The sequence below is a fragment of the Proteiniphilum sp. LBM24028 genome (assembly GCF_056629195.1).
Map to the genome: position 1 here is coordinate 115,343 of NZ_CM152817.1, position 230,686 is coordinate 346,028.

165 protein-coding genes, 2 tRNA genes and 1 pseudogene (2 of these 168 cut by a window edge) are annotated in these 230,686 nt (G+C 46.8%); 80 read left to right on the forward strand and 88 right to left on the reverse strand.

Annotated elements, in window-relative coordinates:
- The 8 genes from AC1HCU_RS00515 to AC1HCU_RS00550 form a co-directional block, all read left to right on the forward strand.
- Window positions 1-473: the 3' end of a carboxypeptidase regulatory-like domain-containing protein gene (locus AC1HCU_RS00515; RefSeq protein ID WP_480367753.1), read on the forward strand. 1,333 nt of this gene lie to the left of the window's left edge; 473 of the gene's 1,806 nt are visible here — the last part of the coding sequence; its start codon lies off the left edge, out of view; it ends in the stop codon at window positions 471-473.
- 20 nt (window positions 474-493) lie between these two features.
- Complete coding sequence (locus AC1HCU_RS00520) at window positions 494-1,936, forward strand: glycoside hydrolase family 76 protein (RefSeq protein WP_480367755.1); 1,443 nt, start codon at window positions 494-496, stop codon at window positions 1,934-1,936.
- A 22-nt stretch (window positions 1,937-1,958) separates the two neighbouring features.
- The gene (locus tag AC1HCU_RS00525; protein WP_480370959.1) at window positions 1,959-5,126 is read left to right on the forward strand and encodes a SusC/RagA family TonB-linked outer membrane protein; all 3,168 of its coding nucleotides are present in this window, start codon (window positions 1,959-1,961) and stop codon (window positions 5,124-5,126) included.
- Window positions 5,127-5,154: 28 nt separating this feature from the next.
- On the forward strand, window positions 5,155-7,212 hold the full coding sequence (locus tag AC1HCU_RS00530) for a RagB/SusD family nutrient uptake outer membrane protein (protein ID WP_480367758.1): 2,058 nt from the start codon (window positions 5,155-5,157) through the stop codon (window positions 7,210-7,212).
- 21 nt (window positions 7,213-7,233) lie between these two features.
- Window positions 7,234-8,043, forward strand: coding sequence for a DUF3823 domain-containing protein (locus tag AC1HCU_RS00535; RefSeq protein ID WP_480367760.1), 810 nt, complete (start codon window positions 7,234-7,236; stop codon window positions 8,041-8,043).
- A gap of 82 nt (window positions 8,044-8,125) precedes the next feature.
- Window positions 8,126-10,303, forward strand: coding sequence for a hypothetical protein (locus tag AC1HCU_RS00540; protein ID WP_480367763.1), 2,178 nt, complete (start codon window positions 8,126-8,128; stop codon window positions 10,301-10,303).
- Window positions 10,304-10,336: 33 nt separating this feature from the next.
- Window positions 10,337-12,613, forward strand: a complete 2,277-nt coding sequence (locus tag AC1HCU_RS00545; protein WP_480367766.1) for a GH92 family glycosyl hydrolase — start codon at window positions 10,337-10,339, stop codon at window positions 12,611-12,613.
- 91 nt (window positions 12,614-12,704) lie between these two features.
- Window positions 12,705-15,209, forward strand: a complete 2,505-nt coding sequence (locus AC1HCU_RS00550; RefSeq protein WP_480367769.1) for a glutaminase family protein — start codon at window positions 12,705-12,707, stop codon at window positions 15,207-15,209.
- A gap of 112 nt (window positions 15,210-15,321) precedes the next feature.
- Here AC1HCU_RS00550 and AC1HCU_RS00555 read toward each other — a convergent pair whose 3' ends face one another.
- Entirely contained in the window at window positions 15,322-16,494 is a 1,173-nt protein-coding gene (locus AC1HCU_RS00555) for a M24 family metallopeptidase (protein WP_286850231.1), read from the reverse strand.
- 171 nt (window positions 16,495-16,665) lie between these two features.
- Here AC1HCU_RS00555 and AC1HCU_RS00560 point away from each other — a divergent pair, with 171 nt between their 5' ends.
- Window positions 16,666-18,021 carry a sigma-54-dependent transcriptional regulator gene (locus AC1HCU_RS00560; RefSeq protein ID WP_286850228.1) on the forward strand — a complete coding sequence of 452 codons (1,356 nt, stop codon included), beginning with the start codon at window positions 16,666-16,668 and terminating at the stop codon, window positions 18,019-18,021.
- On the opposite strand, the gene AC1HCU_RS00565 is transcribed toward AC1HCU_RS00560, so the two are convergent.
- Window positions 18,016-20,439 (reverse strand): ATP-binding protein, encoded by a 2,424-nt coding sequence (locus AC1HCU_RS00565; RefSeq protein WP_480367774.1) that lies wholly within the window; start codon window positions 20,437-20,439, stop codon window positions 18,016-18,018. The two genes, AC1HCU_RS00560 and AC1HCU_RS00565, sit on opposite strands and share 6 nt — an antisense overlap.
- A gap of 330 nt (window positions 20,440-20,769) precedes the next feature.
- Between AC1HCU_RS00565 and AC1HCU_RS00570 the strand changes: the two genes are divergently transcribed.
- Window positions 20,770-21,414: a hypothetical protein gene (locus AC1HCU_RS00570; RefSeq protein WP_480367777.1), complete on the forward strand. Its 645-nt coding sequence runs from the start codon at window positions 20,770-20,772 to the stop codon at window positions 21,412-21,414.
- A gap of 131 nt (window positions 21,415-21,545) precedes the next feature.
- Here the strand turns inward: AC1HCU_RS00570 and AC1HCU_RS00575 are convergent, their stop codons facing one another.
- From AC1HCU_RS00575 to AC1HCU_RS00595, 5 genes are read right to left on the reverse strand one after another with little or no spacing between them, the layout of a single operon-like run.
- The gene (locus tag AC1HCU_RS00575; protein WP_480370962.1) at window positions 21,546-22,301 is read right to left on the reverse strand and encodes a shikimate dehydrogenase family protein; all 756 of its coding nucleotides are present in this window, start codon (window positions 22,299-22,301) and stop codon (window positions 21,546-21,548) included.
- Window positions 22,302-22,327: 26 nt separating this feature from the next.
- Window positions 22,328-23,074, reverse strand: a complete 747-nt coding sequence (gene ubiE, locus AC1HCU_RS00580; RefSeq protein ID WP_480367779.1) for a bifunctional demethylmenaquinone methyltransferase/2-methoxy-6-polyprenyl-1,4-benzoquinol methylase UbiE — start codon at window positions 23,072-23,074, stop codon at window positions 22,328-22,330.
- Complete coding sequence (locus tag AC1HCU_RS00585) at window positions 23,071-24,012, reverse strand: phosphoribosylaminoimidazolesuccinocarboxamide synthase (RefSeq protein ID WP_480367782.1); 942 nt, start codon at window positions 24,010-24,012, stop codon at window positions 23,071-23,073. Before AC1HCU_RS00585 ends, ubiE begins: the two co-directional genes overlap by 4 nt.
- A gap of 51 nt (window positions 24,013-24,063) precedes the next feature.
- Window positions 24,064-25,020 (reverse strand): PhoH family protein, encoded by a 957-nt coding sequence (locus AC1HCU_RS00590; RefSeq protein ID WP_480367784.1) that lies wholly within the window; start codon window positions 25,018-25,020, stop codon window positions 24,064-24,066.
- Window positions 25,021-25,029: 9 nt separating this feature from the next.
- Window positions 25,030-26,943 (reverse strand): amidophosphoribosyltransferase, encoded by a 1,914-nt coding sequence (locus AC1HCU_RS00595; protein ID WP_480367786.1) that lies wholly within the window; start codon window positions 26,941-26,943, stop codon window positions 25,030-25,032.
- Between the two features lie 120 nt (window positions 26,944-27,063).
- Between AC1HCU_RS00595 and dgt the strand changes: the two genes are divergently transcribed.
- From dgt to AC1HCU_RS00615, 4 genes are all read left to right on the forward strand, one after another.
- Entirely contained in the window at window positions 27,064-28,392 is a 1,329-nt protein-coding gene (gene dgt / locus AC1HCU_RS00600) for a dGTP triphosphohydrolase (RefSeq protein WP_480367789.1), read from the forward strand.
- Window positions 28,393-28,711: 319 nt separating this feature from the next.
- Window positions 28,712-29,266 carry a GYF domain-containing protein gene (locus AC1HCU_RS00605; protein WP_321722033.1) on the forward strand — a complete coding sequence of 185 codons (555 nt, stop codon included), beginning with the start codon at window positions 28,712-28,714 and terminating at the stop codon, window positions 29,264-29,266.
- Between the two features lie 11 nt (window positions 29,267-29,277).
- On the forward strand, window positions 29,278-29,637 hold the full coding sequence (locus tag AC1HCU_RS00610) for a CD225/dispanin family protein (protein WP_480367793.1): 360 nt from the start codon (window positions 29,278-29,280) through the stop codon (window positions 29,635-29,637).
- Between the two features lie 26 nt (window positions 29,638-29,663).
- A complete protein-coding gene (locus tag AC1HCU_RS00615) occupies window positions 29,664-30,038 on the forward strand; it encodes a DUF2752 domain-containing protein (RefSeq protein ID WP_480367796.1) in 375 nt (124 codons plus the stop codon).
- Here the strand turns inward: AC1HCU_RS00615 and uvrA are convergent.
- Complete coding sequence (uvrA, locus tag AC1HCU_RS00620) at window positions 30,030-32,849, reverse strand: excinuclease ABC subunit UvrA (RefSeq protein WP_480367798.1); 2,820 nt, start codon at window positions 32,847-32,849, stop codon at window positions 30,030-30,032. The genes AC1HCU_RS00615 and uvrA overlap by 9 nt on opposite strands.
- A gap of 150 nt (window positions 32,850-32,999) precedes the next feature.
- Between uvrA and AC1HCU_RS00625 the strand changes: the two genes are divergently transcribed.
- The 27 genes from AC1HCU_RS00625 to AC1HCU_RS00755 all read left to right on the forward strand — a co-directional run bounded on the left by AC1HCU_RS00625 (window position 33,000) and on the right by AC1HCU_RS00755 (window position 77,686).
- Window positions 33,000-35,069, forward strand: coding sequence for a cation:proton antiporter (locus tag AC1HCU_RS00625; RefSeq protein ID WP_480367801.1), 2,070 nt, complete (start codon window positions 33,000-33,002; stop codon window positions 35,067-35,069).
- A 24-nt stretch (window positions 35,070-35,093) separates the two neighbouring features.
- Window positions 35,094-36,614, forward strand: a complete 1,521-nt coding sequence (locus tag AC1HCU_RS00630) for a glycoside hydrolase family 10-like protein (RefSeq protein ID WP_480367803.1) — start codon at window positions 35,094-35,096, stop codon at window positions 36,612-36,614.
- An 8-nt stretch (window positions 36,615-36,622) separates the two neighbouring features.
- Complete coding sequence (locus tag AC1HCU_RS00635; protein WP_480367805.1) at window positions 36,623-38,185, forward strand: sulfatase family protein; 1,563 nt, start codon at window positions 36,623-36,625, stop codon at window positions 38,183-38,185.
- A gap of 48 nt (window positions 38,186-38,233) precedes the next feature.
- A complete protein-coding gene (locus AC1HCU_RS00640; protein WP_480367808.1) occupies window positions 38,234-39,769 on the forward strand; it encodes a sulfatase family protein in 1,536 nt (511 codons plus the stop codon).
- A gap of 230 nt (window positions 39,770-39,999) precedes the next feature.
- A complete protein-coding gene (locus AC1HCU_RS00645) occupies window positions 40,000-41,583 on the forward strand; it encodes a THUMP domain-containing class I SAM-dependent RNA methyltransferase (protein WP_480370965.1) in 1,584 nt (527 codons plus the stop codon).
- A gap of 44 nt (window positions 41,584-41,627) precedes the next feature.
- Window positions 41,628-43,754 (forward strand): cation:proton antiporter domain-containing protein, encoded by a 2,127-nt coding sequence (locus AC1HCU_RS00650; RefSeq protein ID WP_480367810.1) that lies wholly within the window; start codon window positions 41,628-41,630, stop codon window positions 43,752-43,754.
- Window positions 43,751-44,776, forward strand: coding sequence for a LacI family DNA-binding transcriptional regulator (locus tag AC1HCU_RS00655; protein ID WP_480367813.1), 1,026 nt, complete (start codon window positions 43,751-43,753; stop codon window positions 44,774-44,776). Before AC1HCU_RS00650 ends, AC1HCU_RS00655 begins: the two co-directional genes overlap by 4 nt.
- A gap of 166 nt (window positions 44,777-44,942) precedes the next feature.
- The gene (locus AC1HCU_RS00660; protein WP_480367815.1) at window positions 44,943-46,634 is read left to right on the forward strand and encodes a sodium:solute symporter family protein; all 1,692 of its coding nucleotides are present in this window, start codon (window positions 44,943-44,945) and stop codon (window positions 46,632-46,634) included.
- 3 nt (window positions 46,635-46,637) lie between these two features.
- Window positions 46,638-48,947, forward strand: a complete 2,310-nt coding sequence (locus AC1HCU_RS00665; RefSeq protein WP_480367818.1) for an FAD-dependent oxidoreductase — start codon at window positions 46,638-46,640, stop codon at window positions 48,945-48,947.
- Between the two features lie 64 nt (window positions 48,948-49,011).
- Window positions 49,012-50,325 (forward strand): family 43 glycosylhydrolase, encoded by a 1,314-nt coding sequence (locus AC1HCU_RS00670; protein WP_480367821.1) that lies wholly within the window; start codon window positions 49,012-49,014, stop codon window positions 50,323-50,325.
- A gap of 74 nt (window positions 50,326-50,399) precedes the next feature.
- Window positions 50,400-51,890 carry a sialate O-acetylesterase gene (locus AC1HCU_RS00675; RefSeq protein ID WP_480367824.1) on the forward strand — a complete coding sequence of 497 codons (1,491 nt, stop codon included), beginning with the start codon at window positions 50,400-50,402 and terminating at the stop codon, window positions 51,888-51,890.
- A 34-nt stretch (window positions 51,891-51,924) separates the two neighbouring features.
- On the forward strand, window positions 51,925-52,539 hold the full coding sequence (locus AC1HCU_RS00680) for a leucine-rich repeat protein (protein WP_480367826.1): 615 nt from the start codon (window positions 51,925-51,927) through the stop codon (window positions 52,537-52,539).
- Between the two features lie 91 nt (window positions 52,540-52,630).
- Entirely contained in the window at window positions 52,631-55,720 is a 3,090-nt protein-coding gene (locus AC1HCU_RS00685; protein WP_480367829.1) for a SusC/RagA family TonB-linked outer membrane protein, read from the forward strand.
- Between the two features lie 11 nt (window positions 55,721-55,731).
- Window positions 55,732-57,453: a RagB/SusD family nutrient uptake outer membrane protein gene (locus tag AC1HCU_RS00690; protein WP_480367831.1), complete on the forward strand. Its 1,722-nt coding sequence runs from the start codon at window positions 55,732-55,734 to the stop codon at window positions 57,451-57,453.
- A 62-nt stretch (window positions 57,454-57,515) separates the two neighbouring features.
- Window positions 57,516-58,895 (forward strand): sulfatase family protein, encoded by a 1,380-nt coding sequence (locus AC1HCU_RS00695; protein WP_480367833.1) that lies wholly within the window; start codon window positions 57,516-57,518, stop codon window positions 58,893-58,895.
- A 15-nt stretch (window positions 58,896-58,910) separates the two neighbouring features.
- On the forward strand, window positions 58,911-61,508 hold the full coding sequence (locus AC1HCU_RS00700) for a glycerophosphoryl diester phosphodiesterase (protein WP_480367836.1): 2,598 nt from the start codon (window positions 58,911-58,913) through the stop codon (window positions 61,506-61,508).
- Between the two features lie 14 nt (window positions 61,509-61,522).
- On the forward strand, window positions 61,523-64,774 hold the full coding sequence (locus AC1HCU_RS00705) for a SusC/RagA family TonB-linked outer membrane protein (RefSeq protein ID WP_480367838.1): 3,252 nt from the start codon (window positions 61,523-61,525) through the stop codon (window positions 64,772-64,774).
- A gap of 22 nt (window positions 64,775-64,796) precedes the next feature.
- Window positions 64,797-66,293, forward strand: a complete 1,497-nt coding sequence (locus AC1HCU_RS00710) for a RagB/SusD family nutrient uptake outer membrane protein (protein WP_480367841.1) — start codon at window positions 64,797-64,799, stop codon at window positions 66,291-66,293.
- Window positions 66,294-66,337: 44 nt separating this feature from the next.
- Window positions 66,338-67,573: a DUF5689 domain-containing protein gene (locus tag AC1HCU_RS00715; protein ID WP_480367844.1), complete on the forward strand. Its 1,236-nt coding sequence runs from the start codon at window positions 66,338-66,340 to the stop codon at window positions 67,571-67,573.
- Between the two features lie 144 nt (window positions 67,574-67,717).
- On the forward strand, window positions 67,718-69,082 hold the full coding sequence (locus tag AC1HCU_RS00720; protein ID WP_480367847.1) for a sulfatase family protein: 1,365 nt from the start codon (window positions 67,718-67,720) through the stop codon (window positions 69,080-69,082).
- Between the two features lie 43 nt (window positions 69,083-69,125).
- A complete protein-coding gene (locus AC1HCU_RS00725) occupies window positions 69,126-70,532 on the forward strand; it encodes a sulfatase family protein (protein ID WP_480367849.1) in 1,407 nt (468 codons plus the stop codon).
- A 25-nt stretch (window positions 70,533-70,557) separates the two neighbouring features.
- Window positions 70,558-71,628, forward strand: coding sequence for a family 43 glycosylhydrolase (locus AC1HCU_RS00730; protein WP_480367851.1), 1,071 nt, complete (start codon window positions 70,558-70,560; stop codon window positions 71,626-71,628).
- Between the two features lie 112 nt (window positions 71,629-71,740).
- Complete coding sequence (locus tag AC1HCU_RS00735; protein ID WP_480367854.1) at window positions 71,741-73,240, forward strand: sulfatase family protein; 1,500 nt, start codon at window positions 71,741-71,743, stop codon at window positions 73,238-73,240.
- Window positions 73,241-73,251: 11 nt separating this feature from the next.
- Complete coding sequence (locus tag AC1HCU_RS00740; protein ID WP_480367857.1) at window positions 73,252-74,853, forward strand: arylsulfatase; 1,602 nt, start codon at window positions 73,252-73,254, stop codon at window positions 74,851-74,853.
- A 12-nt stretch (window positions 74,854-74,865) separates the two neighbouring features.
- Window positions 74,866-76,026: a glycoside hydrolase family 43 protein gene (locus tag AC1HCU_RS00745; protein ID WP_480367859.1), complete on the forward strand. Its 1,161-nt coding sequence runs from the start codon at window positions 74,866-74,868 to the stop codon at window positions 76,024-76,026.
- A 100-nt stretch (window positions 76,027-76,126) separates the two neighbouring features.
- Complete coding sequence (locus tag AC1HCU_RS00750) at window positions 76,127-76,378, forward strand: hypothetical protein (protein ID WP_480367862.1); 252 nt, start codon at window positions 76,127-76,129, stop codon at window positions 76,376-76,378.
- A gap of 69 nt (window positions 76,379-76,447) precedes the next feature.
- Window positions 76,448-77,686, forward strand: coding sequence for a glycoside hydrolase family 43 protein (locus tag AC1HCU_RS00755; RefSeq protein WP_480367866.1), 1,239 nt, complete (start codon window positions 76,448-76,450; stop codon window positions 77,684-77,686).
- A gap of 49 nt (window positions 77,687-77,735) precedes the next feature.
- On the opposite strand, the gene AC1HCU_RS00760 is transcribed toward AC1HCU_RS00755, so the two are convergent.
- The 15 genes and pseudogenes from AC1HCU_RS00760 to AC1HCU_RS00830 form a co-directional block, all read right to left on the reverse strand.
- Window positions 77,736-78,821: an AMP-binding protein gene (locus AC1HCU_RS00760; RefSeq protein WP_480367869.1), complete on the reverse strand. Its 1,086-nt coding sequence runs from the start codon at window positions 78,819-78,821 to the stop codon at window positions 77,736-77,738.
- Entirely contained in the window at window positions 78,808-79,872 is a 1,065-nt protein-coding gene (locus AC1HCU_RS00765) for an o-succinylbenzoate synthase (RefSeq protein ID WP_480367872.1), read from the reverse strand. Before AC1HCU_RS00765 ends, AC1HCU_RS00760 begins: the two co-directional genes overlap by 14 nt.
- Window positions 79,873-80,005: 133 nt before the next feature.
- Window positions 80,006-80,827 carry a 1,4-dihydroxy-2-naphthoyl-CoA synthase gene (gene menB / locus AC1HCU_RS00770; RefSeq protein WP_480367875.1) on the reverse strand — a complete coding sequence of 274 codons (822 nt, stop codon included), beginning with the start codon at window positions 80,825-80,827 and terminating at the stop codon, window positions 80,006-80,008.
- Window positions 80,824-82,533, reverse strand: coding sequence for a 2-succinyl-5-enolpyruvyl-6-hydroxy-3-cyclohexene-1-carboxylic-acid synthase (gene menD, locus AC1HCU_RS00775; RefSeq protein WP_480367878.1), 1,710 nt, complete (start codon window positions 82,531-82,533; stop codon window positions 80,824-80,826). The genes menB and menD overlap by 4 nt, the downstream gene beginning before the upstream one ends.
- 9 nt (window positions 82,534-82,542) lie before the next feature.
- Entirely contained in the window at window positions 82,543-83,616 is a 1,074-nt protein-coding gene (locus tag AC1HCU_RS00780) for an isochorismate synthase (RefSeq protein ID WP_480367880.1), read from the reverse strand.
- Window positions 83,613-83,978 (reverse strand): annotated as a pseudogene (locus AC1HCU_RS00785) (PaaI family thioesterase); the annotation flags it as partial. The gene AC1HCU_RS00780 and the pseudogene AC1HCU_RS00785, both read right to left, overlap by 4 nt.
- 190 nt (window positions 83,979-84,168) lie before the next feature.
- Window positions 84,169-86,466, reverse strand: coding sequence for a glycoside hydrolase family 3 N-terminal domain-containing protein (locus AC1HCU_RS00790; RefSeq protein WP_480367883.1), 2,298 nt, complete (start codon window positions 86,464-86,466; stop codon window positions 84,169-84,171).
- Between the two features lie 26 nt (window positions 86,467-86,492).
- Window positions 86,493-87,866, reverse strand: coding sequence for a glucoamylase family protein (locus tag AC1HCU_RS00795; protein WP_480367884.1), 1,374 nt, complete (start codon window positions 87,864-87,866; stop codon window positions 86,493-86,495).
- A 7-nt stretch (window positions 87,867-87,873) separates the two neighbouring features.
- The gene (locus AC1HCU_RS00800; RefSeq protein WP_480367887.1) at window positions 87,874-88,662 is read right to left on the reverse strand and encodes a carboxylesterase family protein; all 789 of its coding nucleotides are present in this window, start codon (window positions 88,660-88,662) and stop codon (window positions 87,874-87,876) included.
- A 232-nt stretch (window positions 88,663-88,894) separates the two neighbouring features.
- Window positions 88,895-90,565 (reverse strand): glucoamylase family protein, encoded by a 1,671-nt coding sequence (locus tag AC1HCU_RS00805; RefSeq protein ID WP_480367889.1) that lies wholly within the window; start codon window positions 90,563-90,565, stop codon window positions 88,895-88,897.
- A 143-nt stretch (window positions 90,566-90,708) separates the two neighbouring features.
- Window positions 90,709-91,500 (reverse strand): LamG domain-containing protein, encoded by a 792-nt coding sequence (locus tag AC1HCU_RS00810; RefSeq protein WP_480367892.1) that lies wholly within the window; start codon window positions 91,498-91,500, stop codon window positions 90,709-90,711.
- Between the two features lie 12 nt (window positions 91,501-91,512).
- Window positions 91,513-93,054 carry a RagB/SusD family nutrient uptake outer membrane protein gene (locus AC1HCU_RS00815; RefSeq protein WP_480367894.1) on the reverse strand — a complete coding sequence of 514 codons (1,542 nt, stop codon included), beginning with the start codon at window positions 93,052-93,054 and terminating at the stop codon, window positions 91,513-91,515.
- Between the two features lie 12 nt (window positions 93,055-93,066).
- On the reverse strand, window positions 93,067-96,081 hold the full coding sequence (locus AC1HCU_RS00820; RefSeq protein WP_480367896.1) for a SusC/RagA family TonB-linked outer membrane protein: 3,015 nt from the start codon (window positions 96,079-96,081) through the stop codon (window positions 93,067-93,069).
- Between the two features lie 202 nt (window positions 96,082-96,283).
- Entirely contained in the window at window positions 96,284-99,166 is a 2,883-nt protein-coding gene (locus AC1HCU_RS00825; protein ID WP_294068621.1) for a triple tyrosine motif-containing protein, read from the reverse strand.
- Between the two features lie 29 nt (window positions 99,167-99,195).
- Window positions 99,196-100,011, reverse strand: coding sequence for a hypothetical protein (locus AC1HCU_RS00830; protein WP_480367899.1), 816 nt, complete (start codon window positions 100,009-100,011; stop codon window positions 99,196-99,198).
- Between the two features lie 65 nt (window positions 100,012-100,076).
- Between AC1HCU_RS00830 and dut the strand changes: the two genes are divergently transcribed.
- From dut to AC1HCU_RS00855, 5 genes are all read left to right on the forward strand, one after another.
- Window positions 100,077-100,511, forward strand: a complete 435-nt coding sequence (dut, locus tag AC1HCU_RS00835; protein WP_286880345.1) for a dUTP diphosphatase — start codon at window positions 100,077-100,079, stop codon at window positions 100,509-100,511.
- A 17-nt stretch (window positions 100,512-100,528) separates the two neighbouring features.
- Window positions 100,529-102,280, forward strand: a complete 1,752-nt coding sequence (locus AC1HCU_RS00840) for a tetratricopeptide repeat protein (RefSeq protein ID WP_480367901.1) — start codon at window positions 100,529-100,531, stop codon at window positions 102,278-102,280.
- 113 nt (window positions 102,281-102,393) lie between these two features.
- The gene (lolB1, locus tag AC1HCU_RS00845) at window positions 102,394-103,158 is read left to right on the forward strand and encodes a lipoprotein insertase outer membrane protein LolB1 (protein ID WP_286860622.1); all 765 of its coding nucleotides are present in this window, start codon (window positions 102,394-102,396) and stop codon (window positions 103,156-103,158) included.
- A gap of 76 nt (window positions 103,159-103,234) precedes the next feature.
- Window positions 103,235-104,596, forward strand: a complete 1,362-nt coding sequence (locus AC1HCU_RS00850) for a murein hydrolase activator EnvC family protein (protein ID WP_480367905.1) — start codon at window positions 103,235-103,237, stop codon at window positions 104,594-104,596.
- 45 nt (window positions 104,597-104,641) lie between these two features.
- A complete protein-coding gene (locus AC1HCU_RS00855) occupies window positions 104,642-105,922 on the forward strand; it encodes a nucleoside permease (protein WP_286860624.1) in 1,281 nt (426 codons plus the stop codon).
- Between the two features lie 48 nt (window positions 105,923-105,970).
- On the opposite strand, the gene AC1HCU_RS00860 is transcribed toward AC1HCU_RS00855, so the two are convergent.
- A complete protein-coding gene (locus AC1HCU_RS00860; protein WP_480367907.1) occupies window positions 105,971-110,023 on the reverse strand; it encodes a hybrid sensor histidine kinase/response regulator in 4,053 nt (1,350 codons plus the stop codon).
- Window positions 110,024-110,262: 239 nt separating this feature from the next.
- Here AC1HCU_RS00860 and AC1HCU_RS00865 point away from each other — a divergent pair, with 239 nt between their 5' ends.
- The 5 genes from AC1HCU_RS00865 to AC1HCU_RS00885 all read left to right on the forward strand — a co-directional run bounded on the left by AC1HCU_RS00865 (window position 110,263) and on the right by AC1HCU_RS00885 (window position 119,115).
- Window positions 110,263-111,306 (forward strand): glycoside hydrolase family 130 protein, encoded by a 1,044-nt coding sequence (locus AC1HCU_RS00865; protein ID WP_480367909.1) that lies wholly within the window; start codon window positions 110,263-110,265, stop codon window positions 111,304-111,306.
- Window positions 111,307-111,310: 4 nt separating this feature from the next.
- The gene (locus AC1HCU_RS00870; protein WP_480367911.1) at window positions 111,311-112,576 is read left to right on the forward strand and encodes an MFS transporter; all 1,266 of its coding nucleotides are present in this window, start codon (window positions 111,311-111,313) and stop codon (window positions 112,574-112,576) included.
- A 225-nt stretch (window positions 112,577-112,801) separates the two neighbouring features.
- The gene (locus AC1HCU_RS00875) at window positions 112,802-114,532 is read left to right on the forward strand and encodes a hypothetical protein (protein ID WP_480367912.1); all 1,731 of its coding nucleotides are present in this window, start codon (window positions 112,802-112,804) and stop codon (window positions 114,530-114,532) included.
- Window positions 114,533-114,549: 17 nt separating this feature from the next.
- The gene (locus tag AC1HCU_RS00880; protein ID WP_480367915.1) at window positions 114,550-117,609 is read left to right on the forward strand and encodes a SusC/RagA family TonB-linked outer membrane protein; all 3,060 of its coding nucleotides are present in this window, start codon (window positions 114,550-114,552) and stop codon (window positions 117,607-117,609) included.
- A gap of 21 nt (window positions 117,610-117,630) precedes the next feature.
- Complete coding sequence (locus AC1HCU_RS00885) at window positions 117,631-119,115, forward strand: RagB/SusD family nutrient uptake outer membrane protein (protein WP_480367917.1); 1,485 nt, start codon at window positions 117,631-117,633, stop codon at window positions 119,113-119,115.
- 140 nt (window positions 119,116-119,255) lie between these two features.
- On the opposite strand, the gene AC1HCU_RS00890 is transcribed toward AC1HCU_RS00885, so the two are convergent.
- The 6 genes from AC1HCU_RS00890 to AC1HCU_RS00915 form a co-directional block, all read right to left on the reverse strand.
- A complete protein-coding gene (locus tag AC1HCU_RS00890) occupies window positions 119,256-122,060 on the reverse strand; it encodes a M16 family metallopeptidase (protein WP_480367920.1) in 2,805 nt (934 codons plus the stop codon).
- Between the two features lie 104 nt (window positions 122,061-122,164).
- Window positions 122,165-122,656 carry an energy transducer TonB gene (locus AC1HCU_RS00895; protein WP_480367923.1) on the reverse strand — a complete coding sequence of 164 codons (492 nt, stop codon included), beginning with the start codon at window positions 122,654-122,656 and terminating at the stop codon, window positions 122,165-122,167.
- A 14-nt stretch (window positions 122,657-122,670) separates the two neighbouring features.
- A complete protein-coding gene (locus AC1HCU_RS00900; RefSeq protein WP_480367926.1) occupies window positions 122,671-123,537 on the reverse strand; it encodes a nucleoside phosphorylase in 867 nt (288 codons plus the stop codon).
- 32 nt (window positions 123,538-123,569) lie between these two features.
- Window positions 123,570-124,556: a flotillin-like protein FloA gene (floA, locus tag AC1HCU_RS00905; protein ID WP_480367929.1), complete on the reverse strand. Its 987-nt coding sequence runs from the start codon at window positions 124,554-124,556 to the stop codon at window positions 123,570-123,572.
- Window positions 124,557-124,595: 39 nt separating this feature from the next.
- Complete coding sequence (locus tag AC1HCU_RS00910; RefSeq protein ID WP_480367932.1) at window positions 124,596-125,084, reverse strand: NfeD family protein; 489 nt, start codon at window positions 125,082-125,084, stop codon at window positions 124,596-124,598.
- 15 nt (window positions 125,085-125,099) lie between these two features.
- Entirely contained in the window at window positions 125,100-126,512 is a 1,413-nt protein-coding gene (locus tag AC1HCU_RS00915; RefSeq protein ID WP_480367935.1) for a tetratricopeptide repeat protein, read from the reverse strand.
- 298 nt (window positions 126,513-126,810) lie between these two features.
- On the opposite strand from AC1HCU_RS00915, the gene guaA reads away from it, so the two are divergent.
- Window positions 126,811-128,331, forward strand: a complete 1,521-nt coding sequence (guaA, locus tag AC1HCU_RS00920; protein ID WP_480367937.1) for a glutamine-hydrolyzing GMP synthase — start codon at window positions 126,811-126,813, stop codon at window positions 128,329-128,331.
- Here guaA and AC1HCU_RS00925 read toward each other — a convergent pair.
- Window positions 128,312-130,402: an HD family phosphohydrolase gene (locus AC1HCU_RS00925; RefSeq protein ID WP_480367940.1), complete on the reverse strand. Its 2,091-nt coding sequence runs from the start codon at window positions 130,400-130,402 to the stop codon at window positions 128,312-128,314. The genes guaA and AC1HCU_RS00925 overlap by 20 nt on opposite strands.
- 210 nt (window positions 130,403-130,612) lie before the next feature.
- On the opposite strand from AC1HCU_RS00925, the gene AC1HCU_RS00930 reads away from it, so the two are divergent.
- The 3 genes from AC1HCU_RS00930 to AC1HCU_RS00940 all read left to right on the forward strand — a co-directional run bounded on the left by AC1HCU_RS00930 (window position 130,613) and on the right by AC1HCU_RS00940 (window position 133,487).
- The gene (locus tag AC1HCU_RS00930; protein WP_480367942.1) at window positions 130,613-131,683 is read left to right on the forward strand and encodes a glycosyltransferase family 4 protein; all 1,071 of its coding nucleotides are present in this window, start codon (window positions 130,613-130,615) and stop codon (window positions 131,681-131,683) included.
- Window positions 131,670-132,614, forward strand: coding sequence for a Stealth CR1 domain-containing protein (locus tag AC1HCU_RS00935; RefSeq protein ID WP_480367944.1), 945 nt, complete (start codon window positions 131,670-131,672; stop codon window positions 132,612-132,614). The genes AC1HCU_RS00930 and AC1HCU_RS00935 overlap by 14 nt, the downstream gene beginning before the upstream one ends.
- A 66-nt stretch (window positions 132,615-132,680) precedes the next feature.
- The gene (locus tag AC1HCU_RS00940; protein WP_480367946.1) at window positions 132,681-133,487 is read left to right on the forward strand and encodes a DUF5672 family protein; all 807 of its coding nucleotides are present in this window, start codon (window positions 132,681-132,683) and stop codon (window positions 133,485-133,487) included.
- Window positions 133,488-133,493: 6 nt separating this feature from the next.
- Here AC1HCU_RS00940 and AC1HCU_RS00945 read toward each other — a convergent pair whose 3' ends face one another.
- From AC1HCU_RS00945 to AC1HCU_RS00970, 6 genes are all read right to left on the reverse strand, one after another.
- Complete coding sequence (locus tag AC1HCU_RS00945) at window positions 133,494-134,495, reverse strand: Stealth CR1 domain-containing protein (protein ID WP_480367949.1); 1,002 nt, start codon at window positions 134,493-134,495, stop codon at window positions 133,494-133,496.
- Entirely contained in the window at window positions 134,488-136,029 is a 1,542-nt protein-coding gene (gene gltX / locus AC1HCU_RS00950) for a glutamate--tRNA ligase (protein WP_480367952.1), read from the reverse strand. Before gltX ends, AC1HCU_RS00945 begins: the two co-directional genes overlap by 8 nt.
- A 47-nt stretch (window positions 136,030-136,076) precedes the next feature.
- The gene (locus AC1HCU_RS00955; protein ID WP_480367954.1) at window positions 136,077-136,736 is read right to left on the reverse strand and encodes a WbqC family protein; all 660 of its coding nucleotides are present in this window, start codon (window positions 136,734-136,736) and stop codon (window positions 136,077-136,079) included.
- Entirely contained in the window at window positions 136,697-138,166 is a 1,470-nt protein-coding gene (locus AC1HCU_RS00960; protein WP_480367957.1) for a S26 family signal peptidase, read from the reverse strand. The genes AC1HCU_RS00955 and AC1HCU_RS00960 overlap by 40 nt, the downstream gene beginning before the upstream one ends.
- Window positions 138,167-138,187: 21 nt before the next feature.
- The gene (gene dapB, locus AC1HCU_RS00965; protein ID WP_480367960.1) at window positions 138,188-138,907 is read right to left on the reverse strand and encodes a 4-hydroxy-tetrahydrodipicolinate reductase; all 720 of its coding nucleotides are present in this window, start codon (window positions 138,905-138,907) and stop codon (window positions 138,188-138,190) included.
- A 162-nt stretch (window positions 138,908-139,069) separates the two neighbouring features.
- Window positions 139,070-140,098, reverse strand: coding sequence for an NAD-dependent epimerase/dehydratase family protein (locus AC1HCU_RS00970; protein ID WP_480367962.1), 1,029 nt, complete (start codon window positions 140,096-140,098; stop codon window positions 139,070-139,072).
- A gap of 104 nt (window positions 140,099-140,202) precedes the next feature.
- Between AC1HCU_RS00970 and rnr the strand changes: the two genes are divergently transcribed.
- Window positions 140,203-142,347, forward strand: coding sequence for a ribonuclease R (gene rnr / locus AC1HCU_RS00975; RefSeq protein ID WP_480367965.1), 2,145 nt, complete (start codon window positions 140,203-140,205; stop codon window positions 142,345-142,347).
- On the opposite strand, the gene AC1HCU_RS00980 is transcribed toward rnr, so the two are convergent.
- From AC1HCU_RS00980 to AC1HCU_RS00990, 3 genes are read right to left on the reverse strand one after another with little or no spacing between them, the layout of a single operon-like run.
- Window positions 142,334-143,245 (reverse strand): glycosyltransferase family 2 protein, encoded by a 912-nt coding sequence (locus tag AC1HCU_RS00980; RefSeq protein ID WP_480367967.1) that lies wholly within the window; start codon window positions 143,243-143,245, stop codon window positions 142,334-142,336. The genes rnr and AC1HCU_RS00980 overlap by 14 nt on opposite strands.
- Entirely contained in the window at window positions 143,235-144,131 is an 897-nt protein-coding gene (locus AC1HCU_RS00985) for an FkbM family methyltransferase (RefSeq protein WP_321721955.1), read from the reverse strand. Before AC1HCU_RS00985 ends, AC1HCU_RS00980 begins: the two co-directional genes overlap by 11 nt.
- Complete coding sequence (locus tag AC1HCU_RS00990) at window positions 144,128-145,618, reverse strand: lipopolysaccharide biosynthesis protein (protein ID WP_480367969.1); 1,491 nt, start codon at window positions 145,616-145,618, stop codon at window positions 144,128-144,130. Before AC1HCU_RS00990 ends, AC1HCU_RS00985 begins: the two co-directional genes overlap by 4 nt.
- 110 nt (window positions 145,619-145,728) lie before the next feature.
- Here AC1HCU_RS00990 and queG point away from each other — a divergent pair, with 110 nt between their 5' ends.
- Together queG and ruvB are read left to right on the forward strand one after the other, a co-directional pair.
- A complete protein-coding gene (gene queG / locus AC1HCU_RS00995) occupies window positions 145,729-146,661 on the forward strand; it encodes a tRNA epoxyqueuosine(34) reductase QueG (protein WP_480367971.1) in 933 nt (310 codons plus the stop codon).
- Window positions 146,662-146,682: 21 nt separating this feature from the next.
- Window positions 146,683-147,708 (forward strand): Holliday junction branch migration DNA helicase RuvB, encoded by a 1,026-nt coding sequence (gene ruvB, locus AC1HCU_RS01000; RefSeq protein WP_480370968.1) that lies wholly within the window; start codon window positions 146,683-146,685, stop codon window positions 147,706-147,708.
- Between the two features lie 34 nt (window positions 147,709-147,742).
- Here the strand turns inward: ruvB and AC1HCU_RS01005 are convergent, their stop codons facing one another.
- The 21 genes from AC1HCU_RS01005 to AC1HCU_RS01105 form a co-directional block, all read right to left on the reverse strand.
- Entirely contained in the window at window positions 147,743-148,432 is a 690-nt protein-coding gene (locus AC1HCU_RS01005) for a potassium channel family protein (RefSeq protein ID WP_480367973.1), read from the reverse strand.
- A gap of 12 nt (window positions 148,433-148,444) precedes the next feature.
- The gene (locus AC1HCU_RS01010) at window positions 148,445-150,271 is read right to left on the reverse strand and encodes a TrkH family potassium uptake protein (RefSeq protein ID WP_480367975.1); all 1,827 of its coding nucleotides are present in this window, start codon (window positions 150,269-150,271) and stop codon (window positions 148,445-148,447) included.
- A gap of 87 nt (window positions 150,272-150,358) precedes the next feature.
- Window positions 150,359-151,783, reverse strand: coding sequence for an NADH-quinone oxidoreductase subunit N (locus tag AC1HCU_RS01015; RefSeq protein ID WP_480367977.1), 1,425 nt, complete (start codon window positions 151,781-151,783; stop codon window positions 150,359-150,361).
- Window positions 151,784-151,805: 22 nt separating this feature from the next.
- A complete protein-coding gene (locus tag AC1HCU_RS01020; RefSeq protein ID WP_480367980.1) occupies window positions 151,806-153,284 on the reverse strand; it encodes a complex I subunit 4 family protein in 1,479 nt (492 codons plus the stop codon).
- 22 nt (window positions 153,285-153,306) lie between these two features.
- Window positions 153,307-155,208 carry an NADH-quinone oxidoreductase subunit L gene (gene nuoL / locus AC1HCU_RS01025; protein ID WP_480367982.1) on the reverse strand — a complete coding sequence of 634 codons (1,902 nt, stop codon included), beginning with the start codon at window positions 155,206-155,208 and terminating at the stop codon, window positions 153,307-153,309.
- A gap of 4 nt (window positions 155,209-155,212) precedes the next feature.
- Complete coding sequence (gene nuoK / locus AC1HCU_RS01030) at window positions 155,213-155,548, reverse strand: NADH-quinone oxidoreductase subunit NuoK (RefSeq protein ID WP_480367985.1); 336 nt, start codon at window positions 155,546-155,548, stop codon at window positions 155,213-155,215.
- Window positions 155,549-155,550: 2 nt separating this feature from the next.
- A complete protein-coding gene (locus AC1HCU_RS01035) occupies window positions 155,551-156,090 on the reverse strand; it encodes an NADH-quinone oxidoreductase subunit J family protein (protein ID WP_480367987.1) in 540 nt (179 codons plus the stop codon).
- Window positions 156,087-156,605 carry a 4Fe-4S binding protein gene (locus AC1HCU_RS01040; RefSeq protein WP_480367990.1) on the reverse strand — a complete coding sequence of 173 codons (519 nt, stop codon included), beginning with the start codon at window positions 156,603-156,605 and terminating at the stop codon, window positions 156,087-156,089. Before AC1HCU_RS01040 ends, AC1HCU_RS01035 begins: the two co-directional genes overlap by 4 nt.
- Before the next feature lie 34 nt (window positions 156,606-156,639).
- The gene (gene nuoH / locus AC1HCU_RS01045; protein WP_480367993.1) at window positions 156,640-157,764 is read right to left on the reverse strand and encodes an NADH-quinone oxidoreductase subunit NuoH; all 1,125 of its coding nucleotides are present in this window, start codon (window positions 157,762-157,764) and stop codon (window positions 156,640-156,642) included.
- A gap of 43 nt (window positions 157,765-157,807) precedes the next feature.
- Complete coding sequence (locus AC1HCU_RS01050) at window positions 157,808-159,439, reverse strand: NADH-quinone oxidoreductase subunit D (RefSeq protein ID WP_480370971.1); 1,632 nt, start codon at window positions 159,437-159,439, stop codon at window positions 157,808-157,810.
- Window positions 159,440-159,461: 22 nt separating this feature from the next.
- A complete protein-coding gene (locus AC1HCU_RS01055) occupies window positions 159,462-160,106 on the reverse strand; it encodes an NADH-quinone oxidoreductase subunit B (protein WP_480367995.1) in 645 nt (214 codons plus the stop codon).
- On the reverse strand, window positions 160,082-160,450 hold the full coding sequence (locus AC1HCU_RS01060) for an NADH-quinone oxidoreductase subunit A (protein ID WP_480367998.1): 369 nt from the start codon (window positions 160,448-160,450) through the stop codon (window positions 160,082-160,084). The genes AC1HCU_RS01055 and AC1HCU_RS01060 overlap by 25 nt, the downstream gene beginning before the upstream one ends.
- An 11-nt stretch (window positions 160,451-160,461) precedes the next feature.
- On the reverse strand, window positions 160,462-162,060 hold the full coding sequence (locus tag AC1HCU_RS01065) for a tetratricopeptide repeat protein (RefSeq protein WP_480368001.1): 1,599 nt from the start codon (window positions 162,058-162,060) through the stop codon (window positions 160,462-160,464).
- 54 nt (window positions 162,061-162,114) lie between these two features.
- Entirely contained in the window at window positions 162,115-163,041 is a 927-nt protein-coding gene (locus tag AC1HCU_RS01070; protein WP_480368003.1) for a PstS family phosphate ABC transporter substrate-binding protein, read from the reverse strand.
- A 52-nt stretch (window positions 163,042-163,093) separates the two neighbouring features.
- Complete coding sequence (locus AC1HCU_RS01075) at window positions 163,094-163,924, reverse strand: energy transducer TonB (protein WP_480368005.1); 831 nt, start codon at window positions 163,922-163,924, stop codon at window positions 163,094-163,096.
- A gap of 35 nt (window positions 163,925-163,959) precedes the next feature.
- On the reverse strand, window positions 163,960-164,571 hold the full coding sequence (locus AC1HCU_RS01080) for an ExbD/TolR family protein (protein WP_480368008.1): 612 nt from the start codon (window positions 164,569-164,571) through the stop codon (window positions 163,960-163,962).
- A 33-nt stretch (window positions 164,572-164,604) separates the two neighbouring features.
- The gene (locus tag AC1HCU_RS01085; protein ID WP_480368011.1) at window positions 164,605-165,231 is read right to left on the reverse strand and encodes an ExbD/TolR family protein; all 627 of its coding nucleotides are present in this window, start codon (window positions 165,229-165,231) and stop codon (window positions 164,605-164,607) included.
- A gap of 12 nt (window positions 165,232-165,243) precedes the next feature.
- Window positions 165,244-166,053 carry a MotA/TolQ/ExbB proton channel family protein gene (locus AC1HCU_RS01090; RefSeq protein WP_480370974.1) on the reverse strand — a complete coding sequence of 270 codons (810 nt, stop codon included), beginning with the start codon at window positions 166,051-166,053 and terminating at the stop codon, window positions 165,244-165,246.
- Between the two features lie 564 nt (window positions 166,054-166,617).
- Window positions 166,618-167,289 (reverse strand): helix-turn-helix transcriptional regulator, encoded by a 672-nt coding sequence (locus AC1HCU_RS01095; protein ID WP_480368014.1) that lies wholly within the window; start codon window positions 167,287-167,289, stop codon window positions 166,618-166,620.
- 122 nt (window positions 167,290-167,411) lie between these two features.
- Window positions 167,412-168,803 (reverse strand): DUF4270 domain-containing protein, encoded by a 1,392-nt coding sequence (locus AC1HCU_RS01100; RefSeq protein WP_480370977.1) that lies wholly within the window; start codon window positions 168,801-168,803, stop codon window positions 167,412-167,414.
- A 144-nt stretch (window positions 168,804-168,947) separates the two neighbouring features.
- A complete protein-coding gene (locus AC1HCU_RS01105) occupies window positions 168,948-169,766 on the reverse strand; it encodes a glycogen/starch synthase (protein ID WP_480368017.1) in 819 nt (272 codons plus the stop codon).
- A 199-nt stretch (window positions 169,767-169,965) separates the two neighbouring features.
- Here AC1HCU_RS01105 and panC point away from each other — a divergent pair, with 199 nt between their 5' ends.
- The 5 genes from panC (at window position 169,966) to ligA (ending at window position 175,669) form a co-directional block, all read left to right on the forward strand.
- Window positions 169,966-170,808 carry a pantoate--beta-alanine ligase gene (gene panC, locus AC1HCU_RS01110; protein ID WP_480368020.1) on the forward strand — a complete coding sequence of 281 codons (843 nt, stop codon included), beginning with the start codon at window positions 169,966-169,968 and terminating at the stop codon, window positions 170,806-170,808.
- A 4-nt stretch (window positions 170,809-170,812) separates the two neighbouring features.
- Window positions 170,813-171,163, forward strand: coding sequence for an aspartate 1-decarboxylase (gene panD, locus AC1HCU_RS01115; protein ID WP_480368023.1), 351 nt, complete (start codon window positions 170,813-170,815; stop codon window positions 171,161-171,163).
- A gap of 67 nt (window positions 171,164-171,230) precedes the next feature.
- Complete coding sequence (locus tag AC1HCU_RS01120) at window positions 171,231-172,553, forward strand: MATE family efflux transporter (protein WP_480368027.1); 1,323 nt, start codon at window positions 171,231-171,233, stop codon at window positions 172,551-172,553.
- A 39-nt stretch (window positions 172,554-172,592) separates the two neighbouring features.
- Entirely contained in the window at window positions 172,593-173,660 is a 1,068-nt protein-coding gene (locus AC1HCU_RS01125) for a hypothetical protein (protein WP_480368029.1), read from the forward strand.
- Between the two features lie 11 nt (window positions 173,661-173,671).
- Complete coding sequence (ligA, locus tag AC1HCU_RS01130) at window positions 173,672-175,669, forward strand: NAD-dependent DNA ligase LigA (protein ID WP_480368031.1); 1,998 nt, start codon at window positions 173,672-173,674, stop codon at window positions 175,667-175,669.
- A gap of 81 nt (window positions 175,670-175,750) precedes the next feature.
- On the opposite strand, the gene AC1HCU_RS01135 is transcribed toward ligA, so the two are convergent.
- A complete protein-coding gene (locus tag AC1HCU_RS01135) occupies window positions 175,751-177,613 on the reverse strand; it encodes an SLC13 family permease (protein WP_480370980.1) in 1,863 nt (620 codons plus the stop codon).
- A gap of 83 nt (window positions 177,614-177,696) precedes the next feature.
- Window positions 177,697-178,587, reverse strand: a complete 891-nt coding sequence (locus AC1HCU_RS01140; RefSeq protein WP_480368034.1) for a coiled-coil domain-containing protein — start codon at window positions 178,585-178,587, stop codon at window positions 177,697-177,699.
- Between the two features lie 192 nt (window positions 178,588-178,779).
- On the opposite strand from AC1HCU_RS01140, the gene AC1HCU_RS01145 reads away from it, so the two are divergent.
- On the forward strand, window positions 178,780-179,325 hold the full coding sequence (locus AC1HCU_RS01145) for a DUF4488 domain-containing protein (protein WP_321722012.1): 546 nt from the start codon (window positions 178,780-178,782) through the stop codon (window positions 179,323-179,325).
- A 60-nt stretch (window positions 179,326-179,385) separates the two neighbouring features.
- Here AC1HCU_RS01145 and AC1HCU_RS01150 read toward each other — a convergent pair whose 3' ends face one another.
- The gene (locus tag AC1HCU_RS01150) at window positions 179,386-180,684 is read right to left on the reverse strand and encodes an O-acetylhomoserine aminocarboxypropyltransferase/cysteine synthase family protein (RefSeq protein ID WP_480368038.1); all 1,299 of its coding nucleotides are present in this window, start codon (window positions 180,682-180,684) and stop codon (window positions 179,386-179,388) included.
- An 85-nt stretch (window positions 180,685-180,769) separates the two neighbouring features.
- On the reverse strand, window positions 180,770-181,975 hold the full coding sequence (locus AC1HCU_RS01155; protein ID WP_480368039.1) for an ROK family protein: 1,206 nt from the start codon (window positions 181,973-181,975) through the stop codon (window positions 180,770-180,772).
- 286 nt (window positions 181,976-182,261) lie between these two features.
- On the opposite strand from AC1HCU_RS01155, the gene AC1HCU_RS01160 reads away from it, so the two are divergent.
- Window positions 182,262-184,463, forward strand: a complete 2,202-nt coding sequence (locus tag AC1HCU_RS01160; protein ID WP_480368041.1) for a sodium-translocating pyrophosphatase — start codon at window positions 182,262-182,264, stop codon at window positions 184,461-184,463.
- A gap of 122 nt (window positions 184,464-184,585) precedes the next feature.
- Entirely contained in the window at window positions 184,586-185,584 is a 999-nt protein-coding gene (locus AC1HCU_RS01165; protein ID WP_480368044.1) for a malate dehydrogenase, read from the forward strand.
- A 59-nt stretch (window positions 185,585-185,643) separates the two neighbouring features.
- Here AC1HCU_RS01165 and AC1HCU_RS01170 read toward each other — a convergent pair whose 3' ends face one another.
- From AC1HCU_RS01170 to hcp, 3 genes are all read right to left on the reverse strand, one after another.
- The gene (locus AC1HCU_RS01170) at window positions 185,644-187,293 is read right to left on the reverse strand and encodes an IS1182 family transposase (protein WP_480366905.1); all 1,650 of its coding nucleotides are present in this window, start codon (window positions 187,291-187,293) and stop codon (window positions 185,644-185,646) included.
- A gap of 161 nt (window positions 187,294-187,454) precedes the next feature.
- Window positions 187,455-188,693, reverse strand: coding sequence for a DUF438 domain-containing protein (locus AC1HCU_RS01175; protein WP_480370983.1), 1,239 nt, complete (start codon window positions 188,691-188,693; stop codon window positions 187,455-187,457).
- A gap of 12 nt (window positions 188,694-188,705) precedes the next feature.
- Window positions 188,706-190,493: a hydroxylamine reductase gene (gene hcp, locus AC1HCU_RS01180; RefSeq protein ID WP_480368046.1), complete on the reverse strand. Its 1,788-nt coding sequence runs from the start codon at window positions 190,491-190,493 to the stop codon at window positions 188,706-188,708.
- Between the two features lie 80 nt (window positions 190,494-190,573).
- On the opposite strand from hcp, the gene AC1HCU_RS01185 reads away from it, so the two are divergent.
- On the forward strand, window positions 190,574-191,239 hold the full coding sequence (locus AC1HCU_RS01185) for a Crp/Fnr family transcriptional regulator (RefSeq protein ID WP_480368049.1): 666 nt from the start codon (window positions 190,574-190,576) through the stop codon (window positions 191,237-191,239).
- A 73-nt stretch (window positions 191,240-191,312) separates the two neighbouring features.
- The gene (locus tag AC1HCU_RS01190; RefSeq protein WP_480368052.1) at window positions 191,313-192,635 is read left to right on the forward strand and encodes a Gfo/Idh/MocA family protein; all 1,323 of its coding nucleotides are present in this window, start codon (window positions 191,313-191,315) and stop codon (window positions 192,633-192,635) included.
- Window positions 192,636-192,691: 56 nt separating this feature from the next.
- Here AC1HCU_RS01190 and aspS read toward each other — a convergent pair whose 3' ends face one another.
- From aspS to AC1HCU_RS01205, 3 genes are all read right to left on the reverse strand, one after another.
- Window positions 192,692-194,446 carry an aspartate--tRNA ligase gene (gene aspS, locus AC1HCU_RS01195; RefSeq protein ID WP_480370985.1) on the reverse strand — a complete coding sequence of 585 codons (1,755 nt, stop codon included), beginning with the start codon at window positions 194,444-194,446 and terminating at the stop codon, window positions 192,692-192,694.
- Window positions 194,447-194,583: 137 nt separating this feature from the next.
- Window positions 194,584-196,248 (reverse strand): ATP-binding cassette domain-containing protein, encoded by a 1,665-nt coding sequence (locus AC1HCU_RS01200; RefSeq protein WP_480368055.1) that lies wholly within the window; start codon window positions 196,246-196,248, stop codon window positions 194,584-194,586.
- Window positions 196,241-197,887 (reverse strand): ATP-binding cassette domain-containing protein, encoded by a 1,647-nt coding sequence (locus tag AC1HCU_RS01205; RefSeq protein ID WP_480368057.1) that lies wholly within the window; start codon window positions 197,885-197,887, stop codon window positions 196,241-196,243. The genes AC1HCU_RS01200 and AC1HCU_RS01205 overlap by 8 nt, the downstream gene beginning before the upstream one ends.
- A 194-nt stretch (window positions 197,888-198,081) precedes the next feature.
- Between AC1HCU_RS01205 and AC1HCU_RS01210 the strand changes: the two genes are divergently transcribed.
- Window positions 198,082-198,156 (forward strand) — tRNA-Pro (locus AC1HCU_RS01210).
- 115 nt (window positions 198,157-198,271) lie between these two features.
- On the opposite strand, the gene AC1HCU_RS01215 is transcribed toward AC1HCU_RS01210, so the two are convergent.
- From AC1HCU_RS01215 to AC1HCU_RS01245, 7 genes are all read right to left on the reverse strand, one after another.
- Window positions 198,272-199,507: an ATP-binding protein gene (locus tag AC1HCU_RS01215; protein ID WP_480368060.1), complete on the reverse strand. Its 1,236-nt coding sequence runs from the start codon at window positions 199,505-199,507 to the stop codon at window positions 198,272-198,274.
- A gap of 211 nt (window positions 199,508-199,718) precedes the next feature.
- Window positions 199,719-200,702: a hypothetical protein gene (locus AC1HCU_RS01220; RefSeq protein ID WP_480368063.1), complete on the reverse strand. Its 984-nt coding sequence runs from the start codon at window positions 200,700-200,702 to the stop codon at window positions 199,719-199,721.
- Between the two features lie 35 nt (window positions 200,703-200,737).
- Window positions 200,738-201,841 carry a cellulase family glycosylhydrolase gene (locus AC1HCU_RS01225; protein ID WP_480368066.1) on the reverse strand — a complete coding sequence of 368 codons (1,104 nt, stop codon included), beginning with the start codon at window positions 201,839-201,841 and terminating at the stop codon, window positions 200,738-200,740.
- A 971-nt stretch (window positions 201,842-202,812) separates the two neighbouring features.
- Window positions 202,813-204,132: a glycerate kinase type-2 family protein gene (locus tag AC1HCU_RS01230; RefSeq protein WP_480368068.1), complete on the reverse strand. Its 1,320-nt coding sequence runs from the start codon at window positions 204,130-204,132 to the stop codon at window positions 202,813-202,815.
- An 11-nt stretch (window positions 204,133-204,143) separates the two neighbouring features.
- On the reverse strand, window positions 204,144-205,532 hold the full coding sequence (locus AC1HCU_RS01235) for a GntP family permease (protein WP_480368070.1): 1,389 nt from the start codon (window positions 205,530-205,532) through the stop codon (window positions 204,144-204,146).
- A gap of 11 nt (window positions 205,533-205,543) precedes the next feature.
- On the reverse strand, window positions 205,544-206,509 hold the full coding sequence (locus tag AC1HCU_RS01240; RefSeq protein ID WP_480368073.1) for a hypothetical protein: 966 nt from the start codon (window positions 206,507-206,509) through the stop codon (window positions 205,544-205,546).
- Between the two features lie 128 nt (window positions 206,510-206,637).
- Window positions 206,638-207,138 carry a DMP19 family protein gene (locus tag AC1HCU_RS01245; protein WP_480368075.1) on the reverse strand — a complete coding sequence of 167 codons (501 nt, stop codon included), beginning with the start codon at window positions 207,136-207,138 and terminating at the stop codon, window positions 206,638-206,640.
- Window positions 207,139-207,287: 149 nt separating this feature from the next.
- Between AC1HCU_RS01245 and AC1HCU_RS01250 the strand changes: the two genes are divergently transcribed.
- The 5 genes from AC1HCU_RS01250 (at window position 207,288) to AC1HCU_RS01270 (ending at window position 214,120) form a co-directional block, all read left to right on the forward strand.
- Window positions 207,288-208,529, forward strand: a complete 1,242-nt coding sequence (locus AC1HCU_RS01250) for a DUF1015 domain-containing protein (protein ID WP_480368078.1) — start codon at window positions 207,288-207,290, stop codon at window positions 208,527-208,529.
- A 15-nt stretch (window positions 208,530-208,544) separates the two neighbouring features.
- Window positions 208,545-209,732, forward strand: coding sequence for a M20 metallopeptidase family protein (locus AC1HCU_RS01255; RefSeq protein ID WP_480368080.1), 1,188 nt, complete (start codon window positions 208,545-208,547; stop codon window positions 209,730-209,732).
- A 114-nt stretch (window positions 209,733-209,846) separates the two neighbouring features.
- Window positions 209,847-210,329 carry an Lrp/AsnC family transcriptional regulator gene (locus tag AC1HCU_RS01260; protein WP_480368082.1) on the forward strand — a complete coding sequence of 161 codons (483 nt, stop codon included), beginning with the start codon at window positions 209,847-209,849 and terminating at the stop codon, window positions 210,327-210,329.
- 45 nt (window positions 210,330-210,374) lie between these two features.
- Window positions 210,375-211,823: a glycoside hydrolase family 125 protein gene (locus AC1HCU_RS01265; protein ID WP_480368084.1), complete on the forward strand. Its 1,449-nt coding sequence runs from the start codon at window positions 210,375-210,377 to the stop codon at window positions 211,821-211,823.
- Window positions 211,824-211,840: 17 nt separating this feature from the next.
- On the forward strand, window positions 211,841-214,120 hold the full coding sequence (locus AC1HCU_RS01270) for a GH92 family glycosyl hydrolase (RefSeq protein WP_480370988.1): 2,280 nt from the start codon (window positions 211,841-211,843) through the stop codon (window positions 214,118-214,120).
- A gap of 35 nt (window positions 214,121-214,155) precedes the next feature.
- Here AC1HCU_RS01270 and AC1HCU_RS01275 read toward each other — a convergent pair whose 3' ends face one another.
- Together AC1HCU_RS01275 and AC1HCU_RS01280 are read right to left on the reverse strand one after the other, a co-directional pair.
- Window positions 214,156-214,632, reverse strand: a complete 477-nt coding sequence (locus tag AC1HCU_RS01275; protein WP_480368087.1) for a septal ring lytic transglycosylase RlpA family protein — start codon at window positions 214,630-214,632, stop codon at window positions 214,156-214,158.
- A gap of 81 nt (window positions 214,633-214,713) precedes the next feature.
- Window positions 214,714-214,786, reverse strand: a tRNA-Met gene (locus tag AC1HCU_RS01280).
- A gap of 117 nt (window positions 214,787-214,903) precedes the next feature.
- Here AC1HCU_RS01280 and AC1HCU_RS01285 point away from each other — a divergent pair.
- The 3 genes from AC1HCU_RS01285 to AC1HCU_RS01295 all read left to right on the forward strand — a co-directional run bounded on the left by AC1HCU_RS01285 (window position 214,904) and on the right by AC1HCU_RS01295 (window position 218,201).
- On the forward strand, window positions 214,904-215,650 hold the full coding sequence (locus AC1HCU_RS01285) for a polyprenol monophosphomannose synthase (RefSeq protein WP_480368089.1): 747 nt from the start codon (window positions 214,904-214,906) through the stop codon (window positions 215,648-215,650).
- Window positions 215,651-215,663: 13 nt separating this feature from the next.
- Window positions 215,664-217,001, forward strand: coding sequence for a dihydroorotase (locus AC1HCU_RS01290; RefSeq protein WP_480368092.1), 1,338 nt, complete (start codon window positions 215,664-215,666; stop codon window positions 216,999-217,001).
- A gap of 96 nt (window positions 217,002-217,097) precedes the next feature.
- Window positions 217,098-218,201, forward strand: a complete 1,104-nt coding sequence (locus AC1HCU_RS01295; protein WP_480368095.1) for a glycosyltransferase family protein — start codon at window positions 217,098-217,100, stop codon at window positions 218,199-218,201.
- Here the strand turns inward: AC1HCU_RS01295 and aroB are convergent.
- From aroB to AC1HCU_RS01315, 4 genes are read right to left on the reverse strand one after another with little or no spacing between them, the layout of a single operon-like run.
- Entirely contained in the window at window positions 218,177-219,232 is a 1,056-nt protein-coding gene (aroB, locus tag AC1HCU_RS01300) for a 3-dehydroquinate synthase (RefSeq protein WP_480368097.1), read from the reverse strand. The two genes, AC1HCU_RS01295 and aroB, sit on opposite strands and share 25 nt — an antisense overlap.
- 8 nt (window positions 219,233-219,240) lie before the next feature.
- Complete coding sequence (locus tag AC1HCU_RS01305; protein ID WP_480368100.1) at window positions 219,241-222,195, reverse strand: serine hydrolase domain-containing protein; 2,955 nt, start codon at window positions 222,193-222,195, stop codon at window positions 219,241-219,243.
- The gene (locus tag AC1HCU_RS01310) at window positions 222,192-223,022 is read right to left on the reverse strand and encodes a bifunctional metallophosphatase/5'-nucleotidase (RefSeq protein WP_480368102.1); all 831 of its coding nucleotides are present in this window, start codon (window positions 223,020-223,022) and stop codon (window positions 222,192-222,194) included. The genes AC1HCU_RS01305 and AC1HCU_RS01310 overlap by 4 nt, the downstream gene beginning before the upstream one ends.
- A gap of 13 nt (window positions 223,023-223,035) precedes the next feature.
- Window positions 223,036-223,788 carry a 5'-nucleotidase C-terminal domain-containing protein gene (locus tag AC1HCU_RS01315; protein WP_480368105.1) on the reverse strand — a complete coding sequence of 251 codons (753 nt, stop codon included), beginning with the start codon at window positions 223,786-223,788 and terminating at the stop codon, window positions 223,036-223,038.
- Between the two features lie 222 nt (window positions 223,789-224,010).
- Between AC1HCU_RS01315 and rplS the strand changes: the two genes are divergently transcribed.
- On the forward strand, window positions 224,011-224,361 hold the full coding sequence (gene rplS, locus AC1HCU_RS01320; RefSeq protein ID WP_480368107.1) for a 50S ribosomal protein L19: 351 nt from the start codon (window positions 224,011-224,013) through the stop codon (window positions 224,359-224,361).
- 250 nt (window positions 224,362-224,611) lie between these two features.
- The gene (gene recO / locus AC1HCU_RS01325; protein ID WP_480368110.1) at window positions 224,612-225,334 is read left to right on the forward strand and encodes a DNA repair protein RecO; all 723 of its coding nucleotides are present in this window, start codon (window positions 224,612-224,614) and stop codon (window positions 225,332-225,334) included.
- A gap of 44 nt (window positions 225,335-225,378) precedes the next feature.
- Here the strand turns inward: recO and AC1HCU_RS01330 are convergent, their stop codons facing one another.
- The 4 genes from AC1HCU_RS01330 to AC1HCU_RS01345 form a co-directional block, all read right to left on the reverse strand.
- On the reverse strand, window positions 225,379-226,005 hold the full coding sequence (locus tag AC1HCU_RS01330; protein WP_480368113.1) for a thiamine diphosphokinase: 627 nt from the start codon (window positions 226,003-226,005) through the stop codon (window positions 225,379-225,381).
- 83 nt (window positions 226,006-226,088) lie between these two features.
- Entirely contained in the window at window positions 226,089-226,814 is a 726-nt protein-coding gene (ric, locus tag AC1HCU_RS01335; RefSeq protein ID WP_480368115.1) for an iron-sulfur cluster repair di-iron protein, read from the reverse strand.
- A gap of 77 nt (window positions 226,815-226,891) precedes the next feature.
- On the reverse strand, window positions 226,892-229,138 hold the full coding sequence (locus tag AC1HCU_RS01340) for a nitric-oxide reductase large subunit (RefSeq protein WP_480368118.1): 2,247 nt from the start codon (window positions 229,136-229,138) through the stop codon (window positions 226,892-226,894).
- Window positions 229,139-229,189: 51 nt separating this feature from the next.
- The gene (locus AC1HCU_RS01345; protein WP_321721982.1) at window positions 229,190-229,624 is read right to left on the reverse strand and encodes an Rrf2 family transcriptional regulator; all 435 of its coding nucleotides are present in this window, start codon (window positions 229,622-229,624) and stop codon (window positions 229,190-229,192) included.
- Between the two features lie 334 nt (window positions 229,625-229,958).
- Between AC1HCU_RS01345 and AC1HCU_RS01350 the strand changes: the two genes are divergently transcribed.
- Window positions 229,959-230,686: the 5' portion of a thiamine pyrophosphate-dependent dehydrogenase E1 component subunit alpha gene (locus AC1HCU_RS01350; RefSeq protein ID WP_480368120.1), read on the forward strand. Its footprint extends 271 nt past the window's final position; 728 of the gene's 999 nt are visible here — the first part of the coding sequence; it begins with the start codon at window positions 229,959-229,961; its stop codon lies off the right edge, out of view.

The following is a 230,686-nucleotide window of genomic DNA, read 5'->3' on the forward strand; positions in this document are numbered from 1 at the left end:
ATGTGGGTGCCGAATGGTCGTTCGTACCCCTGAGAAAAGATCCCGAGGTGTTCCCCTCGGAAGGCTATATCATCAAAACGAGAAATACCTCTGATATAGATACGAAAGTGCCCGAAGCATATATATACGCCAAGTTTTCGATTGCAACTGGAAGCAACCAGTTCACACTCAGTACGCGAAGCTTCGGCGGTAACTTTACCTATTTTAAAATAACCGCAATCGGGAATGATGGAACGGTAACCCATCTCGCACCGGTATCCAATACCGCCCAGGAGGCCATGGCTGCCGCCAACGGAACCTGGAAATTCAAACATGGCAATGGAGGCGCAGATAATCCCGAGGGATATGCATCATTCAAATATGACCTTACACAGTTTAACGGGACAGATGTCACCTTGGCCATCGGTGTATATAATGGAGAGGCCAATACCGGCGAGAACAAGCTGGTTATTCATAAAATTGAATTGAAATAATCTTTAGTAACATGAACAGGATGAAAAATCTAATTATTGCATTTATAAGTCTCCTGTGGCTCATGACCTGTGCCTGCACGGAGAATGTGCCGGATCGGGGTTCCCAGGAGCCGCCACTACAGGAAGAGCCTCTGGCTGAGATAAATCTGACACGTGCTATAGAGCTCGCCGACAATGCCATTAATGCGCATTTCACCGGAAGCGGGATGGCCATGGCCAGATATTATAATCCTTATACAGGCACACGATCCGATGAAAAAGGAAGCGTATGGATGTATACCAGCGCCATTGAGGCGGTAAATGCAATTCTGCACGGACTTCAGACAGAGAAGGAGAAAGGAGATGCATCCCTTTATAACAAGCACTACACCAGGTTTGTGGAAGTGTTGGGTAATCTATATGACAATGCCGACTATTATCTGGGAACTTTCTCCCTCACCTCATATACACAGACCAAAGAATGGACGGTATACGGTGTGAACAGGGGATCTTCGAAAGGAGGAGCCAAAGTGGAGGGCATCGAGAATGTGTATGACGACCAGATGTGGCTTGTACGCGAACTTCTGGAATCATATAAGCTGACAGGCAATGCGGCCTACCTGGAGAAAGCCGAATATCTGACCGAATATGTACTCGATGGATGGGATTGCACGATCGATGCGAACGGAAATGAGTCCGGCGGCATTACATGGGGACCCGGTTACGTGACCAAACATGCTTGTAGTAACGGCCCCATGGTAAGTCCCCTCGTCTGGCTCCATGAATTGTATAAAGGGAAAAACGACGAAGTGACATACCGTTATATCGATGCCGGGGATAAAAAGACAAGGAAAACAACATCCCTGAAAAAAAGCGATTACTACCTCACATTTGCAAAAAAAATTTATGAGTGGCAAAAAGAGGCGTTGCTGCGTGGAGACGGAGTGTATGATGACATGATGGGAGGGTGCACGCCAGGTACGCCCGAGTGGGAGACCATTGATGGGGTTGTTTACCGGAAAGGAATCACCTGCCGTGATAAGGTGGGGCCGGCAATCAGCTACAACAGCGGCACCATGCTTTCGGGAGCTGCAGATCTGTACAGGGCTACGGCGGATGGAAAATACCTGTCCGACGGAAAGAAGCTTTCGGACGCAAGCTTTGCTTTTTTTGCGAAGAAAGGAACCAACCTGCCCGACCATTATACCTACAACATCAGCGGATTCAATAACTGGTTCAATGGGGTGCTGATGCGGGGCTATGTGGATCTTTTTCCGGTAAATGACAAGGTGTCGACGTATATTGCCACATTTCAGCAGAATCTCGACTACGGGTATGACCACTTTCTGTACAAGGGTTTTCTACCCACCAATTTGTTGGTGGGATGGAGTCAGAATAACAGTAACAACAGGACTGAAGGGATGTTTAGCTTTGCTTTCGCTGCTGAATATGCTGTGTTATCACGCTATGAGATGACTAAATAACAAAATAACATACATTGGAATGATGAAGAATTTTTTTATTCGTGCGAAATTATTTTCGCAAATGATCCTGCTTGCACTTTTACTTGTTCCTGCCACAGCACTGGCACAGGATGTAAATGTGACGGGAGTGGTGAGAGACAGTGGTAATGAACCGTTACCCGGGGCGACCGTGGTCATCAAGAACAGCACCATAGGAACCGTCACCGATATAGATGGGAAGTATGCCATCGTGGCTCCTGCCGATGCAGTGCTCGAATACAATTTTTTAGGGTTCACTACAAAAGAAGAACTCGTGAATCAGCGTACCGTCATCAATGTGGTTCTGGAATATGAGCAGCAGAGCCTCGATGAGGTGGTCGTGGTAGGATATGCCACACAGAAAAAGGTTACCCTTACAGGGGCCGTCTCGGGTGTGAAGGGTTCCGACATGATCCAGACAAGAAATGAAAATCCGCAGAATATGCTCACCGGACGGATTGCCGGAGTGAGGGTATGGCAGAAAAGCGCCGAGCCCGGATCATTTAACAATAGTTTCGATATCCGTGGTCTGGGAAGTCCGCTGGTGGTGATTGACGGAATTCCCCGCAGCGCCGGCGAGTTTCAAAGACTCAATCCCAACGACATCGAAGATGTGTCGGTACTTAAAGATGCATCGGCGGCCATCTATGGAGTAAGGGCTGCCAACGGTGTGGTGCTCGTGACCACCAAGAAGGGATCGAAAGAAGGAAAAGCCGATGTGGCCTTTAATGCATCCTACACTTTTCAGAGACCTTCGGGAATGCCGGTGCTTGCCGATCCTTTCGAGACAATGACGCTTTACAACGAACGTGCAATGAATAATATCAACGGGGGAAATATCATTTTTCCCGAGAGCATGTTCGAAGCATACCGTAATGGTACACGCCGCACGACCGACTGGACATCATTGCTCTTCTCCGATTATTCACCCCAGACCCAGCAGGATCTGAGTATTACGGGAGGAAGCGAGAAAACACAATATTACATCGGTATGGGTTATCTTTTTCAGGAAGGTTTTTTCAAGTCGGGCGATTTGAACTACAATAAAATAAACCTGCGATCCAATATCACCACAGAGATTTTTGACGGATTGACCTTCGACCTGAACCTGAGCGGTATTGCCGATCAACGCAATAATCCCTATTCCAGTTCAGTGGATATCATCCGTAACTACTGGCGGCAGGGTGTACTCTTTCCGGCATACGCCGACCCGGAAAACACCATGCTCAATTACGAAGGATTGGACCTGGAGGAAAATACGGTGGCCAAGATGACCTCCGATATTTCCGGTTACAGAAAATATGCACAGAAGTATTTCATGTCGTCGGCAGGCCTTAACTATGATTTTGGGAAACTGTCAGATGCTTTGGAGGGACTTTCGGCAAAAGCGCTGCTAAGTTACGATTACCGGATGGATGATAACAACATCAAACGCAGAGAGTACTATCAGTACATGTATAACGAACTGACGGGCAACTATGATGCGAAGCTTTATAATAACAGCTCTCCCAATCAGATCAGAAGAGAACTTTATAGCAAGCAACAGCTGCTGGGACAGTTCATCTTGAATTACAACAGGCAGTTTGAGGGATTACACAATGTAAGCGGTATCCTGGGCTGGGAAACCCAGAGACGTACCGGTGACAACTTTTATGCACAGCGTGATCTCGCCTTCGGCATGGATTATCTTCTGGCGGGTGTGGATGAAAATCAGCTGGGAGGCATGCAGAGCGGACTCAATGATATTTACGAACTGGCCAACTCTGCCCTGATAGGCAGGGCAAATTATACTTATGCCGACCGTTATATTGCAGAAGCGCAGTTCCGTTATGACGGATCATCCAAGTTCGCGGAAGGACATCAGTGGGGCTTCTTCCCATCTGCTTCCGTAGGATGGCGTATATCGGAAGAACCGTTTTTTAAAGAGTGGGAAAGGGCATCCTTTGTAGACCAGCTAAAATTACGGGCAAGCTATGGCGTACTGGGTGACGACGGAGAACTGCAATACGACTGGGCAACAGGCTATGTCTATCCCGCCACTTCCGGAAATGCGGAAAAAGGATACTACAATCAATACGCTCCGGGATACATCTATGGAGATGAGTTTGTGTACGGAGTATCCACGCTCGCACTTCCCAACAGGCTTATCACCTGGTTTACTGCCCGTACGCTCGACGTGGGTGTCGATTTTGAAGGGTGGAACGGCCTTTTTGGATTCTCTTTCGACTTCTTCAACAGGGAAAGACATGGACGCTTTGCACGCCGGTCGGGTGATCTACCCACCGTGGTGGGTGCAACGGCACCCAGAGAAAACCTCGATAGCGACCGTCACTTTGGGATGGATATGGAACTTTCGCACCGGCACAGGATTGGTGAGTTTTATTACAGGATGAAGGCAATTGGCACCATTACCCGCCAGCAGTATCTTACCGCTTCGGAAAAAGGCCCTTATGGTAACTCGTATGACAGGTGGCGTAACGACAACCTTACGAACCGTTATCAGGGTATGCAGTTCGGATACGAGTCGGCAGGGCGCTATGAAAGCTGGGAAGATATTTGGAGATATCCGATCTATAAAGACAGGAACATCCTGCCGGGTGACTATAAATACCAGGACTGGAATGGTGACGGAGAGATAAATGGTTTGGATGTGCACCCCATCGCGTTTGATCAGACTCCATGGTTGAACTATAGCCTCACCTTCGACGGAAACTACAAAAATATGGATATGAGCATTCTCCTGCAGGGATCGGCTTTGGGTTCCATGGAGTATAGGGAACCACTCTACTCGATCTGGGGAAGTAACGGAGGGGGCACATTGGTACAATACCTCGACCGTTGGCATCCTACAGATCCACTGGCCGACCCCTATGATCCGGAAACGGAGTGGATAAGAGGATATTATGGATTTACCGGGAACTATCCGTTCGGAAATTCAAGATTTAACCGTGTAAGTACGGCCTATCTTCGCCTGAAAAGTATAGAAGTGGGTTACACGCTGCCAAAACTGCAGTCGTTCTCATCGATGGATTTGCGGCTTTTTGCCAATGCTTATAACCTGCTTACGTTCACCGGTGTAAGGTTTGTAGACCCTGAACATCCCGACGATGATTTGGGGAGGATGTATCCGCTGAACAAAACGTTTACCGTGGGACTTTCCCTTAAGTTTTAATCTTTTGAGTATACATAAAATGAAAAAAATGAATAGAATAATTAAACTTGTACTGGCTCTGTTCCTGTTGACCACTGCATGTGCAGATCTGGACATTCCTCCCAAAAATATTATCAGCGATGAAGACCTGCTGACCAATGAATCGGGTATGGAGATCTACATGGCCCGTATGTACAGCAATATGCCATTTGAAGATTTCAAATATATGGCCGAATGGGGTGTGGAATTCAACTCCTGGCTCGGGGCAATGGGAATTGAAGGCACGGGTGAGGCGGTGAACCGCGACGGTATCTCACGGGCATTTACCTCCGAAAGGACTCCCTACTGGGGCAAGGCATTCACCCTTCTCAGGGATGCCAATTATCTGATAGAGAATTTGCCGCTTTACGAAGCTTCTTTTCCTGAGAAGATGTATAATCATTACCTGGGGGAAGCTTATTTTGTACGGGCTTTTGTTTTTGATGCCATGGCACGCCGCTTTGGCGGTATACCGCTGGTGACAAAAGTGATTCAATACCCGGCATCACAGGAGGCACTGGAAGTACCCCGTGCATCTGAGGAGGAGACCTGGGATCAGGTGCTGGCCGATTTTAACCGGGCTGCCGAACTGTTGTCGGAAGAAAGTCCCAAAAGTGGATATGCCAACAAGTATGTAGCACTGGCATTCAAGTCGGAAGCCATGTTGTACGCCGGTAGCGTAGCCAAATACAACGAGACCGTATCTGGCCGTCTCACCGGATTTGGAGAGAAGACCGGCGTAAGGGTCATAGGTTTTGCAGAGGATAGATGGCAGGCTGCATCTGAGAGATACTTCCGGGAAGCATACCTTGCAGCACAAGAGATCATTAAGGAGGGAGGCTATTCACTTTATAAAAAGAAATGGGCTGCTAATAATCCCGAAGCACAATACCAAAATATGGTGGATATGTTCAGTGATCCGGAAAGCCCCGAGAATATCTACGTGAAAAAATATGCATACCCGACCCTCACGCACGGCTATGATGCCTACAGCGCACCGTTCATCTTCAAGGCTCCCCTGGCATCGGGTACCTGTGTCACGCTAGACTTCCTGGAACTTTATGAAGGTTTTGACAGATATCCTGACGGCACAGTAAAAGTGACCACCGGAAATACGAATACAGCGGGCAAGTACCTGATGTACGACTCACCCCTCGACTTTTTCAAAAATGCCGAACCGCGACTGCGCGCTTATGTGATTTTTCCGGGTGATCGGTTCAAGGGAAAGAATATCGAGATACGGGCAGGGGTATATACAGGGAGTGAACCCATCGACCCCCTGTTCAACAATTATACCTATCAGACAGCAGAAACGAGATATCAACATCTGGATGCCTATAAACAACAGCCCAAGACACTTTATCTCAGTCCAAGGGAGGGGAGCGGTCAGGACACCCTGATTTACAAAGGTGCCAAGATGACTGCGGCCGGTGCCAACGGACCTTTTTATGATAATGGAGAAGGATGCCTGACAGGCCTTTACGGAAGAAAATGGCTGAAGGATGATCCTTCCTTTGAGGCAGGAGAGGGAAAGTCTGATCAACATTTTGTGCTGATGCGCTATGCCGAGGTATTGCTGAATGCTGCCGAGGCGGCCGTGGAACTTGCCCTGGCAGGACAACCTTCACCCGATGGGTCTGATCTTTTGACTGTTGCAACGGATAATGTCAATCTCATCAGGGAGAGAGCCGGCGCTTCATTGCTTTCTACTGCAATCACTGCCAATGAAGAAGGACGTAATATAGTGCGCAAGGAGAGACGCAAGGAACTGGCGCTGGAGCATAAAACGAAGTGGGATATCCGTCGCTGGCGCGTGCAGCATTACGAAAACCGGGACGGCTTCTGGGGCGAAGAGAGAAACAAGGACACCTTCAGCAACAACAACCGTTACAGGTTCCGCGGACTTTACCCATTCTTCTCTACCGGGAGCGGGAAATATTTCTTCGATGCCCGTTTTCAATGGGTGAGCCTGAAGACCTTTGAATACAATGTAGTAGATTATTACTTTTCCATTCCGGGCGGCGAGGTGACCAAGAGCCCTGTCATCGACCAGCAGCCTAACAGATAATAACATAACATATATAATCGTATGAACAAGATAGTATTTTTATTGGCTTCTTTGCTCTTGCTTGTTTCCTGCAGCATGTTTGAGCTGGATAACTATGAGGCTCCTTCAGAGACACTGGAGGGGGTAGTCGTGGATGCGGCAACCGGAAAACCTGTACTCACGGACCAGGGAAGCGAAGGAATCAGGGTGCGCCTTACGGAGCTCAGCTGGGGAGATAATGTGACTCACAACCCCGATTTTTTCTGTATGCCGGACGGTACCTTCCGCAACACCAAGCTTTTTAAAGGGGAATATAACGTGAGAATTGACGGCCCCTTTATTCCCCTGTTGAGAGAGGATGACCGTGGAGTACCCATTGCCGACGAAACGCAGAATATGCAAATCGAGGGTGTGACGAAAGTCAGATTTGAAGTACAACCCTTTTTGAATGTGGAATGGGTGGAAGAACCCCGTGTGATCAACGGGAAGATTCGAGCCAAGGTGAAAGTGACCCGCGGAGTGTCAGAGGAAGAATTCCGACAGAAAATAGAACCCATGGGTGGGTACAGTAGTACCTTTCTGAACGTAACCGACATCCAGCTTTTTGTGAGCTACTCCTCCACCGTGGGCTACCGCGCCCGGGATGAGAGATGGTCCAAATCAATTGAATATTCCGGCACATCGTTCAAGGATTTGCTGGGTGAAACCATCACCCTCGAGTCGAACGGAACCATTCCTTCCGGGCGGATTGTCTTTATTCGCGCTGCAGCAAGAATAAATTACGATACACCACGGGGTAGCGGTACCCGACGTTGGAATTATAATGAGCCGCTGGAAGTGATGATTCCGTAAAAATTGATTATTTTTATGGTTCAAAGTCTTTCTTTTAGGGAGAGACTTTGAACCATATTTCTTGTAACTAAAAACAGGTCATATGAGAAGATTATGGATCGCTCTTTTCATGCTTTCGGGCATGCAACTTCACGCCCAGAACGTGAAAGAGGTACACACTACTTTCCAAACATCCCGCGAGTGGAGGCCAACCATCGATGTGAGAGCCAATGCGGTCATGGTCTACGGGGTGGGTGGTAACCCTTCCGACAAATCGGAAAAAATCCCTTTTGAAGAACGGGTACGCTCATGGAGAGACAAGGGATACGTTGCTCATTACATGACGGGTATTGCCTGGGGCGAGTATCAGGATTATTTCACGGGTGAATGGGATGGAAAGATGCATCTCGATGAAGGACAGGTGGAACTGAACGGCGATACCATATGGCATGGACACATGGTGCCTTATATTGTGCCCACGGATAATTTTCTTACCTATCTGAAGGAGCGACATATCAAGCGAGCTATCGACGCCGGCATTGATGCCATCTTTATGGAAGAACCCGAGTTTTGGGCCAGGGCGGGCTATAGTGAGGCTTTTAAACGGGAATGGGAAAAGTTTTACGGTTTCCCCTGGCGTGCACAGCATCTGTCTCCGGAAAACACCTACCTTTCCAACAAACTGAAATATCATCTCTATTACAAGGCGCTCGATGAGGTCTTCTCCTATGCCCGGGAGTATGGGAAAAGCAGAGGGATGGATGTGAAGTGTTATGTTCCCACGCATTCGCTGGTTAATTACGCCCAATGGAAAATCGTCAGCCCCGAAGCAAGCCTGGCTTCATTGTCTTCGGTCGACGGGTATATTGCCCAGGTATGGACCGGTACCTCCCGTGAACCGAACTATTTCAACGGAAAAATGAAAGAACGGGTGTTTGAGACTGCCTTCCTGGAGTATGGCTCCATGGAATCAATGACGGCACCCACCGGAAGAGAAATCTTCTTCCTGACCGATCCTATCGAAGACTGGCCGCGCGACTGGGTGGATTACAAAAAAAACTATGAGGCTACATTTACCGCCCAGCTGCTCTATCCCCGTATCAACAAGTATGAGATCATGCCCTGGCCGGAACGTATTTACGAGGGTTTGTACCGTACCAGCCGCAATAGTGACAAGAAAGAGCGCATACCCCGACACTATTCCACGCAAATGCAGGTGATGGTGAACACGCTGGGGCAGATGCCTGAAACCAAGGAGCGGGTGGAAGGATCTCAGGGTATTGGCGTGATGATGTCCAATTCTCTGATGTTCCAGCGTTTTCCCGAACATGAGGGTTATGAGGATCCGCAGCTGGCCAGCTTCTACGGACAGACGCTTCCCTTACTCAAAAGAGGGGTTCCCGTGGGAACTGTGCATATGGAAAATCTTTCCTATCGTGAAACCCTTCAGGATATACACCTGCTTATCCTCTCTTACTCCGGAATGAAGCCGATGGAACCCGGGGCTCACACATACCTTGCACACTGGGTAAACAACGGAGGTATACTTCTCTACTGCGGTAGGGATAGCGATCCTTTTCAGCAAGTACCGGAATGGTGGAACAGTGGCACGAACAATTTTGCCACGGCTGCCGATCATCTGTTTACACAACTTGGACTGGACCCTTCCCTTGACGAAGGTGAATACAAGGTGGGTAAGGGAAAAGTGTATATTCTGCGAAACGATCCCAAAGAGTTCATACTCAGTGAAAATGGAGACCAAAAGTTTGTCGCTCTGTTGCAAAGACTTTATCGGGAGCCGGCAGGAGAAGAGCTTCAATTCAAGAACTACTTCAGCCTGAAAAGAGGCCCTTACAGGATTATTTCCGTACTCGACGAGTCGGTGGCTTCCACTCCTTATGTGGCAAAAGGCACTTTTGTTGATCTCTTCAATCCCGAGGTACCCGTGTTAAACGAAAAAATTGTCCACCCCGGTGAACAGGCATTTCTTTTCGATATAACCTCGCTGAAAGAGAGGCAAAAACCGCGTGTGCTTGCCACGGCGGCAGGCGTGAGTGATGAGAGGAGTACCACATATAGCTATGCCTTCACCGTGAAGAGTCCGATAAATACTACCAATGTAATGCGTATTCTCCTGCCGGAGAAACCAGTCCTCAGTGAGGTGAGAAACGGGAACGGTGAAATTGATCACGAGATGTCGTGGGATCAGGAAAGCAAAACCGTTTTCCTCCGGTTTGAGAATGATCCCGCCGGCATATCGGTTTTGTTAAAATGGGAATGAGCAGGAAGAGATAAACAGATAAACTGAACAACAATGAAGAAAATTGATTTGACGGGATTCCTTTACTTTTTGGGGATCATCATTACCCTGAATGCCCGCCCCTCCGCACCGGTGGACTATGTCAATACACTGGTGGGTACAGATTCAAAATTTGAACTCTCCACGGGGAACACTTATCCGGCCATCGCACTGCCCTGGGGAATGAACTTCTGGTCACCCCAAACCGGTAAGATGGGTGACGGATGGATGTACACCTACCACGCCGACAAGATCAGGGGATTCAAACAGACCCACCAGCCCAGCCCGTGGATGAACGACTACGGCCAGTTCTCACTTATGCCTGTCACGGGGAAGCCTCTCTTCGACGAAGAGGAGAGAGCCAGCTGGTTCTCTCACAAGGCTGAAGTGGCAAAACCTCATTATTACAGAGTATATCTGGCCGATCATGACGTGACAACCGAGATTACCCCTACAGAACGGGCTGCCATGTTCCGGTTCACCTTCCCGGAAAGCGACAGCTCTTTCATCATCGTTGATGCTTTTGATAAAGGTTCCCATGTGCGAATCATTCCTGAAAAACAGATGATTACCGGATACACTACCCGTAACAGGGGCGGTGTGCCCGATAACTTCAGGAACTATTTTGTGATCCGTTTCGATAAGCCCTTCACCCGGTATGGTGCTGTAAAAGAGGGTACCATTACGGAAAAAGAGACAACTTATACCGGGAATCATGCCGGGGCGGTAATAGGTTTTCAAACAACCAATAATGAACAGGTGCATGCATATGTGGCCTCCTCCTTCATCAGTGAGGCGCAGGCGTTGCTGAACCTGCGCGAACTGGGAGACGACTCTTTCGATGGAATCATGAAGAGGGGCGAAGCACGCTGGAATGATGTGCTTGGCAGGATCAGGGTGGAGGATGACAACATCGACAACATACGTACCTTTTATTCGAACCTCTATCGCACGGTGCTCTTCCCCCGGAACCTCTCGGAGATCGATGCAGATGGAAATATCTATCACTACAGTCCATACAACGGGAAGGTGCTTCCCGGCTACATGTTCACCGACACCGGCTTCTGGGACACGTTCAGGAGCTTATTTCCCTTTCTTAATTTTGTTTATCCCTCCGAGAACCTGAAGATGCAGGAGGGATTGGTCAATGCGTATAAAGAGAGCGGCTTTCTTCCCGAATGGGCCAGCCCCGGCCACCGGAATATCATGGTGGGAAACAATTCTGCCTCGGTTGTCGCCGACGCCTATATAAAAGGGCTGCGGGGGTATGACACCGAAACACTCTGGGAAGCACTCAAGCATGGTGCGAACAGCGTACACCCCACAGTACCTGCATCGGGACGTACCGGCTATGTTGAGTATAACAAGTATGGTTATATCCCCAATAACGTGGGAATCAGCCAGAATGTGGCCCGTACACTGGAATACGCCTATAACGACTGGAGCATCTACAGCTTCGGAAAAGCCCTGGGCAAGCCGGAGTCCGAGATTGCCATCTTTGGTGAACGGGCGATGAACTACAAAAACCTCTTTAATCCGGAACATAAGCTGATGGCGGGTCGTGCCGACGACGGCTCCTTCTCGGCAGAATTCGATCCGGCTGCCTGGAGTCGCGATTTCACCGAAGGCAACAGCTGGCACTACTCCTGGTCCGTTTTTCATGACCCCCAGGGATTGATCGACCTGATGGGGGGTAGAAAGATTTTCACTGAAATGCTTGATTCCGTATTTCTCATTCCCGGGTCGGAGGGGCTGAAGAGCCGCTCCATGATTCACGAAATGAGGGAAATGCAGGTGATGGACATGGGACAGTATGCGCATGGAAACCAGCCCATTCAACATATGGTTTACCTCTATAACTATGCGGGTGAGCCCTGGAAGGCACAATACTGGTCACGTGAGATCATGGACAGACTCTATTCGGCTACGCCCGATGGTTACTGCGGTGATGAAGACAACGGCCAGACATCGGCCTGGTATGTTTTTTCCGCATTAGGGTTCTATCCTGTATGTCCGGGTAGTAATGAATATATACTCGGATCTCCTCTCTTTCGTTCTGTGGAGATCGATTTGGAGAACGGGAAGTTGCTGAAAATAAAGGCCAGAGACAATGGACCGGAAAATCGCTATATCCGGGAAATGAAGCGAGGCGGTAAAAAATATACCCGAAACTACCTGCACCATGACGATCTGATGAAGGGCGGCGAGGTTATGTTTATGATGAGTCCCCAACCCAATAAAGAGAGGGGAACGGGAGAGAAGGATCTTCCTTATTCCTTCTCATACGATTAAATCATTTTTTACATGATGGTGTATGAAAAGAAACCAATTAATTAACAGGGGTGAGGTGGAAAATAAATGCCACACCCATAAAAATATATATATGAAACCATTTGTATCTATTTGTATTGTCCTTATAGCCATGGGCTTGTTGTGTCAGAATTGCCAGTCTCCAGGCCCCGGCTTTGAAGAGGAGGCAGGATCTTCCTTCCGGGCACCCGCTTATCCGCTCATCACCGTGGATCCCTATTTCAGCGCGTGGTCCACAACTGATCAACTCTTTGACGCTCCCGTAAAACACTGGACCGGAAGAAATCAATCGCTTACAGGGGTATTGCGCGTGAACGGCGAAACTTACCGGTTTCTCGGAAAAGAGGATATTCCCCTGCAACCGGTGATTCCTACAGCCAAGTTCGACGCGTGGGAGGGAAAATATGTGCATACCGCTCCTGCAGAAGGTTGGGAACAGCCCGGTTTCGATGATTCCTCCTGGAAAAACGGCAAAGGAGCCTTCGGCACTCCTGGCAGCGGGGAGACCTCCACACCTTGGGAGACCGACGAGATATGGATACGGCGCACTTTTTCCATGCCCGAGACGGCTGAAGGTGAAAAACTATTTCTGGGCTATTCGCACGACGATGATTTTCTGCTTTATTTGAATGGTATTCCTGTCATCGATACCGGCAACAGGGCAAAAAGCGATCAGATAGTGGAAATAGACAAGGATTTACTAAATGCCGAAGGTGAAAATGTTATCGCAGCCTGGTGTCTCGACAGGGGAGGACTGGCCTACGTGGATTTTGGAATATTCAAAGAGAGCGACCGGCAGGATTTCTTCGCGCAGACAGCAGTACAGAATGAAGTGAAAATTACTGCCACACAAACAAAATACCACTTTACCTGCGGCCCCGTGGACCTGATGGTTGAATTTGTTTCACCACTTATGATGGACGACCTGAACCTGCTTTCCCGTCCGGTCAATTATATCAACTATGAGGTAGTATCCAATAATGGGAAGCAGCATGAAGTGGAAATTTATTTTGAGGCAACACCCGAATGGGCTGTGCACGAACTGAATCAGGAGGTGGAGCTGATTACCGGCAGAAGCGGAGAGGTGACTTTTGCGCGCACCGGTACCACTGCGCAACCAGTTCTGCAACGCAAGGGTGACAATGTCAGGATCGACTGGGGATATTTTTATCTGGCTGCGGCCGAGGAAGAAAACAGGACGGTGGCTATTGGAGATTATTTCGCCCTGAAAGAGGCATTCAGGTCGGATGGTAAACTACCGCATGATGCTGAACGTTTCACAGCCCTGATGACAGAATCGATGCCGGTACTGGCTACAGTCGACAAGCTTGGACAAATAGCTGCCAGGCCGGTCAGGGGATTTGTCATGCTCGGCTATGATGATATTGAATCCATCCAGTATTTCGGAGAGAATCTGAAGGCATGGTGGACAAACGGGGGTGAAACAACGTTTGAAGAGGTGCTTGCCGATGCTGTAGCCACTCATGAGTCGGTTATGGAACGATGTGACCGGTGGGACAACAAGGTATACAACGACCTTCTTCAGGCTGGAGGTGAGAATTATGCCCGTATCTCCCAGCTGGCCTATCGGCAGTCGGTCGCCGCCCATAAACTGGTGAAAGGTGCAGAGGGAGAAACGCTGTTCTTCTCGAAAGAAAACTTCAGTAACGGCTCCATAGGCACGGTCGACATAACCTTTCCCTCCTCGCCGCTTTATCTAAAATACAATCCGGAGCTGCTCAAGGGAATGATGAATCCCATCTTCTATTACTCTGAAAGCGGCAAGTGGACCAGGCCATTTGCAGCTCACGATGTGGGTACATATCCCCTGGCCAACGGGCAAACCTATGGCGGAGATATGCCAATTGAGGAGAGCGGCAACATGCTGATTCTTGTTACTGCCATTGCGCACATAGAAAAGAATGCTGATTACGCTGCAAAACACTGGCAGGTGTTGACCACCTGGGCCGACTATCTGCTCGAGAAAGGACTTGATCCCGAGAACCAGCTCTGTACCGATGACTTTGCAGGGCACTTCGCACACAATGCGAATCTATCAGTAAAGGCGATCATGGGCATTGCCGGATATGGCCGTCTGGCAGGGATGCTTGGTAAAACCGACGTGGCTGAGAAATATACCGCTGCTGCCAGGGAGATGGCACAGGAGTGGACGAAGATGGCCGACGATGGGAACCATTATCGCCTTACGTTTGATAAGCCCGACACCTGGAGCCAAAAATATAACCTGGTATGGGATGAACTGCTGGAGCTGGATATCTTCCCCGACGAGATTGTTGAAAAAGAAATTGCATATTACCTCACCAAACAAAACCGGTACGGCCTTCCTCTTGACAACAGAATGACATATACGAAAGCCGACTGGATTGTGTGGACGGCTACGATGGCCGACGATGACGATACATTTCGCCGGTTTATTGATCCGCTATACGCGTACGTGACAGAGACAACGGACAGGGTACCGCTATCCGACTGGTATGAAACCACCAACGCCAATCAGATAGGCTTCCAGGCCCGATCGGTAGTGGGAGGTTTTTTTATCAAGACATTGAAGAAATAGATCCCAGGTTAGTTCTTCCCTCACGGAATCGAATCCGGGTTTACTCCAGCTCTTTAGTCTTGGGTAGACCCGGTTTCTTTTTCTATTTTGCAGGTTTTGCCCCTCGCATGTATTATGATAAAATGATAAGAGATTCTTCACAAAGAGTAACCTTCTCCAGTCGGTCGTCGTGCACGATATAGGTGTTTTCGATACCTGCGGCACCAATGCCCGGTAATACGAACTTGGGCTCGATTGCAATGGCCATGCCGGCCTCCAGAACCTCGTTTGAGCGGGGGGTGAGCACGGGAGGCTCATTGATCTCCAGCCCCACGCCATGACCCACAAATTTGGCCTGTTGTGCGGTACCCATGAAATATGCCTCCAGTTTATTCTCTTTGACGATCTTTTCGGCGATGTGCCAGAGCACTGCACAGGGAACGCCTGCCTTTGCGGTCGCCTCAATGGTGTGTAAAATGTCAAGCGATACCTGATGTGCCCGATAAGCAATATCAGGGGCATGCTCAATCACAAAAGTACGGGTCATATCGTCCATGCAGGGACGGTAGTTTCCCGCCATATCCACCATCAGGGTGGTTCCGGGTGCGAGTAGTGTACCACTGGCCCCCAGGGGAAGCAATGGGGTGATGCCTGCACCACCCAGGGCATAATCGTAGGGTGAGGCAACCTGCGCATTGTCACCCGCGAGCATGCTTCCCATAAAGATGTCCATGTTCTCACCGAAAGAGCGGAAGATACCCATTGATCCGTGCAGGCGCATCTGCCGTTCAATTTCTATCTGCAGCGCCAGGTCGGTCATCCCTTTGTGGTAGAGGGAGGGGATCAATTCATACACTTTTGCATGAATGGCTGCGCTTTCGCGAATCTGATCCAGTTCGTATGCTGACTTGACCGATCTTATTTCCCTGATCGCGGCAGAGATATTCTTGATCTCCGGCATCTCCAGCGCTGCCTGTAAGCGGAGCGCTGCGCTGAGCGTGATCGTGTCACTTTCCAATAAAACCTGTCCGGGAACCCTGAAGCCCGCTTCACGAAGCAGGCCGGGTATCTGTTCAGGCTTACGGATCATAAAAATATTATTTCCACACAACCCGGCGGGACGCCTTACAAACAGCAGCGGGTCGCTCTGGGCATATACCAGGATATAACCATCAAAAATGAATCCGGTAAGCCAGTATTTGTTTACCTGTGAGGTGATAAGGCAGCTCTCGGCCTGCATAGTAGACAACAGTTGTTGCAGCTTTTGCAACCGTTTGTCTGTTTCTGTTTTTGGAAGTTTGCTCATGAAGAGGGTTTAATCAGTTCAAATATACAATATTCTTTCCATCTTGTATTGCTCCAGGATGAAGACAGTTCAAAAAAAAACTTAATCAGTCCAATAAAACGTTACCAATCGTCAATGTGAGTAGCTGTATAAAAAAAAACCTATCTTTATGCCGTCGCAATATGTAGACCGGTGAACGGAAGGATACTCATAGTAGAAGATGACCGATCTTTTGGAACCATGTTGGTGAAATGGTTTGAGAGAAACGGATACATGGCAACGTTGTGCTCAGGTATGACTACGGCACGCGAAACGCTGTCCAAGTCGGAGTATGAACTGATCTTGTCTGATCTGCGCCTGCCCGATGGTGATGGCATCATGTTGCTTAGCTGGTTAAAAGAGAAAGGAACAGATATTCCCGTGATCATCATGACCGGCTATGGGGACGTGCAGACGGCTGTCTCTGCCATTAAACTGGGAGCCTTCGACTATCTCGAAAAACCGATTAATCCCTCTCTGCTTAATCAAAAAATAAAAGATGTTTTCGAGACAGCCAGAACGGATAAATCTTCAAAGACCAGGAAAACGAATTCACAAATCCCGCCTGACAGTTCCAGGAGTATTGTATTTGGCCGCAGCCCTCTTTCTGTACAGATGTATGCCCATATCAACCTGGTAGCACCCACGCAAATGGCTGTGATGGTCATAGGGGAAAGCGGTACGGGAAAAGAAAGTGTAGCCAGGATGATTCATGAAAGGAGTAACCGCGCCTCGGGGCCTTTCATTGCCGTAGATTGCGGAAGCCTCTCCCTGGAACTGGCGCCAAGCGAGCTGTTTGGGCACAAGAAAGGATCATTTACCTCTGCAATTGAAAACAAAACCGGCTTTTTTGCCGAAGCCTGTGGCGGAACGCTTTTTCTCGATGAAGTGGGAAACCTGCCCTACGGTGTTCAGATGCAGATGCTTCGTTCGTTGCAGGAGAAAAAAATAAGGCCTGTGGGTACCTCCTCAGATATCGATGTGGATGTACGCATTATCACCGCTACCAATGAGGACCTGGAAAAAGCCATTGCCGAAGGGCGCTTCAGGGAAGATCTTTATCACCGCCTCAATGAATTTATAATACAGGTGCCTCCACTGAGGGCCTGTGTATCTGACGTGCAACGCTATGCCAACCATTTTCGGGAGGAAGCAAATAAAGAACTCGACAGGCACGTCGTTTCCATTTCTGCCGAAGCATGTATGAAACTTGAAAATTACAGCTGGCCCGGAAACTTGCGTGAACTCCGTAATGTAATCCGCCGTTCAGTGCTTTTTTCAGTTGGTGATACAATCACCGGGGAGAGCTTGCCCGTTTTAACCGAAAAAAAAACAGGCAATGACATAAAAGGAGACATATCCCTTTTACGTGAACCGGATCAGGAAAAAGAAAAGATCATTGAAGCCCTGGAACGTGTAAAAGGTAACAAGACAAAAGCCGCCATGTTGCTGCAGATCGACCGGAAGACACTTTACAACAAGATTCACCTTTATGGCATAGGGCTATAAGAAATCTCTCCGGATGGTCTCACGAAATGACTCGAGCTTGCCAATTGTCTCCAGAAGCTCTTCCTTCCATTCCGGCCACTCCTTTTCACCATCTCCCGGAAACTTGTCCATCTTGCGTAATGCGTCACAAAGATGACCGGCGTTAAGCTGGCCGTAAAAGGGGTGAATACGGTGACATAACTGCCGGGCTTCCTTAAACCGGTCACGCCTTATCAATTCCTTTAATTCATCCAGATCTTTGTGTGAGGTTTGTACAAAACCTGAAAGTATATCTTTTATGGCCTCTGTGTCCTCGTTAAACATGGCTGCCAGCTGCGGAAACCGGCCGGAAAGCGTGGCTCCGTCCCGTGTGTGCACCTTTTTCCCTGTGAGTATCACAAGGAGTTGATTTATGGATACCGGCTTGGTTATAAGTCCGTTAAATCCATATTGCAATGCCAGCTCAGATGTGTATTCATCATATGCGGTCATCAGCCATACGGGTATATGATCATTTTTTTCCCGGATTAGCTGCAGGATGTCAAGCCCCGTTATTTCTCCCATCTGCATGTCGGTGAACACGATATCGAAAGATGAAATGAGCCGGATAAAACCTTTTACGTCACTTGCGTTACTGCAGAGCTTTACCTTAAAACCATTCCCGGTGAGATATTCCCTGAGCATGTTTCCCAGTGAGGTGTCGTCTTCAAACAGCAGAATCTTTTCAGGCGGTGTGCCACTTACGACCCCTTCCGAAGACTGATCCATTTCAGTGTTATATTTTATCTGAGTAACAGGTAGACGGATGGTGACGGTAGTGCCTTTTCCTTTTTCGGAGATGAGAGAAATCTCTCCCTTCAGGGAATCGACAAGTCCCCTTGTAACATACAACCCGAATCCGTTACCTTCTGTCTTTAAACGGTTCTTTAATCGGGAAAAAGGTTTGAAAATCTGTTCGATGTCCTCTTTGTCAATGCCTATTCCGCTGTCGGAGACAGTAAAAATAAGATATGTATCCTGCTCCAGTCTGATTGATATTGTTCCCTTCGGAGTATATTTTACCGCGTTTGATATCACATTGATGAGTATCTGTTTGAGCATTGTATAATCCGTCACTGTGTAAAAGGGGGTATCCAGATGATTTTCAAAGTTTACGACAAGTCCTTTTTCATTGGTGAAAGGACGAAACATGCCTATAACATCTTCCATCAGTTCAATTAAATTAAAACGACTGAAATGCAGGGCGCTCTTGTTGCTTTCCATGCGCGAAAACTCAAGCAGATTGGCAAGCATGCTCAAAATATGCAATCCTGAATTTCTGGCAGACTGTAGTTGTCTTTTTATATTGACGGGTAACTCTTCCGAAGCCCACATCTCCATGTAACCCATCATGGAACTGAGCGGTGTTTTTATATCATGAGATACAGAAAGCAATAATTTGTGACGACTGCTTATCAGTTCTTCAGTGATTTGTTTTTCCCGTGCAAGATCAACCCGTGCCCTTTGTCCTTTATTCAGGTCGTCAATAATCAGGAAGACAATAATCAGGATCAAAATAATGGAAATGGCCCCCACCAAGAGTGCAAAAGTAATGGTTCTCCGGCTTAACATCTCGCTATTGTCAGTACCCATGCGTGTTGTCTCAATAGCTGCATTGTAAAACTGCGTGATCAGTTTAGATATTTTTAAAGAGATGCTTTGTTCCGCGACAACAAGCTCACGGACCTCTCTTTCTATGCCTGCCATTTGGGAAATATATGTCTTTGATGCTTCTTGTGTGACCTGTTTCAGGTCTGCATACAACGTGGTATCTACGCGCGATACGGAAAGGGCTCTCTGTTCTGTTCGAGCAATGGTTACAGTGGAGTCAGGTGTCTTTTGCGGATCGAAAAGATCCCTAAGGCGTCCCCAGAAATCTTTTTTTGGAACAGGCACCATGGTGGTGTCTTTGTTCATGGTGACTACTATGGAGTCCTGAATAATTTCATCGTAGTGTTCAATCTTCTTGTCTATCTCCACCATCGGATTACGAGACCTCAATTGAATGGTAAGCCTGCGTACAATCCCGTTTTTTTCCTGCAGCAGGGAATCAATGTCTTCCAGAAGCATGTCTTCCCTCCCTTCAAGTGATATGCTTTTAATGTAACTGATCTGCCTGAAAATGTCACGGGTAATGGAATCATACTGCCGCTGATATCTCCCCGAAGGAGATACCAGATATCTGTTCAGCACGTCCTGTGCTTCCTGAACCGATATAATCAGATCATTGCTGTATGAAAGCACTTTATAAGCATTGTCCATCTCCTGCTTCTGCATATCTATTTTCTTCTTTAATGTAAAAGAATAAACAAACAGGCCTATGAAATAGAGGAGTATTACCAGGAGGATTAGCCCGATCTTGATTCTGATTTTATATTCCGGTGAGTGTGCCATTCGCATGAGGTTCCTTTTTTATATCCAAATATAAAGGATATATTTTACATACAACCATATATGCTGTTTCGGATAATTTATTTGAAATGTGGAAATACCCCAGAAGGGTGTGGAATGATTCTACACCCTTCCACACGATTTCCACATACTCTTTTTCACTTCTCCTTGTCGGCGGTTTTTAATTAAATATTTGAAATACAAGTGAATGATGTTTGTTCTGGTTCCATGTAACTTCCTTTGGCATGAAATCTGTTACATTGATTGCAGACAATGACTCGTTGAATTGTCAAGAATGGAATTAAAAAATCAATGGCAAATCATTTAAAGTTTATCATTATGAAAAAAGTTATTTTATCAATTGCTCTGATGGGAGCTGTGATTACAACAGCAAGTGTGCAACAGGTCAATGCAGCCAATGAAGTATCTGCAGTTAATATAGTAATGGACGACGATAATGGATACGTGGAAGTGCAGTTGGACTCGCTGAGTCCGGCAGTACAGGCATCTGTTAATGCACTAAGCGCCGAATATGATGTCAAATCATTGAAGTTTAATGCGAGCAAACAGCTTACGAAGGTAATGCTGATTAAGAAAGATGACCAATCCACAAAGAAAGTTTATCTCGATGCGGAAGGCAACGAAGTACCGGCATCGCAACATAAAGCCGAGGCCGCTGAAAAAAACAGACAGGAAGAAACTCCTTCAGTAGAAGTCTTTGAGGCAACGCAACAAAAAGAAGACGGATTCGCAAACGTCAAGTTCGAAGACCTGAATGAAAAAGTACAGCAGGCTGTCCGTAAGCTCATCGATAAATATGACATTAACGCGTTGCAGTATCATGCAGAGAAGAAAATAACGAAGGTTACTGCAACAGATAAGGAAGATCAGTCGGTAAAGACCGTTTATTTCGATGATGAAGGAAAGGAAATAACTCCGGAAGCAGCTCCGCAAAATACTACAGAGGCTCCCATGTTATTATAGGAACAAACTACTCTTTCGCACCTCTATATATTTCCTAGTTAACACTACACCAATTAATAACTAAGGAGTTTTCATCGCCCTCTCTACATGTGATATGTAGGAGGGCGTTTTTTATTGTACGAAGTGCAGGGTCAGGGATTCCAAATTTTCCATGCAGCGCGGGCCTGTATCTCCAGCATCTCCTTTCCGTTTTTTATCAGGGCACCCCTTTCCTTTCCTTTTTTAAGGAACAGGGTTTCTTCGGGGTTATATACCAGGTCGTATAGCAGATGGCCGGGTGTAAGAAATTGATAGGGTATGTCGGGACAAGTGTCGCTGTGCGGGAAGGTCCCTACAGGCGAGGCATTCACGATAAGGTGATAAGACGATAATATTTCCTGTGATAACATTTCATAGGTGAGTCTTTTTTCCCCGGGAGTGGTGCGTGACACATAAAGCCAGTCGATATTCATATCGTCCAAAGCCTGCACCACAGCCTTCGATGCTCCTCCAGTACCCAAAACGAGGGCCTTTCTGTGGATGGCCGGGTTTAGCATCGGAGCGAGGGAATCACGAAAACCAACATAATCGGTATTATGGCCGGTCATCCTGTAAAAATACATGTCGCCCGGTTTCCTTTCCACCCGGATAACATTGACGGCACCAATTTTTTCTGCTTCCGGAGATATTTCCTGCAGAAAGGGAATAATCTTTTCCTTGTAGGGTATGGTCACATTGATGCCCCTCAGATGCTGATGAAAGAGAATTACCCGGCGTATTTCATGCACATCTTCAATTTCAAAATTAAGGTATTCTGCATCAATCTTTTCCCGCTCGAATTTTTCCGTGAAGAATTTCGCAGAAAAGGAGTGTTTCAAAGGGAATCCGATCAGTCCATAGGTATCCATCTTATTCACATCGTTAAATCATCGTATCAATCGACGGGTTTCTCGGCAATATACAAGGTGGCAATCCCCAGGGAATACCTTCTCAGTCTGATATTCGTAAATCCGTTTTTTTTCAGAATCAGCATCATATCCCTTCCCTGCGGAAAGACGGCAATTGATTCGGGAAGATAACGGTAGGCGCGTTGTTCGGTATTAAACAGACCAGAAAGAAAAGGCATCACATACCTCGTATATGCGGTAAAGAGTTCCTTCACCGGTGATTTTACAGGAGATGTCAACTCAATGAAAAGGAAGACACCACCCGGCTTCAGCACGCGAAGCACCTCCTGAAAACTTATATCGATATTCTCAAAATTACGTACGCCGAAGGCTGCCGTGGCTGCGTCAAAGCTGTTATCGGGGAACGACATGGACGAACAGTCCTGATTGTCGAAAGAAATGATGTCTCCGAGTCCTCTCGCTTTTACTTTTCTTTTACCAACCTCCATCATGCCATCTGAAATGTCAATGGCTGTAATTTTTTCCGGATGTAGGATGTGCCGGGCCAGAATAGCAAAATCGCCCGTTCCGGTAGCAATATCGAGGATATTTCGGGGATGGTACTTCTTCAGTTCCCTGAGGGCGTCCCTGCGCCAGTAACCATCGATTCCCAGCGAGAGGGTGCCGTTCAGCCTGTCGTAATTGGGCGCAATCTCATCAAACATCCGGGTAACCTGTTCCTTTTTAGGCTGATGGTTGTTATACGGATTTACCCTTTCAACTTTGTAGCTCATTTATTCAAATAATCGGTTACATGCTTCTCTATGCGCATTTCCAGATCGGCGGCGTCTGCTTTTATAAACTTTTCCCCTGTAATCTTTTCATATAGTTCGATGTATCTGTCGGAGACGCTGTTACAATATGCATCAGTCATCTCCGGCACCTGTTGCCCTTCCCGTCCCTGGAATCCGTTTTCCATCAACCATTTGCGGACAAATTCTTTCGATAGCTGTTTTTGTTCCTCCCCCTTTTCAAAGCGTACTGAATATTCATCGCTGTAAAAATACCGGGATGAATCGGGGGTGTGAATTTCATCGATAAGGTAGATTTTACCATCTTTTTTTCCGAACTCATACTTGGTATCCACCAGGATGAGACCCTTCTCTGCGGCCATCTCGGTACCACGCTTGAACAGCGCATAGGTATATTGTTCCAGCTGTTCATATTCTTCCCTGCTTACCAGGCCCTGGGCAATGATCTCCTCTTTCGAGATGTTTTCATCGTGTCCCTTCTCGGCCTTGGTGGTGGGAGTGATCAGCGGCGTTTCAAACTTCTGGTTTTCACGCAGACCTTCCGGAAGAGGTAGACCGCATAATGTGCGTGCTCCCTGCCTGTATTCGCGCCAGGCACTGCCGGTAATATAACCGCGAATGACCATTTCCACTTTGTAGGGCTCACAGCGTACGCCTACGGTGACCATCGGGTCGGGCGACGCCTCTTTCCAGTTGGGTACAATGTCGGCTGTGGCATCCAGGAATTTAGCGGCGATCTGGTTGAGTACCTGTCCCTTGTAGGGGATTCCCTTCGGCAGTATGACATCGAATGCCGAAATCCTGTCCGTGGCGATCATGACCAGCTGGTTGTCGCCTATGCTATATACATCGCGTACTTTTCCATGATAGACCCCGGTCTGTCCCGGAAAGTGATAATCTGTTCTTGTCAATGCATCCATATGATTTGATAATTTGATAATTAGATAACCCGGATCCGTACTTCTGCCAATCTACATATCTACCGATCCGCTGATTTGTTTCTCTCCTTCATACGCCTCCACAATCCGTTGCACGAGTTTATGGCGTACAATGTCTTTCTTATTGAATTCTACTGTGGCAATACCTTTTATATGATGCAGCACCTTCATGGCATGAACCAGTCCCGAAGGTTGAGAATTGGGTAAATCAATCTGCGTAATGTCTCCTGTAATAATCATTTTCCCGTTTATACCCAGCCTTGTGAGAAACATCTTAATCTGGGGCTTGGTGGTGTTCTGTGCTTCATCGAGAATGATTACAGCGTCGTTGAGTGTTCGCCCGCGCATGAAGGCCAGCGGTGCAATCTGAATGATTTTGTTCTCAATGTATTCCTTCAGCTTCAACGGGGGGATCATATCTTCCAAAGCATCATAGAGGGGTTGCAAATAGGGATCGATCTTTTCCTTCATGTCGCCCGGCAGGAATCCCAACTTTTCACCGGCTTCCACGGCAGGACGGCTGAGTATGATCTTTCGTACCTGTTTCGTCTTCAAGGCGCGCACGGCAAGGGCAATGGCTGTATAGGTTTTTCCAGATCCGGCAGGCCCGATGGCAAAGACCATGTCATTTCCATCGAATGCTTCCGTCAGTTTTTTTTGGTTTGCCGTGCGTGCAAGGATGGGCTTCCCGTTTAATCCGTGAATGATCAGGTTATCCACATTGATCACAGCGGGTGTCTTTCCCTTCACAATATCGAGGATATCCCCTTCCTTGAGCACATTCATCTCGATACTGAATTTTTCCAGTTCGTGTATTTTTTCTTCGAATGCGGCCAGCTCCTCCTCTTCACCAATCACCTTTATTACATTACCCCTTGCCACGATGCGCAGTTTGGGGTATAATGTTTTCAGCAACTGGATGTTGCTGTTGTTGATTCCGAAGAAAACCACCGGATCCACACTCTCCAATATGATTACCTGTTCAATCATCTTCTCTGGTTAGAAATTCAGCGTATATTGATGAGGAAGTCCTTCCTGTCCTTCAACGTAATTGATGAAGGCGTTGTTCACCAGTCTGTTCCCGCCAGGGGTGGGGTAATCGCCTGAAAAGTACCAGTCACCCTTGTTGTTGGGACATGCCTTGTGTAGGTCTTCGATACTTTGAAAGACAATCTTTACCTCTGCCTTGATATCAGCCGAGGTGAGCATTTGTGCAATCTTGTCCGAAATCTCTTCATAGGTAAAGGGAGCATAGATCTCTTTTACGTAATTGACAATCTCCTCCTTCTTCTTCCGGCTTTGTGCAACCGACTTTTCATATGTCTCGTCAATGATGTGCTGCATACCCCGCTCCTTCAGGAGGGCAATGGCGGCACGGAATGCTATGAACTCACTCATGCGCGACATGTCGATGCCATAACAGTCGGGATAACGTATTTGTGGCGAGGAGGAGACGATGACAATCTTTTTCGGATCGAGACGGTCGAGTATCTTGATGATGCTCTGCCTGAGTGTCGTGCCGCGCACAATACTATCGTCGATGATGACCAGGTTGTCTTTCCCTCTTCGCAGGGACCCGTATGTTACATCATAGACGTGTGCGGCAAGGTCGTTGCGGGTATTGCCCTGTGCAATAAATGTGCGCAGTTTGATATCTTTGATGGCCACCTTCTCCGAGCGAACGCGTTTGGAGAGGATTTCATCGATCTCTTCCTTGCTCAGTGTCTTACCCTTCTCAAGTATCGTGGATGCCTTTTTGTGGTTGAAATAATCTTCAAGTCCCTGCTGCATTCCGAAGTAGGCGACCTCAGCGGTGTTGGGAATAAAAGAAAACACCGTATTCTCGAGGTCGTCACCGATGGACTCAATGATTTTGGGCACCAGTAATTCCCCCAGTCTCTTTCGTTCCCGATATATGTCGTAGTCGGATCCCCGCGAGAAGTAGATCCGCTCAAAAGAACAGGGTGTTATTTTTTCTTTTTTCTCCTGAATCTGATGAAGTGAGATTGTGCCGTTCTTCTTGACTACTACAGCTTCGCCCGGCTGTAGTTCGTGAATATCCTCCTTCTTCAGGTTGAAGGCTGTCTGGATAACGGGGCGCTCTGAAGCCACCACGGCCACTTCATCGTCGTAATAATAAAAAGCGCTGCGGATACCCCATGGGTCGCGCAGTGCAAAAGCATCCCCGCAGCCCACAAGGCCGCAAAGTGCATAGCCGCCGTCCCATATTTTGGATGCTCTCCCCAGCAGAAAAGGAATGTCGAGCTTCTCTTCAATGAGGTGACTCACCTCTTGACCGTTCATGTGATTTTTTTCCAGATGATCGTACTGGTACTGTACCTCCCTGTCGAGATAATGTCCGATAGACTCCAGCATCACAAAGGTGTCGGCATAGTCACGCGGATGCTGGCCCTCTTCAATGAGCTGCTGAAACATCTCATCCACATTGGTCATGTTGAAGTTACCTGCCAGGGCAAGACTCCGTGAAGCCCAATTGTTGCGGCGTAAAAGCGGATGTACATAGGTCAGTCCGCTCTTCCCGGTGGTGCTGTAACGCAGGTGACCGATAAAAAGCTCCGCAGCGTAAGGCACGGATTTTTTCACGAACTCAATGTCCTGCAATTGTTTCGGCGTGAATTCCTGAAACGACGTGTGTACCTTGGAGAATATTTCCGATATGGCTCCTGATCCCAGTGCCCTCTCCCTGAAAATAAATTCGTTGCCGGGAGACGCTTCCAGCTTTACAGCACCCAGTCCGGCACCCTCCTGGCCGCGGTTGTGTTGTTTTTCCATAAGCAGATAAAGCTTATCCAGCCCATACTGCCAGGTCCCGTATTTCTTGTAATAATAGTCGAGGGGTTTGAGAAGGCGGATCACAGCGATACCGCATTCATGCTTTATGATGTCCGTCATTGATGAACCTTTCTGTAATTAAGGCACAAATTTACATTTATTTGTGGAGATTCGTTTGTTTTTATACCGATATCTTCTCTTAAAAAATGTGTTATCTTTGTTTCATGAAGGAGAATTAGAATGAATTGGGTACAGTTGTTGTCAGCAAAACGATTTGGTATGGAGCATTATGTCCATGCCACGAAACACGATCGAACGGAGTATCAGCGCGATTACGACAGGCTGATCTTCTCATCCCCTTTCCGGCGTCTGCAGAATAAGACGCAGGTTTTTCCGCTTCCGGGGAGTATATTTGTGCATAATAGATTGACTCACAGCTTGGAGGTCTCCAGTGTGGGACGTTCACTCGGCGAAAATGTGGGACGTACGCTGCGCCTGAGGCATGCCGGTTCGGAGGCCCATTTTGAAGAGATCGGTGCGATTGTTTCGGCGGCCTGCCTCGCCCACGACCTGGGCAATCCCCCTTTTGGCCATTCGGGTGAAAAGGCCATCTCCACATTTTTCTCAGAGGGAACGGGGATGTATCTTCAGAATGCCGTTGAGGAAGAGGGAGGACGATGGTCCGATTTTACCTCATTCGAAGGAAATGCCAATGCCATCCGGCTGCTTATGCACCAGTTTCGTGGAAGACGGAAAGGCGGATTTGCCATGACCTACTCCACGCTGGCCTCCATCGTGAAATATCCCTATTCATCGGTATTGAGCGGTGGCAAAAATAAATTTGGTTTTTTCGCTTCGGAAGAGACCGATTACCGGAGTATTGCCGATGACCTGGGCATAATCCGGCTACAGGACAATCCGCTGAAGTATGTACGTTATCCTCTGGTTTACCTTGTGGAGGCTGCTGATGATATTTGTTATCAGGTAATGGACATTGAGGACGCCCATAAGCTGCACTTGGTCACTACCGAAAAAGCGGTTGAACTGCTACTGGGATTTTTTGATCCTGAAGCCCGTCAGCGTCGTGAGCAAACATTGACCAGGGTCACCGATGTGAATGAACAGATTGCTTATTTGCGTTCCGGCGTGATTGGCTTGCTGGTGGATGAATGTTCAAAGGTATTTCTTGCAAACGAGGAGTCTATTCTTTCAGGATCCTTTTCCGGGTCGCTCATTGACCGCATATCACCGCTATCCTTGAATGCCTATCATGCCTGTAGCTTGTTTGCCCGGCAACATATTTACCGTTCCAGGGATGTGTTGGATGTGGAACTGGCAGGCTACCGGATTATAGGTTTTCTGCTGGAAGTCTTTACCAAAGCGATACAGAATCCGGAACATGCCTATTCAGGATTGCTGCTGAACAGGATTCCCGAACAATATGAAACCGATTCAGCCGGCATGTATGGCAGAATTCAATCAGTGATCGATTATGTTTCGGGAATGACCGATGTTTATGCACTCGATCTGTACCGCAAAATAACGGGAATGGGTTTGCCGGTTGTCTGAGCTTGCTTACAATTTGATTAAAATAAATCTTTTTTGTTTTTTTATTGAAATTATTTGGTGAGATTTAATTTCTTTTTTATATTTGTCTCGTGGTTTTTTCATAATAGTATTAGATTTAAGGTTAACATGTTTGGCAGAGTGTCGAGAGACATTCTGCCAATTTTGATATATCCTGCACTGTCGGATAAGTTTAATGCCTGTTAATCCGCCCGTTTCAGGATAGAAATGAGAGGTTGGACTCCTGTAGAAATTAACCATAAATATTTTCAACAAACCATAAACTTTTATGTACATTTGTAAAACTATTAAATCACATTCTATGAATCGCTATTTTTATATTGACACGGAAGGAAAGCAAAAGGGAACTTTCTCCCCCGAGGAACTCATACAAGAACATGTGAAAAGGGATACACTGGTCTGGACCCAGGGCATGGATCAATGGAAACGGGTCGATGAAGTGGAGGAGCTGCGGTTTCTGTTCTCCGGCGGTTCCGGTACCTACCGGACGGATTATCCCGGTCAGCCCGGTCCTTATCCGCAATATGCCGCGCCCTACGTTGCAGATACTTCCCGGCCCATGCCAAAAACATGGCTGGTGGAGTCTATTCTGGTAACCATCCTTCCTTTTGTCTTTTGTAGCAGTTTTCTGAGCTTGCTTGGAATCATCGGGATTGTCTACGCCGCTCAGGTTGAATCGTTTTACAACAGGGGCGACTACACTGCTGCGGCCGAATCGTCCCGTACTGCGGCAAAATGGACCAGAATAGCTATGTGGATTGCCATCGGCTGGGTACTACTCATCGTGATTGCCATCGTCCTTTTCATTGTCTTTGTGGGTTCCCTGGCGAATCTGGAAGAGTTAATTGCAACATAATCGTTAAAAATATGGAAGATCAATATTTTACTCCTCCGCCAGTACCGGAGCAAAAAGCTGAACGAATGGAGGAAATCCCGCCATTAAAACCGAATAACTGGCTGTGGCAATCTATCGTTGTGACTTTGTTTTGTTGTGTTCCGCTCGGTATTGCAGGTATCGTATATGCTGCGAAAGTAGATGTGTTGTATTTCAATGGCAGGTACCAGGATGCGGAAGCTGCAGCCCGCTCGGCGAGGACGTGGGTTCTCGTGGCTTTCATCCTGGGTATTGTGGCCCTCATCGGCTGGATCGGCCTTCTCAGTACGGGCAACATGTCCGGGTATATGGAAAAGATTATTGAAAACTCGGCCAGCGGGTATAATTTCTGATATTTGTCGCGCTGACCGTGAACAGAATGATAAAGACTTTATCGGGTGTCGTGGTGGGTTTTTTGCTCGTGGCGGCACTTTTTCTGTTTTATCGTTTCGATCCGGAGACACAACCCCTGTTTCCCAAATGTCCTTTTTTGATGGCGACCGGATACCAGTGTCCCGGTTGTGGTTCACAAAGGGCAGTACACAGCCTGTTGCATGCCAACATAGGATCTGCGCTCAAGCAAAATGCCTTTATGGTCCTGGCAATTCCTTATATATTTCTTGGTATTTATCTCCAATATCTCGGGGGTAGACTACGGCATCCGGGGCTCGAAAGAATCTTTTACGGAAGATGGTCTGCGGTTGTCTTACTGGTTGTAATTATTGCTTATTGGATACTCAGAAATCTATTGTGAATCGGAGCCTCTCTCCCGCTGTAATTTCTCTTTCAGAAAAAGGCCGGTGTGAGACTGTTCACATTGGGCAACCTGTTCGGGAGTACCTTCACATACCACAAAGCCGCCAGCCTTACCGCCTTCCGGACCGATGTCGATAATATGATCGGCGCATTTGATCACTTCCAGGTTATGCTCAATGATGATGACCGTGTGCCCTCTCTCTATCAGGGCATCAAATGCTTTGAGCAAGGTCTTGATATCGTGAAAATGCAATCCCGTGGTCGGTTCGTCGAATATGAAAATGGTGGGTTGGGATTTTTCTTCACCAAGATAGAAGGCCAGCTTCACGCGTTGGTTCTCTCCACCTGACAGGGTGGAGGAGGCCTGCCCCAGTTTGATGTAACCCAGTCCTACATCCTGCAAAGGCTGGATTCTTTTGACAATTTTCTTCTCTGTAGTTCCCTTTTGTGTATGAAAGAATTCAATCGCCTGGTCTACCGTCATTTCCAGAATGTCATAAATGGTAACTCCCCTGTATTCAATCTCGAGTACTTCCGGTGAAAACCGTTTGCCATGGCAAGATTCACATTCCAGCTGGATGTCGGCCATAAACTGCATCTCCACGGTGATGGTTCCTTCCCCCTTGCACTCCTCACATCGTCCTCCTTCCACGTTGAAGGAGAAGTAGGCCGGGGTAAAATCCATCTGTTTTGCCAGCGGTTGCGCCGCAAAAAGCTTTCTGATTTCGTCGAATGCCTTCAGATAGGTTACGGGGTTGGAGCGGGACGACCTGCCAATGGGATTCTGATCCACATACTCCACTCCTTTCATCAGTTTGATGTCACCCCCGATACTGTTAAATTCGGCACGCTCCAGGGCCGTTCCCTTATAATGATGTTGCAGCGCATTGAAGAACACATCATTCACGAGTGATGATTTTCCCGAACCGCTGACCCCGGTGACCACCGTCATCACGTGCAGGGGAAACTTCACGTTGATGTTCTTGAGGTTATTTTGGCGGGCACCTTTCACTTCAATGTAGTTATTCCACTTGCGCCGGCTGGCGGGTACTTCTATCTGCTCCTCACCGGTAAGGTATTTTACGGTGTAGCTGTGGCTGTTCATTTCCAGTTCCGCCACTTTTCCCTGATACATCAGTTCTCCACCCAATCGCCCAGCTCTGGGTCCAATATCAATGATGTAATCTGCCGCACGGATGATTTCTTCATCATGTTCCACCACCACTACCGTGTTTCCGAGGCTTTGCAATTCCCGCAACACGGCGATGAGCAGATCGGTATCTCTCGAATGAAGTCCGATGCTGGGTTCATCGAGAATATAAAGTGAGCCCACCAGGCTGCTGCCGAGAGAGGAGGCAAGGTTGATGCGCTGGCTTTCACCGCCCGAAAGAGTATTTGACAGGCGGTTTAGTGTGAGGTAACCCAGTCCCACGTCGGTGAGAAACTGCAGGCGGTTGTTGATCTCAGTGAGCAACCGTTCCGCAACAGCCGCATCGGTCTCGCTGAGCCGGAGATCGTTGAAAAACTGTTTCAGTTCGGTCACGGGCATCAGCACGAGGTCGGAAACCGATTTTCCCCCGACCTTCACATAGAGAGCTTCGGGCTTGAGTCGTGCACCCCGGCATACGGGACATTCTGTCTTACCACGATAACGAGCCAGCATCACCCGGTACTGTATCTTATAGAGATTCCTTTCGAGCATCCCGAAGAAATCATTAATTCCGTATATTCCCAAATCGTGCCGTCCGTTCCAGAGAATATCCCTTTCCTGATCGGTCAGGTCGTAATAGGCCCGGTGTATCGGAAAATCGGCTTTGTAGGCGTTCTGCACAAACTCCCGCCTCCACTCGCTCATCTTCTCACCTTTCCAGCACTGTACACATTCCTCCTGCAAGGAGAGGCTTTTGTCGGGGATTACCAGATTCTCGTCAATGCCGACGACTTTCCCGAACCCTTCGCACTTCGGGCAGGCTCCTGCGGGGCTATTGAAGTTAAACATCATCTCTGAAGGTTCCTCGAAAGTGATGCCGTCTGCCTCAAACCGGTTGGAAAAAAGGAATGTTTCCATACCCTCTTCACCCCAGAAACGGACAATACACTCGCCATCCCCTTCCAGGAAAGCTGTTTCTACCGAGTCCGACATCCGGTTCACGGTCGCCTTATCTGAGGAGCATGAGAGGCGGTCGATGACCAGCAGCACCTCCTCTACGCGAGGCAGGCTTTTTTGTGTTAGCAGCTCATCGATACGGTAAAACTGTTCACCCACATCCACACGGGTGAAGCCCTCCTTTAGCAGGATCTCAAGCTGTTCACGCAAGTCACGGTTGTTTCTTAACTGAATGGAAGAGAGTACAGCCATTCGTGTTCCTTCGCGATATTCCTGCATTTTTCCCACCACATCGTGTACATAGTGTCTTTTTACCTCATTACCGGAGATGGGAGAGAGGGTCTTGCCGATACGGGCATACAGGAGACGCAGGTATTCGTAAATCTCGGTGGAGGTGCCCACCGTGGAGCGTGGATTGCGGGAGGTTGTTTTCTGCTCTATGGCAATGGCGGGCGGTATACCCCGTATATAGTCGCATTCCGGTTTGTGCATCCGTCCGAGAAACTGGCGTGCATAGGCCGACAGGCTCTCTACATAGCGGCGCTGGCCCTCTGCATAGAGCGTATCAAAGGCCAGTGATGATTTCCCGGAACCGGAGAGGCCTGTAATTACGGTGAAGGTATTTCGGGGGATGTCCACGTCGATATTCTTAAGATTATTGACGCGTGCACCTTTTATTTCGATCTTCTTTTGATTGCTCATATCTCGAATATATAACCCGCAAAGATAATTACTTTCGCAGCGCCAAAAAAGAAACAGTTGTCAAATAAGTCAAATTAATTGTTTATTTTTGTCGTTGACAGCAGCTTCCTTCGTGCGAGAACTCTGTTCGGGGATCAATAAAGTTATCCAATGTCAGATTATATTACAGAAATACAACATGAGTTTACACTACCGTTTACCAATCCGGTATTGATATTCGCCATTCTCTTGCTGGTCGTGCTCCTGGCACCTATTTTTCTGAAACGGTTTAACGTTCCCAGTATCATCGGATTGATAGTGGCAGGAGTAATTATTGGTCCCTATGGTCTGAATTGGATTGATAATACGCATGGTGGTGTGGAAATGTTTTCAACCATCGGGTTACTCTATATCATGTTTATTGTTGGACTGGAACTCGATTTGGGGGAGTTTGTCCAGCATCGCAACAAAAGCCTTACGTTTGGATTCTTTACTTTTATCATCCCCTTACTGATAGGCTACCCGGTATGTCATTATCTGCTGGGCTATGATGTAAACGCCAGTTTTCTCACGGCAAGCATGTTTTCTACACACACGCTTGTCGCTTATCCCATTGTCAGCCGTTTGGGAATTGCCAGAAATCAGTCGGTAGCAATCACGGTGGGTGGCACCATCCTTACTGATACGGCTGTGCTTATCATACTGGCACTCGTGCTATCAAACAGTAATGGCGGGCTTAACTTTGGTTTTTTCCTGAAGCTTGTGGTATCGCTGATTATCTTCTCACTTATCATTTTTATCATTACACCGCACATAGCGAAATGGTTTTTTCAAAAAGCCGAATCAGAAAAATATTCCAATTTTATTTTTGTCTTATTTGTCGTTTTCTCTGCCGGCTTCCTGGTTGAGTTGGGAGGAATCGAACCCATTATAGGGGCCTTCACGGCCGGTCTGGCTTTGAACAAGCTGATACCGCACTCCTCAGCGTTGATGAACCGGATTGAGTTTTTTGGTAATGCCCTGTTCATTCCTATTTTCCTGATATCGGTCGGCATGCTGGTGGATATTTCTGTCGTACTTAACGGTCCCCGTACTCTGATCGTGGCCCTGACTCTCACCGTTGTGGCGTTAGTCGGAAAATGGCTGGCGGCACTGGCAACCCAGAAAACATTCCGTTACTCCACAACCGAAAGAACGCTTATTTTCGGGCTGAGCAGTTCGCATGCTGCAGCTACCCTGGCAATTATCCTGGTCGGTTATAGGGCCGGAATTCTGGATGAATATATTCTCAATGGAACCATCATCCTTATCCTGATCACCTGCATTGTGGCTTCTGTCTTCACCCAGCGGTCGGCACGCAAAATCGCTATCAGTGAAGAGAATGAACCGCTGTCACCTTCCTCAATAGGGCATTTTGCGGAGGAAAAACTACTAGTGCCCATTGCCAATCCGACCAATATTGGTTATCATGTCCATCTGGCTTTGTTATTGAAGGACAAGAAGTCAGTCAATCCCATTTCATTACTTGGGGTGGTGCCCAATAATAAGGAGGCAGAAAAGAATATCGTCAGTTTCAGGAAGAAACTTCAGGAATTTGTTTCTACCGCAAAAGCAGCCGAAGTAAATGTGGATATCATCACAACCATAGATCATAACCCCGCTGACGGCATCATAAGGATAGCCCGTGAGACGATGACCGATCTGGTAATCATTGGCTGGCCAGGTAAAGCCGGTCTGTGGGACAAACTACTGGGAGAGAAAATCGAACAGATTATAAAGTATATGGATAAAAACCTGTGGGTTTGTCATGTGGAGCAGAGGCTGATTACTCACAAGCGAATTGTGGTCATTTCACCACCCCTGGCCGAAAAAGAGGATGGCTTTGACATGTGGGTAAGCAAGGTGTCCAAGCTTTCATCGGAGCTTTCTGTCCCGGTATTGCATCTGGGCCATTCCGATACGCAGCAGGTCATTTCAGGTCAGAAAAAATCAGGAAACTTTACTTTTCAGCCGTTCCAGGATTGGGATAATCCTCTCTCCTGTGGTGATCAGATCAGGAAGGATGATTTGATCATCCTCATCTCTGCCCATAGTGGTTATATTTCTCATATACCCATATTGGAAAATCTTCCCAGTCGTCTGGAGAATCGTTTTCCGCATTACAGCCGCATTGTTGTTTATCCAAAACAGCCTCTTGCCGAACAATTGCTCGGAACAGATGATTATATTTTTATTCCCTGAAAAAATTCCATTCTATATCCCATTATGATAAAAGCTTTCAGACCTTTATTTTTCATTTTTGTGATTCTTCTTTTTGCGGCGTGTGGTACCCCTAAAACAATACTTACAAGGCAGTCCGTTGCCATGCCCAAGCGTGAGTTTCGTGGAGCGTGGATACAGACCGTCGGCCAGTCGCGCTACCAACATATGAACAGTGCGGCCATGAAGCATTATTTTTCAGAGATGGTGCGGAAGCTGGATGAGGCAGGCATTAATGCGGTCATCTTTCAGGTACGTCCCGAGGCTGACGCTTTCTACAAGTCGGAACTGGAGCCATGGAGCCGTTTCCTTACGGGAGTGCAGGGTAAGGCTCCCGATGATCCTTCGTTCGATCCGCTTGCCTTTATGATCGAGGAATGTCACCGGCGTGGAATGGAACTGCATGCCTGGCTGAATCCATACCGCGTGAAAACAAATATCAGCAACCGGCTAGCCGGGGGACATATCTATGAGCGTTATCCCGAGCGCTTCGTGCAATATGGAAATCAGCTCTTTTTCGATCCGGGTCTACCCGAAAACAGGAGCTTTATCTGTGAGGTGGTACGGGATATTGTTTCACGCTATGAGGTGGATGCCATCCATATGGACGATTACTTTTACCCGTATCCCATTGCAGGTACTCCATTTCCCGACGACAAAAGTTTCAGCATGTATGCTGCCTCACAGGGTTTTTCTCCGTCGCAGCGGGGCGACTGGCGACGCAACAACGTGAACCTGCTTATACAGCAGATAAAGTATACAATTGCCGGCACCAGGCCCTCCACGCGATTTGGTATCAGTCCATTCGGTATTTACAGAAACAGAAGAAACGATCCCGAAGGAAGTGATACAAACGGCTTGCAGAATTATGACGATCTCTATGCCGATATTAAACTGTGGGTAGAAAAGGGATGGATCGATTACAACCTGCCGCAGCTTTACTGGGAGATCGGCCACGCTGCCGCTGATTACACTACCTTGCTACACTGGTGGAACGCCAATAATTTTCAGCAACATCTTTATATCGGTCAGGATCTGAAACGGAGTATCGATAAAAATGAACTTCAGACCAAGATCCGTCAGTCCCGTGAAATGACATTTGTACATGGCAACTGCTACTGGTACGGTTACCAGATCCTGGATGATTTTGAAGGTGTGGCGGGTATGCTAAAAACCGATATCCACCCTGCCAGGGCATTGATACCAGCCTACACGCACATGCATGACGGCCGGCCCGGAGCTGTAAAAAAACTTACGGAAGTGTTTACCGAAGATATGCACTTTCTTACGTGGGAACATAACAAAAGACCCCTGCAGCCTGAAACGGCACAAAAGTTTGTGGTATATCGATTTCATCACAAGGAAAAGATAGATTTGAACCGCGCGGAAAATATCATACAGGTGACACCTGATAATTTTTTTGTGCTGCCCTATGAGGGCGGAGACAAAAGATATATCTATGTGGTTACCGCTCTCGATGCATTTGGTAATGAAAGTAAACCGTCAAGAATCAAGTTGAAGTTATAAAGAAGATTATGGACTCATTTATTAAAAGTGTTAATTTGCTAGCAGGGACGCTTACCCTAAGCGCATATGGTTCTGTTGTTCAGGCTTCAGACCCGGTCCGTCCGAACATTCTTTTTGTTATAGCAGATGATATGTCGTTTCCCCATGCAGGAGCTTACGGATGCACATGGGTTAACACACCCGTATTCGACAGGGTTGCCAGGGAAGGTATATTGTTTACCAATGCTTATACATCCAATGCTAAATCGGCGCCATCGAGGGCAAGCATCCTTACCGGGCAGTATTCATGGCAATTGGAGGAAGCGGCAAATCATATCGGCTTTTGGCCGGAAGGCAAATTCCCTACATTCGTAGAAACATTGGCAGATAATGGTTATCGTGTTGCCTTTACGGGTAAAGGTTGGGCGCCGGGTGATCCTGGAAAACGTAGATTAACCGGTACCCCTTATCAGGAAAAACGATTGACTCCTCCTACAAAACATATCTCAAATATAGACTATCCGGCCAATTTTAAAGAGTTTTTAAATGATGTTCCCGGATCGACACCCTGGATGTTTTGGTTTGGTAGTCATGAACCGCACCGTGCGTACGAATTTGGAACCGGAATCTCCAAAGGTGGTAAAGATTTGAGTGATATAGATCAAGTTCCCGCTTTCTGGCCAGACAATGAGGTCGTTAGGAAAGATATGTTAGACTATGCCTTTGAGGTGGAATATTTCGACAGACAAATAGGGATGATGATAAAGGAGCTTGAAGAAAGAGGATTATTCAATAATACCTTAATTGTAATAACTTCTGATAACGGGATGCCCTTTCCGCGAAGCAAGGGAATGCAATATGAATATTCAAATCATTTGCCACTGGCTGTGATATGGCCGCAGGGCATTACCAGTCCCGGAAGGGTCTTTGACGAGTACATCAACTTTGTTGATTTTGCTCCCACTTTCCTTAAAGTTGCAGGTGTGGAAAACCATGGAATGCAACCCGCAGGAAAGGATATGACTGATATATTCAGGAACAGATCTGACAAGGAGCGGTCATATACACTCTTGGGTCAGGAAAGGCATGATTATGGCAGACCAATGAATCAGGGTTATCCAATACGCTCTATCATAGAAGACGGGTACTTGTATATTTATAATTTTAAACCGGATCTTTGGCCTGCCGGAAATCCGGAGACGGGGTACCTCAACACGGACGGATCACCTACGAAAACGGAAATTCTTAATTTACGCAGAGATGGAAAGGATACACACTTGTGGAACATGTCGTTTGGAAAAAATCCTCAGGAAGAGCTCTATTGGATAGCAATGGATCCGGAATGTCTGATTAATTTAGCCGCGAACCCTTTATTTTATAACCTGAGAAAAGAGATGAATGAGAAACTCTTCGATAATTTGCGCGAACAAAAGGACCCACGTGTATCCGGAGAAGGAGATATATTCGATAAATATCCGTTCATGGATGAAAAGAACCATAATTTCTATGAAAGATTTATGAACGGGGAGATTAAAGATTATCAGACCGGGTGGGTCAATAGGAGTGATTACGAAGAAGGAGTGATAGAATAAGTCTTTTATCTGGTGACATTCATTGTATTTTAAAAGGTCTTGTATAAAATGGAAATAAAATCAAAATTGACATTGTGCACAGCCGGTACGTTGAGCTTAATGGGTTGTGCAAAAGAGAAAGAAGTAAAGCCAAATATCATTGTTATTCTGGCAGATGATCTGGGTTACGGTGATGTGAGCGCTTATGGCGCGCAAACGATCCATACCCCGAATATTGACCGTTTGGGTAACGAGGGGATAAAGTTCATGAACGGCTATGCCACTTCAGCCACGTCTACGCCGAGCCGTTATGCATTAATGACCGGCATGTATCCCTGGAAAAACAAAGAGGCCAAAATCTTACCGGGTGATGCACCCCTTATCATTCAAGAGTCACAATACACGCTTCCCAAAATGATGCAGGAGGCCGGTTATACCACCGGTGCCATCGGAAAATGGCACTTGGGAATGGGCCGCGGAGAAATTGACTGGAATGAAACCGTGAAGCCGGGAGCCAACGAAATAGGGTTCGATTATTCTTGCCTTATTGCAGCTACAAACGACCGCGTTCCCACTGTGTATGTAGAGAATGGCAATGTGGTCGGACTCGAGAAGGATGATCCCATTCAGGTGAGTTATGAGGAAAATTTTGACGACGAGCCTACTGCACTTACACATCCGGAATTATTGAAAATGCACTGGTCGCACGGGCATAATAATTCCATCGTCAACGGTATTCCCCGAATCGGGTTTATGAAGGGCGGAGAAAAGGCCAGATGGGTAGACGAGGATATGGCCGATTATTTTATAGATAAAGTGAAAAATTTTATCCAGAAAAATAAGGAAAATCCTTTTTTTCTTTATTTCGGATTACATCAACCTCACGTTCCGCGCACACCCAATGAGCGCTTTGCAGGTGCTACCGGTATGGGGCCGCGGGGCGATGCCATTGCTGAGGCGGACTGGTGCGTAGGGGAGGTGCTGAGGCAATTGGAAGAGCTGGGATTGTTGGAAAATACCCTGGTTATTTTCTCCAGTGACAATGGCCCGGTATTGAACGACGGGTACAAGGACCAGGCGGTAGAACTGCTGGGCGACCATACCCCGGCAGGTCCCCTTCGTGGAGGGAAATACAGTCTTTTTGACGCGGGTACGCACGTGCCATTTTTCACCTACTGGAAGGGCAGGATTAAGCCGGCCACCTCCGATGCGCTTGTCAGTCAGATGGATTTGTTGGCCTCGATATCGGAACTTGTCGGGCAACCTTTACAAGGAGAATCCGATAGTGAGAATATTCTTCCGGCCCTGCTTGGTAAATCGGATGTGGGACGTAAGAGCTTGGTGCTTGAAGCGAACGGGAAGCTGGCTATCCGTGCGGGTGAATGGGTAATGATACCGCCCTATGGCGGTCCTGAACGTAATCTTACGGGCAACGAACTGGGGAATATGCCTGAATTCGGGCTGTATAATTTAAAAGAGGATATCGGTCAGAAAAAGAATGTATCTTCGCAGTACCCGGAAAAACTGGAAGAGATAAAAGAAAATTTTTTTCATAAAACCGAGGGGTATTACAATTCAAATGTAAAAGAGATTACACTAAAATAGATTACCATTAAACGTCGCAAACTAAGTTATACCAATCATTGTCTTTGCTCGTGGTCGGGAATTTATTTTTTTGTGAGGTGAAATTATTTTACGAATGTTATCTTTGTACCTGATTTAGATGAAAAAGGATGAACGAAGACGAACACTTTCGTGATGTGCATGAACCGGAAGAATACCCGCAGGGATTAACTTCTGAAGAGGGAACGACCCGACATGTTGAAGAATTTTCCATGATCGCCAAAACGATGGCTGAGCTGGAGGATGTACTGGCAGAGGAGTTGATTGGCCTGGGTGCAAACAGTGTGGAGATCGGCACCCGTATGGTATCGTTTACCGGTGATAATGCACTGATGTATAAAGCCAACCTGCATTGTCGTACTGCATTGCGGATTCTCAAACCCATATATAACTTCAAGGCAGAGACCGCCGATGAGGTCTATGAAGCCGTGAAACAGGTAAACTGGGATGATTATCTTTCCCTGAACACCACCTTCTCAATCGATGCGGTAGTCTATTCCCATATCTTCACTCATTCGAAGTTCGTAGCTTATAAAGTGAAGGATGCCATTGCTGACTGGTTTGCAGAGCGGTATGACAAACGCCCTTCGGTGAGCCTGTCGAACCCCGATGTGGTGTTCAACATTCATGTTTCGCACAACAAATGTACACTTTCACTTGACAGCTCAGGAGAGTCGCTGCACAAGCGCGGGTACCGGGTAGCTCAGACCGAGGCTCCGCTCAGCGAAGTACTGGCGGCAGGAATGATCCTGAAATCGGGTTGGCGCGGTGAGACCTCATTTTTGGATCCCATGTGCGGTTCAGGCACCTTGCTTATTGAAGCTGCCATGATTGCCATGGGTATCCCTCCCGGCATTCACCGCAAGCATTTTGCTTTTGAGAAATGGAAGGACTTTGACGAAGAATTGTTCAGCACTATTTACAATGATGATTCGGGAGCGCGTGTGCTCAAGCATCGCATCATCGGTTCCGATATCTCACCCCAGGCAATTGGCATTGCCGAGAAGAATATCAAGAATGCCGGATTGAAAAAATATATCGAACTGAGTGTGAAACCTTTTCAACAATATGCCGAAGCTCCCGATAGCGGGGGAATACTGATGACCAATCCCCCATATGGAGAACGTCTGAAGGTGGATGAGCTGGAAGGACTTTACGCAATGATCGGAGAACGTTTAAAACATGTTTTTGCGGGGTATAATGCCTATATTCTGAGTTACAGGAAGGAGTCATTCGATGCCATAGGCCTGAAGCACACCCGGCGTTTCTTCCTCTATAACGGGGCGCTGGAATGTGAAATGCGGGAATATGAGATCTTTTCCGGTAAACGGAAGGAGCATCCGAGAGGAGATGCGGATTCCGCACCACGGGGGCGTTATGATGCACAGGCCGAACGAAACTCAAAAGAGGGTTACCGCCGTTCAAAACGAGAGATAGCTCCCGACCGGCAAACAAGAAACGATGCACGTTCCGGCCATTCAGAAAGAAACTCCGGTAAAGGTTCTCCACGATCGGAGTTTCTATCCGACAATTCCAGACCTGATCGCCGGGACGACGGCAAACCCCGTTTCTCCAGACCTGATCGCCGGGACGATGGCAAACCCCGTTTCTCCAGACCTGATCGCCGAGACGACGACAAACCCCGTTTCTCCAGACCTGATCGCCGGGATGATAACAATTCCCATCACTCCCGACCATACAGGGAGGAGAACAAGCCCCGCTATTCGCGCCCCGACAGTGACAATAATAAGCCCCGGAGCAATAAACCATTCAGACCTCCAAGAAGAGAGGGCTGACATGGATTTCCCGGGTGAGATGTAACTATTGAAAAAGCATTCACATGTTCATAGCGCTCGATTTATCACTGCCCATTACAAATCCCACGGTACAGTTTTTGATCCTCTTTGTGATCATCCTTCTGGCCCCCATTTTATTCAATAAAATCAGGATCCCTTCACTTATCGGGCTGATCATTGCCGGCGCTGTGATTGGTCCCTATGGCCTCGGGCTCATGTTGCGTGACAGTAACATGATTATGCTTGGAAACGCCGGTCTGCTCTACATCATGTTCCTCGCCGGAATAGAGATAGATGTGGCCGAGTTCAAAAGAAACAGCGGCAAGAGTCTCATGTTTGGCATGCTTACTTTTTCCATTCCCATGCTGATAGGTGTCTTTACCGGTTATTATCTGCTTCGGATGACATGGATCTCATCCATTCTGCTTGCCAGTATGTTTGCTTCACACACCCTGGTGGCATATCCCATCATCAGTAAGCTGGGAGCGGGAAAAAACAGGGCTGTAACGGTTGCCATCGGCGGTACCATGATTACCGATACCCTTGCACTGCTGGTTTTGGCTGTGATCGTTGCCATGGACGGGGGTGTGGTGACGCCTGCTTTCTGGGGAAAGATGACACTTTCAATGATTGTCTTCGCCCTGATTGTGATTTTTCTTTTCCCCATCATCGGGACGTGGTTTTTCAAAAAATTCCACGATAGTACTTCTCAGTTTATTTTTATCATGACCATCGTATTCCTGGGAGGTTTTCTTGCTGAGCTGGCTGGAATTGAAGCAATCATCGGCGCTTTCCTCGCCGGATTGTCCATGAACAGGCTTATCCCTCATGTTTCTTCCCTGATGAACAGAATCGATTTTGTGGGTAATGCCATTTTTATTCCAATTTTTTTGATCAGTGTGGGGATGCTGATTGACTACCGTGCATTTGTATCGGGCTGGGAGACCATCAAGGTGGCGGTTGTCATGACTGTGGTGGCCATCCTGGCAAAATACCTGGCAGCACTTGCCACGCAGAAAATATACGGCTACACCAATGCTGAAAGGATGCTTATCTTTGGGCTGAGCAACGCACAGGCTGCTGCCACCCTGGCAGCTGTGATGGTAGGGCACCGTGTGGGATTGCTCGATGACAGTATTTTGAACGGTACCATTGTCATGATTCTTGTAACCTGTACTATTGCTTCGTTCAGGGCACAGAAGGGGGCTGTGGAGGTCGCTTTTGCCGAAGGAATGGATCCCGGGAATGATACCGGAAACGAGGAACGGATTCTGATTCCCGTAGCTAATCGGGAAACGCTTAAGGACCTAATCGATCTGAGCCTGGTGATCAAATCAAAAAATAACCGGGAAAACCTGTATGCCCTGAACATCATCAAAAGTAGCGAATCCACACCTCATATTGAGAAGGAATCGCGCAAACTGCTGGAGGAAGCTGTTAAACTGGGAACCGGTGCCGATACGATCATACAACCGCTGAGCAGATACGACATGAACATCCTGAATGGTATTCTCGGTGTAGTCAAGAAATATAACATAACCGATATCGTGATGGGACTTCATCAAAAACAGGAGATATCAGAGTCTTTTCTGGGCAACCTGGTCGAAGGGGTTCTGGAAAAATGTCAGTCCAGCCTTTTTGTATACAAAGCATTGCAGCCTCTCTCCACGATAAAGAGGAGATTGGTTATTATTCCGCCAGATGCCGACAAGGAAATTGGTTTTCCTCTCTGGCTTTCCAAAATATGGAATTTAGGACGTAATTCAGGAGCCAGGCTTTCCTTTTATGCAAATGAAGAGGTCCTTGACATACTAAGATATGTGCATAAGGTACATCCCGTTGATGCCGACTTCAACGAACTTAACGACTGGAGCGAGTTTCTCCGTCTTACGAAGGAGATCGGTAAGAATGAAGCACTGGTCATTGTGATGAGCCGTCTTAGAAAAATCTCTTACGACCCTGTCATGCGGCAAATACCCGATTATATCAACAAACATTTCGGGAATATAAATTTTATGTTGCTTTATCCTGTTCAGTCGGCTTCAGGTGAGAATTATCACGGTGATATGATTAATGCTTCCCTGGTTACCTCCATTCATAGCCTGGGCGGAATTGGCGAGACCATCCTTTCATTTATAAAGGAAAACGAAAAACAAAAAAACGAAATATGACGTCTTCCAATGCAACTATAAAAGATATCGCCAAAGCGTTGGGCGTTTCGGTGGCGACTGTTTCCAGAGCGCTGAATGGAAGCCATGAAATTCATCCTCTTACAAAAGAAAAAGTTTTAGCGAAAGCCGAAGAGTTACGATATAAACCGAATATACAGGCCCGGAATCTTTTGAAAAAGCGGAGCAATATGATTGGCGTAGTGGTTCCGGAGTTCATTACGTTTTTCTTTCCTGAGATTATTATCGGCATACAAGAGATTGTCAACAAACTGGGATATCAAGTGTTGATCTGCCAGTCCAATGAATCTTCTTCGCTGGAATCCAAGAATGTAAAGATGCTCGAAGAGAGTATGGTGGAAGGACTGATCGTTTCTGTGGCCAAGAACTCGAAAAATATCGATTTGTACCAGCGTTTGATTAATGAACACATGCCTCTTGTATTTGTGAATCGGGTTATTTCGGAGTTGAACGTGAGCCAGGTTGTGATTGATGACAGGAAATGGGCATTCAAGGTGACGGAACACTTGATCAAGTGCGGTTACAGAAGGATAGCCCATTTGGCCGGCAACGAATATCTGTCGGTAACCAAAGAGCGGATGCAGGGTTATCTGAATGCGTTGGCTGCGTATGATATTCCTGTAAACGAAAATCTGATTATGTATGTGGGCGTGCAACAGGAGAGGGCCAAAGCAGGTATCGACTACCTGATGAATTTAAAGGAAAAGCCGGATGCCATATTCGCGATAAACGATCCCATCGCGGTAGGATGTATGTTGGAATTAAAGCAAAGAGGAATGAAAATTCCAGAAGATATTGCCGTAGCCGGTTTCTCTGAATCGCCGATCGGGCGGATCATGGAATTGACCAGTGTTTTTCAACCCACTTTTGAGATCGGCCGAAAAGCCGCCACACTGCTGTTAAAACAAATAAATAATTATGATGCTCCCACGGAAACTATTACGCTTGATGCGAAATTGAATGTTCGTCATTCTACACTCCCTTTGTTCAAGAGAGTCCGTTAATAGTCTTACAAACAGTATCGTACGATATAACCCTCGCTCGTTTTTTTATACTTCCATCTTTTCGTAAACGTTTACGGAGATTTTATAAGAAAAGTAAATAATCCATTTGCTTAGTCTATACCTTTGTCATGTAATCGTTGTAATATCATTTTTAAGGTACGATACTATGAGCATGTTAGACATTCTGATGATTATTCTTCTCACCGTTGGTGTTCTGGGTTCCGGCATGGCTTTTTCGAAAAAAGGGAAAAACATGAATTCCTTTTTCGCAGCAGGAGGTGCTGTTCCCTGGCAAATGAGCGGATTGTCATTGTTCATGGGCTTTTTTTCCGCGGGGACGTTTGTTGTTTGGGCATCGGTGGCATATTACTATGGATGGGTTTCCATCACGATACAATGGACGATGGCCCTCGCGGGTGTGATCGTAGGCCTGTTCATCGCTCCGCAATGGCATAAAACCGGCTCCCTCACTGTTGCCGAGTATATCAATAAGCGGCTCGGTGTTCCCACCCAGAAGACTTATACTTTTCTTTTCCTGTTTATCTCGCTGTTCCTTACCGCTTCGTTCCTTTACCCGGTGGCAAAAATCGTGGAGGTGTCAACGGGACTTGATCTGAACCTTTGTATTATCCTTTTGGGTCTTTTCTGCATCCTCTACGTCTCCGCCGGAGGATTGTGGGCGGTCGTTTCCACCGATATTTTACAATTTATCGTTTTGGTCGCCGCCATTATTATCGTTATCCCGTTGTCTGTCGACAAGGTGGACGGCCTTGTCCATTTCGTGGAGAAAGTGCCCGATACCTTTTTTAATTTATTCAACGCGGAATACACGCTTCTTTTTATCATTGCCTTTGGTATTTACAACGCGATTTTTCTGGGAGGAAATTGGGCCTATGTGCAGCGGTTCACCTGTGTGAGGACAGGAGCGGATGCCAAGAAAGTGGGACTTTTCTTTGCTCTCCTCTATTTTGTCAGTCCCGTTTTGTGGATGCTTCCTCCCATGCTCTATCAATTGGTGGATCCTTCTTTGACTATTTTGGAAGCCGAAGGCGCCTTTTTGATGATGTGCAAAGCGGTGCTGCCAAGGGGAGTCTTGGGATTGATGATCGGGGCGATGATTTTCGCGACCACGAGTGCCATGAACTCCAAGTTGAATATTGCCGCGGGCGTGATCACGAACGATATCTTCAAGAGACTGCACCCCCAAAGCTCCGACAAGACACTCATGTTAGTAGCCCGTTTCTCCACGATTCTGTTCGGTGTTCTCAGTATTCTCATCGCATTGATGATACCAAAGATGGGAGGAGTGGTGAATGTGGTGGTCAGCCTGGCGGCCCTCACGGGAGTCCCGCTTTATCTTCCTGTTATCTGGACCCTGTTTTCCAAAAGACAAACAGCCTTCTCCGTGTTGTCAACCACCCTATTCAGTTTGGCCGTGAACGGGATTTTTAAATTTATCACCCCTCTTTTTGGTTTTGCGTTGGACAGGACACAGGAGATGGTGTTGGGGGTTTCCCTGCCCATCCTTTGCATGATCCTGTTCGAAATATGGTATTATGCGAAAAAACAAGTCTCTTCCAAGATTGAGACATATGAGGTTTGGGAGAATGAAAATGTGGCTAAACGGGAACAGGTTTCAGAAGAAGCGTTGCAATTGACGAGGGACGAGAACAAGTATAGTATGCGGATAATAGGATATGGGGTCTCTTTTATCGGGCTTACCATCGCGGTTTTGGGATTGTTGACCCCTTCCCATAAGGTATTGGTGGCGGGAACGGGACTGTTTTTTATCCTTATCGGGATCATCCTGGTGAAGTCCGGCAGTAATAAATCGAAAAGTTTAAAAGAACAAGCATAGCGTATGATTGAGAGTGTATATACAGGAGAGGGACGTTCACACAAGAGGGTGGAGGTAGATGTGGATTTTGTGGTGGCAGGCGGAGGCATGGCCGGAGTCTGTGCCGCCATCTCGGCCGCACGGTCGGGAATTAAAGTCGCTTTGATACAAGACCGTCCGGTGCTGGGAGGGAACGCCTCGAGTGAGGTGCGGTTGTGGATATTGGGTGCGACCTCACACATGGGCAACAACAACCGGTGGGCGCGTGAAGGCGGTATTCTTGACGAGATCCTGGTGGAGAACACCTACCGGAACAAAGAGGGCAACCCGGTGCTATTCGACATGGTCGTCATGGATAAGGTGCTGGCCGAAAAGAATATCTCACTTTATCTGAATACCGTAATCTTTGGTGTGGAGAAATCAGATGAAAAAAGAATATCTTCCATTACCGCGTTTAATCCACAGAATCAGACGGAATATACTTTCAGGGGAAAATATTTTTGCGACTCCACCGGAGACGGGCTGATCGGTTATTTGGGCGGTGCCACTTTCAGGGTGGGTGCCGAAGACAGGGAGGAGTTGGACGAGAAGTTTGCTCCCGACAAAGCGGATTATGGGGAGAAATTAGGGCACTCCATCTTCTTTTACACCAAAGACGCCGGCAAACCGGTCACTTATATGCCTCCCCACTTTGCCATGGGCAAGGAAGAGATCGTGCAACGTGTGAACCGGATCAGCAATCCCGATTATTTTAACCCTCGGCAATTGGGGTGCAAGTTTTGGTGGATCGAGTATGGCGGGCGATTGGACACCATCTATGAGGCGGAAGATATAAAATATACCTTGTGGGAGGTCATTTACGGGATATGGGATTATATCAAGAATTCCGGTAAATTCCAAGGGGTTGAGAACCTGACATTGGAATGGGTCGGGAATATCCCCGGGAAGCGGGAAAGCCGCCGTTTCCTAGGTCATTACATGCTGCAGCAGCAAGATGTGGTGGAACAAAGGAATCATCCCGACGTGGTGGCGTTCGGGGGATGGTCGTTGGACTTGCATCCCGCGGACGGGGTGTTCAGCAAATCGAAGAAGGCATGCCACCAATGGCACGCCAAGGGAATGTACCAGATACCTTACCGCTGCTATGTCACGCCCGATATAGAGAATATGTTTTTGGCGGGAAGGATCATTAGCGCTTCGCACGTGGCATTTGCCTCTTGCCGGGTGATGGCCACGACCGCGGCTGGCGGCCAGGCCGTGGGCACGGCTGCGGCATTGTGTGTCAACCGGGGTTATACGCCCGCCCAGCTGATGGAGCCGGATAAAATAAAGCAACTCCAACAAAATCTGATCAAAGCGGGAGCGTATCTGCCCCAGTCTGAAATCCAATATGCGGATGAGCTCCTGAAAGAGGCCGATATCCGGGTTTCTTCCGAACTGCGATTGCGTGAAATTCCTTTCAACGGTGAAAGGAAAGGCCTGAACCAGTCGGCTGCCCAGATGCTTCCTGTCACCGCCGGAAAGATGCCGGAGGTAGGGGTGCGTATGAAGGCAGCGAAAGCGGTGAAGCAAACGATTGAGTTGCGGATCAGTTCCAAACCTTTCAATCATACGCCGGATATCACCCTGGAGACGATAGTGGTTGACCTGAGGGAAGGGGAAAATGAGGTGACGCTGCCTTTCACTGCTACTATACCTGCCGATTGTTATGCTTTTGTCTGCTTTATGCACAATGAGCATGCCAGCATACAGACATCACAGGAATTGATAACTGGGTTGGTCTCGGTATTTAACAAAATTGTGCCGGCCGTGTCGAATTGGGGAAAACAAGAGCCCCCGGGAGACATCGGGGTGGAGGCTTTTGAGTTTTGGTGCCCGGAACGCCGACCGCAAGGACAGAACATCGCCATGCACATAAATCCGGCGATCACCTGTTTCTCGAAAGAAAACCTGAGGACTTCCCCGTATCGGCCGGTAGAAAAACCGAATGCATGGGTGGCCGATTTGGAGGATAAAACGCCGACAGTCACAATCACCTGGAAAGAACCGAAGAAGATCAAAGGGATCACGCTGTTTGCCGATACGGACTACGACCACCCCATGGAATCGGTGCAGTGGGGACATCATGACAGTAGGATGCCTTTTTGCGTGGAATCGGTGGCGGTGTCGGACGGGAAAGAGGTGCTGGTGCAACAGAACGGGAACTTCCAGACCCAGCTGAAACTCTCGTTCCCTGCTGTTGTAGAAACCGATTATTTGAAATTAACATTCGGCAACGCGACCGAAAATATCCCTGTTTCCTTATTTGGTATTCAGGTGCGTTCGGAAGAATAGAAATTTGAAATGTGGACTTTTTGCGAATTTGCAGATGAATATGGATGATAATAATTAGGAGAAAATGAAAAGAAAATACCTGATAATCAGTTTGTTTGCGCTATTGTTCAATTCTTTACATATTTTAGACATAACTGCTCAGCAGCCAGTGAAGTCTGGTCCGTATAAGGATATTATTCTCACGAGACAACAACGAATAGACGTAAGAGAAATAGATGAAATTCATCGGGAGAATGTTCAAGCCGTACGATCTGATAAATCATTGAGTCGAAAAGAAAGAGAACTTCAACTAAATAAGATTCGGCTTAAAACCCAAGAAAGTATAAAATCTGTTCTTGATCCTGATCAGTTTGCCCAGTGGCTTAGTAATAGAAGTGGTGGTGGAAAAGTGCAAGGGAGAAAGGAGTTGCTGCAGACGGTAAAAAACCATAATAAAGCCGTACTTGTACTAAGGGAACAGATGAGAGACCCTTTTATTCAGCTTGCCCCCGATGGATATTATTATCTCTCTTGCACGAGAGGCTTGGTTAATTTCCCTGATCAACTTCCGGCAACACAATCGTGGAGGAGTAAGAATCTTGTCGACTGGGAAGATCTGGGGGTTATCTGGGAAGCAAAGAATGGAGTCTTTGGACAAGAATTGATAGCTGCCGCGGAGAAAAGGGATATTACTCCTGCGATTTGGGCTCCGGAGATTCATTTTGTGAATGGACGATGGGTGATTGTGCATACCACCAACATGAGAATGGCCAATCTGATGTTGACAAAGGGGAGTGAATTAAAAGGTCCCTACGAGGAGCCGATGGCCCTTGATTTTGGTTTTCATCGCGATCCTGCGTTGTTTATAGATGACGACGAGACCCCTTGGTTGATAACGAACTGTACCGAAATAAGAAAACTTAAAAAAGATTTTTCCGGTTTCGATGGATTCCATAAATTACTCAATCCCCAAGATCGGTATTTAGGGCATGAAGGAGCATACATTGTCAAATTTGAAAATAAGTATGTATTGTTTGGTACAGCATGGAGTACCGACAATATGAGAAGAGGTACTTATAACCTTTATTATTGCACCGCAGACAGCGTGACCGGACCTTATGGCCCGCGGAAGTTTGCCGGTCGTTTTTTAGGTCATGGAACCCCTTTTCAAGATAAGGAAGGAAGATGGTGGTGCACGGCTTTTACGAATGCCGATAACCCGCCGTTGGAACCGGAAGACGCGAAAAATAAAGATTTGAGTGGGTCAGCTTACACGATAAACAGGCAAGGACTCACTTTGGTGCCGATTGAGATCAAGATGGTCAATGGGGATGTAGAGGTGACTGCCAAAGATGAGAACCACAGATATCCAGGGGAAGAAGAATTGCAGAAATTTTGAAAAAATATACCTGCTAATAGTGGTTGCCATGTAAACGATTGGTTGTTGACTTGTATAAAATTAAACTAAAAAATATGAGAAAGATCATTTTCGTAATAATTATTTTGTTTTGTGCTGCTATCGTAAGAGCGGATATACAGTTGCCCGCGATTATCGCAGATCATATGGTGTTGAAGCAGAATAGTGAAGTCGCTCTATGGGGCACCGAAAATCCAGGGACGAAGCTTGTCATAACTGTAACCTGGGATAACAAGACTTATGAAACTGTAGCTGACAAGCAAGGGAAATGGATAAGTTGGATCAATACTCCTTCGGCAGGAGGACCTTATACAATATGTTTTACCGGTAATAATCAAGTTACAGTAAATAATGTTTTAATAGGAGAAGTGTGGCTTAGCTCGGGACAATCGAATATGCAATTTGAAATGAGTAAAGATACGCAAGCTAAAACAATGCTTCCAAAGGCAAAAAATTCTCATATTCGTTTATTCAAGGTCGGCAGACAAAAATCAGAGACGGAGGTTGATCATTTTGCCGAAGGAACGGTGTGGGAGATATGTAGTCCAGAATCGGCTGCAAACTTTTCCGCGATGAGTTATTACTTTGCTTTAGACTTACACAAACAGTTGGATGTTCCTGTCGGAATAATAAATGCTTCTTGGGGAGGGACTCCCATAGAGTCTTGGATTTCCACAACCGCGATTATGTCAGATCCGTTATTGCAGAATGTCGTTAAACGTTGGGATGTTTGGGAAAAAGATTATGAGCAAGACAATGCTGACTATGCACGAGATTTGGAAAAATTTAGAAGAGGTGAATTAATAGTCAGACCTAAAAAACCACAGAGCGTGTTGATGCTTGAACGTGATTTCAGAAAATACGGTGTGTTATATAATGGAATGATTGCTCCCTGTACCCCTTATACGCTTTCGGGTGTATTATGGTATCATGGGACGTCTAATGTGGGGTTAGCTCGTGAATATCAGCATCAATTGGCTTCTTTGACACGTACATGGCGAAGTGCTTTTAACAATGAGGAATTACCGGTGATTATAGGACAACTGACCGCCTACAAGGGTTATGATCTGTTGAATGGATACACGCTTCGTATGGCCCAGCTGAATCAGAACAAGACGCTAAGCAATTATGTATTTTGCACTATGGACATTGGGCTTCTGAATGATTTGCACCCTCCCCATAAACAACCTTATGGACAGCGATTCGCAGCCATGGCACTAAATAAAGTGTACGGGAAAAAGGATATTGCAAGCATGTGTCCGCAAATGAAAGATGTGAAAATTGAAAATTCAACCTTGGAGATCTCTTTTTATGATAGCGAAGGACTTTATATAGGAGGTGAAAAATTAGAAGATATTTTTATTGCTGGTGAAGATGGTAAGTTCTTCCCAGCCGTCGCAGAGGTCAGGAACGATACGTTGATTGTCTCTCATCCGGATATCTCCAAACCAAAGATCGCAAGGTATTTATTCAATAACACAGACAAAGCGAATCTTTTTAATGCCGCCGGCTTACCTGTATTTCCTTTTGTTGGGGAGATACGATAAATATGATAAATTAACAATTTAAAGATTTACAATCATGAAAAAAATGACGTTTTTATTCTTTCTGTCGATGCTGTCTTTAAATGTTTTTTCCCAGCATATAATTGAGGATGAAGCCTTGGTTGGCTGGATAAATCCTCCTGCCGAAATAGTGATACCGGATGAAGCATCATCGATTAAACGAGGGGTATTGAGTGATAATCCAACCATCACTTCCGTTGATTTTAACAATGTGAGTATCATTGAATCCGGTGCATTGAAAAATTGTATTCGATTGGATACAGTCAATATGCCAAATGTGAGAAGAGTGAACGCAAGGGCGCTGGAAGGTGCTGTTAGGTTAGAGCATGTCTCGATCCCGCAGGGAGTGATAATTCAAGCTCTTGCTTTTAATGGTTGTAGAAGTTTGACCTCTGTGGAACTGCCATCTATGAGAGTGATAAAGAGAGGAGCGTTTAGCCAATGCCGTTCGTTAACTACAGTCGATTTGAGCAAAGCTGTAAATTTACGTGAAGTGGAGGGTAGTGGAGATCCCAACAATGCACCATTCGATTTAAATAATAAAAATCTGACTATCTACGTGAGCGACGAAAGTAAAATGGATCTCTTTCCTGCTCCGAATCGAAGGAAATATACAGTTAAAATAAAGTAAGTAGGATTAATTAATGGGAATCATGAAAAAACATTGTTTTTTTAAGCTATACAAATCTGAGAGAACAACATACCGACAACTGTTTTTCTCTATGCAAATTGCATTTGTTTTGCTTCTATGTAGCCTTCGTGCAGTAGCAGATATTACTTCTGGAATTGATACAAATAGTTTCCAGCAAGAAAAGATAACCTATACCGGATCAGTTACAGACAATTCACAAGTACCGATTATAGGTGCTACCATTACACTCAGGGATAAATTTACTGGAACTGCTACTGATCTGGATGGACAGTTTACTATTAAAGCATGCCCCGGAGATATAATAGTCGTTTCTTATATAGGGTATACCACGGAACAAATAAAAACAGGCAACAATACACATTTGAACATAGTACTTACAGAAGACACCAAATTATTAGATGAGATTATAGTTGTAGGATATGGTACGCAAAAAAAAGAGAATCTTACAGGTGCCGTTGCGGCTGTTAAAGGAGAAGAAATAACTAAAAGACCGATAGCCAATGCTACCTTGGCTTTGCAAGGGTTGGTTTCCGGAGTAACGGTAAGTTCTACGACCGGACAACCTGGCAAAGAAGGGGATGAAATCAGGATTAGAGGTATTGGTACATTAAATAACAACAACCCGTTGGTATTGATTGACGGTCTTGAAGGATCTTTGAACGGAGTCAATCCAAATGATATTGAAAGCATTACTATTTTAAAAGATGCTGCCTCTTCTGCAATTTACGGTTTACGTGCAGGAAGCGGGGTAATTCTAATAACGACGAAAAGAGCTAAATCAGGTGAATTTGCTGTTAATTTTTTCAGTAACTTGGGATTTCAAGAACCTGCTAATATCCCCCAATTTTTGGGCTCATTAGATTATCTGAAATATTATGATATCGCAGCGATAAATGATACAAGAAAAGCTGACGGTAGCCCTGGAAGTCCACTATTTGGAGAGGAATATATTGAGAATTACAGGAATAACATGGCCCTCGATCCTTTTACTTATCCCGATACTGACTGGGAAGCCCTGACCTACAAATCAACAGCCGTTCAACAACAATATGGATTAAGCTTTACTGGAGGTACTGATAAACTAAAAGCTTACGGAGCATTCAATACCATAGATCAAGAGGGTATTTTACCTGACACTGAATTGAAACGTTATACTTTCAGGGTGAATACAGATTACCAGTTTTCTTCCAAACTTTCAGCGGGCATCGATGCTTCTGCCAGATACTCACAGGTAAACGAACCTCATGACGCAGCTGCTACGTTAGGTGCGGTCAGAAGGACAGCTCCTATCTACAGTCATATAAACAAAGAGGGTCAATTTGCGTATGTTCAGTTAGGTAGTAATACCTATGCTAGGTCCCGAGCTAAAGACGTAGGTTATAACAATGGGCTATATACAGAAGGATTAGTTAAGTTGAAATTAGCATATAGGCCGGTTGAGAATCTTCGGTTCGATTTGTCGTACAGTCCTAAAGTAAATTACGAAAATTATAAAAAAGATGTTAAACCTATTGAGTATTACGAGATTGACGGAACATTTAAGACCCTTTCCCCATCACTGAGAGTACTGGAAGTTATCGACAGATATTACTTGGATCAACACCTGACTCTATTGGCTAACTTCAACCAAAGTTTTGAGGAACATAATATTGCACTATTAGGAGGTTTCGAACGACGGACGAATCGCTTTGAGTCGCTTACGGCTAGTAGACAAGGTTCAATATTCGAATATGAAGTGTTAAGTTCTTTTCCTGAAGAAAATCAAAAAGGTAATGGTAATGCCTCAGAACTAAGTCATCTGTCTTATTTTGGGAGAGTTAATTATGATTATGCTGGCAAATATCTACTTGAAGCTAACTTGCGTAGAGATGCTTCTTCGAGATTTGCCAAGGGATATAGGTGGGGTATCTTTCCTTCTTTCTCGGCAGGATGGCGTATATCCGAAGAAGCCTTTATGGGTGGAACCAGAAATTGGTTAAGTAACGCCAAACTCAGGGGTTCTTGGGGTAAACTCGGAAATGAATCTGCGTTAAACAACCGTTACCCGGCCTATATGACTATCGATCTGAAAGATTGGACTATTATCAATGGCACGATACATGAAGGTTACATAGCTACACAATTTGCAGCAAGGGATATCCGTTGGGAAACAACAGAAATGATCGATATAGGCTTGGATCTAGGATTCTTAAATAATAAGATTGAACTGATTTTTGATTACTACGACAGAAAAACATCGGATATTCTATATGGTTATGACATACCCGGAGTATTAGGTTTCAGCAACAAGCCAATATTAAACATAGGTCAAGTAGGAAATAAGGGATGGGACTTGAGTCTTTCATACAATGATAAACGTGGAGATTTTTCATACCGTATAGCTACCACCCTTTCTGATGTTAAGAATGAAGTCATAGACCTCGGAGAAGAGGCTACTATTTCCAATATCACCATTTTGAAAGAAGGTCTTCCCATGAATGCCCTATGGGGATTAGAGGCCGACGGCTTATTTTCTTCCTTTGAAGAAGCTAAAAACTATCCTGTGAAGCAATTTGGCACCTTACAAGGGGGGGACATTAAATATATCGATCAATTAACGATAGATACCGATGGAGATGGAATTCCTGATGCAGGAGATGGAATTATTAACGAGGAAGATTATGTATATATGGGAAATACTATCCCTCGCTACACCTACAGTTTGGATTTGTCAATACAATACAAAAGCTTTGATTTAGCAATTTTCTTCCAAGGTGTCGGGAAACGGGATTCGTATATTACAGACGATTTGGCATTTGCGTTTAATAATGGGGGGAAAATACAAGAATGGCAACGAGACGGAATGTGGCAAGAAGGAGAAACAGACTCTAAATACCCTCGAATGTTTATAACGAGTGCCAACAATACAGCCATTTCTACATTTTGGAAGCAGAATGGATCTTACTTGCGTTTAAAAAATATTCAGTTAGGATACTCTGTTCCTAAGAATCTGTTAAAAGATTTCCTTGTTCAAGAGGCAAAAATATATGTGTCGGGACATAACCTTCTAACTTTCCACCATATGCCCAATGGTTACGATCCTGAGCAAAGACCTAATAATGCCCAAACTACTTTGCCAATATTGAGAACCTATACATTTGGTGTCAATCTGAAATTTTAAGATATAAAACTATGAAATATTTAACTATATTCTCAGCCGTAATACTGATATCCTTATTTCTGGGATGTACAGATATTTTGGATAAATTTCCTCTTGATGAGCCTTCTAATGAAACGTTCTATACAAACGCTTTGGAAATAGAGCGTGGAGTAAATACTTGTTACAATCGTTTGCAAGAGATAGATCATAGAGGATATGTTTATCCTCTTGTCCTTGACTGTATGTCGGATGTAGGATTTATACGAGTAGACAGTGACTACAAAACATTGGCAAAAGGAGAGCATGACGCAAGAAGTGGAATTGCCGAAAGCACTTGGCGAAGAGCTTATCAAGGGCTTATGAGAAGTACACTAATGCTTTCAGTTATTGAAGAAAAGAAGGATTTATTAACTGATGCACAATACAAGCTGTTTAAAGGTCAAGTACTCTTTTTCAGGGCTTATTACCACAGTCGTTTAATAACTTATTTTGGCGATGTGCCAATGGTTTTAGAGCCTATTTTAACAATTTCTGAGGCCAAATCAGTTACAAGAACCCCCAAAGCAGAAGTGTTACATCAAATTTACATAGATTTTGATGTAGCAGCAGAATTACTCCCCGTTAATTATACTGAAAATGAGAATATCGGACGAGTTACAAAGGGTGCTGCTTATGCTTACAAAGCAAGGATAGCTCTTTATTTTGGCGATTGGAGCGCAGCTGCTATATCAGCTAAAAAAGTAATTGATTTGGGAGTGTACGATTTATATCCTGAATACGGGAAACTCTTTATTTCAGAAGGATTGACAAATCCTTCCAATAAAGAAATTATTCTTAAAAGAGAATATGCAGGTGCGATGGTAAATGATTATCACTCACTTATGTTATATATGATGAACAGGTCTGAGGCCGGATGGGCAGCCCTTGTCCCTTCTCAAAGCTTAGTTGACTCCTATCATTGTGTAGACGGGAAAAATATTACCGATTCTCCGTTGTTTGATAAAGCAAAAAGATTTGAGAACAGAGATCCACGTCTATCATTAAGCATTGCTTTTCCGGGAAGCCGCTACGGTGACATTCAGTTCGAAAGCCATTATGATAGCCTCACATGCTACAACTACGTGACTAATAAACGGGTTAGAAATACTGATTGTGTTTCTCTTAACCAGTATACCTCTTTTACAGGCTATCATTTTAGGAAATATGCTGATATGGACTACCGAAAAGATAAAACGAGGGCTAGCTATCCAATAATTCTATGCCGTTATGCTGAAGTGTTGCTGACCTATGCCGAAGCCAAAATCGAATTAGGTGAAATTGATCAATCTGTTATTGATGCCATCAATAAAATCAGGAGGGACAGAATTGATGTCAAAATGCCGGCTTATTCTTTAAATGACTTTGCTGATTTAAATACTGCACGACTCAAATTAAGACATGAAAGGAAAATTGAATTAGCATTTGAAGGGTTTCGTTATACTGATTTGCGTCGTTGGGGTTTGGCAAACACTTACTTAAATCGACCTATATTGGGTAGGCCTTTTAAAGGAGCTTTGACCGATTGGCCTGATGTTACTTTTGATACGAACGGAGAACCTGAATATCCCGGTTATGAGAATTATGCTCCCCACCCATCTATAGACTATAGAGTGGTAGAAAACAAGTTGTTCACTCCTAATAGAGATGAATTATTGCCAGTACCGACCAGTGAACGGAATTTAAATTCCAATTTAGACCAGAATCCAGGATATTAACCATTAATCGTAGCTTTTTTCTTCGGAAGAAAATTACTTTCAAATCTGAATAAGTAATGAAAATGAGACTTAATAGAGACGTATTCCCACTCGTGATAGCTACATGTGCACCGTGGTTACACACTCTCGCTCAAGATGACCGACTGAATATAGTGGTAATTCTTGCTGATGATTTAGGCACCAATGAGTTGGGTTGTTATGGAGGGAAAAATTTGCAAACACCCAATATCGACTGGATTGCAAACGAAGGTATCCAGATGACGAACAATTACGCCTCGGCGACGATGAGTGTGCCTATCCGCGCATCGCTCTATACCGGTTTGTACCCGGCTCGTCATGGTTCATACCAGAATCATAAACCGACTTATGATTTTGTGAAGACCGCTCCGGATTATTTTCATGACTTGGGATACAGGGTAGGTAGAACCGGAAAAAACCATCCTTCAAAACAACCGGATGTCTATAGATTTGAAGAAGTTAAAGGGTTCCCTGTTAGCAGTATTGCCCGTGAAGCTCCCTTTACTACTGATGGCATTGAAGAGTTTATAAACAGAAACGAAGCGGAACCTTTTTGTTTGTACGTGTGTAGCATTCATCCCCATGTGCCGTGGACGTGGGGAGACCCCGCGAAGTTTAATCCGAATAATGTAGTGCTACCTCCTAATAGTGTGGACAATAAAAAGACAAGGGAAATTTTTTGTAAATACCTGGCAGAAATCCAGGAGTTGGACAATGAGGTGGGGGCGGTTTTGCAAGTATTGGAAACTTCCGGAAAATTAGAAAACACGTTGGTCATATTTTTAGGGGAACAAGGACCTCAAATGCCTTTTGGAAAATGGACTTGCTATCGTTATGGGCAGCATAGCGCCTTCCTTGCCCGTTATCCAAAAGGAATTGCTGAAGGAACAGTGAGTGATGCCTTGATACAATATGAAGATATTCTTCCTACAATGATTGAATTTGCGGGAGGAGATCCCATTGGTGGTCTTGATGGTGAAAGCTTCCTTGGCGTGTTGTCAGGAGAAAACAAAGAACATCGGGAGTGGGTTTATGGCATACACAATAACATTCCTGAAGGGAGCGCTTATCCCATTCGCAGCATACAGGATAAGAAATACAAACTGATTGTGAACCTTATTTCTGAAGAAGATTATTATGAGAAGCACATAATGAATCCTGCAGACAGGGAAATGTGGTACTCTTGGATAATCAGTGCAAAAACAGATAAACGTGCGCGGTTTCTGACAGATCGTTTTGTGCAACGACCTGCCATAGAATTGTATGATTTGGAAAACGACGAATGGGAATTGAACAATATAGCCCATCTTCCGGAACATAGGGAGAGAATCGCTCTTATGCAAGACGAGTTAAAAAAATGGATGACGCAACAAGGTGATCAGGGTATTTTGATGGATACTGAATTTGAGATGACAAAATACTGATAAAAAATGTATAAAATGAGAATGAAAAGAGAGAATGGAAGTGTGTATTTAATTCTTTATCTGCTTGTTTTACCTTTTATGCTTCATGCGCAAGAGGATTATAAGCTTCAAAATGAAAATATCTCTCTTCGGTGGGAAAAGGGATTATCTGGATATAAGCTGTCTGCTATCGAACTGACGTCACAAAATCAGAAGTTCGCTTTTGAGAATGTACTTGGAGAATATACGGTGCTATTCTCAAAAGAAAAGCCATCAGGCCAGTTTGATTCAACTCTTTATTTTGACAATGTTTCCAGTATTCCTGAATCATATATCATGGTGTATAATCGATGGAAAAAAAGGCTCAGTCCCGTAGCCATGAATACGGCAGGAGAAGCACGCTTCTTTTATCCGCACCAGGCAAAATATAATGAAGGGAGTGTAGAGTTTAAGCAAGAATTGGACAGAGCCACACTTACAGCAGTATGGAGCATCGATGACACGTTTAAAAATGATATTCTTCTGGAAATAGAATTGACTGCTAAGCAAGAGGGGTATTTTTCGATACAAAGTCCCACCCTGTTTTCTTACAAAGAAGAAGATATAAGTTGGGGAATAGTCCCCGGCCATTTTCAAGGGAAGTCCATTAACGACAACCTTTTGTTATCGTATGGTTATGGACAAGGAATCCCCAATAAGCCGGTAATTGCAAGGGAAAGGACCGCAAGTACGCTATCACCTATCTTATCCGATAAAAAAGGGGTGAGCGTGGCAGTCATTGCACAACCAGGAATGGGGAGAGACTATTGGGAATACGATGTGTTAACCCAAAATGATTGGCTCCTGGGGTTGTCATTGATGAACCGGAAAGAACAATTATTCCCGACAATACATCATCCTGTATTGGGAGAAAAGGACTCTTATCTACAGCAAGGAGAAAAAATATCTTTCCGGTTCCGTTATACATTGGACAAAGCAGATTGGTACACTGTGTACAAACATGCGGTGAACGATATTTACCGCTTCCCTGATGTTTTGGAGAAAAAGAAAACCAATCTCTCTTTAACCGATAGACTCTTAGGCATGTTTGCATACCTGCGAAACGACAGTACTTCATTATGGCATACTTTTCATTTCAAAGATTTGGAAATTGGCGCCCAAGAATACCATGGGCCTGTGGTAGGATCACAAAAAGACGCGTTTAAGAATTCGGATTACGGTGCCATGTGGATGCTTTCCCATATCACAAAGGACAGTGTTTTGGCACATGACAGGCTGCCTTATGCCAGAAACTTTAAAATCGCCCAGCAGGCAGACGACGATGGCTTTTTTGGTGGTGCCGCCTTAGGACAATATTATTTGTCTAAGAGCAATCGTTTCACGGAAGAGTGGGGAGATTATGTGGAACCCATTGCCTTGACCTATTACACGATGTTGGATATAGGGAATGTGTTATTATTTGAGCCAAATGACAGTGAGCTGAAAAGACTTCTCCGGCGGGGTGCGGATCGTTTGCTCTCTTGGCAACAAGGAGACGGCAGTTGGGTGGTAGCGTATGATCACCTGACCCATAAAGTGGAGTTTCAGGACTTAAGAGACCTGAGGCCTACCTTTTATGGATTAATCGTGGCGTATCGTATTTTAGGAGATCGGAAATATTTGGAAGCCGCTGAAAAGGGCGCGAACTGGTATATCCGGAATGCGGTGGAAGAAGGGCATTATTTGGGTGTTTGTGGTGATTTTAGATTTGTGCCTGATTTTGCCACAGGACAGAGTGTGCAGGCTTTACTCGATTTATACGACCTTACCCAAAAAGAAACCTATAAAACAGCGGCCCTGGTAGCCGCTCGCCAATACACGACTTCTATTTTCACCCATCCCATCCCATCCAATAAAGAAAAGGTCATTCAAAACAAGGTGGTGAAAGATTGGGAGATTAGCCAGGTGGGACTTAGTTTCGAGCATGGAGGGTCATTGGGCTCAGCAGCCAAAGAACACGGTCCCATATTATTGGCCAGCCATGCCGGAATGTTTGTCCGCTTATTTGAAATGACAGGGGATTCCTTGTTCATTGACATGGCAAGAGCGGGTGTATGGGGTAGGGACGCGTTTGTCAATAAGGAAAACAGTGTGGCCTCCTATTATTGGTATTCTTTTGACCAAGGACCGGGTCGTTTCCCGCATCACGCATGGTGGCAAATAGGCTGGATTACCGATTATTTGCTATCGGAGATAGCGTTGCGCTCGCAAGGGAAAATATCATTCCCGCGAGGTTTTATAACTCCCAAAGTAGGACCTCACCAGTCTTACGGATTTAAGAAAGGTAATGTATTAGGTAAACAGGCAGACCTGTTACTAAAATCGGATGTAGTCACGCTGAATAATCCTCAGGTTGATTATTTTATGGCGATCAGTAATAATAGACTGTATGTCTTGTTGCTGAATAATAGCTTACAGCAGCAGAACGTTTCGTTAAAAATAGATTATAGCAATATATCGGAAAAGAATATCAAACCTCTACAAGCTTATCTACACAATTTTGATGGGCAACGGGTGCTTGTAAAGAGTTTATATAACTGGAATTTACAGATTCTGGCAACAGGCTTGAATGTGATAGAAATTGAATATAGATAAAATTTTATTAAACTATGAAAATCATGAGAAAACAATTTATTTTAAAGTTGTTTGGGTCAGGGAAAACAGCAAGTGTGCAACTGTTTCTCTCTATGCAAATTGTGTTTGTTCTCTATCTCTTTTGCAACAGTAATGCGATGGCAGCAGTTCATTCTGGAGTTGATCGAGATACTTTTCAACAAGAAAAGATAACCTACACAGGATCAGTAAAAGATGATTCAGGTGAACCCATCATCGGGGCTACTGTGAAAATTAAGGATAAGTCGGAAGGTACCGTTACCGACATAAATGGGAGTTTCACCATATTAGCAAATACCGGGGATGTGCTTGCTGTTTCTTTCATAGGTTATAGTACAGTCGAGGTTGTTACGGGCGTAAACAGGTATTTTGAAATTACACTAGTTGAAGACTCTAAACTGTTGGAGGAGGTTGTTGTGATTGGATATGGTACACAACAAAGGGCCAACTTAACCGGTGCGATCAGTTCTGTAATTACAAGCGACATAGTAGAACAACCGATTGTTGATATTAACCAAGCCATGTTAGGACAAGCTGCAGGGGTAAATGTCATGAATACATCCGGCACACCGGGTGGTGGTCTGGATATCCAGATTAGAGGTATCAGTACAATTGGCTCTAGTAATACGCCTCTATATGTGGTTGATGGGAATATCATACAAGTGGATATGAATGCAGATTCCAATCCGTTGGGCTTTTTAAGTCCTTCGGATATTGCATCAATTGATATATTAAAAGACGCATCTGCTGCAGCAATCTATGGTTCCCGGGGATCTAACGGGGTAGTCTTGATCACGACAAGAAGTGGGCAGAAGGGAAAAGCAAAGGTTAACTATAATGCAAAAGGGGGATTTCAAGAGGTATTTAATCAGATAGAGGTGTTATCTGCTCAAGATTTTGCACTTTTGGCAATAGAAGCGAGAAATAACACCTGGGTAGATCGTGGTTCAGGAGACAGAAGTCTCTTTGATGGGGACGATTTAAGGCCTGAATCAACTAAGACAGCCTATTTCCGGAATTTTTTAAATAGTGGGCAGAAAGGAACTAATTGGTTGGATGAGGTTTTTAGACAAGCGTTATTTCAAGAACATCAAATTTCCATATCCGGTGGCAGTGATAATGTAAGGTATCTTGTTTCCGGGGGGTTCCTGGACAATCAAGGAACTCTCAGAAATACCGGATTCCAACGTTATTCGGCAAGGGCAAACATTGATGCTGATATCAATAGGAAGTTAAAAGTTAACCTTAGACTGGCTCCCTCTTATACGAATCAGGATTTTTTACCTGTAACTGGTAGGTTTCATGAAGCTAATGCAGGAATTGTACAATCTGCACTCTTAATGAATCCAATCCTTGGGGTATACGATCCTGAAAGTGAAACTGGCTATTCTACCGGGATTAATTTAATGCAAGGGCTCCAGAATATGGAAAATCCCGTTGCAAAAATCAATGTTATTAAAGACTGGCGACGGAATTTAAGCCTTGTATCCAGTGCGTCTGTTGTATATGATATTAATAAGCTTTTTACTTTTACCTTCACCGGAGGAGCAACCATTCGTACTGCAAGTCGAAACTGGCTGAGTCCCAGTTCAATTGGAGCTTATGGGATCAGAGCTCCACGTGACAACGCCATACTAGCTTCACAAGACATCAATTATAACTTGCAGTCATCCGTGCAATTATCATATAATCAGAAATTTGGGAAGCATACACTTTCGGGAGTGGCTGTACATGAAAAACAGATGCAGCATGTAAATAGTGTGTCAGCCAGAGCTTCTGCAACCTGGACCGATGAGTTGATAGTAGTAGACAGTAGCTTGGAAAATGTACTGCGTGAGGGGTATTCCAATATAACCGAATGGGCTTTAAGTTCCTATTTAACGCGCATGCATTACAACTATGATCGGAGGTATTTGGTTACGGCAAGCATAAGAGCAGATGGTACTTCAAAATTTGCCGATCGTTGGGGATTTTTTCCTTCTGTTGCCTTGGCATGGAGAGCCTCCAATGAATCTTTTTTGAGTAATGTCCGTTGGCTGTCTGACCTGAAATTAAGGGGCAGTTTCGGTGTAACAGGAAATAATTCTATTGGCAACTACCAATATATGTCGTTAATGGGTGGTTCCAGCGCCGTCTTGGGAAGTGGTGGCGAGAGTATTGTTTCTGGTATTAGGCTAAATTCGTATGGTAATCCAGATTTAACGTGGGAGCAAACAAAGCAAACAAATATTGGGGTAGATCTGGGAATATTTAAGCACCGTATCAATTTTATTGTAGATTATTATAATAAGCAAACAGAGGATCTGTTACTCAACCTGCAGGTGCCATCCAATATGGGATTTTCAAATGTTATGTCAAATATTGGGAAAGTACAGAACAGGGGCTGGGAATTTACGGTTGATACCCGTAATCTGGTTGGAAAATTCAAGTGGAACAGTAGTTTCAACATAACTTTTAATAAACAAAAAGTTTTAGCTTTAGGTCCCGAAGGGGATCCTTTGTGGGGAAATTCCATTTATCTGGAGAACACTCACATCACACGCGTTGGAGATCCGATGGGATTGTTTTATGGGTTAAAAGTAATTGGTATTTACCAGAATCAGGAACAGGTTGATGCTTTGCCCAGTATCTCTACGGGGGTAGCAAGATCAAGGCCTGGCGAATATATATTTGAGAATGTTAACGATACTGATAACGAGATCACTTTGGATGACAGAACTGTAATTGGCAATCCACATCCCGATTTTGTTTTTGGTCTTCGAAATAGCTTTTCATATAAGAATATCTCATTAAGTGTATTGTTAAGGGGAAGCTATGGCGGAGATATCATTAATCTCAATTTCGGCAATATCCCTTATAGCTTACAGTATAACGGACATGTCAGTTTAAAAAACAGATGGCAATCCGAAGAAGAGCCTGGAGATGGAAGGATCCCGCGGTTATCCTCTGAAACCAGAGCTGTGTTAGGGAGCACAACTTTTAATTCTTCTTTTGTAGAAGATGGATCATTTTTGAATGTGCAAAATGTAACGTTAAGTTATGATCTTCCGAAAAAGATTGCAAATACGATTAAGGTTGAAAGTATATCGACTCAGCTGTCAGTAAATAACTTGTTGATGTTTACCAAGTACAATGGCTGGAACCCTGAAGGAGGAATGTATACTGATACTACGCTTTCACCGGGGTTGGATTGGGGGCGATATCCTTTATCGAGAGTATATACGCTGGGACTTAACCTGACTTTTTGAAAATTGAAAAAAGTACACAGACATGAAAAAAAATAGAATAATTCAAGGGATTGGTGTGGTTATTATTTGTATAATGTTTACCACATCATGTGATGATGCTTTTTTAGACAGAAAACCATACGGCGATATTGCAAGCGATAACTTTTATTCATCCGAAAAAGAAATTGATATTGCAGCTGTTGGTTTGTATGGTACATTACAAAATTTTTACAGTCCTCATTATCCAAGTATAGCAGAACTGCCGGGAGATAACGCCTCTGATGGTAGCGGTGCATCAACGGCAACAGGGCAGCTCGATAAATTTTCTATCATACCCAATAATGCTGTACTGTCAAATGCCTGGACAAATGCTTACAGAAGTATATTGCAGAGTAATAAAATAATGGAAGCATTACCCGATGTTCAATTTGGGGACGACGACAAGAAAAAACAGATTGAGGGTGAAGCGCGTTTTGCAAGAGCTCTTAATTATTTTAATTTAACACGTATGTTTGGTAAAGTACCACTAGATACTATGGTGCTTTCACAGGCTCAGGCCCGACAATCTGTGAGAAATGAGGTGACTGATGTTTATAAGGTGATTATCAATGATTTGAAAATGGCGTCCAGTCAATTGCCTGAAGCATATACGGGAAATGCTATTGGTCGGGCTACAAAATGGGCTGCGTTATCTCTTTTAGGTAAGGTATATCTAACGAATTACCAATTTTCAGAAGCGCTCGAACCATTACAAATAGTGATAGATTCAGGGCAATTCATCCTTCTTCCAGATTTTGCAGAGATATTTGAACCCAACAATGCGAATCATGCCGAATCAATATTTGAAATTCAATATGAAGGTGGAACATTGGGTGAAGGGAGCAGATGGAGTTTTACATCTCATCCGCGTATACTGTCAGAGGCAATGAAGATCTCGGCAGGCAACTCGCTTATCCCGACTTCCGATATTGTGGATGCTTTTGGAGAAAATGATGAGGAACAGGTTCCAAGTTCCAGATATTCAGCAACTATCGGGACCATGTCCTATAAGGGAGCTTCTGGTAATACTTTAAACGCAAAGCATATAAAGAAACATTATATGGATCATACAATGCAAAATCAATCGGATGATAACTGGCCCTTGTTAAGGTATGCAGATGTTCTCTTGATGTATGCAGAGGCGTTGAATGAAACCTCAGGTACCCCTCCCCAGGAAGCGATAGAACTTGTGAATCAAATTAGACGAAGGGCCTTTGGATTACCACAAAATGCTATCAGTGCGAGAGATCTATGGCCTTCGATGACAGCCGATACGGAGTCTTTCAGAAACGCAATCTATTTGGAACGTAGGCTTGAGCTTGCATTCGAAGGGCATAGATGGTTCGATCTGATTAGAACAGGTACTTATCAAACAGTGATGAATAGTCATTTCGGAAGTAGTTCTCCCTATAAAGTTGAATCCTATCACAGACTGTTTCCCGTACCACAGCAGGAAATAGATATCAACCCATTGCTGAAGCCAAATAATGAAGGATATTGACCAATATCTCAGGAACTAGTTGTTAACATAATAAATGCAAGAAAATGAAAAAAATATATTCATATTTATCATTGTTACTCACTACGGTAATAGTATTGATAAGTTCGTGTAAAGATGAAACCGAATTAACCTTAATCCCCCAGTATTTTATCTCTATTTCCGAACTTAGAGAGATGTATCAGGGTGAAAGTTTAGCTCTTATGAATAAAGATGATGGAGATCTCTTTATCGGTGGTGTCGTTATATCTAACCCTGATCATATGAACAACCCAGAGGGTAAGATGATTATTCAAAATTATGATAAGGGACAATTGAGAGGAATCGCAGTAGCTTTGGATAAGCATCTGGAGCGTTATAAAGAAGGTGATTCCGTTGTTGTAAAACTGGGAGGCGGCATACTTGAACGAGTTAATGGAATGTTGCAAGTTTCAGGTCTCACAGTATTAGACGTAGGCAGAATATCATCTAACAATGAGCAAAAAGTACATATTGTCACAGATATGTTCGATTCATTCTTATCCGATGATGATACATATGAATGCACGCTGGTTCAATTGGAATCGGTGGATGTGCTGAATGTGGAACGGGGCCAGACATTTGGAGTCAAGGATTTAGAATTGAGTGATGGAAGCAACACAATTTTAGTCAAAACATTGAATACAGCAAGTTTTGCCGGCTTAGAGGTCCCTATATCAGGTAGCTTTACCGGGGTCATGCTATATGCAGACGCCCGGCAACCCTATCTTTCAATACGTAGTTCTGCAGATTATCATGGAGAGTTTATGGCTCCTGAAAATTATGTGGGCTTTCCGGAAGGTTTTGAAACAATTTTTGGCTCTCGCAAAGTGAATGCCAATACGGATGGATATGACGATTATCCTTCGGGCCGTTGGTTCCTTCATAGAGCAATGTCTAATAGTTCTGCAAATATTGTCCATAAAAATGGAGACTGGGGTGTCATGCTGAATAAGGATGTGGCAAGTATCTCAATGGATTTTGATCTTATGTTTGGAGCAACAAAATTGTCGTTTTATTATGCTGCAGCGACAAAAACCCCAGGGGATTCAAGTCCGATTACAGTTTATGCAGAATATTCCCAAGATGCAGGAGAAACATGGATAACACTTGAACCAGAACTGATAGTGGATGATCAAAATGTCCAATATTACAAAGAATATGAACTGAGTATCGAAGGATCTGTTCGTTTTAGAATCAGAAAAAATGATTCACCGGCAAGACTTGTTGTTGATGATATTTTTATCAAACCCAATACGGAATAAGTTATTGGTTAAGGGTGTTTTCAACTGCTACTAGTAGGAACACAAGGAAAGTGTGTTGAGAGCTTTGCTGTCTGACATTTCACGAGAGTAGAATACCCTCTCCATACAGCAATCACGATGATGATCTAAATAATCTTTTGTAATATGAGAACTAAATCATTTTTGATAGCAGGATTAGTCCCCCTTATTGGGGGGACTACTTCCTATGCACAGCAAAAGGAACGGCCGAATGTTATTTTTATTCTGACCGATGATATGGGTATTGGGGATTTAAGTTGCTATGGAGCGTCTTTACCGATAACAACTCCCCATTTAGACCAAATGGCATCGGAAGGAATACGTTTTACCCAATACTATTGTGCCTCCCCAATCAGCTCTCCCTCCCGGGCAGGATTACTAACAGGGCAACATCCTGCACGCTGGAACATTACCAGTTACTTGCAATCCAAAGAGGGTAATAGAAATGCAGAGATGGCTGATTATCTGGACCCAAAGGCACCATCATTGCCTCGCATGTTGAAAGAGTCCGGATATAAGACAGCTCATTTCGGTAAATGGCATTTAGGGGGAGGCCGGGATGTGAAGAACGCTCCTTCCATTATTGAATACGGTTACGATGAATATGCAAGTACTTATGAAAGTCCAGATCCCGATCCCCTGTTGACGGCATCTGATTGGATCTGGTCTGAAAATGATTCCGTGAAGAGGTGGGAGAGGAGCGGTTATTTTGTCGATAAAACGATCGATTTTTTAAAGAGAAATAAAGGAACCCCTTGTTTCATCAATCTTTGGCCGGATGATGTCCACACACCCTGGATCGGAAATGAAGAACAAATGACGATCTTCCCCGATGGGAGCAGTTCGATGTCTAATTTTTTGACCGTTTTGAAGGAATATGACAGGCAAATGGGATTGTTGATGCAGAAACTGAAAGAGGAAGGCTTTGACAAGAATACTATTGTGATATTTACCAGTGACAATGGTCCCGGTCCCAGTTTGAATCATATCCGGACAAATGGACTGAGAGGGTGCAAGGCATCTCTCTTTGAAGGAGGAATCAGGATGCCTTTTATTGTTTGGAGTGGTGGAAATCTGATACCCAATGGTAGGGTTGACAGTACTACTGTAATAAGTGCTATGGATATGTTGCTGAGTTTGTCCAAAATCGGAAACGCTCCTGTCCCATTCTCAGTCGTAAGTGATGGTGAAGATATGAGTAAAGCGTTGTTGGGTACTGCACAGAAAAGAAATAAGGAGATATATTGGGAATACAGAAGGAGGGAGCATAAAGCCTTCCCATCTCCTGAAGGGTATGATAAAAGCCCCAATATTTGTATCAGGCAAGGGGACTGGAAATTGCTGGTTAGTGAGAGCGGGACATGGGTGATTTTATATGACTTGAAACAAGATCCGTATGAAACGCATAATGTGTCAAAAAAACATCCTGAAGTTGTCGAAGTTCTTAAGAAAAAAGCATTGGATTGGAGAGGCAGCCTCCCCAAACTGTGACGTTGTAAACGAGATTATGTAAGTGTGCCATTTTATTTAAGGAATGAAAACGATTTATCATTTTCCATTAGTAGTCTCCGGAATTACATTCGCCATACCGGTTGTATCTCAACAGCAAGAGAGTAAGCAACCGAATATAGTGATTTTTATGGCTGATGATCTGGGCGTATGGGATATCGGCCCTTACGGCAATCGATCCGTCAAGACCCCCAATTTAGATGTATTTTGTTCGGAATCAATACTATTTCATCAGGCCTTCTCTGTGGCACCTACCAGTGGACCCGCCAGGAGTGCTTTGTATACGGGGAAATATCCTCATAAGAACGGGGCTCATGTCAACCGTATGCCGGTGCGTGACAACGTGAAATCCCTTGTACATTATTTCAATGGAGAAGGCTATCAGGTCGCGATAGCAGGCAAGTTGCATGTAGGGCCCCGCGAGGTATTCCCATTCGACTATATATTGGGGAGTAACCGGCGGGAACCGGGTACTGAGGGTTTAAAAGGCATGTTTACAGACCTCTATTTGAGACCTGTAGACAAGTGGCTGCGCGAGCGGGATGATGACAGGCCTCTGATTCTGATCGTTGCGGATCACTGTACGCATATGACCTGGCCGTTGAACCCCGAATATACCAGAAACGGGGTCGAGGTTCCCCCGTTTTTAGTTGACACACCTGCCACGAGAAAGCTTTTGGCCCGGTATTATACCGATATCACCAAGATGGATGCCAATGTGGGAGAATTAATGAAAATATTGAAAAAAAACCGGATGGATGATAATACCATCATGATGTTCACGGCCGATCAGGGGCCACAGCTACCTTTTGGAAAATGGACATTGTATGACTATGGGGTACAAGTGCCTTTTATCGTGCGTTGGCCGAATCATATCACTCCTGGGAGCCATACCGATGCCCTGGTGTCGCATGTGGATATTATTCCAACGCTACTGGAAATAGTGGGCGCTGAAATGCCGGATGATCTGGATGGCCGGAGTTTCTATCAGGTGTTGAAATCTCCTGATGGGCCTCATAGGGAGACGGTGTTTGCGGCGAATAATGGAGATAAGTTTCACGACCAGTCACCTACCCGGATGTTGCGTACAAGTAGATATAAATATATCGTGAACCTGAGGCCAGATGCTCCTTCCAGAAAACAGCCCCGTGCAGAATGGATCGAACAGGCAATGACTGACCTGCATGCAAAGATGATCGTGGATCGTTTGAATGAACGGCCTGCAGAAGAGCTTTATGATATCGAAAATGACCGGTATGAGATGACAAATTTGGCTTATTCAGAACAACACCGGAGAATATTGGAGAAATTCCGGAAGGAGATGGAGATAATTCGAAGCGAACAGGGAGATATTGGTGATCGTTGGGAGGATGATCTGAAAAAGTTGCCAACAGACAATAAACCTAATCCATTAGTACCCTACGAGTTTTAATTTAATCAAAATGATGATAGAGAGGATGAAAAAAAGAATTATGGTAATACGCCTTATTTGCTTAGTAGGAATAGGACTGTCGGGTACTTTGACCATTAGCAATGCTCAACAGAAAGAGAACACACTAAAGGCCTTGGAAAGGCATGAGGATGCTGTATATATATTGCAGGAAAATATTCAAAACCCTTTTATACAACTCGCTCCTGATGGTTTTTATTATTTGACGGGAACTATTCCCGCGAATTTATTCTCCGATAAGGATCCGTCCGTGAAATTCTGGCGAAGCAAAGACCTTGTTGAATGGGAGACTGTGGGAGAGGTAACGTATCCAAAACAATCTCTATTTGTGAAAGAGTTGAAGGATGCAGCAACCAAAAGAAATGCAAAGCCTGAGATTTTGTCCCCAAAAGCATTTTATATTGCTAATCGATGGGTAGTTGTCCATACTTCTAATGTTTTGAAAATGTCTAACATGATGGTGTCAAATTCGCAAGATATAAAGGGTGATTATACCGAACCTTTTGGGTTGGATGTGGGCTTTCAGACCGATCCGGCTGTTTTTGTTGATGATGACGGTGCACCGTGGTTACTTTCATTCTGTACCCAGGTGAGGAGAATTAAAAAGGATTTTTCCGGTTTTGATGGTAACCATCGGCTGATAGGTCCTAAAAATAGACAACTTGGCTTCGAAGGTACCAGCATGTTGAAAATTGGCATGAAGTATGTTTTGTTCGGGACCTCTTGGAGTACCGATATATATGGAAAAGGAACATATAATCTCTATTATACGACAGCCGATAGTATTTTAGGGCCATATGGCCCTCGAAAATTTGCGGCGCGTTTTGTAGGGAATGGAACTCCCTTTCAGGATAAGAACGGTCGTTGGTGGGTAACCGCTTTTCACAAGACGGATCAGAGCGTGGTGACAATAGAAGAACTGAAAGGAATAGATGCTTCTGATGCTGCCTATACCATTAATAAACCCGGCTTGACATTGGTGCCTTTGGATATTGAAATAATGAATGACGAGGTATATGTAACTGCGAAGGATAGTAGGTATCGCTATCCCGGGAAAGAGGAAGTACAACAATTTTAAATTCCCACGAAAAGGGCATGAGAACAGTACTCCCATAAGGGTGTGATTACAATGTCTTATGTCTTGATTCTTGATTCTTGGTTCTTGTGTCTAAATTTATAAATATCTTAGTATGCATCTTGGAAGTAAGACAGGTGAAATGGGTAGACTGTTTCTTTTATCAGTCATTGTGTTATATTTTGTGGCTTGTAAAAATTCAAAAACGATCAATCAGGGTAGCGTATCTCCCAATATATTGTGGATTGTTATTGATGATGTAGGCACAGAATTTCCTCTTTGGGGACATAAAATAAACACCCCGAATATTGATCAATTGATCAATGAGGGAACTGTTTTTAGACAGGCGTTTGTTACTTCTCCCGTCAGTTCTCCGGCCCGCTCAGCAATGATTACGGGAATGTACCAGACTGCGATTGGTGCTAATAACCACGTGAGTGGTAGGGGAAAGCATAGAATACATCTTCCTGATAGTGTAAAAATGATTCCCCAACTTTTTAAAGCACAGGGATATTACGTGACCAATGCAGATTATCCTTCAAGAAATAACAGGGGATTAGGTAAAGCCGATTACAATTTCGATTGGGATGAAAATTTGTATGATGGAAATGACTGGAGAGAAAGGCAGCCCGGACAACCTTTCTTTGCCCAAATACAACTTTTAGGAGGGAAAAACCGGGATAAACCGGATTTGCTTGAAGAAACCAGGAAAGCTGTGGGAAGAACGACAGACTTCGATCAATTACTGCTCCCCCCTTATTACCCTAAAGATTCTGTAATACTCCAAGATTGGGCTGATTATATGGATTGTATAAGATATACAGATCAGCAAGTTGGCGAAATTCTGGAGATGCTTGAAGAGGAAGGAGTGTTAGAAAATACGTTGATTATTTTAATGGGGGATAATGGCATAAGCCATGCGAGAGGAAAGCAATTCTTATACGATGAAGGCGTGAAAGTGATATTTGCAGTAAAAGGTCTGAATGTGGAAAAAGGAGTGGTTAGAGAAGATCTGATAGAGCATATTGATATGGGAGCCATATCGTTGGCTGCTGCCGGTATCGAAATACCTGAATGGATGCAGGGTAAAGATGTTTTTTCACGGAATTATAAGCCTCGGGAATACGTGTATGGAGCGAGAGACAGATGTGGAGAAACGATTGACCGTATCCGGTCGGTCCGTTCAGAGAAATATAAATATATCCGGAACTTTTACCCGGAGCGCCCTCTTTTGCAGCCCAGTAATTATAAGGACAGTAAAGAGATTATCAACCGATTGCGTTATTTGTACCAACAGGATCAATTGACAGCATTACAAAAGGAATTGTTGTTTGCGGCACAAAGGCCGGCAGAAGAATTGTATGATATAGTCAATGATCCTTATGAAACGGTAAATCTTGTCTACGATAGTGATTACCGGGAAATACTGGATGAATTGAGAGGTCAACAGGAAAAATGGTCGAGAGAGACCAATGATCCTGCACCGGAATCATTCGAGGTTTATTCATTGGAAATGGAAAACCAATGGGAAAGAACTGTTGGTGAAAAGGCAAGGGGCCAAGTAGCCAGGAATATAGGGATTTATAAGAAGTGGATGGTTGAACGTAAGATATAATTACGCATAGCATGGACGCTCTTGTTAAGTTTTTTTTGGGTGTTGTCTGTATATTACAGGGTACATTCCTGCTAAAGGCGCAAAAACCACCTAATATTGTTATTATTCTGGTGGATGATATGGGTTTCAGCGATATCGGTTGCTACGGAGGAGAAATTCCTACACCCAATATAGACCGGCTGGCAGCAGACGGAGTACGTTTAACCAATTTTTATAATGCTGGAAGATCTTGCCCCACAAGAGCCAGTCTGTTGACAGGACTTTATCCTCATCAGGCAGGTATGGGCTTTATGGCAGGCGATAGATACAAGGATATTCCGGCATACCAGGGTTATTTGAATAACGCTTCTGTAACCATAGGTGAAGCCATGCAGGATAGTGGTTATTTTACCATTATGACAGGCAAATGGCATGTGGGACAAAAGGGAGATGGAGGGATTACTCCTTGGAGAAGAGGATTTGACCGGTCGTTTAATACCATTGCGGGCAATTTTTATTACAGAGATGCGAGAGCGCAGTTGTATTTAAATGGTAGAAGGGTGCGTAATGCCGAATTACCGGAAAACTGGTACACTACAGATCTATGGACTTCTTATGGTCTGGAATTCATTGATGAAGCAAAGAAAGAAGGTAAACCCTTCCTGTTGTATTTAGCCCATAATGCTCCTCATTACCCTTTACAGGCTCCGGAAGAAGAGATAGCAAAATTTCGTGGCAAGTTCATGAAAGGCTGGGAAGTGTTGCGTGAGGAGCGTTATGACCGTCAGGTGAAAATGGGGATTATAGATAAGTCACATGCATTGCCTGCCATTAATCCGTTGATCCCGAAATGGGAAACGCTCAGTGAGGAAGAAAAAATAAGGCAGGACGATTTAATGGCTGTCTATGCAGCGGTGATAAGCTGCATGGACAAAAGCGTGGGCGATTTGATAGAAGGCCTTAAAGAACGGGGAGAATATGAGAATACCATTATCATGTTCCTGTCGGATAATGGCGGCAATTCAGAAGGAGGGACATGGGGCCGTTATATAGGTGAAAAACCGGGAGCGATCAATTCACACCTCTCGGTCAGCCAGGGTTGGGCGGAATTGAACAACACGCCATTTTGGCTATACAAACGCCACACAAGCGAAGGGGGGATATTAACTCCTTTTATAATGACATGGCCAGAAGGTATGGATAGCAATCTGAAAGGGAAAATATTACCATCAGTAGGGCATTTGATTGATATTATGCCGACCTGCATAGAGATAGCAAAAGGGGAATACCCAACTATCTATAAGGGAAATAAGATTTCACCTATGGAGGGTATCAGTTTGTATTCTTTATTATCAGGAAAACCTGTTGAGCGGACAAAGCCGTTGTATTGGGAGCATGAAGGCAATAGGGCCGTGCGCCATGATAAATGGAAGATAGTCTCGAACGTGAGAGAGCCCTGGCAACTTTATAATCTTGAAACAGACCGAACCGAGACCAAAGATCTCGCGAAAGATTACCCCGAAATTTTGTCAAGGATGGTATCGGACTATGAAGATTGGGCTGATAAGGTAGGGGTAAGACCCTACAACTATCCGCCTAAAAAGTGGCAGATAATGCAAGGACAGCAGCCATAAAAAGATGATAAAATGAGATACTTGCCAGTAATTGTAGCACTTATTTGCATTTTTGTAAGTGTTCTCGTGCCGACAACAAGAAATGGAGCAAACCGTGAATCGCTGTTTACTTATCAGAATCCTATTACGATAGGAATGAATGAAAAGGGAATAAGAGATTGTCAGATAATTCGGGAAGGCGAATGGTGGTATATGACCGGTACCTCTTATCCGTTTTGGATAAGTGAAGAGAAAGGAGGAGAGCTGAATAAAGGGGTGGTGTTATATAAATCGACAAACTTAATCAAATGGGAATTTGTAAAGTATATTGTAGAAAAGCCGGATTCTAAAAAATGGTATTATCGACGTTTTTGGGCGCCCGAAATTCATAAGATACAAGGTAAATACTACGTGACCTTTAATTGCAGAAATGAGGAAATGGGGTATGACTGGCAACATATAGGTTTTGCCGTAAGCGACCATATTGAAGGCCCATATACCGTAGTCACGGATAAAGAGCCTTTATCCAGGGGAAATGATCTGACACTTTTTGAAGATGATGACAAAAAGGTATACGCATTCTGGCACAATGTACTTGAAGATGGGACATTTTGGTTGGGTAGCGCTGAAATTGATCTTGAAAACGGGAAACTTTTGTCGGATACGATATCGGCTGTTCATACGGGGCCTGTAGACTATGAAAGGGATGCGAATGGAAAAATTGAAACCATATTTCGGGAAGGCCGTAACGAAAGAAAAATTAAAACTTATTATGAATGGGATTCCCAGGGAATAGAAGGAGCTTATGTCATCAAGAGAAACGGGATATATTATCTGTTTTATTCTAGTTGGACCCGTGGATATGAGGTTGGGTACGCTACGGCTACAAACATAAAAGGCCCCTGGAAAAAAGCAGACAATAATCCGATTTATGGGGGGACCAAACCGGAACTCTGCGAAATAAGAGGGTTCGATTGTGATACAGATCTATCAAACCCGTTTAACGCGGTAGGACATAATGCCGTATTTGAAGGACCTGATGGCCGTTTATGGCTTTCTTGCCATGGTGTAAGCAAATATCATACAGCCCCTTTTTTGGTGATGGATCCGTTGAATTTTGATGAGGAGGGTAATATAGAAAAGGTAGCACCTTCCTATGTTCCTCAAATAGTAAAGATAAATACTAAATCATGATTTTGAATTTCTAAAAATGAAGCATCTGTTTATTACAATAACAATCTTTATCTGCTTGAGTGTCGCTGCATTTGGCCAAAGAGAATCCAAAGAAGTACAAATGCGTTTAAAATCCATCGCCAGTGCAGTAGATGTAACCGAAGCTGAGAAAAAGGAGTTGATCCTATCCATTAAAAAATTGATAGATGGCGCGAAGGAGATTCGTGCCGCGAAAACGGAACATATGGAGTTGGAGTTAAGAGAAAATTCTCTAAGATATTTGACAGAGGTATTGATCATTCTGGACGATGAGCGTTATGAAAAGTGGCAAGAGGAGGTGAAGAGGAAGAACAGTGAAAGAAAAACCAATTGATAGGAGTAAATATTTGATTAAGTGTACTTTATGAGAGAATGATGTTTTTCTTATTTTAAATATATAAGCATGAGAAGTTTATTTTTTACTGTAGTTTTTACCCTTTTTACAGCAATTGCATTTGGACAGGAAGTATCAAGGCAAGTACAATGGAGGCTAGACCCTATTCTTAATTCAGTGAAGGTGACTGAAGCTGAGAAGAGAGAATTAATAACGGCAATTGAAAAGTTTCAGGAAAAAGAATTAGAGATAAGATCATCAGATAATCCCGATAATAAAGAAGAAAAAAATAAAAACGCGAGATGTTATCTGGCAGAAGTGGAAGATATATTGGGGGAAAAGCGTTTCAATAAATGGAGAAATGATCTTAGGAAAGGCAATAATTTCTCGAATAATACGGAAGCGGCTAAGAATAGAGGCAACAAGGCATATCCCATTCATGTGGATGATATGCCTGCCCGGGATCCATATGTATATGTGGATGAAAAATCGAAGCACTATTATATGCACCTCAATGATAAGCTCAAAATAGGACTTTACAAAAGTCCCGATTTAGAGAACTGGGTCCGTGTCGGGACAACATTTGAAGCTCCTACTGATTTTTGGGGAACAAGGGATTTTTGGGCGCCTGATACCTATTATTACAATGGAAAGTACTATGTTTTTGCCTCCTTCAGTAACCCGGAAACCAAAATGAAAGGAACTTCCGCTTTGGTGTCAGAAAAATTGGAAGGTCCTTATAAACCTTTGGTGAATCAGCCGATAACACCTGCGGACTGGCGTTGTCTGGATGGATATTTGTATGTGGATGATGACTCCCGGCCATGGTTGCTTTTTTGCAGGGCCTTCCATTCTGTTCCGGATGGAGCAGGAAGAATCTATGCACAAAAATTATCTTCTGATCTGAAAACGACGATAGGAGATCCTATCCTGTTGTTTAAGGCATCCGAAGCACCTTGGGCCGGGACTATAACCTTTAATGGGGTCAGAGGATATGTAACTGATTCACCCTTTATCTACCGGGCAAACAATGGAGAATTGTTGATGCTATGGTCTAGCTTTGCCAAATCCCCCTCCAGATATGTAATTGGAGTTGCAAGGTCTTCAAATGGGAGATTGGACGGAGAATGGATACAGGATGAAAAACCTCTGAATTCGGAAATTACCGGTGGTGGACATGCCATGATATTTACCGATTTAGAGGGGAAGTTGAGAATTGCGTATCATGCGCCCAATAAAAATGCACGACCTAAGTTTTATTGGTTGAAGGATATAAACGGGAAATTGAAGATAAAAATGAAAAAATAATCAACCCAAATTAGAAAAATACATTGGTATTACCGTTTTTGATGCGTTTCTAGTTACTCGTCGCGATATGTTCCAATGCCATTTTTTTTGCCGTTGCCCGGTCGATCTTGCCGCTGCTGGTCAACGGAATCGCCTCCACCTGAAGAATATGCTGCGGTTGGTGCAAACGGGAAAGTTGGAGGGAGCATAACTCCATGATGTGTGTCGGGTCTGAAGCGGGTGTGATCAGAAGCACCATTGCTTCGCCCAGCTTCGGATCGGGAACAAAAGTGACCGCGAAGTTACCGGTTATATGAGGGTGCAGTACCCACTCTACCTCCTCGATCTGCACCTTGATACCCCCCGTGTTGATCACGTTGTCTTTCCTTCCCAGTATACGGAAAGTACCATCGGTATGGATTTCGGCGATGTCGTTGGTAACCAGTGTCTCATTGGCGACATGGGGTGCGTGGATAATCAGTGTCTGCTCATCGGAGAGCTCCAGGCTGACGCCTCGAAGAGGGGTATAACCCTTCTCCGCCCCGGTTCCGTTGATCTTTCTCAGGGCAATATGGGAGACGGTCTCTGTCATCCCGTAGGTGGAGTAGATATCGTTTGGAAAATCTCTCAGAGCCTCTTCCAGTTGCGGGTCGACTGCTCCCCCGCCAATGATCACCCGTTTTATTTGAGAAAATCGCTTTTTATCTTCGGGTGACTGAAGTGTGTTGTAGACCTGCAATGGCACCATTGCCGCGAAATCAAACGCAGTTGTTGTCCCCGCCAGCGGATGGCCGGAAGGTGTCACCGGATAGAGATCAAGTCCGCCGCAGATGGCTCGAACCACCATCATCTTTCCCGCTATATAATCGAGTGGCAGGCATAACAATGCCTTGTCATTTTCTTTCAGCTGAAAGAAATCGCATGTCATCCGGGCGCTTTGTACCATCTGCTCCTTGCGTACGATAATCCGTTTGGGCGAGCCGGTAGAGCCCGATGTCTGCAGGCTGATGGTTTTTTCCGGAGAGAACCACTCACGCAGGAAAAGGAGAAGCTGTTGATGGAGAGGTGACTGTGCGAAGAAATAGACATGCTGCGCTGCAAGAATCTCCTCCGCACTGAATACTTTCCCGGCAATACGTATCTTATTCTTCTTCATCGTAAAATTCTTTCAAACCCGGAAAAACCCCCGTCGGCTCAAACCAAAGCCGGTCGCCCCTGATCTCCAGGGGAAGCGGTATGTTGTTCGTATAGAGGGAGCCGGTTCCAAGTCCCTGCGGAAGCGGGCTGTTGAGTGTGGCATACCATTGTGCGATGCAGTTCAGGCCGATGTTCGACTCCAGTGCCGAGGTGACCCACCAGCCGATTCCAAGCTCGTTGGCCAGCTCGATCCATTCATTGCATCCGCTGAGCCCCCCGTGGAGGGTGGGCTTGAGGATGATATATTGCGGCCGGATGGATTCCAGCATTTTTCTCTTTTCAGCGGGAGGGTGGATGCCGATCAGCTCTTCATCCAGGGCAACGGGAATGGGGGAAGAGCCGCATAACAACGCCATCTCCTTCCACTGTCCGGCCCGGATGGGCTGCTCGATGGAGTGTATATCCAGTTCGGCCAGCCGGTGCAGTCTCTCCATTGCTTCCCCACTGCTGAAAGCCCCGTTGGCATCCACGCGCAGTTCCACCTCCCTGGCAGAATAGTGGCTACGGATAAAACGCAACAGTGCCAGCTCCTTTTCAAAATCAATCGCCCCGATCTTCAGTTTGATACAGCCAAAACCTTTTTCAAGTTTCGCCTCAATCTGTTGCATCATCTCCCGGAACTCACCCATCCAGATCAAACCATTGATGGTGATCCCTGTTTCACCCCTACTGAAAGGGGTATCCCAAAGTTGCCATAAACGCTGCCTGTAATGACGCATGGCCGTCTCCAACCCGAAAAGGATGGAGGAATGCTCACGGAGCAATTCAGTGTTGATCTGCTGTTCCTGCTCCGTGATCCGGCAGAAGCCCGCCAGTCTATCGGCATACCCCGCATCAAAGTCGCAGCTGAGGTCATGCAGCGGCGCACACTCCCCAATGCCGAAATGGGTAGGATACTCATCGTCGCGGAATACTACGTACCATATCTGGTGGTCTGTGTAGATACCCCGGGAGGTGCCTGCCGGCTTTTTGAACCGGAGCTTGTAGGGTATGATCTCTATTTTAAACATGAATTCTTATTCAGGTTTTTTTTGAATTGCCATTGTGCAGCCAGATCATCAGCTGTTTATGTTTCCCAATTCGTGATCGTTCGCATAAACCTGGAGTTGAACGCCCGGTATTACAGAAAATCAACTTATAGACTTAGGGCAGTTTGGGAAACTTCTTGAAATCCGGTTTTCGTTTTTCCAGGAAGGCCTGCTTTCCTTCCTGTGCCTCCTCGGTCAGGTAGTAGAGCATGGTGGCATCACCTGCCAGCTCCTGAATGCCGGCCTGCCCGTCGAGCTCGGCATTGAGCCCCGCCTTGATCATGCGCAGGGCAAGGGGACTGTGCTGCATCATCGTCTCAGCCCACTCCACCACCTCATCCTCGAGGCGGTCAAAGGGTACCACCTTGTTCACCAACCCCATCTCCAGTGCCTCCTGTGCGTTGTACTGGCGGCAGAGGAACCATATCTCCCGTGCCTTCTTTTGTCCCACGATGCGGGCCAGGTAGGAGGAGCCGAAGCCGGCATCGAAGCTGCCCACGCGGGGGCCGGTCTGTCCAAAGATGGCATTGTCGGAGGCAATGGTCAGGTCGCACACTACGTGCAGCACATGTCCACCGCCAATGGCATAGCCGTTCACCATGGCAATCACCGGCTTGGGGATGGACCGGATCTGCTTCTGCACATCCAGCACGTTGAGACGTGGCACGCCATCCTTGCCGATATACCCACCCTTTCCCTTCACATTCTGGTCGCCCCCCGAGCAGAAGGCCTTGTCTCCGGCACCGGTGAGCACCACCACGCTCACTTCCTCCATCTCGCGACAAATGCGCAGTGCATCGCTCATCTCCGTGGTTGTGGTGGGCGTGAAGGCATTGCGGTAACGGGGACGGTTGATGGTGATGCGGGCGATGCCGTTGTGGTAGTCGAAGAGAATATCTTCATATTCCTTTATGGTGGTCCATTTTCTTTTACTCATAATCTTTTTGTTTCTTGTTGACGATAATAGGATTTTATTTCCAGGCTGTTCCTCTCCATGGTCGTGAAGACCTCCAGCATAACAGCGTTGTTACTTTCAGGGTTCAGCAAAAAGGGTAGCTGCTTCTGCAGCTCCTCCTCGTTGTGCGCAGAGAGATAGGTTACTCCCTGCTGTTCTGCCCATCCTTTTGCGGAGGTGGTGCGGGTCACCGTAATGTAGCCGGTAAGCGCTTCCGATTGATTGAGTCCCGGCAGTGTATCAAAGATGCCTCCCCCTCCATTGTTGTTGAGCAGGATGCGCAGGTTTGGCGATAGATGCCTGTTCCAGAGGCCATTCATGTCGTAGAAGAAGCTCAGGTCGCCGGTGAGCAGGAGAGTGAGCCGTTGTGCTGCAGCGGCATAGCCCACCGCTGTGGAGATTGACCCCTCAATGCCGTTGGTGCCCCTGTTGCAAAAGCGATAGACCGAATCGGAAATGCTGAACAACTGCGACAGGTAGACACTCTGGCTGTTGGCCAGTTGGAGCGAACTTTTTTCGGGCAGCTTCTCCAGCAGTGCACCCACGGCATACAGGTCGGAATAATCCGGGTGAGGAATGGTGGCCCCCTTGCAGGCGTTTTTCCAATGTTCCGCAAATGGCGCAGTTTGGCGATCTGTTTTGACTGAGTCGTTGGGGAGCAGGGACGACAGATCATCGGAAGGGAGCTTCGCCAGGGATCGCAGGAATGTTGCCGGATCACATTTTACAATTTCGGTCACCTGCTGAAATGTGTCGACAACCTCTCCCGAGGGAGAGACCTGCCACTGCTCACAGGTAGGAGTGCTGCGGATAAATTGTTTCAATCGCTTTGAAACGACGTGTCCGCCCAGGGTGATCACCAGATCGGGGGTCAGCTTCTGCAGTTCTTTTTCAGAAGCTGTACGGAGTACCACATCGAAACGGGAATAATCTCCCGTCGGGATGTTGGCAAGGTGGTCGGCCAGTACCACCGTCTTGGGGTCGGCTGCAAGTCTCTTTAACAAATCAGCCAGTCCGTTTTCCGGTGGTAGCTGTCCCACGACGATCATTCGTCGGGAAAATGAATGGAAACGTTTGCGGTATCCGGCCTCATCCGGCAGCATGGTGAGTGGTTTGGCACGGCGAATTACCCGTACGGCAGGGAGCGAGGCAGTGTCAAATCCAAATAACGGCTCAGATAGCGGGATGTTGATGTGCGTGGGACCTTTTTCCTGGTTGTCGAGGGCGAGAATGGCTTCATTGATTAGTCGGTTACAATGCCACTCCTCCTCGGGATTGCTAATCTCCGGCAGCTGTACCGCATGGCGAACCAGCTTTCCGAAGAGACCGGTTTGCGGGATGGTCTGCCCGTCTCGCTGTCCCGTCCAGGCGAGGGGCCGATCGGCGGTAATTGCCAGCAACGGCAGTTGCTGATAAAAGGCCTCGGCTACTGCGGGACCCAGGTTGAGTGTGGCCGTACCGGAAGTGCAGCATACCGCGACGGGGCGGTCGAGGGCCTGAATGACCCCCAGGGCAAAGAAGCCTGCACTCCGCTCGTCGACCACACTGTAGCAGGTGAAGTCGCTGTCGCCGGCAAAGGAGTGGATCAGCGGAGCATTGCGTGATCCGGGAGAGAGTACAATGTGTGTGATGCCATGTGCCTTAAGCAACGCCACCAGTTGTAAAACGTTTTTCTTGTCTGAATACATTCTCAAATCTTAATTGACAATACTTGCCATGGTCTCCAGCTTCTTTTCCGTTTCCTTCCATTCATCCCTGCAGTTGGAAGAGGAGATTAAGCCGCTACCGGCAAACAAAGTAAGCGAACTTTTTCCGATTTCCATACACCGGAGGTTTACATAGATATTTGTTTCGGCCATTGGTTCCAGCATACCGAGAAATCCGGTATAATAACGACGGTCATATCCTTCGTGATCCAGGATAAACTGGAAAGCCTCCTCTTTGGGCAGACCGGAGACAGCCGGGGTGGGATGGAGCGCCTTTAACAGGGTTCCGATTTTCGATTCATCGGGAAGGGAAAAGTTGAAATCGGTTCGCAAATGTGCCAGGTTACCCGCTTTGGAGGTGTAGGGACCATTTATTTCCGGTGTGATTTGAAAGGAGGAGAGCTGGTGTAGCAGGTAGGAGGTAACCAGATGTTGTTCGCGCAGGTTCTTGTCGTCCCACGAAACAGCTCCGGAGTGAGGATAACGTGTGCCCGCGAGTGCCATTGTCTGCCAGCTGGTGTTTCCTCCCGACAGCAGTATTTCGGGTGTGCTGCCCAACCAGGTGCCACTTTGGGGTGTGTGAAACAGAAAAACACAAGCATGGTCGTATTTCTCTGCCGCCAGAAAAAAAGCATGGCCCGGCGAAAAACCCTTTTTCCTGACGATGTCCTTACTCCTGGAGAGTACCAGTTTTGTTATCGTTCCATTGGTCAGAGGCTGGTGAAACCGCTGAAACAGTTGCAAATATTCACCTTTATCTATATTCTTGTGTTTCACATTCTTCCGCTTCCCCGATTGTTTTTTTACAAGGGAGGTTTCCACCTCGGCGAGATCACGGCAATCGGGACGAATTATGATCACCGGTGTTTCGTCTGATATCCGGAATGGGGCAATCACGAAACCGGTCTGGCCGTTTAATTTATCCATGTCGCTGGTGAGGGCGGGTGTTCCCGATGTTTGCATCACAAAACGTGGCAACGTTTCACCGGGCAGCCTGAAAATAGCGAAGCATGCATCCTGGTCAATCAGTGCATCAAGTATCTGATGCGCGTGCAGATCTCTCATCGCTTTTTCAGAATGCTGTTTACCACCCGTACGGAAGAAACCAACTTGTCGGTTGAGGTAAAAATATCAATATTCCATACATGGATGGAGCGACCTCTGTGTATGATCGTGCCCACGGCCCGCACCTTGTCACCCTCCCTCACGGAAGAGACATGATTGCAGCTTACCTGTATGCCTGCGGGCATCTCATCCGCTTCACACAGGAGAAGCGATCCCTGTCCGGCTACCGACTCGGCGAGGGCCAGCGTGGCTCCTCCGTGAAGGATGCCAAATGGCTGGCACACGTGTCTGTCGACCGGCATTACCGCTTCCGTACGTTCCGGAGAGAGAAGCGTAAACTCGATTCCCAGGGTTTCCATCAGCGTTGAAGGACTGCCGATATTGATTCCGTCATTATTTTCATTCATGCTCTGTTATCTTATTCACTGCAAAAATAATGATAACTTTAGCATGCTGCTATTAAGATTCATTAAAAATAATTCCGGAAGCCGTTTCTATTTCACCCGGATGGTTTTTGGAGATGCAGATACCTCCTTGCTACCGTGGACGATTTCATTGTGTCACGGTAAAACTTGCTTCATTGGAATTGTCCGTGGAGTTTTGCGCAACCCACAGCTTGAAGTCCCCGTGCTCTGTTTTCTTCTTCATGTCGATTCCATAGAAAGCCAGATCTTCAGACAGGAGCTCAAATGAAACCTGCTTGCTCTCACCTGCTTTCAGGTTTATCTTCTGAAAACCTTTCAACTCTTTTACCGGACGTGTGACGCTGCCCACCAGATCGCGGACATATAGCTGTACAACCATATCCCCATCCCTGGTTCCGCTATTCTGCAGCTTGGCCGTGACGGTAATCCTGTCATTGGCCGCCTTCATGGATGATTTGTCGAGTTTTACATCACTGATACCGTATGTCGTGTAACTCAAGCCGTATCCAAACGGATAGAGCGGTGTGATGGACGTATCGAGATAGCTCGATTTATAGTCGATTTTTTCGTTCGAAAGATCCACGGGCCTGCCGGTATTCTTTTGGTTGTAGTAGATGGGAATCTGCCCCACATTTCTTGGGAACGACATCACCAGCCTTGCCGAAGGGTTGTAGTCTCCGGCGATCACATCGGCAATGCCGTGCCCGCCTTGCGTCCCGGGGAACCATGCCTGGAGGATTGCATCCAGGTTTTCATCTTCCCATGAAAGGTCAAGCGGACGTCCGCTCAGCGTGATTAAAACAATAGGCTTGCCGGTTTCTTTCAGTGCTCTGAGTAGTTCGCCCTGCGGTTCCGGAAGACGAATATCTGTTCGCACCGCTGCTTCGCCCGACCAGTTGAAATCTTCTCCCATTGCGGCGATAATCACGTCGGCCCTGCGTGCGGCGGATACAGCTTCGGCAATCTTGCCCGGTGTGGTTTCCGTAATCGTGGATCCCGCTGCATACAGAATCTTTACGGTGCTCCCTTCGTATTTTTCTGTGAGTCCCTTCAGCAGGGGCACACTTTTGTTCCGGTCGCCCAGACCGGCCCATTCGCCGTTCAGGTTGACTGAGTCATTCATCAGCGGGCCGATCAGCGCGATGGTTTTTCCGCTCTCTTTTGTGATGGGGAGAATTTGATTGTCGTTCTTCAGTAGCACCACCGAAGAGGCGACAGCCTTGCGTGCCGTCTCCATAAATTCGGACGTCATGGTGTTCTGTCTTGCCCGTTCTTCATTGAGGTAGCGGTAGGGGTCATCAAAAAGGCCCAGCAGAAACTTCATCTCCAGGATACGGCGGGTGGCCGTGTTTATGGCTTCTTCCGATACTTTCCCTTCTTTAACCGATTGGGTGAGGTATTTAATAAATGAAGCACCGGTCATGTCCATGTCAATACCGGCATTGACAGCCAGCTCAGCTGCATGTTTCTCATCTTCGGCCACGCCATGGGGTACCAGCTCGTTCGTTCCGGTATAGTCGGTCACCACAAAGCCGGTAAAGCCCCATTCTTTTCGTAATACCTCTGTCATCAGCCACTTGTCTGCCGTAGCAGGAATCCCGTTGATCTCGTTAAAGGAGGCCATCATGGTACCCACTCCCGCATCTATCGCTGCTTTATAGGGAGGTAAATATATATTTCTAAGCGTGTGTTCCGACAATTCTGCGGGGTTATAATCCCTCCCTGCTTCCGCTGCTCCGTATGCTGCGAGGTGTTTTCCTGTGGCAAGCAGTGTGGTCGGTTCATCAAGCCTGCTTCCATTTCCACTGCCTTGAAAGCCGATGACCCTGGCCTCGGCCACTTTGCTACCCAGGTAGGGATCCTCTCCCGCACCCTCCATTACGCGACCCCAGCGGGCATCTCTACCAATATCCACCATGGGGGCGAAAGTCCAGTTGATTCCGTCAGATGCCGCCTCAATGGCTGCGATCTCAGCGGTTCGTCGCATCATCTCCAGATCCCACGAGCAGGCTTCCGCCAGCGGAATGGGAAATATGGTCTTGTAACCATGGATCACGTCCTGACCGAACAGAATGGGAATACCCAAGCGGGTGGAATCTACGGCAAATTGTTGAAAACGCCGGATTCCCTCCACGGAGGTGGCATTGAAAATGCTACCAATCAATCCTTTTTTCAGATAGGGTTGAAAATCATTGGACATTACCGGGCCGGTGATCGACCAGTTGGCGGAGAACTGGGTCATCTGGCCGATTTTCTCTTCGAGCGTCATCAGTTTCAGTACGGAATCCACCCGCCTTTCTATCTGCTTGTTTCGGCTATAACTCTGCCACTTGCCTGACTTCTGAATGTTGCCTGAGGGTGATCCGCAGGATACAAGCGCAAATACTGCCAGCAAACATGCAGTGGAAATTAAAATTTTCTTCATATCTTTTGTTTTTTGTCTTGCATCTTTTATCTCTCTTCAACCGTGAATCCCAGTTTTTTCAATCCCTCCTGAATCTCCGGGGCCCCCATAAATAGTTTCCACAGCAATCCGGTCCGGTAGTTTTCGATCATCGGCGCGATGGTCAGCTGGTCGATGGCCAGATAACGCTGCGGATACCAGTTGTCCTGTATGCTGAACGCATCATAGAAACCATATTGACCCCATATCCGGTTGCCCAGATCATTATAAAAATGCTTCAGGGCCCTCATAGACTGGTCCGGTGTATAAGGGAAGCTGGACAAGGCGGCTGTAGGAGTGATTACCCCGCGGTCGTTCTTCACCGGCATATGTGCCGTATATCCATCTACGGTATAACTTGCGGTCAGCCCCCAGCAGTTATCGCCATACCCCTCATATCCCCCGGGGTTCTCCACACAATATTCGTAATTGATAAGAGCCTGATTCCTGTTCAGTTGCCAGTAATCGGCATATTGATCTTTTAACCCTTTCGGACTCAGTCCGATATAAGAGTAGTGTGCCCAAAAGAGTGGACCTCCATATTCTTCAGCACCATTGTGTTTCAAAATGAGCGGATAACCATATGCCTCATTCTTGCTGGTGATTGCTCCCCCGCGAGCCCATCCGTTATGGTAGGCCGATGCCGGAATAGGATGGGTGGGGGAGGAGGCTGCCAGGATATAGGTGATCAGACATTCATTGTAACCTTCCAGCGGGAAATTCATTTCCCAGTTGTATTCCGGGCTCCAGTGCCAATAGAGCACATCCTGTCCGTTCAGGTACCAGTCCCATTCCATTTCTCTCCAGAGTGTATCAATCTTTTGTGACAGCTCTTTCTCCCTGTTGTTGCCATTTTTGAAATACTCCCGCACGATAAGCAGTCCCTGCATGAGGAAGGCGCTCTCAACCAGGTCACCTCCGTTGTCTTTTTTGCCAAATGGTTTGGTCTTTCCTGTGGGTCCGTGAATCCAGTGTGACCAGACACCATGGTAACGGTCGGCGGAAGCCAGGTAGTCTGCTATCCGGTGTAATCGGGCCACGCCCTCTTCGCGGGGGATAAAGCCCCGTTCCATGGCTACGACAAGTCCGGCAAGACCGAAACCGCTTCCCCCTGTAGTAATTACATCCTTATCGTTCTGCGGATATTCCCCATCCATATGTATGCGTTCCGGTGCGAGGCCTGATGTGATTTCCGCACCTTCCCACATATAGTTGAAATGCGTTTTCTGGATGAAGTTCAGAAATTCATCGTCAGATACAAAGGAGGCAGGGCGCCCATTCCCGGCCCTCTGCGCTTGCTCTTTTTTATTGTTGTTACAAGCTATCAGAAAAAAAGTGCCGACTACCAGAACAATGTTTAATAAATATTTGTGATTGTTCATTTTCCTATTATTTTTTTATTTGTTGGAACATCCATGACATGAAATCCGGCTTGTTAAAAGCCGGGTCCCAGCTGCCATGATTCACTCCCGGAAACTCGATATATTCAACATTGGCTCCTTCGGCTTTCAGTTTCATAAATGCTTCACGCGAAAACCTGACGGGTACCACCGAATCGGCATCGCCATGAAATATACGAATAGCTGTTTTTGAACTGAAGTCATTGAGCCTGTCCGTATGGATCCCGCCACAGATGGGAATTGCCGCGGCAAAAAGTTCCGGGAAACGACAAACCATGTCGAAGGTGCCCATTCCTCCCATAGATAGCCCGGTGATATAAATTCGATTTTTATCCACCGGATATGTGTCAATAATTCTGTCCAGCAGCTCCTTAGTCAATGCCAGCGGTCTTGATATTTCATCATTTGCCGGAAAAGGGTTTTCCTGCTGAAAGCCATCCGGCCTTTTGTGGGCAGGCCAGTATGAATCTGACGGACATTGAGGAAAGAGGACAAAAGCGGGGTACTTTTCCCTGTTGACCGGGTTGGTAAACATCATTCCCCCGTGGGTCAGCTGCGTCCTGTTGTCGGCCCCCCTCTCGCCTGCCCCGTGGAGGAAAAGCACCAAAGGATATTTTTTACCATCCTCCACCTGCAGGGGATTCAATTGGCGATAGAGTAACGTATCTCCTCTTCGGGATACATAAGCCAGAGAGTCGTACTCCTTATACTGAGCTGTAGCAGTCATTACTACAGTAAAGAGTATTAAAAACGAGATTTTAAAATTTTTATATTTCATACGATTAAAACATTTTTTTGTAATATGGTGTATGGAACTCGCTTTAGTCATGATCTTGTGTGATAATGATTTTGACAAAGTCGATTACTTCGTAATTCATGCTCGTTTCATACGATTAAAACATTTTTTTGTAATATGGTGTATGGAACTCGCACTTAATCATGTTCTTGGGTATGAATGATTCTTATGCCCGTTTCATCATAAGATCATTATTTTTTCACCCACAGATCATTCAGGACAGAGGATTAAAGGAAAATTGAAATCCCAAATTAGTCAGGCCTCTTTGAATTTCAATATCGTTCATCAGTATGTTCCAAAGCAGAGAACTCCGGTAATTTTCGATCATAATAACTATTGGCCCCTGGTCGATGGCAATATGTTGGCTATCGAACCAGCCCACGGAAAGATTAAATGCGTCTGTAAATCCGTAGTCTGACCAGATCTTGTCTCCCAGTTTGTAGTAAAAAAAACGGAGAGCCTTCATTGATTCTTCAGGCGTGTAGGGCATAGATGCCAATGCGGCTGTGGGAGCAATCACGCCTCTGTCGTTGGTTGGAGAGTGGGCACTGTATCCCTGGTTTCCGTCACTGGCTGTCAATCCCCAGCAATATTCACTGTATCCGGTATACTTCTTCGGATTGTCTGCACAATAGAGATGATTGATTAACGAATGATTCCTGTTCTGTTCCCAATAGTCGGCATAGCGATCCTTCAATCCTTTTGGATTTATTCCCAGAAATGAATAATGGGCGAAAAAGAGAGGGCCTCCTGTCTCGGGACCCAGAGGCAACCGGTGACCATAGTATGTGGTATTGTTAATCATATTGCCGTTGCGGGCCCACCCCTGATCATATACCTCTTTCGTAATCGGATGCGTGGGTGATGCCGCTGCGAGAATATAGGTGATAAGAGATTCGTTCCATCCTGAAACTTTCATATTCATCTGCCATCCGTACTGTGGGCTCCAATGCCAATAAAGCACATTCTCGCTCTCCTTTTGGAACCACTTCCAGTCAATTTCTTCCCATAAAAGAGTAATCTCATTCCTTAGCTTTATCTCCGCAGGTGTGGATCGACTGAAATATCCCCTTGCGGTCAGCAAGCCCTGGAACAGCAACGAGGTTTCTACCAGGTCGGCTCCATTGTCATATGTGCTAAAGGGTAATGTAGCGCCCGTCTCACCGTGAATCCAATGAGCAAAAGCCCCGTGATAGCGGGTTGCTTTACTTTTCAGAAACGCCACAATTTTCTCAATACGAAACAGCGCTTCGTCTCTTGTGATAAAGTCTCTTTCTACTGCTACAATCATCGCCATTACTCCAAATCCTGTACCGCCGGTTGTTACGGTATTGCCCGATGAACTTCGTTCGCGAGCCATTCCGCTCACGGGGTGTCCGAAGTCCCAGAAGTAGCGGAATGTCTGTCTTTGTACCAGGGTCAGCAGTTCTTCGTCGGAGATACGTGGAAATTTATCCGAGCCATCCATTCCGGTAGAGATAGAATATACTTTGCCGGTAAGAATGCGATTACCGGAGATTGCATATAATCCTCTGCTGATTTCCAGCCGATAGGAAGAGAATGATTCCAGTTTGTCTGCTGTTTCAATCTGCACGGATTGACCATGCAGTATGAAGTTCAACTGTACCGGTTCTCCTGTGGACTTTCGCAGCGTAATATTTTCCTCCAACATGTCGGGCTTCACAGATTCTGAAAATACCAGCTTTATCACCAGTTCAGGATTCACGTCCCTGTAGGATGATGCGTTTACCTCTCCATTAATCTCGATACTTTCTAATTGAAAAGGTTCAGACGGTATTTCCTCATCGCTCTTGCCACAGCCCGAAAATATACCTGTACAGATTATCCCAATAAAAGCGTATACTGCTGTCCTTATTTCCATCATATTCCGTCTTATTCAATTTTGTAACGTGTCATCCGATTGGGATTTTACTTTTTTTATCACCACAAAAAATAAAAACACCCATACACCGTCGGCTCATTCAAGGAAATAAGCCGACGGCGTGATTGAAAGAGCAGTCCTTGGTTTTACTTAGCAGCCAATTGTGCAATCTCTGAAGCAGGCAACGCCTTGTTGTAGATGCGCAGCTCATCGATCTGACTCTGGTCGGAGAGGTGGCCCCATTCTGTGAAGCGGGGTGCTCCCGAGCCGATCGACATGATGTCACAACCATTCCAGCTGATGCCGGTGAAGGAGATCGACTTCACCTCGGTGCCGTCCATGTAGAAAGCGGCCTTGTCCGGGGTGAGGACCAGTGCGATATGAACCCACTTCGCTGCAGTCGGGTCGATGTCAGCCAGTTGGGCTCCGTCGAGCCAGCTGTCGGCCGTGCCGTTGCCGATATTGGCTTTGACGCGCTGCTTGCCATTTGCATTTTCGCGGAAGATGCGGATGCCGGCGGTGCGGTTGTTCTGTGCGTTGGCCGGCTTGCCCTCATGCGGGGGGGCGATCGTCAGGATGCCCGCCCGGTCGGGGGTGGCGTTCACCTTGTACCAGAAGGTGAAGGTCATGGAGCTGCCGAGGGGTGCAGCCATGTTGGCCACATCGAAGGTCAGGTAGCTGTTGGCGGCACCGGCATAGGCTTTGCCGCTCTTGCCGCCGGCAAAGGAGGGGCTGCCCACCACGGCTGCCTCCATCAGGCTCTGGTAATCCTCCAGATCTTCGTCGAAGGAGAGGTAAAACATCTGTCCATCGGCACCGATGGGCGGTGGCGTGGGCTGCTCGGGAAAGTTGAAGGGAGGGTTTTGTCCAAGATCCTGGAAGCAGGAAGTAAGGATAATCCCGCTCATCATCAGGATAAGATATATTATTTTCTTCATAGGTCGGTCTTTTTAATAGTTGGGATTTTGTATCAGTACCCCGTTCGATTTGTCTACTTCGGTCTGTGGTAACGGCAGTAATGCATGTTTGTCCTGATAACCGGTTTTTCCTGCTGCATGCAATACTTCACGTGCAACGCCCCAGCGTACCAGATCATAGAAGCGGTCAAATTCCATCCCTAATTCTACCCTGCGCTCGTGCCGGATGGCTTCGCGCATCACCGCCTGATCGGCAGTGGTTACCTTGGGCAGGAGGGAAGCATTTGTTCCGCGTGCACGGGCTCTCACCATCTCCAGATAATTCCCGGCTTCCCCCGTTCTTCCCAGTTCATTGGCAGATTCGGCTGCCATCAGTATCACGTCGGCATAACGAATGATGCGGATGTTGTACCAGTGACCTCCCTTGGTATAAGTGGCCCGCAGGCTGGGGTTGGTGTAAGCCTTCTTGTTATAGTACTTGTTGGTCACATCGGCGTTGGCGATTGGTTTCTCCCCATAGGGTTGATTGGCAGGGATGGAGGAAGGATCGCCCCCGGTCTTGATGAAGTAGAGCAGTGTTTCATCCTTTCGGGGATCTCCTGCCTCAAAAGCATCAGCCATCAGTTGGGTGGGTGTATGCCAGCCCCATCCCAGGTTCCATTCGCCGGCACCTCTGACACCCTGCACCTGTGCAAACTGGCTGCCGATATCATTAGAGCCAGGTTGTGAGGGGGTGGCGGTACATTGCAGCTCAAATACAGATTCGCTGCTGTTCTCTCCGGTTTCGCGAAAGATCTGATTGTAGGGGGTATTGAGATTATACAGACCAGACTGTATTACGTCTACGGATGCAACATTCATATTATTCCAATCGTTTCTCATCATATAGGTTCTGGCATGCAAAGCTCTGGCAGCACCCCAGGTAAGCCGGCCGGTGTAGACCGGAGCCCATTCCTTCGGCAGATGCGCTTCAGCTTCTGTAAGATCCGCATCAATAAGTGCATAGATATCTGTTGCCGGTGATTTGGGGATATTGGCCTCCTCGGCATTCACGATCCGGAAATCGATCTTGGGTACATCACCGAAGGCGCGTACGAGGTTGAAGAAGGCGTATGCACGGAAGAAGTGGGCCTCGGAACGATTGATCAGATCTCCCTCCGAGAGGGTTCCGTTTTTCGTCTCTGCCTGCGTAATATCATCGAGGATCTTGTTGGCCAGGATAATGATCTCATAGTTGGCGGTCCAGTAGGAGCTGATCAGGCCGTTGGTGGCAATATATTCAAAATCGTCGAACATCCTGCCGTGGGCAGCCCCGTCGGCAGCGGTACTCCCTTTTTCGGCATCTTCTGAACGGAAGGCGTGTATTGCCAGGGCCGTGGTGCCGGAGGTGACATGAAAGCCGCGAATTTTGGCATAAAGGGTGAACACATCGGACTGAAAGGAGCCGCCGCTACCTTCGTCGCCCTCGACCCATTCTCCCTGCGGCTTCTGGTCCAGCAGGTCAGAGCAGCCGGACTGTGTCACTGTGGCCAACACTGCGATTAGTATCCAGAGATATATTCTATTATGTTTCATACTTATCTGCGATTAAAAAGTTAAGTTTAGTCCAAAGGTGTAAATCATCGGCATGGGATAGGTACCGCCATCGATACCGAATGCCAGGGCAGAGCCGCCGATTTCAGGGGTATATCCGGTATTCCGTGTCCAGGTCTTCAGGTTCTGCACATTGGCGAAGAGCCGAAGCGACTTGAGATATACTTTCTGCAGGAAGTCGGCCTCAAAGGTATATCCCAGCTGCACGTTGCGGATGCGGAAGAAGCTACCATCCTCGATGAAGTAATTGGAGTTAATCAGGTTGATGGATCGTGAAGGGTTGAGGATCGGCTCCCAGTTGGAGGTGCCTTCGCCGTGCCAACGGCCCATGCGGTTGGTCAGGTAGTTGAGTTGTGCATAGGTGGGATCGTCCCATGTGCGGTAGATCTCGTTGCCATATACTCCCATCATTTCCACGCCGAAGTCGAAGTTGCGGTAGTCCAGGTTGAGACTGAGCCCATAGGTAAAATCGGGTGTCGGGTTACCGATCATGGTACGGTCATCCTGTGTGATGGCTCCATCGCCATTTACATCCACAAACTTCAGATCACCCGGTGCCACGCTCCCCACGCTGTTGGGGTAATAGGTTTTCACATCTTCCCTGTTCTGGTAGACGCCGGCCACCTTATATCCGAAGAAGTGTCCCACGGGATAGCCTTCCAGAGATCGGGCAATCCCGTTGGCGGCAAAGATGGCATCATCCGGTCCGCGACCCAGCGAGAGTACTTTGTTGTCAATGGTGGTCAGGTTCCCCGAGATGGCGTAGTTGAGTCCATTGCTACCAAGCTTATCGCTCCATGAGGCTGAAATCTCCAGACCACGGTTACGTATCTCGCCAAGGTTCTCCAATGAGTTCTTGGCTCCGGAGAAGCCAGACAGCATTACAATGATATCTTTTGTGGTTTTATCATAAAATACCGGTTCCAGGCGCAGGCGGTTGTCGAGCAGGGTAATCTCGAAGCCGGCCTCCCAGGCGTAGGTCTTCTCCCAGTTCAGGTTCTGGGGTAGATATTGTATCGAGTAGCCGGTGATGATATTGTCACCGAAGACGGCACTGCCGGTACTTTCAAGTCGCGGGTAGGTGGGGTAGTTGTAGCCACCGGTGTTCTGACTACCCAGTACACCCCATGACCCTTTGAACTTCAGGTAGTCAATCAAAGACTGATCCTTCATGAAATTCTCTTCCGAGGCGACCCATCCGGCGCCGAAGGAATAAAAGTTGTCCCAGGTATTGCCTACCGAGCGGAAGACCGAGGCTCCATCGCGCCGGTAGGAGGCGTTAAAGAGGTAGCGATTCTGGTAGTTATAGAGTGCCCGCAGCAGGTAGGACATGGTGAATCGTTTGTACTGGCTGCCATTGTTGGACATCGACTTGTTGGAGAGCGAGGATATCCACCATTTGTTGATGTCGTTGTCTGGCACGGAGAAGATGATGTCTTCGATGTTCTGGCTACGGGATGCGCCCAACAAGGAATACTCGGTGAAGTTGGTGGTGACACCCGCGGTGGCGGTCAGGTTGTGGCTGCCAAAGGAGTTGTCGTAGGTGAGGATATAGTCACTTTGAGCCACAGCTCGGGTCGATTTGGACTGGGAGACCGATTCACTGGTGGTGAGGTTCTCCGCACCCCCGATGTCCGGGTTGTAGACGGTGATGATGGGACTGAGACCACGATTCTCATTCACCGCATAGTCGAGTGAAAAGGTGCTCTTGAAGCTGAAATGGTTCAGAAAGTCCACCTCACCGTAGATGTTACCTGCCGCGCGATGGTTCATAGCGATGGAATGGTTGGCCCTTGTCTCTACATCGATCAGGGGATTCCATACCTGTGCCCGCTGAAAATCGGGCAATGTGTGTAACAATTCACCTGTTTCGTTATAGATGGGAGCGATCGGTGCTGCCTTGATGGCTCCGCTTACTCCCTTGGCGTCGGTGGGTTTTGTCCGCGAGGCATTCACCTGGTAGCCAAAACGAAGTGCACTGCTTACACTGTATTCACTGCTCAGGTTGAGTGTCAGACGTGAGTACTCTTCATGCTTGATGTTACCTTCTTCAGCGGTATAGCCGATGCCGAGGTAAAAGCGACTCCTCTCACCCGAGCCGGTGATGCTTACGTTGTTATTGGTCAGGAAACCTTGCTGGAAAATCACATCCTGCCAGTCGGTATTGGCCTGCCAGTCAGTGTAATCAAAGCTTCCCAGCCCCTGGTTGATCCGCTGTTCGTCGTACAATTCGCGGAACTGTGCCGCGTTGGTCATCGGCATCTTGTGTGTAACCTCTTTAAAGCCGAGTGAGCTGTTGAAGTTTACCACGGTCTGTCCTCTTTTTGCCCGTTTCGTGTTTACAATGATGACGCCATTGGCACCGCGTACCCCAAAAATTGCCAACGAAGAGGGGTCTTTCAATATTTCCATCGATTCAATGTCTGCGGGATTCAGATAGTTTATGTTATCGGAAAACAGGCCGTCGACCACATACAAAGGGGAATAACCGTTAATAGAGTTTGTGCCCCGGATCCGCACCTCCGGATCCTGTCCCGCGCGACCGGAGTTTACAATCTGTACACCGGCAACTTTGCCCTGTACGGATGACAATAGGTTTGTTGTAGGACGGTTGGCAATCTCTTCGGCATTCACACTGACAATGGAGCCGGTCAAGTCTCTTTTCCGGGCGGTGCCGTAGCCGATCACGACCACTTCCTCCAGCGCCTGTACATCTTCCGCCATGACCACATTCACCAAGGTCCGTCCGTTGAGGGATTCTTCAATCGTTGTCATCCCGATGTAGCTGAAGACAAGGGTCGCATCCGCCGGTACATTGGAGAGTGTGTAAGTTCCATCGACTCCGGTCACGGTGCCGAGGGTCGTTCCTTTCACCAATACGGTAACCCCTATAGCCGGGTCTCCCGTGGCTCCTTCCGTCACCGTTCCGGAGACGTTTATTTGCTGCTGTGCAAATAACATCATGGTGAACAGCAGGAGATTTAAAACTGTTGCAATTTTCAATTTCATGGATTCATAATTTTTGTTGAAAAAATCTTCGACACAAAATAATAAATTGCTTTCCGTCTTGTAAAATATATTGCCTCTTCAAAAATACTTTATGTTGTAAAGCATGTTTTTAAAGGATACTTTTTTACTACGTCGATAAGGTTAAAGTTTCAGATTATTAATTTATTATGAATTAGCATTTCGATAAGTGTATAGTATCCATTTATTCGAATTTTATCATAAAATCGACCAGATTTTCGGCTTCGTTGAGATCCAGCTTTTTTCGTAGCCTGTATCGTGCAGCCTCTACTCCCCGGATGGAGATGTTCATCATCCCCGCAATCTCCTTGGAAGAGTAGTTCAAACGGAGTAGTGTGCAAAGTTTTAGATCTGATGGGGTGAGTGCGGGGTATCTCTCCTTGAGCTTTCGGAAGAAATTTTTGTGGATGAGGTCGAAGTTTTCCTGGAAGACGATCCATGCATCCTCTTCCGATAAGTTTTCTCCAATCATTGTCACCAACTCATTTCCTTCGCTGCGGTTGATTTTGCCTGTCAGCATACAGGATTGAATCCGTGCACGCAGATTTTTCAGAAATTCGGTATGATTGATAATCATCATGGTGGCGCTGGCCAGCTCCTTGCCTTTATAGGTGAGATCCGACTCCAGCTTCTCATTACGCAGTGCAGTAATTTCTTTTTCCTGTTTGTCAAGTTGTGCGAGCCGCCGGTTTTCCTGTTCAGAAAAAAGTTTGTTTTTTCTTTCGACTACTTTTTGTACATGATTTTCAATGAGAAGAACGGTGATAAATAAGATGAACAAGACATAGGAGAGATATGCCCACCAGGTTTTATACCATGGATTTTTAATCCGGAAGGTAAAACCGACCGTGGATAGTACCGCTCCTGAATTATCCCGTACACGTGCCTTCATGATATACTCACCGGCCGGCAGGTTATTGTAGGATATGGAAAGATCCTCGGCTGTATTTACCCATCTGCTATCGTAGCCGTCTAAAAAACATTCTACCCTGAATACATTTTTAGAATATTCGGGATACATAAACTGAAAACCAACGTCGTTATGCTGATAAGCAATAATTGCTTTTTTTCGTGGATCAAGATAGGAGGTTTGGTCATTTTTTCTGTCATAATACTCTGCTGACGAGAGGTATAAGGTGCTTCTTTTTTGTTTTGGCCCTTCAGTAAAAATATATCTTCCTATACCCCCATTCAGACAGAAATAGGTAGTCTGTTCATCGGCCACATACACATTGGCTCGTCCCATGTTGGGAGGATTGTTAAGAATGCTGTAAGGTATGCGATCGACCAGCCTGTATGTGTCTCCGGAGGAAGATACCAGGGCATACTCTGTGTTGCGGATGAACCAGTGTAGCGTATCGTTTATGGAGACAATCCGGTAGGTATCGGCAAAATCGGGCAGATACCTGTTTAACAAGTCATACGGAATAATTTTTCCGTGTATGTCGTCATAAGTGTAAAAACGGTTCCCGTCGGTAAACACGATACGTCCTTTCAGTTTCATTACCTTTACAGGATCGGGTAGTGCTGTTTTCGCACTATCGAGCGACTGGTAATTTTCAATCTCCACGACTTTTCGAAGTGCATTGTCGAGCCGTAAACGATAGACTCCCTTGTACATATGTCCGGCCCAGATGTTTCCGGTGTGGTCTGGCTCAAGGTTTTTGATAAGGTCCAGGAATCCTTCTGCCCGGTGGCTGAAAATCCACTTGCCGGCCAAAGTCTGGGTATATATGTACAATGAGGTATATGTTGATTCAAGAAGAACATTTTTCCCGTTGATGACTGCCTGTTTTATATCCATCCCGCCGGTCTGGGCTTCCGGAATCACTTTTTCCTTGCCGTTCTCAAGAAGTGAAGTACCCAAATTGTGACCGACGAAGATCTGATTCCCGAAAGTTCTGATGAACCATGCCTGAGTATCGAACTCTGGCAGGCGAAAGAAGTTTTTCTCAGCTTCTGAATAATGATAAATTCCCTGGTTTGTGGCCACATAGAGGTTGTTCCGATGGAAAAGGATATCCTCTACCAAACCTATCTGTACATCGTTAGGTTCAAAAATAGTAAAAGGCGATTGGGTTCGAATGTATGAGATGCCGTTGTCGAGGGCTACCCAGATGTTGTGTTCTCTGTCGCTGTATAAAGCCAATATGGTATTATTGTTCAGTCCGCTGCTCCGGCTGACATGCCACAGTTTGTTCCCTTTCCTGTCAACGGCGTAGAGCCCGCTGTTGAGTGTTCCGAATATATATTGTTCATTGGCCGAAAAAATGGCCCGGTTGATGATGGCTCCCGTTAAGTCCGGCTCTATGGATGTTTTCCAGGGGGTAAGTGTCTGTGTATCCTCTGAAAACCGGTAGAGGCCGCTTTTAGATGTTATCAGTAGGTATTCATCATCGAAAGGTAAGACCGCCACCACATTGTCATCTTTAAGCTGATCACGTGTCAGAATGTGGTGAAACTTGTCTCCGTCGAAACGATAGAAATCGTTGTTGATTAACTGTGCAAACATGTCATCGCCAACGGGGAAGAAATACAACACTGCCGGATGAGGGCTCAGTGTGGTTACCTTCTTCCCGTCATAGGCGAAAACAGCTGAAAACGACTGGAAGTAGATATTGCCCTTGAAGGGATGAATTGTCCATATTTCATCGTTGTGAAACGTGTAATCTTTTACCAGACTTTTGACAGAGTGGTAAATAAGTTGATTTTTTTCGTCGTACTCAAAATACCCGAACTCTTCGAATGAACCCACGTAAATGCGTTCAGGTGAAGCGTCCGAATCGATATAAATTGATTTTACGGAAAGATTGTTTGGTAGCTTGTGCAGTTTCCAGTTTATCCCCTCAAAACTTAGCAGTCCGTTGTTATTCCCTACATAGATTACGCCGTTGCTCCCCTGTGCAACAGCCCAGTTCTGGTTCCCTGCCTTGTAATTGCCAGTCGTATAGTTATAAACGGGAGGTATGAAGGGGATCTCCTGTGCACGGCCCGTGAGGCTGAGCGCGGTGAGCATAACGGTGATGAGTGCCGTGCAAAAATATTTTTTACTGGCTGATTGCCTCATGATGCCGGAAATACGGTGGGACAGATGGTTTACTTTTTCTCCAGTAAATGGGCGATTTCTTTTTCAGTTAATACCTTTACATTCGTGAAGAGAAACCGGGAATCCAGAAAATTACCATATTGGTTACATTCTGTGACAGCGGCGTTCAGACTCGATTTTGCATCTTTCTCGAAAGAGAAAAGCATCAGTATGGTGAAATAATTATCTTTTATTTCAAACTTCTCAATTACGATTTCGGCCTGTTGCAGTTGAAATGAGAATTCGCGTTCCACAATTTCTTTCTGCAGATCCGAAAAAAACTGTCTGTCCTGGGTTGTGAAGAGGGAAAAAAAACGAAGTTTCTTGTCATGACCTCCCAATCCGGAGGAAATATAAACCTGCTGATGTCCCGACAAGTCTGAGCTCAGTACAATCCGGCTGCTGACCAGCGCCATGGAGGACCAGTGGGACAATTCGGGTTCCAGCGGACTACTGTGATAAGTCTCTATGGAGCGGTATGCGCCCACGTCGGGAATTGAAGCCAGTAGTGTCAGACTTCGCTTCTTACGTTCAATCGATTCATTGGGTGAAAACAATACTGCTACTTCCTCATCACGTACAAAGGGGTTATTCTCCCTTCGTAACCGGTCGAAATACCGGAAATAGTCCATCTGTTCCTCAATAGGTACCAGATCCTCGAGGATGTGAAACGTGTCTATTCCCTGTTCGTTCAGCGTTTGTCGTAATTTGGCCAGTAGATCGTCCTGTTCGCTCATATATGCAAAGATATGATATTTTTTGCAGTTCACGAAAGGGGATCTGTCAAAATATTCTTTGCTGTCGTTCCTGATTTGCTTAAATTTCATCAATTTGACCCTTTATTCCTCGGAATTGTATAAATTCGCATCATCAAACTGAAGAGACTCCTCCAATGAAGATCAGAATAGTCAATTTGTCAGAACATCCCCTGCCGCAATATGCAACCGTTCATTCTGCAGGTATGGATTTACGTGCAAACCTTGCAGAACCGGTGGTGCTGAAGCCACTCGAACGGGCATTGATTCCCACCGGTATTTATATCGAACTGCCTGTCGGATATGAGGCGCAAATCCGCCCGCGCAGCGGCCTGGCAATAAAGCACGGAATTGGTATCGTGAATGCACCGGGAACCATTGATGCGGACTACCGGGGTGAGATCAGGGTCATCCTGGTCAACCTCTCGAATGAAGACTTCGTAGTCAACGATGGGGAACGTATCTGTCAGATGGTTATCGCACAGCATATAACTGTGGAATGGGAGCAGGCCGACTCGTTGGAACAAACGGAAAGGGGCGCCGGCGGGTTTGGACATACCGGCAAAAAATAATAACCGAATCAACAAAAATGATCTATACTAACGTATTTCACAGACAACTATTCTCTTTATTGTCGTTTTGTCTTCTCGCGGCTGCAGCACTCATACCTCTGAAAGTGTCGGCACAGCAGGATACGGCAGCGTTATCCCTCAGCGAGGAAGAGAGGCGCAAATTCGATTTTTTTTTCTATGATGCTTTGAATGCCAAGGCACAGGGACGTTACGATGAGGCAATGGATCTCTTTCAGCATTGTTATGCGCTGGATTCTACCAATGCCAATGTGCTGGTGGAACTAGGTACCTTCTACAATCTCCTGCAGGAGAAAAATAAAGCTCTGGCGTTTCTCCGGAAAGCGGTACATTACGATGCTTCCAACTATTACTATAACATGATGTTAGCTGGTCTGAGCAAGGAACTCGGCTTAAAGCAGGAGGTAGTAGACATTTATTCTGCGCTGGCCGAGCGACATACCGATAAACCCGAACTTCAGTTTGAGCTGGCGAATGCCTACGCCGATAACGGCGAGCTTCAGAAGGCCATAGATATACTTGATACACTGGAAAGGAGCATAGGGATATCAGAAGGAATCACGTTGAATAAATACCGCCTTTATTCACTGATGAACAACAAGGAACAGGCTTTCGGAGAAATTCAGCAGATAATAAATAAGAATCCTGCAGATCCTAGATATCTTATTCTCATGGGTGACCTTTATCTTGAGGATAATCAGTCTGATAAGGCACTTCAGTATTACGAGCAGGCAGGTCGGATCGACCGGAATTATCCGGCACTTATCCTTTCCATGGTCAACTATTACGAAAAAACAGACAATAAAACGGCGGCACAAAGCGAATTGCAGCAAGCCATCACCGGTACTTCACTCGATGTAGAGACCAAGTTGCAACTCCTCACACGGTACCTTGGAGTTTTGCAACAGCGAAAGGAAGATCTCAAACAAGCCAATTCCTTATTTCATAAACTTTTCGAACAATATCCCAACAATACGCAGCTGAACATGATATACGGGAATGTACTGATGTTGCAGAATGATACGACCGGTGCAATGAAACAGTTCGAGATTTATACAAAAGATAATCCTGACGATCCCGCCGGCTATGACCAGATGCTCCGGATTATTCTGCAGAAGGAAAATATGGATAAGGTCAGGGAAATAACGACCGAGGCCCTGAAACATCTTCCTCAGGAACCTCAGTTTTATTTTTATCTGGGAGCCTCATATTATCAGCAAAAAAATTACAAGGAGGCACTGCGCGTGTTTGAAGAGGGACTGAAGCAGGCAGTCATCAGCAATCCTTTGCTGGAGTCGGACTTTCATGGGCAGATAGGAGATCTGAACTACTTTCTGGGAAATAAAGAGACCGCATTTCAAAGTTACGAAAAAGCGTTAAAATTGAACCCTCAGAATCTGTCCGTTTTAAACAATTACAGTTATTATCTGTCATTGGAAAAGAAGGATCTCGATAAAGCCGAACAAATGAGTGGTATCACTATTAAGGCTGAACCAATGAATCCCACTTTTCTCGATACCTATGGTTGGGTATTGTATGAGCAGGGTTCATACTTCATGGCTAAAATTTATATTGAGAAAGCCATTGAGTACAGTAAGGAAAATCCTTCGGCCGATGTGCTTGAGCATTATGGTGATATCCTTTACCGGACAGGAGATAAGGAGAAAGCACTGGAGCAATGGAAAAAAGCAAGGGAGCTGGAGAGCGATTCCGACACCTTGGATAGAAAAATTGAAACGGGTACACTGTAGGTATTCCCATAATAAATAACTAATTCACAATTAGCGTCATGCGTTACAAACAGATTTTATTCATCTGCCTTTTATCAGGCCTTTTTTTCACTGCTTGTAAATCCCGGCAGCAGATGGTCTATTCTACATCTCCCGTGGAGGAAAAGGCACATAACCAGCTTTTTAATGATATTATTACCAGCGAATTTAAGTATAATACATTTAGTGCGAAGCTGAATGTGAATCTCACCAACGGTACAAAATCACTCAATTCAAGGGCGAATATCCGCATTGTAAAAGACAGGGCATTACAGATTTCCGTACAACCACTTTTCGGGGTGGAGATGTTTCGTTTTTATATCAATCCCGATACGATGATGGTGGTAGACAGGATGAACAAACGCTATGTAATGGAGTCTATTGTATCCTTGAAAGAGACATATCCCGTGGGTTTCGATTTTTACACCATGCAGTCGGTGTTCACAAATGCACTTTTTGTGTCGGGAAAGAATCAGCCCGAATTGCCCGATTACAGGAAATTCAACTACACCAGGACTTCCGATCTATGCTATTACATGACCTCCAAGGATGCTGAATCGGGAATCGATTATTCCTTTACGGTAAACGGGGACGACCGCATTACCTTTACTCATCTGATGCAGTCACAGAAAAAACAATCATTACAGTGGGGTTATCATAATTTCACTGCAAAAAATGATCTTGTTTTTCCCAGTAAAATGAATATAACTCTCTCTTCATCATCGCGCAAAGTGAATGCAGAGCTGCTTTTCTCAGATATTGTCACCAATGAGCCACTTCAGCTGACTATGAGCGTACCGGCGGGATATACGAAAACTACTGTCGACGAAATAGTTAAAATTTTTTCCGGAAACAAATAGAATGAATATGACGACCCCTGTCACAGAGGAAGTTGTTTCCCTCAGTTGCCCATCGTTTTCAGAATAAAACAATCGTATGAAACGGCTTTTTATCATTTTTCTTTGTATTGCAACGGTTTTTCTTTCAAATTCTCAAACTCCGCAGATTGAGCGTTTGCAAAAACAACAACAGGCGTTGCAGGAAGAGATAAAGAACACGAACAGACTGTATCTCGACGTCAGAAATCAGACGACTTCCATTCTTGATCGTATTAATCTTATTAATAAACAGATATCTTCCCGCAAAGAACTTATTAATGCCCAGAGGAAGGAGATAACGGCGCTGCAACAGGAAGAGTTGCGGCTGGAAGCTGAAATTGAACGGCTCAACAAAGAGTTGAAACAAAAACAGGAGAATTATGCCAATGCCATACAGGGGATGCTGAAACACAATGTGAGCCGGAACAAATTATTCTTCATCTTCTCAGGAAAATCTTTGGGTGAGTCGTTGCGTAGAATGCAATACCTGCGCGAATATTCGAAGTGGCAAAAGTCGCAGGCTGAAGAAATAAGGAAGCAAAATGCAGAAATTGCCGTCAGAAAAGAAGCGTTGGTGAAAGCAAAGTCCGATAAAGAGAAAGCCTTATCTGCACTGCAGGCTGAACAGCAACGGTTACAGAGCGAAGAAAAAACAAAGCAGTCTGAGATGACTGCTGCCAGAGGACAACAAAGGCAACTTCAAAAAACGTTACAGGAAAAGCAAAACCAGGCGAACCAGCTGTATAACCAGATTGAAAAGCTGATTGCAGAAGAGGTGGCACGGCAGGAGAGGGAGGCAGAGGTCAAAAGACGGGCCGAGGAGATGGAACGTCGCAGGAAAGCTGCCGAACAGGATGCCAGGACGCCACGTGAAACTGAAAGTAGCAGGAAAACAGAAGAAACAATTTCATCTTCCGGAGAGAAGGAGGCTTCCCGTACCACTACCCCTGCGCCCCGCATAGAAGCAGACAGGAGCAAGAGCACCGATGAAACATTTAATTTGTCGAAGAATTTTGCTGCCAACAAAGGTAAACTACCATTACCGGTCACCGGTACAGCTTCGATTGTGGGTAACTTCGGTGCCAAAAAACACAACGAGTGGAACGTGACGACTAACAGCAACGGGATAGACATTCAAGCGCAGAAAGGAGCCAGCATCCGGACCGTTTTTGATGGAGAGGTGTCAAAGGTATTCTCTTTTCCTGGCTCAAATACATGTGTCATTGTACGGCATGGTGAATATTACACCTTTTATGCCAATATCTACGATTTGTTTGTAAAGCAGGGCGATAAAGTGAAAACAGGACAATCATTGGGACGCATTTTCACCGATCCCGATACCAATGTCTCCGCCATGCATTTCCAGTTGTGGCAGAAGACAACCAAACTAAATCCGGCGCCATGGCTCAATAGAGAGTAGATAGGTGGTTATTCGATAGTTATTCGCTCAATAAATAATACATATATGTCGTTAAAAATTCGGCTGATTATCATGAATTTCCTCCAATTTGCTGTTTGGGGGGCTTACCTTACATCCATGTCCCGTTATCTTGGTCCAGCCGGACTGGGGTCCCACATTGGTATATTCTATTCCGTACAGGGAATCGTTTCCATCTTTATGCCCGCCATTATGGGCATCATTGCCGACCGGTGGGTGCCGGCACAAAAGCTGTTGGGAGCAAGCCATCTGCTGGCCGCCGCATTTATGCTTGCAGCTGGGTTGTACGGCCTCAATACGGATAATGGCATCTCCTTTTCAGTATTCTTCACGCTTTACACGCTGAGTGTGGCATTTTATATGCCCACGCTCGCACTATCCAATTCTGTTGCCTATACTATTCTGGAGAGAGGAGGAATGGATACCGTCAGGGCTTTTCCCCCCATCCGTGTTTTCGGTACCGTTGGTTTTATCTGCACCATGTGGTTGGTCGATGTAATTGGTTACCAAACCTCGGCAATGCAGTTTGTAGTGAGTGCTGCGATCGGTATTATTTTGGCGGCCTATGCCTTTACACTTCCCAACTGCCCCGTAAGCACCGACACAAAAGATAAAACACTGTTCCAGGCATTGGGCCTGGATGCATTTAAGTTGTTCAGACAAAGGAAGATGGCTTTATTTTTTATCTTTTCCATGTTTTTAGGAATTTCCTTGCAGATTACGAACGGATTTGCCAATCCATTTATTGCCAGCTTTGAGGCGATACACCAATATGCAAATACCTTTGGAGTACAGCATGCCAACATATTGATTTCACTGTCGCAGATATCAGAAGCCCTTTGTATCCTGCTGATTCCCTTTTTTTTAAAACGTTATGGAATCAAGAAAGTAATGCTCATTGCCATGCTTGCATGGGTGCTTCGTTTTGGTTTTTTCGGTATTGGAAATCCCGGAAATGGAGTCTGGTTGCTAATCCTTTCCATGTTGGTGTATGGCGTGGCGTTCGATTTTTTCAATGTTTCCGGATCGCTATTTGTCGACAAAGAAACACCCCATCATATTCGCGCCAGTGCACAAGGAATGTTTATGCTGATGACCAACGGAATAGGAGCTACCGTGGGGACTCTTGGGGCACAATGGGTCGTGAATCAGTTTACGCAGTGGAAAGATGTGTTGGTCAACGGGCAAACAAAATCACTGATGGTGGGAGAATGGCAGAGTGTATGGTTTATTTTTGCCGGATATGCTCTCGTGGTCGCCATCCTTTTCACAATTTTTTTTAAATACAAACATGTACAGCAGAAATAATAGCCGGTGATTTATATGAGTTTTTATATTTTAACAATCAATTGGAATTTAATTTGCCGACTCTCTGAATTCTTTCGGAGTTTTATTCTGTTTTTTTAGAAACTCCCTATAAAAATAGGCCTTGTTATTGAATCCGGATTCGTACATGATTTCCTGAACAGTCTTATTGGTGGTTTTAAGAAGTTTTTCCGCATGCTTAAGTCTTATTGAACGAATAAATTCAGTGGGTGTCTTCTTTGTTATCTCCTTTATCTTGCGATAAAGTTGCATTTTGCTGATAGCTGTTTCATTTGCAATAAAATCGATCGTGAGTTCTTCGTTATCAATGTTATCGTAGATGACTTTGGTAATATTTATGATTATATCTTTATCTTCCCTGTGGATAAGAGAGCCTTCATATTGTTCAAGGGCCGAGTAGGGTGAATTACTATACTCTTCCAATACGGTTTTTTTATGGAGCAAGCTTTTTACAATCACTTCTAAATGACGAAAATTGAAAGGTTTATTTATATAAGCATCTGCACCCGATTCAAACCCTTCAATCTGGCTTTCAACTGAGTTTTTTGAAGACAAAAGAATGATTGGGATATGTTTGGTCGATTCCGTTGCTTTCATTGATTTTACAAAATCAACGCCATTCATTTCCGGCATAATAATGTCGCTGACAACCAATATAGGACGTTGCCTGTTTACAATCCACAATGCTTCTTTTCCGTTTGAAGCCTCTACAATATTGTAATCAGAGCTTAAAAGGTCTCTTATCATCGAGCGGATTTCCTGATCATCCTCCACAATCAGAATAAATGCGTCGTCTGGAATATTTATATTTTCTCTCGGATTGTCTTTTTCACTGAGCGAATTAATTTCAAATGGTATATCTGGCATTAACTGTGAAAAAGCAGATTTCTGGCGTATTTCCTCAGATTCTACAGAGGTTAGTTCCAGGTTGGGAACAGATACCTCAAACAAAGTATATGTTTCTCCGTCACTTTCAACCCTGATGTCTCCTTTCAGGTTATTTACGATACTTTTACACAATGCCAATCCAATGCCATGGCGAGGATAGTCACCAATGGAAGCTTGTCTTTCCAGACGGTTAAGAACCTCAAATCTGTCGAATAATATATCATAGTACCCTGATTTTATTCCAATCCCGGTGTTTTTAATTGAAATTGACAAAACTTCATTCCTGACACAAACGTTTATTTCAATATGTTCTTTTTCGGGCGTATATTTTACAGCATTTGATAACAAGTTGAAAATTATTTTCTCTAAACTGTCCCTGTCAGTTCTCCAGATTATATTTTCATCAGGGATGGATGTGATTGAATAATTAATCTTTTTTTGTTCCAAGAACTCCATAAAGTGGTCAATAACATATTTCACCAACTCAGGAATATCTACCAGTTCAATTTTCAACTTTAGATGTCCTGTTTCCGCCTTTCTAAATTCAACAAGTTGTTCAATTAAATTCTGCATTCTTTCGGAATTAGATTTTATTACCTGCAGATATTTCTTGGTGGAATTGCTGGTCTCTTTTTCTTTCAATAGCTTATCGCAGGGACCATAGATGAGTGTCAGGGAGTTGGAGAATTCATGTGCTATGTTAGTAAAAAAACGGAGTTTCCCCTGATGGATTTCTTCTGCTTTCTGAGATTCCAAATCCTTTATTCTTATATCGTTTTTAAGTTTTAGACGATACAAGATCATTTTTCTTGTAATTGCCGTTAAAGCTAATAATAAAACAATATAAGAGAGATATGCAATATTACTTCTCCACCATGGAGGAACCATTTCAATGGGCAAGCTATAGAGCGTTTCACCCCATATTTTGTTTGCATTGCTTGTCTTGACTTTAAGTACATACTCTCCTTTCGGTAAGTTGGTAAATACTATTACATTTGAGTTACCCAGATTAACCCAGGCGTTGTGAAATCCTTCGAGCATATACGCAATTTCACATTTGGACGGAGCTATATAGTCTATCGGGATGAAATGGAAGCTGAAAGATTTGTGTTTGTGCGAAAGGGTAAGTACATTGGAGCCGTTGGCTCGCTTAAGGAAATCGGATAAATCAGTCTCCGTATTGTCCACGTGAAATGCATTCAGCCAAAGGCCGGGCATATACTCGTTTTGAATGATTTCAAGCGGATTAAATTCATTGAATCCGCTAATACCTCCAAAATAAAAGAAAGAGGAATATGGACTTGCATAGTACGAACCGTCTGAAAATTCATAATCCTGTAGTCCATCATTTATAAAATAGGAAATAATATGATATGAATCTTCATCAATTCCGTTCGGTATAAGTTTTGCTAATCCGAAATTGGTACTTGCCCACAAATTGTTATTTTTATCCTCTAAAATGCCGTGAATGGTATTGTTAGGCATTCCGTTCTTCTCATTAAAAGTAAAAACTACCGGTTTTTCATTATTATTCCAGGTCATTTTATTTAATCCCATACTCGTCCCGATCCACAGATCCCCTTTTTTGTCTTTGTGCATGCACAATACATCGTCACTACCATCGTTATTTTCGGAAAATTTAAAAATTTGAAACGTTTCATTGAAAATATTGAATCTGTTTATTCCTCCTCCACGTGTACCGACCCACAAATGTTCGTCGTCGGCTTTGATTATTGAATATACAATATTATTGCTCAACGAGTTTTTTTCTTCGTTGGAAATAAATTGTTTGTAATCGGTAACCCGGTAGGGAGTTGTTGAAAGATCTATTTTTAATTTAAACATTCCATTTCCACTTGTCCCTACCCATAAAATATTATCATTGTCAGGTAAAATGGCATAAATTGATGAAAGAACTAAATTATCAGGAAAAATCAAATTTTGAATACTTTCCGTTCTTTTATCATAATAGTTAATTCCATTTCCATCTGTACCAATCCAGTATTCATTTTTAAAACCTTTTGTTATTTTAAAAACAGAGTTGCTTGATAGTCCATTCTCTGTACTAAATCTGTTTCTAAGTGCTAACTTGCCGGTTTTATTGTCTCTGTAAAAGTGATATATTCCTGATCCTTTGGTGCCTACCCAAAGAGTCCTGTCTTCATCTTCAAAAAATGTTCTCACAGCGGAATTGCCAAATCCGGGAATATTTTCTGATGAATATGCTTTGAATTTTTCGGAGGAAGGGACAATTTTATATACTCCTTTCATATCGGTGCCTATCCATACAATATTTTGAGTGCCATTATAAACATTTAACACAGGAGTATTTTCTAATACCGGAATGATCCCGGACTTGGAATTATACATATACAATCCCTTATTTGTTCCTATAAAAATTGATTCCTTATTGTATCCGATATCGTTTATAATTCCTATCTCTCTATCGATAGAAAGCAAAATAAGTTTATCCCGAGATTTGTCGTAACTGTAAGTCCTGAAATCGGATAATTGAAAAAGTATACTGCCTGATTTGAGATTAAACAGATTCTCAACTTCTTTCAATGGGAATTGACTTATCTTGTCTATGGTAAGATAGTTTTCTCGTTTTTGCAATGTAGCACTAAATAGTGATTTCTCTTTTGTTAATATCCACAAATTGTCATAGGCATCAAAAATAATTTGTTTAATATTCAGTTTTTTATTGATGTTCAACGGCTCAAAGTGGTTTTTTTTGTAGTCGAAATAGTATAAACCTTGTTGATAGACGGACGCGATAATTTTACCTTCAGAATTTTTAGCGATTAAATAAGAATGTTCATTTGTTATTTCACGACTTAGAGAATCAACAAAAAAACGCTCAAAACTCTTTTCTCTGGGATTGAATCTATTTATGCCAATGTCGGTAGCAATCCACAAATAATCTCTTTTTTCCTCAATAATATCTCTTATGATGTTATTACTTATACTCTGTCTGTTTCCCGAAGAAGGCTTATATACCTGAAATTCTTTCCCATTATATAAATTAAGGCCATCCCAGGTGCCAAACCACATTAATTGATTGGAATCCTGAAAAATTACATTGATGGAACTGTTGGACAAGCCATCTTTATTTGTCAGAGTCTCTATGTCAAAATCAATTGCATACCCCATTATCGGTAAAAAGAGAAAGAGTATGCAAATAATGAGATTCATTATGGTAAAAATTTATATGAATTTAGCGAGAGCCCAAACGCAAATTTACATGATTTCTCTTTACAATTTACACTATTATTTAATTTAGTCTGTTCTTGGCTCTAAGGGTATACTTTCTCTTATTAAAAAGTATGTTTTTTCATTTTGAAAGAAAAGTGTACTATTTTGAACGCTTAGGATACTTCGTTTTATATTGTAACAATTAATTTTGATTGAAAATTAAAAAAAATGTATATATCATGGACATTGCGAAACGTTTAAACAAAAACCCTTTATTACGCCCTTCAGATCTGGTACCGGGAATAGAAGGAATGGAAATAACCTGTTTACTCAATCCCGGGGTATTCAGGATGAACGGCAAAACCTGGCTTTTGTTGCGTGTGGCGGAGCGGCCAAAACAGGCGGAAGGAAAAATAAGTTTTCCCGTATATAATGAAAATGGAAAAATAGAAATATTTGTTTTTGACAAGGAAGACCCTCGGTTGGATGCTTCAGATCCGCGGGTGATACAGTACAAGGGACAAAATTATCTTACCACATTGTCTTATTTGCGCCTGGTTGTGAGTGACGACGGCATACATTTCCGTGAAGACCCCGCTTATCCGCCCATATTCGGAGAGGGTGCACTGGAGTCATTTGGCATTGAGGATTGCCGCGTAGCTACAATGGAAGATGGTTTTTTTCTTACCTATACAATGGTATCTCCGGTGGCTGTAGGCGTTGGACTGATTGTCACGAACGATTTTAAGACGTACGACCGGAAAGGGATGATCTTTCCTCCGCACAACAAAGACTGTGCCTTTTTTGAAGAAAAGATAAACGGAAAGTATTATGCCCTGCATCGTCCGAGCAGTCCCGAGCTGGGTGGGAACTACATCTGGTTGGCCGAGTCTCCCGACAGGCTCCATTGGGGAAACCACAGGTGTATTGCCGTTACACGTGAGAACAGCTGGGATTCGGTACGGGTGGGAGCCGGAGGGGCACCCATTAAAACACCGGAAGGATGGCTCGAGATTTATCACGGTGCAAATGCCGATCACCGTTATTGTCTGGGGGCGTTGCTGCTGGATTTGAATGACCCGTCGAAAGTGCTGGCAAGGAGCATGGAGCCGATTATGGAACCTATGGCACCTTATGAGAAAACCGGTTTTTTCGGAAACGTCGTCTTTACAAACGGCCATTATGTAGAGGACGATACCATTAGAGTATTCTACGGGGCGAGTGACGAGGTGATTTGTGGAGCCGAGTTTTCGATTCAGGAAGTACTAAACTCATTAAAATAGCGATATGTCAAAAAACATATTGGGAGAATACTTGTTTTTTCGTTCTCAACCACTGAACATAAGAACACTCCTGGTTACAAATATGCTGTATGCATTTATATTACCCATTATCGAGATCTTCGTGGGGGCTTATATCATGCGTAACACGGGTAGTCCGGCTTATGTGGCAATTTACCAGCTTTGTATGTACTTCGGGGTGTTGGTTACATCGGTGCTTAACGGGTTAATGCTAAGGAGGTTCAATTCCTCGTCGCTTTACGCTTTCGGTATTTTGTTGTCGGCAGCTGTATTAATGGCAATGATGTTTGTGAATTCCATAGGGATCATCGCGCTGGGGTTGTCCGGATTCATCCTGGGTGCATCTACCGGCTTCTTCTGGACCAACCGTTACCTGCTCACGTTAAACTCAACTAACGATGAAAACCGGAATTACTTTTTCGGGCTGGAATCTTTCTTTTTCTCATTGTGGAGCATTACCGTCCCGTTGATTGTAGGGGCTTTTCTGGTTTCGGTAGACGGGTTTGTCTTTCTTGGAAAAATATTGGATGTAAATAACGGCTATCAGTTTATTACCGCGTTCAGCTTACTTGTCGCATTAGCTGCCGTATTGGTTTTGTCGAGAGGCCGTTTCGACAACCCGGTACAGAAAAAGTTTTTTTATACCCGTTTTCACCTGCTTTGGCAGAAACTATTGACTCTCGCGGGGCTCAAAGGAATGGTACAGGGATTTTTGGTAACAGCGCCGGCCATATTGGTGATGCGTCTGGTGGGCAACGAAGGATCCTTGGGATTGATACAAGGCGTGGGCGGATTGCTTACGGCAATCCTGGTTTATACATTGGGGCGGATTGCCGCGCCCAGGCACCGGATGGCAATTTTCGGACTTGGATTGTTTGTCTTTTTCCTGGGGACGTTGTTTAACGCCGTCCTTTTTTCTGCCATTGGGGTCATTGTGTTCGTGCTGTGCAAAGTGTTGTTTCAACCCTTGCACGACTTGGCCTATTTCCCAACCATGATGAAAACAATCGATGCCGTAAAAGCGATTGAAAACAGAAATGAATATGCCTATATCCTCAGTCACGAGATAGGATTATTTATTGGCCGCGCTTTCGGAATGGGGTTGTTTATATCTCTGGCTTATTGGGTGTCGGAAGATTTCGCCTTGAAGTACGCGTTGGTGATTGTGGGAACCGTTCAATTATTATCGTTGCCGCTGGCTAAAAACATCATCAGCGATATCGATACGAAGTACAGCGAAACGAGTATGTAAACCAATTACACCCATGTCGATAACTAAAAGCGAGTTCACTGAAGTTAGATATTCACCCGCTATGGCATAGTTCAAGCAAGCTTGACTCTGCTCATTTGGCTTAATGCGAATATTCCATATGACACGTTTGAACTTTTTTGATAAGTGAATACAAAGACAAAACTTGTTTTGACTATGTTGAGCGTAGAAAAAGTCTAATAAAATGAAAATAAAAGTTTTAATCGTATGAAATCGATATTTAATTTTCTCTTGTTCTGTTATGTTGCTTTCCTTTTGTCATGCCATACAGCTGAGCCTTATTATGGAGATCCTGTTGTTCAGGTTGACATTCACAGGGTAGAACTTATGCCCAATATGCCGCAGCCTTACGACTTGCTGGATTGGAAAGAAAAGGCCCGGCAGTTTGATGGATATGTTTTTGATTTTGATTCCCAGCTGCCCGCGGGACCGATGATCTGGCTCGACAATAACCAGCGTAATTTGCCCCAACAGACATTCGGGTTATTTACTGCGGTTCATGACGTGCGTCAGGGCCCCGATGTAAACAACGGCGAATTTCATGAAAGCCTCAACTCCTTAGCGGCAATATTAGGCGCCGGATTGATAGGGATTGACAAAACCGATCAGAACGGGTATAACTTTGTGAAGATGATCCAGAACTATTTTAACAGGGACAACGGATGGAATATCATGATGAACAACACGACTCCTGAAGTGGCTCTCCTGGGTGGAGGTTATGGGAGAGACTGGTGGTATGATGTCTTTCCAAACGTGTTGTTTTATAATGTATGTGACGTTTTTCCGGGTGTTGATAATGCCGAAAACATACAGCGTACGATTGCAGAACAGTTCTGTAAAGCCGATTCGTTATTAAACGGGAATTACGATTATTCTTACTTCGATTATGCGCAAATGAAGGGCATGATAAACCAGATCCCGCTGCAACAGGATGCTGCCGGAGGACATGGTTACGTACTGTATGCGGCATACAAGCTATTTGGGGATAAGCGCTACCTGGAGCGTGCAAAATCAGCCATTGAGGCGTTGGACAATCAGACCGAAAGTCGTTTCTACGAAATATTGCTGCCTATTGGAGCTTACACGGCTGCCCGCTTAAATGCCGAAGAGGGAACGGATTATGATGTGGCAAAGATGCTCGATTGGGTTTTTGAGGGTACAAAAAGTGAAAACGGGCGTACCGGATGGGGCATTATAATGGACAAATGGGGGGAATATGATGTGAGCGGCCTGCAAGGGAGCATTACCGACGGTGGCGGATACGCGTTTCTGATGAATAGCATAAAAATGGCCATGCCCCTTGTTCCCCTGGTGAAGTATCAACCTGAATTCGCGAGGGCCATAGGTAAATGGATGCTGAATAACGTGAATGCGTCGCGGCTTTTCTTCCCCGATAAAATACCTGATGCGCATCAATGGCTGCCGGGAATGCAGGGATATACGGGTTCCGTTATTGCTTACGAAGGCCTGCGTTATGCCGACGACATGGATAATCCACGGTTGGAGGGGGTGCATCCCGTGGCTATCGGAGACGGACCCAAATGGCACAAAGACAATCCTAGGGAGTCGATGTTCAGCCTTTACAGTACGGCTCCCGTAGGCATATTCGGAGCCATGATAGAAAAAACCAATGTTGAAAAAGTACTTAAACTTGACTGTAACATTACAGACTTTTATGCAGACCGGACTTATCCCACTTTTTTGTTATACAATCCCTATAATCAATCCGTGAGAGTGGAATATATACCGGTGACGGAGGGGGTCGACCTTTTTGACGTGCTCTCAAAAACTTATTTGGGCAGATCGGTCAAAAACAAAGCGGAGATAGAGATACCGGCCGACCAAGCCTGTGTGATCGTGGAGTTGCCGTCGGGCATGGAAATGGAAAAAGCGAATAACAAGCTTTGGATTGGTGAAAAAATCATATCGTATAAATAAATTAACTTTTGTAAAACATGAAGAAAGCATTATTTTTTGTAATTGCGGTTTGTGCTGCTCTAGGATTGCAGGCCCAAACAACGGTCAATATCAGGGGCTCCGTGAAAGATGCACTGTCCCATGAAGGATTAATGGGGGTTACCGTACTTGTTGTTGAAACGGGGAATGGAACCGTTACCGATATAGACGGGAACTTCGAATTAAATGTTCCGGTAAATAATACCCTGAGAATTTCATACGTGGGATATGCGAACCAGGAGATTATGATAACCGGTCAAACGGTGCTGGAAGTAAATCTTCAACCCGAGACGCAGCTGATGGATGAGTTGGTCGTAGTTGGATACTCCGCGCAAAAAAAATCAACTCTTACCGGCGCGGTGGCGCCTGTGAGTGTGGACGATATGGAACGCCGCCGCGTAGCAGATGTGAGACAGGCGCTTCAGGGACAGGTGGCAGGTGTTCAGGTGACTCAAAGTACAGGTGCTCCCGGTGATGAGATAAATATCCGGATCAGGGGAGAGGGTACTATCGGGAATAATAATCCGCTTTATATTGTGGATGGGGTACCTACCCGGGAACTGGCATTTATCAACCCGTCCGATATTGAATCCATGACTGTGCTGAAAGACGCTTCTGCCGCTGCCATTTACGGTTCGAGAGCTTCCGCCGGGGTAATTGTGATTACTACAAAAAGCGGAGCTGCTGGAAAAACGAATTTCGACATTAATTTTTACAGCGGTATACAACAGGCTTCAAATCTTCCTAAAATGTTGAATACCGAACAGTATATGAATGTGGTGGAAAAAGCATGGAACAATGCCGGCTACTCCGGAACGAACCCTTATACCGCAGACAAGGGACGAAGTGATTTTGCAAATACCGACTGGTTGGATGAACTTTTTGAACCGGGCTACACACAGAATATCCAGATGACGGCAAGCGGAGGCAGTGAGAAATTACAATACTTGCTCTCCCTGGGATATGTTAGCCAGGACGGTATTGTGGTATATGATAATGATAAATACAATCGGTTTAACTTTCGCACGAACATCAATGCCAATCTGACGGAAAGAATAAAAATAGGAACCAACATGCAACTTTCGTATGCCGTTCAGGATAAACTATCGTCTAAGGGTGATGCTCCCGGGATTATAAGACATGCACTTTTGCGTCCACCGGTTATTCCGGTCTATAAGTCGCCTGATGACCCCACTTATTCGGAAAGAAACCCCTTTACCGATTTACCTTTTTATGTGCATAATAACAGAGATACGGGAGGGTGGGAAAGCGACAAGTATGAATGGACTCAAAACCCGGTAGCGCTGGCCTATTTCACCGACGATACCCGCTCCCACTTCAAAACATTCGGAAATCTCTTCGGAGAGATATCTTTCTTACCTGAAAAAGAACTGACTTTCAGAACCAATGCAGGTATTGATTTGAACTTTCGGCATGAGAAGGCTTTTTTTGCTAATTTCGGAGATGATGATGGCGGCGGTACTCAGATTGATCGCGGATTAGGGCGCCAGAACAGGCCCAACGGATTAAATGAGTATAGGGGGGAAGAGCTGACTTTTACCTGGAACAATACGTTGAGTTACGACAAAATGTTCGATCTGCATGCTTTCAATGCTTTGGCCGGAAGTGAATTTATTACCAACTACGGATCGGGAATCAATGCGTCAAGAAGGAGATATGAATATGATACCGAGAAGTTCAGATATATTGATTTTGGAAGCACCGAACAGGATTTATGGAACGGAGGCAGTGGTTCGGAATGGGCACTGATGTCTTATTTTACTTCGTTGACGTATGTATACGATATGAGGTATATGCTCACTGCAAACTTCAGGGCAGATGCGTCTTCGCGGTTTGCGGAAAAAAACCGGTGGGGATATTTTCCTTCTTTGTCAGTAGGATGGAAACTGTCTGAAGAACAGTTTCTGAAAAAACAGGACTGGCTCTCCGACCTGAAAGTAAGGGCAAGTATCGGTCAGTTGGGGAATCAGGAAATTGCAAACTACGCGTATCTGACGTTAATCAAAAAAGATGGGGACAAATATCTTATTTCCAGATATGGAAATCCCGATTTAAAGTGGGAGACCACCACACAGTATAATATAGGGCTCGATGCAGGTATCTTTAGAAACAGATTGTATTTCACCGTAGATTATTTTCAGAAATATACCACTGACATCCTGTTACCTATAAGTCTTCCGAGTATCGTTGGCGACGTGCAGCCTACCATCGTGAATGCAGGAGAGGTGAGTAACCGTGGTTGGGAATTTGGAATAACGTTGCGTAATTCCGAAAGCGCATTTAAATATAATATAAATGCCAACCTGTCTACCGTAAAGAACCGGGTGGAAAAACTGCATCCCAATCTTCCCAGTCTGGTCGGATCGGTTACAAGAACGGAGCCCGGACAGCCGCTTAATGCCTATTACGGATATGTTTTTGAAGGAGTATACCAGAATACGGATGAAATCAAAACCCACCTGCATGGTACAACGAACCCAACATCCCTGCCCGGCGATATCCGGTTTAAAGATCGAAATGGTGACGGAAGAATTGACGACAACGACAGGGATTTCATCGGCGATCCTAACCCGGGATTGTTGTATGGATTCAATCTTTCAGGTTCGTATAAGAATTTCGATATGTCGATCCTTCTCCAGGGTGTGGGGAGCGTGGACAGGTATAACGATTCTAAGAAAATCATTGATTATGATACGCGTCCGTTTAATTATACCACAAATATTTTGAATGCATGGGACGGAGAGGGGTCAACCAACAAAATTCCCCGCGTGAGTTTTACCGACAATGGAAGCAGCAGGATATCTAGTATATTTGTGGAGGATGCCTCTTATTTCAGGTTGAAAAATATTGAAATCGGATACTCTTTTACAAACATACGAAAACTCGGTCTGCAGAATATAAGAATTTATGTGTCAGGCCAGAATCTTTTCACACTGACCGGATATACGGGACTCGATCCGGAATCTACGGACTTGATCGATATGGGGACTTATCCGCAGTCGAAGTCTTTTATTGGCGGAATAAATCTTTCTTTTTAAACAACTTAAATCTTTTGAATAATGAAATATTATAAAAATCTGTCTTTACTGATCATCGGGATGTCCTTTTTGTCGGGGTGCGAGAATTATCTGTCGAAAGACCCGATAGGTCTACTGACACCCGACCAGGTGGATATGCAGCCCACAACTACCACTGTACAATATGCGGTAAGTTCGTCTTATCAACTGCTTTCGAGCACGTTGAACATTATCGGAGAATGGGGATGGAACGACGGAACGGTTACCCGAGGCGATTTTATCCTTCAGGACATCGCCTCCGACGATGTGCAGAAGAAATGGAACCCCGATGGAGACCAGGCCTGGATGGACGAGTTTAATAATTTTAGCTTTATCGCTTCAAATGGTGGATTCAACGGACAGTGGGCATACAATTACGAAGGAGTTTCCAGAGTAAATACCGCCATCGACTATTTAACCAATGAAGAGATGATGGCTAAGCTTAATTTCAATAAAACGGAACAGAACAGGCTTTTAGGAGAAGCATACTTTTTACGGGCATTTTACTATTTTGATCTGGTAACGAATTTCGGAGGAGTTCCCTTGCTGTTGAAGCCGTTGACATCTTTTAATGAAGCTTATGAAGTTGCTGTAAGAGCAACAGCCGAGGAGGTCTGGACGCAGATTGATAAGGATTTAAGCGATGCCAAAGGCTTGCTGCCCGATGCCAGGTACTCTCATCAACAGGAAAAATGGCGTGTGTCAAAAGGAGCAGTAATAGCCCTTCAGGCGAAAGTAGCGTTGTTTAACGAAAGATGGCAGGAAGTTATCACGTTTGTAGAGGAACTTGAAAATAGCGGGTATTATAACTTGAACAATAATTACTTCGATAGCTTTGATGTGAATAAGCAATTTCAGGAACAGGAAGTGATCTTTTGCTATCATCATGAATCGGCCCAGACTCCAAGAAAAGGGAATGGTCTATGTGCCCTGCTGGGTTGGGGGTTCGTGGCTCCAGAGGCATCGTTCATCGCTGCCTTTGAGGATAATGATCCACGGTTGCTCTATACTGTAGATGTTGAATCAAGGAACATAAATAAAATTCTGGGAACGCTAGACGGGGAATTTAAAGGTGACGATGATGCGCCAAGCAATAAAATTTATATTCGTTATGCCGATGTTCTCTTGTGGAAATCGGAAGCGTTGCTTAAAACCGGAAAATTACAAGATGCCATCGGCATCATCAACCGGATTCGCCAGAGAGCCAGAAATTCGATGGCCGCTGACGGAACTTGGCCTCCAGCCGGGACATTACCCGACAGAAATGTCAATGAAGCAAATACATCTGTTGTCTTAAACTGGCTAGTGTACGAAAGAAGAGTTGAATTGGGATTTGAGTCTCACCGTTTTCGCGACCTCAAACGCTGGAATATTGCAAAGGATGTATTAGGTGCCAAGGGGTTTCAGAATGTGCATAACCTGTATCCTATTCCTCAACGGGAAATAGACAAATCCGGGGGAAGTATCGTTCAGAATGAAGGGTATTAAGAGAGTTTCTCGATAATAATTAACTTAAGGAAGCTTACTGCTTGAAGTTGTTTTCATATCTACATGAAAAAGAGAGGGTAACACCACATTTGTGATGAGAATCCCTCTCTTTTATAGATTGAAAAAAGTGTAAGCTTCTTTTATTTGGCCAATTCAGGCATCATTACAATCGTTTTCTTGTTCCCCTGATTTATCAGATTTGCAGCAAACTCCCTAATCTCTCCAGGAGTGACTGCATTTACTGTCTCAATGTAGTTGGTGTAGGTATCCTCCCCATAGAAATAACGGGTGTCAAGCACATTCAGCCAGTAACCGTTTTCTTTCAGGCTTTCGTTGTAGCTCTTATTCATATATTCTTTCACCTTCGTGAAGTCCGTTTCGCGAGGTCCGTTGGTCGCAATGTCTTTCAATACGTTGTGGATGATCTCGTTGAGGTGTGCCATCTTCTCAGGGTCTGTGTCGAACATGATCTGTAGGATGGTTTGTCCTTCCGGATAACGGGAAATGGCGCCGGCAGAGGATACTCCGTAGGTGCCGCCCTCTTCCTCGCGTACCTTTTCGGTGTATACAATGTCCAGGATCTGGTCGAACATACTCATCAGTATCTGATTCTTCATATTGCGTTCCACTTTGCCGGTGAATGTGTTGAACACGGAGGCTTTGGGATTTTGCATTTCACGCTTGAAAATATTATTCGTTTCTCCTTCTTTGAAATTCATCGGTACCCGGATGAATTCCCCTTTTACAGCCTGACCTGGCAAAGATGCAAGATATTGTTCCACCACCGGACGTACTTTCTCCTCGTCGATATTGCCGACAAAGGTAAATACAAAACTACCGGGATTGCTGAATTGTTGTTTGTACATCTCCATGATACGGTCGTAATCGAGTTGCTTTAGGTCGGCTACCCTGATCCTTACGGCCAGCGGATTATCGCCATACAGCGCAGCGGTGATCGAATCGCTGAAGGCCACCATTGGTTCAGCTTCCTGATTCTTGAGCTGGGTCTCCATCCGTTGCAGGTACGACTGGAAGGCGTCGTTGTCTTTGCGGGGAGCAGTGAAGTAGAGATATACCAGCTGCAGCATGGTCTCAAAATCCCTGATCGAGGAGGAGCCGTTGAAGCTTTGCGTGATGAGGCCGATGCTTGGACTGGCCGATGCTGTTTTTCCGGCAAGCACCTTGGGCAGGTCTGTCGCGCTGAAGTTGCCTACACCACCCAGTCTCATCACCGCACTCATCAGCTTGCTGTTGACCGGGTCCTGAATGGCGTATTGCGAGTAGCCACCCACGCTTGATCCCGTCATCCTGATCTCGTCATCCTTGAAATCAGTATTCTTCAGGATCACTTTCATGCCGTTTTGTAATGTCCAGACAGTGGCATCCATTGCCGCATCTTTTTCCTCTTTTGTGATTTTACCCGGTACAGGTGGTGAAGCCACGAGCGGTTCATCAATCACCTGCTCGGCATAGGGTTCAATGGTTTCGGCCTTTACCGCATCCAGTACAGCCAGCAACTCTTCTTCGGCAGGGTAGACCAGATCATCTTTCTTGGGGCCTGTCACAGAAATTACGATGTTTTCGTCGCCGATGAGCTGCTTAATTGTTTGGTTGATCGCTTCCACCGGTATGTTGGGTGTCATGGACTGCATGAACCGATATTCAAAATCGATGCCGGGAATAGGTTCCCCGTCGGTGAAGGCACGCACATATTCCTGGGAATAAGCGGAATTTCGTTGTTTATCCCGGTTGTTGTATGCATTTTCGTAACTTTTCAGGATATTTGTACGGGCAATTTCGTACTCGGAAGGGGTAAAGCCATATCGTTTCACCCGTTCCGTTTCGCGGACCATGGCTGCCAGGGCCTCCTTGATCTTCTCCTCCGCACTTCCGGCAACTACTGTCCATGCATCTTTTGTCTTGGCCACGAAGTAGTCGCCATCGTAAGCATAGGCGGACGTGAACGGCGCATCCGGTTTTTGTATTATTTCGGAAAATCGCTGGTTCATCATCGAGGAGGCCGCACTCAAAATATATTGCGTCAGATAACCGGCCTGTGTGTTTTTAAGCTCCTCCGGCATTGGATCGTGCTTGTAAAACAGCATGATGCTCGTGTTCCGTGCTTCGGTATCGGTAGCTACCGCAACAATGGGTTCCTTGTTGTCGGGAACAGGGAAGTATTCCCGTGTGGCCCTTTCTGCATCGAGTGTGATGGGGGAGAACAGTGCTTTTATCTTTTGCTCCATCTCATCCACATTTACATTTCCCACCACGATGATCCCCTGCATGTCGGGGCGATACCACTTGTGGTAATAAGCCCTGATCTCGTCCGGCTTGAAATTGTTGATCACGTCTATGTTGCCAATGGGCATCCGCTTGGCATACTTGCTGCCTGGATACATCTTGGGAAGAAGCTGATCCCATAAACGTTGCTGTGCCCCACCACGTGTGCGCCACTCTTCGCGAATTACACCCCGCTCATTCTCCAGCTCCTCTTCTTCCAGGGCAATGGCGTTGGACCAGTCATGCAATACCAGCAGGGCTGAGTCCATCAGCTGCTGGTTGGTAGTGGGGATGTTATTTATATAATAGACGGTTTCGTCGAAGGAGGTATAGGCATTGATATTGGTGCCAAATTTAATACCATTGTCCTGCAGATAGTTGAGCATGCTCTTGCCGGGGAAATTTTTGGTGCCGTTAAAGGCCATGTGTTCAAGGAAGTGGGCCAACCCGGCCTGATTGTCTTCTTCCTGCATGGAACCCACCTTCTGGGCGATGTAAAAATCGGCTCTGTTTTCGGGAAGTCCGTTGTTACGAATGTAATAGGTGAGTCCGTTCTCCAATTTACCCATTCTCACGTTGGGGTCTACGGGGAGGGTTTGGTTCTGTTGAGCAAAGGCCGCTACGCTGCTCGCTAACAACAGGAATAAAAGAAGTTTTTTCATAAGATTTTTTCTTTTTATTGTGGTGTGTGAAACTCGCTTTTAATCATTATCCCGGGTACGATGTTGTACATACTCGTTTCATACGATTTTAAAATTAACAGCGGTTATTCGAACAAACGTTTTTTTGCTCGCCGTTCCCGCTCTTGTTTTCTTTCTTCTTCTGCCTTCTTCAATCCGTCCTTGTAAGACAATGCATTTCCTTCATCATCAAGTTTAAAAAGGATAGGTAAAGTGAATCTTACTCGTACGATCGAGCTGGCCTGTTCAGAAGATCTCCACTGTTCGGCTGGTTTCCACTTGGGCATTAAACCCAAGATACGTATAGCTTCATTGTCGAGTAACGAATCTACGCCCCTTACTAATTTTACTTCTGTAACGGAGCCGTCTTTCTCTATAACAAAATTTGTTATTACTCGCCCTTGCACTTTTTTGTCAACCGCTTCGGAGGGATAACGAAAAATCGAATTTATGAACGATATCATCGCATCACTGCCCCCTGGAAACTCGGGCTGCTTTTCCCATTGCGCGTGTAGTGCGGTCGTTATCTGAAGCAACATCAACCCGAACACGAGAAAAAATGCTTTTCTAATTGACATGACTCTGTCGCTTTTTAAATCCTATCCAGAACTATCCGAAGCAGGTCTTCTATGGAACCCTTGTAGTCCGTGTTTGACTCCAAGGCAACACGGTTGGCAATGATGGTGCAAACTGTCATCGCTTTATGACCCATCAGTTTTCCCAATCCGGCGATAGCGGAACTCTCCATCTCGTAGTTTGTGATTGCGTAATTTCCAAACCGGAAAGATTCAATTTTTGCATTCAGATCCGGATCGGCCAGCGGCATGCGTACATGCCGTCCCTGGGGTCCGTAGAATCCGATGGCCGAGATGGTAACGCCCCGGATCATATCATAGCCGATGCGGTCGACAAGTTCCTCATCGGCGCTGACCACATAAGGGGAACAGTGAAAGGGAGACCAGTTCACATGTTTCTGAAAAGCCACTTCAAAATCCTCTTCACAGATATTTCTTGAGTCGGCATAATAGTGGATCAATCCGTCAAAGCCGACTGATTTCTCGGAAACGACATAGGAACCTACCGGACAGTGCGGCTGCATGCCTCCCGAGGTACCCACCCGAACCATGGTGAGCTGTCGGAATTCATCCTTTACCATGCGTGTATTGAAATCGATGTTGGCCAATGCATCCAGTTCGGTCAATACTATATCGATGTTGTCCGTGCCGATACCGTGAGAGAGCGCGGTGACCCGTTTTCCCTTATATATGCCGGTGACGGTATGAAATTCACGGCTTTGCATGTCACACTCAATTGTATCGAAATAGGAAGCAGTCATCGTCACCCGGTCAGGATCGCCCATCATTACAATTTTGTCTGCGAGTTGTTCCGGTTTAATGTGGAGATGAAAAGCACTTCCATCAGAATTGATAATCAACTCCGATTCTGGTATAATTCTCATAATCAGTATAGTCTAAAAATATCGTTTCAGAGTTATTTTTTATTTCCTCCTCCTGTTTGGGGCTTGGCAATGGAATCCCTCATGTCGGTGTCGGCTTTGATATTTTCCATGCGGTAATAATCCATAATACCCAGGTTGCCGCTACGAAATGCTTCCGCCATGGCTATGGGTACCTCAGCTTCCGCCTCTATCACCTTGGCACGGGCTTCCTGAGCCTTGGCCTTCATTTCCTGCTCAAGCGCTATGGCCATGGCGCGACGTTCTTCGGCACGCGCCTGGGCAATGTTTTTGTCTGCTTGTGCCTGATCCATCTGTAATACCGCACCGATGTTTTTGCCTATATCAATGTCGGCGATATCAATGGAGAGTATCTCAAAGGCTGTTCCTGCATCAAGACCTTTCTTGAGTACGAGCTTAGAGATAGAGTCGGGATTCTCGAGCACCGACTTATGGGATACAGCCGAACCTATAGAGGAGACAATGCCTTCACCTACACGGGCCAGGATGGTCTCTTCGCCGGCACCTCCAACCAGTTGTTTGATGTTGGCACGTACCGTCACACGGGCTTTGGCAATAAGCTGGATGCCGTCGATGGCTACGGCTGAAACAGGAGGAGTGTCGATCACCTTGGGATTTACCGACATACGGACTGCTTCGAGCACATCACGGCCTGCGAGGTCAATGGCTGTGGCCATTTGAAAAGTAAGGTCGATGTTGGCTTTTGATGCAGATACCAGGGCATGAACTACTTTCTCCACGTGCCCCCCCGCAAGATAGTGTGCCTCCAGATTATCTCGTGAAACTTCTTTCAATCCCGCCTTATGGGCTTCAATCATCGCGTATACGATGGTATGTGGCGGCACGCGGCGTAAACGCATTAAAAATAACTGTACGAGGGAAATACTTACACCTGCCGAGAGCGCATTAATCCATAGGAAGAAAGGGACGTAATGGAAAAAAATCAGCAAGAAAATGATAATTACAGCAACGGTAATAATCAGTGGTAATGATAAAGCCATAATGATTTGTTTTTGGTGTTATATAAAAGCACAAATAATTCAAGTATTTATATTTATTTTTCTCTTTACCAGTACATTGTATGTTTCTATCTTTACAACTTCAATGCCGGTATCCTCGTCGATAAATTCACCATCCACCGATTTCCCTTCGGCCACGACTCCGTTGACCATCACCTTTCCGATGGGATTTAATCGGGAAACTGCGATGCCTGTATCCCCGACAGCCATTTTTCGCAGACTGGTATTGTCTACGGTACTCTCAATGTTGGTATTGAGTGATATCTTTCGCAACGACTTTGATCGAAGCAACCAGACAAAGGTGATGCCCAGTGTAGCCGCTGAAGCTGCAAGAGAGATATTTCCGGCTGTAGCTCCCATAAAGAGGTATGCGTATGCAATACCTCCTGTGAGAAAAATTGCTCCGGCAATACCGGCAATGCTGATGCCGGGTAACAGGAAGATCTCTACGAGCATAAACAGTACGCCCAATACAAGAAGTGCAATTACAATGATAAGGTCAAGTGTCATATCCTGTTGGTTTAGTTATTTCCGGGCACGTAATTCTTCATTTCTGGCTTCTCTTCTCAGGCGCTGAATTTCCCCGAAAAGTATATCGGTTTCCTGCTCCGTGCCGAGGATGGAGGTGCGGAGCGATTCGTTATTGTTTCCGTTTGCATACAGTTCTCTTTTGGCGGTAAGGTCGTCAGTTAGTCTCTGTAGTTGTTCTTCCAGACCGAGTGCCTGAGAGAAGATGGAACGGGCATTGTTACTCCTGAAATCGGAAAGTGTATGATAGTCGGTACTATCGTTGATCACAAACAGAAAATCACTCTTTTCTTCCTGCCGGAAGTCTGTCTTTTGTTTCGCGGTCTCCCGAAGTGTAACATAGTCTGTACCCGGCTTCCAGGTTTCAGCAATGGAGGTGATCCTGGCTCTGTTATTGATATGGGGCTGATCACTCTCAAGCAAAATCACCTGCGGATTCGGGATGAACGTATAGACACAAACCGAGTCTGCCGACTGAAAACGATCTGAGGCGAACCATCCGAGCCCCTTCTCTTCGTCAACAACCATCAGATAGTCGTTGAAAGGTGAATTGAACGGCATATTTAACTGATTTGGAGCGAGGTAGCTGTCGGTAGAAAGATTGTAACGGGTTACAAAGAGATCATATCCACCAAGAGATTCGTGCCCTGTTGAGGCAAAGTATATAGTCAGTCCGTCACTCATCACAAACGGATAGGCCTGATCACCTTCTCCGTTGATTGTTTGAGGGAGTTTCTTTTCATTTCCGAATGCGTCGATTAGCTTATCCATTGTAAACAAATCGATGCCGCTATTATCATCACTCCTGGAATAAAATATTTTGTCCTGTTTCCCGTTCATGTAGAGCGATTTATCGCTTGGTTGAAGAGTCTTGAAGAAATCACTCAGACTCAGCAGGGATCCGGATGATTTACCCAGGTTGTACGCCAGGAGGAAATTGGACTTTGGTAATACCAGACTGTCGATAATCTGAATATCTTCGGTTCGGTTAACCAGCCTTTGCAGCTTCGCGGCATATTCACGACGTGTAGTCAGCCTGCTCAGCGCTTCTTCATTTCTGCGGTTTGCCCGTTGATATTTAGCAAACTCCGCCTCGGCCTCTTCAAACCGATACATCTTTGTGTATAGTTCGCCGAGGTAAATATAGGCTTCCGGGATTTTTTTCTCTGCCGCAAATTGAAGGTACTTCTCCGCTTCGTTTATCCTTCCGGTCTCATACAGACTCACACCAAGCCACTGATTGATGGATGCATTGCCGGGATTGTTGCGGTATTCTGTTTGAAAAACAGGCAGTGATTCTGCAAATCGCCCCTCCAGATACCAGCTTTTGGCATCCTCCAGTGTTTGTGACTGTATCGCAGTAGAGAATATACTGAACAGCAGTATGAAAAAGATACATATTTTCTTCATTCGCATTGTCTTCTGAATTCAAAGATATGAAAAATACAGATAAAAATAATGAATTGTTTCATTCAAACAGATAATTTCTTCATTATCTGTTTGCGTATGTCAGTAACAATTCGATTTTAAGTTAGTCGCTAAAATTCTCAGGAAGAGCTTTTCCAATATTTTTATATGATACATTTTTTTATATGGTGTATGGAACACTCGCGTTAATCATGTTCTTTTGTGACAATGATTATAGTGCTCATTTCATACTTTTCGTATCTTTGCAGTCGCTAAAATATTTCCTTCATAATTCAATCTTATGCACGAAAAAATTATAATCCTCGATTTTGGTTCGCAAACAACACAGCTTATAGGCAGGCGAGTGAGAGATTTAAATACTTACTGCGAAATTGTACCATATAATAAATTCCCTTTTGGCGATGAATCGGTAAAAGGAGTAATTCTTTCCGGAAGTCCCTTCTCCGTGAACGACGATCATGCATTTAAGACCGACTTAAGCAGTATACGTGGTAAATATCCCGTTCTCGGCATCTGTTATGGTGCCCAGTTAATGGCGTACACTGACGGTGGAGAAGTAGGGAAAACCAATTCCCGGGAGTATGGCCGTGCACATCTGCGGGTGGTAGAGTGCAACGACCCTCTTTTGGGTGGCCTGCCTACGAACAGTCAGGTATGGATGTCGCATGGCGATACAATTGTACAAGTCCCCGATCATTTCAGGTTAATTGCTTCCACTGAAGATGTTATTCTGGCAGCCTATAAAATAGACAGCGAAGAGACATGGGGACTGCAATTTCATCCGGAGGTATTTCATACCGAACAGGGCATAAGGATATTGGATAATTTTCTGACGATATGCGGTGTGAAAAAGGACTGGACTCCCGCATCCTTCATTGCGGCCACCGTTGATGACCTGAAAACACAGTTGGGGAATGATAAAGTGATCCTGGCACTGTCGGGAGGAGTAGATTCCTCTGTGACGGCAGTACTGCTAAATAAGGCAATCGGTAAGAATCTTACCTGCATATTTGTGGATCACGGGTTGTTACGGAAAAACGAATTCGAAACAGTGCTCGATAATTATGCCCATTTGGGACTGAACGTGATTGGTGTGGATGCGAAACAGCATTTCTACAATGAGCTGGAGGGAGTGACCGATCCGGAGAGAAAACGCAAAATCATTGGAAAAGGATTTATCGATATATTTGAGCGTGAGGCGCACAAGCTTCAGGATATCAAATGGCTCGCGCAGGGGACCATTTACCCCGACATCATTGAATCGCTATCAATTACGGGGGTAACTATTAAAAGCCATCACAATGTGGGCGGGCTACCTGAAAAGATGCACCTGAAACTTTGTGAGCCGCTCCGCCTCCTCTTCAAGGACGAAGTACGAAAAATAGGCCTTGAGCTTGGTATGCAGGAAAGCCTTATTCACCGTCATCCTTTTCCCGGACCCGGCCTGGGAATACGTATACTGGGGAGCATCACTCCCGAGAAGGTGCGTATCGTGCAGGAAGCGGATGATATATTTATTTCCGGTCTTCGCGCTGCAGGGCTTTACGACAAGGTCTGGCAGGCGGGAGCCATCCTGTTGCCGGTACAGTCTGTGGGTGTGATGGGTGATGAACGTACCTATGAAAACACGATCGCTTTGCGGTCAGTAACCTCTACCGACGCTATGACAGCCGACTGGGCTCATCTTCCCTATGAATTTCTGGCGAAGGTGTCGAACGAGATTATTAATAAGGTAAAAGGAGTAAACCGTGTGGTTTACGATATCTCATCGAAACCACCTGCTACGATTGAGTGGGAGTAACCGGCTGCTTTAACTCGGGATAGGCGATGCGCGAATGGTAAATCGTCTTCAACTTATCTACAAAAACATCTTTCACGGTTTGGATATCACGGAAGGTAATGGGTGCCAGTTTGAAATAGCCTTCGTTTAGCTGTGTATCAATAATTTTATCCACAAGGTTGCGCAGAGACAACTCGGTGTATTCCGGTAAGCTTCTCGAGGATGCTTCCACGGCGTCGGCCATCATCATAATGGCTGTCTCCTTTGAGAAAGGATTCGGTCCCGGATAATGGAAGTCGGCCTCATTGATCTCCTTTCCGGGATTGGCATTTTTCCATGATATATAGAAATACTTGGGTACACTGGTTCCGTGGTGCGTTTCAATGAAATCAACGATCTGTTGCGGGACATTGTGTTTTTGTGCAATCTTTACCCCGTCTTTCACATGGCTGATGATGATGCGTGCACTTTCTTCGAAAGGAAGGCCCGCATGCGGATTCATCCCGGGAGCCTGATTCTCTGTGAAAAAAGCAGGATTCGTCATCTTGCCTACATCATGATACAAAGCTCCTGTTCTGATCAGCGAGGCATTGGCACCGATTTTAGCCGCTGCTGCCATTCCCAGGTTGGAAACCTGCAATGAGTGTTGAAAAGTGCCGGGCGCTTTCTCCGAGAGTTCTTTCAACAACGGTTTGTTGATGTTGGAAAGTTCCACCAGGGTCACACCGGAAATAAAACCGAACGATTTTTCCACAAGATAGACCAACGAGTAGGAGAACATAATGAAGATGAAGTTAATCAGGAAATAAACCAGCATCAGCCAGTCACCCTCTTTCAGACTTCCTTCCTGATGCATGATCAGACCCAGATAGACCAGGATGTAAGTAAGCAGAATAAAGAAAGAGCTTCGTATCAGCTGAGATCGTTCCGACAATTCTTTCAGCATGAATATGGAGACCATGGCTACCGATATCTGAATCACAATGAACTCAAAAGGGAAGGGAACCATGAGCGAACTCAGTATGATAGTGATAAGACTTGCAAACAGGGCAGTTCTGGAATCGATGAAGGTGCGGATAAGGATAGTGACGATGGCATACGGGATAATATAGACACTGAAAAGATCGAATCTGACGGTGATAGCCGTAAGCAGTAAAAAAAGGACGATCAGCAACACCATGAAGATTACATGCTTCCGGTTCCGGTACTCGGCAGGCCTGAAGTAAAGAAGATAAAGATAAAAAGAACAAAACATCAGCATGACCAGCAGAAACTGACCGAAGATGATCCGGCTGTTTCTGGAGGAACCGCCACTCCGCTCTTCAGTGACACGTTTCAGTGAAGAGAGAATATTAAAGGTCTTCGCATCCACAATTTCACCCTGGTCAATGATACGCTGACCCTGTTGTACCATTCCCCGGCTGATGTCGATCTGCTGAATAAATTCATCCTGTGCTTTCTCCGAGGTTTGGGCATCATAAATCACATTTTCGTGGATATAATTGTTGATATCAGCAGACTGTATGATTGAAGCTTCAATATTGGAGGGGACGTCATTTAATATTTTTTCGTATGCGGAACGGATTGTAAAAAAAGTTTCAATATTGCGTGATTCGGCAACATTCCCCTTTTTTATTCGCAAGGAGCCTGTGGCGGAGTCCAGTATTCTGTCATAGTCCGCTGAACGCATGATTCCTTTTGCGTATAACGATTGCAGCTTCTCTCGTATGTATAATTTGTATTCCGGTTGTAATCCGGAGAGCTTCTCGTTCAGGTTTACATCGGCGTCAAAGTCGGCAAGTGCATTTTTTTGTACCTCTTCATCTATCTCAAAATAAGGTTCATAGTATTCCAGGATACTGTCTTGTTCCGCTTTCAGCTGATCTGCGGGCTTGTATATGGGAAAATCAAAAGACGCTGTTAGAAGGCCATATTGCCAGGGCCTGCCCTCGTTGAAGGAGTATTTGAAACTTCCCTGACGCGGAAAAAAATAGGTGACAAAAAGTATGGCAGTAATAAAAACAAGGGGTACAAATACCTTTGTCCTTATCCGGGTTTTTTTTCTTTTCGATGTAACATGTGTTGCATTCATACTCCTGGAAATTAACTTTGTAGGTTGTTTGTACAACAATCGGAATTATTTATTATTTTTTTTCGCGGAAAACGGCAGGGCTTAATTTTTGGTCCGACAATTACCGGTTTATATTTCCGGGTTTTCGTAATTGAATTAAATCAGCTACTTTTGTAGCTTGTTGCCTGTAAGTGACAAATACGCAAAGTTAATTATATTTTCGGTTTAAATATGAAAAAACGACTACTTGTTGATCTCTCTTCACTTAAAAATATTTATTCGGGATTGGGACAAATAGCCCTGAGTTACGGTATCTATTTCAGAGATCATTATAAAAAAGAAGATGCTCCCTACGAATTGACTTTACTGTTGCCTAAGAAATATTTTGGCCTCTTTGGGGAGGAGGTACACTATATCTCCTCTACAAATATCATCCGGAAACATGTCCGTTTTCTTTTTCCTAAATATGATATCTGGCACTCCATTCATCAATTAAGTCGATTTAGGCCCATCTGGCGGAATACCAAATTCATACTGACCATACATGATCTGAATTTCCTCTACGAGAAAACCGCCGGTGCCAGGGAGCGGAGATACAGGAAAATGCAAAAAAAAATCCATCGGGCCAATGAGATTGTTTGCATTTCCAATTTTACAAAAAGCGAGGTGGAGCGTAATCTTCAATTGAATGAGAAGCAATGTAGGGTGATCTACAACAAGGTGACTTTGCTCGATAAGGATCAGGCGCTGAAACCCGATCACCAAATCCGAGAGCCTTTTTTCTTTACAATGGGCATTATTCATAAGAAAAAAAACTTCCACGTATTGCTTGATATGATGAAACTGATGCCAGAAAAACATCTTTACATCGTAGGTATGAAGGCAGATGTGAAACAGAATAGCTACGCCAGATATATCAAAGAGCGCATCAAGAATGAACATATCCATAATGTTACTCTGAGAGGACCCGTGTCGCATAGAGAGAAGATATGGATGTACCAGCACTGTGAAGCTTTTTTCTTCCCTTCTCTGTTGGAGGGTTTTGGCTTGCCTGTGATTGAAGCCATGCAATTTTGGAAACCTGTCTTTTCATCCCGCGAAACCAGTCTCAGGGAGATTGGTGGTGACTTTGCTTATTTCTGGAATAACTTCTACCCGCAGGAGATGAAGCAACTGGTCGATGAAAACCTGACCCAATTTTATCAGAACGAAAGCCTGGCGGAGAAAGAAAAAGAGTATGCCAGGTTGTTTTCAAGCGAGAAACACTTTGAAGAATATGAAGCATTGTATGAAATCGCTTGAGGTTGATCTGGTTTACCTCTGGGTAGATGGCAATGATCAGGAATGGCTCGCAAAAAAAAAACAGTTCCTGGGAGAAACAACCGATCTGAATGCCGAGGCTATCACCAAGGCACGCAACGCCGATAACAACGAGCTGAAGTATTCTCTGCGCTCAGCTGAGAAATATGCTCCCTGGATTCGCAGAATCTTCATTGTTACAGATGGACAAATACCAAAATGGCTCGATCAGCAAAATGAAAAAATAGAAATTGTAGACATACGCGAACTGCTTCCGCCTGAGGCATTACCCTGTTATAATTCAGTGATTATAGAGCATTTTTTATATAAAATTGCGGGGTTGTCGGAGCATTTCCTCTATGCGAATGACGATATGTTTTTCAATGCAAAAGTGGATCCCGCTTTCTTTTTCACGGATGAAGGCATGCCTATTGTGAGATTACAACGTGCTTTCACCAATAAATGGATCAACAAATGCAGAAAGAGATTCAAACTACACACTAATATTTACCGGAAAACCATCGAAAGGGCTGCTTTACTCATCGATGAAAGGCTCGGGAAATACTATTCGGGTACACCTCATCACAACATCGATTCCTATCTGAAGTCTGATTATCAGCGTGTTTCGGATAACCTCTTCCGTCGGGAGATAGGTTCCACCATCACCCATCATTTCAGAAGCGTGGATGACATACAACGTATTATTTACCTCTATTATGCTCTGGCTGTGAAAAGGGGAACGCTGCGGTATGTGACCAGGAGGGAATCTTGCAGAATACGTCTGCACAAGCCCGATTTCATGGAATTTATTCGTACATATCAGCCGGTTCTCTTTTGCCTGAACGACAGCCATCATGCTACCGACGCCGACAGAGAAAGGGTGGAGCCTTTCCTCTCGACGCTCTTTCCTGAGAAATCTTCCTTTGAACGTTAAGTTAACAGAGAGTAGCCGGGAATAAAAATTAAAAGAAATCCTTTAGAATAGCATCATTAAAAATTCATGCATAATATTGAAGATTGCATAATAATTATCCCGGTTTATAAGCCGCTGGAGAAGAATGATATAATTGTAATAAAGCAGGCTGTCGCAATGACACCGGGTATGAAGAAGGTCTTTATCATGCCCGATTCTTTTACCATTGATAAAAGTTTCGCTGTGTTTTCAAATTTCTCGATCGAAAGATTTGAAAATCATTTTTTTGTCGGGAAATTAGGTTACAACAGGCTGATGCTCTGCCTGGATTTCTATAAACGGTTTAGCAATTATAAATACATGCTGATACATCAGACCGATGCTTATTTATTTAAACCCGACCTTCAGTATTGGTGTAATAAAAATTACGATTATATAGGAGCACCATGGCTCAGGCCTCATAAAATAAAGAAGGCAAAAATATATTTGCAGGCAGTCGATATATTTCCATGGATATTTTCATCCCGTTTGAGGAACAAGGTAAGACATTATAATAATGTAGGCAACGGCGGGCTGTCATTACGCAGGATTGATACTTTTATAAAAATACTTGAATCGGACGAGGCGAGACCCATATTAAACCTCTATTTAGAAAAACAACTTTCCAAACGAGCATTATACAACGAAGATGTTTTTTGGAGTATCGAAGGACCCCAATTGTACGAAAAATTCACAAAACCGGTCTGGCGCGAGGCCTGTAGATTTTCTCTGGAAAATCATCCCTCTTTTGCCTATGACATCATGAATAAGCAATTGCCATTTGGATGTCATGCCCCCCTGGTACATGATCCTGTCTTTTGGCGGGATCATATTCCTTATATGAAAACCGAATAAATCAGTTCACAATTCAAAGCCGGACTTCTCCGGTAAAATTGTTTCAAAAGCTTTCTCCAGCTCCTGCATCACCTTTTCGTAGTTTACGATGTGTGCGTTGTCGTTCAGACAGATAAGCTTGTATTTCTGATTGTAAATGGCTTCTATGGCCTGCTTTGATCTTAGCACCAAAGGGAACATCTTGGTGTCACGATAGGTGTTGTAGGGCTCAAAGTGGGACCGGCATATCTGCCAGGCCCTGAACAACTCCTGTGTGTAATCTTCGGAACTGCGAAAGCGGTTTTCCGAAACCGCGGCAAGCTTATCCCCTGCATATTCCCACACCTCTTCGAAGGTCGATTTCAGATAGGGTTGTGCATTGTGCGGGGTAATAAGTGTTACAAATTTACTGTATGGTTTCAGCAATCGTGTCAGATTACTTTTTTTCCCATAGGAGGGGTGGAACCATTTGTGATGATCCCGTTTCTGTACCGTTTTCTTGTCGAACCGCTCATTGATAATGCGAATATTGTTTTTCAGACATTTAGACCATAAGCCAATACCCGAATTATGCCGGAATGCAGCTATGTCGTTGGGCAGACCCCCGGTAAAAAAACGATCTGCGGAGAGATGGTCGATGATGAAAAAATCGTCGTTGAAATAGACAAAATGATCAGTCAGTCCGGGAATCTTATGCAAATATATCTCAATCAAAGAGGAGTTGAATACAGGCAGAAATTTAGCGGGTATATAGTCAGAATGGTCTATCAGCGATAGTTTGGGGTGATTTATATTTAACCATTCAGGCTTTTGCCCGCAGGTCACAAAATGTATCTTTCTCACCCAGGGAGCAAATTGTTCCACTCCCCGGAACCAGTATTTTAAAAAGCCGTGATCCCTGAAACGGGCTTCCGAAACCTCATTTTTTGAGTTATCGATTTTCCCCGTATATTTCGCAAAATCGGCTTTCCATTTCGGATCGTTCATGTCGACCCAGGTAATTACAAAATCGATATCCATTTTACTCATGCTTGAATGTTTCCTCATTTTCTCCCAGAAGAGATACTGCCCTCTCAAGACGCTCAATGGTCTCCTCTTTTCCTATTATCTTCGTGATGTGGAAGATGTGGGGCCCTTTTCCTTCCCCCACAATTGCAAGGCGAAAAGCATTCATGATATTCCCGGTGTGCAGCCCGTTTTTCTGAATCCACTCCATTACAATGTTTTCCTGGTTCTCGGCCGAGAAATCGTCCATCTGCCGTATCAGTCCGGCAAGCTGACGCATATGTTCCGGTGTATCCTGTTTCCAACGTTTGCGAACCGTTTTTTCGTCATAGCTGTCGGGAGCCGTAAAGAAATAGGCAACCTGATCCCACAGCTCATTGACAAAGTGAACCCGTTCTTTTACCAGTGATACTATTTCGGCAACTTTTTCACGTGGAGCCCTGATTCCCTTTGCTTCAAGAACTGGCTCGAATAATTCTGCCAACTTATCGTCTGCCATTCTAAGGATGTACTGGTGATTGTACCATTTGGCCTTCTCCACATCAAACTTCGCGCCACTTTTGCTGCAACGGTCGAACGAGAAAGCCCGAACCAGCTCATCAAGAGAGAATATCTCCTGCTCAGTACCGGGGTTCCATCCCAGAAATGCAAGAAAGTTGATGACTGCATCGGGCAGATATCCTGTCTCCCGATACCCCGATGAAACTTCTCCCGAAACAGGGTCTACCCATTCCAGCGGAAATACTGGAAATCCAAGCCGGTCGCCGTCCCTTTTGCTCAGCTTGCCTTTCCCGTCAGGTTTCAAAAGCAGCGGAAGGTGAGCAAACTGCGGCATATGCTCTTCCCATTCCAGGCTTCTGTAAAGCCATACATGCAATGGTGCAGAGGGAAGCCACTCCTCTCCCCTGATTACATGAGTGATCTCCATCAGACGGTCATCCACCACATTGGCCAGATGATAGGTTGGCAACTCATCGGCCGATTTATAGATTACCTTATCATCGAGTACGGAGGAATTAATAACCACCTCTCCCCTGATCATGTCATTCACCAGGATATCCTCTCCCGGTACTACCTTGATACGTACAACATATTGAGTCCCATTGTTGATAAGTGATTGTGTTTCCAATTCCGGCAGCGTAAGAGAGTTACGCATTCCTTCCCGGGTAGAGGCATCGTACTGAAAATTGGGAATTTCCGATCTTTTGGCATCCAGCTCCTCCGGCGTATCGAAAGCTATATAGGCAGCTCCTTTCTCAAGTAAATAATCTACATATTTTTTGTAGATATCTTTTCGTTCCGACTGTCGGTAGGGGCCATAGGTACCTCCCTTTTCGGGGCTTTCGTCAAAGACTAGTCCCAACCAGTTGAATGTTTCCTGAATATAATCCTCGGCTCCCGGAACGAATCTCGAGGAATCGGTGTCTTCGATCCTGAGAATGAAATCCCCGCCCTGTTGTTTTGTGTAGAGATAATTATACAGTGCGGTGCGAACACCTCCGATATGTAGCGGCCCGGTGGGGCTGGGTGCAAATCTTACTCTTCTTTTTTGATGCATACTGATAGATGATTGATTTTGTGTAAAGATAGATAATATTGTTAAATTCAGAGGTATAGCCGGGATTCATTTCCCATGTTGAATAACAAGTCAATGATACTGAGGTTATTCACGAAACCCTGTTCATTGGCGAAAACCTGATAGTAGGGTGTTGATTGATAATTCGATATCCGCTTTGGATGAATGCTTTCACGCAAGTCGAAAAAATGGGCCGCTGGCTTCTGTAAATAGGAACCGGTATATGAGACTTCTGTTTCTATGCCGATGAGTCGGCATACAAGCATGCGCAGCTGTTCATTGAAGTCATGTAAAAAGACAGTTTTTTTTTCGTATAACGGCCTGAAGTCATCTTCATAATATTGAAAATAGGGAGTGGAACCATAGGCAGAAAGTATGGCATTCCAGTGCAGATGTTGCCAGTTGCCATGTTCTGCAATCCGGATATCCTTCATTTTACATTTCAGTGACGAAGGTTTTTCAACCGGAATACTCAATGCAAGGATTCCGGTTGCACCTGCAATCCTGCACCGGTTGCTGTATGACTGCTTCGCGTAGTTGCCATGTATCTCAATGAGGGCATTCTCTGCTCTGAAGAGCGCGCTGTAATATTCTACGGGCGCCAGATAGCAGGAGGTGAGAAGAGGTGTCACCGGATTCCCCGGTGTACTCACGCCGGTATTTTTGCACTTCGGAACAACCTCTTCCATCGTATTTTCCCGTTGAACCAGCCTTTGTCCTTTTCCAGCGAGAGCCAGATCAGGATGGGTCTGCCCACGATATGATCTTCAGGCACAAAGCCCCATACACGCGAGTCGGCAGAATTATGACGATTATCACCCATCATGAAGTAATAGTCGAATTTGAATGTGTAAGATTCAGTCTCCGTGCCGTTGATATATACTTTTCCGTCACGGTATGCAAAATCGTTCCCTTCGTAATTTTTGATGCAACGTTCATAAGCTGCTACCTTAAAATCCACATTGGAATCGAATCTAAGAGTTTCTCCTTTTTTTGGTATCCATAGCGGTCCAAAGGTGTCACGTGTCCATCCGGTTTCATAATTTAAGGGATAGTAATAACTCGTTCCAGGTTGTTCCTTCTCCTTGATCACATCCCATACGAAAGGCTTCTTTTTCATTGCGGTCACCATTCCTTCCGTCATAGGTATGCTGAAGTAAATCCTGCCGTTATTGCCATTACGCTGCTGCAATCCGAAGAGTGCCATGCTCAGGCTGTCCACGCCGGTTAGATCCTGTGAACGGGAGACAATTTGTCCGTATCCATCCTGTGTATAATGATCGGCTTTATTGATACCCAGTTCTTCGAACAGCTCCGCCGATATTTGTGTCCCGTCTGTATGAATCAGGTAGTTGTGTTGTGAAAGACGTGGATTGGGCAAAAGAAGGTCGTCAATATAGACAGTGTCGCCTCTCAGTTCAATGGTTTCACCGGGAAGGCCGATACACCTTTTTACATAATTCTCCCGTCGGTCCACCGGACGATAGACAATATCGCCGTAGATGCGCTTGTCGGCGCGCACACCAGCACTACCATTGGGGTTAGACTTGGAGAGCGAATAAAAATCTATTCCCTGCTGCTTCAGTGCCACCGTGTCACCGGTAGGAAAGTTGAACACCACGATGTCGTTCCTTTTCACTTCCCCGAATCCTTTCAAACGGTTGTATTTCCACTGTGGCTTCTCAATATAGGATTTACCGCCCACGATGGGCATTGTGTGCTGCGCCAGAGGAAATGAGAGCGGTGTGATGGGCGCCCTTGGCCCGTAGCTGAGTTTACTCACCGCCAGAAAGTCGCCCACAAGCAGCGATTTCTCAAGCGACGAGGTGGGGATCTGATAGTTTTGGAAGAAGAAGGTGTTGATAAAATAGACGGCGATCAGTGCAAAGACAATTGCGTCCACCCATTCCATTGTTTTGCGGAACGCATTGTTCTTCGACTTTTTCCAAAATCCCCAAGGTACGAATTTAGTGATGTAGATATCAAGAAAAAGGAAGATGAAGAGTAGTATCCACAGAGAATCCGCCCAAAGGGAGAACAGTATGGTTGCTGCCACCCACACGGCAAACCAAATCCATTGGCGGCGCGTGGCATTCGAAAATCGTTGATTGAGTCTCATTGTTTATTTATTGTATATTTTTTACAAAAAGTCGAGCATATCCTTCATCCCCAGAAAGCCGCTCCTTCCCCTGGTAAATTCCGCTGCCAGTACGGCACCCAGGGCGAACCCCCTTCTGCTGTTGGCGTCGTGAGTGATGCGGATGCTATCGGCCTCCGATTCATAAATGACGCTGTGGATGCCTGGCACCTCACCTTCACGGAAGGCTTTGATAGAGAGCTCACCGGCCTTGTCGGTCTTGTCCAGTACCCATTTTTCTTTTCTGTCGATATGTTCCAGTATCCCTTCAGCCAGTGTGATGGCTGTACCGCTGGGGGCATCCAGCTTGTGGATGTGGTGCGTCTCTTCCATGCGCACATCATAGGCAGGGAATTGATTCATTATTCTGGCCAGATAGTTGTTCAGGGCAAAAAAGATATTTACACCCAAGCTGAAGTTCGATGCGTAAAAGAAGGTTTTACCTTCTTTTTCACAGGCTTCCCTGATCTCGGGCAAGTGCTTCAGCCACCCCGTGGTACCCGAAACAACCGGCACACCGGCTGCAAATGCCCGCCTATAGTTTTGCAGGGCACTGTCAGGCGAGGTAAACTCAATCGCTACTTCGGCACTACTGAATGCCGGAGAATCAAATTTTTCATCTTCGTGGATGTCGATGGTGCACACCACCTCATGTCCCCTCTCAAGGGCAATTCTTTCAATCTCATGCCCCATTTTGCCGTAACCGATCAGTGCAATCTTCATGTTGGTCTTATTATCGAGAAATGAGCATGCAACCATTTACATGCCTGAGAATGATCTGCAAAATTCTGCATAGAGATCATTCGGGAGCAAAAGTACAAAAATTGGTTGATTTACCCTACAGATGCAGCAAAATCGCAATGATTGTCCTGCTGCGCAGGTCATTCAGAGCCATCCCTGCTCCCGGTACCAGGCCACCGTCTTATTTACCCCTTCTTCCAGCCTGTATACGGGCACAAAGTCAATGTCAGACTGCAAGGGAGCAATGTCACAAGTCCAGTTGCGTTGTTTCATGATCCTGTATTTGTCGGTGTTGAGGGTCGTTGCGCTCCCCAGAAGTGCTCCTCCCTTCTCGCATACAAAGGCGGCAAGACTGACGAGGAAGAGGGGAACCTTGAACCTGACCACATGCTTTCTGCGCAACGCCCGTTGCACAAGGGCATTGAATTCACTGTCGGTATAGCAGTCACCATCGGCCACATGATATTCTTTTTGGCGAATACCTTTTTCTATGAGTGTGAAAATGACACGTACAAGATCATCGCTATAGATGAAAGAGAGCATCTGTTTCCGAAGTCCGGCACCTACAGCCAATCCGTTCTTAACCGTCTTCATCAGGATCAGATAGTCGCTGTCGCGCGGGCCGTATACACCTGTAGGGCGTAATATCAGCCAGGGGAAGCCGGTGAGGCTCTTCAGATAATTTTCGGCTTTCAGTTTACTTTTACCATAAGCAGTATTGGGATTGGGGATGTGATCCGCTCCAATGGGTGTATAACCGGTCTCGTCGCCTGTGCCCATGACGCCGAGGGAACTCATCAGCACAAACGAGTCAGCGAGGCTGTCTGTCTCCATGAGCGCCTCTGCCAGATTACGCGTGTAAAGATAATTGACCCGGTCGAAATCCGGCTTGCGCAATGCCTTGGTCAACCCTGCAATATGTATCACATGATCGAAGCGTCCATGTTTATCCCTGAACTGGCGGAGTTGCTCCTTAAGCTTTTTCTTGTCTCCATAATACAAGTCAATGAACCGTATCCGTTCATCCTGCAGGTAACGACGACTGCTGGTGGCACGTATTCCCGCCCAGGTTTCATATCCCAGTTCCAGCGCCTTGTCCACGGCGGTACTGCCGATAAAGCCACTTGCACCGGTGATCAATACTTTTTTCCCGTTCATGTTGTCTCTTTTCATTCTCCGGACAAAAATAAGGATAACTTCAGAAAGAATCGTTTTTTTTTATTACTTTGCGATAACTAAAACGTCATTTTTTTGTTTTAGATAGAAACACACAGAATATGAGCAACAAAGTGAATGCAGATACTACTGCGCCGAAACTCCGGAAGAAGGACCTTTCTGCTTCCATCATCAGTTTTCTTAACGAAAATAACGATAAACAATTTAATTATAAACAGATTGCAGCGGCATTAAATGTCCGTGGCGAAGAGGGACGACGCGTGCTGATCAAGGTGCTCGACAAGCTTCGTGATGATGACCTGCTGCTGGAGACGTCCCGTGGGCGTTACCGCATTAATAACAGGGGGCTGATGCTTGAAGGCCGTTTTGAGAGAAGAAGTAACGGTAAAAACTTTTTCGTACCCGATGATGACGGAAATATCATCTACATACCGGAACGGAACAGCAAGCATGCCATGAATGGCGACCGGGTGCGCGTACAACTGCTGGCCAAGCGCAAACGTGCCGACACGGAGGGTACGGTAATCGAGATACTGGAACATACCCAAAGCCGTTTTGTAGGAGTGTTGGAAGTGCAGAAACATTTTGCTTTCCTGGTGATGGACAACAAATACCTCTCGAACGATATTTTCATTCCGAAGGAAGACCTCCTCGGTGCCCGCAACGGCGACAAAGTGGTCGTGGAGATTGTGGAATGGCCCGAGAAAGCAAATAATCCGGTTGGCAAGGTGATCGACATTCTGGGCAAGCCCGGTCAAAACGATACCGAGATGCACGCCATCCTTGCACAGTACGACCTGCCGTATAAATATCCTGAAGATGTGGAGAAGTTTGCAGAGCAGATTTCTGAAAAGATCGAAGAGAAAGAGATTGAAAAGCGGGAGGACTTTCGTGATGTGTTCACCATCACCATAGACCCGAAGGATGCGAAGGACTTCGACGATGCCCTTTCCATCCGCGCAATTTCTCCCTTCCTGTGGGAGGTGGGGGTTCACATTGCCGATGTGACACACTATGTGAAGCCGGGAGACCTGGTGGACCGGGAAGCGGAAAACAGGGCTACTTCCATTTACCTGGTCGACAGAACCATTCCCATGTTGCCGGAGCGGTTGAGCAACGGATTATGTTCATTGCGGCCTCAGGAAGAGAAATTATGTTTTTCGGTTATCTTTCAGCTGAACGAGAAGGCTGAGATCAAAAAGTCGCAGATTGTGCGTACGGTGATCAAGTCGGACAGCCGTCTTACTTACGAGGACGCCCAGACCATTATCGAGACGGAGAAGGGTGATTTCTCCAACGAGATACTTCAATTGAACAATCTGGCAAAGCAGTTGCGGGAGAAAAGGTTTGCCAATGGAGCGATCAATTTTGAGCGGTATGAGGTGAAATTCAATCTCGATGAAAAGGGAAAGCCCCTGGGAGTTTATTTCAAGGAGTCGAAAGAGGCCAATCACCTCATTGAGGAGTTTATGCTGCTGGCCAACAAGACCGTTGCCGAGGCCATCGGAAAAGTGCCCAGGGGCAGGAAAGCCAGGGCATTTGTCTATCGCATCCACGATGTGCCTGATCCGGAAAAGCTGGATACATTGAACACATTTATCCTTCGCTTTGGTCATAAGATCAAGCAGGACGGTACCAAAACGGAGGTTGCCAAGAGCATCAATTCCCTGCTGGACAAAGTGCAGGGCCGTCCGGAAGAGAATCTGGTGGAGACAATTGCCATCCGCACGATGTCGAAAGCAATCTATTCCACCAAGAATGTGGGGCATTATGGCCTGGCATTCGAATATTATACCCATTTCACCTCGCCCATCCGTAGATATCCTGATATGATGGTGCACCGGCTGCTGGAACGTTATCTCGATGGCGGGAAAAGTGTGGAGCAGAGTCCGCTGGAGAGCGAATGTAAACACTGTTCGGAAATGGAGCAGATTGCGGCCAATGCCGAACGTGACTCCATCAAATACAAACAGGTAGAGTTCATGTCCGATAAGATCGGCAAAGTGTACGACGGCGTGATCTCCGGTGTAACCGAATGGGGTATTTACGTGGAGATCAACGAAAACAAATGTGAGGGTATGATTCCTATTCGGGAGCTGGACGATGACTTCTATGAGCTGGACGAGAAGAACTACCGGCTTGTGGGAAGGCGCAAAAAACGGGAATATCGTCTGGGACAGCCCGTCTCAATTCAGGTGGCACGGGCCAATCTTGACAGGAAACAGCTTGATTTCATTTTCGCGTAATCCGGGTTTCCCTGCGGGTCCGCAGAATGGCGATGCATTTTACGCACAAACGGAGTGTGATGCCGAAGTAGGCAATGCAATTTGTTATTTTACCCGAAAACAATGCCTGACCTGCCTTTTTTACGGCGGCCAGGAAGCTGTATGCCATCGCTTTGGGGAGAGAGTAAAACGGGTTTACGGCCTCGGTTAAAAAGTAAACATATTCGCTGTAGAAATATTTTTTACGACTCACCGGGCGTGCTTCCCGGTCGTGGTATCCAAATGCCCATTTCACCAACCCCAGCCTATAGCCTTTTTTTTGCATTCGAAGTACCCAATTGCGATCTTCACCGTAGTGGACGAAGATTGGTGCAAACCCCCCCGTCTTTCTGATCACGTCAAGGGGAATCAGCCACATGGCAGCATTGATAAATGGATAGGGAGTAACTTCATCCGTAAGCAGCATGGCCTCCTCCCTGTTTTTTATCCCTGTATATTTCGAGAAACCGAAGTCGGTGGCACTGCCTTTTCCATTTAGATGCACCGGCGACAATATCCCGTATTGACTATTCTTTTCGGCTGCATCCACCAGCTTCACCAGGGTATCCGGTTCAATCCATGCATCCTGGTTAAGCAGGAACACATAATCGAACCCTCTTTCCAAGGCCCGTTGTATGCCGATATTATTGGCCTTTCCGAAACCCAGGTTCCGATGTGTCTCAGTCAGTTCCACACCCGGGTAGTTGTCCCTGATTATCCGGCAGGTCTCATCGGTTGAGCCGTTGTCGATCACCATAACGGTTGCCGGGAGGAGTGAAGCCTCTATGGAGGGTAAACACCGGTGAATCCACGGTACGAAGTTGTAAGAAACGACGATGACGCAAACCGAAGACATGGGGCGAACAGATTCAGACTTCATAATTCATGGCTTTGATCAGACATTTACGAAAAAAAGGAGGGTCCATATGATCGAGATCATTCTGATAAATCATAAGGCCCGGATTGGCACGTTGACGGAAGCCGCTGGCCTCGAAAAAACGGCTGAAAACATCAAAATCTTCCTTGTGATGGTAGGTACACAGAGCTATTTTTGCCGTCGTGCTTTTCAGCAGCCTGTTCATCCCTTTCAATACGGATGCTTCGGCACCCTCTACATCAATTTTATAAAAAACGGGTTTCCCGGATATTTGCAGGAAAAAATTGTCGAGACTGACATGCTCATTGTCGTCTTTGTCTGAGACAAAAGCGGGAACGATGATCACCTTCTCTTTCCATGGGGAAAATGTTGCTTCCAACGCTTCAATCCATTCACGGTCCTGTTCAAAGAGGTAGGTCGTTTTCAATTTTTCAATATGAAGCAGTGAAAAGTAACCTTCGGCACAGCCCACGTCCGCCAATATATCTCCTTCATTTATCCCGAAAGCAGGATCGGTATAACAATGAGGGGCATCCCTGTCCTGCTCCACGCACAAGATGTTGTAAAGCAGTTGTACGGTACGCTTGTTAAATGAACGTTTGAAGTAAAGTCTCTTTCCCTCCGTTATCACATAGGGCAAGCCGTTGGACGTGTCTGTATGCACGATTACCTGATCTGCATGATATTTATCCTGAAAGGTTCCGTAAAAAGTAGATAACGTATGTTTCGAAAGATAACCGACAGCCTCCTGTAGTTCATGATCCTGTGGCGGATGCTGTGCAAAATGCGACAGGATACGCCGCCGTATTTTTTGTTTTTTTCTCTGGTGAAACCATGCGTTCCATCGCGAACGAGTTTTGTAGCTAAGCTTTTCAATTATTTTTCTCATCTTTTTTTGCTGGTTAACCATTGTCCGATCTCCCGGGTCATCTCCAGTTTACATAGGCTACATAGCAGCAGGTATAACAGGCTTGTTCCGACGATGTTTATCAGCAGGAATAACAAATCCTGATGAATGCGAAGGGTGATAAGATATCCTGCTGCCACACTTATAAAGGCCAGTATCGCATAAGGAAAGGCGTCTTTGAAAAAATCGGCCGGTGTATATCCGATCAGCTTGCGGGTCAGGACCAGGGAGATGGCCAGGGTGAGCCATGTATAGATCACCCAGCTGGCAGCCAGGCCCATGATTCCGTAACGGAAAAGCAGGGCGATCAGCAGGATCAGGACCACCCGTTTGATTATCTCCATGCCGAGGAAGTAGTTTGCCTTCTCCCTGGCTATAAATAATTCGTTCATCACGAAAGCAAAGGGAGAGACTACTCCGGCAAGACACAACACCTGGAAATAGGGAACAGCAGGCAGCCATTTTTCTTTGAACAGAAAGATAAACCCCGGCTCGGCAATCAGTATCATCAGAAAACCAATGGGAAAGGAGAGGAATGCAAGTGATTTGATCATTTTGCTCACCACTCTTTTCAGACGCTCTGTCTGTTCATTGATTTCGGGAAGAACAAGCATGGATACCTGACGGTAGGTATTGGAAAGAATACCGAACGGGATCTCCTGGTACTTGTTGGCCTGGCTGTAATAACCCACCTGTTTCATAGAATTCGGGTAAAAGAAGGCAATGATGCTTGGATATATATTGTTGAAAACGGCACTGATGAGCGATGCCAGCAGCAGCTTGTTGCTAAGTCCGGAGAATGAGCGGAGCAGCTTGATACTAAAGACTTTCAGAGGTGTCCATTTTGAATAAAACCAAAGGAAGAGGGAGCGGAAGAAGGCATATAGCAGCGTTTGCACGACCAGCGCCCAAACACCGTAGCCGGAGAATGCCATCACAATGGCAACCGTCCCTGCAATGAGCAATGCCGTCATATTTACTTTGGTCATCCCCCTGAAATCGGCTTTCCGAATAAGCAGCGTTTGCTGGATAATACCGGCAGCATTGAATAGCAGGGAGAGGAAGAGAATTTTGGATACTGCCTCTATCCGGGGATCGTGGAATAATTCTGCCAGTAACGGGGCCGCTGCGAACAGGATCAGGTATAGCAGAATGGCCAGCCCCATATTGAAATAAAAAACTGTACTGTATTCGGCCGGTGAGATTGTTTTTCTGTTCAGTAGCGCGCGGGTAAAGCCGCTGTCGATGAGAATGCCGGAGAAAGCGATGAAAATGGCCAGGGCCCCTATGAGCCCGTATTCTGCCGGGTCCAGGATTCTCATCAGGATAATGCCGGTACCCAGATTAATGATTTGCTGCCCGAACTTATCGGCAAAGCTCCAGAAAAGAGATACGGTGGTTTTATGTTTTAACGTTGATTCCGCCATCAGAGGTTGAAAGTTCCTGTTTATTCCGGCAAAAATACGCAACTTAATTCATATTTTTATTTTTTACGGGAAGAGTTTGATCTTTGAGAAGTTTACGGTTGGGGTAGAGAAATATTGCTGGAAAGAGATTTTTTTCGTACGTTTGAATCATCATGCACGATGAGATAACATTCTCGGAAGAAATAAAACAGCAGGCACTTGCTTTGGGCTTCGATGCCTGTGGCATTTGCCGTGCTGTCAACAGTGGCGAGGAGGCCCGTTATATGGAGTGGATCAGGGATCACTGCCAGGGCGGCATGGCGTACCTGGAGCGCAATATCGACAAGCGGGTCGACCCCCGCCTGCTGGTGGAGGGTGCCCGCTCAATCATCTCAGTGGCACTGAACTACTACCCGTGCGTGAAGCTCCCGGGAAAGGTGCCCCAGTTTGCCTATTATGCCTACGGGAAAGATTATCACGAGGTGATGCGGGAGAAACTGGGCAGTCTGTTCGACTGGATCAAAACCCGTTTTCCGGAGGCGACGGGCAGATATTTTTCCGACTCTGCTCCCGTGCTGGAACGTTTCTGGGCAGCACAGGCAGGTATCGGGTTTGTGGGTAAAAATACCCTGCTTATTATTCCTGGTAAGGGGTCCTACTTCTTTCTGGGCGAACTGATTATCAGCCTGGAGCTGGATTATGACAGCCCCGTTTCGGAGAACTGCGGCGACTGTCGCCGATGCCTTACCTCCTGTCCCACGGGCGCCATTGAGAGACCCTACCGGGTGAATGCCAACAAGTGCATCTCCTACCAGACCATCGAAAACAAGGAAGAGATCGCTCCCGATATTGTACCGAACCTGCGAAACAACGTCTATGGCTGCGACATCTGTCAGAAGGTATGCCCCTGGAACCGTGGAGCGGTACCGCATGCAACACCGGAGTTCATGCCTTCGGAGCGATTCCTGTCGCTTACCTTTGATAAGCTGGACGCAATGGATGAGCAGGAGTACCGGGAGACCTTTCTTCACTCTGCCGTGAAACGGGCTAAATTTGCGGGATTAAAACGGAATGTAGCCGCTATTTCCATAAATCGCAGGAAATAGCTATTTTTGTATCAGCATATGATGGAAGAAACATTCGACATACACGGCAACCGTCACCAGCAGGACAGCGAACGTGAGTATGAAAATACATTGCGCCCGCTCACCTTCGGCGGGTTTAGCGGACAGGAAAAAATCACTGAGAACCTGAAGATCTTTGTCAGTGCTGCCCGCATGCGTGGTGAATCGCTTGATCACGTGTTGTTGCATGGCCCTCCCGGATTGGGTAAGACTACCCTGTCGAACATCATCGCCAACGAACTGGGGGTGGGCTTCAAGGTTACCTCCGGTCCGGTGCTCGATAAACCGGGCGACCTGGCAGGCATTCTCACTTCGCTTGATACGAACGATGTGCTCTTTATTGATGAGATTCACCGCTTGTCGCCCGTGGTGGAGGAATACCTCTACAGTGCCATGGAGGACTACCGCATCGACATCCTGATCGACAAGGGACCCAGTGCCCGCTCCATTCAGATAGACCTGAACCCGTTTACCCTGGTGGGAGCCACTACCCGCAGCGGCTTGCTGACCAGTCCGCTGCGTGCCCGTTTTGGAATCAATATGCACCTGGAGTATTACGACATGGATACCCTTACCGGTATTGTATTGCGATCGGCCGACATCCTGAAGATCTCCTGCGCTGGTGATGCGGCCCATGAGATTGCATCACGTAGCCGGGGTACGCCCCGTGTGGCAAACGCGTTGCTGCGCCGTGTACGTGACTTTGCTCAGGTGAAGGGGAACGGGAAAATCGACAAGGCCATCTCTTCTTACGCGCTGGAAGCGTTGAATATCGACAGGCACGGGCTGGATGAGATTGACAACAAGATCCTTCTCACCATCATCGACAAATTTAAGGGAGGTCCTGTCGGCATTTCTACTATCGCGACTGCCGTGGGCGACGATCCGGGAACTATCGAGGAGGTGTATGAACCGTTCCTGATAAAGGAGGGATTCATCAAGCGTACCCCCCGTGGCAGGGAGGTCACCGATCTGGCGTACCGCCATCTGGGACGGAAAAAAACAGAGGAGCAGGGATTGCTGTTCTGATTTTTCGAAATGTTCTCTTTATATCGGGTGTGAATTAGTTATTGTTGTCTATCATTTTTTTGATATCATTTTTATTTCCGTAAACAACAATAATATCCCCTTCCTCCAGTATGGTTTTGGCATTCACAATATCACCGGCTTTCAGAATGATTCTCTCTGCACCAATCTGATTTTGCTGACTGATTTGCTTCAGCTTTGTAAGCACAATCACATTGTACTTCTTATTCAGTTCGCTCTCAGCAATGCTTTTGCCAATCAGCTTGCGAGGTACCACTGCCTCCACGAGATAGTGGTCGTTTGTCACTTCAAACAGATTGATGTAGTTCTTGATGGAGAGTTTCATGGCCCAGTGTTCAGCCGATTCCACCTCGGGCCGGATGATTTCCGTAATTCCCATTGCTTCCAGCACACTCTCCTGAAGTCCCGTGATGGAACGTACGGTGATCTTCTGTACCCCGCTCTTCTTAAGCATGGCTGTGATTAAAAGGCTTTCTCCCTCATCTGCGCCTCCACAGACCACTGCCACATCGGTATTCTTCAAAGGTAGATGGTTGGCAGCTATCGGGTCACTGCTGTCCAGACAGATGACGTTGGTCAGTCTGTTCTTGCATGCCTCCACACGATTCATCGACTTGTCCACCCCAACCACTTCGTGGCCCATGGCTACCAATCGTTCTGCCAGTGCTGCTCCAAAATGTCCGAGTCCTATCACCACAAATTTCATGTCATGCTTATTTTAGTTTATTAATATTTCTTCTGTCGGATATCTGTATTTGCTGTATTTCACCTGTTTAATCAGACTGTATAACAGTGTATATAGGCTGACTCTTCCCACGAACATGGTGAAAGTGATGACCAGCTTACCGGCATCTGACAGAAGAGGTGTCACATTCCTGCTCAACCCTACAGTGCCGTAGGCAGATACCGTTTCAAAAAGCAAATTCAGCGGTTCTTTTTCCGGTTCTATGATGATCATTGTAAAAGTGGTCACCATGATGAACAATGAGGCAAGTGTCATCTGGGCGAATGCTCTGGATATCGATAGTTGAGAAATTTCCCTTCCTCTGTATTCAGGCTTTTTACCTCTGATCAGTGCCATGAAATTCATAAAAGCCAACGCAAAAGTGCTTGTTTTAATACCACCCCCCGTGGAAGCCGGAGAAGCTCCGATCCACATCAACACAATAAAGATAAGTGAGGTGGGAACAGACAATGCTGCTGTGTCAGTACTATTAAAACCGGCCGTGCGTGTCGTTACGGAACCAAAAAAAGCAGCGGTCCATTTTCCAGCATAGGAAGAATAACCGGTTAATACGCCATTCCGCTCAAAAATATAGAACCCCAGCGTGCCGATTATCAACAGCAGAGCCGTGGTGATCAATACAATATGTGAATTGACATTGAGCACCATCGATGAATAGGTATATTTTTCATCCCTGAAAATTCTTTTGAAAAGATTGCGGATGTTGGTTGTGGTATATTCCCAAAGGTTGTGTATGATGGGAAATCCCAATCCCCCAAGTATGATAAGCGAAGAGATAATGATGTGCACCGGATAATTGAAACGAATGCGCATGTCATACAAATTGCCTGACAACGTGGAGAAGCCGGCATTACAAAAACCGGATATGGCGTGAAAAAGTGAGAAGAATGCCCTTTCGGGCAGAGAGATATCCTTTATATCCAGTGAGAGGAAAACCAGTGCAAAGCCTAATCCTTCAATAACAACGGTGATAAGCAAAATACTTTTCAGGGATGAAAAGACATTGTCCAAACGTTCATCATTGGTAATGTCCTTCACCAGTAGCTGGTTCTTGTAGGATGAGGCTCCCTTGAAAAAATAGCTGAAATAGGTGGTGAAGGTCATGATTCCCAATCCTCCAACCTGTATCAATAGTAAGATGATCGATTGCCCCAATAGGGTGAAAGACAACTCCGTATCCAGCACATTTAATCCTGTAACACATACGGCGCTGGTCGCGGTGAATAAGGCATCCACATAGGAGATGCTCCCTGTGGTGGCATCAGGCAACATCAAAAGGAAGCTTCCCAACAGGGCTGTGGAAAGAAAGCTTATTACAAACAGCTGAGCCGGTCCGAGACGTCGGTAGTTGACCTGCATGCGAAGATGGAAAAACTCCCGGATCAGGAACGAGACCATCAAAAAGAGTGTCATAAAGCCATGGGCGGGCTGCAGTGAAAGGGAGACCGCACTCCATGCATTGTACAACAAACCCAGCAGCAAGGCTGTCAGCAACAGCAAATCCATCAGGGCTGTTATTTTGCGGATAACTTTCCGGTGTTGGAGATACCGTGTGGATAGAGACAGGATGCCGATCAGGAGTACTCCATTGTAGTAAAGATTAAATATCGCCCGAAGCGCGCTGTTGTATAAAAAAGCGACATCCGTGATACTGATCAAAACTGCTAAAAAGGCAGCAACAAAAGGGAGTATGTGGATGAACCTGTGCAGATTTCCCTTTTTCACCTCACCATCAAGTGGGTATTCTTTCAGTGATACATTCTGATGGCCGGTATCCTTTGTTTTTTGCAGGAATGGCATTTTCTCTTATATCCAAACGTGTTAGATTTCAACGAGAATAAGGACCAAAAGTAGATAAATAAAATCAGATAAATGTTCAATATTCCGTTATATTCCAAAACTTTGTTTCTCGATCATATCGAGGATAAAACCGAGGAGTCCCACGAAGATGATCGCAGCAGTACAGATGATCAGGCTGGCCCTGTTCCAGATGTCTGTCCTGAGCGCGGGTAGCGGCTGGCCGTTCTGATCAATGAACATGGCTTTCACCACCCTCAGATAGTAATAGAGTGAAATGATGGTGTTGACCACGGCGACAATTACCAGCAGATAGTATCCCTGTTGTGCGGCTGCGGAAAAAATGAAAAATTTACTCATAAAACCAGCAAAGGGAGCAATGCCGGCCAGTGAGAACATGGCCAGCATCATCACGAAGCTAAGTTTCGGGTTAGTCTGATAAAGCCCTTTGTAGTCAGGAATATCTGTTTTCCCTGTCCTGCTCTCTATGGAGGAAATCACACCGAAAGCGGCCAGGTTGGAGAAGAGATAGATAAAGATGTAATAGATCATCGTGGCCATACCCAGTGCCGATCCGCTGATGATCCCCAGGGCGATGTATCCTGCCTGGGAGATGGAGGAAAATGCGAGAAAGCGCTTTGTATTTTGCTGTCGGAGTGCAAACAGGTTCCCCACGGTGATGGTCACAATAATGATCCAGAACAACAGCGTCTGCCATTCATGCAGATAACTTGCAAACAGTTTAAAAAGGAGTGTCATTAAAACGAAGGCGGCCGAGCTTTTAGAGACGACCGACAAATAGGAGGTCACATTTGTGGGGGCACCTTCATATACATCGGCAGTCCACAGATGAAACGGTACAAACGATACTTTGAAAAAGATTCCTGACAGAAAGAAGATGAAAGCCATGATCTGCAGCGGATTGACAGTAAGCTTCGTGGCTACTTCTGCGAAGTAGAGACTGCCCGTCGTACCATACAGATAAGAGATGCCGAAGAGCAGGATACCCGAAGAGAAGGCCGAGAGGAGGATAAACTTGGCTCCCGCCTCTGCCGATTTCTTGCAATGTTTACTGAATGCTACAAGTGTAGCCAGTGGAATAGAGGCGGTTTCCAGTCCGATAAAAAACAGAAGGAAATGGCCGCTGGAAATCATGAGGTACATTCCCAGCAGGGTGCTCAGTGTGAGGAAATAATATTCACCCCGTTGATCTTTCATCTCATTTCCGTCGAACACATGCTTCGATTGCAGAAAAATGATCAGCGTGGCCACATTCAGCACGGTCTTAATGATTGTCATCACGGGATGATACTGATACATGCCGCCGAAAGACTCACCCGCTGCTGCCGGAACAAGGTTCAATAGGGTGTGCGCGACAAAGAGAAGGATTGCCACCGGCTGAAAATATTTTTCACCTTTTTTCCCGGCGATGATATCAAAGAGCAGCAAAAAGAGAATTACCGCCAATAGCGAAACCTCGCTGCGCATTGTCATAAAATGATCGAAATAACTCATGGATACGTACTGTTTTTTATCGTTACTTTGCTACTTGCAGCATGCTACCGAAGCTGTCGCTGATTATATCCGCAACTCCTGTTGGGAAGGAACCGAGATACAGGATGCCTGCAATCAGCATAATTATAGCCAGTCGCTCATGCCAGCGGGCATCATCGAGTTTCAGGTGTTCCGGGTCTTGTAGGGGGCCTTGAAGGAATTTTCCGATGGTGCGCAGGATGTATACTGCTCCCACCACGATTGATGTGATGGTGGCGATGGTCAGTATGCGGCGTAGCAGGTCATTATTTTCAAAAGCACCTACAAAAATGGTCATCTCGGCCACGAAGCCGCTTAAACCGGGAACGCCGATATTGGACAATCCGGCAATCACGAAAGAAACACCCAGAAAAGGCATGATCTTCATCAAACCTCCCATTTCGGTGATCAACCGCGTATGTGTGCGGCCGTAGATCATCCCGATCAATGCAAAGAACAGGGCCGTGATCATCCCGTGGGAAAGCATCTGCAGCACTGCCCCCGTGAGTGCCGTTTGCGTGAGCATCAGAATGGCGAAAAGGACCAGGTTGCAATGGCTCACCGACGAATAGGCGTTGATATATTTCAGGTCGGTCTGCCGGATGGCGGCAAAAGCGCCATACACCACCCCGATGGCGGTGAGAATGAGAAAAATGGGGGAGAGCTTTTCAGCCGCCTCCGGCATCAGAGAGATGGCTACCCGGAAGCTGCCATACCCGCCCAGTTTCATCAGTACACCGGCATGTAGCATGGAGACGGCTGTCGGTGCTGATGCATGTCCGTCGGGCGACCAGGTGTGAAATGGAAAAAGGGCACCCAATACACCAAATCCGAAGAAGGTGAGGGTAAAGAAGAAATATTGCAGTTCCACCGGCATCGTATGCTGTGCCAGCTCGGAAATATGCATGCTGGTCGCCCCCGATCCGAAATAAATACCCAGGATGCCCACCAGCAGGATCATGGAAGATCCCATCAGCATAAGGGTCAGCTTCATGGCCGAATACTCTTTCCGGCCGCTGCCCCAGACGCCGATCAATAGATACATCGGTATCAGCGCCGTCTCGTAGAAAAGAAACAGGGTAAACAGGTCCAGTGAGATGAAAAAACCGAAGACTCCGGTGGCAAGGAGTGAGAACCAGAGAAAAAACTCTTTGGTGAGCGGTGCCATCTTCCACGAGACAAAAGTACCAGTAAAGACAATCACCGCAGAGAGGCAGAGCATCACGACCGACACACCATCTACTCCCACAGCATACTGAATGTGAAGTGGCTTAAACCACGACAGGGCGGCGGTGAAGAGCATGGGATCGGTATTTCCGCTGTTACGAACAGTGATATAGTTATAAGCAAGAAAGGCTGCAAGAGTCACCAGCATTGAGCTTCCGGCGACCATGATTCCCAAGACTTGCTTTCTGTTTCGTGCCACAAACAGGGCGAGAATCATCAGCAGCGGAAGGAGAACGAAGAGGGATAAAAAATTCATATCTCTATTTCTTTATAATCATTTAAACAAACAGCATCCACGCCGTAATCAGCAAGGTCCCGAAAAGAAATACCCAGGCGTACCACTCTGTTTCACCGGACTGAAAGCCCCTGATCCTGACGGATAACCAGTCGGTTGCCGTGGCAAGGCCATTGATGAAGCCATCTACCACATGGCGGTCGAACCAGGCAAAAGCCCGCGAGATGCCATTGAACAGAATCTTTCTGGTGATAAGCAGATATACCTCGTCCACGTAAAAACGATGGCTTGCAGCCTTGTGAAATCCTTTCAGGCCGGAAGGAACCGTTGCCGGTTTCTTGTCAGGATGCTGATACAACTTGCTGGCAATGAAAATGGCTTCAAGTGCCACAATAACACTTATCACCGCTACCAGCCAGTCCATGTGTATGCTGTAGGGTGCACGGTCGGCCGTCACGAATTGACCAAAGGGGATGAATCCTGCCAGCAGTGTGGGTATTGCCAGAAATATCAGAGGGAAAGTCATCGATTTGGGCGACTCCTGGGGAGTATGTGCATGCTGCTTCTCTTTTCCCCAAAAGATGGAGAAGTATAGTCTGAAAATATAGAAAGCGGTGAGTGCTGCCACCAGCGTCATCCAGATGCCCAGCCCCGTGTTGTACTGGTAGGTAGCCGAAAGAATCTCATCCTTGCTGAAAAAACCGGAAAAGGGTGGAATTCCCGCAATGGCGAGGCACGCGGCCAGGAAAGTGAGGTGGGTTACCGGCATCTGCTTGCGTAATCCTCCCATCTTCTCCATCTCGTTGCTATGAACGGCATGAATCACAGAGCCCGCCCCCAGGAACAGCAGTGCCTTGAACATGGCATGGGTGAAGAGATGGAACAGGGAAGCCATATATCCCAACCCCTCATGTCCATCGAATTTCGAGACACCAAGTGCCACCATCATAAAGCCGATCTGGGAGATGGTGGAAAATGCCAGTACCCGTTTGATATCGGTCTGCACAATGGCAATGACCGCCGCGAACATCGATGTGAAGGCACCCACATAGGCAATCCCTTCCAGTACCTGCGGTGTAAACAGCACATAGACGGGAAAGAGCCGTGCCACCAGGTAGACGCCGGCCACCACCATGGTGGCTGCATGGATCAGCGCCGATACCGGAGTAGGGCCCTCCATCGCATCGGGTAGCCAGATATGCAGGGGGAACATGGCAGACTTGCCGGCACCGCCGATGAATATCAGTGCCATGGCCCATACCAGTGCCGAGGCTCCCAAGAATTGTGCCGAGACAGCCTGTTGAAAAATAGCACTGTTGCCCGATGTGAGCGTGCCGAAATCAAAGGTCTGCGTAAAGTAGGAGAGTACCAGGATACCGATCAGGAAAAACATGTCGGCAAAGCGGGTCACGATGAATGCCTTTTTGGAAGCCGCCACGGCAGCCGGCTTTGTATAATAGAAACCAATGAGCAGGTAGGAGGAGACACCCACCAGCTCCCAGAAGATGTACATCTGAAAAATATTGGTCGACAACACCAATCCCATCATCGAAAAAGTAAAGAGGGAGAGGAAGGAGTAGTAACGCTGAAATCCCCTTTCTCCCTTCATGTAACCCAGGCTGTAGATATGTACCATCAGCGAGACGGTGGAGATCACCACCAGCATCATCACCGAGAGCGGATCGAGCAGGACTCCCATATCGATATGCAGATTGGCACCCATATTGAGCCAGGGCACATTCAGCGGTATCAGTGTTTGAAAAATAGCATCGACTTTTTGTGTCGTGAAGTACTCCCCTGCTGCATAAAAGGAGAGCAGTGTCACCATCAGGAGGCTTCCCGTCCCGATCATTCCCGATGTCTTGTGACTCAGTTTGTTGCCGGACAGACCCAAAAGCACGAAGGAGACCAGGGGCAGAAGTAGTATCATGAGTGTATATTCCATGCGTCTATCCTTTCATCTTTTTGAGGTTATCCACTTCGGCATTTCCAAAATTCCGGTATACGTTGATGATGATGGCGATGGCCACCGCAGTCTCACAAGCTGCAATGGCAATAGTGAACAATGCAAAAAACATACCCTCCATCTCACCGGGATAGAGATACCGGTTAAATACCGCAAAATTAATATCGGCGGCATTGAGTATCAGCTCCACAGAAATAAGTATCATCATTAAGTTCCTGCGGGTGAAGAAGCCGTAGATACCGGCAAAAAACATGATCAGGCTCACCAGCTGATAAGCCAGTACCGGTACTCCTGTATTATTGATCAGTAGTTCTCCCATATTTATAGTTCCGTCTCGTTTGGTTCATTCTTTTCTGTCTTCGTTTTCCGGGCAATCAGTATGGCACCCACAATGCAGGCAAGCAGCAGGATGCTCATCATCTCGAATGAGAGTAAATACTGCTGTTTTCCCGTTCCCAGCATGGCGGTACCAATTTGCTGCATGGTCGGTTCCTCCTTGCCGGCAAACCGGACTATCCCGATGGTATTATTCAGGATAATCTCACCACATAACAACAGCCCTGCAACCGATAGCAGCAAAGACAAACGAACTCTCCAGCCCTGTTTGATACTGACGTTGTTGCCTGGCTTGTGAGTGAGAAAGATGGCCATGATAAACAGCACCATGATTCCGCCGGCATAGACCGACACCTGCACGGCAAACAGGAAATAATAACCCAGCAGCATGTAGAGTCCGGCAGTGGCCAGTAGCACAAACAACAGGTATGTGGCCGAGCGGACAATCCGTTTGCTTGTCACTGCCAGAATCGAAAAGACTGTGACCACAATGGCCAGCAGATAAAATATAATTTGTTCCGTCATGCTTCTTTATTTTCTTTTTTTGCGGATGTGTCAAGGGTGGATGCTTCCTTCTTTCTGTCGCGCAGCTTCGATCCTTCATGATTGAGGCGATGCAAAAGCTTGCTTCTGTCGAACAGGGCTCCCTCAAAGTCATTGTTGAAGATAATGGCGTCAGACGGGCAGGTGATCACGCACAGATTGCAGAAGGTACAACTTCCGTAGTCCCAGAGGTGCTTATCCAGTATCTTCTTTTTTTTGCCATCTTCGGTGTCTATCGACGACGAAGTCACCTGGATGGTACCATTCGGGCAGTTGATCATGCAAATGCCGCAGGCAGTGCAGGCGTGTTCGTTATTTTCGTCGTGCGGCATGATCAGCTCCGAACGCCAGCGGTCCGAGATGACCAGCGTTTTTCTGTTTTCCGGATACTCCATCGTGACCTTGGGTGTCAGCAGCTCCTTCCAGGTGACGATCATTCCCCCTGCGAGCGATCTCAGGGCGGTGAAGATACCTCCTATATATTGTATAAACTTCATATCAGTTTGAACTTACGCTGTTGGATTAAACATATTATTTACCGAATAGGGCCGGAAAAAGATCTGTCAGTGTGAATCCCGACAAGACAATTACCACCATCACCAGCAGGTTTGCCAGGTTTATGGGTAGCAGGTATTTCCACTCCAGATTCAGCAGCAGGTCAATACGCAGCCGCGGAAAGGACCAGCGTACCCACAAACTGAAAAACATCAGCAAACCTGCTTTTCCAAAGAACCATGCCCAGGAGGGGATGTACCACATTACCTGATTGAATGCCTCCCAGCCTTTTATCTGCACGGGCATCCATCCTCCCAGGAAGACTGTGGCGGCTACGGCGGCCACGATGAACATGTTGAGATACTCTGACAGGTAGAAAAAACTGAACTGTAATCCGGAGTATTCGGTGTGATAACCTGCGGTGAGTTCCGACTCGGCTTCGGGAAGGTCGAAGGGGCCACGGTTGGTCTCGGCATGGCCAGAGATCAGGTATATGACGAACGCGATCATCGCCGGCAGGTGTCCGTTAAACAGATTCCAGCAGTATCGCTGACCCTCAATGATCTCCGAGAACTGCATGCTCCCGCTCAGCACCACGATGGTCATCAGGGAAAATCCGGCAGAGAGCTCATAGCTGATAAACTGGGCTCCGCTGCGCATGGCGCCGATCATGGAGTATTTGTTGTTGCTCGACCATCCCGCCAGCAATATACCGATGATCCCCAGTGATGATACTGCCAGCAGGTAGAATACCCCGATATTAAAATCGAGTGCATGCAGGTTTATTCCAAAGGGAAGGGCCCCGAACGCAAGGACAGAAGCTACAATCACAAAGAAGGGAGCGGCATAGAACAGTAGTTTATCTGCTTTCCTTATATGGATAACCTCCTTGATCAGGATCTTGATCATGTCGGCCAGTGACTGGATAGTTCCATACTTTCCCAGCCTGTTGGGACCCAGACGTGCCTGAAAGAAGGCGGCTACCTTACGTTCAATATATATAAGTGCCAACGCAATAATGGCATATGCCGCGAGGAGCAGAATGCCCACCAGTATACCTTTCACCGGGACAGCCCAACCCGGAGAGAGATGGCCCTGTAAAAAATTATCAATCGCCGCAAGGAGTTTTGTCAGCTCCAGGGGTTGTGAATAGATCAGCATCGTTTTCAATCGGTTTAATTTCCTTTATTATTGTTATCTGTCTCTATCGGTCAATGTCGGGGATTACAAAATCCATTGATCCGGTGATACCGATGAGGTCTGAGAGAAAGGCACCCTTACAGATCAAGGGAATCACTGAAACAGCCGATAGTGAGGGGGACCGGAATTTTACACGGTAAGGGTTTTTATCACCATTGCTCTCTATGAATACACCAAACTCGCCTTTTCCCGTTTCCACGCTTTGAAAGAATTGACCCGCGGGAACACGGATTATTGGCTTCACCTTGGCGCATATCTCGCCTGAAGGAATGTTGTCGATCAGCTGCTCAATGATGTGAAGCGACTCGGCTATTTCGTTGAGCCGGTTCAGATAGCGTGCATATGAGTCGCCTTCGGTGCGTACAATTTCCTTGAACTCCACGCGGTCATACAGTGCATAGGGTTTGTACCTGCGTACATCGCACGACCACCCAGAAGCTCTTCCGGCGGGACCGGTGACACCGTAGCTGATGGCATCCTCCCGGCTGAGAAGTCCGATATGCACCATGCGGCCCAGGGCAATGGCATTGTGTGAAAAGAAGTTGTCGTACTCCTTCAGCCTCCCGCGCATATATGGGATGAATGCTTTCACATCTTTCTGGAAGTCCGGATAAAGGTCGAACATGACCCCGCCCACCACATTTTGGTTGATGATGAGCCGGCCGCCACAGGTCTTGTCAAAAATATCGAGAATGTGTTCCCTTTCACGCATGCCATAAATAAACGCAGTGGTAGCGCCAAGATCGTTACAGTGCGTAGCCCAGGCGAGAAGGTGGGAACTGATACGCTGCAGCTCATCCATGATGGTACGGATATACAGTGCCCGCTCGGGGACTTCTATCTCTGCTGCCTTCTCTATGCATATGCACAGGGCATGGCGATTGATGTTGGCCGACAGATAGTCGAGACGGTCGGTCAGGTGCAGCATCTGCGGGTAGGTCATGCTTTCGCACAACTTTTCAATTCCCCGGTGTATATATCCACTGTGCACATCCACCTTTTTTACGATCTCACCGTCGAGCGATGTCCTGAAGTGCATCACGCCGTGCGTGGAGGGGTGTTGTGGGCCGATGTTCACGATATAGTCTTCCGCATCAAACACCGGATTATTTTCTTCTATCAGCTTTCCACCGGCTGTCTCCCTGATGCAGGGAGCAAGGTCCACGATCTCGCTGCTGATCACGGTTACCGGATTTAACCCGGCATCGTGTTTGTAATCCTTGCGGAAAGGGAAACCTTTCCACTGATCATTCAACAGAAACCGACGCATGTCGGGGTTGTTGATAAAGCGGATGCCGAACAGGGCATACACTTCGCGTTCGTTCAGATGAGCCGTCTCATAGAAGTCGGTGATGGAATACAACAGCGGGTTTTCGCGATCGGCAGTAGCGGTCATTATAACTACTTCCTGCGTAAGATCGGCGGAGGAAGAGAACTGGTAAATGACTCCCAGCGTCTCTCCCCAGTCCATTCCCGTAAGGCTTACCAGATAGTCGAAAGGAAGCTCTTCGTTCCGGTACAGTGCCTCCACTACCCGGTGCAGCTGTCCGGGCTTTACGGTGACAGTAAGCTTTTGCCGTTCCTCTATCTGCGCATCAGGTGCGATTCTTTGTATGATTTGTGTGATATCCATCATTGTTTTGTCGGTTTCGTCCCGATTATTCATTGTCGAAATCAATTTGCGGATCAATGGATTCCCCCGTCTCCGGGTGAATCAGCGTTTCGGGCCGATAATTTCTTTTGATCCTTTTGTTGCCGAAAAAACGCTCTATTCTTACCTTTCTTTGTAATTGCAACAGTCCGTAGAACAATGATTCGGGACGTGGCGGGCATCCGGGGATGAACACATCTACCGGTACAATGCGGTCTACGCCCTGTATTACGTTGTAGGAGTTCTTGAAAGGTCCTCCCGAAATGGCACAGGCCCCCATGGCCACCACATATTTCGGTTCTGCCATCTGGTCGTACACCCTGCGAAGCAGTGGTGCCATTTTGTTCACGATGGTTCCTGCCACCACCATCACGTCGGCCTGGCGGGGACTGTTGCGGGTGACCTCCATTCCGAAGCGGGAAAGGTCGTAATGCGCGGAGGCCGCTGCCATAAATTCAATTCCACAGCAGCTGGTGGCAAAAGCGAGAGGCCAAAGCGAATTGGCACGGCCCCAGTCTATCAGCTGATCGAGTTTGCCGACAATTACACTACCACCCTCCTTTTTGAATGCATCAATATATTGCTGAAGGGTTTCATTATCCTTGAACTCTTCGGCCGGAAACGCTTTTATTTTGATATCTCTGACTTCCATTCCAAAACTCCTTTTTTCCATGCATAGGCGAGGCCCAGGCTTAGAATTGCTATAAATATAAGGATACTTGCCAGCCCCGTCATTCCCAGACTACGGACTATGGTGGCCCAGGGAAACAAAAAGATAATCTCCACGTCGAACATCAGAAAGAGAATGGCATACAAATAATAGCCTACCCTGAATTGCATCCACGACGTGCCGTGAGTGGGGAGTCCGCACTCGTAGGGCTCTCCTTTCTGAAAATTGAGTGACTTCGGCGAGATCAGCAATGCCAACCCCAGCCCCCCTGCAACCAGTGTAATTCCTGCCAGGAGAACGACAACAAAAAAAGTGCTATCTGTCATATATGATTTACTTACTTTAAACTCTTGATAACCTGCAACGCTGTCTCGTCGGCTGGATCATACTCAAGTACCTTGTTCCAGAAATGTTTTGCTTGTGTCACATCGTTCTTGCCAAGATGATAGAATCCAAGATAACGATAAGACTCCAGGATGTCGTTTTTACGCTTTTCAACATCGGGCAGCATCATTTCCAGCGCCTTCGTGTAATAGGGCACTGCGAGACCCTCTTCCGCCTGCGGATCCAGTGCAAAGTTGGCACGGGCACGCATCAGATATCCCAGATAATGATCGGGAAAATGGCCGATCATATTGCTGAATGTTTTGTCAGCTTCGGTCAGGTACTCTTTTTTTCGGAGCTGGTCCTGATTCGGATCATCCGAAAGGACACCTGTGGTTGTTCCTGCTGAATAATAGGCGGTCCCCAGCAAATAATATTCGGCCAGAGAGGGTTCCGGATGATTCTCAAGTATCATCCGGTAATACTGGATGGCATGGTCGTAATCACCCGCCTTTTCGTATGCTTTTGCCGCCTCCTGCAGATACTCCATCTTGTGGTCGTCCCTCTTGTAGGCTTCTATATAGGCATCAGCCGCCTCGGCAAATTTTTTATTTTGGTTCAATATTTGTGCATAGTAGGTGTAGTCCTGCGTAATGAAGTCACGTTTGTCGTATTTCCCGAAGAATTTAGTCGCGCTTTCAAGCGCCGCTACATACTCGCCCAATTCAAAAAAAGCATAAGTCTTCAGGCGGTCCATCACAAGGTTGTCGGGCGCTCTTTCAATCGCTTCAATCGCTTCCTTATACATCTTGTTGAAGTACAGCACAGTAGCGTATCGTTCGTAATCCTTTGCATCGGGCTCCACCAAAGCTAGATACTTTTTAAAGGCATTCAGTGATTCCGGATAAAACCCTTTCCTGTAATTAATCTGGCTATAGGCGAATTGCCCCGGAACATATGAGGGATCCAGTTCGATAACTTGTTTCAGATAATCGAGAGCGACTTGCGTCTTGATATTTTCATACAATCGTGCCAGTTTTACATAGGCTGGTTTGTAGCTTGCATCAAAATAGCGTGCATTTTCATACAATGTAGCTGCCTCGCCGGTGTCTCCCTGTGAAGCTATTATATCTCCCTTCAGCATGTAGGGTCTTGGGTTTTTGCTGTCTGCCTTTATGACTTGATCCACCTGTGACAATGCTTCCTTCGTTTGACCGTTATCCATGTATGCTTCTGCGATCATGGTCAGCACGGTACCATTTTTTCTATTTTTCTTCTCTTTGGCGATTTTGTTCAGTTCGTCAGCCGATCCCGTTTGAGCAAGGATCACTTTGCCCAGTCCGATCCTGTTGTATATGTTTTCAGGGTCAACTTCCAGTCCTTTGCGGAAATAGTATTGCGCCGAATCGGTCTTCTTTTCCTTAAAATAAATATCTCCCAGATAGAAATGGCTGACCGCATCGGTAGTGCCATTCTTTAAAAAAAAAGATTTTGCCGCGGAATAATCGCCTGCTTCGTAGAAATCGATCCCCTTTCTGTCCTGTGCACAAAGGAATGATACGCTCATCGCCAGCAGGGCCGTATAAACCAATCTCTCTATGATCATCTTCATTGTTCTTGTTATCTAAATTCTTTTATTGAGTTCCTGTTTTTGAAATCCGATATCTCAGTCCGTTATTTTTACCGCATTTACCGGCATCACCGAGGGAAGCAATCCCGACCTGAGGATAATCCGTTGTCCCCTGTCCGAGATCAGGAAGCGGGTAAACCCTTTGGGCAGCTCTCCTCTCGGATCGTTCAGGATGACATAGATCTCCCTGATAAACGGGTACTGTCCTGTATAGAGGTAGTACTGATAGGGTTGTACTGCATTGAACCTGTCGGGATACTCGTCCCACGTAACTCTCATCACCTGCACCTTTGTGGTCATCTCCACCACCGTACTGTCGTTGGGGTCACTGATGAGATTCAGGCCGATGAGTCCCAGGGATCCGGGGTTTTGAGAGACATACTCCACTACTTCCTCGTTCAGGTTCAGCGCATTCAGATCGCTTGAGAGGGGCTTGTCCCTGCAGATGGAATCATTGGCATAGCGGACAATACTCGAATTGGTATTGTCAAATATTACCTGGATGTCTCCCAGTCCCGAGCCGGGATAGATTTCGTTCCACCGCTTCACCTCTCCGGTGAGGATCCTTTTCAGATTCTGTACGTTGATGACGGAGTCGGGATTGGAAGGATGCACAATCAATGCGATACCATCCAGGGCAATTCTGATCTCCTCCGGCTGGTATTTTCGTTCATGGAAATAGTTCCTCTCTGCCGTTGTCAGTCGGCGGGCAGTTACGATGAGACGTACCGAGTCGGCCATCAGCAGGTCAAGGGCTTCCCGTTCGGAGGTATACACAGGGTCGACGACGGCTTCGTTTTCGCTTTCAAACAGATCAATCGCAGCCTGGATGGTGGGCTTCATCGTCTGGTCCACAGCAATGCGGATGTAGCCGCTGTTCATTGTATTTTCCCCTTTCTTTTTGTTACAGGAGATACATACAAAAAAAGCAAGAAGCAGGAAGATGACTTGTCTGATATTCATTTCTTTTGCCTGTATAAAACGGATAGAAGGAGGGTTACCCCTCCCGATGCAATCAATTCTGCAGTTTGAATACGATGGGCAATGTAAACCTTACCTTCACCGCCGTACCTCCTTGTTTTCCCGGGATCCACTTGGGCATGTTGTTCACCAGGCGTACCGCCTCCTTATCCAGGCTGGGATCGACTCCCCTGACCACGTTGATATCATCGATGGTACCGTCTCTGCCTACCACGAACTGGATGATCACGCGGCCCTGAATACCGTTCTCCTGTGCAATGACCGGATACTTGATATTCTCATTCAACCAGCTCATCAGAGCGGCATCTCCACCCGGGAACGATGCAGGTTGTTCCACCACTTCAAAGATCTTTTCCTCCGGTTCGGCGGCCACAATGACTTTGTGATCCTGGAGGGTGGCAATATCCACACCCGTTTCTTCGTTGGTGCCTTTTATGTCTGCCACAGAAATTGACAGATTGGACTCTGTCAGAAACTCCTGGGTTTTCATTTCGGCATCCTCTCTCACTTCCTCATCTTTTTTAATGACGGGAGGAGTGAACTTAATGGTGCTTTTCAGCTCCACCGGGGGGGCAATATATTGCTGAATGATATTCTCTTCAGGCACCTTGGGCTGCTCCAATTGTATATTGGATAGCTCGGTTACCTGTGTCATCGCCTCCTTTGATTTCTTTTGCGTCTGATAGGTTGTAATCAGAGACATTGCAACAAATAACAAAATTGTAGCGATGACGACAACGATAAAAGCATAGAGGTGTCTTTTTCCGGAAGATTGCCGGAGTCTGTAGGCACCGTAACTTTTATTTTTGCCCTCAAATATCAGATCAATCCATTCCTGTGACGTTAAATTAATGTTCTTTGCCATTTCTTCTTTTATTGTATTTGTCTGATGAGCCGGGATCAGTTGACGGGAAAGCTTGAATTCCGCAACATGGTCTTGTCGTCATCGTTGATATCCACGATCGCGTATTTACCGATGCTGGTAATCAGCATTTCGTCCAAAGCCGCAATCATATCGCTGTACGTAGAACTTTCAAGGGGTTTGATGATTACCACCGGTGATCCTTTGCTGTTTTTTAAATCGGATAATTGCTTGTTATACTCCTCTTTGCTAATCTGCAGTAACGACTTCCTGTTCTCCAGTTCTCTGACCTGCTGTACGATATTTCTATTTTTTTCGATCAGGATGGAACGAAGGCCATTTGCCGAAAAATCTGTTTCCTTCAGGTAGTCAGGTTCTTCTATATTGGGTAATCCTTCGTAATAATATACCTTATGCCCTGCACCCAGATAGATGGTAAATGCTTCGGAAGCCTTTACTTCGTTTTGCTCTTCGACCGTCACCTTATCTTTCGCCGGCATGCTTATCTCCATTGTCTGGGGCTTACTGAGCGTCGTGGCAAGCATGAAGAAAGTGAGCAACAGCATGATCATATCGACCAGAGGGGTAAAGTTCACCCTGGTGTCGGCTTTCTTCATTTCGCCCTTTTTCTTTCCTTTCTTATCTGCCATATTGTATTACTTGCATTTAATTGAATATCCATATTATAAGTTACCCAGTCTCTCTTCTTCACTTACTTCACGCAGCGACGTAATCAGATTATATCTGTTCTCCCGCAGGTCCTGTAGCGAGCCCATTACATTTTTGATATGCGTATAGGGGGTAGATTGGTCGGCTTTGATGGCAATGATCATATCTCTTCCCTTTACGTCGCGGGCAGCCTGCACCCAACCTTTAAACTGATTGTTCAGACTGTCTGTCGGAATCCCGTAATTGGGCAATAGTTCGTTTTGCTTTTCCAAAGGCAAGCTCATGAATTCCTTGAAATTTTGCATGGGCACCCCGAACGAGGTGGCAATGCTGAAGTCATGTTTTTCCTTTTCAGTCAAGGAGATATTGTAATCTGTTGCCATCTTTTCCAGTACCGATATCCTGTCGTCCGGATTGTCCAGGTCCAGAAACACCTGACCCTGCGGCGAGATCAATATCGAGAAGACACTCTTCTCGGGGATCTTTATCTCGGACACCGACATGGGGGTGTTCACCGTCACCGGTTCCGGTTTCAGGAAGGTAGAGGTCAGCATGAAGAATGTGAGCAGCAGTACCATCACGTCGCTCATGGGCGTCATGTCGATCCACGTATCTCTTTTTGGTAATGTTGGTCTGGCCATCTGTTTAAATTTTTAGGAATGTCTCGATTGAAAGACATTTACAATAGAGAAACCTATCTCGTCAATGGCATAGGTGATGTTGTCGATCTTTGCCGTGAAATAGTTATAGGATATAATGGCAATAGCTCCCGTAAGAATACCGAAAGCTGTATTGACAAGTGCCTCGGAAATACCTACCGAAAGTGCAGCAGAATCGGTTCCGCCTGAGCCTCCCAGTGAAGCGAATGAACGTATCATCCCGAGTACTGTACCGAACAACCCGGTAAGTGTTCCCAGGTTAGAGAAGGTTGCGATTACGGGAAGGTTTTGATTCATCATGGGTAGTTCCAATGCGGTTGCTTCGTCAATTTTTTCGCTGATGTTGGCCGCCTTTTGTTCCTTCGTTAAACCGGTATTGTCTTTCAGCATCAGTTCGTACATGTCGAGTCCTGCATTGATCACGGCAGCGACCGATCCCTTCTGTTGGTTACAAAGAGTTCGTGCACCCTGGATATCATCATGAACAAGTTTTTCTTTGATGGCTGTTACAAAAACTGTTAAGTCGCCCTTGCCCTTGCATCTGGCAATTGCGATCAGGCGTTCGATACTCAGTACGATTACCGATATGAGCATGGTCATGATTACGGGAATCACAAACCCGCCTTTGTAGATCGTACCCAGCAGGTTTCCCTGCAACGGAAGATTGTCCCTGTTTCCCCCGATAAAGTTATCCGGATTTCCAAAAACGAATTGGAATATCGATAACGCTACCACGAAAGAGAGCGCAATCACCAAACCTGAAGAAAGTCCTTTTGATTGTTTTTTCTTTTTAACGGAGTTGATTTCACGTTGCTTTTTCAGCTCATTCTCATTTGTTGTCATAATTTGTTTTTTGTGTCAGTTTATAGTAATCTAAAATTGTTCATTACAAATCAAAATGTCCCCAATCACTGCAAATCCCGATTCAGTATGACGAGTATTTTATAAACATCAGCAAATTATGTGCGTCATGCATCACAAAACTTTCAGCGAATGAGGACAAAATTGAACATCAAGAAAAGTAGATAATGCTTTTCTAAAAAAGCGGTACAAATTTCGCAACATAAAGCTTATTTTCTAATAAAACAGGTACGTCAGAGGTGCGATACACCTCCTACAACAGGTACTACATTTGGCACTAAAAAGGTTCAAAACAGGTCTTACGGGGATACTACAACTGTATAGTGTGCGGGTTTATTGTTCAGATAATCAGTAGATAAGGTGTAATACATCACTTTTATGCCCTTTTGGAATTTATCGGCTGCGCACCGGAGAATATTTTCGGACCTTTGCCTGGTTAAAGAAAGACACATCAGGTTCGCAGAAGGATAGGTCATGGATCCTCTGTAGGTGGTTTCCCTGTGAAAATTACGCAAAAGATTTTATATATCTGTAGAGATCCATGTGGGAAGAGATGCGCATTTTTTTTCGTAAGCGGCTTCTGTTGGTCTGTACGGAGCGGTGTTGAATAAAAGTATACTCTGCGATTTCTTTCGAGGAGAAGTTTAAAAAGATCATGGCACAGAGCGATAACTCGGATTTCGACAGCTGGGGGTGCTTGTGCAGGAGCCGCCGGGTAAAATCAGGGTACACTTCCGTGAACCGCTTCAGAAATATGGGATCATTTTTTTTTCCGAGCTGTTGCATCTCTTCGAAATAAATGTCAAGCTTTGGTTCCGGGTGAGTGTTGCCTGCTACTTCTGTATTGTCATCCTGTTTTTTATTCCGTGACTTGCGCCAGACAAAATAGATCAGCAGCCCCTTGGGAATCAGGGCAAGCATGACAATGACCAGGACCACAAAAAAAGCTCCTATGATGGTTTCCGTTTTTTTAGTAGTGTTGGAAGAGTATTCCTGGGCTTCACCAGCCTGGAGAGAAAACAGGTTGTCGTGAGAAATATGCAGAAAAATATCAATGTTTGCCGGCGTCGTCACTCCTCTTTCTACGCATGGAAAATCTTTTCCTCCTGCCATCGGTAAAGTTGTCAATGAGGAAGCTGATGTAAAATATGCGAAGAATACAAATAGGAAATAACTCATATCAGCTTATTATACACTTTGTTGAACAGGCCCTTGCGCGCGACTCCCGCCCGATGCTGGCAAGTCCCGTTGATACTGGCAGACTCCATTTTTGTCCATCAAAAACAAAGCCCGTCCCTGATTTAAAAATTGCTAAAGATCAACTCCAGTTTCAGGTTTCCTTCCCGCTTGTCCAGCTTGGCAGCCGTAGGCCACATCTGGTTGTGCAACCCGGTGAGTGTCTGGCTTCCCGAAGAATAATAACTTTGCTGCACGGTCGTGTAGGTAGCGTCCACCGGAATAAGATAATAAACCAGATCGAAGGGTTTGCCGTCATGTTCCTGGTTGTAATGGTTGATCATCGTGGAGATGTTGCTGAATTTGTACGAGTAGGTGGTGGCGTCGAACTTTGACAGGAAGCTGGTCACATTGTCGATCAGTTTTCGTTTTTCAAAAAAACCGGCCAGTGAGTCTTTATTCACAAGCAGCAGATAGTTGGGCGGGCTGATTTTAACCAGCGGGTTTTCGATGGCATCGGGCATCGCGTAAATGGTGAAATTTGCGAGATTCAATGCCTGAGACTTTATCTGGTCGTGTATTTCTGAGAAGGGGAATATAATTTCCGTATTAACGCCTGCGGGACTTTTTACATACATGTGCGTGGGACTCTCTTCCAGCAGCTGGCTGTTGTCGTTTTGAATATAATTGAGCTGGGTCACCTCCGGTGTAATGTTCAGACGCAGGGCATCGGTACGTATGGTGTCCTGTCCGTTCGATGAACCTTTCTTGTCAAGGTAGTTATAATGTACATAGAGCGAGGTATTGTTCACATTGAGGATGGTGCTCTTGCCGAAAGTTGTTGAAAAATACAATCCCCGGAAAAATTCCCTGAATGTATCGGCATTCACCATTTTCCCGTGTCCGGGCTTCTTGTATTCGGTAAGAAAATTTTCACCCAGCGCATCAGGCAGCTTCACGATGATGTCATAAACCTTGTATGTAACCGTAGAGTAATCCGCAGCGGTATAGGATTCGGTCCGGTAGGTTGCGTTCTTGCCGGTGAAGTTTTGCGTACCCAAAGGTGCGGACATATCTGAAAAATCGGCAGGATCGACGTGTGTGTAGCTGCTGAGTCCTTTCAGTGATTTGTTTACCTCATATACCGACAGGGCCATGGGTGCCAGTGAGTCACCCATCATGGTGGTATATGAGACAATCACCCGTACGGAGTCGATATTGGCACCTTCCTTGAATCCGCCTCCTTCGGGAAAGTAGAACTCACCCACGTAGGAGGATTTAATCATTCCAAAAACAGGGTCGGCATATTCTCCCAGGACCGGATACTTGGTTTTGTTGTACACGGAATCCACCTGTATTGTGCGGGCCTTCAGGTGGAGTGTATCCACCCCCAGTTCCAGCCGGTCCTTACCCGGCTGGATGGTGAATCCAACCTGGTCGAGCGTGTCGTTACACGAAAGTGTGAATATTGCTGCAAAGGTTAGGAATAACCCTTTTATTAAGGATTTGCGCTTCATTCGTTGCAAAGAGTTTGTTTTTGATCCGCAAATATCCTAAAAAAAACATTCAAATGAAAGACGTTGAAATGCTTTCTTTTCATTTTTAATGATATTTGGGTTTAGGAAAAATAAAAAAGTGAATTTTACCTGTTTTAATCACGCTTATGCGTCAATTTTTTCATAAAAAGCGTCAATGGCTTCCACACTTTTGTCGAATGTGGCCTCAAACGGCAGGAAATCAATATTCTGTTCCTTCACATAGGCGGCCACTTCGGGATGGATATGGTCGCTCCCCTGGACAATACCATCTGAAAAATCTACGGCCAGCTTCATCAGGTTCACGTAATCCATGGTTCCCCTGCTTTTCACTTTTTCTATTTCGGGATCGCCGATCCCTTCAAAGCGGAGTTTCTCGGCCGTGTTCTGATTGAATGGTTTTTGAAATGTTTCATCGTATAGCGAATAAACGACCCTGGCATTCTTGAAGCAGGGATCATCGGCGTATCCTCTCTTGATATAAAGGGGCGCCAGTGCGGTGAACCACCCGTGACAGTGAATGATGTCGGGTACCCAGCGCAGTTTCTTGATGGTTTCCATCACGCCTCGCACGAAGAAGATACTCCGTTCGTCATTGTCGTCGTATTCTTCGCCTTTTTTGTCGACGAGCGTCTCCCTGTTCTGGAAGAAATCCTCGTTGTCGATGAAATAGACCTGCATCCTTGCTGCCTGAATGGAGGCAACCTTGATGATCAGTGAATGGTCTGAGTCATCAATGATGAGGTTCATCCCTGAAAGACGAATCACTTCGTGCAACTGGTTCCGACGTTCATTGATGTTGCCGTACTTTGGCATAAATGCACGGATTTCCTTCCCCCTATCCTGAATAGCATGGGGTAAATAACGCGATGTGTTCGAAATAGGGGTTTCGTCGAGATAAGGATAGATCTCCTGAGAGATATACAAGATTTTTTTCTGAGACATGAAGCTAATTATCTAAAATTGAGTACAAAGATAATAAAAAAAATCCGGATAATTACAAAATAAATCCGGAGGTATTTTGTAATCTGCTGATATATAGTGCAAATAGCTTGTATATCTGACATTGTTTTACGTGAAATAATGCAAATAGGTTTCTGTATGTGGCAAATATTTTGTTGCTTTGCATTTTAAAACGGAACTCATGGAGATCATTCATACGATAGCCCGCCTGAAGGAGTCGTTACAAAAGCTGCGAGGTGCAGGTAAAACCATTGGTCTTGTGCCGACTATGGGAGCGCTGCATGCCGGGCATGCGGCCCTGGTTACGTTGTGTACCTCAGAGAACGATGTGTGTGTGGTCAGTCTTTTCGTAAATCCAACCCAGTTCAACAACAAGGAGGATCTGCGCCGGTATCCGCGCACCTGGGAGGAGGATTGTCTACTGTTGGAAAAAATTGGTGCTGATGTGCTGTTTGCCCCTTCCGTAGAGGAAATGTATCCGGAACCCGACACCCGTGTTTTCGATTTCGGGCTTCTCGACAAGGTGATGGAAGGACGCTACCGCCCCGGTCATTTCAACGGTGTGGCCCAGGTCGTGAGTAAGTTGTTTGCTTTCACAGAGCCCGACAATGCCTACTTTGGCGAGAAGGATTTTCAACAGCTGGCCATTGTGCGTGCCATGGTGAAACAGCTGAAGATGCCCGTGCAGATTGTGGGTGTACCTATTGTAAGGGAAGCCGGTGGACTGGCATTAAGCAGCCGCAACCGCCTTTTAACAGAACCTCAAAAAGCAGATGCCGCACATATTTACCGCGTGCTGCGCGAGAGTATAGAGAAGATCGAAATTGCCTCGCCCGATAAACTGACCGATTGGGTGATTGATCAGATTCACAAGGTACCGTCTTTGCAGGTGGAGTATTTTGAGATTGTTGACGGCGATTCACTGCAGCTTGTTGCATCCTGGGATGATTCCGGATACGTGGTAGGCTGCATTACTGTTTTTTGCGGCGATGTACGTTTGATAGACAACATCAGATACAAATAATTTTATGTGGGTAGAAACATTAAAATCGAAGATACACAGGGCCACGGTGACCGATGCCAACCTGAATTACGAGGGTAGCATCACGATAGACGAAGATCTCATTGATGCGGCCAACATGTTCGTGCACGAGAAGGTGTCGGTGGTAAACAACAATAATGGTGAGCGTTTTGAAACCTATATCATCCGTGGGGAACGTGGTTCGGGTATTATCTGTCTGAACGGTGCTGCGGCACGGAAAGTACAGAAAGGCGATGTAATTATCATCATGAGCTACGCCATGCTTCCGCTGGAAGAAGCAAGGATGTTCCAACCGACGGTCATCCATCTGGACGAGAAAACCAATCGCATTAAATAACAGGTAAATAACCATTTTTTTAAACCGCCGGCTGTTCTTACACCGGCGGTTTGTTGCACAAAGAAGAGTGTATTCAAACAGGCACATCGTTAAAATAAGTACACCCATCCTGTTGAGCCTGCTGGCTCAAAACATGATACAGGTAATAGACACTGCTTTTCTCGGCCGCGTGGGAGAGGTGGAGTTGGGGGCGTCGGCTTTGGCAGGTGTCCTCTATATCGCGTTGTATATCCTGGGCTTTGGCTTCAGTATGGGCAGCCAGATTCTGATCGGGCGCAGGAATGGTGAAGGAAACTACAACCAGATAGGCGATATTGTGATTCAGGGATCCATATTTCTTCTCATTCCTGCTATGCTGCTTATCCCGCTGTTGCGCTATGGTGCAGGGGTCTGGCTGCCTTCCTTGTTTGAGTCGGCCGACGTGGCCGGCGCCGTGACGGAATATCTGGAGTGGCGGGTGTTCGGTCTTGTTTTTGCATTCATAAACCTGATGTTTCGTGCTTTTTACATCGGTATCGCACGCACAAAGGTACTTACTATTAACGCGGTGGTGATGGCGCTGGTGAACGTAGTGTTCGACTACGGACTTATTTTTGGCAACCTGGGCATGCCAGAGATGGGCATTGGCGGTGCAGCTATCGCTTCGGTGATTGCCGAGTTTTCTTCCACGCTCTTCTTCGTGGTACACACCCGCAAGACAGTGGACCCTGAAAAATACGGTTTCACAAAGATCCGTTTCCAGTGGCAGGTCATCAAAAGAGTGCTCAACATATCCATCTTTATGATGGTACAGTATCTTTTTTCAATAGGCACCTGGATGCTCTTTTTCCTGTTTATTGAGAATTACATGGGAGAACGATCATTGGCGGTAAGCAACATTGTCCGGAGTTTTTACACCATCTTCACCATTCCTTCCCACGCCATAGGATCTACCACCGGCACCATGGTGAGCAACACCATTGGTGCGGGCAGAAACGATGAGGTAGCCGGTCTTATCAGGCGGCTTTCGCTGATCAGCCTCGGTGTGATGGGTATCGTTGTTGCCGTTATTTCTGTTTTTCCTCGTGTCATGATTCATATCTACACCGATGACCCTTTGCTGATACAGGATACTGTGATGCCCTTATACGTACTGATTTCCTCCCTGCCGCTCTACAGTGTGGGCACGGTGCTTTTCAGCGCAGTCTCGGGTACGGGTAATACGCGTACTGCGCTCCGGTTTGAGATATTTACGCTGCTGTTTTATGTTTCTTACATGTGGTTTGTCATTATTTACCTGCGGGCATCGGTGGCGGCTGCATGGACCACGGAACATGTTTACTGGTTGTTTTTGACTATCCTTTCCTGTTTTTATCTGCGCAGCGGAAGATGGAAAGACAGGAAAATTTAGGATTTTCATGTATCTTTAACCCCTTAAATAATGCCGGATATGCGGAGTAAAATTTTTTACCTGTTTGTTGCCATCGGCTCAATCCTTTCCCTTCAGGCGCAGGAGTATCGATGGAAACTGGGATTCGAGTATTTTTTCGATAACCAGGAGTATAAAAAATCATCCTACACCGATCCCCAAACGATGAACGGCATCTGGCTGCAGCCGCTGGCAGGTATATCCTGGAATTCAGAACACACTCTCTTCGGCGGAGTAAATCTGCTTAAGATTCCAGGCACGGATGAGGTGGCCGATAAAACCGAACTGGTTCTCTATTACCAGTATGAAAATCCCAAGGTATTGTTTCGTGCGGGATCCTTTTCAAGCATTGAGGCTTTGCCGAACTATTCCGATTTCTTCTTCAGCGACTCGGTGAACAACTTTATGCCACTCATGCAGGGTTTTTTCTGGCAGATAGGTAAGGAACGTAATTTTTTCAATGTCTGGATGGATTGGACCGGCTATGCTACTCCCGAAGCGCGGGAGAACTTCTTCCTGGGGCTGTCGGGTAAGGCCTCGCACGGTATTTATTTCGGCGATTTTCAATCCTATCTCTATCATTACGCCGGCACACGCCCGGAAAATCCTGCCTACGGAGTGAGCGAACATATGCAGCTGATGGCTTCAACGGGTATAGAGTATGTGTCGGAGGAAAACTTCAACGGATTGTTTTCGGTGGGTATCCTTGCCGGATTTGAACGCGACCGTAAAGCTGACATAAGTTATAAGCCGGTGGGGTTTACCGCCCGGGCCGATGCTTCATTCTGGAAGTTTGGAACAGAGAATACTTTCTACGCAGGCGATGCACGCATGCGGTTATATCCGGTATACGGTTCGGAATTGTACTGGGGAAATCCCTTTTTGAGGGGTTCCACCTACCTGCAAAGTAAATGGTATGTGAATCTGATTGAGACAGAAAGAGTCTCGGCCAGACTGAACTTCAACTTGCACTTCACGGAGGGGAACATACTTTTTCAGCAGACATTTTCCGTGTCGGCTTCAATCGACAATTTTTCAAGGCCCCAGAAGCGTACTGCACGTTATCCCTGGATGAAAATATTTCAGTAAAAAATAATTATATGGATCCGATCCGACAAAAAATAGAATCCCTGCGCCAACAGCTTCACGAACACAATTATAACTATTACGTGCTGTCACATCCCGTTATTTCGGACCGGGAATATGACAGAATGATGCAGCAGCTGACAGAGCTTGAGACAGAGCATCCCGAATGGTACGATCCCAACTCACCTACCATGCGCGTAGGGAGTGACATCAACAAGAACTTTACTCAGGTGAAACACCGTTATCCGATGCTCTCGCTGCAGAATACCTACTCGGAGGGTGAGGTGGCAGATTTTTACAACAGGGTAAAACGAACGCTGAACGAGGAGTTCGAAATAGTATGCGAGCTGAAGTACGACGGTACTTCCATCTCGCTCCATTATGAAGAGGGACGGCTGGTTCGTGCCGTAACACGGGGCGATGGGAAAAAAGGGGATGATGTGACCGACAATGTGCGTACCATCCGGAATGTGCCGCTGATCCTGAAAGGAGACGATGTGCCTTCCTACGTGGAGGTACGGGGAGAGATCCTGATGCCCTGGAGCTCCTTCGATACCCTTAACAGGGAACGGGCAGAGCAGGAGGAAACGCTTTTTGCAAACCCGCGCAACGCAGCGTCGGGAACGCTGAAGCTGCAGGATTCGCGCCTTGTGGCCTCCCGCAGGCTGGAATCATATATGTATAACATGCTGGGAGAATCGCTGCCTACCGACAGCCATTACAACAATATGACCCTCGCCCGTGCATGGGGATTGAATGTATCCCGGTCCATGACGAAGTGCCGGAGCCTGGAGGAGATCTTTGCTTTTCTGAAGCAGTGGGATGTGGAGCGCAAAACGCTTCCCGTGACTACCGACGGGGTGGTGCTGAAAGTAGATTCCCTCCTCCAGCAGCGTAATCTGGGAGCTACCTCCAAGTTTCCACGCTGGTCCATTGCCTTCAAGTTCAATGCCGAGCAGGCCGTGACGCGCCTCGGGTCGGTTACATGGCAGGTGGGGCGGACAGGAGCGGTGACACCCGTCGCAAACCTTGATCCGGTGTTGCTGTCGGGTACTACCGTAAAGCGGGCATCGCTCTACAACGAGGATGCCATCAACGCCCTCGATTTGCATATCGGTGACATGGTGTTTGTGGAGAAGGGCGGGGAGATCATCCCCAAAATTACCGGTGTGGATAAGGAGGCGCGCTTTCTGCTGGGAGACAAGGTGACGTTTGTCCGTAATTGTCCGGATTGTAACACTCCACTGGTACGCAACGAGGATGAAGCGGTACATTACTGTCCCAATTCCGAAGAATGTCCTCCCCAGATCAAGGGGCGCATTGAACATTTTGTTACCCGCAAGGGCATGGACATCACCATCGGCCCCGAGACCATTGCCTTGCTCTTTGACAAGGGGCTGATCCGCGATGCAGCCGACTTGTATACGTTGCGTTTTGAAGATATTGTAAACCTGGACCGGTGGGCGGAGACCAGTGCCCGTAATCTGCTGGCGAGCATCGAAAAATCGAAGACGGTCCCTTACGAGCGGGTGCTCTTTGCCCTGGGAATACGTTACGTGGGAGAAACCGTGGCGCAAAAGCTGGCGCATGCCTTTCCCGATATCGATGCTCTTGCGGCAGCGACGCCCGAGCAGCTGATGTCGGTTGAGGAGATTGGCGACCGCATTGCACAGAGCGTGACGGAGTTCTTTTCAAAACCCAAGTTTGTCGATTTTGTAGATCGCCTCCGCCGGAAGGGCCTGCAGTTCGCCTTGAATGAGGAGGTGCTGGCAGCAAGAACCGATAGGCTGAAAGGGCTGACCATTGTCATCAGCGGCACATTTGCCCTGCATTCCCGCGACGAGTACAAGGCGATGATCCTGCAGAACGGAGGGAAGAACAGCGGGTCGGTATCCAGGAGTACCGACTATATCCTTGCCGGCGAAAATATGGGCCCGGCGAAGCTGGAGAAAGCCCGTAAGCTGGGTGTAAAGGTCATCGACGAACAGATATTTCTCGAGATGATCGGCTAAAAAACGACTCACTTCCCCGCGGCAGGCCGTAGCGTATACTTCTCTATCCGGTGCGGTGCTCCCATAGCCGGATATCTCTCATCAGAACGGGAACAGCAGCGGCAGCGCCACAATCATGACTACGCCGATAACGAGTTGCAGCGGGAGTCCTACCTTCACGTAGTCGCCAAACTTATAACGGCCGGCCGAGATGACCAGCGCGTTGGGTGGCGTGGAGAAGGGACTGGCGAAGCACATGCTGGCGGCTATTGCTACCGAAAAGAGGAAAGGATAGGGGCTCGCATCGATGGCCAGGGCTGCCTGCAGCGCAATGGGTGCAAACAGCACGGCCGTAGCCGTATTGCTGATGAAGAGCGTCAGGATGGAAGTGGCCACATAGATGCCCGCCATCACTGCCATTGGCCCGTAGCTGCTCAAACCGCCCACAATCCCGTCCGCTATCAGCGAGGAGGCTCCCGATTTCTCCATGGCAATTCCCAGCGAAAACATCCCTGCAAAGAGGAATGTACTTTCCCAGTTGATCGATTTATAGGCAGCCTCCACATTGCGGAAACAGCCCAGGATAATCATCAACAGGGCCGCTACCATGGCAGAGACTACGGTCGGCACCAGGTTAAACACCATGGAGAGAACCATCAGGATCATGATGGCGGCGGCCGTAGGAGCCTTATGGTTGCGCGGAACCTTTAACGCATTCTCCATAGGCTGTCCGGCAACAACCCATTCCGACGTCTCCAGTGTCAGCTTCTCAATGTCGCTCCATTTGCCCTGCACGAGCAGCAGGTCGCCCGACTGCATTTTCTCGTCTTTTACATCCTGGAGGATGTATCCGTCTTTACGGCGCAAGCCGAGAATGTTTACATGGTAGAGCTGGCGGAAGTTGGATTCTTTTACCCGCTTGTTGATCAGGCTGGAACCCGACATCAGTACCACCTCCGCGATGCCGGTCTTCTCAAACTCCATGCCTCCCGCCTGAGAAACCGATACGGGATTTTTGCCCATTTCCGTTTTATGGGTATCGATCATCGTCAGGTCGTTATCCCGGGTAAAGGCAATGACATCGTCGAAGTTTCCCAGTATATAGAGCAGATCATTCTCCTTCAGGGTTGTGGAGGGGCCTGCCAGGCTCATGTCCACCGTTTTGTGAAAACGTTTTCGCGACTGGACTCTCCGGATCTCAAGAATACTTACATTGTAGGTACCTGGAATGTTAAGATTCTGAAGCGGTTTGTGGAGGAGCGGAGATGTGCTGCCAATGGTCGCCCTGTAGAGATTGTCCGCCAGCTGGTATTCTGAAGCCAGCTGATTGAGTGACTTGGATTTTTCTGTGGATGACTTGTCTCTATTTTTTCCGGTGATAAGCAACTTGCTCAGGGGCCACAGCAGCAGGATACCTATTGTAAGTGTGATGGCGCCGATTGGCAGGAAGGAGAAGAAAGCAAGTTCTCCGAATCCGCCGCTTACCAGCACATCGTTGATGATCAGGTTGGGAGGAGTGCTGATGAGGGTGAATATTCCCAGACTGCTGGCAAAAGCCATTGGCATCAGGTAACGCCGGGCATCGGTTTTAGCTTCTGAGGCCATGCTCATGATAATAGGAAGCATCAGGGCCACGGTACCGGTGTTACTGATTAGTGCGCCAATGCTACCGGTTACCAGCATCACAAGTACAAATAGCCGGAGCTCGCTTTTTCCGGCGAACTTCAGTATCCGGGTACTGATCATTTTGGCGAGACCCGTCTGGAAGATCCCTCCCCCCACAATGAACAGGGAGACAATCATGATCACCACCGGGTTGGAAAATCCCGACAACCCCTCTGCGGGAGTCAGGATACCCGTTGCGGTCAACAGTGCGACCACCGACAGGGCTACAATGTCCGATCGTACTTTTCCCCACACGAAGAAAAAGACGGCCAGCAGAATAATTGCAAAAACAAGGAGAATATTTATATCCATAAGTGATTGGGAGCGAAGACGAAAAAAGACCGCCGTGGTAATTAAAACGACACCGGCGGAGCCATAGTGTTTTATTCCTGCATGGTGAAGCTGTGTGTTCCGATGTGGTAGCCGTCGGCAAAGATGTCCGCTTTGTACGTGCCCGGCATCAGGAACTCCTCGATATCCCAGTACATGGTGACGGGGATCTCTTCTCCGCCATATTCGACTATGCGCTTCATGGAATAGCGAATCTTGCCATTTTCATAGGGAAACGTATTGGATGCACTTTTGGAGAGTACGCTCCCGTCGGGTGCCATGATACGGACAAATATCTCCCGCTCTCCCGGTTCGGTAGTGATGTTGCGGGCAATGGTAAAAGAAATCACAAATTGAGCGCTTCTGCTCAGTCGGGTCTGTTCACGTCCCCTGTCATTCACTGCTTTGGCACCAATATTTGTCGCCACAAGCTGTGCGGCCAGGGATACTTTTTCAGAGAGTGCGGCTTTCTCCTGCGACACCTGGTTGAGGGTACGGCTTGTCTGGTTGTATTGTTGTGTGATTTGCCTGTTCTCGGCGCGCAGTTCTTCATTTAGCCTGTTCAACGAGTCGATCTGCTGGATGTAGGAACGGAGTATCTTACGCAGGGTGGCCAGCTCGTCCTTCAATCGTTTTATCTCAGCCTGGTCAGATGCCTTGGTCAAGCGCAACTCTTCCTGCAGGCGGAGCACCTTGGCCTGTTCATTCTCAAGCTTGTACAGGAGTGAGTCGTTTTGTACGCTGAATTTGAACCCTTCGTATTGTAATGAAATCGCCTCATACTCATCTTCCAGTTCCGCCTTGTCTACGGTGAACTGCTCCTGCATCTCATTCATTTGTGAGTTTTTAGAGAACAGGAAACCTATAAGTATGGCCAAAATTACTGCGAGCACACCAATAATGGCAATCAGCTGGGGTGTTCGCTCACTAAAGTTTATTTTCATTCAAGTGCTTATTTTCCAATCGATGGCAAAAATAGAGGTTTTCAGCCTAAAACCCAATGATTACATCTTCTTTTTTGGAATTTTAAGATAAGCTTCGCCAGTTTTAAAAGTACGGGGTTTAATAAACGAATTTCCTGAAAAAGTGTTATATACATATGGAATATCGGGGGCGAAATTGCTAAATTTAATCATATGGAAACAAGGGCGGCTTTTTTTATGTTGATCGGCATAATTACATTTTTTGCCGGTTGCGGTTCTTCTCAGCAGATGTCGGTTCGTAACGAAGCTGCGGAGCGAATCGTGGGATTGTGGGAGGTGAAAGCAATACACAACAGTGACGAGGCGGGTTACAGGGTGATTCCTTCCGGAATGTTCAAGATGATTTTTCACGACGGTAGATTTATGAATTTCATGTCCACCGAAAAGGGTGCCATCATTACCGTAGACGGAACATACAGGCTGGAAGACGACCTTTATACGGAGGAGATCGTGAATTCATTCAACAAAAGTCAGGAGGGGAAAGATAATCCGCTTAATATCAGGCTTACACACACAAATTTCATGTACCTTCGCTGGTTCCAGCCTATCGACGAGTTTGGAATCACGCGGAACAGATGGATAGAGGAGATCTGGCAACGGGTATGCATTGAAGATCTTGAGGTGAGCAATGTGGATCTGCGACAGGAACTCAGAGAGTTACTCGATAATGAGGAGGTGATAAAGGAGGTGACGAAATAGCTATAAAATATGAATGGCGGCATTTCTGGTGCCGCCATTCTTTTGAATACGATTAAAATATCAGAGTTGTTTCAACGCTTCATCCAAGTCGGCTTTTATATCGTTGATATGTTCAATGCCGAGCGATACACGAAGTAGATTCGGATAAACACCGGCAGCAATTTGTGCCTCATCCGACAGTTGCTGGTGGGTGGTACTGGCAGGATGAATAATCAGCGTTTTGGCATCACCCACATTCGCCAGGTGGCTGATCATGGAAAGGTTGTCGATGACCCTGGCCGTTTGCGCCACGTCGCCCTTCACAAAGAAGGAGAGCACCCCGCCAAATCCGTTGTTCTTCAGATATTTCTTGGCCAGGGCGTGATATTTGTTACCTTCCAGTCCGGGATAGTTTACACTCTCCACCTTCGGATGTTTTTCCAGCCAGCGGGCCAGCTCCAGTGCATTGGCATTGGTACGTTCGGCACGCAGTGACAGTGTTTCCAGTCCCAACAAGAGCAGGAAAGAGTTGAAGGGGCTGTTCACCGGTCCCAGGTCGCGCAATCCTTCCACGCGGCAGCGGATGGAGTAGGCGATGTTTCCAAAGGGGGAGCTGTCACCGAATGTTTCCCAGAAGTTAAGGCCGTGATACCCCTCCGACGGTTCGCTGAACATTGGATATTTTCCATTTCCCCAGTTGAAGTTACCTCCGTCAATGATGACACCGCCCATGGATGTGCCGTGTCCGCCAATCCATTTTGTGGCAGAATGAAGCACCACGCTGGCACCCCATTCGATTGGATTGAAAAGATACCCTCCCTGCCCGAAAGTGTTGTCCACAATCACCGGAATATCATGCTTCCTTGCCACTTCTGCAATGGCTTCAAAATCGGGGATATTATACTCCGGGTTGCCTATTGTTTCCAGGTAGATGGCTTTGGTATTTCCGTCGATCAGCGAGGCAATGCTCTCCACGTTGTCTCCGTCTGCAAAACGAACCTCGATGCCTAGACGGGCAAAGGTTACCTTAAACTGATTGTAGGTTCCCCCATAAAGGTAGGAGGTGGATACTATATTGTCGCCTGCCGATGCCAGGTTATGAATAGCGATAAGCTGGGCTGCCATGCCCGATGAGGTTGCCACTGCGGCTACGCCTCCTTCGAGGGCTGCCATGCGTTTTTCAAACACATCGGTTGTGGGATTCTGCAATCGGGTGTAGATGTTTCCGAACTCTTTCAGTCCGAATAAATTGGCGCCGTGTTCTGCACTTCTGAATGCATAAGCTGTGGTCTGATGAATTGGAACCGCTCTTGACCCGGTTACCGGGTCGGGTTCCTGTCCTGCGTGTACTTGCAGCGTTTCAAAATGTTTTTTTTCCATATTTTGTGAAATTAATAACACACAAAAATAGGACAAAAAACGGAAAAATGATGTAAAAGGAAACGAATAAGTGATAAATTAACACTTACTCAGCGAAGAGGCGGCTTCGTGCAATCATGCAGGCACCTACAATGCCGGCCTTGTTTTTTAGTTTGGAGGTAACAATCTGGGTATCCTTGTTGACCAGATTAAGTGAGTATTTCTTGATTGAGCTTCGTATAGGCAACATGATAAATCCTTCTGTATCTGCCACCTGTCCGCCCACAACGACCAGTTCGGGGTTAAAGATGTTAATGAGGCCGGCAATATATTTTCCCAGTTTGTAGCCCACTTCCTCTACAATTTCAATGCAAAGGGGATCTTCCATGTTGGTTGCCTTGATGATGTCGGTGAGGGTCAGCTTGTTCATGTCATGTACCATTTCGGTGAGGATGGTACTTTCACCATTGGCCACACGTTCAAGGATGGCCCGGTGAATTGCAAGGCCTGAAGCTTCTGTTTCGAGGCATCCTTTTTTACCGCAATGGCAAATGATTTCATTCTCGAAGGTGGGGAAATGTCCAAATTCTCCCGAAAATCCCGATTTTCCGTAATAGGGTTTGCCATCTATGATGATTCCTATGCCTAGACCCCAGGAGACATTGACGAAGATTACATTCTGTTCTCCCTCTACCACGCCTTTCATGTATTCACCGTAAGCCATGGCCCGTGTATCGTTGTCGATCCCCACATTATAATTTAATTTTTTCGTCAGTGTTTCACTTATTGGGTGTTCACTGAAATAAAAACTGCTATAGCTGTAACCCGATTCGGGATTTACGCGTCCCGATATGTTGAGGTTTATCTTGAATATTTTTTGTTTCAGGTCGCCCGTTCTGTCTATGAAATGCTGGATGAGTCCGCAAAGCTTGTCGAAGGATTCCGTTGTATTCTCGTAGGTGTAGGAAATACCCATCTGGCTGTCCACAATGTTGCCGGTAAAATCCATCAGTGCGATATTCAGGTGATGTCGGCTCATATCTACCCCCACAAAATAGGCTGATGAAGGTTTTAACCCGTATACACTCGGATGTCTGCCGCCGGGAGTGTTGATCTTGCCAAATTCGGCAATCAGTCCCATGTCGGTAAGTTCGGCAATGAACTTGGTTACAGTCGGCACACTCAGTTCGAGTGCTTTTGCCAGTTCCGAGATGGTGTCGTTCCCAGTGGTTATGAAATGCGTAATGATGTCCTTCTTGATCTGTATGTTTTTCGGACTTTTGTCGCTTTTTAGAAAAAAGTTTTTTACCATGATTTCTTCTTAAACTTGGTGAATGAACGTAGATTGCGTTTTAGCTTTGATATCCCTGCATCCGAGCTGTCGGAGTATCATTTATGATGATGAATGTAAATCAGGTTCACAAAGTTACAAAATATTTCGAACTATCAAAAGAAAAGAATGAAGTTCATTGTTTTGCGCTTTTTTAATACAATTGTTTTGTTTTTTAGATATTTTCCGCATCTTTGTAAAATAGAAAACAGGTATTTTGAATTGTGTTTTCCGATAACCCTTTTTACAAACAATAAATTATATAACCGTGAATTACTTTTATCTTGTACCCGCCGCTTCCGTAGTGGCTCTGTCCTTCGCTTTTTACTTCTATAAGAAGATGATGAAAGAGAGTGAAGGCACTGAAAAAATGAAATCCATTGCCGGCTATGTGCGCGAAGGTGCCATGTCATATCTCAGACAGCAGTACAAAGTGGTGGCCCTTGTTTTTATCGTGCTAGCCCTGCTCTTTGCCACGATGGCTTTTTTCGGCCTGCAGAACAACTGGGTACCCTTTGCCTTTCTCACGGGTGGATTCTTCTCGGGACTGGCCGGTTTCTTCGGCATGAAGACCGCGACCTATGCATCCGCGCGGACCACCCATGCGGTACGCCGTTCACTCAATAGCGGCCTGCAGATTGCTTTCCGTTCCGGCGCCGTGATGGGGCTGGTGGTGGTAGGGCTGGCCCTGTTAGATATTTCAGCATGGTATCTTATTCTTAATTTTTTTGTAGATGATGCCGATGCCGGACACAAGTTAATCATGATTACGACCACCATGCTGACCTTTGGCATGGGTGCCTCCACCCAGGCATTGTTTGCCCGCGTGGGAGGAGGAATCTACACTAAGGCAGCAGACGTGGGAGCCGATCTGGTAGGAAAGGTGGAGGCGGGAATTCCGGAGGATGATCCCCGCAACCCCGCCACCATTGCCGACAACGTGGGTGACAATGTGGGAGATGTGGCCGGTATGGGGGCCGACCTGTATGAATCGTACTGTGGCTCCATTCTTTCTACTGCGGCATTGGGTGCTTCGGCGTTTGTATTAAACCCGTCGATGCAGCGGAACGCGGTATTTGCCCCTATGATTATTGCAGCCATCGGTGTTTTTCTCTCCATCATGGGTATCTTTCTGGTACGCACCAAGGAAAATGCAACTGTGAAACAGCTGATGGATTCGCTCAACCGGGGTGTAAATGTGAGTGCGGTACTCATTGCCGTATGTACATTTGGCATTTTGTACCTGCTCGGATTCAGCAACTGGATAGGGCTGTCGTTCTCCGTCATTGCCGGCCTGCTGGCAGGCATTGTCATCGGTCAGGGTACCGAGTACTTCACGTCTCATTCCTATAAGCCCACGCGTGCGATTGCCAACAGTGCCCAAACAGGGCCGGCCACGGTGATCATCTCCGGCATGGGAACCGGCTTCGTCTCTACCGTGATCCCGGTGAGCACCGTCGTCGCCGCCATCCTCCTCTCCTACCTGTCTGCCATCCGTTTCGACGTAGCCAATATGGTATCGGCCGAAAACCTGAGCATGGGGTTGTATGGCATTGCGATTGCTGCTGTGGGGATGCTCTCCACGCTGGGGATCACGCTGGCCACCGATGCGTATGGGCCTATTGCCGACAATGCCGGGGGAAATGCCGAAATGAGCGGGCTGGAGCCGGAAGTGAGAAGGCGAACCGATATGCTCGATTCGCTGGGTAACACCACCGCAGCCACGGGAAAAGGATTTGCCATTGGCTCGGCAGCATTGACAGCACTGGCACTGATGGCTTCTTACATGGAAGAGGTGCGCATTGGGATGTTGCGTCTGGGTGACACCGTGCTTGAGTTTGCCAACGGAGAAACGGTGGAGATTGCGAAGGCCAGCTTTGTGGACTTCATGGATTACTTTGAGGTTACTCTGATGAACCCAAAGGTGCTCGCCGGCATCTTCATAGGCTCCATGATGGCTTTTCTTTTCTGCGGACTGACCATGAATGCCGTGGGCAGGGCAGCGCAGAAGATGGTGGAGGAGGTACGCCGCCAGTTCAGGGAAATTCAGGGAATACTAACGGGAGAGTCCACACCCGACTATGCACGCTGTGTGTCGATCTCTACCAGAGGTGCTCAGCGCGAAATGCTGCTTCCTTCACTTCTGGCTATCATTATCCCGGTTGCAACAGGTTTGCTGATGGGGGTGGCCGGCGTAATGGGACTTCTGGTGGGCGGACTGGGTGCCGGCTTCGTACTGGCTGTTTTTATGGCCAATTCGGGTGGTGCGTGGGATAACGCGAAGAAGTACATTGAGGAGGGCCATTTGGGTGGCAAGGGTAGTGAACCCCACAAGGCTACCGTGGTGGGTGATACCGTGGGCGATCCGTTCAAGGATACCTCCGGCCCCTCACTGAATATACTGATCAAGCTTATGAGCATGATATCCATCGTGATGGCAGGGCTCACAGTAGCGTGGAGTCTTCTGTGAATTTCCGATTTAGTGTTTATTATTAAATTGGGTGAAGTTCGTTTCGGGAACATTTTGTATATTTGAAGTCCGAAAAAATCACCTCTGCAAGAAGAGTTATCAACATTCAAATACAACAAATTATGAGTTTTTTAACGAACGACAAGTTAACAATTGTAGGAGCTGCCGGTATGATCGGTTCCAACATGGCGCAGACTGCCGCCATGATGCGTTTGACCCCCAATATCTGTCTGTACGACCCGTTTGCACAGGGTCTCGAAGGCGTGGTGGAAGAGATGCGTCACTGCGGTTTTGAAGGCGTGAACTTCACTTTCTCCACCGATGTGAAGGAAGCATTTACCGGCACAAAGTACATGATCTCATCCGGCGGTGCACCCCGCAAGGAAGGCATGACGCGTGAAGACCTGCTGAAGGGGAACGCCGAAATCGCCGCACAGCTGGGTAAGGATATCAAGTCTTATTGCCCTGAACTACAGCATTTGACCATCATCTTCAACCCGGCAGACATCACCGGACTGGTTGCATTGATCTACTCAGGCCTGAAACCCTCCCAGGTCACCACACTGGCTGCTTTAGACAGTACCCGTCTGCAAAGCGAGCTGGCAAAGCATTTCGGTGTGGATCAGGGCAAGGTGACCGGTGCCCGTACCTACGGCGGACATGGCGAGCAGATGGCTGTTTTCGCCTCTACGGCGAAGGTAGACGGTACGCCGTTGACCGACCTGATCGGAACCGACAAGCTGACCAGCGAGGCATGGGCCGATCTGAAAGTACGCGTGACCAAGGGAGGAGCCAACATCATCAAGCTGCGTGGCCGTTCTTCTTTCCAGAGCCCTGCATACACCTCCGTGGAGATGATCCGGGCCACCATGGGCGGCGACGCCTTCCGCTGGCCTTCGGGTTGCTATGTGAATACCCCCGACTTCGGGCACATCATGATGGCGATGGAAACCACGTTGGACAAAAACGGCGTATCCTTCGGAGAAGTGAAAGGCACCGATGCCGAGATTGCAGAACTCAAGCAGAGCTACGGACACCTGGTGAAGCTGCGCGACGAAGTGATCGCCATGGGAATTATCCCGGCAGTAGATCAGTGGAGCAGCGTGAACCCCAACCTGTAACATAATTTTCTCATCACAGAAAGGGGCTGTTCCAAAAGGACAGCTCCTTTTTTAATTTTTCATGCTGCTATTTTCTGATTGTTGTTATTAATTGATGAGAAACTTTTAGAGTTGATCTCTATTTTTATAAAAAACAGAATAATATCTCCTTTATGACCATATTTCTCCAAAAAATAGAGTATTTCTTTATCGGCTAATCCCTTCAAGTGTAGTTTTCCGAGGTTAAACGCGATAGCGAAGATTGCAAAGTCCATCAAAACCTTGTCTTTATTAAAGTGTCTGAACCTATTGTAGTGTTTGTTGGATTTAGTTTGGCCGAACACTGACTCCGGTTCTATAGGACGCTGACTTCGATGATAAATTCCTTCTTCGCATGTCAACAGTTCCCTTGCTTTCTGTTTATGGCGGTTAAGGTTATGATTTACTTCCACCCTTCTATTGCCTTTTGCATTACTACAGAGACATTTCAAAGGACAACCCTTACAGTTTTTCGCCTCGTAAATAGTTGCTGTTGATGTGTACCCACTAGCTGTTTTGCTTCTTTTCTTTCCTACCTTGTTCATGTGCTGACCCATGGGACAAACATAGTAATCTTCATCCGCGTTATAATAAAGGTTTTGAGAGAGAAAGCCGTTCTTTTTAAATGCCCTTTTCTGTTCTTTATGAAAGTAGTTGAACTTTACAAATGGCTCAATATCATTCCCCTGCATAAACTCATAGTTTTCTTCACTACCATAACCTGAGTCAGCCACAACCTTGACGGGCAAAATATTATAACGATTCTCAAATCCATTCAAAAAGGGAATCAGTGTTAATGTATCGGTGGGGTTTGGATAAAAATCATAATGGCTTATAAACTGGTTCTCTGTACTTATCTGAACATTATATGCAGGCTTTAGCTGTCCATTGAGCATATGATCCTCTTTCATACGCATAAAGGTTGCATCGCAGTCTGTCTTGGAATAACTATTACGATTTGCCAGAGTATCTAAATGCCGCTCATACTCTTCAAGTTTAGGTAAAAGCTTGTTCTCAAGTGTCTTTATTGCTTTTTGTTCTTCTTTGCTCCGGTTCTCTTTATTAATCTGAGCAACACGCTTTCTTAACTCTTCGCTGTTGAATGGTGTAGGTGGATCATCCTCAGGGTTATTATCCTGGGCGATACCCTCCTCAATCATTCCAAGGACTTTAAGTATCTTTTCTTCGAGTCTCTCTTTGTATTTTTCAATGGATTTACGCCAGACAAAAGTGTAGCGGTTGGCTCGTGATTCAATTTTGGTCCCGTCAACATATGCCACTTCAAGGCTTAAACAACCCATTTCAACAAGCATAACCACTACCTGGGTAAAGACCTCATGTATTGAGTCTTTTAAATGGGATGAACGAAAACGGTTTATGGTGTTATGGTCAGGTGTTTGATTGCCTGAGAGCCACATGAAACTAACTCGATCAGTAAGTGCCTGCTCGATCTTACGACTTGAATAAATATTGTTCAGATAGCCGTATAGAACAACTTTAAGCATCATGCGTGGATTATAGGCAGTTGTACCCCCACCTTTATACGTGTCGAAGACTTTACTCAAGTCCAGGTTATCCACAATTTGATTAATGATACGGGCAGGAGAGTTTTGAGGGACCTTTTCATCCAGAGTGGGAGGGAAAAGACTTACTTGACCTTGATTATAGGATTTAAACTTAGGCTTAGCCATATCTTATGTGTTTGATATATAGACATAAAGATATGAAAAAGTGGTTTAAATAACAATATTTGAGGAGGTTTTTTTAAGAAAAATTTGATACTAAAAAAAGAGGCTGCCTTTCTTTTGAGACAGCCCCTTTTTCCTTTCTTGTGACGGGTACAATGGTTCAGTTATTGCAGGTCATAAGACAGCAGCCTTTTGTCTCCTTCCAGCCTGCGCAGTTGCGTAATATCCTGTGTCACCTCCAGCACGCCGAGGTATTCACCCTCATTTCCGCGTACGGCGTGATATTCTATCACAATGAAACGCTCTTTTTGAAATCCCGAGATCCAGAACACTGCCCTGTTTTCTTTTCCGCTCTTAAAATCTTGCAGAATCTGTTCCACCACGTGCACACTCCCGGGCGGGTGGCACATGCGCACGTCGCGCCCCAGGATGGCGCGGTTGCGTTCGAACACCCTGTTGGGGCTGTGCGAGAAAAAACGCACCTTGTCGTTCTTGTCCACAAAGGTGATGTCGATGGGTAGGTGCAGGAAGAGCGCCTCCAGCTCTTCGGTATTGAAAGCACCCGAAGAAAGCCTGATGCCATCTGACTTCGCATATTCCTGCTTTTCCACTTTCATACCCTGCGGATGCCATTCCTCTTCCGGATCATACAGGCAATATCCGAACTCGGGCGTCTCCAGATACACCCTGTACCACTCCTCTTCCTGGAGTGTATCCATTGCAATGGGAAAAAGGATTTCCTCCTCCTTCATGATCATGCCGGCGGTCATCTTTACGGCATGATCCAGTACAGGCAGTCCGGCCGCACGGAAGAAATCGACCGATGAAACCGGGGAAGTAAGCACCTCGTGAGCCTTATTCAACAGCTCCCGTGTTTCGTCGTGTTTGCCCCACATCACCTTGGGAGGTCCCGTGACCAGGTGTTTCTCCAGAAAAGGAAAGAGCAGGTACTCCTTGCGTTTGTAATGTTTGTCCACGTCGGAGAGGTTGTTGAAGAGGGTGCGCAGCTGCATCAGGTAACCGGGCAGTTGTGAAGCGTGGATATCGGTGATCTTCTTTTTTATCTCTTTGTATGCCGCAATCTCCTTTTCAAGGGCACGGTTCTCCTGCTGGAAGGTGTCCACCGGATGGCCTGTAGGGATTTCTTTGGCTCCCTGCAAGTCGATACTCCCGTCGAGTACCGCCGTATGCAGGTCACAAAAGTCCAGTATCTCCTCTTCTGTGAGCGCGTTGCTGTTAATCAGCTCCTGCTCTACTTCCACCACCTCGTTGTAGGGAATATTTTTCAGGGCACTGATCAGATGCCGGCGTAGCAGGGCCGGGTTTCCACCGTTATGCAGTTCAAGCAGGAGGTGCTTCAGTTGCTCCTTTCGCTTTGTTGCGTTGTTGATAAATTCGCTCATCATGATTCTTTTTTAAGCGTTTACACGCTGTTGTTGTTTTTGTCCGCCCAGCAGTATTCTCATGTCCTCATCTACTGTGGTGATGCCCGAGATGCCGAAGTTATTGACAAGCACGTTCACCACGTTGGGTGAGAGGAATGCCGGCAGGGTAGGGCCGAGGTGGATATTCTTCACGCCCAGGGAGAGCAGTGCCAGCAGTACAATCACCGCTTTCTGTTCGTACCAGGCAATGTTGTAGGCTATGGGCAGGTCGTTGAGGTCATCAAGGGCGAAAGCCTCTTTTAGCGCGAGTGCGATCTTTACCAGGGAGTAGCTGTCGTTACACTGTCCCGCATCCAGTACGCGGGGGATACCGTTGATATCGCCCAGGGGCAGTTTGTTGTAGCGGTACTTGGCGCAACCTGCAGTGAGGATCACACAATCCTTGGGCATATTTTCCGCAAACTCGGTGTAGTAGTTGCGTCCTTTCATCCTGCCGTCGCAGCCACCCATGACGAAGAACTTGCGGATGGCTCCCGTCTTCACGGCCTCCACCACCTTGTCGGCTAGCGCGATCACCTGGTTGTGTGCAAAACCACCCGTGATCTCCCCGGTTTCAATCTCTTCAGGGGCGGCACACTGTTTGGCGTGTGCAATCAGCGCCGAGAAATCCTTGGGTTTCCCATCCTTCCTGTTACCTATATGTTTGAATCCTTCAAACCCGGAGGCCCCCGTGGTGTACACCCTGTCGGTATAGGTCGATGACTTTTTTGGCGGCACTATGCAGTTGGTGGTGAACAGGATCACGCCGTTGAAATGTTCAAAGTCTTCGGTCTGATGCCACCATGAGCTGCCGTAGTTCCCCACGAAATGGCTGTATTTCTTGAATGCGGGATAATAGTTTGCAGGAAGCATCTCGCTGTGGGTATATACATCCACGCCGCTACCTTCGGTTTGTTTCAGCAGCTCTTCCATGTCCTTCAGATCATGCCCACTGATGAGGATGCCCGGATTGCTGCGCACGCCCAGGTTCACCTTCGTGATTTCCGGATGTCCGTAGCTCGAGGTGTTGGCCTTGTCGAGAAGCGCCATTACTTCCACTCCCTGTTTGCCGGTCTCCAGCACGAGTGCTGTCAGTTTATCCACGGAGAGTGTATCATTGGTGACGGCCACCAGTGCCTGCTGCATAAAAGCATAGATGCTCTCCTGTTCATATTTCAGGTTGTAGGCATGTTCCGCGTAGGCAGCCATTCCCTTTAACCCGTAGGTAACAAGTTCACGCAGTGAGCGGACATCTTCGTCCCTGCTGGCGAGCACACCCACTTCAAGGGATTTCACATTCATTTCATCCTCGGTTTCTCCACTCCAGAAAGCTCCCTCATAGGTGATTCCTTCCACGCTTCCTCCGGCGGAGATCAGGCGCTCTTTGGCAGCGTTCCGCATCTCGTAGGCCATCAGGATGCGGGTAATGAACCTGTTCTTGTCGAAATTGGCATTGGTAATCGTCATGAACAGGCTGTCTGTAATAAACCTGTTGATCTGGGGAATCTCAATTCCCAGTGTCCTCAGGCGTACCGTGTAGTGGGATATCCCTTTGCAGAGAAACAGCAGCAGGTCCTGCATGTTGGCCACGTCGGCCGTTTTGCCGCAGACGCCCTTTATCGTGCATCCCTCGTTTCTACTGGTTTCCTGACACTGATAACAAAACATTTTTTCCATATATGATTTTATTTTCGTGATTAATTCTGATAACCGCTGCAAAATTATCGTTTCCCTATCGGGACTTTTGTAACCTGAGTTACACTTCGACTCGTTTAACATCTTTTAATCGCCCCGGCGAAAACTGCCATTTTATGTCATCATATTTTTTATTTATCCTATCTTTGTGAGCAAACAAAACAATGGCTACATACAATTTTTCATCCTGTCCGCTTTTCTTTCATCTTTCTCCCGATGAAACGCAAAAGATACTCGAACGAGCCGTGAGCGAAGAGCGCAGGGTGGAAAAGGGACAGTATGTGGTAAGACAGGGCGATCCCGTTCTTAATCTTTTTCTGCTGATGGACGGGCTGGTGCGCACCGAGATGGTGACCAAGGAGGGAAATGTACTGGAGATAGAATTTATTGAGCCGGTGAGGCCGCTGGCGCCCGCCTTTATGGTTGCTGTCGAAAACCGCTATCCGGTAGATGTGATTACCATGGAGGAAACTGTTTTCTATGTGATCCCCAAATCTTCGTGGCTGAAGGAGATGATGCGGAATGAAACGCTGATGATCAACTTTATGCGGGTGAGTTCCAATATGACCGTCTTCCTTTCAAAGAAGGTACAGATGATGTCGATCAAAAGCCTGAGAGGTAAATTGTCGCTTTATATTCTTGAGAATACCGATCCCCGGGATCCCTCGTTCATGTTAAGGAGAACGCAGTCGCAACTGGCCGAATATTTCGGAGTACAGCGTCCCTCGCTGGCGCGCACCCTGGGTGAGATGATCCGTGAGGGAGCCATCCGGTTGTATAAAAGAGAGCTTACCGTGCTCGACCGGCATAAGCTGGAGGAGATGGTATGAGGAGATTCCGAATTAAAACCCTATATTTGCCAGAGGAAAGAAAAAAATTACATCTCTAAATTATTTCTAAGTCATGAGTAATCAATTATCAAGAAGGAAATTTATCAAGACGGCCGCCGTGGGTGCGATTGGCGTGGCCATGTTTCCGCAGTTCCTTGCTTCATGTAAACAGAACAAGGCTGCCGGGAGCGGTGAAGAGGTCATTCGGCTCGGATTTATCGGCCTTGGCCGGCAGTCGATGTACCTTTTAAACGGTTACCTCGGCATTGAGGGCGTGCAGGTAGTGGCCGGAAGTGATGTGTATGGCATCAAGAGAGAACGTTTTCTCAAGCGTGTGAATGAACATTACGCATCGCAGGAACAGCCTCCCGTGGTGGAGGTATACGAAAACTACAAGGATCTGATTGCCCGTGGAGACATCGATGCGGTGGTGATTGCCAGCCCCGACCACTGGCATGCATTCATGGCCATGGATGCAGCTGCTGCCAAGAAAAACATCTATCTGGAGAAGCCGCTCACCTTTACCATTCAGGAGGGCCAGAAGCTGGTCAAGGCCGTACGCGACAATGGCGTGATCCTGGCGGTGGGCAGTCAGCAGCGTTCCGATGCCAACTTCCAGCATGCAGTGAAGATGGTGCAGGAAGGGAAAATCGGGAAGGTGGAAAGGATAAATGCGTATGTGGGCGGACCTCCCACACCGTACGACCTGCCCGAGGAACCGGTACCTGCCGACTTGAACTGGCCTCTGTGGCTGGGTCCGTCGGAGTTTGTACATTACAATGCACAGCTCAACCCGCCCATCTCTCTCGATCCCGAAAAGAATGAAGAGTTCTGGGGAGCCTGGCGCTGGTACAAGGAGCTGGGGGGCGGATTTACTACCGACTGGGGGGCACACATGTTCGACATAGCCCAGTGGGGGCTTGGCATGGATGGAAGTGGTCCGGTTGAGATCATACCCGCTGGCTACAAAGACACAAAATATCTCACCTTCAAATATGCCGATGGCGCAGTGATGACCGAGGAGCCGTTCAACGAAAAACAAACCAAGGGCGTGAAATTCTGGGGCGACAAGGGATGGATAGAAGTATCCCGGGGACATTACCTTGCTTCCGACGACAGCCTGTTGCCACCGGTGGTGGAAAAGGCCGAAGGGGCTTATGAAACGAAGATCCCCCATCTGGAGAACTTTATCAATTCACTGAAGAGCAAGACAGACCCGGCGGTTCCCGTGGAGATAGGACACCGTTCCTGCACCGTGTGTACGCTGGGGAACATTGCCTATGACCTGGGCCGTCCCGTCAAATGGGATCCCGCTGCAGAAGCTTTTGTGGACGATGCCGAAGCCAGTGCGCACCGGCTGTACAGCAAAACCTACAGCGAAGGATACAGCCTTTAATGAAATAGCTGGTACTGAATTAAAAAAGCTGCCTGCGGGCAGCTTTTTTTTGACTCCTATTGTTTTACCGGTTTGAGCAGGATGCCCAGCTCGTCGAGCTGCTCCTGTTCCACCCGTGAAGGCGCGTCGATCATCACATCGCGCCCGGCATTGTTCTTGGGGAAGGCAATACAGTCGCGGATGCTGTCGAGACCTGCGAAGATGGATACAAAGCGGTCCAGGCCGAAGGCGATCCCTCCGTGGGGGGGGGCACCATATTTGAAGGCATTCATCAGGAAGCCGAACTGCTCTTGTGCCCGTTCCGGGGTGAAGCCCAGCACCGAGAACATCTTCTGCTGCAGCTCGCTGTTGTGGATACGGATGGAGCCGCCGCCAATCTCCACGCCGTTGATCACCAGGTCATAGGCATTGGCCCGCACAGCCCCGGGATCGGTGTTCAGCAGTGGAATGTCTTCCGGCTTGGGAGAGGTGAAGGGATGATGTTTCGCAAAGAAGCGGTTCAGCTCTTCGTCTTTCTCCAGCAGGGGGAAGTCGACCACCCACAGGCATTTGTAGTTGTTCTTGTCCCGCAGCCCGAGGCGTGATCCCATCTCAAGGCGCAGCTCACACAGCTGCTTCTGTGTTTTCTCCGTTTCACCTGCCAGCATGAGGATCAGGTCGCCCGGCTTGGCGTGGCAGCGCTCGGCCCACAGCTTGAGGTCGGCCTCATTGTAGAACTTGTCGACCGATGATTTTAGCGACCCGTCTTCGTTGTAACGCACATAGATCAACCCTTTGGCACCAATCTGCGGGCGTTTCACAAAGTCGGTCAGTTCATCCAGCTGCTTGCGGGTGTAGACGGCGCATCCCTCCGCACAGATGGCACCCACATACACTGCCGAGTCGAAGACTCCGAAATCGCGCCCGGCGGTCAAGTCTTTCAGTTCTGTGAACTTCATCTCAAAACGGATATCCGGCTTGTCAGAACCATATTGCTGCATGGCATCGGCATAACTTATGCGGGGGAAATCGGGAATTTCCATCCCCTTGATTGTTTTGAAGAGATGTTTGGTGAGTCCTTCGAAAGTGTTCAGTACATCCTCCTGCTGCACGAACGACATCTCACAGTCGATCTGGGTGAACTCCGGTTGGCGGTCCGCCCGCAGGTCTTCGTCACGGAAACATTTTACGATCTGGAAGTAACGGTCGAATCCCGACACCATCAGCAGTTGCTTGAAGAGTTGAGGCGACTGGGGCAGGGCGTAGAACTCGCCCTGGTTCATGCGTGAGGGTACGATGAAGTCGCGTGCTCCCTCGGGCGTGGAGCCTATCAGCACCGGTGTTTCTACCTCCAGGAAGGCCCTTTCGTCAAGGTAACGTCGTGTCTCGAACGCCATGCGGTGGCGCAGTTCCAGGTTCTGGCGCACCACATTGCGACGCAGGTCGAGATAGCGGTATTTCATCCGCAGCTCGTCGCCGCCGTCGGTATCCGTCTCAATGGTGAAGGGCGGTGTTTGTGAAGCATTCAACACAGTCAGTTCAGAGGCAATGATCTCGATGTCGCCTGTGGGGATATGGCTGTTTTTACTGGAGCGTTCCTTCACGGTGCCAGTGACCTGTATCACCCACTCGCGGCCCAGTTTGTTGGCCTGCTCGCACAGGTCGTGATTTACCTCCTGATTAAAAGAGAGTTGTGTGATTCCGTACCTGTCCCTCAGATCGATAAACGTCATGCCTCCCATCTTGCGGATTTTGGATACCCACCCCGCCAGTGTAACCTCCCTGTTTGCATCGGCCAGCCTGAGCTCGCCGCACGTACTGTTTCTGAACATATAAGTAACCGTTATTTTGTGTTGCTTTTGAAGTGCAAATGTACACAATTATCGCGTGAAAAGCTTCAATTACATTAGTCGTTTTCTGCGCTCGGCAAAACAAATAAATTTGTTCTGCTCTTGCTTGACGAAAACGTTCATATCTTTATCACTTTATCGGCCACCTGTTCAAACTCTTTCAGGTGTGTGGCCATGAGGATGGAGATGCCGGGGTGTTGTACCTGAATGTTTTGGAATATGGCGATTGCGTTTTCCCTGCTGATGCCCGCCGTAGGCTCGTCCACCACCAGTAGCTGCGGCTTCTTGAGGAGTGCCTGTGCCAGCAGCAGTTTTTTGCGCTGTCCTCCGCTCAGGGTCTCGCCGTTCTCACCTAGCCAGCTCGCCAGTCCCTCCGGCAGGGAGGCGCGCCACGAAGCCAGGTCCACCGTCTGCAGTGCCCTGTCAATCTCCTCGTCGGCATAACCCTCGAAGTTCTCACGCAGCGTTCCCGTGAGTAGATATGCTTTCTGTGTCACATAGATGGCTTCCGGTACCGGGAGGTGTAGCAATTTGTCCGTTTCGTTCCAGGCCAGTGTCCCTCCCTTCCGGTACTCGGGATAGAAGAGGCTGTTCAGCAAGGTGGTTTTGCCTTTGCCTGTTTCCCCGTAGATGGCTACCCATTCGCCCCTGCCAATCTCCAGTGATACCGGCCCCACACGTACCGGAGTGCCGGGTACTACCGCTTCAATGTTTGCCATGCGCAGCTGCTTTAATGGGTCGGAGACAGCGACTACCTCTGCCGGTCCAGCACTCCCGCCTGCTCTCTTGGTCTCGCCTTGTTCATGGCTTGCAGCGACCACTTCTGCCTGTTCAGCCCCTTCATCAAAAATCGATTTTATATCCCTTACTTGTTGTTCCACCGCACTCTTTTCCGATTTTCCCGAAAAGAGCATCTCGGCCAGCTCCGCCTGGGCCATGATGCCAAAGAAGATGCCGATGGCGAGGGATGCATCCAACTGCTGCTGCCCCGAATGCCAGAGGAGGAAGGCGGCGATGTAGCTGAAGCCGAGGCCGGCAATGAGCTGCAGGTAGAAAGAGTTGAACTGGATTTTGTTTTCCAGTCGCTCAAGCTGTTGCCGCATCTGCTCGTGGCGGGCAATCGCTTTCTCCTCCAGGTTGTATTTCGATATTTCTATTCTTCCCCTGAAGCCCTCGATGAGTATCTGGTGTGTTTCCTCACGTACCGCTTTCAGCTGCCCGTGCAGCAGTTTGTTCCTGCGGAAGGTGAGCTGGGGCACCAGAAACAACAGGATGGACGACGAGATCAGAAACTCCAGTGCAATCACCTGTGAGAAGAGCGCCAGGAAGAGATAATAGACACCCACCGTCAGAATCAGCGCCGCAAAAGGCAACAGCCACAGCAGGATGTGATTCAGTATCTGGTCGGTACCGTGGGTGCTGTTTTCCAGAAGCGACGAATTGTTACTCACCTGTTTACGAAAATAGGGTAGCCGGGCTACCGAAGAAAATATTTTCAACTGCAGGCTTTGCTGCACGTTCAGTGTGGTCTTGTGGTTTTCCAGCCGCTCATAATAGCGGGTGGCGGTACGCAGCAGCGAAAGCAGCCGGATGATGGAGGATGGGATAAGGTAGGCGAACGTGGTGTTTGCTGTGATAAATACCACGCTGCTGATAGCCAGGAACCATCCCGACAGGGCGGGCATAGCTACGAAGGCCACCGTCCAGAGCGCCAGCAGGAGAAAGCCATTCCGCCATCGTCCCCTGAAGGGCCGCAGGATATATGTCACCATAAACTCACGCATAGGCCATCTGTTCTCCCCAGTTTAAGTTAAGCACCCTGTGGGCCACTTCTTCGAACCGCTGTTCATGGGAGGCCACAATTACCAGTCGTTCCCCTGCCATCTTCACAATCTCCTGCAGGATAACCTCTACCGTGCCGGCATCCAGGTTGGCTGTAGGCTCATCGAGGATCGCCACCGGCCGTGGGTGCATCATCATTCGTGCCAGGGTTACCAGTTGTCGTTCACCGCCGGAAAGCTGTCTTCCGTTGTGAGTTAAAACGGTATCCCATCCATCCTCCTTTTTTGCGACAATCTGCTGCATGAATTCGGGAAAGGATTCTTCGCCGGTCGTTTCCCGTTGCAAGAGGAGGTTATAGTGTAGCGTACCGTCGAAGATAAACGGAAACTGGTTCATGTAGGCCGTATTCGCTTTAAGCCAGTGGCGGGACCAAACGTTATCCCGTCCGTTGACCGAAACGGTCCCTTCGTGTGCGGCAAGACTGCCGGCGCATATTTTGAGGAGGGTCGATTTTCCCGATCCCGAGATGCCTTTCACCAGCACTAGTCCTTTTTTGGGAAATTGTTGATGAATCTCGTGCAGCACCTTCACCGGCGAGTCGGGATAAGCAAAGCTGAGGTTGCTGATTGTGATGTGGTCAAATGTTTCATCCAGATCTGTAGGTGGTGTTTCCGCCGTGCGGTTAAGCAGTGGCATGAGCAGGTCGGCCGCAGCCAGTGCCCTGTTCCGGTCGTGATACGCACTCACGAACTTCCGGATGTAAAAGAAGAAATAGGGCGTGATGGTAAGCAGGAACAGCGCCGTGCCAAAGTCGTACCCCTTGCCGTAGTTAGGGCCGTTCATGATTCCCATCAAGCTGAAGCCAAGGTAAATGGCGATGGCGGCAATGGCGATGGTGACAAACAGTTCAAGCACTGCCGAGGAGAGGATGGCCACCCGCATGACACTGATGGTTGCCTGGTTGAGCTCTTCGCTCTTGCGCGACAAGAACCGGTATTGCGGCAAGAGGTTGTCGAGGTTGACGATCTCCGCGATTGTTTTCAGCCGGTTATAAAATACCGCCGAGTATTTCAGGAAGAGAGCTGTATGCTTCTTGTGTATGGCTTCGGCGCCGATGCCGATGACGGCCATCTGCACGGGGATCACGAACAGGGAGACCATCAGGATGAGTGCCACCCATTTTTCCAGGAAGAAGCAGATCACCAGCAGCAGGATACTCACCACGGCCGTCGCCACGGAATAGGGAATAAAAAATGCAAAGTAGGGCTTCAGGTCGTCACTGATTTTGGTCATATACAGCGCGCCGGTGGTGGAGTCGAACCGGTTTTCCCGCATCAACACCGGGTAAAGCTCCTTTTTGATGCCGGCCACAATGGTATTTCCAGCCCGGTAGTTGGAACGCGACTCGAAGTGGGCGAAAAGGTACCGCCCTGCAAGGAATGCCAGTGCCGACAGCAGCGTCTTGGGGAGCAGGTTTCCATTGTTGAGCCACGAAGCTGCGAATTCAGACAAATACCAGCTGAAGGCCGCAAAGCTCCCCGCGCTGAGCAGGGTGAACAGCGAGGCAATGGCATAGGTACTCCTCGCCGCTGCCATTCTTTTGCCGAGCCATCCGGAGGCACTCTGTTGTTTTGTACTCATCGATTGCCTGTGATTTTTAATTTCCCTTAACTCGGGGATGTGGGTGATGAGGGACAAAGATAGTTATTTTGGATTCCAATACAAAAGCCGGCCGGAGAAGATAGATCGAAATTTAATTTTAGAAGCAATCCTTTTTGTTTCTCAGAAAAATATACTACTTTTGCATCCGCGAATCACATCCACTCGCAATGTTTCGGGGTGTAGCGCAGTCCGGTTAGCGCACCTGCTTTGGGAGCAGGGGGTCCCAAGTTCGAATCTTGGTACCCCGACGTTGAAAATCAAACACTTATCTGTTAATTCAGGTAGGTGTTTTTTTTTGATAAATTTTCATCGAAGTAGTTGCTGGCAAAATTTTCACCGATATTTTGAATGAAATGAATCATATTATTCGCCCCAAACATTATTTATTGGTACTGCTTGTAAATTATTACCTCCAAATCCGCCCAACACATGTTCTCCCGTATACAGCAATATGCCTTTTTTAAATTTAGGGCCTGCCAATTGGGCTAACTTCTTTAGACCTTTAAAGTCATCTGGTTTCAAGGACGATTTTGATTTAATTTCGATTCCATAGATCATCTTTTTTTGATCTTCGATCACCAGGTCCACCTCAGCACCTTTGTGCATGCTAAAATGCATTAATTTTAATGGGTCGTTGAACCAACTGATCTGTTTCAGTATCTCCATGGCTACAAAATTTTCTACAAAATGTCCTGCCTGTGTTCGGTCTTGCAATAGGTCGTCGCCATTATTCGCCAGCTGACACAATAAGCCGGTATCATTTAAAAATATTTTTGGGGATTTCACAAATTGCCCTTCAGCATGGGGAGTCCATGCGGGAATTTTTACGATCATAAAAACCTGTTCCAACAATGCCATATAACGTTGAAAAGAACTGTTCTTGATTCCAGTCAATCGGGCAATGTCAGACATGTTGATTGTGCTTCCCACTCTCACGCTCAGCAGGTTTAAGATTTTAGGCATGAATATCAGGCCATCAATATTGGCCAGGTCTCGAATGTCTTTTTGCAGGATAGATTCAATATAAGCTTGCAGCCACTTTGCTCTTCTGCTATCCGAGGTACGGTTTATAACTTCGGGATATCCCCCTCGTCTTATCAGTTTAATAATCTCTTCCCAACTCGTAGGAATAGACTTGAAGTTATTCTTGTCTTTGATTAAATTATCCAGGAAAACACTCTTATTTCCAGTTATTTCATCAACAGAAAATGGCCAAAGCTGGTGTGTTTCGATTCTTCCGGCTAATGAATCTGCTATTTTGGGTTGAAGCATCACATTGGCAGATCCTGTAAGGATGATTCTACGATTGCGATTGTCATCAATCAATTTCTTTAGACTTAAAAATAGCTCAGGTGCGCGTTGTACTTCATCAATAATTATATTCTCTCCAATATCCAACAAGAAACCCATTGGATCTGAATGAGCAGTGGCTAATACCGACGGGTCGTCCAAGGTGACATATTTACCAGAAAAAACTCCATCTTTTAATAACTGTTGACAAAAAGTGGTCTTTCCGGTTTGCCTTGCTCCTGTTATCATTACCACTGGCGTGTCTTGCTGTGCTTTTGATATCTGCGTATATATAAAACGTTTAATCATGTCTAATTTACTGCAAATATAATAATTTGTGGGTAAATATGGACAATTTTGTGGGTAAAAATGGAATTACTTTCGAAGTAAAACATGCCCCTGGGTAATCGGTGGATTCTGGAAACGAGAGCCACATCTTTATCGACCGAAGTTTCCAGCTGTGTCATCAGATAACTGACCACTGGGAGCCGACCCCATCGCGTGGTGAGCCACTTGTTTATTATGGCGCCAGGAACCAGTATTTCGCGGTCTCATCCGTCGAGAAGAAATTTATCAAAAGATCAGCAACCTTTTTTCTGCCGGACATGCTTGGGTGTGTACCGTCTGCTTGGAAATCATCCCGTACCCAATAAAGACCGTCGCTTCTCGGAGCAGTACCATCGGCCCAAAGATATGGTCCCCAAGAAAGCCAGGCTGCATTAGGATTTGCACCTGCGAAACTTAATTCGTTGTCCCCGTTGATCTGCTCTTCGATTAATTTTTTTATTGCCCATCCCGTATACCACGCAAAAGGTTCGGGATTTAATTTTGTTGTGGCGTAACCGGCATAAATCCTGTTGCTTAAATAGACTATTTTTAGATTTGTAAATTTAGATTTCAACATCTTCATGACCGATCTATACTTCATTTTCAATGCGTTGGGATAAGTGACGAAAGAGGTGTCCGAAGGTCCGGCTTCTGCTTCCTTAAACCAGATTATCTGAACCTGTGAGGGAATCAGACCGCTATTGGCCAAACGAGTATTTACAGCGTCCCAATAGGGTGCTTCCGGGTTGTTTATTTTATTAATATCCTGACCCCCTTGGGCGCCGTCTATCAAAACCAGTTTCGGATGTTTGTCAGTGAAAGTTTTCATCTGGTCAATAAAAACTGATGTCTCCTGGGTGGTGTTCGACATGCCGACGGACATCCATACTATTTTACCATTGGCTGGGTCTTCGATACCTGATTCATTTAACGGGCGAATTGATTTTGAAATTTCAATGCCGGCATTATTATGAGCGTACGGCCTTTGGTTTGATTCATTTGGGTACAATCCACCCTGAATGCCACGATAGGTTGCACCGTCAAAATCAATTAAAGGAGTGGGGATAGTTATTTCCTTCTTGTCAATCGCTTCATCCTCGTTTTTATTTATTCCTTTGTCGCAAGCCGTAAGTGGCAGAACGAGGGTAATAAAAATAAAATAATTCAGGATTTCCATAGACCTTGATGATTGGGAACTTTTCGTAATTTAACCTAGTTAACACCTGTAAGACTTTTTATCAGATCCACTTCGTCCTGTTTATAAGGTGCTCCGTCCTGATGAAAAATGTCATGAAACCAAAGTTTTGGTTGGGCTCCGTCCGGCATAGGGGTGTCCCACGCGTAAATAGTGTTTGTTTTTCCTGAAACCAGTCCCCAGTTATAAGCTCCAATCTGTTCTCTTTTCAATATCGGTAAAATATCTTTAAACAAACTGTTGCGCGTGCGTGCCATATATTCGGTACATATTAGCGGTTTGGAAGACAATGATCTTAATGTATCGATATACCATTTGTGATTAATGGAATCGCCATAATTATGATATGTAATCACATCCGAATTTTTAATTTGATAATCAGTCAATTCTTTCAGATCCCATTTCCACACACCAACTGATAAGGGTTGTGAAGGATTAATCTCCCGTCCCCATTTGAAAACTTTTTCGAGCAAAGGCATACTTTTGTTTCCGTGATCCGAATTTCCAGGTTCGTTATACAAATCCCACAAAACGATTCGTTTGTCGTTACCAAATGAAGAGAGAATGTCTTTTACGTATTTTTCCAACGAACCGACCATGCCCGGATTGATATGGATTGAATCTCCCGGATCTTGCACCCATCCCGAGTTGTGGATGCCCGGTTTCGGTTCCGGTTGTTTGCCGGCCTGGTAAGTAGGGTTCCAGCAATCGTCGAAGAGTACAAAAAGCGTTGAAATACCGTGTTTATCTGCAATGTCCAGGTATTGATTCATCCTGTTTTTAAAACCAGTGGTGTCGATTTGCCAGGCCAGATGGTGCAAATAAACACGCATGGAATTAAATCCGATGCTTTGAGCATAGCCCAATTCACGATCAATGGTTTCGGGATCAAAGGTTTCGGCTTGCCACATTTCAAGTTGATTAATGGCTGTACTCGGAATGAAATCACTTCCTCTCAGCCAGTCTACACCGTTATACCATGTGTTTGCCTGTTCATCGGTCCACACTTCACGAATCGGTTTTTCGCTTGTCTCATTCTTTTTTTGCGATTGATTGCACGAAACAAAGGTAATCGCTGTTGCTATCACTAACGATAAAAAAAAGTACTTTTTCACATTCATTTTTTATTGAATAAAACTAATAACATATTTATTTTTCATTGATTAATTCAGGATTTATTCCGTGCTTTTCCATAATTTATCCATACAAAAAGAGTAAATTCAGGATTTCCACAGCCCTTGATTATAGTGTACTATTTGTGATTGAATCTACAATGTGAAATAACCAAAGATGTGACCGATGCAAATTTAGTTTAAATTTTTCTTTTTATTTACAACTTTTCAATAATCATGCATTTCTCATGCAATGCAAAGTCTGTATCTACCTCTTCAAAAAATCATAGCCAACAATAATAATTGGAACCCGTAATGCATTTGGATCATTATTTGTTTTAATATTCCGTGAAATTTATCGTACTTTATTATAAAATAACTCGCCGTATTTCCTGATTACGATATCGAAAAGCATCGTAACGATCCCGTCTATCTGACCATCGAGAGAGCGATGCTCAAGTGCGCATCCACTCAGTAATCAAAATGCAAAGCGTGTCGGGACTTGTGATTGGACTAGAAACTACCGGAACGGATGATCAGGCGTGCGTTTAGATTCTCAATCCGGTTATCATTGGAGGTAACCGGTTTTCCGTTGATTTTCACGTTTTCCAGTATCACCTCATGCACGGTGTGTTTATCGCCATTTTAAACAACAGCTTGTCGGTGCTTTCCGAATTGATGAAATTTCGCATGCTTCCAATCGCACCATACTGGAATTGAAATGATTGCACTTGAGTCAATCGATTTCGAGAATCAGATCCTTCCAATCGCACCATACTGCTATAATTACAACCTTACGTGATTATCCTCCCGAGTAATCAAGCAATATTAGAATTATACAAACGCATGGCCTCCTCGGTGCTTCGTGATATTGTAACGGTATTTAATCGGGGTAGCTGACCGGTGCGGTCAGTAAAACTACCTGATTGGAGATTGGACTGAAATATTGGTTGAGCTTATTCTTGTCAAAAAAACAGAGACTACGGACCCGGGACCGGTAGCAGCACCACCACCATATCCATCACATTGGTACGGGTATTGCCGGTGATGATATGCCCTCCGGCCTGTTGGAAAAAGTGGTAGGAGTCGAACCGGGAGAGGTGGTCGAAAGCATCGACCTGTTTCTTCCGTGCATCTGGGAGGGTGCGACTGTCCACCACTGCGCCTGCCGCATCGGTGGGACCATCGGTGCCGTCTGTACCGGCACAGAGGATGGTGATCTCCCTGGCGGAATCTATATGCGTAGCCAACCGGAGTGCCAGGTGTTGGTTGCGTCCGCCCAGCCCTGTGCCGCTCACCTGCAATGTGGGCTCCCCGCCAAAAAGGAGGCAGAGCGGTTTAGCGAGATTTTGATACGGAGCCTCTTCAATGGTGTGGAGAATAAAATCTGTCACAACGCTGTAATCCCCCTGCAGTGCATCGGTGATGATGTGTGCTTCAAAACCGAGCTCCCCGGCCCTGCGGGCCGCTGCCTCGAGCGCCAGCCGGTTGCTTCCGACAATATGGTTGTAGACGTGACTGAAGACAGGATCTCCCGGTTTCGGTGTCTCCGGAAGAAGAGCTGCCGCCCCCCGGCGCAGATGATCCAGTAGCATTGCTGGAAAACGATCCCCGAGCGCATATTTCCCTATTACGGTCAGTGCATCGGCGAAGGTGCTGCTGTCGGGAGCTGTGGGACCGGAGGCGATGACATCCAAAGGGTCGCCAATCACATCGGAAAGAATCAGCGTGATCACCGTGGCGGGAGTAGCTGCCTTGGCCAGCTGTCCCCCCTTCACCCCGGAGAGATGCTTGCGGACGGTATTGATCTCGGAGATGTCGGCGCCGCAACGTACCAGCAGGTCACTGGCCTGTGTCAGATCGTCGAGGGTGGCTCCTTCAGGGACATCGGCCATCAGTGCCGAGGCACCACCGGAGATCAGGCAAATCACCAGATCATCTTTCTCCGCCCGGCGGGCCAGCGCAAGCATCCGCCGTGTGGCCTCCACCCCGGCAGCATCGGGTAACGGATGCCCCGCCTCGGTAAGGGTGAGACGGCTCAGCATGCTCCCATGTCCATACTTGGTCACCACAAGCCCATCGGTGATGAGGTCCCCCATGATATTCTCCGTCTCCTTCGCCATCAGTGCCGCCGCCTTGCCCGCCGCCAGCACATATACCCGTCCGTCCGGGGAAAGTGGGTAGGTGCGGCCTGCTATATGCAGCAGGCTGCCCTCCCGGTTGACCTGTTGCGCTATCAGCCTGTCGGGGAGAACGTGTTCCACGCCAGCAAGAAATATCTGTTCTGCGATTTTTCTCATGGCAGGTTACATTATAATAGAAAAAGGGATAGTAGCCAGACACAGCAGAAAGTGACCAGGCCCATCACGATGGTGGCTGATGAATAGACCTTCAGCGTGGTATTGGAATCGATACCGGAGAAACGGGAGATGACCCAGAAGTAGGAGTCGTTGGCGTGCGAGATCATCATCGAGCCTGCACCCATCGCGAGCATGGTAAGTATTTTCCCGTTTTCGGAGTCCAGTCCCAATGCGGACAGCATGGGCATTATCAGTGAGGCGGCCGTGATGATGGCCACCGTGGAGGAACCCTGCGCTGTCTTCAGGATGAAGGCGATAAGAAAGGGTATGGCAAGCCCCAATCCCGTTTGCAGAAAGAAATCACCGGCGAAGGCTCCTACGCCCGTTTCCTTGATTACCAGACCGAACATACCACCGGCTCCCGTGACAATGAGGATTGGGCCCGCTTTCTCAATTGCCGACTCAAGCACGCCATTAATCTCTTTTATCGACTTGTCTTTCAATAAAAACAACGATAGGAATACGCCGATCAGCAGGGCAATGATGGGTTGCCCGAGAAATAACAACGATCTGGACAAGAAGTGAATATCGGACACATTGAGTACCGTGAGCAAAGAACCCACCGCTATAAGAAAAAGAGGGACGGCGATAGGTAGTAACGAAAGACGGACCGGGGGCAATTGATTTTCGGCCCGGGTTTCTGTTTCGGGAAATCCTGCCCGGGAAAATGCTGTTCCAGAATGTTCTATTCCGGGAAGTGCTGTTTCCAGGCGGACCGTTCCATCATAAGATGCTTTTCTTGTTTGCCACCGAATCCAAAAGAAAGCGGACAGTGCGGGTGGAACGGCAAGAACTGCCCCCAGCAATATCAACAGTCCGATATTGGCATGTAAAATACCTGCTGCAGCTAACGCCCCGGGATGGGTGGGGATGAGACAATGAACTGAATAGAGTGAAGTGGCCAGCACAAAGGCAATAAAGGGCAGCGTAATTCGGGCTTTGGAACTGAACGACTTTGCCAGTCCGCTCAGTATGATATAACCGGAATCACAAAATATGGGCAACCCCACAATAAAACCTGTAATTCCCATGGCCGAAGCGGCTTTACGGTGGCCTGTGCGGGAAAGGATATAATTTGCAATGGCGACTGCGCCACCCGTCTTTTCGAGTATGACGGCAATAACGGCTCCGAAAATAATAAGAAACCCGATGGATGCCATTGTACTGCCAAAGCCCTGTTTCAGGATTTCAACCACTCCTTTACCGGGAAGAACAGCCAAAGCCAATAATAAAGCGACGAGAAACAGGGAGGCAAATGCATTGAGCCTGGTTACAGATGTGAGTAAGATGATCAGTATGATACTCAACAGTACAAAGATGGAAATGGTAATGATACTCATATCATCTTTGTTTATCTGCGTCCGCTACTGGTACTGCGGGTCGTTGTTTCACTCCCGGAACTGCGGGTGTTGGGCGTGCTGCTACGGGTTTCGGTCGTCCTCCCCTCCCCGGAGCTTTCGCGCATCTGCCGTTCTACCCGTACGGGTTGGCCGATGGAACCACCATAGTAGTTGGTCTCCTCTGAACGGCTGGTGCTTGTGCGCTGCGTTGCGGGTGCTGTAGGCGTTTGTGTCGTATTTGCGCGGCTGTTAGCTGTCCGGTCGGCAGCTGTGCGGTTCGTGGTCGTCCTGCCGGTGGTTGTCCGGTTGATTGCCGGAGTGGCATCACGGCTGGTGATTCGTCCCTCGTCGGCATTCCCGAGACGTCTTACATCTTCCGGCGACGGGGTCACACGTTGCGATACACGGCGGGTGACCTCCTGCTGTACGCGCCGGTCGTCGGTAGAGTATCTGAAGTTACGTCCTTCGCGAATGCTTCTGTCTCCCCATTCGCGGGCGCGGTTCCGCTCGTTTTCCTTCCAGTAGACGGCCCGTCGCCCGTTTTCGTTGTAGGCCCTTACATACGGGATATTACTGTAGTCGTAGTAGTCAATATAATAATAGCGCGGGTAATGTGAATTATAATATTGATGATGCATCCACGGATTGTACATGTTGCGGTCGACGATGACCACAAATGCATTCCGCAGGTTGAAGGTGGAGTAGAGGGAAGGTAGCGTTTGTGCGAAAAGCCAACGCCCGTTGTAGAGATAAACGAAATTACGCGTGGCCAGATCGTAGTACGTCTCAATGTCGGGAAAATAGTAGTAACGTGTTCCTGCGTAATAATCAGGAGCCCACGCCGGATTATAATCGTAATAATTGTCGTAATAATCATTTCCGCCCGCACCGTAGTATGATGTTCCACAACCGGTGAAACCGAGCGCCAGGATGAATGTTGTGAGGACGATGGCTAATTTTTTGGTAATTCTTTTCATTTCATTCGGTTTTAAATGGTTCATTTGGCTTTTTACCTGTCCTTTTGACTGAGAAAAAGCGGGAATGTTTAGTATGGATCCGGTTTTATATCTGAATGTCGCGGAAAGTATGGATATGTCCTCGTAATCTATTGCACAATCTTGGCGAAATCCTCCAGGTTCTCATCCACATACTGGGCAATGAGGGCGGTTTCCTCCTCTTCAATATAGAAAAACTTCTCTTCCAGCTCGTCGAACTGCTCGAAATCGACGTACATGGCGGTGAATTCCTCGTCGGTAGTTTCCCGCTCCAGCTCCGCACGATGTGCATCAAAAATTTCCTTTGCCTTGTAGAGTATCTTTGAAACGCCTTTGGCTCCCATCATCTTCAGAGCCTTGGCGGTGGGGTTATCGAAGATATAACCCCCGTAACCATTCTGGATCAGTTGCACAAAGCCTCCTTCGTTCACTTCATCAGAGAAAAAACGATACGCCAGCAACGTATGCTGATAGCCGTTGAGCTTGTCCATATTTTCTGCCGTGATGTCCCCGCCCAGGGTCTCCAGATAGGCATCGGTAAATACCTTCAGAAATTCGTCCATCCCCTTTTCTGCGGCTTCGATAATTATCTTCTCCTGAATCTGTATCATAAGGTCATTTTTTGCGGTCTTTGTTTACAGGAACAAATGTAACTGTTTTTTATTAAATCTATCTTTGAAGCTCCCTGTTTTCCGGATAAAATGGCTACATTTGCGTGAAATACACGGTTAAATAAATTCACGATAAATATAATATTTGTATGAAGGTAAAACCTTTCAGGGGTGTCCGCCCCCCAAAAGCACTGGTAAGAGAGGTAGCGTCGCGTCCCTACGATGTGCTTAATTCGGAAGAGGCTCGCAGCGAGGCCGAAGGCAACGAGAAATCGCTCTATCGCATCATCAAGCCGGAGATCGATTTTCCGGTGGGAAAGGATGAACACGACGAGGACGTGTATATGAAGGCGGCCGAAAACTTCCGGATGTTTCAGGAAAACGGATGGCTGCTGCAGGACGAGCAGGAGATGTATTACGTCTATGCCCAGACCATGAACGGCAAGACGCAGTACGGACTCGTGGTGGACGCCTCGGTGGAGGATTACATGACCGGCAAAATCAAAAAACATGAGCTTACACGCCGCGACAAGGAGGAGGACCGGATGAAGCATGTGCGTGTGAACGACGCCAATATTGAACCGGTATTCTTTGCCTATCCCGACAATGAGGCGCTTCACGTGGTCGTAACCAAAATCACGGTACAGCAGCCGGAATATGATTTCGTCTCGGTCGATGGCGTAGGACACCACTTCTGGCTGATCCGGAATGAGGAAGATATCCGGCATATTACGGAGATATTTGCCGGTATGCCGGCCATGTATATCGCCGACGGCCATCACCGCTCGGCGGCAGCTGCCCTGGTGGGTGCCGAAAAGGCGGAAAATAATCCAAACCATACCGGTGAGGAGGAATACAACTATTTTATGGCGGTCTGCTTCCCCGACAGCCAGCTCACCATCATCGACTACAACCGGGTGGTGAAGGACCTCAACGGACTCACGCCGGCCGGGTTTATTCAAAAGCTGGAGAAGAACTTCATCGTGGAACCCACCGGTACGGAGATTCAGAGGCCAAAGAACCTGCATAACTTCTCGGTTTACCTCGACGGACGTTCCTTCAGCGTGACAGCAAAACCGGGCACTTATGACGACAACGACCCCATCGGGCAGCTTGACGTGACCATCACCTCCAACCTTGTGCTAAACGAAATACTGGGTATCAGGGACCTGCGAAGCGACAAGCGGATCGACTTCGTGGGGGGAATACGTGGTCTCGGTGAGTTGAAAAAGAGGGTGGACAGCGGAGAGATGGCCGTGGCCCTGGCTCTCTATCCCGTGTCGATGAAGCAGCTGATGGATATTGCCGACACCGGCAACATCATGCCGCCCAAGACTACCTGGTTTGAGCCAAAGCTACGCTCGGGCCTGGTGATTCACAAGTTACACTGATTTTTCCGGAGAATCATGGTACCGGACGAACTGATCAGACAGAAAACGGAAGATATATTTCCGGAAGTGGTGCAGCATTACCGTTGGCTGCACCAACATCCGGAACTCTCCTATGGAGAGAAGGAAACGGCTGCCTACATTGCCGGCTTTCTCCGGAGGGAAGGTATTTCCTTCAAAGAGGGAATTGGCGGGGAAGGTATTCTTGCCACGATAAAAGGGGAGATGGAGGGCGATGGCAAATGTATGGCCTTCGTAGCCGATATGGATGCACTCCCCGTGCAGGAACAAAATGATGTTCCTTACAAGTCGGTTTATCACGGCGTAATGCATGCCTGCGGACATGATGCCCAGGCCGCATCGTTGATGGGGGCGGTAAAAATGGTGTCTTCCCTGCGCAACCGGTTTGCAGGGATTGCCCTCTTTGTCTTCCAGCCAGGTGAAGAACGCTCTCCCGGAGGAGCTTGCCTGATGTTGCAAGAGGGACTGTTCAGCGAACACAATCCCGATTTCATTGTGAAGCAGCATGCCTACACCGACCTGCCGGCAGGCATGGTCGCCTTTCACGAAGGAACCATCATGGCTTCGGCCGATGAGGTACACATCAAAGTAAAGGGACAGGGGGGGCACGGAGCCCTGCCGCATGAACTGAATGATACGGTGCTGGCTGCATCACAGATTATCGTAGCCATGCAGCAGCTGGTCAGCCGGAGAATAGACCCCTTTCACCCGATGGTACTTTCCTTCGGGAAGTTTATCGCCAATGGTGCCACAAATGTGATACCGGGAGAGGTGATATTGGCAGGCTCCCTGCGCTGCATGCAGGAGGAGGACCGCCACAGGATGCTGCAACTGATCCCCCAGGTTGCTGCCGCCACCGCTGCAGCATATGGCTGTAGTTGCGAAGTGAACCTGCCGCCGGGATATCCTTCCGTCCTCAGCAATGAGCAGATTACTGCACGTATAAGGATGATGACAGCAGAATTTCTGGGTGAAACAAAAGTATCTGAATTTCCGAAACGGATGACGGCCGATGATTTCGGTTTCTTCTCACAACGTTATCCGTGTTGTTACTACCGTTTTGGAGTAGCCGGAGAAAAAGGGAGAATGGGGCCGCTCCATTCTGCTACCTTCCTGATCGATGAACAGGCCTTGAAAACATCTGTTGCGATGGCTGCATGGCTTACTTTAAATTCGTTAAAATAGAAGGCAATCATTCCATTCTGTGTAGTTAAAACGATCTTTTGTTCTATTTTTGCACAAAACGATCATTTATCAGTTGAAATTATCCCAAATAAGTAATAAATTAAAAGTTAATCTATGGCCCAGCATGAATTAGATGAGTTAGATGAGAAAATCCTCAGGATGATCGTGGAAAACGCACGTATTCCCTTCCTGGAGGTGGCACGCGCCTGTGACGTCTCGGGAGCTGCTATCCACCAGCGGGTACAGAAAATGACCAACCTCGGCGTAGTAAAGGGTTCTGAGTTTGTGGTGGACTCCGAAAAAATAGGTTACGAAACCTGTGCCTTTGTGGGTATCTTCCTCACCTCTCCCTCCACGTTCGATTATGTGGTAAAAGAATTGGAAAAAATTCCTGAAGTGGTGGAATGTTATTATACCACCGGACAATATGACCTGCTGATTAAGGTATATGCGAAAAATAACAAGGACCTGCTGCGGATCATTCACTCACAGCTGCAACCTCTCGGACTTTCGAGAACCGAAACGCTGATGTGCTTCAAGGATGCCTTCCGCAAGAAGCTGCCTATTGATTTCGCTTCACAGCAGGCTGATCAATAGATCCCTGTGCAGACAACTTACACCTTTTTTGAAAATATATAAATTATGACCACACGTAGAAATTTTATCAGGACATCGGCGTTAGGATTCACCGCGTTGGCCCTGAACCCTTCCCGGGTTACCTCATCGATGACGGGCAATGCGCGGAATAACCGTTATGTTTCCAAAAGACCTGCCACGGGCGACCGTCATTTCAGGTCGGCTGCGGTAGAACAAACCATTAACAGGGTGAAGGCCAAAATAAAAGATCCCAAGCTGGCATGGATGTTCGAAAACTGTTTCCCCAACACACTCGATACCACGGTAAGCTTCAGCATACAAAACGGCAGGCCTGATACTTTTGTGATCACCGGCGACATTGATGCCATGTGGCTGCGTGACTCATCGGCACAGGTGTGGCCCTACCTGCCGCTGACAAGGAAGGACAACCAGCTCAAACAGATGATAGCCGGCGTGATCAACAGACAGACAAAATGCATCCTGATCGATCCCTATGCCAATGCTTTTAACCGCGAACCAAAGCCCGACAACGAGTGGATGACCGACCGTACTGAGATGAAGCCAATGTTACACGAACGTAAGTGGGAGATCGACTCGCTTGCCTATCCTGTAAGACTGGCTTACAACTACTGGAAAACTACCGGCGACACTTCGGTGTTCGATGCCGACTGGACCAAAGCCATGAACCGGGTGATAGAGACTTTCAGGGAGCAGCAGCGCAAAGAAGGTAATGGCCCCTATAAATTTCAACGGAAAACAGAACGGCAGCTCGATACGCTGAATAACGACGGATGGGGAAATCCGGTGAATCCGGTGGGACTCATCGTCTCTTCATTCCGCCCCTCCGACGACGCAACCACCTTCCAGTTTCTGGTGCCCTCCAACCTCTTCGCGGTAACTTCGTTGAAACAGATTGCCGAGATCGCCCAAAAGGTGACCAGGGATGATGCACTGGCCAAGGCAGCCACAGCACTGGCCAAAGAAGTGCACGATGCCATTCAGAAGTACGCCATCGTGCAACACCCCAAATATGGAAGGGTCTATGCTTTTGAAGTGGACGGATTCGGGAACGCCTATTTCATGGACGACGCCAACGTACCCAGCCTGCTGGCATTGCCATACCTCGACTCCGTAGACCTGAAGGATCCTGTCTACAGTAACACGCGGAAGATGGTACTGAGCGAAGACAACCCCTACTTCTTCAAGGGGACGGCAGGAGAAGGTATCGGCGGTCCGCACATAGGCTATGACATGATCTGGCCCATGAGCATCATCATGCGTGCACAGACAAGCCGCAGCGACGAGGAGATTAAACATTGTCTCCGCATGCTTCGTAACACCGACGCCGATACCGGCTTTATGCACGAGTCGTTTCACAAGGACAACCCTGCCAAATTTACCAGAAGCTGGTTCGCCTGGGTCAACACCCTCTTTGGTGAACTGATTGTGGAACTGGAGGCAAAAGGTAAAATGAACCTCATTAACAACATCTGAAAAGTATGGGAAATTTTTTGAAAGCTGCCGCGATGATATTGTGTGCAATGTTAACTGCTTCAAATATGAAGAGTCAATCGTTTGATTTACCGGTCGATTACGTGAATATACTCATGGGAACCCAGTCTGAGTTCGCCCTCTCCAACGGAAACACCTATCCCGCCATTGCCCTGCCCTGGGGTATGAACTTCTGGACACCCCAGACCCGTAAGATTGGCGACGGATGGCAGTATGCATACACTGACAACAAACTGAACGGTTTCAAGCAGACACACCAGCCCAGTCCCTGGATGAACGACTATGGCCAGTTTTCCATCTTCCCGATGGTGGACCGGATGGAGTTTGATCAGGAGAAAAGGGCCAGCTGGTACTCACACAAGGCTGAAGTGGCGAAACCCTACTATTACAGCGCCTACCTGGCCGATTATGATGTGACTACGGAGATCACGCCCACCGAACGGGCCGCCATCTTCCGGTTTACCTTTCCGGAAACAGAGAACGCCTTTGTGCTGGTGGATGCCTTTGATAAGGGTTCCGCAGTGGAGATACTCCCCGAGAAGAATGCCATCGTGGGGTATACCACCCGTAACAGCGGAGGCGTACCTGCGAACTTCAAAAATTATTTTGTGATCGTCTTCGACAGACCTTTTCAGCAAATGCATGCGGTAGAGAACAAGGCTATTATACAAAACAGCACAAAAGCCGAAGCTGACCACGCGGGCGCATTCATCGGCTTCGCCACAAAAAGGGGGGAGAGGGTGCTTGCCCGGGTAGCTTCTTCTTTCATCAGTACGGAGCAGGCATGGCAAAACCTCAAAGAGGTGACCGGTAAGGATTTCGACCAGGTGAAGCAGGAGGGACGCGACATCTGGAATGAGGTGCTGGGTAAAATTGAAGTAGAGGGGGGGAACCTTGACCAGGTACGTACCTTTTATTCCACGCTCTACCGCTCCACGTTGTTTCCACGCAAGTTTTACGAGATCGACGCCAAAGGCAGGACCGTACATTACAGTCCCTACAACGGAGAGGTGCTTCCCGGGTATATGTATACCGATACTGGCTTCTGGGATACCTTTCGTGCATTATTTCCGCTTCTGAACCTGGTCTACCCCTCGGTGAACAAGGAGATACAGGAGGGACTGGTGAACACCTACAAGGAGAGTGGCTTCCTGCCCGAGTGGGCAAGCCCGGGACACAGAGGCATCATGATTGGCAACAACTCTGCTTCGGTGGTGGCCGACGCGTACCTGAAAGGGTTGCGCGGGTACGACATAGAAACACTCTACAAGGCGATGCTTCACGGTACGGAGAACGTGCATCCCAAGGTGAGTTCCACAGGACGCCTCGGACATGAGTACTACAACAAGCTGGGCTATGTGCCATACGACGTGAATATCAGGGAGAACGCGGCACGCACGCTGGAGTATGCCTATGCCGACTGGACCATCTACAAACTGGCCAAAGCGCTGAACCGCCCCAAAAAGGAAATCGATCTCTTTGCCAAAAGAAGCCAGAACTATCGCAACCTTTATTCGAAAGAATATAAACTGATGCGGGGACGCAACGAAGATGGTTCCTTCCAGTCGCCCTTCAGCCCCACGAAATGGGGAGATGCCTTCACCGAAGGAAACAGCTGGCACTACACATGGTCTGTATTCCACGACCCGCAGGGGCTGATAGACCTGATGGGAGGTAACAAGGCATTCGTGCAGATGCTCGATTCGGTGTTCATCATGCCGCCTGTTTTCGATGACAGCTACTATGGTGGCGTTATTCACGAAATAAGGGAGATGCAGATCATGAACATGGGGCAGTATGCCCACGGCAACCAGCCCATTCAGCACATGATCTACCTCTATAACTATGCCGGTGAACCCTGGAAAGCGCAGTACCGGGTGCGTGAGGTAATGGACAAGCTCTACCTGCCCACGCCCGATGGATACTGCGGCGACGAGGACAACGGACAGACCTCGGCCTGGTATGTCTTCTCGGCCCTCGGCTTCTATCCCGTCTGCCCGGGCAGCGACCAGTATGTGATCGGCTCGCCCCTGTTTGAGAAGATGACCCTCCATCTCGAAAATGGGAAAAAAGTGGAGATCAATGCACCGGGGAATAATTCCAAAAGCAGGTACATCAGCGACATGCGAATAAATGGAAAATCATCTTCCAAGAATTATTTTACACATACCGAGCTGATGAAGGGAGCGAAGATCGATTTCACCATGTCTGATACACCGAATAAGAACAGGGGTACGAAGAAAACCGACTATCCCTATTCTTTTACCAACGGGAAATAGATTAAAGAGAGTGGTGCTGAATAAATGTCTGCCATTTATTTCAGCACCCTTGCCTTGTCGATATTCAGGTTTTGCAACACCCCGGCTGTACTTTTTACATTGATAAACAGTCCGTGTGAATCAAACGGGATTGCCAGAGGCTGGTAAAAAGGGTTGAATACCCACTCCCTGATCTCTACCTGTGCAACGCCCTGACTGACAATGCCCAGCTTTTTGGCTGCGGCATAGGAGAGGTCGATCACCCTGCCCCGGTAACGCGGCCCCCTGTCGGTGACTTTTACAATAACCTTCTTGTTGTTTTTCGGATTGATCACCTCCAGCATGGTACCGAAAGGAAAGGTGCGATGGGCACAGGTGAGGCTGTCCCTGTGATAGGAGGTGCCATCCGACATCTTTCTCCCGTGAAAACGATTTGAATAAAAGGAGGCCTTCCCTGATTGCTGGGCAAGACAGTCGGTAACGGTAATAAAGAGGCTGACTGCAACAAACAGCTGAGTAATCTTTTTCTTCATCGTTGTAAAGATTTCCGGCTGCAAATAAAATAAAAAAAAACAAATAAAAAAAGGAAAGCTGCTACACTTTCCTTTCGATAGTTGCGGAGGCAAGACTCGAACTTACGACCTTTGGGTTATGAGCCCAACGAGCTACCAACTGCTCCACTCCGCGATATGTTATTCCTTAATTGGGTTGCAAAGATAGAGATTAATATTGGAAAAACAAAATTTCTCCGAATATTTTTTATTTGTACATTAAAAACTGTACTTTTGAGTCAAATTTACCGCTATGTCAGATAGTATTGTCATTATTCCCACATACAACGAAAAAGAGAATATTGAATTAATTGTCAGGGCCGTCTTTTCCTTGAAGAAGAATTTTCACATCCTGGTTATTGACGACGGCTCTCCCGACGGAACGGCTGCCATTGTGCAACGCCTTCAGAGGGAGGAGTTTGCAGGCCGGCTCTTTTTGGAACAAAGGAAGGGGAAACTGGGACTGGGTACTGCCTACATACACGGTTTCAAATGGGCGTTGTTGCATGCTTACGACTTCATATTTGAAATGGATGCCGACTTTTCGCACAACCCCGACGACCTCCCCCGGCTCTATACGGCATGTAGCGAAGGAAAATATGATGTGGCCGTGGGTTCCCGTTATTCCACGGGGGTGAACGTGGTAAACTGGCCCATGGGAAGGGTGCTGATGTCGTACTTCGCCTCAAAATACGTACGGTTTGTGACCGGTCTCGATATCAGGGATACAACAGCAGGCTTTGTCTGTTACCGAAGGAAGGTTTTGGAAACCATCGATCTCGATCATGTCCGTTTCAAGGGGTATGCCTTCCAGATTGAAATGAAATATACGGCGCACGTGCTCGGGTTCAAAATTAAAGAGGTATCGGTGATCTTTGTCAACCGGAGACTGGGAACCTCAAAAATGAATACAAGCATCTTCGGGGAAGCTTTCTTCGGTGTCATCAGCCTGCGCTGGCGGAGGATGACCGGAAAAATAAAACCAAAGGCCAGAAAATAATGACTTTCGGAATATGGAACTGATTCACAAAGCAACAATCATCAACGAGGGAGCCGTTTTTACGGGATCGGTACTTCTTGAAGGGGAAAGAATATCACGCATATTCAGTGATGGAGTACCGCAGGAGGTGATGAATGCCTGCCGGATCACTGATGCAAGGGGATTGTACCTGATTCCCGGTGTGATCGACGACCAGGTACACTTCCGAGATCCGGGCCTTACACACAAGGGCGACCTGTTTACCGAAAGCAGGGCGGCCGTGGCGGGAGGAGTGACCTCCTTCATGGAGATGCCCAACACGAACCCGCAAACGATTACCCTGGAGGCGCTCGAGCGTAAAATGGAGATGGCTGCCGGAAAGTCGGCTGCCAACTTCTCTTTTTACCTGGGAGCCACCAACGACAATCTCGCAGAGCTAAAAAAAGTGGACACAAGAAAAGTGTGTGGAGTGAAGGTTTTCATGGGGGCTTCCACAGGAAATATGCTTGTAGACAACGAAAGCGCCCTGCAACGGATCTTTGCCGAGGTGGATGCGCTCATTGCCACCCACTGTGAGAAAGAGGAAATGATACGGGAGAACAGCGAGAGATACAGGAAAAAGTTCGGTGAGGAGATTCCTATATCCCTGCATCCGCTTATCAGAAGCGCTGAAGCGTGTTACCGCTCCTCGGCACAGGCGATTGAACTGGCCGACAGGTACGGGGCAAGGCTGCACGTACTGCACCTCTCCACAGCCCGGGAGATGGCACTCTTCAGCGCGGCTCCCCTTGAGGAGAAAAAAATCACGGCAGAGGTGTGCGTGCACCACCTCTGGTTCTCTGATCAGGATTACGAAAGGCTGGGAGCCCGCATCAAATGGAATCCGGCCGTCAAGACCACGGATGACAGACGGGCGTTACGCGAAGCTCTTGCACAGGGAAAGCTCGATGTGGTGGCCACCGATCATGCACCCCATCTGTTAAGCGAGAAAGAGGGTGGCGCCCTGCGGGCAGCTTCGGGTGGGCCGCTGGTGCAGCATTCGCTGCAGCTGATGTTTCAACTGGCGGCAAAAGGTGTTCTCAGTAGGGAACAGGTGGTGGAGAAGATGTGTCATGCTCCGGCACGCCTGTTCAGGGTGAAGGAAAGAGGGTTTATCAGGGAGGGCTATTTTGCAGACCTGGTACTTGTTGACCCGGCAAGGCCCTACACGGTGACCCCGCAAAATATCCTTTACAAATGCGGATGGTCTCCCTTCGAAGGGGAGACATTTGGCTGCTCGGTTGTAAAAACTTTTGTGAACGGACAACAGGTATGGAATGGGGAAAATTTGACGGACAACATCCATGGCAAGCCCCTTGCTTTCGAAAGATGAAAGTGTAGCCGGCTTGACGTTCATTAACCCAAAATGATTGGGCATGCCGATATATTTTTCTACTTTTGTGTCGAAATTTAATAAAAACCTTCACGAGTGAGATTTTTGTTTACTGTTCAGGGAGAGGGTAGGGGCCACTTCACACAGGCATTATCCCTGGCTGCTATCCTCAGGAAGCATGGCCATGATGTAGTAGCCGTGCTGGTCGGAAAAAGCGACTCAAGGCAGATACCCCAGTTCTTCATGAATAAGATAGGTGCGCCGGTAGCTGAGTTCAGCAGTCCCAACTTTACCTCTTTTTATAAGCAGAAGCGTCCCAACATCTTCATCAGCGTCATCAACAACTTCTCCCGGCCCTTTATCTTTCGCAAAAGCTTGCTGTTTCTAAAACAACAGATTGAACAATACCGTCCCGACAAAGTAATCAACTTTTATGAGATGATCACCGGTATGGCGTACGGAATATACCGCTTCGATAAAAAATTGGGTGTGGAGATGATCACGGTGGCACACCAGTATGTACTGATTAACCCGAATTACAAAACCACAGCCGAGCAGGATGTGAAGTTCTATCTGCTGCGGATGCTCTCCCGGATTACATCCACCCGCGCTTCGAAGATTCTTGCACTCTCCTTTCGCGACATGCCGGGATCGAAAGACAGGAAGATAGTGACGGTTCCTCCTTTGTTGCGATCGGAAGTGTTTGATATTGAGTCTGTACCGGGCAATTATATTCACGGTTACATGCTGAATACAGGTTATTTTGAAGAGGTGTTGGCATGGCACGAAAAACATCCCGAGGTACCGTTGTGCTTTTTCTGGGATAAGAAGGATGCCGGCGAGGTGACGCAGGTCGACGAAAATTTTGTTCTGCATAAGCTGAACGACGAACGCTTCCTGCACAGTATGGCCGGCTGTATGGGGTATGCCACCACCTCGGGCTTTGAGTCTCTCTGTGAGGCTCTTTATTACCGGAAGCCGACCCTCATGGTACCGGTGCATGTGGAGCAGGAATTCAATGCCTACGATGCATCCCTCTCGGGTGTGGGCATCTCAGCGAAAAAATTCAAACTGAACGAGCTCATTCGGTTTATACCCGAATATGCTCCCGATGAGAATTTCAGGGAGTGGGTACACCAGGCCGAAGTACGGTTTATCAAAGAGATTTGCGACAACTATAAACCCACCGAATCACGGTAGAAATCCAACGCCTCAAAAAAGAGCCCTTCCCCGGCCGTCTGGTCGATCCGCACTTTGCCGGTATCTGACAACAGGGTGAAGTTAATCTGGTCATCCACATTCTTCTTGTCGTGACGTGCAATCTCGCGGAGTCTATCGTAATCGTCACAGCTAATGGCAAAAGCACCGTAATGTTGCTGTATGAAGCGGACCGTTGTGAGCAGTTTCTCCTTCGGGAAGCCGCATATGCGGTGTGAGAGATATAACTCCACAATCATGCCCCAGGCCACTGCATACCCGTGCGGTACAGGAGCACCATTGCTTATTGCAAAGCTTTCAAAAGCGTGGGCGGTAGTATGTCCCAGGTTCAGTGCCTTGCGGATATTCTTTTCAAAAGGATCCTTTTCCACGATTTCCCGTTTGATCTCCACGGAGCGAAAAACCAGTTCATTCAGTGCTTCATAATCCGGCTTATCGAATTTGAAGGTCAGTATCTGTTCCCAGTCCGTCTCCGAATGGATCAGTGCATGCTTGATCATCTCGGCATATCCCGAGAGGATGGCACGCCGGTCGAGTGTCCGGAAAAAGAGAGACGAGATAATCACGTACTCCGACGGATAAAATGCGCCAATCTCATTTTTATATCCCCCGAAGTTGATGCCTGTCTTTCCGCCTACGGCAGCATCCACGGCACCCAGCAGGGTGGTAGGCAGATTAATATATTTGATACCCCGCTTGAAGGTGGCCGCAGCAAAGCCGCCCAGATCGGTCACCATGCCCCCTCCCAGATTTATCAGTAGTGAGTGGCGTGTGGCCCCGCGTTGGGTGAGCTCCAGCCATACCTTACTCAGGTTCTCAAGGGTCTTGTGCGTGTCATTGGCAGGAATGACGATCTCTGTTGCCTCGCGGATGGCGGAGACGCCGGCAAGCAGTGGTGTGCAATGCTGGTGGGTATGTGTGTCGGTAAGAAGAAAAAGCTTGTCGTGCGGGATAAGCCGGATGATCTTCTCCATATCAGTTGCCGGTTGGCTGCTTTTGATGATCTGTTGCATTTATTTTATTATTGTTTGTTATCCAGTGCTTTATATAGTTCTTCCTGAATGCGCTCCCGGATCTTCAGCGTGGATAACCGGTTGGGAGAACGGGAGGGGTTGACCCGGTTCGACAGGAAAATGTAGATCATGTTGTTCGTGGGGTCTATCCAGAAACAGGTTCCCGTGTATCCGGTATGGCCGTAAACCTCAACAGGTGTCCCCGGGCTGACAGGACTGGCATCACTGTTGGCGGGATCGGGCTTGTCGAATCCCAGACCACGGCGGCTCACACTACTCTTTGCAGTGGTGAAGAGTTTCACCGTTTCCTCACTCAGGTATCGCTCTCCACCGTAGACTCCGCCGTTGAGCCACATCTGGAATAGTTTTGCCAGATCAGCGGCGTTGGAAAACAGTCCCGCATTGCCGGAGATACCACCAAAAAGAGCTGCACCTTCGTCGTGTACATATCCCCTGAGGTGTTGCCTGCGAAAAAAGGGATCATCCTCGGTGGACGGGATCCGGTCGGCAGGGAGGTACTTCAACGGCTGAAAGGTGGTCGTTGTGGCACCCAGCTTACGATAAAACGTGCCCTTGACATAACTGTCGAGATCCTGTTTTGTAATCTGTTCCACTGCTTCCTTCAGCAACATGAAGTTGAGACAGCTGTAGGTATATCTCCCCTTCGTTTTCAGCGGCGATGTAATGATATCCCTCAGCAGGACGTCGTGCATCTTGTCGCTGGCATAGATCCCTTCCGCCACCGGCAGATAAAATCGCTCTGAAGGTTTCGGGGAGATGAGGTCGGGTAGGAAGCGGTAATCGGTACGGGCCCAGGCGCCGGCATAACGGACATGGTACGTCGCGGAACGGGCACCGAACAGACGTCCTTTATAACTGTTGGGGTCGATGGCACTGGTATAGTAGGGGATAAAAGAGGTGATACCCGACTCGTGCAGAAGGAGTGAGCGGAGCGGTATCTTCGCCTTGTCGCTTCCCTTTGTTTCAGGTACAAACTTGTCGATGGGGTCTAGCAGTGCCAGCTTCTTTTCATCATAGAGTCTCATCACGGCAGGCAGCGTGGCCGATGCTTTTGTTACAGAGGCCAGGTCGTAGACCGTTTCGCCGGTCACCTGCGGACTTTCCCCGTAATCGAAACGGCCGAACTCCTTCTCGTAAATAACCATGCCGTCTTTTACTACCAGTATCTGGCAACCCGGGTATGCCTTTTGACGAATTCCCTCAATTGCAATATGCTCAATTCCGGCGAACCGTTCCGACGGAATACCCATCTCTTCGGGCATGGAATAACCCAGCCTTGTTTTTTGTGTATCAATACCACTTCCTTCGGAAAAAGAGGCTGTGGTCACCGGCAGCCTGCCACGAAAGCCTATTCCGCCAAAGATACCCTGTGCGGCGCTCATCTGGGCAAAAGGCGTGTTGTCATAGGCAAGGACCACCGCATCGGCTGATTCCATGACCTTCCTGTACTGGTCCGCGGCATAAGGCATGGTAAAGAACACCAGAATGAAGGGGGTATTGCCGACCAGCTGATGCAAGGAGGCGGCATCGGCTGCCTGGCTGTCGTGAACGGAGATAATGAACAGATCCGGTTTTTTCAAATCTGTTTCTCTAAACAGTTCTGCAGCGGTTTTTGACTGAAACGCCTGCACGTCGCCCTGTTTTTTAAGATATTGCTGGAAGGTGTTGAAGGAGGAAGTGCCGAGCGCCACTGAGGTGATCCGTGTGGTGTCGAGCCCCTTCAGTGGCAGTCGCCCCTGCTGGTTCTTAAGTAATGTTACTGCGTGGTCGTAGATCTTGCGTTGCAACCACGTGGTCCGGGGTGTCTCCACGCGTCTGTGAACGGTGCTGCTGTTGATGGGAACGAAGCGATGAGCCCCGAGAATATATTTGTAGGAGAGTATTTTCAGTACCTTTTTTTTTAGAAGCGAATCGGGGATGGTACCGTTGGTTACTGCTTCTATGACCGACTCGAACGCCTTCTGCTGGTTTGCTACGCCCAGAATCACATCATTCCCTGCCAGCAGCGCCCGCACACTGGCATCGGACTGACCGGAGACTCCTTTCATCGACATGCCGTCGGTGAAGGTAAGGCCGGCAAATCCCATCTCCTTTTTCAGCAGATTCACGCCCACGTTGGGTGAGAGTGAGGCGGGCATCCCCCCGGTTTCCAGTTCGGGCACGTTCAGATGCCCTGACATGATGCCCGACAAACCGGCGTTTATATATTCCCGGAACGGGTAAAGCTCTACCTTCTCCAGCCGTTCGCGGCTGTGTTTGATGGTAGGGAGTTTTTTGTGGGAATCGTCGGAAGTGTCTCCATGTCCCGGGAAATGTTTTGCCACGGCCATGACGCCGTTGAGTTCCATTCCCCGGGCAAAGGCAATGCCCTGTCGTGCCACGTTCAGCGGGTTTTCACCGTAGGAGCGGGTGCCGATGACCGGATTGTCGGGGTTTGTATGTACGTCGATGGAGGGGGCGAAGTTCACATGGATACCCAGTTCCCGGCACTGACGGGCTACCTCCTTGCCGTAGAGGGTGAGCAGAGAGTCGTCGGTGATGGCACCGATGATGATGTTCCGGGGAAACCTGGGGGCATCGCTCAGACGCATCGACAGTCCCCACTCGCCATCAAGGGCTATCAGCAGCGGCACGTCGGATATACCCTGCGCGTAATTGGTGATAGTGGCCTGTTGTGCCATGGTTCCCTTCGAGAATAACAACCCGCCCACTTTCTGGTTTCTGATGTATCCCGATATTTTCGGTTTCCAGCTATTGCTGGGTTCAGCGATAGGCATAAAAAGCTGGCCCACCTTCTCCTCCCGGGTGAGGGTACTGTAGACCGAGTCTACCCATCTGGTCATCTCGCCCTGGTCGGCCTGCCGGTAAAGGTTGGGTATCACCTGTGCCGGAACTGGCAATGTGCAGATGAATAATATGCTGAACAGTAGTATTCTGGTCATTTTACTCTCTCCATTGTTACGTCCATCCTGCCTACATAGGCACCCCGGCCACTGGTTTGATAAATCATCACCGGCCTGTTGTTCCTGTTCATGCGTTCGGTGGGTTCCTGCAAGTAGGTATGGCTATGGCCTCCAATGATAAGGTCAATATTCCGGGATGATTCGGCCAGCCTTACATCGGCTCCGTAACCGAGGTGGGAAAGGCAGATAACCAGATCACATTTCTGTTCCACACGAAGCTTCTCTGCCAACTTGTTGGCAGTCTCCTCAGGATCCAGAAACTTCATTCCATCGTAGTTGTCCGCAGCGATCAGCCCTTTTGGCTGGATGTTGATACCGATGACCCCGATGCGCAGTTTTCCCTTTTTCAGGATCACGAAGGGTTTTATCATACCGGAGAGCGGGGTGCCGGAAAAGTCGTAATTGCTTGATACGATTGGAAAATTGGCCAGACTGACTACCTTTTCAAGTGTCTCCAGACCGTAATCAAACTCATGATTACCCAACGTGGCCGCATCGTAACGCATCAGGTTCATCGTTTTTATCTCGACTTCTCCCTTGAATAAATTGAAGTAGGGGGTTCCCTGAAGGAAATCCCCTGCATCGAGCAGGAGTACCTGTTTGTTTTCTGCCCTCATCTGATCAATGTAGGATGCCCTGCGTACGACACCTCCCATGCCTGGAGCCGTCCTGTCAGTGGGGGGAAGTGGTTCGATGCGGCTGTGGGTATCGTTTGTATGCAGAATTACCAGCCGCTCCCGGGCAACGAGTGCCGGACCGGAAAGTAAAAAGAAGCCCAGGAGCAGGCAGGAAAGATATCTTTTCATCTTAATGGGGAGGCTATTTGTTAATGACTATTCGCCGGTCGAGTGCGGAGACCACTTCCTTTCCCCGACGGGTTTGTTCTTTCACGTAATCAATCATAATATCCCGCAGTGTGATGCCTGTATCCTGACTTGAGATTGCGTTGCGGAAGGCAGCCATGTTGTCGTTTCCCTCGGCAAGGTAATCGAGGGTGACTATGTAATAAACTTTTTCGTCCTGCACGGGTTTGCCGTCGACCGTCACATTTTTCACTTTCCCCTCTTCCACCACCAGCTTCACATTCGAAGAGATGCCTGCACCTCCGATGCGGGCGTAGGCATCGAAGATGTTTTTCAGGTCGCTCCCTTTCAGAGCGAGGAAGGTAAGGGTGTTGTCGAACGAATAAATCTCATATAGGTTACCCACAGTGATCTTCCCTTTTGGCAGAGTGGCCCTGTGCCCATGTACGTTCATCACTCCCATATCGGCGCCCTGGGGTAGATGTTCGTCGCCATAGGCCTTCATTACATCCGATGTGAGGTTGGTCAGCAGGCTCTCGGGCCTTTTGTAATCCATAAACTGTGCCGAATAACCGATGGGCTCGTTCATCTCCTTGTCGAGCTTCCCCTTGTAGGATTGTACCAGCGCCTGCATCTTCTGGTGCGGACTGTGATCGAAGACAGAATCCATCTGCACGATGGTGCCTGACATTTCCGTCACATGATAGGACTGTTTGCAGGAAAGCAGGAGGATTGCCAGACAGATAACCGGGGCTATTTTTTTATGCATGCCGAATAGATAAATTGTCCTAAACCATTTATAGTGCCAAAAATAGATATTTTTGCCCTGAAAGCAAAAGCTCTTTTTATAAATAAACATTAAATAATATTTTACGCGGAAATTTCGGGAATAATTACTACCTTTGCATCCGCTTTGCGTAATCTCTGTCGGTCCCGTTCCGTCATATTGCGTTTAAACAGGGTTAATTATTAACATAAAGCTTATTACAAGATGGATTTAATTAAAATAGCAGAAGCAGCTTTCGCAAGGGAAAAGAAAGAGTTTCCTGCTTTTAAAAGTGGCGATACCATCACGGTTGCTTACCGCATTGCGGAAGGAAATAAAGAACGTATACAGCAGTATCGCGGGGTGGTGATCAAGATTGCCGGCCACGGAGACGCAAAGCGTTTTACCGTGCGCAAGATGTCTGACAACATTGGTGTGGAACGTATCTTCCCGATGAACTCACCATTCATCGAAGATATTACGCTCAACAGTGCAGGAAAAGTACGCAGAACAAAACTCTATTACCTGCGCAAACTGCGTGGAAAAGCTGCCCGTATTCGCAAAAAAGTATATTAAGAGTTACTGCAGACAAAATGAAATTGCTCCGGAATCTTTTCCGGAGTTTTTTGTATCCACATCTCTCATTGCTACATGTACATAGTGGGTTAGATCACCATTGTTGCCAAACCCGACCAATTTTTCACACCTCCCCATACTTCTTACTCCCTGTTATCCATCTCAATCTTTTTTGCCACCGACTCTTCTTTGCAGGAACACCGGATTTTCCTATTTTTGTGACTGTTATTCTTTTACTGAAAATAAACTTATGCTCCATAAAACCGAAGGGATCGTGCTGGGTACTTCGCCCTATAACGACATTTATAGCATCGTGCAGGTGTTCACACGCGACTTTGGCAGGGTCTCTTACCTGCTTCCCCGCTCACGAGGTAAGACAGCGAAAATAAAAACTTCACTTTTCTTTCCGCTATCGGTACTACACCTGGAGGTGGAACATTTGCCGCTGCGCGATCTGCACCGGTTGAAGGAGGTCGAACGACAGTTTCCGTTACACGATCTTTGTACGAACATGACCAAGATGTCACTGGCTTTTTTCCTTTCTGAGTTTTTATTGCGGATCTTCCGCGAGTCGGATCATAATGAACCCTCTTTCGATTTTGTGAAGAACTCGGTGGAGACGCTGGAGGCAGCCGAAAAGGGAGTGGCCAGCTTTCATCTGGCTTTCCTGTTCGGGCTGACCCGTTTCATGGGTATTTATCCGAACGTGGAGTGGCGGGAGAAAAACCGCTTTTTTGATCTTATGCAGGGTGAGTTTGTGATGAACATGCCGATACACGGGCATTATCTGAATAGTAGTGAAAGTGATTTTCTGGTGCTACTCCAACGCATGAACTATGGCAATATGCATCTCTTCCGTTTGTCGCGTAATAACCGGAATACAATACTGGACTACCTGCTTGAATATTATCGTTTGCATGTTTACGACTTTCCTCCGCTCAAGTCGGTCGAAATCCTGCGGATGTTGTCCTGAAAAAAAATCATGTCTTCTTCGATTTGGATCAGGGTAACAGGAAATCAGGCATATACCCTGAACAGGATAACCCTGCCGGATGATATCACGGTGAAGGCGCTGTTCAGCGACTCATTGAGTGTTCCCTGCCACCAGTTGGTGAGTATCCGGCCGGTGAGTGGGTATTTGAGATTGCGAGTGGTCACGGCAGTGCGGTCTATGGGAAAGAGAGAGACCTGTTGCCCCGGAAAACTGCTAAATTCAACTGAACCCCGCATGGGAGTAAAAATGCCGTAGTTGGTATACATTTCTACTGTTGCTTCCTCCATATAGTCGGCCAACAATGAGATATTTCCCAGCGTATGATCTTCCCGGTAGCCGGTACCTCCCACAATAACAATTTCCTTTCTCCCGTTTTTTACGCAGAAATGTACCGATTTGGTGAGGTCGTTGGTTTCCTGATCGGGATCGCGATGTAGTATATGTGCGTAAAGAAGACGGTTCTCCTCCGAGACGGAGTCGCAATCGCCCACAATGGCATCGGGCCTGCCGCCATGGGCGATAAAATCATTGGCGGCGCCGTCGGTGCAGACAATATATTCAGCCCTTTCGATCAGGGAGAGCGGCAGGGGGTGGCTGGGGAACCGTCCGTTGGCAATGATTACAGTAGATATCCTTGGCAATATATCCATTCATCTTTTATTTTGGCAGAGACAAAGGTACAAAAAGAAGCGGCATAAAAATGCCGCTCCCAACCTTATTTGTACCTCTGGTCCTATACCGTCAGCGATTCTTCCAATGCTATTGATTTCGGGAAAAGGATGTTGTTTTCCAGATGGATATGACGGTGGAGGTCTTCCTCGAATTCCTTCAGCAGGCCCAGTGTCACGCGGTAGGTATTACAGCCGTCGTCGGGCGTGGTATAGTCACCGGTGAGCTCGCTGATGGTACGGAAGCGTTCTCCTTCTGCATCGTGTTCGTGCTCCATCTGGGCAATCATTGCAGCTGCCGTGCCTGCTTTTGCCTGAGGAAGTTTCCCGCCCGACAGTGATATTCTTACCAGCTGCCTGATGTGTGGAAACAGCATCAGCTCCTCCTTTCTGAGATGTGCCGTAAGGTCGCCCGCCGACTCCAGAAACAGTTTTTCCACTGCCGCCAGTTCGGGATGATTCTCCCCGTGGACCCGCACGATCTTATTCAGGTAGGGTGTGATCTCCGGAATTTTGGTTTCGATATAACGATGGTGCGTCTTCTCGATGTAGTCGGCCAACAGGTCGAGCGGGAACGACTGGAAGTCGATCTCCCCGTCCTGCTTCCTGTTTATTGCCTCCCGCAGCTCATTGATGAGCTTTCCTTCGTCAAGCTTTTTGTCGCGGCTTGCATCGGCAATGGTTCTGTTTCCGTTACAGCAGAAATCGATACGGTATTGTTTGAAAATGGAGGCAGCTTTGTAGTTTTCCGCCACAATTTTTCCGATAATACTTTGATTGTTAATGTCCATAATAAATTAAAATTTAAAGGAGCCGTCGACGGACATAAACCGCGATGGCGGCTCCAAGGATGAGTTATTGCAAAGGGTTACGGTTTTTCCGTAGGTTTTTTCTTCTTTTTAATGGTAAGCTGATACACGAACCAGAACAGGGTAAGGGTACCTATGGCGAAGATGGTGTCACCAATAACACGCAACCACTTGAAGAAATCTACAAGCGGCTGTTGCATGAACTCGGCCGAGCGGGCATACCACATTCCCTCTTTCACACTGGCCACGGTCTGCATCAGGCCTACCGGCAGGAGGCTTAATACCACCATCAGCAGCAAGCCAATATTGAGTGTCCAGAAGGTGAAGGAGATAAGCCTGTTGTTCCATCTCTGTTTCCGGTACATGCTGCGTAGCACAAACAGGATAAGTCCGATGCCGAGCATGCCATATACCCCGAACAGGGCCGCATGCCCATGTACTGGCGTCGTGTTCAGTCCCTGCATATAAAAGAGTGCGATGGGCGGGTTGATAATAAATCCGAAGATGCCGGCTCCCAGGAAGTTCCAGAAAGATACGGATAGCAGGAAGTAGATGGGCCACTTGTAATCCTCTAACCATTCGGTGGATTTACTCATACGATAGTTGTGATAGGCCTCAAATCCGATCAGCACCAGAGGTACCACTTCCAGTGCACTGAAAGTAGCTCCCAAAGCCATTACAGCGGTAGGCGTTCCGGTGAAATAGAGATGGTGGAAGGTACCCAGGATACCTCCAGTGAGGAAGATGACGGTAGCAAAGAGCACGTTGTTGGTGGCCGAGCGGATACCTAGCAATCCCATACGGGTAAAAAGGAAGGCGGCTACCACAGTGGCGAAGACTTCGAAGAATCCTTCCACCCAGAGATGTACCACCCACCAGCGCCAGTATTCGGCGACAGCCAGGTTGCTCGTTCGCCCCCACATCAGTCCTGCTGCATAGAACAGTGCAATGGCGGCACAGGAGATCAGAAAGAGGATCAGTAATCCTTTCTCTGAAGTTCCTTTTTTGATGATCGGCAGGATGGGCCGGATCATCAGCGAGAGCCACAAAAACAGGCCCACTACCAGTAGCCATTGCCAGAAGCGGCCCAGGTCTACGTATTCGTATCCCTGATGACCGAACCAGAAGTTGTTGACCAGGTTTAGTCTCTGCATCACACCAAACCATTGTCCTATCAATGAGCCGCCTACGACTATGATGAGTGCGATAAACAGTATGTTCACGCCCAGCTTCTGGTATTTTGGGTCCCTGCCGCTGAGCGATGGTGCAATATAGAGACCGGTAGCCAGCCAGGCGGTGGCTATCCAGAAGATGGCCAGCTGCACATGCCATGTACGTGTGATGGAGTAGGGGATGATGCCCGTGATGTCAATGCCATAAAAGCCACCTCCCTCCACACCGTAGTGCGCCGTGATGACGCCCAGCAACACCTGAGCCAGGATTAACAGGTTCACCACCCAGAAGTATTTTTTCACGGCCCACATGGAAGGAGTGACAACCTGGTTCATCAGCGGATCGTCCAGTGGCCGCAGAATCTCCTCTGCGCGGGTGCGGGCATGTACAAATATCATGATGCCGATACCGAACAACAGCATGATGATGCTGAAGCCGGTCCACAAGATCAGGTCGCTTGTCGGCACGTTGCCGATCTGCTCATCCGGTGGCCAGTTGTGGGTGTAGGTGATATCCTGTCCCGGGCGGTTGGTTACACAGGCCCAGGAAGCCCAGAAGAAGAACTGTACCATCTTGTCCATGCGCTCCTCCGTTTTGATGGTGTTCTTTGCGATAGCATAAGCATTGCGAAGTTCATCGAGCGTAGGATCGTTCATGAACAGGCCGGTGTAATGCGCCTTGTTGTCAAGGAAAGCTTCATATCGCTCTCTGCTGATCACCAGCCTGCCCGACGACGCGTTGTACGTGTTCTCGCGCAGGAATGTCTGCAGCCTGCTTTCCAGTGTTGCCTTCTGCTCCCGTGTCAACTGGTCGAAGGCTGTTCCGTGTGTTTCCTGCGACCACTTGTTCAACAGAAACTGTGCTTCGCGATGAAGATAGTCGGCCGTCCAGTCGGGCGCCACATAGGCACCATGTCCCCAGACCGTACCTATCTCCTGTCCGCCGATGCTCTGCCAGATGTTCTGCCCGTCCTTGATATCTCCCCCGGTAAACAGCACGGTACCTGTGTCATCCACGACCTCTGCGGGTACGGGTGGGGCCTGCTGATAGATTTGATTACCGTAATAAAGCAGTACGGCAAAAGATAAAACAATCACTGCTGTCAGTGCAATCCATAACTTCTTCTGTGACATACCAGTTTTTTGTTAAAGGTGAATAATTGTCGTTCCATATTTCCAGAGTAATTATCGAACTAACAAGGAATCTTCGTTTTTTAATCCCATAGCCAGTTCATAAACCGTTGTATGATGTAGTACCTCGGACATTCCCTTTCGGAAGGGTTCCACCGAATGGTGCATGGGACAGGGATGCTCCCCGTCACAGATTCCCAGTCCCAGTACACAGCCTTCGAAAAACTCATCACCCTCTATTGCTCGCACAATGTCGGCAATGGTGATGTTGTGGAGCTGCTCCTGCCTGATTTCGAATCCCCCGTGCGGGCCCGTGTAGGAGTCGATAATTCCATTTCTGGATAAAGCCCCCAGTATTTTTCCCGTAAATGCCCCGGGCGAACCGGTCTGCTCCGCGATGTCGCTCATTCTGGAGCGAACGTGACGGAGTGATTGCCGGGCAATATAAAGCACCGCCTTGATGCCATATTCACAGGTTTTCGAAAACATGTCGTCTGGTCTCCTTTCTTATTCATGCAGGGGGGGACGAGTCAGTGAAATTATCACATTATTTTCCAGATTTACCCCACCCGCAAATATTTGTTGAATGACAAAGATATTGAATAATTTTAATTTCAGATAAAAATGTCTTTAATTTTTTATCACAATCTTTCTTTTTGTCTTCGAGGTAGTTGAAAAAAGTACTTCCTGCCATTCAGCGCAAGATCTTAATAAAATTTAAATATCGATCCTTTTCAAACAATCGCTTTCAACAAATGTTCTTATGTAGAATCATTCTATTTATATTAACATTCACGAAAGATTTAAGATTAAGAGAGCTATTATGGCGAGAAAAAAAACAGAAAAGAATAAGTCGGATATTCCCAAGGAAAAATTGTTGGCAATGCATCGGGCGATGCTTGATATTCGCAATTTCGACAATAAAGTTAACCGGCTGGTAAAAAAAGGAGTAGTACCCGGAATGACCCATTTTTCCATAGGTGAAGAGGCGGCAAATGTGGGTGCCATTGCGGCCATTGAAAGAGGGTCGGACCTGATCACCTCCAATCACCGCGGTCACGGACAGAGTATTGCGTTGGGGATTGACCTCAATGCGATGATGGCCGAGATTATGGGTAAGGCCACCGGAACCTGCAAGGGGAAAGGAGGATCCATGCATATTGCGGACCTCGACGGAGGCAACCTCGGTGCGAACGGCATTGTGGGAGGCGGCATGGGCATGGCCATTGGCGCTGCGCTTACCCAGAAAATAAAAAAAACAGGCAAGATTGTTATTTGTTTTTTTGGAGATGGTGCTGTCAATGAGGGCACGTTTCATGAGACCCTGAATTTGGCATCGGTCTGGAAACTGCCGGTCATTTTTTACTCAATCAACAACATGTACGGTATTAGTACACCCATCAGCAGTGTGATCAACATTGATTACAACTACCAGCGTGCTTCGGCGTACGGTGTCCCTGGACATTTTATTGAAGACGGAAATGATCTGATGGCTGTTTATCAAAAGTTTGCAGAGATCGTGCAATATGTCCGCGAAGGAAATGGCCCCGT

Bases quoted from the DNA above. Each gene is read 5' to 3' on its own strand.
- AC1HCU_RS00520 (WP_480367755.1), top strand. From the start codon at position 494: ATGAAAAATCTAATTATTGCATTTATAAGTCTCCTGTGGCTCATGACC.
- AC1HCU_RS00525 (WP_480370959.1), top strand. From the start codon at position 1,959: ATGAAGAATTTTTTTATTCGTGCGAAATTATTTTCGCAAATGATCCTG.
- AC1HCU_RS00530 (WP_480367758.1), top strand. From the start codon at position 5,155: ATGAATAGAATAATTAAACTTGTACTGGCTCTGTTCCTGTTGACCACT.
- AC1HCU_RS00535 (WP_480367760.1), top strand. From the start codon at position 7,234: ATGAACAAGATAGTATTTTTATTGGCTTCTTTGCTCTTGCTTGTTTCC.
- AC1HCU_RS00540 (WP_480367763.1), top strand. From the start codon at position 8,126: ATGAGAAGATTATGGATCGCTCTTTTCATGCTTTCGGGCATGCAACTT.
- AC1HCU_RS00545 (WP_480367766.1), top strand. From the start codon at position 10,337: ATGAAGAAAATTGATTTGACGGGATTCCTTTACTTTTTGGGGATCATC.
- AC1HCU_RS00550 (WP_480367769.1), top strand. From the start codon at position 12,705: ATGAAACCATTTGTATCTATTTGTATTGTCCTTATAGCCATGGGCTTG.
- AC1HCU_RS00555 (WP_286850231.1), bottom strand. From the start codon at position 16,494: ATGAGCAAACTTCCAAAAACAGAAACAGACAAACGGTTGCAAAAGCTG.
- AC1HCU_RS00565 (WP_480367774.1), bottom strand. From the start codon at position 20,439: ATGCGAATGGCACACTCACCGGAATATAAAATCAGAATCAAGATCGGG.
- AC1HCU_RS00570 (WP_480367777.1), top strand. From the start codon at position 20,770: ATGAAAAAAGTTATTTTATCAATTGCTCTGATGGGAGCTGTGATTACA.
- AC1HCU_RS00575 (WP_480370962.1), bottom strand. From the start codon at position 22,301: ATGGATACCTATGGACTGATCGGATTCCCTTTGAAACACTCCTTTTCT.
- ubiE (WP_480367779.1), bottom strand. From the start codon at position 23,074: ATGAGCTACAAAGTTGAAAGGGTAAATCCGTATAACAACCATCAGCCT.
- AC1HCU_RS00585 (WP_480367782.1), bottom strand. From the start codon at position 24,012: ATGGATGCATTGACAAGAACAGATTATCACTTTCCGGGACAGACCGGG.
- AC1HCU_RS00590 (WP_480367784.1), bottom strand. From the start codon at position 25,020: ATGATTGAACAGGTAATCATATTGGAGAGTGTGGATCCGGTGGTTTTC.
- AC1HCU_RS00595 (WP_480367786.1), bottom strand. From the start codon at position 26,943: ATGACGGACATCATAAAGCATGAATGCGGTATCGCTGTGATCCGCCTT.
- dgt (WP_480367789.1), top strand. From the start codon at position 27,064: ATGAATTGGGTACAGTTGTTGTCAGCAAAACGATTTGGTATGGAGCAT.
- AC1HCU_RS00605 (WP_321722033.1), top strand. From the start codon at position 28,712: ATGAATCGCTATTTTTATATTGACACGGAAGGAAAGCAAAAGGGAACT.
- AC1HCU_RS00610 (WP_480367793.1), top strand. From the start codon at position 29,278: ATGGAAGATCAATATTTTACTCCTCCGCCAGTACCGGAGCAAAAAGCT.
- AC1HCU_RS00615 (WP_480367796.1), top strand. From the start codon at position 29,664: ATGATAAAGACTTTATCGGGTGTCGTGGTGGGTTTTTTGCTCGTGGCG.
- uvrA (WP_480367798.1), bottom strand. From the start codon at position 32,849: ATGAGCAATCAAAAGAAGATCGAAATAAAAGGTGCACGCGTCAATAAT.
- AC1HCU_RS00625 (WP_480367801.1), top strand. From the start codon at position 33,000: ATGTCAGATTATATTACAGAAATACAACATGAGTTTACACTACCGTTT.
- AC1HCU_RS00630 (WP_480367803.1), top strand. From the start codon at position 35,094: ATGATAAAAGCTTTCAGACCTTTATTTTTCATTTTTGTGATTCTTCTT.
- AC1HCU_RS00635 (WP_480367805.1), top strand. From the start codon at position 36,623: ATGGACTCATTTATTAAAAGTGTTAATTTGCTAGCAGGGACGCTTACC.
- AC1HCU_RS00640 (WP_480367808.1), top strand. From the start codon at position 38,234: ATGGAAATAAAATCAAAATTGACATTGTGCACAGCCGGTACGTTGAGC.
- AC1HCU_RS00645 (WP_480370965.1), top strand. From the start codon at position 40,000: ATGATCGCCAAAACGATGGCTGAGCTGGAGGATGTACTGGCAGAGGAG.
- AC1HCU_RS00650 (WP_480367810.1), top strand. From the start codon at position 41,628: ATGTTCATAGCGCTCGATTTATCACTGCCCATTACAAATCCCACGGTA.
- AC1HCU_RS00655 (WP_480367813.1), top strand. From the start codon at position 43,751: ATGACGTCTTCCAATGCAACTATAAAAGATATCGCCAAAGCGTTGGGC.
- AC1HCU_RS00660 (WP_480367815.1), top strand. From the start codon at position 44,943: ATGAGCATGTTAGACATTCTGATGATTATTCTTCTCACCGTTGGTGTT.
- AC1HCU_RS00665 (WP_480367818.1), top strand. From the start codon at position 46,638: ATGATTGAGAGTGTATATACAGGAGAGGGACGTTCACACAAGAGGGTG.
- AC1HCU_RS00670 (WP_480367821.1), top strand. From the start codon at position 49,012: ATGAAAAGAAAATACCTGATAATCAGTTTGTTTGCGCTATTGTTCAAT.
- AC1HCU_RS00675 (WP_480367824.1), top strand. From the start codon at position 50,400: ATGAGAAAGATCATTTTCGTAATAATTATTTTGTTTTGTGCTGCTATC.
- AC1HCU_RS00680 (WP_480367826.1), top strand. From the start codon at position 51,925: ATGAAAAAAATGACGTTTTTATTCTTTCTGTCGATGCTGTCTTTAAAT.
- AC1HCU_RS00685 (WP_480367829.1), top strand. From the start codon at position 52,631: ATGCAAATTGCATTTGTTTTGCTTCTATGTAGCCTTCGTGCAGTAGCA.
- AC1HCU_RS00690 (WP_480367831.1), top strand. From the start codon at position 55,732: ATGAAATATTTAACTATATTCTCAGCCGTAATACTGATATCCTTATTT.
- AC1HCU_RS00695 (WP_480367833.1), top strand. From the start codon at position 57,516: ATGAGACTTAATAGAGACGTATTCCCACTCGTGATAGCTACATGTGCA.
- AC1HCU_RS00700 (WP_480367836.1), top strand. From the start codon at position 58,911: ATGAGAATGAAAAGAGAGAATGGAAGTGTGTATTTAATTCTTTATCTG.
- AC1HCU_RS00705 (WP_480367838.1), top strand. From the start codon at position 61,523: ATGAAAATCATGAGAAAACAATTTATTTTAAAGTTGTTTGGGTCAGGG.
- AC1HCU_RS00710 (WP_480367841.1), top strand. From the start codon at position 64,797: ATGAAAAAAAATAGAATAATTCAAGGGATTGGTGTGGTTATTATTTGT.
- AC1HCU_RS00715 (WP_480367844.1), top strand. From the start codon at position 66,338: ATGAAAAAAATATATTCATATTTATCATTGTTACTCACTACGGTAATA.
- AC1HCU_RS00720 (WP_480367847.1), top strand. From the start codon at position 67,718: ATGAGAACTAAATCATTTTTGATAGCAGGATTAGTCCCCCTTATTGGG.
- AC1HCU_RS00725 (WP_480367849.1), top strand. From the start codon at position 69,126: ATGAAAACGATTTATCATTTTCCATTAGTAGTCTCCGGAATTACATTC.
- AC1HCU_RS00730 (WP_480367851.1), top strand. From the start codon at position 70,558: ATGAAAAAAAGAATTATGGTAATACGCCTTATTTGCTTAGTAGGAATA.
- AC1HCU_RS00735 (WP_480367854.1), top strand. From the start codon at position 71,741: ATGCATCTTGGAAGTAAGACAGGTGAAATGGGTAGACTGTTTCTTTTA.
- AC1HCU_RS00740 (WP_480367857.1), top strand. From the start codon at position 73,252: ATGGACGCTCTTGTTAAGTTTTTTTTGGGTGTTGTCTGTATATTACAG.
- AC1HCU_RS00745 (WP_480367859.1), top strand. From the start codon at position 74,866: ATGAGATACTTGCCAGTAATTGTAGCACTTATTTGCATTTTTGTAAGT.
- AC1HCU_RS00750 (WP_480367862.1), top strand. From the start codon at position 76,127: ATGCGTTTAAAATCCATCGCCAGTGCAGTAGATGTAACCGAAGCTGAG.
- AC1HCU_RS00755 (WP_480367866.1), top strand. From the start codon at position 76,448: ATGAGAAGTTTATTTTTTACTGTAGTTTTTACCCTTTTTACAGCAATT.
- AC1HCU_RS00760 (WP_480367869.1), bottom strand. From the start codon at position 78,821: ATGAAGAAGAATAAGATACGTATTGCCGGGAAAGTATTCAGTGCGGAG.
- AC1HCU_RS00765 (WP_480367872.1), bottom strand. From the start codon at position 79,872: ATGTTTAAAATAGAGATCATACCCTACAAGCTCCGGTTCAAAAAGCCG.
- menB (WP_480367875.1), bottom strand. From the start codon at position 80,827: ATGAGTAAAAGAAAATGGACCACCATAAAGGAATATGAAGATATTCTC.
- menD (WP_480367878.1), bottom strand. From the start codon at position 82,533: ATGTATTCAGACAAGAAAAACGTTTTACAACTGGTGGCGTTGCTTAAG.
- AC1HCU_RS00780 (WP_480367880.1), bottom strand. From the start codon at position 83,616: ATGAGAGATCTGCACGCGCATCAGATACTTGATGCACTGATTGACCAG.
- AC1HCU_RS00790 (WP_480367883.1), bottom strand. From the start codon at position 86,466: ATGAAGAAAATTTTAATTTCCACTGCATGTTTGCTGGCAGTATTTGCG.
- AC1HCU_RS00795 (WP_480367884.1), bottom strand. From the start codon at position 87,866: ATGAACAATCACAAATATTTATTAAACATTGTTCTGGTAGTCGGCACT.
- AC1HCU_RS00800 (WP_480367887.1), bottom strand. From the start codon at position 88,662: ATGAAATATAAAAATTTTAAAATCTCGTTTTTAATACTCTTTACTGTA.
- AC1HCU_RS00805 (WP_480367889.1), bottom strand. From the start codon at position 90,565: ATGATGGAAATAAGGACAGCAGTATACGCTTTTATTGGGATAATCTGT.
- AC1HCU_RS00810 (WP_480367892.1), bottom strand. From the start codon at position 91,500: ATGAAGAAAATAATATATCTTATCCTGATGATGAGCGGGATTATCCTT.
- AC1HCU_RS00815 (WP_480367894.1), bottom strand. From the start codon at position 93,054: ATGAAACATAATAGAATATATCTCTGGATACTAATCGCAGTGTTGGCC.
- AC1HCU_RS00820 (WP_480367896.1), bottom strand. From the start codon at position 96,081: ATGAAATTGAAAATTGCAACAGTTTTAAATCTCCTGCTGTTCACCATG.
- AC1HCU_RS00825 (WP_294068621.1), bottom strand. From the start codon at position 99,166: ATGAGGCAATCAGCCAGTAAAAAATATTTTTGCACGGCACTCATCACC.
- AC1HCU_RS00830 (WP_480367899.1), bottom strand. From the start codon at position 100,011: ATGAAATTTAAGCAAATCAGGAACGACAGCAAAGAATATTTTGACAGA.
- dut (WP_286880345.1), top strand. From the start codon at position 100,077: ATGAAGATCAGAATAGTCAATTTGTCAGAACATCCCCTGCCGCAATAT.
- AC1HCU_RS00840 (WP_480367901.1), top strand. From the start codon at position 100,529: ATGATCTATACTAACGTATTTCACAGACAACTATTCTCTTTATTGTCG.
- lolB1 (WP_286860622.1), top strand. From the start codon at position 102,394: ATGGTCTATTCTACATCTCCCGTGGAGGAAAAGGCACATAACCAGCTT.
- AC1HCU_RS00850 (WP_480367905.1), top strand. From the start codon at position 103,235: ATGAAACGGCTTTTTATCATTTTTCTTTGTATTGCAACGGTTTTTCTT.
- AC1HCU_RS00855 (WP_286860624.1), top strand. From the start codon at position 104,642: ATGTCGTTAAAAATTCGGCTGATTATCATGAATTTCCTCCAATTTGCT.
- AC1HCU_RS00860 (WP_480367907.1), bottom strand. From the start codon at position 110,023: ATGAATCTCATTATTTGCATACTCTTTCTCTTTTTACCGATAATGGGG.
- AC1HCU_RS00865 (WP_480367909.1), top strand. From the start codon at position 110,263: ATGGACATTGCGAAACGTTTAAACAAAAACCCTTTATTACGCCCTTCA.
- AC1HCU_RS00870 (WP_480367911.1), top strand. From the start codon at position 111,311: ATGTCAAAAAACATATTGGGAGAATACTTGTTTTTTCGTTCTCAACCA.
- AC1HCU_RS00875 (WP_480367912.1), top strand. From the start codon at position 112,802: ATGAAATCGATATTTAATTTTCTCTTGTTCTGTTATGTTGCTTTCCTT.
- AC1HCU_RS00880 (WP_480367915.1), top strand. From the start codon at position 114,550: ATGAAGAAAGCATTATTTTTTGTAATTGCGGTTTGTGCTGCTCTAGGA.
- AC1HCU_RS00885 (WP_480367917.1), top strand. From the start codon at position 117,631: ATGAAATATTATAAAAATCTGTCTTTACTGATCATCGGGATGTCCTTT.
- AC1HCU_RS00890 (WP_480367920.1), bottom strand. From the start codon at position 122,060: ATGAAAAAACTTCTTTTATTCCTGTTGTTAGCGAGCAGCGTAGCGGCC.
- AC1HCU_RS00895 (WP_480367923.1), bottom strand. From the start codon at position 122,656: ATGTCAATTAGAAAAGCATTTTTTCTCGTGTTCGGGTTGATGTTGCTT.
- AC1HCU_RS00900 (WP_480367926.1), bottom strand. From the start codon at position 123,537: ATGAGAATTATACCAGAATCGGAGTTGATTATCAATTCTGATGGAAGT.
- floA (WP_480367929.1), bottom strand. From the start codon at position 124,556: ATGGCTTTATCATTACCACTGATTATTACCGTTGCTGTAATTATCATT.
- AC1HCU_RS00910 (WP_480367932.1), bottom strand. From the start codon at position 125,084: ATGACACTTGACCTTATCATTGTAATTGCACTTCTTGTATTGGGCGTA.
- AC1HCU_RS00915 (WP_480367935.1), bottom strand. From the start codon at position 126,512: ATGAAGAAAATATGTATCTTTTTCATACTGCTGTTCAGTATATTCTCT.
- guaA (WP_480367937.1), top strand. From the start codon at position 126,811: ATGCACGAAAAAATTATAATCCTCGATTTTGGTTCGCAAACAACACAG.
- AC1HCU_RS00925 (WP_480367940.1), bottom strand. From the start codon at position 130,402: ATGAATGCAACACATGTTACATCGAAAAGAAAAAAAACCCGGATAAGG.
- AC1HCU_RS00930 (WP_480367942.1), top strand. From the start codon at position 130,613: ATGAAAAAACGACTACTTGTTGATCTCTCTTCACTTAAAAATATTTAT.
- AC1HCU_RS00935 (WP_480367944.1), top strand. From the start codon at position 131,670: ATGAAATCGCTTGAGGTTGATCTGGTTTACCTCTGGGTAGATGGCAAT.
- AC1HCU_RS00940 (WP_480367946.1), top strand. From the start codon at position 132,681: ATGCATAATATTGAAGATTGCATAATAATTATCCCGGTTTATAAGCCG.
- AC1HCU_RS00945 (WP_480367949.1), bottom strand. From the start codon at position 134,495: ATGAGTAAAATGGATATCGATTTTGTAATTACCTGGGTCGACATGAAC.
- gltX (WP_480367952.1), bottom strand. From the start codon at position 136,029: ATGCATCAAAAAAGAAGAGTAAGATTTGCACCCAGCCCCACCGGGCCG.
- AC1HCU_RS00955 (WP_480367954.1), bottom strand. From the start codon at position 136,736: ATGGAAGAGGTTGTTCCGAAGTGCAAAAATACCGGCGTGAGTACACCG.
- AC1HCU_RS00960 (WP_480367957.1), bottom strand. From the start codon at position 138,166: ATGAGACTCAATCAACGATTTTCGAATGCCACGCGCCGCCAATGGATT.
- dapB (WP_480367960.1), bottom strand. From the start codon at position 138,907: ATGAAGATTGCACTGATCGGTTACGGCAAAATGGGGCATGAGATTGAA.
- AC1HCU_RS00970 (WP_480367962.1), bottom strand. From the start codon at position 140,098: ATGAAAAGAGACAACATGAACGGGAAAAAAGTATTGATCACCGGTGCA.
- rnr (WP_480367965.1), top strand. From the start codon at position 140,203: ATGAGCAACAAAGTGAATGCAGATACTACTGCGCCGAAACTCCGGAAG.
- AC1HCU_RS00980 (WP_480367967.1), bottom strand. From the start codon at position 143,245: ATGAAGTCTGAATCTGTTCGCCCCATGTCTTCGGTTTGCGTCATCGTC.
- AC1HCU_RS00985 (WP_321721955.1), bottom strand. From the start codon at position 144,131: ATGAGAAAAATAATTGAAAAGCTTAGCTACAAAACTCGTTCGCGATGG.
- queG (WP_480367971.1), top strand. From the start codon at position 145,729: ATGCACGATGAGATAACATTCTCGGAAGAAATAAAACAGCAGGCACTT.
- ruvB (WP_480370968.1), top strand. From the start codon at position 146,683: ATGGAAGAAACATTCGACATACACGGCAACCGTCACCAGCAGGACAGC.
- AC1HCU_RS01005 (WP_480367973.1), bottom strand. From the start codon at position 148,432: ATGAAATTTGTGGTGATAGGACTCGGACATTTTGGAGCAGCACTGGCA.
- AC1HCU_RS01010 (WP_480367975.1), bottom strand. From the start codon at position 150,271: ATGCCATTCCTGCAAAAAACAAAGGATACCGGCCATCAGAATGTATCA.
- AC1HCU_RS01015 (WP_480367977.1), bottom strand. From the start codon at position 151,783: ATGAGTTATTTCGATCATTTTATGACAATGCGCAGCGAGGTTTCGCTA.
- AC1HCU_RS01020 (WP_480367980.1), bottom strand. From the start codon at position 153,284: ATGAATTTTTTATCCCTCTTCGTTCTCCTTCCGCTGCTGATGATTCTC.
- nuoL (WP_480367982.1), bottom strand. From the start codon at position 155,208: ATGGAATATACACTCATGATACTACTTCTGCCCCTGGTCTCCTTCGTG.
- nuoK (WP_480367985.1), bottom strand. From the start codon at position 155,548: ATGGGAGAACTACTGATCAATAATACAGGAGTACCGGTACTGGCTTAT.
- AC1HCU_RS01035 (WP_480367987.1), bottom strand. From the start codon at position 156,090: ATGACGGAACAAATTATATTTTATCTGCTGGCCATTGTGGTCACAGTC.
- AC1HCU_RS01040 (WP_480367990.1), bottom strand. From the start codon at position 156,605: ATGAAGTTTATACAATATATAGGAGGTATCTTCACCGCCCTGAGATCG.
- nuoH (WP_480367993.1), bottom strand. From the start codon at position 157,764: ATGCTGATCTATTCACAACCCCTGGAGCTGACAAAACTCCTTGCGGCG.
- AC1HCU_RS01050 (WP_480370971.1), bottom strand. From the start codon at position 159,439: ATGATGGATATCACACAAATCATACAAAGAATCGCACCTGATGCGCAG.
- AC1HCU_RS01055 (WP_480367995.1), bottom strand. From the start codon at position 160,106: ATGGAAGTCAGAGATATCAAAATAAAAGCGTTTCCGGCCGAAGAGTTC.
- AC1HCU_RS01060 (WP_480367998.1), bottom strand. From the start codon at position 160,450: ATGACAGATAGCACTTTTTTTGTTGTCGTTCTCCTGGCAGGAATTACA.
- AC1HCU_RS01065 (WP_480368001.1), bottom strand. From the start codon at position 162,060: ATGAAGATGATCATAGAGAGATTGGTTTATACGGCCCTGCTGGCGATG.
- AC1HCU_RS01070 (WP_480368003.1), bottom strand. From the start codon at position 163,041: ATGAATATCAGACAAGTCATCTTCCTGCTTCTTGCTTTTTTTGTATGT.
- AC1HCU_RS01075 (WP_480368005.1), bottom strand. From the start codon at position 163,924: ATGGCAAAGAACATTAATTTAACGTCACAGGAATGGATTGATCTGATA.
- AC1HCU_RS01080 (WP_480368008.1), bottom strand. From the start codon at position 164,571: ATGGCAGATAAGAAAGGAAAGAAAAAGGGCGAAATGAAGAAAGCCGAC.
- AC1HCU_RS01085 (WP_480368011.1), bottom strand. From the start codon at position 165,231: ATGGCCAGACCAACATTACCAAAAAGAGATACGTGGATCGACATGACG.
- AC1HCU_RS01095 (WP_480368014.1), bottom strand. From the start codon at position 167,289: ATGAGTTATTTCCTATTTGTATTCTTCGCATATTTTACATCAGCTTCC.
- AC1HCU_RS01100 (WP_480370977.1), bottom strand. From the start codon at position 168,803: ATGAAGCGCAAATCCTTAATAAAAGGGTTATTCCTAACCTTTGCAGCA.
- AC1HCU_RS01105 (WP_480368017.1), bottom strand. From the start codon at position 169,766: ATGTCTCAGAAAAAAATCTTGTATATCTCTCAGGAGATCTATCCTTAT.
- panC (WP_480368020.1), top strand. From the start codon at position 169,966: ATGGAGATCATTCATACGATAGCCCGCCTGAAGGAGTCGTTACAAAAG.
- panD (WP_480368023.1), top strand. From the start codon at position 170,813: ATGTGGGTAGAAACATTAAAATCGAAGATACACAGGGCCACGGTGACC.
- AC1HCU_RS01125 (WP_480368029.1), top strand. From the start codon at position 172,593: ATGCGGAGTAAAATTTTTTACCTGTTTGTTGCCATCGGCTCAATCCTT.
- ligA (WP_480368031.1), top strand. From the start codon at position 173,672: ATGGATCCGATCCGACAAAAAATAGAATCCCTGCGCCAACAGCTTCAC.
- AC1HCU_RS01140 (WP_480368034.1), bottom strand. From the start codon at position 178,587: ATGAAAATAAACTTTAGTGAGCGAACACCCCAGCTGATTGCCATTATT.
- AC1HCU_RS01145 (WP_321722012.1), top strand. From the start codon at position 178,780: ATGGAAACAAGGGCGGCTTTTTTTATGTTGATCGGCATAATTACATTT.
- AC1HCU_RS01150 (WP_480368038.1), bottom strand. From the start codon at position 180,684: ATGGAAAAAAAACATTTTGAAACGCTGCAAGTACACGCAGGACAGGAA.
- AC1HCU_RS01155 (WP_480368039.1), bottom strand. From the start codon at position 181,975: ATGGTAAAAAACTTTTTTCTAAAAAGCGACAAAAGTCCGAAAAACATA.
- AC1HCU_RS01165 (WP_480368044.1), top strand. From the start codon at position 184,586: ATGAGTTTTTTAACGAACGACAAGTTAACAATTGTAGGAGCTGCCGGT.
- AC1HCU_RS01170 (WP_480366905.1), bottom strand. From the start codon at position 187,293: ATGGCTAAGCCTAAGTTTAAATCCTATAATCAAGGTCAAGTAAGTCTT.
- AC1HCU_RS01175 (WP_480370983.1), bottom strand. From the start codon at position 188,693: ATGAGCGAATTTATCAACAACGCAACAAAGCGAAAGGAGCAACTGAAG.
- hcp (WP_480368046.1), bottom strand. From the start codon at position 190,493: ATGTTAAACGAGTCGAAGTGTAACTCAGGTTACAAAAGTCCCGATAGG.
- AC1HCU_RS01185 (WP_480368049.1), top strand. From the start codon at position 190,574: ATGGCTACATACAATTTTTCATCCTGTCCGCTTTTCTTTCATCTTTCT.
- AC1HCU_RS01190 (WP_480368052.1), top strand. From the start codon at position 191,313: ATGAGTAATCAATTATCAAGAAGGAAATTTATCAAGACGGCCGCCGTG.
- aspS (WP_480370985.1), bottom strand. From the start codon at position 194,446: ATGTTCAGAAACAGTACGTGCGGCGAGCTCAGGCTGGCCGATGCAAAC.
- AC1HCU_RS01200 (WP_480368055.1), bottom strand. From the start codon at position 196,248: ATGCGTGAGTTTATGGTGACATATATCCTGCGGCCCTTCAGGGGACGA.
- AC1HCU_RS01205 (WP_480368057.1), bottom strand. From the start codon at position 197,887: ATGAGTACAAAACAACAGAGTGCCTCCGGATGGCTCGGCAAAAGAATG.
- AC1HCU_RS01215 (WP_480368060.1), bottom strand. From the start codon at position 199,507: ATGATTAAACGTTTTATATATACGCAGATATCAAAAGCACAGCAAGAC.
- AC1HCU_RS01220 (WP_480368063.1), bottom strand. From the start codon at position 200,702: ATGGAAATCCTGAATTATTTTATTTTTATTACCCTCGTTCTGCCACTT.
- AC1HCU_RS01225 (WP_480368066.1), bottom strand. From the start codon at position 201,841: ATGAATGTGAAAAAGTACTTTTTTTTATCGTTAGTGATAGCAACAGCG.
- AC1HCU_RS01230 (WP_480368068.1), bottom strand. From the start codon at position 204,132: ATGAGAAAAATCGCAGAACAGATATTTCTTGCTGGCGTGGAACACGTT.
- AC1HCU_RS01235 (WP_480368070.1), bottom strand. From the start codon at position 205,532: ATGAGTATCATTACCATTTCCATCTTTGTACTGTTGAGTATCATACTG.
- AC1HCU_RS01240 (WP_480368073.1), bottom strand. From the start codon at position 206,509: ATGAAAAGAATTACCAAAAAATTAGCCATCGTCCTCACAACATTCATC.
- AC1HCU_RS01245 (WP_480368075.1), bottom strand. From the start codon at position 207,138: ATGATACAGATTCAGGAGAAGATAATTATCGAAGCCGCAGAAAAGGGG.
- AC1HCU_RS01250 (WP_480368078.1), top strand. From the start codon at position 207,288: ATGAAGGTAAAACCTTTCAGGGGTGTCCGCCCCCCAAAAGCACTGGTA.
- AC1HCU_RS01255 (WP_480368080.1), top strand. From the start codon at position 208,545: ATGGTACCGGACGAACTGATCAGACAGAAAACGGAAGATATATTTCCG.
- AC1HCU_RS01260 (WP_480368082.1), top strand. From the start codon at position 209,847: ATGGCCCAGCATGAATTAGATGAGTTAGATGAGAAAATCCTCAGGATG.
- AC1HCU_RS01265 (WP_480368084.1), top strand. From the start codon at position 210,375: ATGACCACACGTAGAAATTTTATCAGGACATCGGCGTTAGGATTCACC.
- AC1HCU_RS01275 (WP_480368087.1), bottom strand. From the start codon at position 214,632: ATGAAGAAAAAGATTACTCAGCTGTTTGTTGCAGTCAGCCTCTTTATT.
- AC1HCU_RS01285 (WP_480368089.1), top strand. From the start codon at position 214,904: ATGTCAGATAGTATTGTCATTATTCCCACATACAACGAAAAAGAGAAT.
- AC1HCU_RS01290 (WP_480368092.1), top strand. From the start codon at position 215,664: ATGGAACTGATTCACAAAGCAACAATCATCAACGAGGGAGCCGTTTTT.
- aroB (WP_480368097.1), bottom strand. From the start codon at position 219,232: ATGCAACAGATCATCAAAAGCAGCCAACCGGCAACTGATATGGAGAAG.
- AC1HCU_RS01305 (WP_480368100.1), bottom strand. From the start codon at position 222,195: ATGACCAGAATACTACTGTTCAGCATATTATTCATCTGCACATTGCCA.
- AC1HCU_RS01310 (WP_480368102.1), bottom strand. From the start codon at position 223,022: ATGAAAAGATATCTTTCCTGCCTGCTCCTGGGCTTCTTTTTACTTTCC.
- AC1HCU_RS01315 (WP_480368105.1), bottom strand. From the start codon at position 223,788: ATGCATAAAAAAATAGCCCCGGTTATCTGTCTGGCAATCCTCCTGCTT.
- rplS (WP_480368107.1), top strand. From the start codon at position 224,011: ATGGATTTAATTAAAATAGCAGAAGCAGCTTTCGCAAGGGAAAAGAAA.
- recO (WP_480368110.1), top strand. From the start codon at position 224,612: ATGCTCCATAAAACCGAAGGGATCGTGCTGGGTACTTCGCCCTATAAC.
- AC1HCU_RS01330 (WP_480368113.1), bottom strand. From the start codon at position 226,005: ATGGATATATTGCCAAGGATATCTACTGTAATCATTGCCAACGGACGG.
- ric (WP_480368115.1), bottom strand. From the start codon at position 226,814: ATGGACATTAACAATCAAAGTATTATCGGAAAAATTGTGGCGGAAAAC.
- AC1HCU_RS01340 (WP_480368118.1), bottom strand. From the start codon at position 229,138: ATGTCACAGAAGAAGTTATGGATTGCACTGACAGCAGTGATTGTTTTA.
- AC1HCU_RS01345 (WP_321721982.1), bottom strand. From the start codon at position 229,624: ATGTTTTCGAAAACCTGTGAATATGGCATCAAGGCGGTGCTTTATATT.